Origin of the sequence: Paenisporosarcina sp. OV554 (assembly GCF_003058165.1) — a bacterium.
Taxonomy (GTDB): Bacteria; Bacillota; Bacilli; order Bacillales_A; family Planococcaceae; genus Paenisporosarcina.
Genome location: NZ_QBUC01000001.1, coordinates 288,358 through 470,059, shown reverse-complemented (window position 1 = coordinate 470,059; position 181,702 = coordinate 288,358). Strand labels below are relative to the sequence as shown.

The window sequence follows — 181,702 nt, the reverse complement described above, 5'->3', positions numbered from 1 at the left end:
CTTCACTACGTTCAATTTGAAATCAGTACTAAATTTAGTCATAAAAAATTGCACCTCCAATTGTTAGTTGTGTCTAACAATTGGGGTGCAGATCATTAGCGGTGCTTTTTGAAAGCAATGAAATAGCCCAGTTCAATCTTGTTTTGTTTGTGGTCTGCCTTCTAAGTGTAGTGTCGCCATCATCCCTAATATCCTAATATATGGAAACGATATGAGAGGTTTGAAAATGCAAATTTTAAAAATTTAGCGGAAGGACGTATATACAAGAGGAAGCAAAGTGAAACGCGACTGCCCCTCCCTTTTTAACAGAGCTAATTCCTTTATGTTTATATTAATTTCCTACTAAAGCATCCGTTAGTCGATTAAGACCTATTCCTACCTATTAGCAGATTTGGAGTGGCTTTGGAAAAAGGTGGATGACAAACACCCGATAAAACTAATCTAAATTTCATATTATGCGATATAAGGGGGTGAAACGTGATGAATAGTGGAATTTCACCACTTATTAGAACTTACCTAGCTAAACAAAACATGTTTAATGTCATTGAACTATTTAACCAGGGAGCAGAGAAAAAAGAAATAATCGAGTTGTTTGAAAAAAATTTACTTTATCAAAGCCCAAAATATCAAAATATGCTATTAAATCCAAGCATAAGAAAACAACTTCCCCAAGAACAGCTTAACGAGATAGTGGAAATATACAAAAAAGAACAACTATATCAAAATTCAATTAATCAACAAATCTACAACTTACTTCAATTGTTGGACCGAGATTTTAATATTGATTTAAATTTGGATTGTGGATGTGGTGACCCTACCTAAATTAGCACTAATAAATGTAGTATTACCAATTTTTTCAGAAAAGGAGTGTTTTATCCAATGGGTCATTCTTCACGTTGTACATCTTGTAAAAAGAAAAAGGATGATTGTAAGTGTTCACATAAATATCTAGAAAATCAGAGAGAAGAGACAACCTGTTTTATAGATTCCCACGATTTCAGATCGACTGTTACCCAGCCTTGTAATGGTTCTACCACAGTAGTTTTTGAAGATCTCACTAATAACCACAATATTACAAGGATTGAAGCATCCACTTTCACCACACCCCCTTGTACAGCCATCCTTATCATAGAAACAAGAGATGGGTGTCCACCAATCGAAAGAGTTCTTTCGACAGGGGAAAATCTTAGCATTGAGGTTGAAGATTTAAGACGTGTAAGCGTTCGTTGTGAGGGTAATCCGACAGGATTTTGTAATGTTACCGTAACAGGCTCTAAAACATTTTGTATTTGCTGTCCTAAAGATGCTGTTTTGCATAGTTGTTCATCTTGTAATCAGCGAAAAGAGACTTGCAATTGTAAAGAAGAACAGAAAATTGAGACAACATGTTTTATAGATTCCCATTCCCCTCTTACTTCATTTTATAATCTGCCATGTGGAACAAGCATAGTAGCTTTTGAAGATCTCACTAATAACCACAATAAGATGATGATTCAAGGTTTTAATAATGACTCGTCCCCTTGTACCACCATTCTTATTATAGAAACAAGAAATGGGTGTCCACCAATTGAAAGAATTCTCCCACTAGTTCCAAATCAATTTAACATTGAAGTAGAAGATGTTAAAAAGGTAAGCATACGTTGTCAGGGTAATTCTACCGGAACTTGTTCAGTTACTTTCAATATTCAAAAAACATTCTGTATCTGTTGTCCAAAAGACCCCGATTCGCATTATTGCTTCAATTGTTAGACAAAAATTTTTATCGCTTTTGTTAGTTCCTTTTTTGTGCCTCATGACAATTTCAGATTTTTATAGATTAGAAAAGGAGTGATCCATCCTATGGATAGTTCTTCACTTTGTTCAACCTGCAAACAGAGGAAGGAGGGTTGTAAGTGTTCACATGAATATAATCGAGAAAAACAAAAAATAGAGACTACATGTTTTGTGGAAACACATGATTTCAATTCGGGTATTAGTCAGCCGTGCAATGGATCCACCAAAGTAATTTTTGAAGATTTAACTAATAACCACAATAAAACAATGATACAAGCTTTAAGTATTGAAGCTCCTTGTATACCTATCCTTATCATCGAGACAAAAGATGGGCGTCCACCCATTGAAAGGACTCTAGAATTCTTACTTGGAATTAACATTGAGGTTGAAAATGTTAAACGAGTAAGCGTTCGATGTCAGGGTAATCCGACAGGAACTTGTTCCGTTATCTTCTTCATCCAAAAAACATTCTGTATCTGTTGTCCAATTGATTCCATTTCGCATCGTTGCTAATTTCACCAAAAAGCAGGGGCATCAGTTACAGAAGTATACTTTAAAAACAAATCTGGTTTTTACATCGTAGCTCATCAAAAATTCATCCACGGGGTCCTAGTAAGAGTGGGTATTATTTTCGGACTGAAGGATAGTGAAGTGGTCTATTTGTTATGACTTTTTTTATTGTTTAGCTTGCCCCGTTAGTAAGGAGGGGGGACTTTGTGAACAAACGAAAAAACGTGAGCCACTTTTGCTCATGTTCACTTCGTTTGTCCCTTTATCTTTGCGTATATCGTTGGCTTTGGTACACCTGTTACCTTTACAATGTCACTTACACTCATGCCGTTCGTACTCCGATTAGTCATGAGATCTATTGCCTGTTGTACTTTCTTATCCGGCTGACCTTTACGACCCATGTGCTTGCCTGCTGCTTTCGCTCTCTCACGACCTTCTGATGTACGTTCTACTATGATGTCACGTTCAAACTGAGCGAAGGATCCGAGTATGTTAAACAGTAACGTATTGATACTGCTTACGTCTTTCCCTGCATTGAATATAAGGTTATCACGTAAGAACTCCACGCTTACGCCCTTCTCGTTTAACTCCGTTACAATCTTATTGAGGTCGATAATACTTCGTGCTAACCGGTCTATCTTTGTTACTACTACCGTGTCACCTTCTCGAACATTGACGAGCATTGCTGCTAACTGTTTACGTGGTGCGGTCGTTGTGCCTGTTACCTTCTCAACAAATAACCGCTCACATCCTGCTTCTCTCAACGCAACTTCCTGCGCTTCTAACTCCTGGCCCAACGAAGATACACGACCATATCCTATTTTCATAACGTATTACCTCCGTCTATAAATTAGGTTAACTTCTATACTTTTAATTATAGACTAACTTATATACGAATATAACTACGAATAAGTGTTATTTTGGTGCTTCTTAAACGAGTGTCAATTGGTAGTATATAAGTTAACACTTTTAGACTTGAACCAAAAATAAATTTTATTGTTAATTTTTAACTATGTGTTTAAAAACCCATATATAATAAATTTAGTATTGAACTAAAACAAAAGCGAAAGTTGGAGGATTACAAAGGCGATGGAGAAGAGGATGCAGAAGATTTTCGCATTAAAACAGAAGCATGTTAGAGGGGCACTATTATTTATTTCCGAGAAATAACCACCATTAACTCACCCTGCTTTACGACCGTTTCCACAGCTAGTTTTTGTATATTTGGTGGTTTATCTCACTCTCAAATAGTTTGAAAGAAAAGAAGAAGGTTGGTATTGTTTTTACTGTATGCTTTTTTGTACAGATAACACTAGATTAGAACTGAAATGAGGATTATTTATGGAACATTTAAGCTTTTATAAAGGGAAGGTAATGCCGCTTTTCTTAGACTTAGCATTATATCAAGAATTGAAAATTAATACTGAGATTGAAGAAAAGATGGAAACAGAAGTTATATACAACCATGAGAACCCGGATCACACATATGTATTGGATCATACGCTATTTCTCGAAAGCGAGGATTTTCAGAGTCTAAAAGATATATTTTATTCGGAAGCTAATGAATTTCATTATTGTCCTTCCTGCAAAAAAACATTACCTATAATTTATAAAGGTCACACATTGGATGAAAAGTACAAACCTTCTATATTATCTTCAGATGTTAATATTTCCAATAAGGAAGAACACATGGCAACATGGTCTATTGCAAAACAAGCTTTAGCAGAGAGATTTCTTCATATAAGAAAGCAACTCTTCGGGGATTCCAATGTCCTATCAATACACTTAGAATGTACCGCGGCACAAAAACATCAGTTCCTTGTATATTTTAAATATACGGCTAATCATGGAATCATGAAAATAGGACAAACTCCTTCAAATATTGAGTTTGACAATACATTTAGTCGATATAAAAAGGTAATCAAAGATAAAGACATTAATTTTGAATTGAAGCGGGCAATTGGTTTAAAATCACATGGAGTAGGAGTAGGTTCGTATGTTTACTTAAGACGAATATTTGAAAAATTGATTTATAAGCAGTTTGAAGAGTATATGAAGTCTCACGCCCAATACAATAGAAAAGAATTCAACAATAAAAGGATGGAAGACAAAATCCCATTTTTGAAAGACTATTTGCCAACATCGTTAGTTGAAAATACTAATTTATATAAGGTCCTCAGTAAAGGAATACATGAACTATCTGAAAAAGACTGTTTAGAGTACTTTGGTCCAGTCTACGAATCAATCATTATTATTTTAGAAGAAAAATTAGAAATAGAAGAGAAGAATAATAGAAAAAATGCAATACTAAAAGCGGTAAATAAGGTACATTCAAATTTGAGCAAATAAATGAAAATAGTAGATATAAAAGAAAACTCATATAAATTGACGAACAGGAACTTCATTATAATGTTTGTAGAAGAGCTCTTTGCTACAAACTTTAAAGTTTCATGGTCTCATTAGTAGCATCGAACAATGACTTTGATTGTTAATTTATTTGTATGAATAATTGATGACTACTTCGATTACAACCCGCCTCCACAATAAAAAAGAAGCTAAAGTCAAAAATCGGCAATGGACTATAATGTGAAAAATTGTCACCTAGAACGGAAGTCCACCGTAATCTTGCTAGTTGCTTTTCTATAAAAAGAGACTGTCCTAAAAGACTACTTTGGGACCAGCCTCTTCCATTTCTCAATCTACTTACCTTCTCATGATAACGATAACTTTATTCAATCCCATAATCTCTTCGCAATATTTGCTTCAGAATCATGCCATTTAGCTTCTCTATTATAAGACTCAGCGATATCCTCGAGGATTGCCCCAACATAAGGATAGTCAAAGTACAATTGCTCAGCCCAAGTATGGTATTTTACTGCGAGCTCACGCTCCTGTTCTCCTCCTGCGATTCGCCACTGAGCATCACGAGAATTATGAACTTCTATTGAGAATCCTCTTGCAATTTCTGATGATGATATTTCCTCCATTGCTTCGCAGATCTGTTGACAGGGCCACATACCATTTTCACCAGTAGGTGCCTTAGCTAGTAGTTTCCCTAAGCACCGATCACCAATTTCTGCACGACCATATTCGTGACACAACCGCCGTACTTCTGAAAGCCACTCAGCAAGCGCAACTGTGTCAATTATCCCATTAATATCTGTACCGGGAATATTCGATATACGTTCTAACAGAAGACGGGCAGCTGATGAAACTGCCACACGTTGTTCATGATTCCCAACCTTCCACTCTAATGGATCTTTTCCTTCGTCACGTCGGTTGTATCCAAGTGTAACTGCTTGGACAAATAAAGATGGAGATTCTCCAATCTGAGCTTCAAGATTCGGGATTCCATGTTTGCTTTCGTTTAACGCTTCAATGAAAAGAAATTCAAGTTGGGCTAGCTCGTCTCTAGTGACTCCAGAGCGACTATTAAGCTCCTCTATTGCTTCTGAAATGTGGTACTTTTCAAGCTTGAAATAGCTTACTGGTTCGGCTTTAACAGTTGCCATGTCGTATAAAAGCCGCTTAAGACGGGACGTCTCGAGAGCCTTAAAATTCCTTTGGACGGCATAGAAAGCCGCGTGGGGTCTCAAAGCCTCCAAGAGACAGTCAACCAATTCGGTGAGCTCAGATGGAGTATAAGAACCCCAAGATGGCAATACCTTCTTCCAGTAAAATTTACGGATATTCTCGTTATATCCATCTAAAAGACGCCAAGTGGATTCCTTGAACGGCGCGCATAAAAATAAGCGCTTTTGCTCTTCGTCATTCAACTCATTGGCTGCAGCCTTCAACACCTCGGTACGTAAATTATCCTCTATTGCATAAAGAAAGCCTTGTAAGCACCACTCTGACTTGCTTTTGAGGTCTCCATCAATAGATAGACATTGACGGATAAAATCTATTCTCTGCTTAATTTCAGTAACACAAAATGTCACAAAGCGACCGATGACTCCCGGGGCACCACTTCTGGCCATCAATTCTTTTACTCCTTCGAAACCGCGCTCTCTCAATATTTCGAACATCGCTTCAAGACGTAAACTGTCGATTCTCTCCTCACGTTTTTGATAGTCGAAAGCCTCATCTTCAATCTCGTCAGACGATTCCTGAACCCATTGATCAACGAACAGCCACCCGTGACTGATGACTGGATTTTGAACCCTAAGGCTATCATAGGCAGCGCGAGCACGATCAGAGGTTGCTTCCTTGAGCTTCCGGTGACGACTTCGACGGGTAAAGGCAAACTGCCGGATGCGTTCGCGAAGCACTGCCTTTGAAGCCTCATCAGCATTATCAGACCATTCATCAATCAAATCCCAGACCTTGGTTTGACCTTCCTCAGGCATACCTTGTAAAGCTTCGACTAAATCTCCAAGCGTTTTTTCGTCGTGATTTGGCCAAGTGATGAGTAAATCTAAAACTCTTTTGTTGAATTCATAAAACTCCTTGTTCGTGACAACCTGTCCAAACCCTGATGCATCACTGCGCCAGTTGGGTCTGTAACTGTAGTGACCAATTCGGGAGCCGGGTTTAATTTGATCAATGGAGATCTCCCAGCTGATATCTGAAAAATGCTTAGTGAGCTTTTTCAATACCAAATATCTCTGTTCCATTGAGGCTGCCGTTTGTGGCATCCAAGACCTGAAGATAGCCTTAAGGCTAGCATCTGGTTTATTTCCCCAATTGTCGTCGATTTTCGGCAGAGAAAGTCGAGCCAGGATCAATGCTACACGCGGAAGATTTTGTGGTTTCCAGGCCAGACACTCCAGCCCCCAAAGAAGTCCAGTTCGTGATGGTGATACCCCAAACAAGCTATTATCAACTGGTTTGAGAAGACCTAAGACCACCGGAGCCTCGCTTCGCAGATCATCTTTTATAATCTTTAAAAATTCATTTGGAGCAGCTTCAGCGTATCTTGGAAGGTCACGGTCGTGAGAAAGCAATTTTTCTAGAGTCAACGGTGTTAAAAGCTTGCGAATTAGTACTGCGACTCGACTTTCAACGTCATCACCGAGGCGACTTTGAAACAGGTTATTTCCGTGGACCGATAAAATGACGAGTGTCTCGCAGATACCTGTGCGTAATGCATTAGAGTGATTGCGTGTCTTATCGTAAAGAGCTGCTGCCCATCTATCCTTTTCCGGCAGTTCAAGCGCCGGATCTGATTCTGAAAGAACGTATTCAGCTGCTGCGAAGAACTGTTCTAAGTCGTTTGATGTAACTAACCTCTCAATCGCGAAAAGCGCGTCTATTTTTGATACTACACCTCTAAAATGTCCAACAGACCATACTGGGCTGTCATCAAATCTTAGAAAACGTGCTACCTCGTCTTCGACTGCCTCATAATTACGATTTGCCACTTTAGAAATAATCTCGCGATCAGCTTCTGACTCGGATTGCCAAGCGCCAATTAGTGTTGTTGGTATTAGGGTTTTTGCTGTGTTATCATCTCCGGCCCATACCGGCTTCCTAATAGCAGCATTTTGAGAGAGACGACGACGAAGTATCGTCGGTGACTGTCCCGATTCCCTTGCAAGCCTATCTACGTCACCTTCTTCAATTCCCATGGAAATGAGTGCATTCTTAAAGGAGCCATAGCTTAGTTGATCTAGCTTGACATCGGTTTCCACATCAACCGCGTTACGGGGACGGAAAATGATGCAATGAAGTCGACGATGGGCATCTAAAAGTTCACGCTCGGTATCTTCGGAATGGACAATTGGAATAAAAGGTACTTGGGACGCAACAAGCGTCCGTAGTGTCTCAGGCGAGGTGAAAACTGCTGCCAGGTCTTTTAAATGACCAAATTCCTCCTCTTCGAACAAGCAAGACAGAAAGGCAAGAGCTTCGCCTCTTGAGTCTGCAGCGACGAAAAAAGGCCTGCTACTTGGCTCGTTAATCCAAGCTTTAAACGATTTCCTGCTCGCAGCAATTGAATCAACAAAAATAGCAGGCGTAAGAGGAGGTTCACTAGCATTTGCCCAGCGGCTCCATTCCATCTCAAGTGTCTCATAGCCACTTATGGGTAAGTTGAGCTGTTCTGCGAACCAAATTTGCGTTGGTATCGACTGCTCCAGCCACTGTTCGAGATCGTCTGCGTCAAAAACTCTAACTGCCTTCCAGTCTCTCGCCTCATTTTTTAGTGTCTCCCAAGTTTTTTTGCCTGTCCAATTGCGAGGTGTAACAAAAACAAAAGTACTGTTTGCCCTCACAGAAGGGTCAACAGTAGTCAAACGTGCATTATAATCCCCTTCAGCTTTACCGCTTACCCTTTGGTCAGTACCGAACTCCCAATAAGATTCACCCTCAGGGATCCAAGGCGTAGCGGCTCCAGCTCTTACGAATCCATCGGAGCCCTTCCGTTGCCCATTGTCATATCCTGGGAAGTCGACCTGACGGAGCTCGTTGCCGGTCGAGTGCACCAGCCTTCGGAGAAATACCGGAAGGAGGCTACGGGACTCAATCTGACTATTAGCCCATTCCTCTATCTGCCTTGCCTTAATGGTTAGGAAATTCGGAACGAAAGCTCGAACCGTAATTTCTTTGTTTCCGGTCAGCCCCACCCGCTGATTATAAACTGCCTGCATATCGAGCAACTGCTTTTTATCAGCTCCGAACGCTTTCTCTAATCTTGTCGCCATTTCAAGGGATAAAGAAGATTTTCCGTTAAGAAAGTTTGACAGGGCGGGTCTGCCAATACCAAGTCGCTCAGCCGCAGCTTTCACGGTCACATTTGAGGGAATAATATTCTGGCGAACATAGGTACCGGGATGAGTTTGTTTTTCAAATGATTTCATAATACCGCCTTCTTCCAATAAGTAGTGTAGTATTCATTACATCGAGTGTATTGTGTAACGCTACACATGTCAAATATTTCCCGAAAATATATTTAGATTCTTTAAACTTATTTGAAAATTTAATTAGACACTATTTGCAAGGTCTCCCGTTTTATCAAAGGAAATCAAAAACACCGTCCATTCATTCTGGACGGTGTTTTAATTATTTGTATAGGTCTGGAAATAGCAATTCGGTTGTAATACTTTTTTGCAGAGATTTACATAAGTTGTCATTCGTTTAGCTATATAAATGCTCTAGTACTTCTTTGTTCATTCCTTCGATGCGTCGCCGCCCTCTTCATCCATTGATTCATTGAATAGCCAATACAGTTCGTCGGTGATGGTTCTACCTTTAAGGAAGTACATGGGGTTCATGACGTACTGTATTTCCTTCTTCCCTTCCCCCATATAACGAGTGATCTTCGCTATGGCATCAAGCTCGATCATCTTCTTTAAAAAACGGTCGGGATTTGTCAGCCCTAACACAAAACCTATCTCCTTCTTAGTTAGTGCCTTCTCCCCTTTCTTTGTCGTTCTACCTATCACATTCGTAAGCGCTAACAGATGACGTGCAAGTATTGAAGCGTAACCTAACTCTATAGGCGTCATACCGTATGGGAAATCAATGTCCCAACTAATTATCATATTACCTTCTTGATAACGTTCGTCATCTTGAACGCGTCCTTTGCATTGGATATTGTGCTCATAAACGGTTTCCCCATCATTGTTGATGTAGGATACTACTTTGTACATAGTAATTCCCCCTATTTTTTGAGCTTTTTGCTCTTTTTCTTTTGGCTATAAATTTTAACCATTCTCGAAGTCACGGCTGCACGAATCTTTTTTAAACTCCTGATATAACATCGAGTGTTCAATCTGAGCAACGAATTTTAATGGTAGTTGTAAATCGGCCAATTCAGCTTGATCCATTGTCCCTATTGGTGCGAGAAACGGATTTTAAGGACAGTTTGTGTGCATTTTCTAAATACGCTTTACTTAAGAACGTATCTTGGCAAGGTTAATTACTCCATTTCTCCATGTCACCCATCTCCACACGGATCGTCCCACTATGCTCGTTTTGAATTTCAACTTTGTCTCTCCATAGTTTTGGTTGACGATTCTTAAGCCAAAATATTTGGGCAGTTACGTCAGGCGCTTGGGACTTCAACACCTTTTTCACCACAACCATTTCCCCGTCCTGGTTTTTCCCAAAGGTTACTTCTTCATATGGGTGTCCCATTGCCCGCTTTAATAATGAATTTTCTACTTGATCATCAATTACCTTCTTCCCCTTCTTTATGGCATCGGCAAAATCGGGAAAGCGGTTCTGCCATTCATACAATGTCGCATTGTTAATACCCATTTTCTGAGCAATTTCTTTGTTAATTAACCCTTCTCCAACAAACATCTTTACTTGTCCCAAACCTTCTTCAGTTAACCAATACGTATAGAGGGGTTTACGACCTATCTTCTTTTTTACTAGTTGGCTCGGGGTGTGCCATACATATTTATTTTTCTTAGACATATGCCTATCGCTCCTTCATAAACATAAATAGCGTCCGTAACTGTTGCACTTTATTTTAAGTATTTCAGAAAAAATGTAACGGCTGTATCATATGTGTCTCTAAGAGAAATCCAAAGAAGTTACATAATTACCGTTACATTCACAAAAACACATCTATAACACAATACTTCTTCTTAACACCACATTAATTTTATATAAATAGTATTTTTTTATATTTTATTGTAACAATGTAACCAAGCTCATTAAACCCTTGATACTATTCGGTTGGGGTCGTTACAAAAATGAATTATATTCTGTAATTCTCTGTAACTCTGTAATTCTTTAAATAAGTCAGTGTGGTTTAGATTCAAAAAGAGATACCCAATAAAGTGAGCGTTTCCGGATTCACTCCCACAGCCCGAATGGTATTACTGCGATGTCTTACGCTAGTCGTATCATTATCTTTCCCTTTCAATGTGAGCCCTTGCTTCTGCCACTCACGTCGAATTGTTATCATATCCGCACCAAGTCTTTCTTTCAAATAGTTCCTCATCAAATATAAGGTTCCATCTTTAATGAAAGCGTTCATATGTGAAGGCGTAGGCTTTTGTGGGTCATTATCCACCGTAATCAAGTGTGAACTCAATTCATCAAGTAAATTCCCAAGTATTTCATATGGTTTATTAGTGCCAGCGTTATTCAAACTGTCATCAGCAAAAAGCTCAATACAGAGTTTAGGATCAATACCAAACGCAAACCATTCGTTTAGTAATTCTGCTGCATGATGGATTATTGCATAATAGTTTGAGAGCCTACGTAATACATGGTTTTCTCCTGCAAGTTTGATGTAATTATCCCGTAAGTCCCTGTATTGCTTTTTATGCTTGTCCTTTTCTTCAGGTGAAAGATTGTTTAGCCTCCTAACAAACTCTTTACCAACAACGCCATAAGTCTTACCAAGATTATCATTGTGCAATCGTGTCAAAAAGTTGTTTTCAACACCAAGAAAAGGTTCATCTTCAATATGAACAATACGGCCTTCTACACCACCAGAATTTTTCATTACATAGCTGGAAAGTTTTGCTTCACCGCTTGTTAACATAATTTGTTGCCAAGTCCCTTCTAAACAAGATCCCTGAAGAGCACCCCTCGCTCTCCCACGACCCGATGCGAACGAATAAATGATATCTTCGTATATTCGGTAATCTCCTGACTTGGAATCGTCAACGATAAATGGGTATGAGTTAAGGAAGACTGATTTCCTTTCAAACGATATCGGTGTGGCGTTGAAGGTTTGCATGTAACCATGTAACGATGGGACCCCCCACACGCTTGAAGCCACCTTCAATGCAGTACTTTTGCCTTGAGATGTATTTCCGCTTAAATCGACAATGAAACTTGGTACGTCATAATCATGTAATAGCACACTAGCAAAAGAAGAGAGTGTCATAAACATGACCTTTGGAAAAGGTTTTATAACATCTAGGATGTTTTCCTTCCAATCTTGCAACGTCCCCTTCTCTTTAAAGGCTTGGTGGAGTTGCCTTTCTCCTGAACTTTGTGGGTTAATCGTAAAGTTTTGTTCCAACAATGGGTGAATTATTTCCCCTTTGATTAACCCGATACGACCCACACTTTTTCCAATCGGTACGGTGTTTATGGTTTGAAATTTCTCAAGAAACTCAATGATTTTCCTAGAATTATTTGATGTCACGGGAAATCCTATGTTTCGAAGATTGAGCATCTCCTTTGTTTCAGCCATTGACCTTGAAGATACAATTTCAACTCGTTCTTTTTGGTTATCATTCCATCGCAATTCATAACCTTCTTCGAAAGTTTCGATATCTACAAGTCGTTTTGTTAGGATAGGAACAGTACGACAGATTAGTTGTAACACTTCCAAGCCCTTTATTATCTTTGTTTGGTATAGATTTCCCCCATCAACTTTATAACCTAAGGGAATAAAAGTTTGTTTTCCGTTTACGATGAGCAATTGTTCACTTGAGTCCGAATAAGGAGTTTCACATAGGGATTTACGGATCGTTTCCATACGATAGTCATCTCTCGACCATTTTTCAACCCTATAAAGGCCAGAAGATTTAAAAAGGCGATCAATTTGTTCAATATTATTTCTTGTCCAATAAGCTAAATGACTACACAGTGCAAAATCCGCCTCCGAATGGCTAACGTAAATGCTCCAATCTCCATTCAACAATGCTTTAATTTTTTCTCCATTTTTTGAAGATAACATCCTTTGTATTACACTTTTATCGTCTAACTGGACCAATGGATGTTCGTTAGTCTCCATTAAAGCCAATTTCTTAGAAAGACGTGTAAAGTATTTATCAACTACAAGTTGTACACTTTCGCCTTCCGCAATAGGTTTATCAGTAATAACGTCTCCTGTAACTGTCATGAATCTTCCAGTATCGTATATTTCAATATTGGAATTAACAACTTTATTCATGTATTTTTCTTTGTCATGGTTAAATTTTACCCATACATGAATACCTGTTTTACTTGGCGATTGTTCAGCAAAGCTTATATTCGATAATTCTAATGCGTAGGGTGGTGGAGTTTTCATATTCACACTGTCTATGTCCATTACTGCATATGGATCATCTTTAGTAAGAACAAATCCAATTCCACCGTATTTGTGAGGGGCGTATTCGTAAGCAGCTTGAATATCAGCGAAAGACGCCCATGTATTTGGGTCTGTTGAACTTGCAAGTTTTCCATTTGTTTGACACGGAACCTTTTCCCAGACTTCATGGTTGTTTTGTTTACCTTTCCATAAAACCCATTGAGATGCTTTCTTCAATTCATTAGGGATAGAATCAAACTTTGGTTTCAAGATTTCTTTGAAATTTTTAATTACCATTTTCACCATTCTCCAATCATGTTTTTTCATAAATAAACAAATTGAATATTAAGATAATTAACTTCATTGAATTTCCATTTTCTTAATACCCATTCCAATAACATGAGGACTATCCTCATCAATTTGTAGTGATGTTTACTGACACATCATTTGATTATTGAATATTGCGACTTTTTTTGATATACTTTTATCAAGAATATTTTTCAATCTGCTGCTTTCCTTGCCCAACAAGGTTAGTGGCTTTTTTTCATGTTACCGTGTTTTTCATTCAAGCAATTAGTGACCATTCTTGTGACGTTTCATCGCATGTATATCTCCCCCAACTGCTCTGACTTCTTCCAGATACTTCTCCATAAAATTAGCAACTTCTTTACGCGGGAATAAAAATTTTCTACCTAATCGAATCTTTGGAAAATCATTACGCCACAAAATATATTCTCGAATCGAAACATTACTCATGTTCAAGTATTTGACAAGATCATTAAATGTCATGAACATACTTTCTTTTTCTACAGATTTCAAATAATCATCGACTTTTTCCTTGTAAATTTGTTCTAGTAAGTTTTCATCTAACTGCAAATTAATCATTTTATTCCTCCATTCATTTTAAGATATAAAATTACCACAATTTGAATTTAGCATAAACAAAAAAGATTAGCAACTGAAAGATATAGAAAACTAAAATATATCTTATTTTATGATTTTGTTATATAATAGGCTATAGATAATTATTCTAGGAGTTGAACGATATGAACACGAAGGAATTTGAAAATAATTTAGGAATTTACTTAAGGAAGCGTAGAAAAGAAATGGAATTAACACTGCAGGAAACTGCTGACAAGCTAGAAGTAACACAAGGGTATCTTTCTAATGTAGAGAATGGTAAACGAACTCCATCAATTAATTTTATTACTAAAATAGCTGATCTATATGCTGAACCATTTATAGAGTTAGTTAATCGTATTAGTAAGAAAACGCAACCCATGCTAAATGTAATCGAAACTAATGAAGCTTTAAAAAACCCTCTTATTTACCCCGGGTACTATGACATTATTAATATAAGAATCAAATCCATGAAAACTCGATTAGAAATAGAAAATGAGTCAGGTATCTCAGCAATTAAACAAAAAATGATTGAAAGGGATGGAACTAAAGATATTGAATTACTAAATAAATACGGACAAGTAATGGGTGTAAATGATTTGTACGGTTTTATCTCCGCTAAAACTAAAATTCCATACGTAAAATGGTGGGGCAAAGAAGGAATCATTGACATCAGTGAAGAAGAGTACGCCAGCCTGAATCACAAGAAGAGAATGATTTTAAATAAGTCATTACAAAAGCACGAAAATGATAATGTCTACTTGGACAAAATATTACAAAATACGAAATATCTGTATTTCAACGATATGCTATTGACTGATGCTCAACGGGGTAAAATAAGCCGTATATTGGAAACCCTTTTTGAAGACGATATGTGAGGTGTAGTTAATGGCATATTTTATTTGAAATAAAAATAACTGACCATATAGTTGATATCTTATTGATGTAAATGCAAGTAATTTGGATTTAAATTAATGAATAAGAAAGGAATTGACTATGCTATGGCTTCATACAGAAAAAGCGGGAATTTTTGGCAGTATAGAGTTAGGTACAAGGATCCCTATTCTGATATTTGGAAAGAGGTTTCTAAGAGCGGGTTTAAAACCAAGAAAGAAGCACAAATTGCTGCAAATAATATTGAACAAGGGCTGATGAATGGTAAGGAACAGGATGAAATAATTCTTTCCGATTACTTCCATGATTGGCTTGCAACATATGTGAAGGACAAGCTAAAACCTAATACTTTCAAGACCTATCGCACTGTAATTATTAATCACATAATACCTCACTTGGGGAATATGTACCTTAAAGATATTAAACCTATGATGTATCAAAAATTTATTGATGGTAAAGTTGAAGAAGGTTTATCAACAGAGACTGCTAGACGTATTCATAATGTTGCCTTTCAAGCTCTTAAGAGAGCCGTTATAAATGGTTATATCCTCAAAAACCCTTGTGAAAATGTGAGTATAAAAAAACGCGAAGTAAAAAAGCTAAAATTCATGGAACCACAACTCATTCCAGCAGTCCTTCAATTCCTATATAAACGCGGTCAGACTTATGGACTGTTTTTTAAAGTTTTGCTTGAAACTGGTATGCGTAAAGGTGAAGGAGCAGCATTGCAATGGACGGATATCGACTGGAAGAATGAAACCATTACTATTGATAACTCATTAAACTTCCAACCAGAAGAAGGAGAGGAAATTCTAGGGGATACAAAAAACTTCAATTCTTTACGGACCATTGATGTTCGATCATCATTGATGAAAGAACTAAAAGAACACATGAAATATCAAAATCAACGAAAGTTGTATTTGGGCGATGCTTATCAACATCAATTAAATCTTGTGCTATGTCGTGATGATGGCTCACCATTGCCTAAATCAACTCTTTACAATGCGTTCAAGGCAAGTTTAGAAAACATTAAACATGAATCATTACCGATTCACTCCACGAGACATACACACGCTGTAATGTTACTTGAAGCTGGGGCGGATATGAAGTATGTACAAGAACGGGTAGGACATGGTTCTATGCAAATTACAGCAGATATATATACCCATGTATCCAAACGGATTGCCTCAAGATCACTTGAAAAGTTCGATGAGTATATGAAACAAATCGAATAATATGTGGGAGAAATGTGGTATCATTCCACACTACCTACCACGAACAAATTTTTCCGAACAAAAAAAACGTCAGAGCCTTTCAGCCCCAACGCTTTCTTATTAATACATTTTCAAATATTGTTCGCGTTCCCATGGGTGTACAGATGTTCTGAACATATCCCATTCGATTTCTTTTGAATCCACGAAGTTTGCATAAATATGTTCACCAAGTGCTTCACGAATCGTTTTATTTTTTCCAAGTTCTTCTAATGCATCATATAACGAAGCTGGAAGATCTTCAACGCCATTTGCAAGACGCTCCTCTTTATTCATTACGTAAATGTTACGGTCAACAGCAGGTGGTGGCGTCATTTTGTTTTTGATACCATCAAGTCCAGCTTTCAAGATTACTGCCATCGCAAGATACGGGTTAGCTGCAGGGTCTACTGAACGGACTTCTACGCGTGTACTTACGCCACGTGAAGATGGGATACGAATAAGTGGGCTACGGTTTTGAGCAGACCAAGCAACGTAACAAGGCGCTTCATAACCAGGCACTAATCGTTTGTATGAATTAACAGTCGGGTTAGTAATCGCTGTAAATCCTTGTACATGTTTCAAAATACCAGCCATGAATTGATAAGCTGTTTCGCTTAATTTCAAATCACCTGACTCTTCAAAAAAGGCATTATCTTTTCCATTAAATAATGAAACGTTCATGTGCATACCTGAACCGTTTACACCAAATAATGGTTTAGGCATAAATGTAGCATGTAATCCGTGCTTACGTGCGATTGTTTTAACTACTAGTTTAAATGTTTGAATATTATCACAAGCAGTTACTGCATCTGCATATTTAAAGTCAATTTCGTGTTGTCCAGGTGCTACTTCATGGTGAGAAGCCTCGATTTCAAAGCCCATCTCTTCTAATTCTAGAACAATATCACGTCGGCAGTTTTCACCTAAGTCCATAGGTGCTAAATCGAAATATCCACCTGTATCATTTAATTCTAGTGTTGGTTCTCCACGTTCATCTAATTTAAATAAGAAAAATTCAGGTTCAGGTCCCAAGTTAAAGCTTGTAAAACCTAATTCTTCCATTTCTTTTAATACTCGTTTCAAGTTACTGCGTGGATCTCCAGCGAAAGGTGATCCATCTGCTTTATTCACATCACAAATCAAACGTGCTACTTTCCCTTTACCAGTAATCCATGGGAAAACTACCCACGTGTTTAAATCTGGAACTAAATACATGTCAGACTCTTCAATACGTACGAAACCTTCAATTGAAGATCCGTCAAACATCATTTTATTATCAAGAGCTTTGTCAAGCTGGCTTACAGGTATCTCAACATTTTTTATCGTTCCAAGAATATCGGAAAATTGTAAACGTATAAAATTAACTTCCTGCTCTTTTACAAACTTATGAATGTCGCTTTTTGTGTACTTGCTCACTTATTGTCACTCTCCTAAAAGTTTATTATATTCTAGCTCGCTTAGTGATAAAAACGAGATAAATCACCTTGTCTTAATGAAGCCTTTTGAAATCTACCTGCTTGTTGCATTTCAATTCGCAAAATACTTCGTAGTTCCGCATCCGTCATCTGTGCTTTAATTTCCGGAATGATAGGTTGGTTTTTCAATTCAAATAATTTTTTTATGCCCGCCATATTAATACCTTGTTCGAGAAAATCTTTTATCTCCAATAAAGTGTCGACATCAATTAATGAAAACATGCGTCGATTGCCATCTGTACGAGCGGGGTGAATTAAATCATGATCTTCATAATAGCGAATTTGTCTGGCAGTCAATTCCGTGAGCTGCATAACAATGCTAATTGGTAGTAATGGCATGGATCTTCTTAATTGTTGACTCACTTGACTCACCTACGCTTTCACAAGTGTTATCATACTATATGTTAACTTTCCTGTCAATACCATGTCATATAATCTAACATAGGAATTTTTTATTTATTATAATTTTACTGCGATTTTTTTCTTGTAGTTGTTGAACAGCAGAAAGAATCGCGAATTTAATATGTTCATAAGTTAATCCTCCTTGGATGAATGCAGTGTAAGGGGGGCGTATTGGACCATCAGCTGTTAATTCGATACTTGAACCTTGTACGAAAGTACCCGCAGCCATTATTACGTCATCCTCATAGCCAGGCATATAAGCAGGTTCTGGAGAAAAGTGAGCATTGATTGGTGAATTTGCTTGAATGGCCTGACAAAATTGAATCATTTGTTGGGCCGTTTTAAATGATACCGATTGTATTAAGTCTGTTCTTTTTTCAAGATAATGAGGCGAGGTGTCCATGCCAATTTTTTCAAGTAAAGCCGAAGTGAAAATAGCCCCTTTTACAGCTTGTGCTACCACATGAGGAGCCAAGAAAAATCCTTGATACATATCCGCTAATGTATTTAAAGAAGGACCAGCCTCTCCACCTATACCCGGAGAAGTCATTCGGTACGCACACATATCCACATATTTTTTTTGACCAGCAATATAACCACCAATTTTCGCTAGTCCCCCACCCGGATTCTTAATAAGTGATCCAGCCATCAAATCGACTCCTACATCAGTAGGTTCAAGCTTTTCAACAAACTCACCATAACAATTATCAACGAAAATAATTGCCTCTGGTTTAAGGGAACGAATTCTTTTTGTCATTTTTTCAATTTGTTCGATGGTGAATGAAGGTCGATTTGCGTATCCTTTTGAACGTTGAATCGCAATTACTTTTGTCTTATCTGAAATGGCTTGCTGAACATTTGTCCAATCAATACCTCCATCTTCTAGTAGATCTATATGTTGATAAGAAATGTTAAAGTCTTTCAGTGAGCCAGTATCTTGCTCGCCACCATCGACAATGGATTGCAATGTATCATATGGTTTACCAGTAATGTACAACAATTCGTCTCCAGGACGCAGTATCCCAAACAGACTAATGGTAATGGCATGTGTACCTGAAATAATTTGAGCCCTGACTAGCGCCGCCTCAGCTCCAAACACTTCTGAATAAACACGTTCTAAATTATCTCTTCCTTCATCGTCGTAACCATAGCCATTTGAAGGATGTAAATGAAAGTCACTAACTTGATGTTTTCTAAATGCAGTTATAACTTTTTCTTGATTCAAAAAAGCAATGTGATCCACTTCATTATGCTGTGCTGATATTTGTTGTTCGATTTGTTTAGCTTCTGATAATAAGTCTTGATTTAATACGGATTGGAATGTCACGATAATTTCCTCAATTCTAGGATTTTCACTCTTTTATTTTCACTCTTCATCTTATCAGTCCCACCCTTATCGTCAACTATTTATGAAGGCTAGGTAACAAAGCTATTGTAATTGTATGAAAATCTGCTACAATTTAATTCGTTCTATTGAATTTTGGAGGAATGTGAAGTGGCTTGGGATGTATTAAATATTATTGGAACAATTGCCTTTGCAGTTTCTGGTGCGATTGTTGCCATGGAAGAAGAATATGATTTATTTGGTGTTTATTTACTCGGAATTGTGACTGCATTCGGTGGAGGCGCGATTCGGAATTTATTAATAGGAGTACCGGTATCAGCATTGTGGGAACAAGATATGATGTTTCAAATTGCCCTGTTTGCTATTACTGCCGTTTTTTTATTTCCACAAAATTTATTGAAACATTGGAACCGTTGGGGAAATTTCTTCGATGCCATTGGTTTGTCAGCATTCGCCATACAAGGTGCATTGTTTGCTGTTCAGTTAGGGTTACCGATAAGTGCAACTATAGTAGCAGCGGTATTAACTGGTTCTGGTGGAGGCATCGTTCGAGATGTCCTTGCCAAACGAAAACCTCTTGTTCTTCGAAACGAAATATATGCAGTTTGGGCTGTAATTACGGGACTAGTAATCGGATTTGGAATAGCAGTAACCGACATTGCACTTTATGTTTTATTTGTCTCAACGACAACATTACGGGTTATTTCTTATCTATATAAATGGCGTTTACCCTTCCGTACTTTAAGACCATCAGAAAAAGCAGCTTAACTCGAAACCGAGAAAAGCTGCTTTTTTATTATCATTCTTTTTTATAATTCTACTTCGCCTTGCCATTCTAACATACCGCCAGACATGTTCGTTACGTCAAATCCTTGACTTTCAAGGTATTCACACGCTTTTCCACTTCGGCCACCTGAGCGACAAATGATTACATATTCTTCAGTCTTATCCAATTCTTGATGCTTGAACTCTACTAACCCTAATGGAAGATGCTGTGCTCCTGGAATTTTACCTGCAGCTACTTCATCTGCTTCACGAACATCAATCATATGAACTGTTTCACCAGCGTCTAGTTTAGCTTGTAATTCTTCAGGTTGAATTGTTTTCATATTTATACCCCCAATTAGTTGTGTTTTACACCCCTAATATTATACATCTTTTTGTCTAACAACGTTATTACACTTCTTCAGTTGTTAATGATACTGGTTTTGAAGGAACAAAGGTTGAGATCGCATGTTTATAAATTAGTTGTTGTTTACCGTCTGACTCTAACAACACTGTAAAGTTATCATAAGATTGAACATGTCCTTTTAACTGGAATCCATTTAATAAAAACACTGTAATGAATACTTTGTTTTTTCTTAATTGATTTAAAAAGACATCTTGAATGTTTATCGGCTTCATTTTCTATTTCCTCCTATATAAACGCAATTGTTTGTTTGTATAATTATTTAGGTACACTATTTACTATTCGCTTTTAATGAGCAGATTCCTGCAAATCCTGTTTAATTATTGGAAGTAATTCTGATATAGCAAGTTCTGGTTCAATCCATTTTACCGGCAATTTATTTCGGAAGTATGTAAGCTGACGCTTTGCATACCGTCGCGAATTTTGCTTAATTTGTTCAATCGCTTCCTGCAACGTGGATTGATTTTCAAAATAAGTGTAGATCTCTTTATATCCGATAGCTTGAACTGCTTGTACATCTTTAATTTCTCGCTCCCATAATTGCTTGGCTTCATTTACTAGTCCTTGTTCAATCATACGATTTACTCGTAAATTAATTCGTTCATATAATAGTTCTCTATCCAATTGCAACCCTAATATTACATGACGATACATAGCCTCATGACCTTGATTTTGTGTTTCAGCCGATTTTGTTGTATCAGAGTGTTCTGCGATTTCTAACGCACGTACTACTCGGCGGGTATTATTCGGATGTATTACAGCTGCACTTTGTGGATCGATTAGTTTGAGCTTTGCATGCATGGCTTCAGGGCCAAGTTGTTTTAGTTCGTCGTAATAGCCACTGCGTACCTTTTCATCAACTCGGTCCTCTGTAAATTGAAAGTCATATAAAACAGATTGAACATACAATCCAGTACCACCCACTAGAATAGGTAATTTCCCTCTTGATCGAATTTCAGCAATTTTCTCACGAACTAATTGCTGGTACTCTGCAACTGAAAACGACTCTGTAGGTTCTTTTATATCTAGTAAGTGATGAGGAATACCTTCCATTTCACCATGTGTAACTTTTGCTGTGCCGATATCAAGGCCTTTGTAAACTTGCATAGAATCACCATTAATAATTTCCCCATTTAACAATTTCGCTAGTTTAATCGAGAGCGCGGTTTTTCCAGAAGCAGTCGGTCCCACTATGGCAAGTACATCTAAATCCATCATTTTTTCTCCATCCATTTTGTTATTACCTCATAGGTTTCTTCTCTTCCAATTTCCATTAGCAATTCATGCCTTTTTCCTTCAGTTATTACTACAGTAATATCACTCAGTCCCGCTTTTTTATATTGTTCAGCAACTACCCAGAGTTGTTTTCCATTTTGACTTACGGGGTCCAGCGAACCTGATATCATGAGAATCGGAAGATCCTTTGGAATATGGGCGATTTCTTTTTTATTATGAACCATTTGTAATCCACTTAAAAGGTCCACGAAAAATTGATTGCTTGCGACAAACCCACATAAAGGATCATCGATATATTTTTGAACTTCTATAGGATCTGAACTTAGCCAATCAAAATCAGTTTTGGAACCTTTAAAAGCTGCATTATATTTACCAAATGTCAGTTTGTTTAATAATTGATTCTCAGTTTGTATTCCCTTGACTTGGCAGAATCCTTTTGCCATCCATTTTCCAAGTGACCCTTTCAAACCAATTGGTCCACCCGTACCTGATAGAATAATTTTGGAGATTGATTCTCCATACTTTTGAATATATCTTCTTCCAATAAATGACCCCATACTATGAGTAAATAGAATGGGACTATCGCTTGTGATATCCTTGCGAACGTCTTGCAAAACTTCTCGTACATCTTCTGTCACTCGTTCAAATCCATCTTTCTCACCAAAAAATCCAACTTGACTTTGCTTTTGACCCGAATGCCCATGTCCACGATGATCATGCCCTGACACGACATATCCTTGGTTGACCAAATGAGTCGCAAATTCTTCATATCGCCCAATGTGTTCAGCCATGCCGTGTAAAAAATGGATATGTCCTATAGGCGGCTTGTTTGGTTTATAAACAACTGTGTAGATTTCATACCCATCTGACATTTTGACATAATGTATACTTTTGGTCATTTGGCTTTCTCCTCTCGGAAGGCTATTGCTGCGTGCATTTGTTTATCTAAATCAAATCGATAGAAATCAACTTGATTTTCTGAATAGCCAAGTTGAGCTTTCATCATTTGACATACTTGCTCTTTATAAGCATGCACTTCATCTATATTGAAATATAAATTACCTGTTCGGCGAATAAAAAAATCGGCGGGTGTACAAGTCATTTCAAATTGGATGCCATAGGCAAGTTTAGCCGCTAATGGCAAAGGCAATCCATATGATTTATTTTGCAGCACACTTGCATAGGCAAATAAGTGATGTACATTCGTTCCATAAAACGATGCTAGTTGACGTGATTCATCGTATGACAATCCGTAACGTTGACCTTCTAAAGCTTTCATTTCCACAAAGGATTTAAACCCTTTTGAGCCGCCAACAGCCCCACCGGATAAGGGGAGATGTTTCGTAATAGAAGGCCCGTAAGATGATTTGGTATTTTTACATACTCGATTCACGACCATTTCAGCCATTTTGCGGTAACCTGTTAATTTGCCACCAGCAATTGTCAAGAGCCCACTCGCTGATTCCCAGATTTCATCTTTACGAGAAATCTCAGACGGGTCTTTTCCTTCTTCAAAGATTAGCGGCCTTACGCCAGCCCATGTCGACTCAACTTGAAGTGGTGATAATTGGATACTAGGAAACATAAAACTTATCGCTTCTAATAAGTAAGCTACATCTTCACTTGTAGCAATCGGATTTTTTGGATCTTCGCCATAAAAAGTGTCCGTCGTTCCAACATATGTCTTACCATTTCGTGGTATTGCAAATACCATTCGACCATCTGGAGTATCAAAATAGACAGCTTGTTTAAGTGGGAAAATAGTTTGATCAACAACCACATGGACTCCTTTTGTCATTCGAAGCTGTTTGCCATTTTCAATTGAATCTTTAATTCTAACATCGTCTACCCAGGGACCCGTCGCATTCACGATATTTTTTGCATGAATAGTCGCATGTTGTCCAGAGAGCTGATCCACTACTTTAGCTCCATTTATTTTACCTTGATTATAGACAAAGGATTCTGCCTTCACATAGTTTACGCAAATCGCATCTTTTTCAGCCGCTTTTTTTATGACTTCTATCGTTAAACGAGCATCGTCTGTACGGTATTCCACGTAGTAACCTGCACCACGAAGTCCTTCTGTTTTTAATAGTGGCTCTTTTCTTTTGGTTTCCTCAGTAGATAACATTTGACGGCGTTCGTCCCGTTTGACTCCTGCTAAAAAATCATACACACGAAGACCAACTGACGTTGAAATCGGTCCAAATGTGCCTCCTTTATGAAACGGTAATAGCATCCATTCCGGCTCTGTTACATGAACAGCATTTTCATAAACAATTTCACGTTCTTTTCCTACTTCAGCTACCATTTTCACTTCAAATTGTTTCAAATAGCGCAGTCCACCATGTACGAGCTTTGTTGAACGACTTGAAGTACCCGCTGCAAAGTCTTGCATTTCAACTAAAGCAACAGACAACCCACGTGTAACGGCATCAAGAGCAATACCCGCTCCAGTTATTCCACCACCAATGACAAGTAAGTCAAATTCGAAAGTATTCAGGGTCTGGATGTTAGTAGAGCGTCCAATTGCTGATAGCATCAAGTATCTCTCCTTTATTTAAACAGTCGTGTTGCTGCTACTGCTTTTTGCCAACCACTGTAGAGTTCTTTTATTTTCTCTTTATCCATTTTAGGTGAATAGGTTTTTTTACTGCTACGCATTTTTTTGATGTCTTCTAAATCAGACCAAAAACCTGTTGCAAGACCAGCTAAATAGGCCGCGCCAAGTGCCGTAGATTCGTTTAATTTAGCTAACTCAACTTCTAGTTCAAGTAAATTACTTTGGAATTGCATAAGAAACTCATTGTTCACCGCTCCACCATCAACACGAAGTATCTCAACTTTCATCTCTGCGTCTTGCTCCATCGTATCTAACACATCTTTTGTTTGATAAGCGAGAGATTCAAGTGTGGCTCGAATAAAATGTTCTTTTGAAGTTCCACGTGTTAATCCAAAAATAGCACCTCTGGCATCTGAATCCCAGTAAGGTGTTCCTAGACCAACAAAAGCAGGCACCACATATACGCCTTCTGTAGAATCAACTTTTTTGGCATATGACTCACTGTCCGAAGCGTTTTTCACCATTCGGAGTCCGTCTCTTAGCCATTGAATCGCCGAGCCGGCTACAAAAACACTACCTTCCAATGCATACGTCACTTTACCATCGATTCCCCATGCAATTGTTGTCAATAAACCATTAGCAGAGGTAACTGCTGTTTCTCCAGTATTCAATAACATAAAGCACCCAGTGCCGTAAGTATTTTTCGCGGTTCCCTTTTCGAAACAACACTGTCCAAACAACGCAGCTTGTTGATCGCCAGCTGCTCCTGCAATTGGAACTGCAGCACCATAGAAAACGGACGGATCTGTTTTTGTATACACCTCTGAAGATGATGAAACTTTGGGTAACATCGAAATAGGGATATTTAACTTCTCACAGATTTCGTCGTCCCACTTTAAGTCATGAATATTAAATAATAACGTCCGAGAGGCATTCGAATAATCGGTAATATGTTCTTTCTCTCCGGATAACTTCCATATTAACCATGAATCAATGGTGCCGAATAATAAATCTCCTTGTTGCGCTAATTCTTTAGCTCCTTCTACATGGTCTAATATCCATTTGACTTTCGTTCCTGAAAAATAAGGATCTAATCGCAATCCTGTTTTTTCTTGAAACCACTTTTCTAAATCCTCATTTTTCAATGCATCTACGATTTCCTGAGTTTGTCTTGACTGCCATACAATTGCATTGTAAATCGGACGTCCCGTTTTTTTGTTCCAAACTACCGTTGTCTCACGTTGATTCGTAATCCCAATCCCGTGAATATTAGTCGGTTGAATGCCACTTTCAGTTAAAACTGCAGCTATCACTGAAAGGACAGACCCCCAAATTTCATTTGCATTATGTTCTACCCAACCTGGTTTCGGAAAATATTGTTGAAATTCTTTTTGAGCTGTATGTACAAGTTCTCCTTCATTATTAAAAAGAATAGCTCTCGAACTCGTTGTTCCCTGATCAATTGCTAACATGTATTCTCCCATGCTCATTCCCCCAATTACGTTCATCAAAATAATAAAAGAACTATTTTGTGGTTATTTTCCTATCTAAATTCGACTATTGAAAACCAAAGTTTTGCAAGAAATTATTTCCTTTAATTATACTGTTTTTCCTAAATGAATGTATATGAAACACAATACTCACATGAATAGAATTAAATCTGGTACACGGTTGCACACTATACAACATATATTTTACTTATTGAGTTGCTTTCTGAATGGTTTACGCATATAGTTGTTCTAAGGAAACTTTTTTTCAAATAGGAAATAATTATTTTTATATAAAGATTATGTCGATTTGGCATCTTAAATACAGGAGGAAAATATCATGACAACAGCTATAACAGTTAGCGATTTATTTGTTTCGTATAACGGTACTGAAGCATTAAAAAATGTTAGTTTTACAGTTGAAGAAGGCAATTTGGTTGGAATTATTGGACCAAATGGTGCCGGTAAATCAACACTTTTAAAGGTTTTGTTAAATTTAATCAAAAAGGACACTGGGAAAGTTGAAATACTAGGCAGTTCAATAAAAGAAATGAAAACGAAAGTTGCCTATGTTCCTCAACGAAACAATATCGACTGGGATTTCCCAATCACGGTTATGGATACAGTCTTATTAGGGACTTATCCGAACTTAGGAGTCTTCAAACGTCCTAAAAAAGAACATAAGTTATTAGCTATGGAGTGTTTAGAAAAAGTTGGAATAGCCGAGCTTTCTAATCGTCAAATAGGAGAACTATCAGGTGGTCAACAGCAAAGAGTCTTCCTTGCTCGAGCATTGGCACAAAAACCTGAGATGTATTTTCTAGATGAGCCATTCGTTGGCGTTGATGTCACGAGTGAAGAGAAGATTATCTCGATTTTAAAAGAGCTCCGAGATAACGGAAAAACGGTCGTCGTTGTCCATCATGATTTAAGTAAAGCTAGTGATTACTTTAATGAATTGATTTTATTAAACAAAGAGTTAATCGGACATGGAGATGTTGAAGAAGTCTTTCAACCACAAGTCTTAAGTAGAGCTTATACAAATCAATTTCCTTCAATGGTTGGCGAAGAGGTGAAAGTATGATGAATTTTATTGAAGCGCTGATCCAATATGATTTTTTACAAAAAGCCTTATTGACTTCTATAATGGTTGGAATCATTTGTGGAGTCATCGGATGTTTTATTATTCTACGAGGAATGGCTTTGATGGGTGATGCAATTTCTCATGCCGTGCTCCCTGGAGTTGCCCTCTCTTATCTGCTTGGTATTAACTTCTTTATTGGAGCTGTGTTTACTGGATTAATAACGGCACTAGGTATTGGCTTCATCAGCCAAAATAGTCGGATTAAAAATGATGTCTCAATCGGTATCATGTTCACTGCTGCTTTTGCATCAGGGATCATTCTCATCACATTGATGAAAAGCAGCACGGATTTATACCATATTCTTTTTGGGAATGTGCTTGCCGTTCGCCCATCTGAGATGTGGTCGACTCTTTTCATTGGCATTTTCGTGCTTGTAAGTATTTTTGTTTTTTATAAGGAACTACTGGTTAGTTCGTTTGATCCAACGATGGCTGCTGCATATGGGTTACCTACAAAAGTCATTCATTACTTTTTAATGGCTCTTCTTACTTTAGTAACTGTGGCTTCATTACAAACAGTAGGCATTATTCTTGTAGTAGCTATGCTTATTACGCCCGCTTCGACCGCGTATTTATTAACGGATCGACTGTGGGTCATGATTTACCTTTCAGCAGGGATCGGTGTATTGTCATCCATACTCGGATTATATTTTAGTTACACTTACAACTTAGCTTCAGGTGCGACCATTGTACTTGCTGCCACTGCTTTATTTGTGCTTGCGTTTTTATTTTCACCGAAGCAAGGTTTAGTATGGCGCACAATTAAAAGTGCACGAAAAAGAGAAATGCATTCACAATCATAATTATGTATGGAGGATTAAGATGAAAACTATAAAATATTTTGCAAGCATCATGAGCATTATATTGCTCTTACTTATTTCAGCGTGTGGGAAAGAAGATGAAAATGCTTCCAAAAATCCAAATGATAAAATTCAAGTCATCGCTACCTATTCAATTATCTACGATATTGTGAAAAATGTGGGTGGAGATCGAGTAGAAATTCATACACTCGCTCCAGTTGGTTCAAATCCGCATGAGTATGACCCACTTCCAAAAGATGTTCAATTGACAACAGATGCGGATGCCGTATTCTATAATGGACTTAATTTAGAAGCTGGAAACTCGTGGTTCGAAAAACTATTGCTTACTGCCAACAAAGGCGAAAAAGATTCACCTGTATTTCAAATGAGTGAAGGTGTTCAACCGAAATATTTGACCACTATAGGGAAAGAATCTGAAGAAGATCCTCATGCCTGGTTAGATATTCGCAACGGAATTAAATATGCTGAAAATGCAAGAGATGGCTTGATTAAAGTTGACCCAGAACATGCTGATGTATATGAAAAGAACGCTAAAGAATACATTGAGAAACTTGAAACTCTTCATGAGGAATCAGTTTCGCGTTATAATGAGATTCCAAAAGAACAGCGTCTCTTAATTACTAGCGAAGGTGCCTTTAAATATTTCTCTGAAGCATATGATTTTGAAGCAGCTTATATTTGGGAAATCAACTCTGAAAATCAAGGCTCACCTGAACAAGTAAAATCAGTAGTTGATTTTATTAATACGAAAAAAGATCCTGTATTATTTGTTGAAACAAGTATAGACCCTCGAAGCATGGAAACCGTGTCTGCTGAAACAGGAGTTCCGATATTCGGCAAAGTATTCACTGACTCTATCGGTAAGCCAGGCGAAGATGGAGATACTTATATCAAAATGATGGAATGGAATATTGATACGATTTTTAAGGGCTTAACTGAAAAATAACTATTATGATTATCTGTTTTCTTTGTAAGATTACGATTTAGATTTCACATGTTATACTTGTAACTTGCTGGGGTGTTTAACAGTTAGCATATCTTCCGGTAAGTATTAAACAATTAACAAACGAATTGAGAAGGTGAACCTAATGATCGAAATCAAAACATCTACATTAAGTGACGGAGAGTTAAATCGCGGCGTATTTGCAAAAAGAGATATTAAAAAAGGTGAACTCATTCATGAAGCACCCGTTCTCCCCTATCCAAATGAACAACATGAACATGTTGAGAAGACGCTTTTAGCTGATTATGCTTTTGAGTATGGCATCAATCATACTGCATTGGTATTAGGATATGGAATGTTATTTAATCACTCATACCAACCAAATGCAATGTATGATATTAATTTTGACAATCATACTTTTGATTTCTTTGCATACAAAGATATTAAAGCTGGAGAAGAAGTGTTGATTAACTATAACGGTGAAGTTGAAAATGATGATCCATTGTGGTTTAATCAAGAAAACCCAACGAACGACTAGCATAAGCTAGTTCTTCGTTGGGCTTTTTTTTAATTAACTTCGGTATGCCTTTAATGTTGTTTTTAATGAAGCGTACGTCCCTATTGCGGCAGCACTATAAAAAAATCCCATAAAAATACCTGCTGATAAATTTTGAGGATGACTAATAAATATAGAAATAATCAACCCAATGGCAGTAGCACATGCTGGAATGTATTTTGAAGAAATAGGCAGAAACACTTTGAGGACGATTATCAATATCATGATGACAGGTATCGCCCACAGTGCATCCCAAATATTCGTATGTATAATTGGAAACTCGGTCATTTGATTGTCTCCTTTATGCGGAATTGCTTTTTATCTGTAGCTTCTCCAACTTTATCAACTTTAAACAATAGAGAAATAACATGGAAAAAAGTTTTAGCTTGTATCACTTTTTCGTTAAAAAAACACGCTTAGGAATATCCTAAGCGTGTTTTATTTCAATATATTCGATGGCTGATATTGTTCTGAGACGATTAATTCATCTTCCATTAGAACATATGGATGTGTTTCCATCAAAATCGTTTTGAGGTAGTCAGGCATTCTCTTTCCTTCATACGCACAAATTAATGGAAATGACTGCTGATTTACAGCTTCGTCTACAATTTTCTCGAAATCTTCTATGAGATGAAGCGGCTCTTCCATAGTTGCCCACTCCACATGTGCCCATGATCGGAAAGAGATTTTATTTTCCGAGTAGGGTTGTACCATCTTATTAAAGTAATCAGCGATTGCAGGTGGATGATAACTGCCACTTGAAAAATAGAAATCGAAGCTGTTTACAAAGTGAACGAACTTCATTTGATCCTCCGCTAAACGATTGCTTAGTTCTTTATAAATAATAGGGTAAACACGGTCATTTTCAATAAGAATAACGTAATCTCCCGCCGCAACTCCATCTATGATGTAACTCAAAACCTGTTTCATGTAATTTTCCATTTCATTAAACGAATACAACACATGAACTTTCTTTTGGGTTTCAAACAACTGATTCATTTTGCTTTTCATGTAATCATTCCTTCTCTTCTGTATTCTCTCAATTATACTAGAATTCTGTAAAACGAGAAATGGTTTTAGTTAGTATCCATTCTTTACCTATATATGTAAAAACGGAAATGGTTTCTCTATTTTGGGATAAAATTCAGAATTGAAAAGGCACTGCAAATTGCAGTGCCTTTTAGAGTTACTTTCACTAGATTATTTTAATGAAAGTGTATGGTAATCCTAAAAAATTTTACATAACTCGTTTAAACATCTTTTCAATTTCATACGTGGAAAAATGAACAATAACAGGTCTTCCATGTGGACAAGTAAATGGATGTTCGGCTTTTCTTAAATCAAATAAGAGCTTTATCATATCATCTTTTGTCAAATAGTGATTGGCCTTAATCGAACGTTTACAACTCATCATTATCGCTGCATCTTCCCGTAACTTTTTAACGTCAGCTTTTCGATTAGTCAGCACTTGTTCCACTAATTCTTTGACTATTTCTTCTTCAAAACCTTTAGGAAACCATACTGGATGATCCCGTACAATAAATGTTGTAGGTCCAAATTCTTCGAGTGAAACACCGACTTCTTCGAGTTGATTAGCATATTCTTTTAAGCGCAAAGCTTCATCTGCTGAATAATGCATCGACAAAGGAATAAGCAAAGACTGTCTCTCACCTGCATCAACATCCCCCACTTTGTCGCGGAAAAATTCATACTTAATTCGTTCTTGTGCAGCATGCTGATCAATTAAATAAAACCCATCTACACTTTGGCCAACGATATAAGTGCCATGAATTTGTCCCACGATATCAAGTTCAGGGAATGGTTCTTTTGAAGAAACGGCTTGCATGTTTTCGATTGGAGGAACAAATGATTCTTGATGATTTTCCACTGGTTCTTTTACCATTAATGTTTCTGGTGTTTTATTAAACGTATGCATCGGTTGATTTTCCGAATACTTTGGCTGAACAGGTTTAGACTTCCATAAATCCATTTGTTCACTTGATACAAGTGCTTTTTTAGGCTTTTCAGCAATTTCTGGTGCTCTCATTACGGAACGAATACTGTTGCGAATTGTGTCTTCGACTAATTGTTGCAACTCTTTTTCTTTGCTTAATCGTATATGTTGTTTAGATGGATGTACATTCACATCCGTCAAATAGGGATCACCTACGATATTCATGATGACGAGTGGGTACCGTTCAATAGGTAAAAACGTGTGATACGCATTGACGATTGATTGTTGAACACTATAATGTTTAACCCATCGCCCATTAACAAATAGCGTCAAATAATTTTTTGATGCACGTGTGATTTCTGGTAAGGATGCATAGCCATGTATGCGATAGTCAGATGATTCGCCTTCAAAAGGAATCATTTTCTTTGCAATTGCCATTCCATAGATTGCCGCTATTACTTGTTGTAAATCTCCTCGGCCATTTGTATGGAGGAGCACTTGTTCACCATGTCTTAATTTAAACGCAATAGATGGATAACAAAGTGCCAATCGATTAATTAAATCGATAATATGTCCTAGTTCCGTTTGAATGGTTTTCATATATTTCAATCGAGCTGGTGTATTGAAAAACAGTTGGGAAACTTTAATATCCGTTCCTTTTCGAAGTGCACCTGCTTGTTGTTTCTTTACATGGCTACCTTCAATCTCAATACTTGTCCCAGTAGTAGAACCATCAGAAGTCCATAATGCTACTTTAGCTACAGATGCAATACTGGCAAGTGCTTCTCCTCGGAAACCAAGTGTGCGTATACGGAAAAGATCATGTTCATTTGCTATTTTACTCGTCGCGTGTCTTGAAAAAGATAGAATCGCATCTTCTTCATCCATCCCACTCCCGTTGTCGGTTATTTGAATGGTTTGTAAACCCGCTTCTTCTAGATATATATCAATTGAAGTACTTCCGGCGTCAATCGCATTTTCTACAAGCTCTTTAACAACAGACGCAGGCCGTTCTACTACTTCTCCCGCAGCTATTTTGTTCGATAAGGGTTCGTCCATTAAGCGTATATATCCCATGGGATCTACTCCTTTCACAAAAACTTATTTGCCGATTTTTTGCTGCAGTTCATATAAAAATTGAAGTGCTTTCATCGGTGTTGTCCCTGATATATCTAAATCTCGAATCGATGATAATAAATCGTCCTGGATTGGTTCTTTTGCTATATTCTCAGGTTCTTTCTTAGATTCTTGGAAGAAAGTGAGTTGTTCATTAACTGTGGTCGAATTATCCTTGTTTTCATGTTCCTTAACTGACTCAAGCTCTTTCAAAATGTCACGAGCTCGCGCGAGGATCGTTTCAGGTAACTGTGCAAGTTCTGCAACATGTATTCCATAACTCTTATCTGCAGGTCCACTTTTCACTTTATGTAAAAAGACGACTTTCCCATTTTGTTCGACTGCGGCTACATGTACATTCCTCAATTTATCTAATTGCTGTTCTAATTGAGTCAATTCGTGATAATGCGTCGAGAACAAGGTATTAGCACGAATTTCAGTATGAATATACTCCATCATGGCTTGTGCAAGTGCCATTCCATCATACGTAGATGTGCCCCGACCAATTTCATCAAACAATAATAAACTTCTCTCTGTAGCATGAGTTATTGCATAAGTGGACTCAAGCATTTCAACCATAAAAGTACTTTGTCCTGCTGCAAGGTCATCTGCTGCACCTATGCGTGTGAAAATTTGATCCGTAATAGGTAACAGCGCTTCTTCTGCGGGTACATAGCAGCCCATTTGACCCATGATAACGGTAATGGCCACTTGTCGCATATACGTACTCTTACCAGACATATTTGGGCCTGTTATCAATAACATATTTTCTTTAGTAGTAAGGGCACAGTCATTGGGTACATAATGTTGTTTATTCATCATTTTTTCAACAACAGGATGACGGCCGTTAACAATATTTAATTCCAACCCTTCATGGAACGTTGGTTTGGTTAAACGATAATGGTCCGACACTTCAGCAAAACTAGAATACACATCAAGTTCACTTACTTTTGCGGCAAGCTGTTGAACTTGTGGGATATATTGTTTAACTTGTTCACGTATATCTACAAAAAGAGCATACTCTAGAGCCAAACTTTCTTCTTCTGCAGTTAAAATTAATGATTCTTTTTCTTTTAACTCATCTGTGATATAGCGTTCCGCATTGGCTAAGGTTTGCTTTCGTTCGTAGCGCGTCAGATCAGCTAAATGAATATTTGACTTGGTAATCTCGATAAAGTATCCGAAAATCCGATTATATCCGATTTTGAGTCCTTTAATCCCTGTTCGCTCTCTTTCTTTTAGTTCGAGCGCAGCAATCCAGTCTTTGCCGTTTTTCTTCGCATAACGAAGCTCATCCAATCGCTCATTGAAACCGTCGCGAATGATATCCCCTTCTTTAACAGAGAGGGGTGGATGGTCGGCAATCGCCTCTTTTAATAAAGATAAAAGTCCCACGCATTCGTCTAATTGCTGTGCTGCTTTAATTAATGCTGGTTTTGTACTTTCTTTCAATTGCTCTTTTATTAGTGGAATTTGAAGAAGTGATTGTCTCAATTGACTTAAATCCCTACCACTCGCAGTGCCAAAGGAGATGCGACCAATTAAACGTTCTAAGTCATACACTTCTTTCAAGCTTTTTCTTATATCAGCACGAACAAAATAAGCTTCGAGCATTTCGGTTACAATTTCAAGACGCTCTTCAATTTTCACACGATTTGCTAATGGTTGGTGTAGCCACTGTTTTAGCTTTCGTCCCCCCATCGATGTCATCGTTTCATCCAGTAACCAATATAATGATCCTTTTTGATCACCACCACGAAGTGACTGAACTAATTCCAAATTTCGTTTCGAATGAAAATCAATCGTTAACAGTTCTTCTCTTTCTTGGTATTGGAAAGTTTGTATGTGATCAAGTGAACGTTTTTGTGTACGATGCAAGTAATTCACTAATCGGTTACATGCTCCATGAACCTCTTGTGGAATTTGTTCAACAAACGATTCTTCCATAAGGGATTCAATCGCGGTCTCTTCAATAGATAATAAAATTGAATTTGCCTCAGCTAAATCCGATAATAGGACAAATAATTGTTCAGGAACAACGAGCTCTCTGATCGATAAAGTTTGTAATTCCTGAATCAGATTTTTTTCTGTTCCCGTTACAATTGCGCTGGCACCTTCGCCAGTCGATAAATCTAAAAAGGCATAGGCATATCGATTTTCATCAATTTCTTCGGCGGCAGCAATGAAATTGTTACTTTTTCCATCCATATTCTTACCTTCAATAATCGTACCCGGCGTGATTAAACGAACAACTTCCCGTCTTACTACACCTTTAGCTTGTTTCGGGTCTTCTGTTTGTTCACAAATTGCCACGCGATAGCCCTTTTGAATGAGAGTCTCTATGTAATTTTGTGCGGCATGGTGAGGCACTCCACACATGGGAATTTTTTCTTTACTTCCTCCATCACGGCTGGTTAACGTAATTTCAAGAATTTGAGATGCACGAATAGCATCTTCAAAAAACAGTTCATAGAAATCTCCTAGCCGGAAAAATAAGAAAGCATCTGTATACTCTGATTTTACTTGTAAGTATTGTTGAATCATAGGTGTATAGGTGGACATGTCAAAACCTCTTTCGATTACTAGCGATTCTTCCATTATAACAAAATAACAGAAAAAAAAAGCCGGATTTCCTATCCCGGCTTAAGAAGATGATGATGATGACGACGAACTAGATTCGTCAAGTGTTGATGTAGACGATGAACTTTCATTTTTATAAGACCATTCTTCTTCAACGTCTTGCGGTTGAATTTGAATAACTACTGTTGTTTCGCCTACGACTTCAGCATGTAATTCTCTTTCGACAGTTACTTTAAATAGTTCACCATCTGGGGTAATAATGGCTTCTGTACAATTTGGTTGTTGAATTACTCGAACATGTACGTCTTCAACACCATGGACGTCTTCATCACGGTAATGCAGTTTGATGCGTTCTTTGTAAGGGATTGTTTCAGAAAAAACAGCTGTTTTGGAATGTTCGTGATGGGCATACCAGACGTTAATATCATACTTCCCTGATACTTCAACAAATTTTCCGTGCTTTTTCGCTTGGTGACTGTGATTAATAACCCAACACCCTAATATGCTAGAAGGGTTATTTGGTGGACGTAATGTTTCACAAGCTTCTGCTCTCTTTTTACCTTTCGCCACGACTGCTTTCGTTACGATTTGACGGACATATTTCAAAGCCATCCTCCTTCGTTCGATTCTTTTTCATGATATGCAGGATGTGCCCATTAGGTGAACAGAAAAGTTTAAAGCTTTATTTTTGTTTAACATATACTTTTGAAGTCGACTCTTGCAATTAATGACCGTTAAGTACAGTGCCAAGACCTATCATTTGGAATCTGGCGCAAATGAGTATAGGAGTAAAATAAGGGCTACACGCTTCGTTTTGCGACTTTTCTTATGGTTAGCTAGGCATGTGACCCCTATGACGTTAAATTTACGTGTGAGGTACGTAAATCACTTTGTACACATACATGCTGCGTTACACTGACGAAGATAGATTCTCAGTCCTCTCCTTACGCTTTTCCTTCTGCACCATGAGCTATAGAGCTCCCTTGCAACCTGGACGATCAACGTGTTAATTACTATGGTACACAATCTAAACGGGAGTCACCGGGCTTAGACCCCCTCTCACTTTTCTGTGAATGATACTTTCGTGGCTTTCGTTAAAGAATGTAGGGTGAAAGGGAAGCGTTTCATCCTAATAAATTCCACTGACACATACAGGTTTCCAGGTCTCTCTGGACGCTTTCCCTGCTGCACCATGAACTATAGAACAAAACATTAGGTATAGATGTAGCATGGTGCTTTCCAAAGCTCCCTGGAAACCTGAGTAATAAAGGGATTTCAGGTCGCTTGGGACGCTTACCTGCTGTATTTTTTTTCTGAAGACATAATGAAGGTTTGAGTTGAGTAAACTTCCGTTCAGTGATGCGAAAGAATTTTCGGATTTTGTACAACCTGTAGTGCTCTTGCGTCAGCCTGGCGTGACACTTCGTCAACCTAGAGCTACACTTCGTCAACCTAGACAATGAAAAAACTGTTTCCTCGATTAAGAGGAAACAGTTTTCTTATGGTTTTATGAACAACTACCTGGCTTAGTGTTTTGTACTCTTGAGCCAGTTTCACCGCGCAGTACATCGCCTTCTGTTGATTCGATAATTTGGTTTGTTACGTTATTTGAAATTGTGTTTGCAACTAGTTGCAATAAGTCGTTAACATCACCTTGTGATTGTTTAAACTCTTGAACAATTGGAAGATCATCAATTTCTTCTTCAATTTTCTCGATTTTACCTTCGATTAACGATAATGCTTTTTCTTTACCGTATTGTTGGAAGTTAACCGCTTGTTTTTGAAGGCTCTTTAAACTCGCAATTTTTTCGCGAATTTTTTGGTTTTCATTAATTTGTGCTTCTGCACGTTTGAAGAAATCAACTTCTTCTGTTTGCGCAATCATTTCTGCGATTTCTTTTGCTTTTGTAATTATATCTTCTTTTGTGTATTTCGTTGTCATGAGACACCCACTTCTTGGCCAGAAACGACTTCAATTAATTCGCCTTCTAATGACCATGTTTTTGTATTTGTTATTTTTACTCGTGCAAGTTTGCCAATGATGTCATTACTACCGGCAAAGTTTACAAGCTTACTTGTTCTTGTGTAACCCGCTAGTACTTCTGGATTTCTTCTACTTTCACCTTCTACTAAAACTTCAACAATTTGCCCCTCATATGCACTCATGGCTTTTGCTGATAAGTCGTTAACAAGGCTATTCAAACGTTGTAACCGTTGTTTTTTCACTTCCATTGATACGTTGTCTTCCATTTTTGCGGCTGGCGTACCATCACGTGGTGAATAAATATACGTAAAAGCGTGTTCGAATCCCACTTCTTCATATAACGACATGGTTTCTTCAAACTGCTCGTCCGTTTCATTTGGGAACCCCACAATGATATCAGTCGTTAAGGACGCATCAGGTAAAGCGACTTTGATTTTACGAACTAACTCTAAATATTGTTCACGACTATATTTTCTAGCCATTAACTTTAACATACTTGATGACCCTGACTGAACAGGTAAATGAATATGTTCAACTAAATTACCACGTTTTGCAAGGACTTCGATTAAATAATCATCAAAATCGCGTGGATGGCTAGTCGTAAAACGAATACGAGGCAAATCAACTTGACGGAGATCATTCATTAAATCTCCAAGGCGGTAAGTGATATCATCAAAGTCTTTACCGTAGGCATTTACATTCTGTCCCAGCAATGTGACTTCTTTGTATCCTTGCGCCGCTAGCTGCCTAATTTCTTGAATGATATCTTCTGGTCGGCGACTGCGCTCTTTTCCACGTGTGTATGGAACAATACAGTACGTACAAAACTTATCGCAACCATACATAATATTGACCCAGGCTTTTATTGTACCACGACGAACTTTTGGTAAGCTTTCAATGACATCGCCTTCTTTTGACCACACTTCAATTACCATCTCTTTTGAAAGATATGCTTCATTTAAAATGTTTGGTAATCGGTGAATATTGTGCGTACCAAAAATCATATCGACTTGATTATAAGTTTTTAATATTTTATTGACAACAGATTCCTCTTGGGACATGCATCCACAAACACCAATTAGCACATCTGGATTATCACGTTTAATTTTTTTATAGTGTCCCAGTTCGCCAAACACTTTATTTTCAGCATTCTCTCGGATCGCACATGTGTTAAGCAATATGACATTAGCTTCTTGAACATTTTCTGTAGACGTGTACCCTAAATTCATGAATATGCCAGCCATAACTTCAGTATCATGCTCATTCATTTGACATCCGAATGTTCGAATGAAAAACTTACGACCGTTTCCCATACCTAAAAATTCAGCATTAATAGTAAAATCTTTATGATAAGCAATATCTTCTTTTCCACGTTTCTTTGCTTCTTTTAAAGAGGGTTGAACGTAAACAGATTGGAAATATTGGCTATAATCTTTTTCTGTTTTATTCTTTACTTCTTTTACTTGCGAGGTATGTATGCGTTGTTCTTCATTCATTAGAAAACCCCTTTCATCATGTTGACACATTAGACGAAAACTTCATTCTTCTATTATACTGACACCCTAGTCATTCATACAAGATACTCACTTCAATTGTCGATGTTTCGACAAAGAAACTGTGAATTTTCAAAGAAAAATCAATTGTGTTTGTATTCTCTTCTCCTAAAAGCAAACAAGAAAAAACCCAATCCTTTTGAGATTGGGTTTTTTAATTAAGTTCGTGTACGTTTTTCAACTAACAGTTTAATAGCTGTTCGGTCTTCACCAGAGATTACGATATCAGTAAATGCAGGTGAGCAAATTAAATCGGACCCACTCGGTGCGACAAAGCCACGTGCTATAGCTACTGCTTTTACAGCTTGATTCAGTGCTCCTGCTCCAACTGCTTGCATCTCTGCATACCCTTTTTCACGAATAACTGCCACTAATGCACCTGCCACTGAATTCGGATTTGATTTTGAAGATACTTTTAAAGTTTCCACTACGATTCCTCCTTGTCCTTGCTGACCGTTGGACAATTATTCTGTCCATAAATCACTATATGCAAGTTCAAAGAGGGTTAGAAGAAGTTATCCTTTGAATGGATAATCTTCATTAATATAAACACGTTCAAAAGAAATGGCTTTCCCTGTTTGGTTGTCTAGTTCCACAAAAAATCCGCTGAGTACAGATCGTCCTGTTTTTGGCACTTCAAAACGCACAGGCATGTTTGTTTTGAAACGATACAATACGTCTTCCTTCTTCATTCCGAGTACACCATCATAAGGTCCTGTCATACCTACGTCTGTAATGTACGCCGTACCGTTTGGAAAAATACGAGCATCTGCTGTTTGGACATGTGTATGAGTCCCTACTACAGCAGATACTTCTCCATCTAAATGCCAACCCATTGCAATTTTTTCACTCGTTGCTTCGGCATGGAAATCAACAAAGATCAGGGGAGATAGTTCCTTTGCTTCATTTACGAGTTCAGTTACTTTTTTAAATGGATCATCGTGAGGAGGTAAAAAAGTCCGACCATGTAAGTTAATGACTGATAGCGTATGACCATTCTTCGTCACGCTGGTCATTCCTTTACCAGGAGCGTCATCTGAAAAGTTTGCTGGTCGAATTAAATAATCGGTATCATCAATAAAATCAAAAATTTCTTTTTGATCCCATGTATGATTCCCCATCGTTACAACGTCAACGCCCATAAATAACAAGTCTTGAAATATCTTTTTTGTGATCCCACGTCCAGATGCTGCATTTTCACCATTTGCAATAACGACATCTGGTTGATATTTTCTTTTTAATCTTGGTAAATAGTCTTCTAGTGTATCGCGACCAATTGATCCTACAATATCTCCAATAAATAATACTTTCATTTTCATTCCTTCTTTCGTTTCCAATAAAAAAAGGCTTCAAAATGAAGCCCTTTTTTTTATTTATTTAGCGTATTCAACAGCACGTGTTTCACGAATCACCGTTACTTTAATATGTCCCGGATAATCCATTTCTTCTTCAATTCGTTTACGGATGTCACGCGCTAAACGATGTGCTGTAATATCATCGATTTGCTCTGGACGTACCATGATACGAATTTCACGACCTGCTTGAATGGCAAATGATTTTTCAACACCATCATAAGACTCTGAAATTTCTTCCAGTTTCTCTAGACGGCGAATGTAATTTTCTAAAGTTTCACTACGTGCCCCAGGGCGTGCTGCTGATAATGCATCTGCTGCAGCAACAAGAACAGCAATGACAGATGTTGCTTCTGTATCACCATGATGTGATGCAATACTGTTAATGACTACTGGATGTTCCTTGTATTTCGTTGCAAGTTCTACACCGATTTCAACGTGGCTACCTTCCACTTCGTGGTCGATGGCTTTCCCGATATCATGTAGTAATCCTGCACGACGAGCAAGTGTTACATCTTCACCAAGTTCAGCTGCCAATAAGCCAGCTAAAAATGCGACTTCTTTAGAGTGTTTCAGTACGTTTTGTCCATAACTTGTACGATATCGCATACGACCCATAATTTTTATTAAATCAGGATGTAAATTATGAACTCCCACATCGAATGTGGTTTGTTCACCAATTTCTCTAATTTGTTCATCGACTTCGCGTCTCGACTTTTCAACCATTTCTTCAATACGTGCAGGGTGAATACGGCCATCTTGGACTAATTTTTCAAGTGCCAAACGAGCTGTTTCACGACGGATTGGATCAAAGCCTGAAAGAATAACAGCTTCAGGAGTATCATCGATAATTAAATCAATTCCTGTCAATGTTTCGAGCGTACGGATGTTACGGCCTTCACGACCAATGATGCGACCTTTCATTTCATCATTTGGCAAATTGACGACCGAGACTGTTGTCTCAGCTACATGATCTGCAGCAAAACGTTGTATTGCTAATGAAAGGATTTCACGAGCCTTTTTATCAGACTCTTCTTTCGCACGCGTTTCAGATTCTTTCGTCATCACTGCGATGTCAGTTGCTAATTCATTCTCTACTTGGTGTAGAATAATGCCTCTTGCCTCTTCACGTGTTAATGCAGAAATGCGTTCAAGTTCTGTTTGTTGTTTAGCAACTAGTTCAGCCACTTTGCTTTCCATCTGCTCGATATGTTGTTGTCTCTCAGTTAGCGCGTCTTCTTTGCGCTCAAAACCCGCTTCTCTTTTGTTAAGAGCATCATCCTTACGATCAAGGTTTTCTTCTCTTTGTAAGTACCGATTTTCCTGTTTTTGCAGTTCAGCTCGGCGTTCACGGATGTCAGATTCTGCTTCAGATCTTAATTTGTGAGTTTCATCTTTTGCTTCTAGTAATGCTTCTTTTTTAAGAGCTTCCGCTTCGCGCTTCGCCTCATCTACGATGAGAACAGCTGACTGCTTCGCACCAGTCACTTTTGAATCGTTCACATTTTTAATAAAAAAGTAGCTAACAAAGGTACCGACGACAAGACCAAGCAAAGCGGAGATGATTATTTCAAGTAGCATTTGAACACCTCCTCTTGCTTATTTCATTTTCATTTTCATTTTCAGGTGGCTCATATATGGAAGGATCCAATATACTGCCAAATGGTTTTCATTTAAGAGATTATACAAGTTTAATTGTATAGATGTAAAAATACTCTGTCAAGGATACACAAGTGTTACTAAAGTAAAAATAGCCTGCCGAATTACGGCAGGCTATTACATGAAACTTATTTATCTAGTAATAACTCAAATTCTTCTTCCTCTTCTTCGTCATGAGCGGCAATCGTGTAGGCAGTTGCCATCATTCCGTAAGCAGCTCTAATCTTTTGAGCAATTTCATTACGCGTTGCATCGTTCTCTTTAAGGAATTGTTTTGCATTTTCACGCCCTTGACCAAGACGATCGTCATTATATGCATACCAAGAACCACTTTTATTAACGATATCCATTTCTACACCTAAATCGACGATTTCACCTTCTCGTGAAATTCCTGATCCATACATGATATCAACTTCTGCAGTACGGAAAGGTGGAGCTACTTTATTTTTAACGATTTTAATTTTTGTTTTATTCCCCATGAATTCATTTCCAGATTTAATCGTTTCTGCGCGACGAACTTCTAATCGAACTGAACTATAGAATTTCAACGCACGTCCACCAGGTGTCACTTCAGGGTTACCGAACATAACGCCTACTTTTTCACGAATTTGGTTAATGAAAATAGCAGTTGTCTTAGATTTACTAATTGCTCCTGATAATTTACGTAAAGCTTGAGACATTAGTCGAGCTTGAAGACCAATATGGGAATCTCCCATTTCTCCTTCAATTTCCGCTTTTGGCACAAGAGCTGCTACGGAGTCAATAACGATAATATCAACAGCACCACTTCGTACTAGTGCTTCTACGATTTCTAAAGCTTGTTCTCCTGTATCTGGTTGTGACAATAATAACTCATCAATATTAACACCTAAGTTTTGAGCGTAAACAGGATCTAGTGCATGCTCAACGTCAATAAATGCTGCCTGGCCACCTGCTGCTTGTGCTTCTGCAATCGCATGAAGAGAAACAGTAGTTTTACCAGAACTTTCTGGTCCATAAATTTCAATAATACGGCCTCGTGGATATCCACCTACACCAAGTGCTACATCAAGTGCAAGCGAGCCACTAGATGTCGTTAAGATTTCACGATCCGTTTTTTCGCCTAATTTCATAATTGAACCTTTACCAAATTGTTTTTCAATTTGTTTTAACGCCATGTCTAACGCTGCTTTACGATCGCTCAAGAATGGTTCCTCCTCTAATTTCAAACTCAAATTTAACTTCTGTCTCTACTATACTTGGTTTATGAGAAATACACAAGAAAAAAGCGAACGTTCATTCGCTTTATTTTTAGCCAAAATAAAAATTTGAACCTCGAAAACGGTCCAAATTTCAATTTTACGCTATTATTATCCTTCAAAATTAAATTTTGCTTATTAATTTAAAGCTAAAAGTAATTTTAAAAAAATCATTATTTCTTATTTTAAAGGCTCTTATTACGTGTTAACAGCTGTATTAAATAATGAAGCGTACGTTTTACAGCTCGTAACCGATTGGTATTCCGCATATCGCTTAAATGCAATTCATGAGTCACGACTTCATCGTTTGGAAGAATAATCGCAATCCATACTGTTCCCGCAGGCTTATTTTCAAGTTCGAGTGGTCCTGCAACACCTGTTAAGGCTACCCCAATATCCGATTTGAACATTGTTTTCACTTGTGTAGCCATTGCAGTTGCACATTCAGCACTTACAACTCCGTATTGTTCAATAATTTCTCTGGATACACCTAGTTGGTTCACTTTCGCATCAACTGCATAAGTAACCATGCCACCTAATAAGGTTGAGCCAACTCCTGGAATAGCAGCTAATTCTGATTGAAACAGTCCCGCTGTTAAACTTTCCGCTGCAGAAATAGTCAGTCCTTGTTCTATTAAAAGTTTCGTTGTACTTGAAGCTAGAGAATCATCATTGTAACCATATAAGTAATCACCTACACGTGATAATAACAGTTGTTGTGTTTCATGAATTAATCGCTGAGCTTCTTCTTCGGTTGTCGTTTTAGCTGTTATACGTAGAGTGACTTCACCATCAGAAGCAAGAGGAGCTATCGTCGGATTTGTTTGTGTTTCTAATAAATCCATGATTTTTGTTTCGAGTTCTGCTTCACCAATCCCATAAAACCGCAATACCTGAGAAACGATAATATCTCCATGATTTAATAAAGTAGCTAATAATGGTTTTGCTTCTAATTGAAACATCGGTTCCATTTCTTTCGGTGGACCAGGAAGAAGAATATAAGTATGGTTTCCATGTGAATACAACATACCTGGAGCCATACCGTTTTTATTCTCTAATACCTTACAGCCATCTAATACGAGTGCTTGTTTTTTATTATTTTCAGTCATCGGACGATTCACACGTTGAAAAAATGCTTCAATTGACAACATCGCAGTTTGGTCCATAACAAGCTCGGTCCCAAGATGTCTTGCAATCGTTTCTTTAGTCAAATCGTCTTTTGTTGGCCCAAGACCACCCGAGAAAATAATCAAGTCTGCTCGAGACTCAGCTAACTCGATGGCTTGCTTTAAGCGCTCAGCATTATCACCTACTACAGTGTGATAATACACATTGACACCAAGTTCAGCTAACTGACTCGAAATGTAACGAGCATTTGTATTTGTGATTTGACCTAATAATAGTTCGGATCCTACAGCAATAATTTCAGCATTCATGAATAATCACACCCCTATTTTGAATCAAGTAAAACACGTCGGTTCGCATAGAAATAATCCCAGCCAGACCAGACTGTAAAGAATAACGATACATACAACATAATGGTAGCGAAAGGAATAGAGAACATTTCGAAAACGATATTATGTAGTAGCAAAGCAGAAATCGCGATAATTTGCGTCCACATTTTAATTTTCCCAAGTTGCTTCGCTGCAACAACTTCTCCTTCGTCGGCTAAAATTAAACGAAGTCCTGTCACTGCGAATTCACGACTAATAATTAAAATTACAACCCATGTAGGAGCAAACCCTAGCTCAACTAAAATAATAAGAGCAGCAGAAACTAATAATTTATCAGCAAGTGGATCTAAAAATTTACCCATGTTGGTAACTAAATTATGTTTACGTGCATAATAACCATCGATAAAGTCAGTCACTGCTGCAAAAATAAAGATAATTGCTCCAATCACGTGTTCAACCGGTAAAGTAGCTCCTAAAAATGTAACCTCTTTCCAGTCAAAGTCAACAAGCATAAAAATGACAAATATTGGGATCATGATAATTCGTGAAACTGTAATTTGATTTGGTATATTCATTATTTTTCTCCTTTCGATTCAAAGAAAATAGCCATCTTGTTAGAGATGACTATTGCGGTTTAGTAAATTGAATCATCATATTTTGAGTAACTCTGTCAGTAGGTGGTGTTCCATACTCGACTTTTTCATCATTAATAAACACATCTATTTGAGGTGCTGCACCAACTCGAATACGAGCAGTTTGAGCATCACTTAAATCTAGTGTAACCGTTTCACCTTCTGCTAATTCACGACCGAGCAATTCTACTCCTGATTGATTCTGAACACCGACCCAAGCTCTACCACGAGCGACGATTTTCAATGACTTTGTATCCGATCCTGAAAGTGAATAATTCGTTGTTTCACCATCAATTGTTCCCATTTCAATCGTTTGCTTTGTTTCTTCTACAAGAATTTCTTCTTCTGCAGTTTCTTCTTTTTCAGAATCGTCTGGAGACGAAGTCTCACCTTTTGTTTCAGGCTCGTCAAGTGATACTGGTTGTTCAGTATCACTTGCAGCTGGATCTGGTTTATTCGCTATATTTTGATAGAAGACCCAAAAAATCACGATACCAATAATAATAAATAAAGCAACAACGATCATTGGGAAAATATCGCCTAATTGGTTCGAAGATTTAGATAAGGATCTACTTCTTGAAGGTGAAGATGTAATACTATGTCGTACTTCTTCTGTGGTAGAAGAGGGTACTTCTTGTTTATATGACTCTAGCAATTCATCTGAATCTAAACCAACTGCATCAGCGTATTGCTTAATAAATGCACGAACATAAAACGGACCAGGCATCATGCTGTAGTTGCCCTCTTCGATACCGGCCAGATAACGTTTTTGAATTTTCGTAATTTCTTGTAAGTCGTCTAAACTATATCCTTTTGCCGTTCTCGCCTCTTTCAGACGAGTTGCTAATTCAGTCAACTAAAACACCTGCCTGTTAAAAATTAAAACCACCGAAGCCATCAAAACTACCTCTTTCAGACATCATCTGGTTTTTTTCCATCATTTCATACGTAATTACTTCATCTGGTTCATGTCTCAGTTCAATAATATAGTCAAAGTCTTCAATTGTGTAATCCGACTGTTGAATAAACATGTCTGGATGTTCTACAACCTTAATTGAAGGAAGACGCATCATTTCACGTACTAATTGTAAATGACGTTCATCTGTTGATTGTTTTGTAACAATTCCATCTAAAATAAAAATATTGTTATCGCTAAATTCGTCTCCTGCTAACCGACTTCTTACAGTCTGTTTAATCATGGTCGAAGATAAAAACACCCATTTTTTATTCGCACTAACACTAGCTGCAACAACTGATTCTGTTTTCCCTACACGAGGCATCCCACGAATCCCGATTAATTTGTGTCCTTCTTGTTTAAACAATTCTGCCATGAAATCAACCAAAAGACCTAACTCATCCCGAACAAAACGGAATGTTTTGCGATCATCGACATCTCTCTGTATGTATCGTCCGTGTCTAATTGCTAAAATATCACGTAATTTAGGTTCTCGGAATTTAGTTACACGAATAGTATCCATCGTAGAAACAATTAATTCAAAACGTTCAATCTGCTCATCATCTTCTGCACGAAGTAACATCCCTCGTCTTCCCTGGTCCACACCGTTAATCGTAACGATATTCACACGAAGCATTCCTAGTAATGAGGCAATGTCTCCGAGTAATCCTGGTCGATTTTTTTGTATTTCGTATTCAAAATACCATTCGCGCATATTGTAACGACCTTTCTGTCTATCTTTTTAACAGAGCAAGTCTTTATTTTAAGACTTTCAAGTCGCCATTCTATAATATGACGTTTTAAAATGCTCTAGGTTCTATCATATCTGATTTGTGTACGTAAGAAAAGGAAAAAAGAAAAGAAGGAACAATGTCCTTCTTTTCTTTTACTGCACTTTTTTCTGCTGAACTAACTTTACAACCATGTTTGCAAGTGCATGTTGTTCATCTTCTGAAGCAACTGACCACAAATCAGACAGGACACGCTCTTGTTCATTCTTTGGATCCACATTTTTAGCCAAATAATCACCAATTTCATACGCTGTGGATTGGATGGCTTTTTTAGACATCCCAGTTGATTCGGCGTTCATTACATTTGCTCCTAAAAAGCTTGTCCATTTTTGCCAATTTTCAAGTAAGGCCATGTTTATTCCTCCTTTTCACATTCAGTATGTGCAAAAAAGAGAATTTATATGTACCATCCACCATTAACACGTAATACTTGACCTGTAATATAATCCCCATTTCCACTAGTTAAAAAAGACACAAGATTTGCCACGTCTTGCGGTTTTCCAATCTTATTAAGTGGAATATCCTGTTCAATGACCTGTCTTTCTTCATCATCTAGAGATCTATTCATTTTTGTGTCAATAAAGCCAGGAGCAATTGCATTAACACGAACTCCTGATGGACCCGATTCTTTTGCATATGCCTTTACAAATGCATGTTGCGCACCTTTAACTGCTGAATAGACCGTCTCACCAGCTGCACCTGTTTCACCCCAAATCGATCCAATAATGACAATGTAGGATGTAGTAAACCTTCTTAATTTAGGTGCTAGCTTACCTATTATTGACATGGGTGACTGGACGTGGGTTCTCCATACTAGTTCCATGTCTTGTGAGGAAGTATCTTCAAGCAATTGATAAAGTGCTTGCCCGGAAGCAAATACAATTGCTTGAACTTCAAAAAGCTGTGTGAAAATATTATTTACTGAATCTAAATCCCCAAGGTTTGCTTGAATAATATGGTGTTCTTGGCTCGGATAAAGATTTTGAAGATTTGTCTGTAAGTTTTCCATTGCTTGTTTATTTTCATTAAAATGCAAATATAAACTCCAGCCCTGTTTAGACATCTCAAGAGCTATGGCTTGCCCTATCTCACCTGATGCCCCAAAAATGCAGGCAAATTTCTTCATGATGTTTCTTGCTCTTTCTTAGGAAGAACTGAAAAGACTGTCTGCTGATTTTCTCCTTGAATCGAAGCAAAAGCATTTTGCAAATCTGCAACAGTTATTTGCTCTAATGCAGGCACTGCGTCGAATAAATCCATGTCATTAAAAGCATAGCGTGTAAATTGATTCGCAATATATTCAACCGAATTCAAGGCCCGGAGGAAATAACCAATTTTTTTCTTTCGAACACGATCTAAATCTGATTGTCCGAAAGGCCATTTTTCTTCTACTTTTTTCAATTCTTTTTTGATTGCTTCTACTAATTCTTTTGGTTTAGATGTATCTGAACCAATGATAGCAAATCCATACCCTTTTTCGAGTGTGAAATCAAAAGCATATGATTCATCTATCCAGCCCTTTTCATATGCTTGCACATAGAAATCTGAAGAACGTCCAAAAATCAATTCCAATGCGAGTTGTATTCCCATTTCATGCTTCATCATAGCATCGCCTTGTATTGAAGTTTCTTTCGCTTTTAACCCTACATATACTTTTGGCTTTTGAACGTCCATAAACAATTTATTTTCTTGTTTTGCTACTTCTAACGGTTCATTTGGGAATGAACGTTTAATTGGTTTGAATTCTGCAAATTCTTTTTTATTTTGGTGTTCTCGAATATATGTCATCATCTCTTCAGGATTTACGGCACCTACCACAAATAATAACATGTTTGATGGATGGTAAAATGTTTCGTAACATGTATACAAATGTTCTGCAGTAATGGCATCAATCGATTCGATAGTACCCGCAATATCAATCTTTACAGGATGATCTTTGTACATATTTTCAATTGTTCCAAAATATAAACGCCAATCCGGTTGATCATCATACATCGTGATTTCTTGACCAATAATCCCTTTTTCTTTTTCCACTGTAGCTTGAGTAAAGTACGGTTCTTGCACAAAATTTAATAATGTTTCTGTATTTTCATATAAATGGTCCGTTGCAGAAAATAAGTAAGCCGTTCGCGTAAACGAAGTGAATGCATTGGCGGAAGCACCATAGCCACTAAACTTTTGAAAAACGTCGCCATCTTCCTTTTCAAACATTTTATGCTCAAGAAAATGTGCAATTCCGTCGGGTACTGTTATTTCTTCAGATTCTCCGAGAGGAACAAATTTACTGTCTATAGAACCGTATTTTGTTGTAAAAGTAACAAATGTTTTAGAGAATCCTTTTTTCGGTAAAATGTAGACATCTAAGCCATTATCCATTTTTTCATGGAATAATTTTTCGTCTAATTGTTTAAAGTGAAGCTCCTTCATGTGACATTTCCTCCTTACCAGACAAGAAATAAACAAGTTGTTTATTGATTGACTTCGCCATTTCTTGAATATCATCTTTTGTAACGGTCGCCCATTTGGCTACCCAAGAATCTACTGTAAATTCTTCTCCTAAATCTTTATATTGATCGAAAATCTCGATTTGGCCTCTTGCAGAATCTAGCGCTTCTTTTAACTGATTTTTAAGCATTGCAACTGTTTGGTCAATTTCGTTTTGTGAAATTTCACCTTTTTTCATTGCTTCTAATTGCTCATCAATCAATCCAACCGCTTTTTCTTGTTTACTTGCATCAATTCCAGCCAATACAAATAGAAGTCCATAGGCTGAGGAGAATGAACTTGACACATAATAAGCCATGCTTTCTTTTTCACGAACATTTAAAAATAATTTCGCATGAGGATAACCACCAAAAATACCGTTTGTTATTTGCATTTTCGGGAAATCAGGATGAGTAAATGTTACATTTGTTTCATAACCAATGTGTAGTTTTCCTTGCTTCATTTCTTGATATTCATTCACCGCATTTTTCTCTACTTTAGGATGTTCTACATCTTTATGAAGATCTTTTTGATTTAATTGTCGGGCCTTAAATTCAAATGCTTGCTGTAGTTTAGATGTCATTTCTTCAACATTTACATCGCCAACAACATAAATATCTAACTCATCCTCTTCGAGCATTTTCTTATATGCATCAAATAATGACTCATTTGTGATAGCGGTGATGGCATCGATTGTCCCGTTTGCTCCAATAGAAGCTGGGTGATTGGGACGCATTAATTCCACTAAGCGTTGTTGCGCATATCTTGTCTTATCATCATATAGTGACTCAATACGTTGTATTACTGAATCTTTTTCCCGCTTAACTATTGAATCTTTAAATTTCCCTTGTTCAAGATTCGGGCGGAACAACACAGTTTGTAATAAATTCAGAACCTGGTCGAGTACGCCATCTGTAGATAAATATTGATCATTTACTGTCTCAGCGAGTAATGTAATATAATGATTACTACCTTTTTTACTTGAATCTAAATACAAGATAGTGCCATAAAGTTCATCTAAATAACTTCGGAATGCAGGATTAGACGGGAACTGCTCATTGCTGTGTACTAAAACATTTGCAAGTACCGATCGTTCAGAAGCAGATTGGTTTGTTAATTCATGTTTGAATTTGAATGAGAAGTTTACAGTTTTAAATTGATCTGTTGGTCGAATATGTAGATGGATACCTGGTTGTAATTCGATGGATTGAAACATTGAAATTCCTCCTATAGCTATAATATGCCATACCATTACATTCACTATACATGGTGCTGGTAAATGATTGCAAATTGCCTGCAAAAAAGGACTAAGCAAAATGCTTAGTCCTTTACTATTATTCTTATCGATTCCCTTTTATATATGGAGTTCCTAAAGCTTTTGGTGCATTTGCTTTTCCTATGAAACCAGCCAAAGCAAGAATCGTTAATACATAAGGTAAAATTAACAAGAAAACACTTGGAATTTCACTAATATACGGCAATGATCCACCGACAATACTTAATGCTTGTGCAAAACCAAAGAATACGGCTGCACCCATAGCACCAAGAGGATGCCATTTACCAAAAATCATTGCTGCTAAAGCCATGAATCCTTGCCCATTAATCGTTGAATGACCAAAGTCTAACGAAATTGACTGAGAATAAATCGCCCCACCAATTCCTGCTAAACCACCTGAAATCATTACGGCAATATAGCGCATACGTGTTACATTTATCCCCATCGTATCTGCAGCCATTGGATGTTCACCAACTGCACGTAAGCGAAGACCGAATGGAGTGTAATACAATACAACCCAAGCTAGAATAGCAATCCCAATTGCTAAAACAGAAGTCCAATAGACGTTCTGGAAAAACATCGGGCCTAAAATTGGAATATCTTTTAAGAACGGAATATCGTCACGCAAGAATCGCTCTTGAACAAAATCAGTTTGACCTTTATCGTAAATCATTTTAACTAAGAATAAACAAAGCGCTACTGCTAATAAGTTAATAGCAACACCAGATACAACTTGATCAGCACGAAACGACACGGATGCCACTGCATGTAGTAACGAGAATAGTGCTGCAACAACCATAGCTGCTAATAGAGCAATCCATTCTGTACTTTCTCCAAAAACATTAACAAATGTTAAATTGAATAAAATCCCGATGAAGGCTCCCATTACCATGAGTCCTTCTAAACCGATGTTTACTACTCCCGACCGCTCAGAAAACACACCACCAATGGCTGTTACTATAAGAGGTGCTGCATACGCAATTGCTGCTGGAATAAGGAAATATAGTATCTCTAAGAAACTCATGTTACTTCGCCTCCTTTTTCTTGCTGAAGCGCTCTAGCAATAAACGAATAACATAACCAGATGCTACAAAGAAAATAATAATTGCTATAATAATAGACACTATTTCCTCTGGAATACCTGCTTCGTTCGGCATATTTGTTGCTCCATATTTTAGTGAGCCAAATAAGGTTGCTCCAAATATTACTCCTAGTGGTGTATTTGCACCAAGAAGGGCTACAGCAATACCGTCGAATCCGATTCCTGTAAATCCACCTTTAACAGAAGCATATCCAAACGTACCAAGCGCTTCCATTGCGCCAGCTAGACCAGCAAATGCCCCAGATATAACCATCGCTAAAATAATATTTTTATTTACATTCATCCCCGCGTATTCTGAAGCATGTTGGTTTAACCCTACTGCTTTCAATTCAAATCCACGAGTTGTTTTTTCTAAAATCAACCACATTACTAGTACCATAGCAAGTGCAATTAAAATTCCATAGTGTAAACGAGAAAAATCTGTCATATTTTCTAAAAACTCAGAGCGAAGAGATGCGGTTGGATTAATTCCACCTGTATTGTCTCCACCATCAGAAACTGCTCTTATTAAAGCATTAGATGTGTGAAGCGCAATGTAGTTCATCATGATTGTTACAATTACTTCGTGTACTTTGAATTTGGCTTTTAATAGTCCAGGAATGAAGCCCCATAATGCACCTGCTAATGCAGCTGCAATTATTGCAAGTGGCAAGTGAATCATTTTTGGCAACTCATCAAATGTAATCCCAACGTATGCTGCCGCAAACCAACCTACGATTAATTGACCTTCTACACCGATATTAAAGAGCCCAGTGCGAAAAGCAAAAGCAACCGCTAGCCCAGCTAGTATGTAAGGTGTAATTTGACGAATTGTTTCACCAATAGTATAGGCATCACCAAAGATACCGTTCCACAATGCGATGTACCCTTCAACAGGATCATATCCACTGACCATCATAACAACTGCTCCAACCAGTAACCCTAAAATCACGGAGACACCTGGTACTAAAATGTTAACTAAACGATTAGACATGAGTACTGCCCTCCTCTTTCACTTGAGTCGACTGCGTGCCATTTTTTGTTTGGCCCGCCATTAACAAACCAAGTTCTTGTTCATTCGTCTGAAGAGGATCTAGCGTATCGACGATTTGACCGTCGTATATTACCGCAATGCGGTCAGATACGTTCATTACTTCGTCTAATTCAAAAGAAATTAATAGTACGGCTTTACCTTTATCACGTTGCTCAATCAGGCGTTGGTGAATAAATTCAATTGCTCCTACGTCTAATCCACGTGTTGGAAGAGCCGCAATTAATAAATCTGGATCTCTATCGATTTCACGCCCAATAATCGCTTTTTGCTGGTTACCACCTGATAGTGCTCTTGCAGGTTCATGATCTCCTTGTGTTCGAACATCATATTTCCGAATAATTTCATTGGCTTTTTTGGAAATCGCTGAATAGTCCATGAAGCCATTCTTCGAATTAGGACTAGAGTAATAGGTTTGCAAAGCAATATTGTGTCCTACTGGGAAATCAAGTACTAGTCCATGCTTATGACGATCTTGAGGTATATGACCAACGCCTGATTCAGTAACCTTACGTGGTCGTTGACCTGTAATCTCTTGACCATTCATGAAAACTTGTCCACTTTTCACTTTACGTAAACCAGTGATTGCTTCTATTAATTCTGATTGGCCATTGCCATCTATTCCAGCAATCCCTACGATTTCACCTTTGCGCACTTGTAAGTTAAGACTTTTTACTTTTTCAACGCCACGGTAATCACATACAACTAAATCTTTAATTTCTAATACATCAGTTGTTGGATTTGCGACACCTTTAACAGTTTTAAACTCCACTTGACGCCCTACCATGAGAGATGCAAGGTCATTCGGATTAGTCTCAGATGTAATAACAGTGCCAATCCCTTTACCTTTACGAATGACAGTTACTCGGTCAGAAACATCCATAATTTCTTTTAATTTATGAGTAATCAAAATGATGGATTTTCCTTCTTCAATTAAACGACGCATGATTTGAATTAATTCAGTAATTTCTTGAGGTGTTAAGGAAGCAGTAGGCTCATCAAATATTAAAATTTCAGCGCCTCGATATAATGTTTTCAATATTTCTACGCGTTGTTGCATACCAACGGAAATGTCTTCAATTTTTGCGTAAGGATCAACATTCAGATTATAAAGCTCTGAAAGCTCTTGAACTTTCTTAGCAGCTGCTTTAACTGAAATCATACCGCCTTTTGTTGGCTCACTACCTAAAATAATATTTTCCGTAACGGAAAAATCTTCAACTAACATAAAATGTTGGTGAACCATCCCTATGCCGAGATTATTCGCTACATTAGGATCTGTAATCTTTACTTCTTGTCCTCGAACACGGATTTCTCCGCCTTCTGGTTGGTAAAGTCCAAAGAGTACGTTCATTAATGTTGATTTTCCTGCACCATTCTCACCAAGAAGGGCATGAATTTCACCTTTTTTTAGTTGAAGGGTAATGTTGTCATTAGCTACAAAATTTCCGAACTCTTTTCGGATATTGAGCATTTCAATAACATGTTCCAATATATTTCACTCCCTTAGGTTTTTAAATGAAAAAAAATTAATACAGGAAAGGTTTCAATCATAAAACCTTTCATCTATTAATTTGAAAGGGCAAGAAAAACATCATAGAGACCAGGTATCCAGTCTCTATGATGACTTATTTAAGTTATTTACTCTACAGTTTCAGGAACAACAACATCGCCATCAGCGATTTTCTTAGCATATTCGTCAATTTGAGCTAAAACATCTTCAGGAATCGCTCCACGAGAATCCGCTAATGCAACGCCATCTTCAGCTAAACCGTAAACAGATGTTTCTCCACCTGGGAATTTGTCTTCCATAGCCAATTTAGTAAGGTCTTGTACAGCAATGTCAACACGTTTTAACATTGAAGTTAAAGTAACATTTGTATCACCAACTGCGCCTTCTTCATATTGGTCAGAGTCAACACCGATTACCCACACATAAGAATCCGGATTTTTAGTTTTTAATTCTTTTGCTTCTGCAAATACACCATTACCAGTACCACCAGCAGCATGGAAAATAATATCTACGCCAGAAGAATACATACGGTTTGCAGTTGTTTTACCAAGTTCTGCTTTGTCAAATGCTCCAGCATACTGAACATCAACTTTAATGCTAGGATCTACAGCTTTAACGCCTTCTAGGAAACCAGCTTCAAAACGTTCGATAACATCACTTTCCATGCCGCCAACGAAACCAATTTTTTTAGATTTTGTCATTAAAGCTGCGGCTACACCAGCAAGATAAGAGCCTTCTTGCTCTTTGAATAATACTGAGGCTACATTTGGTTGATCTACAACTGAATCAATAATCGCAAATTTATTATCTTGTTTTTGTTTAGAAATTTCTTCAACAGACTCTTGCATTTTGTACCCAACACCAAAAACTAAATCAAAATCTCGACGAACTAATTTGTTTAAGTTCGTGTTATAGTCAGCATCAGATTTTGATTGTAAGTAGTCAATTCCACCGTCGCCTTTTTCAAGACCGTTGTCAGCCCCAAATTCTTTAATACCTTCCCAAGCTGATTGGTTGAATGATTTGTCATCTACTCCACCAACATCAGTAACCATTGCTACAGAAAAATCATTTTTTTCTTCGCCACCATTACCTTTTTTAGTTTCTTCTTTGTCAGCACCACATGCACCTAGAATTGTGCTAGCAGCTAATACCATCGATAAAGCTAAACCAAATTTACGCTTTGTCAATTTGAGACCCCCCAAAAAATGTTTTTTCATATTAGCAGGAAGTTTGATGTTTTACACCCTTTTACGGACTACATGGAAACTGAATTTGTCAGCTCTAAAATAGTTTTTTGAATATAATACTACTTGATCTTTGTCATTATAATGTAATTGCTTCAGAACTAGTAACGCCGTTTCAGGTTCACACTCTAAAATCGGAGATGCCACTTCGTGGTAGCCTGTTGGGTCGATAAAAGTAACAGCATAAGTTACCCGGATTTCCCCGGATTCTTCAATTGCTGTGAAAATCGAACCTTCTTGCCTACTTAAAAAATCAGAAGGCAAATACTTTGCGGGAACTTTGTCCACACAATACACAACTGGTTCACCATTTGCTGTCCTTACACGTTCAATTGTAATGACTGATTCGTCTATTTCGCAATGAAAGCGTTTTATATCATCTTCAGACGAAAGCGCTTCCATAGAACTCAAATAAATAGTACCTGGTTCCATGCCCGCTTTCCGTATCATAGAGGAGATACTTGTTAAATGTTCGATACCAGAAGTGAAAACTGGTTTCGAATTAACAAATGTACCTACACCATGACGTCTTACGATAACATTTTCTTCTTCCAACAGTCTAAGTGCTTCACGAAGTGTTGCACGACTGATTCCAAGTGATTTGGCCAGTTCAAATTCTGAAGGCAATTTTTCCTTCTCTTTGAATACACCTTTTGCAATATCGTCTTTAAGACGATCGATCACTTGAAGATACAAATGACGATGATCTGTTTTTATTGTCATACTAAATCACCACCAACAGAAGAGATCAGACATCTGATGTAAAACTTTCCTACTAATCAGACATACTATACCACTTTTATTTGTTTAAATAAATAGATTTATGGGTAATTAGTCAAAGATTCGTAAAAATTTTAATTTTTTTCGCAATCTTTTTGTCATAATAATCCATATCAATTTCCATCATCTTGTTTTCCTTGAAGTACTTGTCTTGGTTTACTTCCTTCATAACCACCGACAACTCCACGCATTTCCATTTGGTCGATTATTCGTGCCGCTCGAGAGTATCCAATACGAAATCTTCTTTGCAAAAGTGAGACTGAAGCCGTTTGCATATCTGTGACAAGTTGTACAGCTTCATCATATAAATCATCTGTTTCCTCATCTCTAGATACTTCTTCAATTTCTGTTGGAATCATTTCTTCTTGGTACTGAGCTTTTTGTTGAGCAATTGCAAAATCAACTACTTTTTCGACTTCTTGGTCAGATAAGAATGCTCCTTGTACGCGAACTGGCTTCGAAGCCCCAGCTGCTAAAAACAGCATATCTCCTCGCCCTAACAATTTTTCCGCTCCTCCCATATCAAGTATAGTCCGGGAGTCAATTGAAGACGATACCGCAAATGCAATCCTCGAAGGAATATTGGCTTTGATTACTCCTGTAATGACATCAACACTTGGTCTTTGTGTAGCAATAATTAAATGAATACCTGCCGCACGAGCCATCTGAGCTAATCGAGTAATTGAATCTTCCACATCATTAGAAGCAACCATCATTAAATCTGCTAACTCATCCACGATAACAACGATATATGGAAGTTTTGGATGTTTCTCATCGTTCTCCTCATTCCATTTTCTAATGTGTTCATTGTAGCCTTCAATGTTTCGCATTCCAGTATGAGAAAACAAGTCATATCGACGTTCCATTTCTGATACTACTTTTTTGAGTGCTTGAGAAGCTTTTCTTGGATCTGTAACAACCGGCGCTAACAAATGTGGAATACCGTTGTATACATTTAATTCAACCATTTTCGGGTCAATCATCATCATTTTGACTTCGTGTGGTTTCGCTCGCATGATAATACTGACGATAATGCCATTAATACAAACACTTTTACCACTACCCGTTGAACCGGCAACAAGTAAATGTGGCATTTTATTTAACTCTGCTAGCACGGCTTGCCCCGTAATATCACGGCCCAGTCCGATCATTAATTTAGAATCAGGTTTATTGTTTTCTTTGGCATCTAAAACTTCACGTAAACTCACTATCGCAACCTCTTGATTTGGTACTTCAATTCCAATGGCAGATTTTCCTGGTATCGGTGCTTCAATGCGAATATCACGAGCTGCTAGCGCTAAAGCTAAGTCATCGCTCAGACTAACAATTTTGCTGACTTTCACTCCAGTGTCTGGCAAAACTTCGTACTTTGTTACGGCAGGACCTAAATGGACTTGTGTAACACGTGCTTTGACACCAAAGCTTTGGAATGTTTTTTCTAATTTTTTTGCATTTGCTTGAATTAATGAATATTCACCACTTTGATCACTATGTGGTGGTGCATTTAATATTGATGCAGATGGTAATTGATAATCTTTATTTTCTAAAACCGCTTCCGATACTGCATCAAACACTTTTTCACTTAATTCTTCAGTTTCTACTAGTTCGGGTTCTGGCTCAGGTTTAGTTTCCACTCTTTTTTCAACACGTTCTGTGAAAGCGGATATAATTGGTGAAACATGTTCAACTTCTGGTTCTTGCATAGTCGTTGCTACTTCCATATCCTGTGCATTCGAAGGGATACTTGCTGTTTTTTTACGCTTTTCACTTCTTGTCTGTACTTTTGGTTTTGCTGTCTCTTTATTCTTTTTCTTAAATGCTCTCTGGGCCATCCATTTATTCTTCCATTGTGGTATTTGACTAGCCAAGTATGGAACTAGTGCTTTACCCGAGAGTAAGATTAATCCAATCATTAATAATAACCAAGCCGCGATTGTTGCTCCTCCTGCATCAAATAAAACATGAAATGATGCGAATAAAAAGGCACCCATCATCCCGCCACCTAAGGAGCTATCTCGGTTTACAATGCCATTGCCATCAATAAGTATTCTCCAAGTTTCTCGAAGAACCGAATCGCTAACGAGTCCTCCACCTTGAAACAATTGCTCAAATAGAACTAAATGACTGAAAAGAGTCATACTGGCTAAAATACTTAAACATCCAGTAATAATTCGGTTATTGTAACTAGGTACTGCGCGTTTTATCATCATAATAAGTGCAATAACAATACATAATAAAGCAACTGCTAAATGCCAATTTCCGAAGAAAAATCGGGCGACAGACGACAAACCGAATCCAACTGAACCTAATTCAAAAAAAGTAATGATACCGAGACCAATTAATAAAAGGCCAGAAATTTCAAACATAAGTGTATGTGTTTTTTCGGGTGGTTTTTTTCTCGTATTAGTCACTTTTTTCTTTTTACTTGTCATACTTGTCACCTTCTTTCATTATCAAAGAAAAAGGATTTCCTGCCGGTACAAATGGCGTGGAAATCCTTCCGCTTTTATCACCTTAATATTCCATAATAATCGGGATGATCATTGGACGTCTTTTCGTTTTTTGGTATAAATACGAATTCAAAGTGTCGCGAATTTCTTGTTTAATATTTGTCCATTCAAATGTTTCTTTAGCTACATATTTTTCAACTATTTTCTTAGCGAGTTCAGTTGATTCTTCCATAAGTTGTTCCGACTCTCGAACATACACAAATCCGCGAGATAAGATTTCCGGGCCAGAAGCAATTTTCTTTTGTGCACGATTCAATGTGATCGTCACAATGAAAATGCCATCTTGTGAAAGCAGTTTACGATCGCGCAATACGATGTTCCCTACATCACCAACGCCAATGCCGTCTATTAAGACATTTCCAGCTTGTACGCGTCCACTCATGCGCATTTTTCCACCCTTATACTCAACGATGTCACCTTTATCGGCAATAAAGATTTGTGCTTTGGATAAACCAGTTGCTTGAGCAAGTTTCGAGTGAGCCATAAGCATGCGGAATTCCCCTTGAATTGGGATAAAGAATTTCGGTTTCATTAAGTTCAACATCATTTTCAAATCTTCTTGACTACCATGACCAGAAACATGCACCTTTTTACTAGCTGTTAATACTTTTGCTCCTACTTTTGCTAATTGATTCATCGTCTTGAACATCGCAACTTCCATACCTGGAGAAGGTGTGAATGTAAATAACACAGTATCTGTATCTTTAATCTTCACATCTTTATGGTGTTTTCTTACCATTTTTTCAAGAGCTTCTATAGGCTCCCCTTGAGTACCAGACACAATGATTACTACTTCATGGTCTTCATAGTTCCCAATATCTTTAATTGAAATTAACGTTTCTTCGTCAACTTGTAAATAATCTAATCGCTTACCTACTTCAAATACGGTTTCAAGCGTTTTACCAACAACAGCAACTTTACGTCGTGCTTCAATTGCAGTGTCAAATACTTGTTGGATACGAATGAAGTTTGAAGAATACAACGATACAAGAATACGACCTTTAGCTCCGTGGAAGGTTTCAGATAAATGTTCTTCAACGACAGATTCAGATGTAGTATAACCTGGACGTTCTGCTTCTGTTGAATCTGACATCAAGATAAATACGCCTTCTTCACCAAGACCAGCCATTTTAGCTATGTCTGGACGGTAGCTTCCTTTTGCTGCTTGATCGAATTTAAATTCACCCGTGTGCACAATTGCACCTTCCGAAGTATGGAATACAATTCCTAAAGAATCCGGAATACTATGCGTTGTGTGGAAGAATGTAACGTGTGTTGATTTGAAATTCATGCGGCTTTTATTTGTTACTTCAAAGAATTTCACAGGTTGTGCAGCTGGTAATTCTTTTAAATGCTCTTTAGCTAAGGCAATTGTTAAACGGGAGCCATATACTGGAGCTTGAATTTTGTTTAGCAAATACGAAATAGATCCAATTGCATCTTCGTGACCATGTGTTAAAAAGATTCCTTTTATTCGAGCTTTGTTTTCTTCTAAGTACGTCACATCTGGAATTACTATATCAATTCCAAGCATTTCATTTTCAGGGAACATAAGTCCGCTATCTACTATAAAAATTTCTTCATCAATTTCTACTACATACATTGCTTTTCCGATTTCCCCAACTCCACCGAGGGGGATGATTCGAATGGTTTCGTTTATTGTTTTTGTCACTTGCTTTCCTCCTAAAAATTAACCCGAACATTATCCACTTCAATACATTATATCGAACAGCTGACAACAGTACAATATTAAAAGTCGAAAGAGATACTTTAAATCAATCCCACAAACTGCGGAACAGTCTACATTAATTTGACTCTAGAATTTGCTGATAGACATAAAAAAAAGGCCAGTTATGAACTGGCCTTCAAAAATTTATTTGAAATATTTGCGTTTTTCCTCAAATTTCGCCCAAGCTTGGTCAAAATTTTGTTTCTCTTCAGTTGTCATATCAACTAGTGGCAATCTGACAGTTCCGACATCGAGCCCCAATTTATATAACGCGTATTTTACAGGTACAGGATTTGGTTTTTCAAAGAGTGCTCGAATGAGTGGTAACAATGCATGGTGTATTGTGGCAGCATCTGCATGTCTGCCTTCTTCAAATGCACGAATTAACTTTTGCATATCATTTCCTACAACATGTGAAGCGACTGATACAACTCCAGCTCCTCCAATTGAAAGTAGAGGTAAAGTTAAACCATCATCACCGCTATATACGGCGAAATCATCTTGACAACCCGCAATAATGTCTGACATTTGCTCTAAGTTGCCACCAGCCTCTTTAATGGCCTGTATGTTTGAAATCTTACTCAGTGCCAACACAGTTTCTGGCAACATATTAACAACAGAACGACCAGGTATATTATAGAGTAATACAGGTAAGTTCGTTGAAGCAGCAATCGTTTTAAAATGTTCATACATTCCACGTTGATCTGGTTTATTATAATACGGAGTAACAAGCATGATACCATTTACTCCTGCATCTTCAGCAACTTTAGTCAGTTCAACTGAAGATCTCGTGCTATTACTACCCGTTCCTGCAAAAACAGGAATACGATTATTTACCGATTCGACAGTAAAACGAATTAAGTCCGCTTTTTCTTGACTCGTTAATGTTGGTGATTCTCCAGTTGTTCCACATACGACAACTGAATCTGTACCTGTAGCAATTAAATGTTCAATTAGTTTTGCAACCATTTCAAAATGAATGGAGCCGTCTGGTAAAAATGGTGTGACCATTGCTGTAGATACACGACCGATATGCATTAGAATCTCCCCTTTTAAATGATACCTTCTTCTATCATTGCTTCTGCAATTTGTATTGAGTTTAGTGCTGCCCCTTTTAATAAATTATCTGACACAATCCACAAATGGAAACCTCTATCATTTGATAAATCTTTTCGTATACGCCCAACAAACACATCGTCTTCCCCTTCTGCAAACAAAGGCATAGGGTATTCTTGTTTCGCGGGATTATCCTGTACTTTTATTCCTTTAGCTGACTCTAATATAGCGCGGATATCTGAAACGCTGATACCATCTTTATCTATTTCAATAAATACTGATTCAGAATGACCTGATACAACAGGTAAACGAACGCATGTTGCCGCAACTGAAAGGTTTGGCATGTGTAGTATTTTCTTCGTTTCATTAATCATTTTCATTTCTTCTAACGTATAGCCATTGTCATCAAACGTATCGATTTGAGGAATAACATTAAACGCTATTGGATAATGACTTTCTGCACTTTTGACAGGTAATACTTGCGCATCGGCATTTTTCGTATCTCCGAATGTGCCACTTTGATTTTTCAACTCATTAATTGCATCCGCTCCAGCACCAGATACAGCTTGATACGTTGAAACAATGACTTTATTTAAGCCAAAAGCTTCTTTTATTGGTTGTAGTGCACACACCATTTGTATAGTAGAACAATTCGGATTCGCTATAATACCTGAGTGTAATTTAAGATCTTGTGGATTCACTTCTGGCACTACCAGTGGAATATCCACTACCATTCGAAAAGCACTCGTATTATCAATTACGACTGCTCCTCGCTTGGCAGCTTCCGGTGCAAGAATTTTTGAAACTGCACCACCTGCACTAAATAACGCAATATCAACTCCATCAAATTCTTCAGGTGTTGCTTCTTCAATCGTGTAGGACTGACCTTTAAATTCAATACTCTTTCCAGCTGAACGTTTAGATGCCAAAAACTTTATATGTTTTATAGGAAAATTTCGTTTCTGTAGTTGTTCCATCATTTTCTCGCCTACTGCACCGGTTGCACCAACTACAGCAACTGTGTAATTCTTCGACATGACACTCACTCCCTCTAGCCAACTAAATGGTCATAATGTCGGTATTGTATCATAAAATTGCGTGATTGTGCATGAAAATTAATCCGACTAGTTGTGTTGGATTAATACAGGTTGGAGTTGTTGATGCTCTAATGCTTTAACAATCGTTGGGACAATGAGATTAAAATCGGAGATTAGGGAGTTAGGTTTTTTAAACGGATCATCTTGACCAAAAGGAATGAAATAAATGTGTTTGGCATTTAACAATCTCATGACATTGACGCCATTTAAACCGAGTGCATCATTGGTCGAAATGCCAAGGACAACAGGTTTACCAGTACGCATCGTCGCTTTGGCAGCCATCAGTACAGGTGAATCTGTAGCAGCATTCGCGAAGCGGCTAATTGAATTACCTGTCATCGGTGCAATGACCATGCAATCGAGAGGTGTTTTAGGACCCAGTGGCTCTGCATCAGCAATTGTTGAAATGACTTTTGCTCCAGAGGCTTCTTCGATTTTTCTTACCCACTCGTCCCCAGTACCAAAGCGCGTAGCAGCTACCAAGACGGAATGTGACACTACAGGTACAACAATGGCTCCTTGTTCTCTTAATACAGTGATTTTAGGCACTACTTCTTCATACGTACAATGTGAGGCAGTGATGCCAAACCCAATTCGCTTACCTTGTAACACAACGTTCCTCCTATTAGATGTTTTTTACTGATTCGGTAACACAATTAAATAGCAGCTTTGCTGCATCTTCTTTTAAAAATTGCCCTGGTAGAGACGTATACAATCTATAGGTATGTGAAAAGTCTCCTTCTAGAGCTAAACATCCAGGTGAAGAAGCAACATCATAAAATCTTTGGCAAGTTGTTAATAAAGAGTGATAGTCTGCTGTTAGCCATTTAGCAGGTATTGTGTTAATAAATATCGACTGCTCACATGATATGCCATGTTCTAATTTTTTCACTTCATAGCCCATGGCTTGTGCTTCTGCTAATTGAACGGCTGATCTCACAACAATTTTCGGATAGGCATCCATCCGCTTAAGCTGTGATGCTAATAGTTTTGCTACGCGCCCGAACCCAGAGATCATGAAATGTTTGCCAGCAACCGTTTCGTGCTCTTCTAAATAATATGCCGCAATAAATCCTTCGGCAGTTAATTTTGCATTTAGCCAAATAAATTTTTCATTCTCGAGATATGGTTCAATGTCGATTTCACTTGCTTCAAAAAAGCGTGTCCATTCAGGAGATAATTTGCCAACAAAACATTTTTGGACGTTTTCGAAATAATCCAGTCCGATTGTATCTGTTACTACTTCTAGTGGTTGTATGGGTAGCACTAAGATATCTGGTTCGAATGCCATTAAGTCTCTTTCTACTTGGTAACTCCATGCTTTTGTTTGTAGATATAGCACTTGAACGTTTAAGTTTTTCAATAAAATTGAGAGTTTTTCCATCCGTGGATCTGTACCAATGACGCACCACTTTAGATTCGTCGTCATATGGTTTGGTCCGAATGTAAGTGTGATGTTTTTGTAAAGAGAATTCGATCTTCGCCGATGAGGATGATGTCTTCCCATGCGATATAGACGTTTTTTTGTGTTGATTTTGCTTTGAATGGTCGGTTTCCCTGTTCTTTTAATACAAGAAATCCAATGATTTTTCCACTGGTTGGTTCAAAAAGCAATTCGGTATCGGCAAGTAATCCAAAACGTTTGCCATCTTCAATTTGAATTAATTCCTTCACTGCCATTTCTGATAGCAACATATGACTCCTCCTCCATGTTCATCTCCTTAAATATATGCAAAGAAAGAATCACATGTTCACTGAAAAGCAACTTAACAGAGGTTGAGAAACATTCAAAATAAATAAGTGACTACAACTAAAACCGAAACCCTAATTGCATTTACTGAAGAAGTTAGGTTTCCAGGTCGCTCCGGACGCTTTACCTGCTGCACCATGAGCTATAGAAAAAAGGGATGGGCTTGTGACTTTGTCACTTCGCCCATCCCTTTTCTTAGATCATCCTGCGGCGGGTGCGCGTCCTTCGCTCCCTTTCAACCTGGACTCGCTCAGAAATGATGATTTGTTTTACGTGAGAATTGTTGTTTTCTTTATGTAGATATTCGGCCGAAGATGATATTTCGACCTCTTTTTGCTTATTTTATCTTCTGAATTACTTTTACTAAAAGTGATACACACACTTTACAGAATAATAAACGATGCAGATGTAACATAAATGTCCTTAAATTTGTGACTTTCCTCAACCCTCTCCTCTAAATGAAAAAACTATCCAAAATAAAGAAATGCGGTAGCAGCCGAAATGGCATCTTCGGTTGCTTGGTTCTTCAAAGAATAGTGTCGATTCATTTGTAAACCAAAATAAATAAACAATTTGCTCGAAGGTTGTAGGGGAGCGACGAAAGAAATTCGAGACGCAGGATTACCTGGAACATTATGAGGGGAATGTGACTGGGTCTAATCCACCTATTACCTCATTAGTTAATGGTGCAACATTGTGGAAGCTCCCCGGAAACCTGAGTGATAAAGTGAGTTACTAAAAAATCCACAGCTGTCAAAAAAAAAAGACAATCACAGTGGATTGTCTTTTTTTGGAGTAATGATTGAAATGGCAGGTTGATGTGCGAAAATATCAGTCACTAGTTTTTGTACTTTATGAATGTGTACTTCATCAATTGACTGCAATACTTCATCATATGTTTTGTGTTCTTTAAAAATAAGCTCGTTTTTACCATTACGATTCATTCGGGCATTGGTGCTTTCTAAACCGAGCATCAAATTGCCTTTTAATTGTTCTTTTGCATCATTCACTTCAGTTTCTGTAACCCCATCATCCACTACTTTTTGAATGGTTTCATGGATCGTTTCTTTGAGTTCTTGCAATTGGTTACTGGAAGTTCCTCCATAGATGGCCACTGATCCAGAATCTACGTAAGAGGAATGATAGGAATAAATTGAATAGGCTAATGCCTTTTCTTCACGAACTTCTTGGAATAGTCGAGATGACATATTGCCACCTAAGATGTTATTTAAGACCACTAAATCATAAATCTGCTTATCCTTAACGCTTAATCCTGGATAGCCTAGACAAATATGTCCTTGTTCCGTTTCGCGTGACTTATGAGATTCTCCTGAGTTAAATATTGGGAGACTTAAAGAATGACGATCAAGAAGAGTTGAACTTGATCCAAAATGACCAAATAACGAATCGATAAAGTCAATTAAACCATCCGGAATATTTCCAGCAACTGAAATGACAATATGTTCAGGTCGATAGTGATGGTCCATAAATTGATGGATGGAATCTTTATTAAATGTTTCAAGCGACGCTTTCGTCCCTAAAATTGAGGCACCTAATGGTTGATTTGGATACATGACATTCCATAATTGTTCGTGGACATCATCGTCAGGTGTATCTTCGACCATTAAGATTTCTTCTAGGACGACTTGACGTTCTTTATCTAATTCTTGTTCATCAAATTGTGAATGGAAAAACATATCGGCCAATACTGATATTGCATGCTTCGCATGATGATCTAATACTTTTGCGTAGTAGCATGTTTGCTCTTTTGACGTAAATGCATTGACATACCCGCCAATACGATCGAATTCTTCAGCAATTTGACGTGCAGTTCTAGTGGCTGTTCCTTTAAAAAGCATATGTTCGATGAAGTGAGTTAAACCATTCTCTTCGGGTGTTTCATGTCTCGACCCTACATCTACCCATACACCTACAGCGACAGACCGAACGTGTGGTATATGTTCATAGACTATTCTAACACCATTTTGACTTGTTCTTTTTTGTAACACAGTAAATTAAACCCCCATTATTTCGAAAAAAAAGATTGCCATCTAAGCAGTTGGCAACCTTTTTCATTGTTTATTATTCAGCTTGAGCTTTCTCAGCTGCTTCTTTTTCTTCTTTTACGACGATTTTTCGTGATAAGTTTACACGGCCTTGGTTATCGATTTCAATAACTTTAACTTTTAATTCGTCATCAAGTTTCAGTACATCTTCAACTGCTTTTGTGCGTTCTTCTTGAATTTCAGAAATATGCAGAAGTCCATCTTTGCCCGTAAAGATTTCTACGAAAGCACCGAATTTTTCTATACGTTTCACTTTACCCATGAAGTACTCACCAACAACAGCAACACGTACAATGTTTTCAATGATCTCTTTTGCACGAGCGATCATGTCTTCATCAATTGAAGAAATATAAATTGATCCGTCTTGCTCTGTATCAATTTTAACGCCTGTTTCATCAATGATTTTATTAATTTGTTTACCACCCGGTCCAATTACGTCACGAATCTTATCAGGATTAATTTTAACCATGACAATTTTCGGAGCGAATTTAGACAACTTCGTGCGTGGTTCAGAAATTGTAGCCATCATGCTTTCTAAAATATGCATACGACCAATTTTTGCTTGTGTCAATGCTTCTTCTAAAATGCTACGTGATAAGCCATCGATTTTAATATCCATTTGAAGTGCAGTAACACCTTTAGCTGTACCTGCAACTTTGAAGTCCATATCGCCTAGGTGATCTTCCATTCCTTGAATATCCGAAAGAACAGAATAGTTATCACCGCGTTTGATAAGACCCATAGCAATACCTGCAACTGGCGCTTTGATTGGAACACCTGCATCCATCATTGCAAGAGTTGAAGCACAAATACTTGCTTGAGACGTAGAACCGTTAGATTCAAGTACTTCAGATACTAAACGAATTGTATATGGGAATTCTTTTTCGTCTGGTAGTACTGCTTTTAATGCACGTTCACCTAATGCACCGTGACCGATTTCACGACGACCTGGACCACGAAGAGGACCCGTTTCCCCAACACTGAATTGTGGGAAATTATAATGATGCATGAAACGTTTAGATTCTTCAATTCCTAAACCATCAATTATTTGAACATCACCTAATGCACCTAAAGTAGCAATGCTAAGTGCTTGAGTTTGCCCACGAGTGAACAATCCAGAACCATGTGTTCTAGGTAAGACACCTGTCTCAGATGATAATGGACGGATTTCGTCTAATTTACGACCATCAGGACGGACTTTATCTTCAGTAATTAAACGGCGAACTTCTTCTTTCACCATTTTATCTAAAATTTGACGAACTTGTTTAAGTGTTGCATCATCTGCTTCACGTTCAACGAATGTTGCTATAACCTCATCTTTAACTTCATTTATCGCTACTTCTCGTGCGTGTTTTTCATACACTTGAATAGCACTATTTAATTTAGTTTCGCACATTTCATTAATCTCAGCAGAAAGTTCAGCATCTAGTTCATAAAGTTTGATATCTGTTTTTTGTTTGCCCATAACTGCGACAACTTCTTCTTGGAAAGCGATTAATTTTTTAATTTCATCATGACCGAACATGATTGCTTCTAACATTACTTCTTCAGTTACTTCAAGAGCCCCTGCTTCTACCATGTTAATTGCATCTTTTGTTCCAGCAACGATTAAATCAATCGTGCTTAATGCCAATTGAGCTTGTGTCGGGTTAATGATAAATTGACCATCAATTAATCCTACTTGTACGCCTGCAATTGGGCCATCGAAAGGAATATCAGAAACTGACAATGCTAATGATGAACCTAACATCGCTGCCATTTCTGTAGTGCAATCTTGGTCTACAGACATAACGATTGAAATAACTTGCACTTCATTACGGAAGCCATCTGGGAATAAAGGACGGATTGGACGGTCAATCAAACGACTAGTCAATACTGCATTTTCTGATGGACGTCCTTCACGTTTAATGAAACCACCTGGAATTTTCCCTGCTGCGTAAAGACGCTCTTCATAGTTACACGTAAGTGGGAAGAAATCTAATGGCTTCGGATGTTTTGAAGCAGTTGCTGTTGAAAGCACTGTAGAATCTCCATAACGGACCATTACTGCACCGTTTGCTTGTTTTGCATATTTGCCTACTTCTACTTGCAATGGACGACCTGCCCACTCGAAATTAAAAATTTGTTTTTCTGGCATTGAATGAACTCCTCTCGTTCTAAAAATCCTAGTAAATATAGTTGTATGTATCATTAGTAGTGTATCAAAAAAGCGTTTATCATGCGATAAATTATAAAAATGTCAATTGAGAGTGGATTCTATACAGAGAAATCTTTTTGAACATAAAGAAAAAGCGGGACGAATCCCGCTTTCACTAAAATGCATTTTATCGACGTAAACCAAGTTTAGCGATCAAGTCACGGTAACGTGATACTTCGTTTTCACGTAAGTATTTTAACAAGTTACGACGACGTCCTACCATTTTGAAAAGGCCACGACGTGAGTGATGATCTTTCTTGTGTGTACGTAAATGTTCGTTCAAGTTGTTAATATCTTCTGTTAACACAGCGATTTGAATGTCTGCAGAACCAGTGTCGCTTTCATGAGTACGATACTCAGCGATAAGTTCATTTTTACGTTCTTGTGTAATTGCCATCCGGTTCACCTCCAATACTCTCATAATATCCCCAATTACCGAGCAAGCGTTGGTGATTCGCACTGCCAAGCAACGGTTAGGCATATCTCTATGCACTTAAGAATAGTAGCACATTCACTACTTCTTTGCAACTCTTAAGTAGACAGTTGAAGAAATGATATAGCTGTTTGTTTATCTTTTTCAATTTGATGTTTTAACGAATCAATGCCATCAAATTTACGTTCATCTCTAATATGATGATACCAGTCAACGAAGACTTCTTCTCCATAAATGTTCTTATCAAAATTAAATAAATGAACTTCAATTGTTAAGTGTTTTTCTTCTGGGTTTTTAAACGTTGGTTTATACCCAACATTGCAAACACCATCTACCCATTCGTCTTGCACTAACATCCTGACTGCATAGACACCAGTTGCAGGAATATAAAATCCTTCTTTTGGCTGGATATTGGCCGTTGGGAAGCCGATTGTTCGACCTCGCTTGTCTCCATGAACAACTATTCCTGGAATTTGAAAAGGTCTACCGAGCAATTCAAGAACATTTTCCATGTTACCTAATGTTAATGCTTGTCGAATACGTGTAGAACTAATTTTTTCACTATCAGCTGATTTTTTTTCAACGACCGATACATGAAAATCGTTTTGGGCTAATTCTTTCATTATCTCCATATTGCCTTTTCCACAAGAACCAAAAGTGAAATCGTACCCTGCTGTTACATGCTTTACATTCAATTGACGAATAAATGTATCAACAAAATTTTCTGGAGTTAATTGGGCAAAATCAGATGTAAAGCGAACCACGAATGTTGTATCTACACCCATTGATTGAAGCAAATCTAATTTTTGTTCAAGTGGAGTAATATAAAATACTTTTTCATTTCGTTTTCCAAGGACAATCGAAGGGTGGGGATCAAATGTCATGACCGCTAATCTTAATCCTTGCTCTTCTGCCACTCTTTTTGCATGTCCAATAACTTCTCGATGGCCACGGTGTATGCCATCAAAAAATCCAATCGCTAAAGAAAACGGACCAGTAATTGATGAATCACTTATGTGGTGTGGATAGGATAAATGTACAGTGTTCATTCCGCATCTCCTTCTTTAGGTAATCGATTAAACATTTTTTCAGGTTTCATCTTACCTTCCTTGGAAGGATGGTTGACATAAACTGCAACTGCTCGTCCAAATCTAGTAAAAACTATTCGTTCTTGTGACTGAAGCGCGTTAATTGCATCTAATACTTGTCCATTTTGAATTGCTTTTTCTAAGTGATTGGGAACCTCAAACTTCGGCATATCTTCGAGAGCATAATCTAATTCATATAAATTATCATTTAATGAATTTTGATCTACTAAATCTTGGACTTGTTTTAAAGTAAAACAATTGGCCGCTTTAAATGTACCAGACGCTGTACGTACTAACTTCGACATATGTGCAGGATATCCAAGTTTCTCGCCTATTTGAACAGCAAGCGTCCGAATATAGGTTCCTTTGCTACACGACACACGAATGTTAAATGATACTCGTTCGCCAGAAAAACTGGTTTCTTCACTTAGTAGAGATAATTCGTAAATATTTACTTGTCTTGTCGGTCTATCTATTGAAATTCCAGCGCGTGCATATTCGTAGAGTTTTTTACCATTTACTTTTACCGCTGAATACATAGGTGGGGTTTGTTCGATAGTTCCAGTTAATTCAGTTAAAGCTGTAAGGATATCTTGGCGGGAAAATTGTTTGTATGAATCATTACTTTCCACAACCTCGCCGTCTGCGTCTTCTGTAGTAGTGGATATACCAATCGTCACTTCAGCCTCGTAAATTTTACCTGCGTTAGTGAGGTACTCTGCTACTTTTGTCGATTCCCCTAAACAAATCGGGAGGACTCCCTCAACACTTGGATCTAAAGTTCCTGTATGGCCGATGCGTTTCATTTTTAAAATTTTACGTAGTTTAAAGACGCAATCGTGGGACGTCATCCCTTTTTCTTTCCATAGCGGAAGAATGCCGTTTTGCATCCGGTCCCACTCCTTTATACGTATTATGTATTTTGTAAATAGGAAAGAAGCCTGCTAAAACTAAGTTTCGCAGACTTCTTTTGGTTATTCAACTTCTTCAGTTTTGATTTCTTTAATCTCAACTTCTTCAGTTTTGATTTCTTTAATCTCAACTTCTTCAGTATTGATTTCTTCAATCTCAACTTCTTCAGTTTTGATCTGTTTAAGTAAGTTATCGATTTTATTCCCGTAATCAAAAGACTTATCGAGTTCAAACATAAGTTCTGGTGTCTTACGTAATCGAATTCGTTGACCAATTTCAGTACGCATGAATCCTTTAGCTTGAGTTAAACCTTTTAACGTTTCGCGACGTTTCCTATCATCTCCGAGAACGGTAATAAAGACAGTTGCTTGTTGTAAATCACCTGTAACTTCAACATCCGTTACAGTGACAAACCCAATACGCGGGTCTTTTAGTTTACGAGCTATGATTTCGCCTAATTCTTTTTTCATTTGTTCTGCTACTCGATTTGAGCGATTCGCCATGGTGGCTTCACCTCTGTTCTATCTATAAGTGTTCACGGATAGTTTCCGTTCGTTCCCACTCTGGATTAGATTCCAAGTAATGTATGGCGTGGGTCAGTTCACGGTCGCTTGCGTCACTAGAAGAAGCGACACAAACAATCGCAATACGAGTCCTTTGCCATTTATCTTGATGATCTATCTCAGAAATCGATACGTTAAACTTTTGCTTCGTTCGAGTAAGCATGCGCTGCAGGACAGCGCGCTTCTCTTTTAACGAATGGGAAGTCGGAATGATGAATTCGCATTCCGCATATGAAATCATTTGCGTTTGATTTCTTCCATTACGAATGCTTCAATAATGTCGCCTTCTTTAACATCATGATAGTTTTTCACAGTTATCCCACATTCATACCCTTTTGCAACTTCTTTTGCATCATCTTTGAAGCGTTTAAGTGAATCTAACTCACCTTCAAATACAACAATGCTGTCACGAATAACACGGATGCCACTATCTCGGCTAATTTTACCTTCAGTTACATAACTTCCAGCAATTGTTCCAATTTTCGTAACCTTAAACGTTTCACGAACTTCAGCTTGACCAATGATTTTTTCTTGGAATTCAGGATCTAGTAATCCAGTCATTGCAGCTTCAATTTCTTCAATTACTTTATAGATAATGCGGTGTAGACGAATGTCCACTCCTTCAGCTTCTGCTGCACGTTTTGCATTAGTATCTGGTCGTACATTAAATCCAATAACGATTGCATTTGAAGCTGCAGCAAGTGAGATATCAGATTCTGTAATTGCACCAGCACCAGTGTGAATGATACGTACATTTACGCCTTCAACTTCAAGCTTCATAAGTGAAGCTGCCATAGCTTCAACAGCACCTTGAACGTCGGCTTTAACAATAATGTTTAACTCTTTCATTTCACCTTGTTTCATTTGGTCAAATAAGTTATCAAGAGTTACACGTGTTTTTTCTGAACGTTGTGCTTGTAGAGCTGTAGATGCACGAGACTCTCCAACTTGGCGAGCTGTTTTCTCATCTTCAAATACTACGAAACGATCTCCAGCTTGAGGCACTTCATTTAACCCAGTAATTTCAACAGGTGTACTTGGACCCGCTTCTTTAACTCGACGACCTAAATCGTTGACCATCGCACGAACACGACCATACGTGTGACCCACTACAATTGGATCTCCAATTTTTAGTGTTCCATCTTGTATTAGAAGTGTTGCGACAGAGCCACGACCTTTGTCAAGTTGAGCTTCGATTACTGTACCAATTGCACGACGTCTAGAGTCTGCTTTTAGCTCAGCAACTTCAGAAACTAAAAGAATCATTTCTAATAAGTTATCGATACCCTCACCTTTTAAAGCTGAGATAGGTGCAAAGATTGTTTCTCCGCCCCATTCTTCAGAAACTAATCCATGTTCAGTTAATTCTTGCATAACACGTTCAGGATTAGCAGATGGTTTATCCATTTTATTCACAGCAACGATAATTGGCACTTCTGCAGCTTTCGCATGGTTTATTGCTTCAATTGTTTGAGGCATTACACCATCATCAGCAGCTACAACCAAAATCGTAATATCAGTTACTTTTGCTCCACGAGCACGCATCGTTGTAAAGGCTGCGTGTCCAGGTGTATCTAAGAATGTAATTTTCTTGCCATTTTCAACAACTTGGTAAGCTCCAATATGTTGAGTAATTCCGCCAGCTTCACCAGCAGTTACTTTTGTTTTTCGAATTGAATCTAGAAGAGTTGTTTTACCATGGTCAACGTGCCCCATAATTGTTACAACTGGTGGACGTTCTAGTTGAACACCTTGTTCTTCTTGTTCGCCCTCGAAATATCCTTCTAAATCAGAAATATCTACACGAATCTCTTCTTCTACTTCGACACCGTAATCTGTACAAATTAATTCAATTGCATCTTTATCTAACTCTTGGTTAATTGTTGCCATTACACCAAGTAAGAATAATTTTTTGATGATTTCAGATGGCTCTCTACCTAATTTTTTCGCTAGTTCTGCAACTGTTAATGATTCATAGAATGTAATTTTTTCTGGTAATTCTTTTTCTTTTCTTGGTACTGGTGGTGCTACTGGTTGACGGTTTTGTTTGCCTTTATTTCTTCCTCCAGCGCGGTTACCAGTTCCAGGACGGTGATTTCCGCCGCCAGCACGAGGGTTAAAGCTTGAACCCGGTGCACGGTTTGGACCAAAATTCTTCGCTTTAGTCTGAGTACCTTGTTCTTGATTGCGACCATCACCTGAAGTTGCTGTTACAGGTTTTGTCTTATCGCGTGATGGAGTTGTAGCATTCGCTACGCCACGACTTTGCCCCACTGGTGCTTTTGGTCCAGTTGATTGAGTACCACTGCTTTGTTGTGGGCGGTTCCCTTGATAACCACTACCTTGTGGACGGTTTCCTTGAGTACCACTGCCTTGTGGGCGATTCCCTTGGTAACCAGAACCTTGTGGGCGATTCCCTTGAGAACTGCTACCTTGAGGACGGTTTCCTTGGTAACCAGAACCTTGTGGACGACTCCCTTGAGTACTAGAACCTTGCGGGCGAGTACCTTGTGAACCTGATCCTTGTGGACGATTGCCTTGATAACCCGAACCTTGTGGACGATCACCTTGCGGACGATTGGCATTTGTTGATGCAGGTTTTTGTGCAGGAGTAGACGTTTTTTTATAGACAGAGTCTAATTTAGAAACCGCATCTCCCTCTAAAGTCGACATATGATTCGTCACTTGTACATTTAATTTACCTAATTGATCGATAACTTCTTTACTTGTTTTATTAATTTGCTTTGCGTATTCATGAACCCGTAGTTTGGTCATTAGGTCACCCCCGATTAAATTCGTTGAGTAGTTCGGAAAGTTTTTTCGCAAAACCTTGGTCGGTTACTGCGAGTACCACACGGGCATCTTTTCCTGTAGCATGTCCGAGATCTGAACGATCACCGAATACATGTAACTCAACGTTGTAAGACTTACATTTATCTTGAATTTTTTTCAACGTATTAGCAGAAGCATCAGATGAGATAATAACAATCTTAGCCTGGCTATTACGAATAACTTTTACGACTAATTCTTCACCAGACGTTAACATTCTCGCACTGACAGCTAACCCGAGAAGTTGTAAAATTTGTTGCTTTTGTTTCATTTCAGTTGCTCTCTTTCAATCACAGTTAACAAATCATCAAAAATGCTCTCTGGTATTTTTGCTTCTAATTGGTTATCCAGGATTTTGCGTTTTTTCGCAATTTCAACTGCTTGTTTGGTTTTAGAAACATATGCTCCTCGACCTGACTTTTTACCCGTTAAGTCAACCGAAACTTCGCCTTCTTTTGATCGAACAATACGAATCATTTCTTTCTTAGGAAACATTTCGCCTGTCGCAACGCATTTTCGTAAAGGTATTTTCTTTTGACTAGACATCAAAATTCACCCTCTTCGCTTATTCTTCATCTTTGTAAAGATCGTAATTATCATCGCTATTATCTTCGAACTCTTCATCTATATCGCTAAAGCTTTCAGAAGCTTGAGCTGGATAAATACCAAGTTCGCGAGCATCAGTTTCACTCTTAATATCAATTTTCCATCCTGTTAACTTTGCTGCTAGACGCGCGTTTTGACCACGTTTACCAATAGCTAAAGACAATTGATAATCCGGAACTACTACCGTCGTCGATTTTTCGTCTTCATTGATTTGCACATCTAACACTTTAGAAGGGCTAAGAGCATTTGCAACAAAGATTACTGGATCTTCAGACCACTCGACGATATCAATTTTTTCACCATTTAATTCATTAACGATGGTTTGTACACGTGAACCTTTTGCACCAACGCAAGAACCAACTGGATCAACATCATCGTTATGTGCAACAACTGAAATTTTCGAACGATCTCCAGCTTCGCGTGCGATAGATTTAATTTCCACAATGCCATCATAGATTTCAGGTACTTCCATTTCAAACAAGCGACGAAGTAAGCCTGGATGTGTGCGAGACACAAATACTTGTGGTCCACGAGTTGTACGTTCTACTTTTGTAATATACACTTTTATACGTTCATGAGGACGGTATGTTTCCGTAAGAATTTGTTCATTCACAGGTAATACCGCTTCTACTTTTCCAAGCCCTACATAAATATTACGAGCATCTAAACGTTCCACAATTCCATTGACAATGTCTTCTTCACGGTCAACATATTCTTCATAAATCATGCCACGTTCTGCTTCACGAACACGTTGTGTAACAACTTGTTTAGCTGTTTGAGCAGCGATACGTCCAAAGTTTCTTGGCGTCACTTCTTGCTCCACTACATCTCCGAGTTCGTACGCTGGATTTACTTGTTTAGCGTCTTCCAATGAAATATGTAGACGGTCGTCTAATACTTCTTCCATTACATCTTTACGTGAAAATACTAACATCGTACCGTTATCTAGGTTTAAGTCAACACGGACGTTTTGTGCTTGATTAAAATTGCGTTTATACGCCGTAACAAGCGCAGCTTCGATTGCTTCAATTAAAACTTCACGTGAAATTCCTTTTTGCTTTTCAAGAGCCGTTAAAGCATCTAGCAACTCATTTGCATTTGCCTTTGACTTTGCCTTTGACTTTGCCATTTTTCTTCACTCCTACATTCACATTATGCAGAGAAATTGATTGCTAAACGTGCCAAAGCAATTTTCTCATGTGCAAGTTGAACTTTAATTTTTCTGGTTTTAACTCGATATTCAATTTCTAGACCTTGCTCACTATAAGCAGTTAATATTCCTTCGAACTCTTTCAAGCCATTCACTGGTTCATATGTTTTTACAAATACGAATTGACCAATTGCTCGAAGATAATCACTTTCTTTTTTCAATGGACGTTCAGCCCCAGGTGAAGAAACTTCTAAAAAGTAATTTTGTTCAATTGGATCATTAGCATCTAACACTTCACTTACGCGCTCACTTACTAGTGCACAATGTTCTATGTCAATACCACCTTGAGGAGTATCTACATAAATACGTAAGAACCAATTTCTACCTTCTCTAACGAACTCTAAATCAATGAGTTCCAATTTCAATTCTTGAACTATTGGCGTTACAAGCTTTTCTACTTCGATTAATATATTGCTCATACATGCCTCCCGAAGCGACTTATTTTCGACATAACAAACAGAAAAGAGCGGGAAATCCCACTCTTTTGCCGTAAATCTATCAACAACTTGTTATACAAATGATACCATACGATAGCGCTCAGTGCAAGTTACGCCTAGAACAGTGATAATTGATTGGCATCCGGCATTCCTTCTAAACAGCCAAGTTGATTCATGTACTCAAGTAAGGTTTTTGAAACCCGTCCACGTTGACCTAAATCCTCTTTAGATAAAAACTCACCATTTTTACGAGCTTCTACAATTGTTTTAGCAACGTTAGTTCCTAAACCTGGAATCGCATTGAATGGCGGGATCAATCCCATGCCATCAATAACAAATTCAGCTGCTTTTGATTCATATAGATCCACTTTTTTAAAGTGATAGCCACGTTCACACATTTCAAGTGCGATTTCAAGCACAGTTAGTAAGCTTTTTTCTTTAGGAGCAGCGTCAAGCCCTTTGGCATTAATCTCATCTATTTTTGCACGGATAGATGCTGGACCTTTTGTCATTGCATGTAGGTCAAAGTCTGCAGCTCGGACTGTAAAATACGCTGCATAATATAAAATCGGGAAATGCACTTTGAAATAGGCAATACGAACAGCCATTAAAACGTAAGCTGCTGCGTGGGCTTTCGGGAACATGTATTTAATCTTCTTACATGAATCGATATACCAGGCAGGTACTCCGTTTGTGCGCATGTCTGCTTCAAACTCTGGAGTTAATCCTTTACCTTTACGAACAGACTCCATAATTTTAAATGCCAGTGATGGTTCGAGTCCTTGGTAAATTAAATAAACCATAATATCATCACGACAACCAATAACATCAGACAATTGGCATGTACCGTTTTGAATAAGCTCTTGTGCATTTCCAAGCCATACGTCAGTTCCATGAGACAGACCAGAAATTTGAACAAGCTCTGAGAATGTTGTAGGTTTCGTTTCTTCTAACATTTGTCTTACGAAACGAGTACCAAACTCAGGAATTCCTAAAGTCCCAGTTTTACAACCTATTTGTTCTTGTGTCACTCCTAGGGATTCTGTTCCAGAATAAATCTTCATTACTTCAGGATCATCAGTTGGTACAGTTTTAGGGTCAATTCCTGATAAATCTTGCAACATCCGAATGACTGTTGGATCATCATGTCCCAGAATATCCAGTTTTAATAAGTTATCGTGAATAGAATGGAAATCAAAGTGAGTCGTCTTCCATTCAGAGTCTTGGGCGTCGGCTGGGAACTGTATAGGCGAAAAATCAAAAATATCCATATAGTCTGGTACAACGATAATACCACCTGGATGCTGCCCGGTTGAACGTTTAACTCCAGTACATCCTTGCACTAGTCGATCAATTTCTGCACCACGGATGGTTAGGTTATGATCATTGGCGTAGCCTCGAACATAGCCATAAGCTGTTTTATCCGCAACTGTACCGATTGTACCTGCTCGATATACATTGTCTTCACCAAATAAAACTTTTGTATAATTATGAGCTTTCGATTGATATTCACCACTGAAGTTCAGATCTATATCAGGAACTTTATCTCCTTTAAAACCTAGGAATGTTTCGAAAGGTATATCTTGTCCATCTTTTTTATAAGGTGTTTCACAGTGAACACAAACTTTGTTGGGTAAATCAAATCCTGAACTTACTGACCCATCATCGAAGAATTCAGCATGTTGACATAATGGACAAATGTAGTGTGGCGGTAAAGGGTTTACCTCTGTAATCTCCATTAATGTAGCGACAAGAGATGAACCTACTGAACCACGTGAACCTACTAAATATCCATCATCCAATGATTTTTTTACGAGCTTGTGAGAAATTAAATAAATAACAGCAAATCCATGACCGATAATGGATGTCAGTTCTTTTTCAATACGGGCTTCCACAATTTCCGGTAACGATTCCCCGTATATTTGTCTCGCCATCGCATAACTCATTTCACGAACTTCTTCATCGGATCCTTCGATCTTAGGTGTATATAAATCATCTTTTATCGGTTTTATTTCTTCGATTCTAGCAGATATTTTATGTGCATTCTCGACTACGATTTGTTTCGCTGTCTCTTCTCCTAAGAAGGAAAATGCATCTAACATTTCATTTGTTGTACGGAAATGAACTTTCGGTAATTTATGACGGTTTAAAGGATTAGCTCCACCTTGTCCGCCAATAAGAATTTGTCTGAAAATCGCATCATTTTCATTCACATAATGAACATTACCAGTTGCAACAACTGGAAGATCTACTTTTTTACCTAACTTTATCATCTTACGAATAATATCTTCGAGATTCCATTCATCTCTTACCAGTTCAAGCTCAATTAAATGTGCATAAACTTCTTTCGGATGAATTTCTAAGTAGTCATAGAACTTTGCAATGTCTTCAACTTCTTCTGGAGACTTTTGCATTAATCCTTCAAATACTTCACCTTTATCGCATCCTGATCCGATCAAAAGCCCTTTACGGTGCTTCACTAACACGGATTTTGGTATACGTGGTACACGGAAAAATGTATTCATGTGAGATGAAGAAACCAGCTTAAATAAGTTTTTCAAACCTATTTCATCAGTGGCAAGAAGCGTACAGTGGGAAGGTCGTGCCCTTTTGTATGACTCTCCGTTACCAGTTTGATGATTGAATTCATCGTGGTAGTGTATGCCTTTTTCTTCGGCTTCTTTTAACAAGTTTAAAAGTAATTCACCCGTCGCTTCAGCATCATATATTGCCCGGTGATGTTGTGTAAGGTCAATATTGAATTTTTTAGCCATCGTGTTTAAGCGATGGTTTTTCATTTCAGGATGCAAAAAACGAGATAACTCTAACGTATCGATAACGGGATGAATGGTTTTTTCAAGCCCACATTTTTTATAACCTACATACAAAAAGCCCATATCGAATGATGCATTGTGAGCCACTAAAATACTGTCACCAATCCAGTCATGAAAACGGTTAATAACATCTTCGATTTCTGGAGCATTATTGACCATATCATCCGTTATACCTGTTAAATTAATGGTTGTGGCAGATAACGCATGATGAGGATTTGAAAAGCTTTCAAATTTATCAATGACTTGCCCATTTTTTATTTTTACAGCTGCAAGTTCGATAATGCTGTTGTACACAGCAGACAGCCCAGTAGTTTCAACGTCAAAAACAACATATGTTGCATCAGCTAATGCACGATGTTCTTCTTCATACGCGATTGGTACCCCATCATTCACCATATATATTTCTAAGCCATAAATAATTTTAATGCCGTACTTTTTCCCAGCTGCATAAGCATCCGGAAACGACTGAACGACTGCATGGTCGGTAATCGCAACTGCAGGATGCCCCCATTTTGCTGCTTGTGCAACTAATGCATCAACCGACGAAACTGCATCCATTTGACTCATTGGTGTGTGTAAATGTAGTTCAATGCGTTTTTGATCTTCAGGTGCGGTATCCTTTCTGGCATCCACTTTGATTTCCATAATATCTTGTGCCATTACAATTAAGTCACGGACAAACGTATCATTTTGAACAGAACCTCGGACTTTTAACCAAGTGCCTTTTTTAAGTAAGCCCATGAGTTCAGCATCTTCTTTATCTCGAGAGAACATTTTCACGAGAATCGAGTCGGTATAGTCAGTGACTTTTACCGTTAATAAGGAACGACCACTACGCAATTCCTTTACTTCTACATCAAAGACAAAACCTTCAATCGTAATGCGACGTTCTTCATCTTGAATTTGTTTAATTTCGAGAATTGGTTCATCTGCTTTAATAGGAGTCCCTAGTTGGAAAGGACCATTCAAAGTCGCGCCTGGGTTCGCTTGGCGCTCCGTTTCACGTTTCTGCATATCCGCTAATGCTTTTTTGCCAAGTTCATCTTCTTCAAGCTTTCTTTGCTTCATGAAAGCTAGTTGAGCTTCTGCGAGTTCCTCTTTTTCCTCGATTAATTTAAAATCAATCGGCAATACAGGAAAACCGTACGAGGAATAAATATCAGATATTTTAGAGGCATATTTATTTTTGAAAGTACGGAACTCGATTTCTTGAGCACATGTAAATTGGACTGTTTGTCCATTAAATGTCGGAAGTTGTGTAAGTAATCGATCCCTAAGTGGTGGTGACATATCGTCAATTTCTTGTAATATAAAGGGCCAGTATGCAGCGATTGCTTGTTCTTCTACTTGAGGCTGAACACAGATAATTGATACTTTAATATCTGCAATGCCTGCGAACTTTTCACGCAAGCGCATATGAAATAACTGAAACATATTAAAAGGTAAGAGTTGCTCAACTTGAATGGTAAAGCGCCAAACACGTTCTTTTTTATGGACGGTCATTCGGCTTAAAGATGCAGATTCGAAATGAATCATATATTCATCAGCTGTCAGTTCTAACTGCTGCAATAATAGTTGTAAACGTCTTTTGGCATCCTGTTCGATTGTCATAACAATGCCTCCTTTCTTTCATAAGAAAAAGAAAGGAAGACCCGATTTCAAGGTCTTCCTTCTGATTAATCGTTTATTGACGAAAAGAAAGATTGAAGATGTTCAAGTACCTCTTCTTTTTTCCACTCAAATACTTCGCCAGTTTTACGTATTTTCACTTCGACTAAACCTTCTACTGCTTTTTTACCGACTGTTATCCGAATTGGTAATCCAATTAAATCAGAATCAGCAAATTTCACTCCAGCACGTTCTGGACGATCATCATATAAAACGTCAAAGCGATTTGATTTTAACATTTTATATAAATCATCCGCAAGTGTTACTTGTGCTTCATCTTTTGTGTTAATCGGCACTAAATGTACATCATATGGTGCAACGGCATGTGGCCAAATAAAACCTTTGTCGTCTTGGAATTGTTCTGCAACTGCAGCCATCACACGAGAAACACCTATACCATAACAACCCATTATGTACGGCTGTGAGCGTCCATTATCATCTAGGAAAGTTCCATTCATTGGTTCGGAGTAAGTTGTCCCAAGTTTAAAGACGTGTCCTACTTCAATTCCTTTAGCAAAGACGATTGTGCCTTTTCCGTCTGGAGATGGATCACCTTCCATAATAAAACGTAAATCTTCAAAATGATCAACAGTAAAGTCACGCTCAGCATTCACATTAACTAAATGGAATCCAGCTTCGTTCGCTCCACAAACCCCGTTACGAATTGCCGCAACAGCATGATCCGCAAGTACTTTAATACCATCTGGAATGTTAACAGGACCAAGGGAACCAGCTTCACAGTTTAACAATTGTTGAACTTCTTCTTCAGTTGCAAACTCCACTACTTTTGCTTGTAGTGCGTTTTTCACTTTAATGTCATTAATTTCATGATCTCCACGTGCCAAAACAATCACTAATTCTTCGTCAACATTAAACACTAACGTTTTGATAACTTGATGAGCGTCTTTGTTTAAGAAGCTTGAAACTTGTTCAATCGTTTTTTGGTCTGGTGTCGCTACTTTCTCGACATCCATGATTTCTTCTGTAGAAGAAGTATACGATACATTCACTTCGGCCATCTCAATATTAGCTGCGAAGTCTGATGCATCTGAATAAGCAATCGTGTCTTCTCCTATTTCAGAAAGCACCATAAATTCATGTGTATCTTTCCCTCCGATAGCACCAGAATCTGCAATAACTGCTCGGAAATTCAACCCTAATCTAGAGAAAATATTTGTATATGCTTGTACCATATCTTCATAAGTTTGATCTAAACTTTCACGTGTCGCATGGAAAGAATACGCATCCTTCATTAGGAATTCTCGTCCACGAAGTAAACCAAAGCGAGGGCGCTTTTCGTCACGGAACTTAGCTTGAATTTGATACAAAGTAAGTGGTAATTTTTTATATGACTTAATCTCATCACGTAACAATGAGGTAATGACTTCTTCATGGGTTGCGCCAAGTGCAAATTCACGATTATGGCGATCTTTTAGACGCATTAATTCAGGACCATATGAGTACCAACGTCCAGTTTCTTGCCATAATTCCGCTTGTTGCATAGCAGGCATTAATACTTCAACACCATTTATTGCATCCATTTCTTCACGAACAATACTTTCAACTTTTTGCAGAACGCGTTTACCTAGAGGTAAAAATGAATAGATACCACTTGTATTTTGACGAATAAATCCTGCGCGAAGGAGCAGCTGATGAGACTTAACGTCTGCATCAGCTGGGGTTTCACGAAGTGTAGGGATGAATGTTAGACTTTGTTTCATAATTTAAAAACTCCTCATAGCAATCGCATATTTAATAGTTAAAAGAAAAATCTTTGAATATCATTCCAAGTCACAACAACCATAAGTACCATCAGCAACATGATTCCAACAAAATGGACCATGCCCTCTTTTTGACGATCCACAGGTTTTCCGCGTACCGCTTCAATTAAGAAGAATAATAATCTCCCGCCATCAAGCGCTGGTAATGGAAGTAAATTCATAATACCTAAGTTAATGCTTAGAATAGCTGCCCAATTCATTAAATTAAACACTCCGTACTGAGCCACTTGTTCAGTTGCTTTGTATATCCCAACAGGTCCAGACAAAGCATCAATTGTAAATTGACCAGTAACCAACATACCAAGCAGTTCGAAAATCTTGGCAATCCATGTTACGGTTTGTTCCGCACCAAAGGCAACAGCTTTTAATGGGTTTTTTTCGACAGGACTTTCATATAAAACACCGATTTGACCAACAGTCTCACCATCTTGTTTGACGGATTTTGGTGTAATAGTTGATTTAATAACTTCTCCATCACGAACATATTCGAATGTTAAAGCTTCACCAGCACTTGCTTGTACTTTTGAAGCAAGTTCTTGCCATGAATCAATTGATTGTCCATCAATTTTCGTAACTAAGTCTCCCTCTTGCATACCGGAATCAAGGGCTGGACCAGCTTCTGATACGCCTGAAATGATTGGTTCATATGTTGGAACGCCTTGTAACAATCCAATCATTAAAAAAATGAAAAAAGCTAAAATAAAGTTAAACAATGGACCCGCAAAAATCGTGATAAACCGATTACCAATTGATTTCGAACCGAATTGGCGGTCATGAGGTGCAATCAACGTATCTTTTCCATTTTCAGTTATAACGGCTTTTCGTGACACATTGTATCGTACTAATCGTTCTTCTTCATCATAACCTTCAACCCAAAGACCTTTTTCTAAGTCTGCTCGTTCTGTTTCTAAAAACAACATATCTTGCTGTTGTTTATTTTGATTTAATACGATTTTCACAACTTCTTCTTTAGCATTTAAAACTAAACCTACTCTGAATCCAGGTTGTAATTCAACCGAATCCATATCTTCTCCAGCCATTCGAACGTATCCACCAAGTGGAAGTAAACGAAGTGTATAAAGAGTTTCACCTTTTGTGATTGCAACTATTTTAGGCCCAAAACCTATTGCAAATTCACGAACCATGATTCCCGCACGTTTTGCAAAAATAAAGTGACCTAGTTCATGAAAAAATACTAGTGAACCAAATATTAATATAAAAGCAATGGTTGTCTCCATAATGTCCCACCTTTTTTAAAGCGTTTTGCCGTCATCAATCTTTCAATCATTTTACCATGTTTTGAACTGTTTTTCTCGTAATAGCATCTACGTGTAAAATCGTTTCTAAATCAGGTGTACGTATCACATCATGTTTGTCCATCACACGCTCAATTAATTCTTCGATTTGTAAGAATCGAATGTCTCCATTTAAAAATAACGCAACGGCCGCTTCATTTGCAGCATTTAACACGGTTGTCATCGAACCACCTGCTCGTCCAGCGTCATAAGCAAGTTTTAAAGCACGAAAACGTTCCAAATTCATTTCCTCGAAATGCAGTTTGCCTATTTCAACAAGATTTAAACGCTTTGCTTGTTTTCTTGGCAAACGATTAGGATATGAAAGTGCATATTGAATAGGTACACGCATATCCGGAGTACCGAGTTGAGCCATTACACTTGTGTCATGAAACTCCACCATTGAGTGAATAATACTTTCTCTGTGTAATAAAACGTCGATATCATCGTAAGACATATCAAATAATACTTGTGCCTCTATCACTTCTAATCCTTTGTTCATCATCGTTGCCGAGTCAATTGTGATTTTAGCTCCCATTGACCAGTTAGGATGATTTAAAGCATCTTGAATCGTTACATTTTCTAATTCTTGTCTAGTACGATCGCGGAAGCTTCCTCCTGATGCAGTCAAAATTAAGCGACTGACTTGGCTACGCTTTTCACCATTCATCGACTGAAAAAGTGCTGAATGCTCACTATCAACCGGTAAAATCGGTGAGTTATATTTAGCCGCCGCTGCCATAACTAGATGTCCAGCTGTAACAAGTGTTTCTTTATTTGCGAGAGCAATTGTTTTTTGTTGTTTAATTGCCTCTAAAGTAGATTCAAGTCCGACACTACCTAATACTGCATTTACTAAAACGGAAGCGTCGGAATGTGTTGCTACTTCAATCAACCCTTTGCTACCATATGCAAGTTCAATACTCGGAAATTCCTTTTTTAGAAGAATCGCATCATTTTCGTTTTGGACTGATACCAGGGCAGGACTAAATTCACGAATAATTTCTCGCGTTTTATCTAAATTACGACCTGCCGAAAATGCTACTAATTTAAATTCTTGTGGATGCTCTCTAATGATGTCGATTGTTTGAATCCCAATCGAACCTGTTGCACCTAATAAAGTAATATGCTTTGTCATTAACTTTAAATCTCCTTAACCAACAAAATGCAAGAAATGTAAAAGCGGTAACACAAATAATAAGCTATCAAATCGATCTAAAACCCCACCATGTCCAGGTAATAAATTTCCTGAATCTTTTACTTTGTAATGTCGTTTAAGTGCGGACTCAACTAAATCTCCTACTTGACCAAAGATGGAAGCTAAAATCGTTACAATGACAAGTACAAAATACGATGAACTGATTGGTGATATCCATTGATAAACGACTGCAAAAATAATAGCTGTCGCAATTCCTCCAATAAAGCCTTCAATGGTTTTATTAGGAGAAATCTCAGGCCACAATTTCTTTTTCCCGAATTTTTTCCCAGTAAAATAGGCACCTGAATCAGTTGTCCAAATAATTAATAAAGCAAAAATCACGTATTGAAGGCCATTGTCAATTAATCGAGTCTCAATGAAATAGAAGAATCCTATCCCAACATATAATGCTCCCATTATCGAGAATGCAGCATCTTCAAAAGTATAACGATTTTTCACAACCACGGTGTACGTTAATAATAAAAGAACGGCAATAAGTGCAAAATCTATTTTGGTATATCCCGTAGTTTCCATAAATGAAATCGACCACTCGCTTGGCATTAAAAATGCAAACAAAGCGAATAATGTGATGAAACCATGGACCGAAAAAATCGAAAGACCTTTCATTCGAAGTATTTCATATAACCCCACCGCTGCCATAGCGTAAACTAGGATCGTAAATGGCAATCCTCCAAGCATGACAATTGGAATGAACAAGGCTGCGGCAATTACCGCTGTAATAATGCGTTGTTTCAATTTGTTTCTTCTCCCTTCAATCCCCCGTAGCGACGATTTCGCTTTTGATAACTTTCTACAGCATCAAGTAAACAATCTTCATCAAAATCCGGCCACAATGTGTCGGTAAACCAAAACTCGGTATATGCCAATTGCCATAACATAAAGTTACTGAGACGGACTTCTCCACTCGTTCGAATAAGCAGGTCAGGATCTGGCAAATCACAAGTCATTAAATGCTGTGATATTAAGTCCTCGTTGACTTCGGTATAATCAAGTGTCCCTAGCTGAATCTGTTGCGAAATCTTTTGCATCGCTTGTGCTATTTCTGCTCGACTTCCATAGTTCAACGCGAAATTTAATACTAAACCTGTATTCTCTTTTGTTTGTTCCATTGCTTTTCGCACAGCTTCTTGAGTATGTTTTGGTAAAGTTTCATTTTCCCCCATCATAACGACCTTCACATTTTGTTCAATGAGCTCAGGAAGATACTTACCTAAAAATTCTTCAGGCAAGCGCATGATGAAATCAACTTCAAGTTTTGGACGCTTCCAATTCTCGGTTGAAAATGCATAAACAGTCAAGGCGCGCACACCTAAGTCATTTGCTAGTCGTGTGATTTTCCGCACAGTTTTCATGCCTTCGTGATGACCAGCTACCCGTGGAAGTGCGCGTTTTTTTGCCCATCTCCCATTACCGTCCATGATAATAGCAATGTGAGATGGAATATGTTCATTTTTAGAATGCGATATTCGCTCCTCGAGCGTTTGTTTTTGTCGTTCGGGTTTTCTCCGAATGAGTTTATGTAACATGTTGAGTCCTCCACTTTACGCACTTATCGGAATGTTGTCTTTCCTATCATATCAAAAAACGTTGGAATTTTCTTCATTCCCACAAAAAAAGACGTCCTATTTGATAGGAACGTCTTAACAGCGAAAAAGTTCAAAAAATTAAACCTCTAAAATTTCTTTTTCTTTTTCTTTTGCTACTTGATCTACCTGAACGATATGATCATCTGTTAATTTTTGAACACTGTCAGAGAATCCACGTAAATCATCTTCAGTAATTTCACTTTTCTTCTCTAATTTTTTCAATTCATCATTCGCATCACGGCGAATATTACGAATACCAACTTTAGCTTCTTCTGCTTCTTTCTTAACCAGTTTCACCAAATCTTTACGGCGCTCTTCAGTTAAAGCAGGAATAGCAATACGAATAATTGTTCCATCATTCGTTGGGGAAATCCCAAGGTCTGATTTTTGAATTGCTTTTTCAATGTCACCTAGAGCTGTTTTATCATAAGGTTGAATCGTTATCAATCTAGCTTCAGGTGTAGCAATACCCGCGATTTGATTGATTGGCGTAGGTGAGCCATAATAATCAACTGAGATTTTATCTAATAAAGATGAACTTGCACGACCTGCACGAATCGTCGAAAGCTCACGACTTAAAGCTTGAATAGCCTTAACCATTCTTTCTTTTGTTTGATCAATCACTTGTTTTGACATTAAGAATTCCTCCTAACGATTGTTCCAATTTTTTCGCCTAATACGGCACGTTTAATATTTCCATTCTCCATAATTGAGAATACTATGAGTGGGATATCGTTGTCCATACATAAAGTCGATGCCGTTGAATCCATTACTTGTAAACCTTGTTGAATAACTTCTAAGAAAGTTAAATCCTCGTATTTGACCGCATCGTTATCTGTTTTTGGATCAGCTGAATAAACACCATCAACATTGTTTTTACCCATTAATATTACATCAGCTTCTATTTCTGCTGCACGTAGAGCTGCAGTAGTATCTGTTGAGAAGTAAGGATTTCCGGTTCCTGCTGCAAAAATAACAACGCGCTTCTTCTCTAAATGACGAATTGCTTTTCTGCGAATATATGGTTCAGCAACTTGTCGCATTTCAATAGATGATTGGACGCGTGTTTCAACTCCTGACTTTTCAAGGGAATCTTGTAGTGCTAAAGAGTTCATTACAGTAGCTAACATGCCCATATAGTCCGCAGTTGCGCGGTCCATACCCATTTCGCTACCTACTTTACCACGCCAGATATTTCCGCCGCCTACAACAACCGCAACTTCCACACCTAAATCAACTACTTCTTTCACTTGTTCCGCAACAGACATAATAATTTCTGGGGATAAACCAAAACCTTGTTCTCCTGCTAAAGCTTCTCCGCTTAATTTCAAAACAACTCTTTTATATTGTGGTGTGCTCATAAGTAGCCTCCATTACACTTTTTTCTCGAAAAATAGGGAACACAGAATCGTGCTCCCCAGAGTAAATCAAATATTTATAGTAGCTCATCTTCGAGCAAATGCGAATTTTACTTATTACCCTTTGTTAACTTGGCTCATTACTTCTTCAGCGAAGTTGTCTTGGCGTTTTTCGATTCCTTCACCAACACCATAACGTACGAATTCAGTAACAGTACCACCCGTTGTTTTCACGAAATCTTTAACTTTTTGATCTGAGTTTTTAACGAATGATTGTTCAAGTAAACATACATCTTCAAAATATTTACCAAGACGGCCTTCAACCATTTTAGCAACGATGTTTTCAGGTTTACCTTCATTTAATGCTTGCTCAGTTAATACTTTGCGCTCGCGGTCCACATCTTCTTCAGAAACTTCGTCGCGAGAAATAAATTGTGGGTTTAAAGCTGCAACATGCATAGCAACGTCTTTAGCTGCTTGTGCATCTGTTGAACCTTCAAGTGTTACTAGAACACCAATACGTCCACCCATGTGTAGGTAAGGACCAAAAGCATCATTGTCAGTTTTTGTACGAACTACAAAACGACGTAATGTGATTTTTTCACCAATTTTTGCAATAGCATTTGAAATGTGGTCTGCAACATTTAATCCGTTAGACATTGTAGAAGCTGTAGCTTCTTCCACTGTAGCAGGTTTTGTAGCTAATAAGTGCTCAGCTAATTCTCTTACTAAAGTTTGGAAACCTTCGTTTTTAGCAACGAAATCAGTTTCAGCATTTACTTCAACTAAAACAGCGTCATTACCTTGTTCTAAGATGTAAGTTGTACCTTCTGCTGCGATACGATCAGCTTTTTTAGCTGCGCTTGAAAGACCTTTTTCACGTAAAAAGTCTACTGCTGCATCGATATTACCGTCTGTTTCTACTAACGCTTTTTTACAGTCCATCATACCTGCGCCTGTTTTTGCGCGTAATTCTTTAACCATTTGTGCTGTAACTGCCATTGTTGTTTCCTCCTATTCAAGTATCAACTTAATTCTCAAAAAAAGGTGATAAGGGGTTTAAGCCGCTTATCACCTGGAAATACGTGGGATTACTCAGCAGCTTCAGCTGGAGATTCTTCACCTTGTTTTGACTCAAGTAACGCGTCAGCCATTTTACCAGTTAATAATTTAACGGCACGGATAGCATCGTCGTTTGCAGGAATAATGTAGTCGATTTCATCTGGATCACAGTTTGTATCAACAATTCCTACAAGAGGAATGTTCAATTTAATAGCTTCTGCAACAGCGATACGCTCTTTACGTGGGTCTACTACGAACATTACATCCGGTACACCTTTCATGTCGCGAATACCGCCTAAGAATTTAACAAGACGTTCGTGTTGTTTTTTAAGTTGAACTACTTCTTTTTTAGGAAGGACATCGAAAGTACCGTCTTCTTCCATTTTTTCGATTGCTTTTAAACGGTTAACACGTTTTTGAATCGTACCGAAGTTTGTTAATGTTCCACCCAACCAACGTTGGTTAACATAGTACATACCTGAACGTTCTGCTTCTTCTTTGATTGCTTCTTGGGCTTGTTTTTTCGTACCTACGAAAAGAACTTTACCACCGTCAGCACCAACTTGACGCATGAATTCGTATGCTTCTTCTAATTTCTTAACCGTTTTTTGAAGATCGATGATGTAGATACCATTACGTTCCACAAAAATAAATTTTTTCATTTTTGGGTTCCAACGGCGAGTTTGGTGACCGAAGTGTACACCTGCTTCAAGTAATTGTTTCATTGAGATTACTGACATTTTTTGTTTCCTCCTGATATGGTTTTTTTTCCCTCCGCATTCTTCAACTAGCGCTCAAGACCTTAATCTGATTAAGGACCACTTGTCACTATCCAAATGCGTGTGTGATAACACCATTTGATAATATACCATGTATAGACTATTCTCGCAAGTGTTTAGTTGAAAATTTTAATGCATTGTGTAATCTTGTAACTTTGTTTGGAGACACTATTTAATTACTTGAGGTGTTTATAAGGTTGTAAAACTGAATGAAGCAAAAAGGTTTTCAGTCCGCTTCGGACGTTTATTTTGCTGCACCTTGGTCTTGAGAATAAAGAGGATAGGCTTGTGACTACGTCACTCGCCATCCTCGCTTTTTCCAGATCATCTTGCGGCTGATTCGCGTCCTTCACTCCCTTGCAACCTAGATGCACACATTTAAGATCGTTTGGTTTACTAAAGAAGAGATACTCCCTTTCTGTAGATATTCGGCCGAAGATGCTATTTCAGCCTCTGTCTGCTTCTTTTATATCCAAGACTACATTTCTAGTTAGTAGTAATACGTTTTTAAAGGAAAAATAAACGTGGCAGATAATGTTTACTCTAAGGCAAAAAGGTTTCCAGTCCGCTTCAGACGCATTTGTTGCTGCACCTTGGTCTCTAGAATAAAGAGGACAGGCTTGTGACTTCGTCACTCGCCATCATCGCTTTTTTCAGATCACCTTGCGACTGATTCGCGTCCTCCGCTCCCTTTCAACCTAGTTGCACACAGCTAAAATCGTTTGGTTTACTTAGGAATCGACTCTCTCTTTGAGTAGATATTCGGCCGAAGATAATATTTCTGCCACATTCAGCTTTTTTATTTTTGCGCACTTCTCATCATCACTATCAGTCGCGCGGGGGCGATAATAAAAAACTCCCAAATAAAGAAATGCGGTAGCCGACGAAATTGTATCTTCGGCGGTCTGGTTAGCAAAAAAAAGTGACAATTATTTAGTAAACCAAAATCAAAAAACATTTTGCCCCAAGGTTGCAGGCAATCGCCGAAAGTATTCGAGTAGCAAGATTGTCTAGAAAAATCAGAGGGAGATAAAAGTGCTGCATGGTGCTTTCCAAAGTTCCCCGGAAACCTCAGTGTTAAAGTGATTTATGGTTTATGGATTAGTAAACTAGCCATTTTACATTTCTTCTTTCCAACAGTAGCGCAGCGAAAACAAAACCATTTAATATTTTTTTTTGGATACTGCTTTGGCCTTACCTGTTTCAATAAGTTGACCAGGGAATGAGACGTGTTTGAGACCATAACTAGAAAATCAGATATGTCTATATCACAAGTCTTTCTACTCCATATAAAAAACAACCACAAGGACTGAGCCCTGTGATTGTTAGCTTGTACTTATTTAAGTTTTAGTTGAGCTAATTCGTTTAAGAATTTGTCGTTTAATACTTTAATATACGTCCCTTTCATTCCTAAAGAACGTGATTCGATAACGCCAGCACTTTCTAATTTACGTAAAGCGTTAACGATTACTGAACGTGTAATTCCAACACGGTCAGCAATTTTAGAAGCTACAAGTAAGCCTTCGTTGCCATCAAGCTCTTCGAAGATATGTTCAATTGCTTCTAACTCACTGTATGATAATGAGTTAATTGCCATTTGAACAACAGCTTTCGTACGTGCTTCAACTTCGATTTGTTCTGATTTTTCACGAAGGATTTCCATCCCAACAACTGTAGCACCATATTCACCAAGAATTAAATCATCGTCATGGAATTCATTTTTTAAACGTCCAAGAATTAAAGTTCCTAAACGATCTCCGCCACCAATGATTGGAACAATCGTTGTCAAACCATCTTTAAACAATTCACGATTTTCTATAGGGAACACTGTGTGTTCGCTATATACATCTAAGTTAGAAGATGTTTCGTTTACGTTGAAAAGGTTTTTTGTATATGCTTCTGGGAATTGACGTTCTTCCATCATTTGAATCATACGTTCATTTTCGATTTGTTGATTAATCTCAAATCCTAATAATTTTCCTTTACGGCTAAGAATGAACACGTTACATTCGATAACACCGCTAAGTGTTGTTGCCATTTCTTTAAAGTTTACTTGTTTACCTGCTGAAGCTTGTAGCATTGAGTTGATCTTTCTTGTTTTTCCTAATAAATTCATGAATGTTTCCTCCTATAATGGTTGTAGCTATTTATTAAATATTCTAAAGGTTTTTAATTGTTTTGGATATAGATAAAATTCAAATCAAAGAATAAATTGTGACAAATCTTTGTTTTTTACGATGTTTCCGAGTTTTTGATCGACATATGCAGCTGTAATGTCAATATGTGCCGGTGAAATTTCAGAAGCTTCAAATGACAGTTCTTCTAGCAACTTCTCTAAAATCGTATGCAAACGTCGAGCCCCAATATTATCCGTCTCTTGATTTACTTCGGTTGCAATTTCAGCAATTCTTTCAATCGCACTATCTGTGAAGTCTAAAGTTACACCTTCAGTATCAAGTAACGCTTTATATTGACGAATCAACGAATGATCTGGCTCTTTCAAAATTCGGACAAAATCTTCTTTGGTCAATTTCTCAAGTTCAACACGAACTGGAAAGCGACCTTGTAATTCTGGAATTAAATCAGATGGTTTTGCTGTATGGAAAGCTCCAGCTGCAATGAACAACATAAAGTCTGTTTTCACAGCACCGTATTTGGTTTGTACTGTAGAACCTTCTACGATTGGCAAAATATCGCGTTGCACACCTTCTCGAGAAACATCTGCAGATGAACCATTGCCACCTTTACTTGCTATCTTATCAATTTCATCAATAAATATAATACCAGTTTGCTCTGCACGCTCAACTGACTTTTGAGCCATTTCTTCAGAATCAATTAGTTTACTTGCTTCTTCTATCGTCAACACTCGACGAGCATCTTTAACTTGTAAACGTCTCTTTTTCTTTTTCTTTGGCATTAAGTTAGATAAAGCATCTTGCATATTTTGGCCCATGTTTTCCATACCCGAACCTTGGAATGCATCAAACATAGAAGGCGCTTGTTCGGTAACTTCTACGTTTACCCATTCGTCTTCAAGCTTCCCGTCTCTCAAATCTTCTGCGATTTGTGAACGTTTTAAACGAATCTCTGCATCATCGGTTACAGCTTCTTCTGTTTCTGCTTTTTGTCCAAATATCATTTCAAATGGATTTTGAGCATTATGTTTCTTTTTCAAAGACGGCACAAGCAGACGAACAATTGCATCATTAGCTAAACGTTCGGCTTGATCTTTTACGTCTTCAGTCATTTCTTCTTTGACAATACGAACGGCCGCTTCTGTTAAATCACGAACCATTGATTCAACGTCACGTCCAACATACCCTACTTCTGTAAACTTGGTTGCCTCTACTTTGATAAATGGTGCGTTATTTAACTTAGCAATTCTTCTTGCAATTTCAGTTTTACCCACACCAGTAGGACCAATCATCAGAATATTTTTAGGGATCACTTCGTTTTTCATCTCTGCAGTCAATAAACTTCTACGGTAGCGATTACGTAGTGCAACTGCTACAGATTTTTTAGCTTCTTTTTGTCCTACAATAAAACGATCTAAGTGCTCAGTTATTTGCTTTGGTGTCAATTGTTGTTTAGTCATTCATTCAACGCCTCCACAATAATTTGATGATTCGTAAATACACAAATGTCTGCAGCAGTAGTCAACGCGGCTTTAGCAATTTCTTTTGCATTCATTGTTTCACCAGCATATTGTTTTAATGCGCGTCCAGCTGCTAAAGCAAAATTCCCACCAGACCCTATGGCTAAAATCCCATCATCCGGTTCGATCACTTCACCCGTACCAGAAACTAATAATAAAGTCTCTTCATTCATCACAAGCAACATCGCTTCAAGTCTGCGTAACATTTTATCGCCTCGCCATTGTTGCGCAAGTTCGACAGCGGCTCTTTGCAAGTTACCATCATACTCCATCAATTTCGCTTCAAACATTTCAAATAAAGTAAATGCGTCCGCTACTGAACCTGCAAAACCTGCAAGGACTTGACCATTGTAAAGACGTCTTACTTTTTTTGCAGTATGCTTCATAACGACTTGATTGCCTAATGTAACTTGACCATCTCCAGCCATCGCAGATTTCCCTTTATGCTGAATTGCAAATATCGTGGTTGCATGTATTTCTCCCAAGATGTTCACCTCTCGTTTAGCTCATCCCCTATATTATGCTCTAGGATGTGCATTCATATAAGTTTTTCGTAAATGTTCTTTCGTTACGTGTGTGTAAACTTGCGTTGAAGATAAATGACTATGTCCTAGCAATTCTTGCACTGATCGCAAGTCTGCACCGTTATTTAGCAAATGCGTTGCAAATGTATGTCTCAACATATGCGGATAAATTTTCGTATGCAATGATGCTTTCTTTACCAAGTCGCTCAGTATATATCTTACACCCCGCGGCGTCAATGGCATGCCACGCATATTTGTAAATATAAAGCTGTGGTTAGAGTGTTTCATTAAAATAGGACGTGACAATTCCATATAGTGTTCCAATGCATCTTGAGCAAATTGACCAAACGGAACATATCTCTCTTTACGACCCTTGCCCATTACACGCAAGATGCCTAGACGATTATCAATATCCCGTTCTTCTAATGACGTTAATTCACTTACACGAATTCCTGTAGCATACAACAGTTCAAGTATCGCACGGTTGCGAAGTGACATATGTTCATCGCCTTCCGTTGCCTGAAATATTTGTTGTAATTCTTCTTCATAAAAAAAATGAGGAAGTCGTTCCTCTTTTTTGGGATGATATAACGAGCGAAAGGCATCTTCTTTCAAACCGAATTCTCGGTTACCAAACTTAAAGAATGAGCGAATCGCCGAAATTTTTCTTGAAATCGAGGTACGTGAAAGTGATTCATCGTACAGTTTCGTGACATATAGCCTCGCGTGTATATATTCAACGTCATGTAGACTTTTTATTCCTTCGGATTGTAAAAATTCGAAAAAGTAGAGTAGATCAGATTCATATTCACGAACAGTGTGTTCTGAATAATTTTTTTCAAGTTGAATGTAGCTTTTAAATTGAGATAAAGCTTCTGACGGAGACATGTGTGTTCACCTCCAAATAGTAAAAGCGTGAAGAACTGTAAACATTTGAAGTAGCTAAAGCACCTATTTAGCGAAACACCTGTAACAATGCATCTTTTACGAATTTAATATGTCAAAGTAAAAAGCCTCTAGATTATAACAATAACTAGAGGCTTTCAGCAATTATATCGATTGTGAATTCATAAAATTTCGAATTGTGCCAAGTGCTCGTTCAGCTTGCTTTTCCCCACGTTTTTCTTTCAATTTGTAACGTCTTGGTAAATCAGGGAATAATCCGAAGTTAACGTTCATTGGTTGGAAATTCCTTGGATCCGCTTCAGTAATGTATCGTGCCATACTACCTAAAGCCGTTTCCTCTGGGAATATTAATAACTCTTCTCCGAGTGCTAACTTAGCAGCGTTAATGCCTGCTAATAAGCCACTCCCCGCTGATTCAACGTATCCCTCAACACCTGTCATTTGACCCGCAAAGAACAATTGATCATTTGTTTTCAGTTGGTATGTTGGTTTTAAAACACGTGGTGAATTGATAAAAGTGTTGCGATGCATCACTCCATAACGCACAATTTCAACATTTTCGAGTCCTGGAATTAATTTCAAAACTTCTTTTTGAGGTCCCCATTTTAAATGTGTCTGAAAACCAACAATGTTATATAAAGTGCCTGCTGCATCGTCTTGTCTTAACTGAACAACCGCATATGGGACTTTCCCGGTTTTAGGATCTTCAAGACCTACTGGCTTCATTGGGCCAAAAAGTAAGGTCTTCTTCCCTCGTTCAGCCATCACTTCAAATGGCATACAGCCTTCAAAATATATTTCTTTTTCAAATTCTTTTAATGGAACTACTTCAGCAGATATCAAAGCCTCATAAAAACGGTCAAATTGTTCTTCTGTCATCGGACAATTAATGTAAGCCGCTTCCCCTTTGTCATAGCGAGATTTCACATACACCTTATCCATATCGATACTGTCTTTTTCAACAATAGGTGCTGCAGCATCATAAAAGTACAAGTAATCTTGACCTGTAAGTTGTTGAATTTTCTCCGCTAAAGCCGGAGAAGTCAAAGGGCCTGTCGCGATAATCGTAATCCCTTCAGGTAGTTCAGTTACTTCTTCATTAATCACTTCCACAAGGGGATGGTTTTTCACATTCTCTGTTACATAACCTGCAAATTCATGACGGTCGACAGCTAACGCTCCCCCCGCTGGTACAGCACATTGATCTGCTGCTTTCATTATTACGGAATCCAACATTCTCATTTCTTCTTTAATAACGCCGACTGCATTAGTTAATGTGTTGGCACGTAAAGAATTTGAGCAAACAAGCTCAGCGAACTTATCCGTGTGGTGCGCAGGTGTTTGTTTGACTGGTCGCATTTCGAAAAGTCGAACACGAACACCTCTTTTTGCGATTTGCCACGCGGCTTCACTTCCAGCAAGGCCCGCTCCAATTACATTGACAATTGTCAATTTCTACACCAACTTTCTCTTTATTATCTAAGAAAGTGTAAACTTTTATAGATATTTTCTTTCAGGCGCAGCTATGTCTAGCTCTAGCGCCATTCAGCGGGCACCTTTATGGGGTCAGAAAGGCGAAAATGTTCGCCTTTCTACCTTCCAGCGACGGTGTCGAACTAGACGGCGCTTTACGCTTTTCTAATTACGCTTGTGTATCTTCTTTATAATCACAGGCTGTACATTGAATTTGAATGCCTTTTTTCAGCTTTTTCTCAACTAGTAATTCGCTACATTTTGGACATGGACGACTAAGTGGTTTGTCCCAGGATACGAATTCACAAGTTGGATATCGGTCGCAGCCATAAAAAATTCGTTTCGTTTTACTCTTACGTTCAACGACTTCCCCTTCTTTACAAGTTGGACACGTAACACCGATATTTTTCACAATTGCTTTTGTATTACGGCATTCTGGGAAGTTGCTACATGCCATGAATTTTCCATAACGACCTAATTTATAGACCATTGGAGAACCACATTTTTCACAATCTTCACCCGCAGGTTCGTCTTTAATAACGACTTTTTCCATTTCTTTGTCTGCATGTGTAACATGTTTTTCAAAGTCTAAGTAGAATTTATCGATAATATGAACCCATTTTTCTTGTCCTTCTTCAACACTGTCCAAGTCTTTTTCCATCTGAGCAGTGAACTCAATATCAATAATATCAGGGAAAAACTCCAAAACAAGTTGATGGACAATGCCGCCTAGTTCGGTAGGAATAAAACGTTTTGCATCTAGTGACACATAACCACGCTTTTGAATCGTATCAAGTGTTGGTGCATAAGTTGATGGTCGACCTATACCTAGCTCTTCTAAGGTCTTAACAAGACGCGCCTCCGAATAACGTGGAGGTGGTTGAGTGAAATGCTGTTTCGGTTCGATTTCAATTTTCTTGACGAAATCGCCTTTTTTCATTTCTGGCAATATGCGATCTTTTTCTTCTACTTGATCGTCGTTACCTTCTACATACAACTTCATGAAACCAGGGAATTTCACTTGTGAACCATTCGCTCGGAAAACGACATTCTCATTTGTTAAATCGATGGTAACGGTATCTAGTACAGCTGAAGACATTTGACTTGCCAAAAAGCGTTCCCAAATAAGCTTATATAAACGGAATAAATCTTTCGAAAGAATGGATTTAAGCTGGTCGGGTGAACGCAGTACACTTGTAGGACGAATCGCTTCATGTGCATCCTGTGATTTCTTTGATTGCTTCACTGGCGCGGTCGAAGTGGTTACATATTCTTTTCCATATTCTCCTTCTATATAGGAGTGCGCGTCTTTTTTAGCCGTATCGGAAATACGAGTAGAATCTGTACGCATATAGGTAATTAATCCAACGATGCCTTCTTTACCTATACTTAACCCTTCATACAGTTGCTGAGCAAGCATCATCGTTTTTCTTGCTCGGAAGTTTAACTTGCGGGCTGCTTCTTGTTGTAGAGAAGATGTTGTAAAAGATGGAGCTGGATTTCGTTTACGTTCTTTTTTAATAACACTTGTAACTTCAAACTTGTCGCCTTTTAATTGACTTAGTATTTCTTTTACTTGTGCTTCATTGGTCAGCTTTATTTTTTCGGCACCATTGCCAAAATAAAGAGCCTCAAAAGCTTTTTTGCCTTTTTCAAAGTTTCCTTCAATTGACCAGTATTCTTCTGGTTGGAAATTTTTGATTTCATTTTCACGGTCAATAACCAGTCGCAATGCTACCGATTGAACTCGTCCAGCAGAAAGACCTTTTTTGACTTTCTTCCATAGTATTGGACTGATGTTATAACCAACAAGTCTGTCTAAAATTCTTCGGGCTTGTTGTGCATCCACTAAGTCCATATCTATTGGGCGAGGGTTTTTAAAAGATTCTTTAATCGCTTCTTTAGTTATTTCATTAAAAACAACACGACAATCTGATTCGATATCAATATTCAATGAGTTCGCGAGATGCCAAGCAATTGCTTCACCTTCGCGATCCGGGTCAGCCGCGAGATAAATTTTCTTCGCTTTTTTGGCTGCTGTTTTTAGTTCCTGCATTATGGGACCTTTGCCACGAATCGTGATGTACTTTGGTGTATAATCATTTTCTACATCTACACCCATTTGACTACGTGGTAAATCACGAACATGACCAAGTGATGCTTTCACTTTATATTTTTTGCCAAGGTATCGTTCAATCGTTTTCGCTTTGGCTGGCGATTCCACAATCACTAAATAATCCGACATGTATGTGCCTCCTTATAGAGGTTCCTTATAAATCAATAAAAGAAATACCTGTTGCAAAATGTATAACAGTTTCTAGTATATTGCAACCATTTTTCATTTCTTAGTCATTTTCGAGATGCAATTCCTTGCAATTCTTCAATGATTTGATATCCATTCCATACAGGTTTTGCCCCTTCTAGGAGTGACTGATTAGGTCCAAGAGACAATAATGATGTTATGGGACCAGGCACACAAAAGACCTCTCTACCATTATCTAAAGCATGTTGAAGTGTATTAACTGTGCCACTCTTCTCTTTAGCTTCCGTTATCACCACTGCTTGAGAAAGGCCACTAATCAAGCGATTTCGCATTAGGAAATACCACTTCTCAGGTGTTACATATGGTGGATATTCAGACAATGTTAAATGGTGTTTTTCCATAATATCGTAAATAGCCGAATTCTCCTTTGGATAACGAATAAAGTGACCATGACCTAATACACCAATGGTTTTCCCTCCTAATTCATGAGTGAATTGATGTGCCATTGCATCTGCACCTTTGGCAAGTCCACTAACAATGACGACGTCATGCTTCACAAGGGGTGGAAGTATATAAGCCATAGCATCCTTAGAATAGTCCGATGCGTTTCTGGCACCAATCACAGCAACATGATAATCCATCAACAAGTAATCTAGTCGACCTTTTGCGTATAGAATAGTGGGTGGGTCATACAGCGTGCTTAACTGTTTAGGGTAATTGGGATGATTAAATGGGAGTGGTGTGATGTTATTCGTGATGTACGCTTGAATAAGGGGGGTTCCAAGCGCTTTTACATAAGCGTCTTTAAACTTTCTAGCCCGCTCATGAGTGAGGTTTAACAGACGGGATAGTTGGTGAATATGCATACGTTCACACTCTGCTAACTCCGGATCAACTTGAAGTAGGGGCTGCAAGCGATTTAACGGAATAGGCAAGACGTAATGAAGTGCCAGCAAGCGTTGCTGAAATGATTGATTGATCATAGCTTTCCTCCTTATTCGATACGTGTAAAATATTTAACTCTATTAAATTGCAATATTACTAAATATTAAGAATTCTTTTTTCTTTAAAAAGAAGCGACACACCGATCGATGTGCCGCTTTTTTATTGATTAATGTGTTTTACATTGATCGTATAAGCCTTTTTCTTTAATCACTTTGATTAAAGTTTCACCAATTACTGATGGCGTAGCTGCAACTTCCATGCCAGCTGCGTTCATCGCTTTGATTTTGTCAGCTGCTGTACCTTTACCACCAGAGATAATCGCACCAGCATGGCCCATGCGCTTGCCTTCTGGAGCAGTTTGTCCACCAATAAATCCTACTACCGGCTTCGTCATGTTAGCTTGAATCCACTCTGCTGCTTCTTCTTCTGCAGTTCCGCCGATTTCACCAATCATAACTACTGCATACGTGTCTGGATCTTCATTGAATGCCATTAAAGCGTCGATGAAGTCAGTTCCGTTTACTGGATCTCCACCAATACCTACAGCTGTACTTTGTCCAATACCTTCTTGAGAAAGTTGGTGTACTGCTTCATAAGTAAGTGTTCCAGAACGTGAAACTACGCCTACATGACCTTTTTTGTGAATGTATCCTGGCATAATACCAATTTTACATTCGTCAGGAGTGATAACACCCGGGCAGTTCGGTCCGACTAAACGTGTTTTTTTGCCTTCCATATAGCGTTTTACTTTTACCATATCAAGAACAGGAATATGTTCTGTAATACAGATCGCCATATCTAAATCAGCATCTACAGCTTCTAAAATAGCATCTGCAGCGAATGGTGCTGGAACATAAATAACAGACACGTTAGCGCCAGTTGCTTTCACAGCTTCTTCTACAGTATTAAAAACAGGTACGCCTTCAGCTTCAGTACCGCCTTTTCCTGGTGTAACACCAGCAACGATTTTCGTGCCATACTCAAGCATTTGTTTTGTATGGAAAAGAGCAGTTGAACCCGTAATACCTTGTACGAGTACTTTCGTATCTTTATTAATATATACGCTCATCTTTTGTCCCTGCCTTTCTTAGCCTACAAGTTCAACAATTTTTTGCGCGCCATCAGCCATAGAGCCAGCCGCAACAATGTTTAAGCCAGATTCATTCAATAATTTCTTACCAAGGTCCACGTTTGTTCCTTCTAGACGAACAACAAGTGGTACTTGTAATCCAACTTCTTTCGCAGCTGTGATTACGCCTTCAGCGATAACGTCACACTTCATAATTCCACCGAAAATGTTAACAAAGATACCTTTAACATTTTTGTCTGAAAGGATGATTTTGAATGCTTCCGTTACTTTCTCAGCTGTCGCGCCGCCCCCAACGTCAAGGAAGTTTGCGGGTGATCCGCCGTAATAGCTAATTGTGTCCATTGTAGCCATAGCTAGTCCAGCGCCGTTTACCATACATCCGATGTTGCCATCTAAAGAGATATAGCTAAGGTCATATTTAGATGCTTCAATTTCTTTTGCATCTTCTTCGTCGAAATCGCGTAATTCTAAGATATCTTTATGACGATATAATGCATTTGCATCGAAGTTAAACTTCGCGTCAAGTGCCATTACATCTCCGCCACCAGTTACTACAAGTGGGTTAATCTCTACGATTGCTGCATCTTTTTCGATAAATACTTGGTATAAACCAAGCATGAATTTCACAGCTTTGTTTACTAATTTAGCTGGAATGTTCATATTGAAAGCCATACGACGTGCTTGGAATCCTGTTAATCCAACAACTGGATCAATAACTTCTTTGAAGATTTTTTCAGGAGTTGCTTCCGCTACTTCTTCAATATCCATTCCGCCTTCTTCAGAACCCATAAGAGTTACACGAGCAGTTGCACGGTCAAGTACTAAACCTAAGTAGTATTCTTTTTTAATGTCGCATCCCTCTTCAACAAGAAGACGCTTAATTTCTTTACCTTCTGGACCTGTTTGATGAGTAACAAGCACTTTACCAAGAAGTTCTTTTGCGTATGCACGAACCTCATCTAAGTTCTTAGCGATTTTAACACCGCCGGCTTTACCACGACCACCTGCGTGGATTTGAGCTTTAACCACAACAACATCAGTGCCCAGTTCTTTGGCAGCCTTTACCGCTTCTTCTGGAGAAAAAGCAACTAAGCCTGTCGAAACTGCTACACCGTATTGTCTGAGGAGTTGTTTACCTTGATATTCATGGATATTCATATTACATCCTCCAATCAAACTTTAAACAAGTAATTTACTACCTTAACCATTGTATAAAACCTGTCAAACAATGTCCACATAAGTCTTTTATTTTGCGTTATAGGTCAAATATTCGGAATTCTTATCGAATCATAGATTTTATCGGCTCGAAGGATTTTCGGTGAATTTTTGTTACCCCAAACTGCTTTAATGCTGATAAATGATCGGATGTTCCATACCCGGCATTTTTTGAAAAGTGATATTCAGGATAGATTTTGTCGAATTCATTCATCAAATTATCTCGAGTTGTTTTGGCTAAAATCGATGCAGCTGCTATAGCTAAACTTTTCGCGTCCCCTTTAATAATCGAATGTTGTGCAATATCAGTTGGCAGTGTCATGGCATCGACTAATAATACCTGTGGTTGAATGGATAAATTGTCAACAGCTAACATCATGGAAGATTTAGTTGCTTGATAAATATTTAATGTATCAACTTGTTCAACAGATTGAATATGTACATAGTAGGCTAGAGCATATTTTTTGATGATTTCTGCGTAATTTTCTCTTTTAAATCGTGAGAGCAGTTTAGAGTCATTGATGCCAATTAATTCATGTGGGTGTTCATGAAAAATGACAGCCGCTGTGACGACTGGACCAGCAAGTGGTCCTCGCCCTGCTTCATCAATGCCAGCAACTAAGTCATTTTTATGTAGTTTAAAACTTTCGTCAAAACGGATTTTCTCTTCATGAATCATTTGTATCTGTTTTTCTTGCTCCAGTCTTTTTTGCCATGAAGTAATTAACTTTAATACTCCCGCTCGATGATCTTCAGTTAATTTATTAGTCCATTCATTTGGCTGAGACGTGTGTTTTAGTTTTTCAGCAATCGTTTTGATGGTTTCCATACTCTTCACCTCTAAATTATGTATCATGAAAAAACCTTTCTTACCCGAAGGCAAAAAAGGTTATTGTTCTGAAGTCGTAGACATCTCTTCTACAATATCAAACGTTAATTTCCCGAGATGTTGACCACGGATATCGCGTACGATGAGTTCTGCAACTTTTTCATAATCGATTTCCCCACCATTTCCGATAGCACGTCTAAGTTTTCCGATGTGATCAAAAGTTTTCACTAAATCTTCATCCACTTCAGTCAATTTATATCGTTCTTCCATGCGTTTTGGATAGTGATCAGCTAGAAAATGTAAGCCGTATACGGCCAAATCCTCCATATTAGTAATGGTGTCTTTGATGGCACCAGTTAAAGCTAATTTATAGCCAACTGATTGATCTTCAAATTTCGGCCATAATATACCTGGTGTATCTAATAACTCAAGTTCTTTGCCTACTTTAATCCATTGTTGAGCTTTAGTTATCCCAGGAGTATTTCCTGTTTTCGCGAGATTTTTCTTTGCTAAACGATTGATTAATGTAGATTTCCCTACGTTCGGAATACCAACAATCATTGCGCGAATCGCACGAGGTTTAATCCCGCGAGAGGCCATACGCTCCCATTTTTCAGCTAATAGTTCGGTGGCAGCATTAGTTACTTGTTGCAATCCTTTGCCTTCAAATGAGTTTATGGCAACTGCACGATGACCACGCTCTTCGAAATAGCGAATCCATGCCTTCGTTTTAAAATCATCCGCCATATCAGCTTTATTTAATATTAACAATCTTGTTTTTTGACCAATTACTTCGTCTATCATTGGATTTCTTGAAGATAACGGTAACCTAGCGTCAATTAATTCAAAAATAATATCAACTAATTTTAATTTTTCCGTTACTTCGCGGCGAGCTTTCGCCATATGACCCGGAAACCATTGTATGGTCATGTTTTAATCCCCTCCATTGTTACTCGACAAATCCCATTTCATTTGGTGGCCAGAAAATAACACTTGTGCTGCCTATTATTTCCTCCATCGAAACTAATCCAATCATTCGACTGTCTTTACTATATCTTCGATTATCACCCATCACAAACACATATCCTTCAGGGATTACTGACACGTCTGTGTAATCTTCAAGTGTGAAATCTTCCGTTAAAGGACCTTCAATAATTTCTTTTTTATAAGGTTCTAAATAAGGTTCTTCTTGAGGTTCACCATTAATAAATAACTGATCGTTTTTATAAGCAACATGATCTCCTGGCAAACCGATTACCCGTTTTATGTAATCTTTTTTTTCAGGTGCATGAAACACAACGATATCGTACCGTTCAGGTTCTCCTACTTCGTAGCCAATTTTGTTGACAATCATACGGTCTCCATCTTCAAGTGTTGGCATCATCGATTCTCCATCGACGACTATTGGTGTAAATAGAAAAAACCGAATCAGCCAGGCTAGTCCAAAAGCGATGAGCAATGCTTTTGACCATTCCCAAAACTCATTCTTTTCTTTTTTAGCTTGTTCCATGTTGTTGCCTCCTTGCTTCAATTAGTTTAATTGTACAAGTATTATTAATGACAAGCAAAAAGAAAGAGAGCTTGATTGCCAAGCTCTCTTTCTGATTTAGATTATTAGTAGCGCGCTTCTTTAATACGAGCTGCTTTACCACGTAGATCACGTAGGTAATACAATTTCGCACGACGTACTTTACCACGACGAAGAACTTCTAATTGCGCAATTTTTGGTGTGTGTACTGGGAATGTACGCTCTACACCTACTCCGTAAGAAATCTTACGAACTGTGAATGTTGAACTTACTCCGCCACCACGACGTTTAATAACAACACCTTCATACATTTGGATACGTTCGCGAGTTCCCTCTACAACCTTAACGTGTACACGAACTGTGTCACCAGGACGGAATTCAGGAAGATCCGTACGAAGTTGGTCTTTAGTGATTTCTGTAATAATGTTTTGCATAGTTTTCTCTCCTTAGACAGATGCTCATGCCAACGACTATGGCTGCAGCGGAACACCGTAATTCGGCACTTCACAAAAGAAGTACAGATTAAATGATACCACAACTCATTGAAGCAAGCAAGACCATTTAGTTGTTTTTCTCTTTCACCCACTGAGCAATTTTCTTTTGTTCACTCGCGGTTAATTCAGTATTCTGTAGCAAGTCGGGACGTCTACTCCAGGTCCTATATAAAGATTGTTCGCGACGCCATTGATCAATAAGTGCATGATTACCAGATAGCAACACCTCAGGCACCTTAAATCCTCTGAATTCTGAAGGTCTTGTGTAGTGTGGATGCTCGAGTAAACCAGTTGAAAATGAATCTTGAACAGGAGACTCCCCGTTACCAAGTACTCCAGGTAGTAATCGAACGACACTATCGATTACCGTCATTGCTCCAAGTTCGCCACCCGTTAACACAAAATCTCCGATTGAAATTTCATCTGTTACCAAATGTTCGCGAACCCGTTCATCGTATCCCTCGTAATGGCCACACAAAAAAATCAATTCTTCTTCTTGCGCTAGCTCTTCTGCTTTTGCTTGCGTAAAGCGCTCACCTTGTGGACACATTAAAATAATCCTTGGTTTTGCCGAGTTTGTAGATATTGCCTCTACAGCTTGGAATAAGGGCTCTGGCTTTAATACCATACCTGCACCCCCGCCATAAGGATAATCGTCTACCTGACTATGTTTATTGCCCGAATACGTACGAAAATCGGTTACCTCTAACGTAACAGCCTGCTTTTCCTGTGCTTTTTTTAAAATCGATGATCCAAAGACGCCTTCGAACATAGCTGGAAACAACGACAACACATGAATATGCATCATGACAATAAGCCATCCAATGCGTCAATAATGATTTTCTTTTCATCCACATCAATTTCTTTCACTACATCTTCGATATAAGGAATGTAATGGGGTTTTCCTTTTGCAGGCGTCACAGTCCAAACATCATTTGCTCCTGTTTGTAAAATATCCGTCACTACACCAATTTCTTGTCCTTCAAGGTCATAAACAGTACATCCCATAATTTCATGGAAATAGTATTCATTACCCTCTAAATCAGTTAATTGGTTTTCAGAAATTTTTAAGATGCCTCCACGGAAACCTTCCACCATTTCAATTGTCAAAAACCCTTCAAATGTCAAAAGGTCAAAGTTTTTGTGTTGACGATGAGTAGCCACAGTTAACACTAAAGGCGTTTTCGTTCCTTCTCTAAATAATGAAAGCTTGTTACCAATTGCATATCGCTCTTCAGGGAAGTCCGTACTTGAAATCACACGAACCTCTCCACGAATCCCGTGCGTGTTGACAATTTTACCTACGTTATACCATTCCATTGAAATCACTCCTTATTAAAAGGCTCTGTTAAACTATACTGATGTTTATCGTACGTTTGAGCTAGCCGTACGTTCCGCATGAGCCAACAAGTATGGAAACCACAGACTTGTGGGTCTCATTCTTTGGCCCACAGGAAGTGGGTCATGAAGGTGTTGCCACAGGACGTGGCGTTTTTAACCTTCCTTCCTTAGCATGCTAGGCGCAAATGTACTCTTTCTTCTATTTTTAATTATCCACAATTAAAGCAATTAAGGATTCAGTCTTTAGTTTTAGTGATACTTAATTAAATCAAATTTCACTCAACTTCTGTCAATTTTAGCTTGAAAATAAAAGAAGCAGGAAGAGGCCGAAATAGCATCTTTGGCTGAACATCTACTTAAAGAAACCTTCTATTCTTTAGTTAAACAAACCAAAATCATTGTGTGCTTTCAGGTTGCACATCCGCCGCAGGATGATCTACGAAAAGAGAGTTGGGCGAAGTGACACAATCACAAGCCCAACCTCTTTTATCTCTAGAACAACGTGCAGTTGGTAAAGCTTCCGAAGCGAACTGGAAACCTGTCATCATCGTAAGAAAACCACATACTAGTGGGTCTCATTCTTCACGCTCTTGCGGCATGCTAGGCGCGAATGTACTCTTTTGTTTGTTCTTCAATATCAACCTACATTCTTTACCAAGCTTATTAGAAAAGCGTCGAAGGCTAAGATCGCGACGCCTTCATGACCCACGTCCTGTGGGTCCAAACGCAATTTCACCTCGGCTCAGATGCTTGAAATTAGATGAAAAATCTAAGTTAGTAAAAATTAATATTAAAACATTTCACCTTTTATCGGTACAAAAAAGGAAGGAACTGTGAGCTCCTTCCTCTTTTATCAATCTAAAATATCGACATACGTTTTCTTGTTATGGTGGCTGCTTGCCGCTGAATAAACAATGGTACGAATCGCTTTCGCCACACGTCCTTGCTTACCAATCACTTTCCCCATATCTTCAGCATGGACAGAAAGTTTGTAGACAATACGGTTTGTATTTTCGTCAAGTTCAACTCGAACATCATCCGGATAATCGACTAATGGTTTAACAATTGTTTCAATCAGCTGCTTCATTATGCTGCCCCCGATTACTTAGCGTTTTTTGCGATATGGTGTTTCTCCATGATACCTTGATCAGAGAACAAGTTACGAACTGTATCAGATGGTTTAGCACCATTTGATAACCATTTTAAAGCTAGTTCTTCATTGATCTTAACTTCAGCTGGTTTTGTTAATGGGTTGTAAGTACCAACTGTTTCGATTTGACGGCCGTCACGTGGAGCACGAGCGTCAGCAACAACAATACGATAGAAAGGAGACTTTTTAGCTCCCATACGTTTTAAGCGAATTTTAACTGCCATGTTTAATAGCACCTCCGAATAGTTTCACACAAGATAGTATATTATCAAGGTTTTATTTGTTTGTAAAGTGTTTTTTCTTAACACCTATAAATTTCACTAGAAAATCATTTGAAAAGAGAGTTAAGACCAGGCATTTTCATCTTCTTTTTGCCTTTTTGTTGCATGCCCGACATTTGCTTCATCATTTTCTTCATGTCTTCAAATTGTTTAAGTAATCGGTTCACATCTTGAATCGTGGTTCCCGATCCTTTGGCAATTCGTTTCTTACGACTTGAGTTAATGATATCGGGTGTCGTTTTCTCTTGAGGAGTCATGGCATAAATAATAGCCTCTACTCGACTCATCTGTTTTTCATCAACTTTAGCATTCTCTAAACCTTTGATTTTACCTGCACCAGGCAGCATTTTAATGATGTCCTCAAGAGGCCCCATTTTTTTCACTTGGTTCAATTGTTCAATAAAATCATCAAATGTAAAGCTTTGCGTTCTAAACTTCTCTTCAAGCTCTTTTGCCTTTTCTTCGTCGACATTCTCTTGAGCTTTTTCAATCAGCGACAACATGTCACCCATCCCAAGGATTCGAGAAGCCATACGTTCTGGGTGGAAAGCTTCAAGTGCGTCCATTTTTTCACCCATCCCGACAAATTTTATCGGTTTTTGAGCTACTGAGCGGATAGATAAAGCTGCTCCACCACGTGTATCACCATCAAGTTTTGTTAATACAACTCCTGTAATGCCAATTGTTTCATTGAAGCTTTGTGCGACATTAACAGCATCTTGACCGGTCATTGAATCCACGACTAAGAATATCTCATCTGGTTCTTTTAATGCACGGATGTCTTTTAATTCTTGCATTAACACTTCATCGATATGCAAACGTCCTGCCGTATCAATGATGATTACGTCATTGTGGTCTTCTTTTGATTTCTCAATTGCTTGGCGTACAATTTCCACAGGTGATACATCTGTTCCCATTGAAAAAACAGGTAAGGATAATTGCTTTCCAATCGTTTGCAATTGCTGAATAGCAGCGGGACGATAAATATCTGCTGCAACTAATAATGGATTTCGATTGTGCTTTTTACGCAAAAGGTTCGCTAGTTTACCAGTTGTCGTTGTTTTACCGGCACCTTGTAAACCAACCATCATAATAACGGTAGGTGGTTTTTTAGCAAATTGAATCGGGCTTTGTTCGCCACCCATTAATTCAGTTAACTCATCTTTTACGATTTTGATTACTTGTTGACCCGGTGTCAAACTCTTCATGACATCCACGCCAACTGCACGTTCACTTACTTTTTTAACGAATTCTTTGACAACTTTTAAGTTAACGTCTGCTTCGATTAAAGCAAAGCGAACTTCTCTCATCATTTCTTTTACGTCTGCTTCGGAAACTTTACCTTTACCTTTAATACGTTGGATAGTTCCTTGCAGCCGCTCGGCTAATCCTTCAAATGCCATGCATGCCGCCTCCTAATCCGATTCTTTTAGCATCACAATCAAATCAAATGCTAGCTCTTTATTGACAGTTTCCGCCTGTATTACTTGTTGTAATTGATCCATTACAACTTGGCGCTGCTGAAATTTTTCAAATAAGCGTAGTTTATCTTCATACTCTTCTAACATGGCTTCTGTGCGACGAATATTATCATAGACAGCTTGTCTAGAAATTTCATATTCGTGCGCTATTTCTCCAAGTGAGTGATCATCTAGATAGTAGAGATGCATATAACTTCTTTGTTTTTCTGTCAGTAATGACTGATAGAAATCATAAAGAAAGTTCATACGTGTTGTTTTTTCAAGTAGCATCATGATCTCTCCCACCTACAGTGTTCTACTTGTATCATATCTAGCAACTCATGATGCGTCAAGTATTTTTACTTGTCTAGTTCATTTCATTAGATTCTTCTTGTTCTAAACCTTCAGCAAATAATCCGTATACATACTTTTCAGTATCAAATGGTTGTAAATCATCCATTTTCTCACCTAAACCCACAAATTTAACTGGAATATGCAGCTTGTTGCGAATTGCCAACACAATTCCACCCTTTGCAGTACCGTCTAACTTCGTTAAGACAATGCCGGTTACGTTGGTAGCTTCTTTAAAAGCTTGTGCTTGTATCAACGCATTTTGTCCTGTAGTAGCGTCTAATGCAAGTAATACCTCATGCGGAGCCCCTGGGACTTCACGCTCAATAACACGGTGAACTTTTTGTAATTCATTCATCAGATTCACCTTATTTTGCAAACGCCCAGCAGTATCACAAATCAATACATCTACACCTCGGCTTTTTGCAGCTCGCACAGCATCGTACATAACTGCTGCAGGATCCGAGCCTTCCGATTGCTTGATAACATCAACACCTACTCGGTCTCCCCAAACTTGCAATTGCTCAATCGCGCCCGCTCTAAATGTATCACCAGCTGCTAACATCACCGTTTTCCCTTGTTGTTTTAAGCGATGTGCTAATTTACCAATGGTTGTTGTTTTTCCAACGCCATTAACACCTACGAATAAAATAACCGTTAAACCCGATTCTTGAATAGCAAGTCCGTTGAACTCAGCTTCGCCTGATTCATAAATCTCCACTAACTTCTCAGAAATCACCGATTGAATACCAGCAGTATCTTTAATATTCTTACGTTTCACTTCAAAACGCAATGCATCCATTAGTTCCATTACTGTATCTACACCAACATCGGCTTGAAGCAATAAATCTTCCAACTCTTCAAAGAAATCTTCATCTACTTTTCGGTATTTAGCAACCAAATCATTTACTTTCGAAGTAAATTGATTACGAGTCTTTGATAATCCATCCTTAAACTTTTCGGAAACAGAAACCGATTCACTCGTTCCTGATATTTTTTCTTTTATCTTTTTAAAGAAACTCAAGCTCTTTCGCTCCCTTGTGCGACAAGTGTCGGTTTATCTTCTTGCATTTTTACGGATACTAATTTGGAAATTCCCGATTCTTGCATGGTAATACCATACAACACATCGGCACCTTCCATCGTTCCTTTACGATGAGTAATGACGATAAACTGTGTATCGTGACTAAACTTTTTCAAATACTGACTATAACGAACGACATTCGATTCATCAAGCGCCGCTTCGACTTCGTCTAAAATACAAAACGGTACAGGACGTATGTTTAAAATGGCAAACAACAAGGCAATAGCAGTCAATGCTCGCTCTCCACCCGAAAGTAAACTTAAGTTTTGACGTTTCTTTCCAGGAGGTTGTGCGATGATTTCGATACCAGTTTCAAGCATATTCGTTGGATCCGTTAGCACTAAATCAGCTTGACCACCACCGAATAACTCTCGGAATACCCGTCCAAATTGCGCACGAATCGCATGGAAAGTATCACTGAAGCGTAAAGTCATTTCCTCGTCCATTTCTTTAATTGCTTCATGTAACGTTTCTTTTGCATCCATTAAATCTTGACGCTGTTCAGTTAAAAACGAATGACGTTCAGAAACACGTTCAAACTCTTCTATTGAAGCTATATTTACAGGTCCTAATTCTTCAATAGACTGTTTAAGTAATTTGACTTTTTTACGTGATCCTTGTTCTTCAAATGTTTCCATATTCGGAAGGTCTATTTCATCGATTGTAACATGATAGTTTTCTTCTAATTGCATATGAAGCGTAGATTGCTCTACATCAAAACGATTCATCTTCACTTCTGCAGCTCGAAGTAAATCTAATTGTTGTTTGTGTAAATGTTGGTTTTTCTTCAATTGAAGCTCCACTTGTTGGAGTTGGTTGTGAGTTTGCATACGTTGCTCTTTACTTTTCGCAATTAGTCCCACAAGAGATTTTTTCTTTTTTGTCCAATCATTCAAGTTCTGGTCAATTTCAATAGGTGTTGGACCCATTTGACTATCACCAGTTATATACCACTGCATTTCTTTGGTGGCATGATCAAGCTTGTTCGTCACTTTTTGAATGTTCTCCTGGATTTCCGCTACAGTTTGCTCAGCAGCTTTCAATTGTTCAGCTAACACTGCCTGTCTGGAACGAAGCTCAGCCATTTGTTCAGTTAATTGGTCTCGGTCACTTAAGTTTTTGGACTTAAGATTCGTTAAACGATTAATTGTTTCGTTGATTTTACCCAATTCTTCTTTTAATTCAAAAAGGCGTTTGTGTGCGAGTTCTTTTTTCTCAACAGCTTGTTCATGACGACTTGTCACGTCTTTTGCTTCTGAGTTCGAGACAAAAGCACGTTCCTTAAGACGTTTTAATGTGGCTTCGAGTTCGCGTGAGTTTGAACTTAGTTCTAATTCTTGCGCTCTACTTTCTTCACCTTCAGTACGCATACTTTCAAGTAATAAAGCTTGTTTATCAATTGCCATTTTTAAAGTAGACACTTGATTCTCAGCTGTCTGAATAGAATCGTCCATTCCAGCTAATTTCAATGATAGTTCATCCAATTCAGCTTTTCTAGAAAATACAGAAGATTGCTGTTTTGTAAATCCACCAGTTAATGAACCGCCTGCATTAATAATATCGCCATCCAAGGTCACTACTCGGTATCGATATTGAATTGACTTCGCAATCTGAGATGCACCTTCTAAATCTTTTACTACAATTACATTTCCAAGTAAATTTTCCACAATGGATTTCGATGATGGTTCAAACGAAACGAGTTCATCAGCCGTTTGAATGAATGATGGATGGCTCTTAATACTATGCAATCCATCAGAATGAATTTTTCTCGACTTCATCACTGTTTTAGGTAAGAAGGTTGCACGTCCAGTGCGTTTCGTCTTTAAGAAGGCAATCGCTTTTCGGGCATCTTGATCAGTATCAGTGACAATATGTTGCATTGCACCACCAAGTGCTGTTTCAAGTGCTTTAGCGTAAGCTGCCTTCACTTGAATGAGTTCCGCTACTGCTCCAGTTATCCCAGTAAGCTGACCCTTTTCACGCGCAACTAATACTTCTTTTACACCTTGGAAGAAACCAGAGAAATCTGCTTCAAGTGCTTCCAATGACTCTTTTCTTGCCTTTAATTGTTGTTGATGCTGATAAGCTTGGTACAACATTGACTGTTTAGATTCTAGTTTATCTTTTTCTTTTGAAAACGTTTGTTGTAGATCTTTGTAATAGGTCAATTTTTCATTTAAAGAACTACGAATTTGTGAAAGCTGTTGATCGACTTGATTCTTTTGTTCTTTAACTTTCGCTAAATCAGAAGTAATTTGTTTATATTCGCTCGTTTTCTTACCTTTAAATTCATCTTGTTGAAGTAGTTGTTGATCTAGATGTTTCAATTCATTTTTAACAGTCGCTTCTTCATTTAACAATTCAATATACGTCGATTTATGATCTTCTATTTCCACTTCAATTTCAGCACTTGTTTGTTTTAATAAATGATCTAATTGTTTTACTTCATTTTGAACAGTTCGCAATTCAGCTTTACTTTTTGTCGCAATCATTTGTTTTAGTTCCAACTGGGTCGTTAACTGGACTTTGTCTTCTTCGAGATCAACAATTGTCAATTTCAATTTTTCAATTTGTTGATCCTTATTATGACGTTTTTCAGCCATTAATAGCTTACGACCATCCCATCGTTCAAGTTCTGAACTTGCCTCGACCAAGGATTCTTGGGACTCATCAATTAAACTGTCTTGCTTTGCCAATTGACCTCGTACCGACTGCAACTCAACTTCCATATCCACAATGACGCTCTCAAGTTCTTTTTCTTGTTGCTTGAAAATGTCGACTTCTTGCATTACTTCAGTTAAGCGTTTGTTTACGTTAGTTAAATCAAACGCTATTAATTTGAGATCCACATCTTTTAGTTCTTCAGACATACGTAAATAATCGGTGGCTGCTGACGATTGCATTTGAAGCGGTTCCATTCGATCATCTAACTCATGTAGTATATCCAATACTCGGTGAAGATTGTCATCTGTTTCAAAAAGCTTGTTCTCTGCTTTCTTTTTGCGCAATTTGTATTTCAGAACGCCAGCAGCCTCTTCAAAAATAGAACGGCGGTCTTCAGGACGACTATTTAATATCTCGTCGACTCGGCCTTGTGAAATAATTGAAAAAGCTTCTTTGCCCAATCCTGAATCCATAAACAAATCGGTAATATCTTTCAATCTACAAGATTGTTTATTTAATAAATAATCGCTATCTCCAGAACGGAACACGCGTCTTGTGACACTTATTTCATTGTAATCTAAAGGCAAGCGCTGATCTGAGTTGTCGAGTATGAGTGTGACTTCTGCAAAATTGAGTGGTTTTCTAGAATCACTTCCCGCAAAAATTACATCTTCCATTTTCGCTCCACGAAGAGATTTCGCTGATTGCTCACCGAGAACCCAACGAATAGCATCCGTCACATTACTTTTCCCACTACCATTAGGGCCAACAACCGCGGTTACTCCAGGCACAAAATCGATACCAACTCGATCCGCAAACGATTTAAATCCAATGACTTCAAGTCGTTTAAGGAACAAAATTAGCCCTCCTGTCTACTTGTAGCTTGTTCTTGTAAGTGAACGATCGCTACTTGTGCGGCTTTTTGTTCAGCTTCTTTTTTAGACTTCCCGTTTCCAATACCTAGTTCGCTGTTTCCTAATCGAACACTTGAAACAAACGTACGGTTATGGGCTGGTCCTTTTTCTTCTATGATTTCATAGCTTAAGGAACCATTATTCGTTTGTTGAACCATCTCTTGCAACTGACTCTTATAATCCATCACATGCGAAAAAGCACCGGTTTCGACTTTTGGAAAGACTACTTTCTCTAAAAACGTTACAACAGGTTGTAAGCCTTGATCTAAATAAAGGGCACCAACATAAGACTCAAAGACATCTGCAAGAAGTGCAGGGCGTCCTCGTCCTCCTGTAACTTCTTCTCCCTTACCTAAAAGCACATATTTCCCAAAGTTCAATTCATTCGCAAATAATACGAGTGACGGTTCACATACAATCGCTGCACGTAATTTCGTCAACTCGCCTTCACTCATGGCAGTAAACTTTTGAAATAAATATTGAGAGACAGACAGCTCTAGAACTGCGTCACCTAAAAATTCAAGTCGCTCATTGTCCGTGTAAAATTTCCGTCGATGCTCATTCACATAAGATGAATGTGTAAAAGATTGATACAGAAGTTCTGGATTTAAAAATTGAACTCCTAATTCTTGCTGTAATATTGCAAATGATTGCTTAACTGTTTCTGAAAATGTACCGTTTTTTTGAGGCGTCCCTCTTCGTTTACCCGTCATCATGTAATCTGCCTTCCTTTAATAACTACGGTCTATTTTACTCGTTTGTCGTCTTTTGTGCAAAAAGAAATAGAGACGCAGAAGACCATTCATTATGAATGTCTTCCACGTCTCGCAATGGAATAATTGCTTATCCTTGTTTGCTTTCAATAAAAGTTACTGCACTTCCTACTGTACTGATTTGCTCAGCATCTTCATCAGAAATCTCCATATCGAACTCATCTTCTAATTCCATAACAAGTTCAACTACATCTAAAGAATCAGCACCTAAATCATCACGGAAAGAAGCTTCCAATTTCACTTCGCTCTCGTCAACACCTAAACGATCTACGATTACTTTTGTTACTCGCTCTATTACAGTTGCCACTAAAGTCACCTCCCCTCAATGATTATACAAAAAAACAAGCCTACTTGATAGGGGCAATTACATGACCATTCCACCATTTACATGAAGTGTTTGGCCCGTAATATAGTTTGAATCTTCAGAAGCTAAAAACACAACAGCTTTCGCAACGTCTTCAGGGCTGCCAAGTTTTGCTAAAGGAATTTGTGTAAGCATTTGATTTTTCACTTCTTCTGATAGTTCATCTGTCATTTCAGTCGTAATAAATCCTGGGGCAATTGCATTGACATTAATGTTGCGACTAGCTAATTCTTTAGCTGTTGTCTTCGTTAAGCCAATGACTCCAGCTTTTGCTGCAACATAGTTTGCCTGACCCGCATTGCCAGATACGCCCACGACAGAAGAAATATTAATGATTCGTCCAGAACGTTGTTTCATCATTTGGCGTGTAACCGCTTTGGTACATAAGAACACACCTTTTAAATTCGTGTTAATAACATCGTCCCATTCGTTTTCTTTCATACGCATTAATAGATTATCACGTGTGATACCTGCGTTATTAACTAGGATATCAATACTTCCAAAACGATTCATCGTTTCAGAAATCATAGCGGATACACTTTCAACATCACTGACACTTGCTTGAATGGCAAATGCTTCGCCACCATTTGCCGTAATTTCATTAACAACTTCTTCTGCTTTTGATTGACTACCGCTATAGTTCACGGCAATACGCGCGCCTTCTTTTGCCAAGTATTTAGCAATTTCGGCTCCTATTCCTCGAGAAGCCCCTGTGACGATTGCTGTTTTACCTTCCAATTTCCCCATTACGCCCACTCCTTCGATGCTTCAATCACTTTTTCGATTGACTCTAAATCATAAGCTGCATAAATAACTGCAGATCGGTCTATTTTCTTTACTAAACCACTCAATACTTTGCCAGGTCCACATTCAATAAATGTGTTGACACCTAAGTCCATCAATGCGCGAATCGATTCTTCAAAACGCACAGGCGAATATAATTGTTGAACGAGCAATTCTTTCATTTCTTCAGCTGTTGTAACTGGACTTGCGGTGACGTTCGAAATAACAGGCACATCTGTATTATGCATTTCCAGTTGGTTTAAAGCTTGTTGCAACTTCGAAGCTGCTGGACGCATTAATTCCGAATGGAAAGGACCACTTACAACTAGAGGTATCGCACGCTTAGCACCCGCTTCTTTAGCTTGTAAAGAAGCTTTTTCTACACCTTGTTTAGTTCCAGAAATAACAATTTGACCAGGACAATTTAAGTTAGCTAATTGAACTACATCGCCTTGTGAGGTTACTTGATCCGTTACTACTTTCAAAGCATCTGACTGCATGCCTAATATTGCTGCCATCGCACCTTCTCCGGCCGGTACTGCTTCGTTCATGAACAATCCTCTATCGTGGACGATCTTTACACCATCTTCAAATGACATCACACCTGAAGCAACAAGCGCAGAGTACTCTCCTAAACTATGTCCAATTGTATAGTCAGGTTTTAACCCAGCTGCTTGTAGAAGTTCAGAAACCATCGTACTTGTTGTCAATAAAGCCGGCTGGGCATTGTATGTATAAGTCAATTCTTCTGCCGGTCCTTCTAGCATGAGTTTAGATAACGCAAAACCTAACTGTTCATCTGCTTTATCATAAAATTCTTTATTTCCATTGTTCGAATGGACTAATTCGCTACCCATCCCTACAGCTTGAGAGCCTTGTCCAGGAAAAATAAATGCAATTTTGGTCATTGTGTTTTGCCTCCTGCTATTGTTGAATAAATGGTTCCGCATACGTCAAATTCAACCATTGTTCGTGCTTGGCGAATTGCGTTCATCACTGCAGTTGCATTTGAAGAACCATGTGCTTTTATGACGGGTGCTTTTAATCCAAACAAAGCAGCACCACCATATTCGGTATAATCCATTTTATTTTTCAAGCCTCTCAAATCATCTTTTACGAGATATGCTGAAATTTTCGACTTCGTTGAAGATGAATACACTTCTTTTAACATGCTAAAGAAACTAGCTGCGGTTCCTTCAATTGTTTTTAATACCATGTTGCCTGTAAAGCCGTCAGTAACCACTACATCAGCTACGTTTAACAGTAAATCACGAGATTCTACGTTTCCTACAAAGTTAATTGGAGCTTGTTTTAACTGAGTAAATGCTAATTTGGTCAACTCATTGCCTTTGGTTTCTTCCGTTCCAATGTTGAGTAAACCAACGCGTGGAGAGTCGATTCCACGTACTTTCGCAGCGTAAATACTTCCCATAATTCCGAACTGCACCAGATGTTCTGGCTTAGCATCTGAATTTGCACCTAAATCCAACATCACAAAACCTTGTCCATCTACAGTAGGTAATGTAGGTGCAAGTGCAGGTCGATCAATACCTTCAATTCGTCCTACGATGAAAAGGCCTGCAGCCATGAGAGCACCTGTATTACCTGCAGATACACACGCATCTGCTTCGCCATTTTTCACAGCTTCGGCCATGCGTACCATTGAGGCATCTTTTTTACGACGAATCGCTCTAACTGGTTCATCGTCCGATTCAATTTTTTCTTCTGTATGAATCATTGTTAATCGAGCATGTGGTTTAACAAAAGGTTTTACTTTTTCCTCATGTCCAAATAATAGAATATGAATATCTTCAAATTTCTCAAGTGCCAAATAGACACCCTCCACAATTTCTTTCGGTGCGTGATCTCCACCCATTGCATCTACTGCTATTTTCATTTCAATTCACCTTTACTTGCTTCATTCGCTCGAAACATTTCAAACTGTCCTTCAAAAACAATTTCGTTTTCTACAGTTGAAGTGACTTCTACAAATGTGCGATTTTTTTCTTGATCTTTACGTGTCACAAATGCTTTTGCAATGACCCGATCTCCCAATTTCACAGGCTTTACAAATGATAAAGTAGATTTAACTGTTAACGCTAATTCATCATTGATGACTGCTACTGCCAAGGAGTTAGCTTGAGCGAATAAATGATGCCCTCGCGCAATTTGGTTTCTCTGAAATATATGTTCTGATTTTACGTCAAATATAGAAATTGCTCGTTCGTCCAGTTCAATGTCAACCATTTCCCCAATAACATCACTTAAAGGTAAAGAACGAACCTCATCCTCAAATGATTTCGAGGCTACGTGTTTAATACGTTCACGTAACTCAGGTATCGACAACTCTAAACGGTCCAATCGAACAGTTTGAACGCTGACTGTAAAAAGATTAGCTAAGGCGTCGTCCGTGATGAACGGATTGTTTTTAATGGTATGTATTAATTGTTGTTGGCGTTCTTTTTTTGAACGTTTCATATCTTCACCATCCGATATTAGCACTTGGTACTATTATCAGTATATAAATACAAGAAAAAGAATGCAAGGATTGTCTGAAAGTCCGTGTTTAAAAAGGAGCATGAGCCAATGAAAAAGGAAGACAGCCGTTGCCAATTGGGCAACGGCTGTCTCCCCGCTTAGTGCGGTCTTCACTTAATTTGGTGGACTTTTTGAACAACCTTTAACAGTCTTACATTCTTTTTAATCAATTCTATCGCCATCTAGAGCACCCGAGTTTTGTAAGTAAGTCCGTAAACACTTCGTCTCCTCACTTGTCCAAAACTCATTTGAAGAAAGATATTTCTCAGCATCTTGTCTTGCAGTTTCCAATGCTCGATAATCATGAACCAAATCAGCCATTTTAAATTCAGGCAAGCCACTTTGTTTGCGTCCAAAAAAGTCACCTGGTCCTCGAAGCTCTAAATCTTTTTGAGCCAATTTAAAGCCATCATTCGTTTCAGTCATCGACGTCATGCGTTCTTTACCTTCTTCTGATTTTGGATCTGCAAGTAATATACAATACGACTGCGCTGAGCCACGACCTACACGACCACGGAGTTGATGTAGTTGAGCTAGTCCAAAACGTTCGGCATCGTAAATAACCATAAACGTTGCATTCGGTACATTAACACCAACCTCTACAACTGTAGTAGAGACAAGCACTTGTATTTGACCTTCACTAAACGCTCGCATCACTTCATCTTTTTCACTCGAATGCAAACGACCATGCATAAGACCTACTTTAAATTTATTATGAAAAATGGACGATAATTGCTCATACACATCTACAGTATTTTGGACATCAAGCTTATCAGACTCTTCAATAAGCGGACAAATAACATATGCTTGTTTACCCTCTTGCAGTTCTTTAGCCATTCGTTTAATGGTTTCATCGAAGAGTTCCTTTTTGACCCAATGCGTTTCAATCTCTTTTCGTCCAGCAGGCATTTCATCGATGGTTGAAACATCCATTTCCCCAAATGCAGTAATGGCTAGTGTACGAGGAATCGGTGTAGCAGTCATAAATAACACGTCCGGACTCATGCCTTTATCTCTTAAGACACGACGTTGGTCTACACCAAATCGATGTTGCTCATCTGTAATCACGAGACCAAGTTGCCGAAATTCTACATCTGGTTGAATTAAAGCATGTGTACCTATAAGTAAATCAATTTCACCGTTTTGAAGTTGCTCATGAAGAGTTCTACGGGCTTTGGTTTTAGTAGAACCTGTTAATAATGCGATGCGAATACCCATTGGAGATAACCACTCATGCAAGGAATCGGCATGTTGCTCTGCTAAAATTTCGGTCGGAGCCATTAATGCCCCTTGAAAACCAGCAGTAATAACAGCATACAATGCGATTGCTGCAACTACCGTTTTCCCCGAACCCACATCTCCTTGAAGCAATCGATTCATGCGATGAGGTTCTTTTAAATCTTTACATATTTCATTAACTACACGTTTCTGAGCTGCTGTTAACTCATAAGGTAAAGTCGCTATCAAATCTTTTACTTTTTGGATATCGTAAGCAATTGCGATGCCTTGATTTTGTTCTTTGCGCACTTTTTTAATCGCTTGCATTTTCAATTGAAACATTAGTAACTCTTCATACACAAATCTTCTTCTAGCCTGTTTGACATGTTCAGCATCCTTTGGAAAATGAACACCTTCAAGCGCCTCGAACACAGGTAAAAGTTTATATGATTCTCTAATTTCATGTGGTAAACAATCTTCTAATTCTGTACCCATTTGTTGCAAAGCTTGATGCATAAATTTCCTGAACGTTTTTTGATGAAGAGAACCTTTTAAACTATACATAGGTTCAAAATCAATTTGATCTGTTTTGGGACCTGAGGAAAAATGAGTGGCACTGATTGCTTGGCGACCACGATCCCACTTTCCGGTGACTGTTACGATTTGCCCGCTTGTAATCTTATTTTTCAAGTACGCTTGATTAAAAAACACCACTTTTATTAAATGAGGACCAACAAGCAATCGAATTTGTAAACGCGATTTGTTTCTTCCTAAAAATAGAATGGAAGGTTCGCTTTCGACCCTTCCCTCTACTGTCACTCGTTCGTTATGTGGCGTTTCTGCAATGTTTTTTAAACGGAAATCTTCATGACGATATGGAAATGTCATGACTAAATCTTGCAACGTAAGAATTCCCATATCAGCTAAAGTTTTTTCTGTTTCGCCACCTACGCCCTTTATGCTATTTACAGACTGAAGCTGTTTACTAGACACCTTTTACAAAGTCAGCACCAAATATTCTTTCAGCTAGTGCTCTCCCGGTTGGTGTTGCAGCTAAACCACCTTGTGCTGTTTCTTTTAATGCACTCGGCATTGTTTGTCCAATCTTGAACATGGCATCGATAACTTCATCACATGGAATACGACTTGTAACACCTGCTAGTGCCATATCAGCAGAGACTAATGCATTCGCAGCACCCATAGCATTACGTTTCACACATGGCACCTCAACTAAACCTGCAACTGGATCACATACAAGTCCAAGCATATTTTTCATTGAAATAGCAAAAGCCTCTGAACATTGCTGTGGAGAACCTCCTGACATTTCGACAATGGCGGCAGCAGCCATTGCGGCAGCTGAACCAACTTCTGCTTGACATCCACCGGCAGCACCTGAAATTGATGCATTGTTCGCAACAACGAATCCAAATGCACCAGAAGTAAATAAATAACGAATCATTTGTTCACGTGTTGGATTCAATTGATTTTGAACAGCAAATAAAGTACCTGGCACCACTCCTGCAGAACCTGCAGTTGGTGTTGCACAAATAGTTCCCATTGCAGCGTTCACTTCATTCGTCGCTACAGCTTTACTCACTGCGTCGATTAATAATGCCCCTGAAAGCGTATTGCCTTTCTTCATATAATTGTGAAGTAGCACGGCATCTCCACCAGTTAAACCAGATGTAGAATGAACACCTTTCAACCCTTTTTCCACTGCTTGTTCCATAACAGTAAGGTTCGTATCCATTTGCTTCATAATATCTTCACGACTTCTTCTCGTAACTAGCATTTCTTGTTCTATCATTAATTCAGAGATTAATTTATTTTCAGTTGTCGCTAATTCTACTAATTCTTTTACATTACGGAATAAGAATTTCATATACAAACCCTCCTCAATCTGAGATTTTTGTTACTTGAATAATATGTGGTAATAGTGCGATTTGTTGAAGTACATGTTCTTCAATATGTTCATCAACTTCAATAACCATCAAAGCCATTTGCCCTTGTTCCTTACGAGAAACTTCCATATGGCCAATGTTAATATTTTGTTCTGCTAAACAACTTGCTACTTTCGCAATACTACCAGGTTTATCGTCATGTACGACTAAAATAGCGGAATGATTTCCTGACAATCGAAGAGGGAATCCATTTAATTCACTAATTTCGATTTTTCCTCCACCTATTGAAACCCCGATCAACTCCATTTCACTTGAATCATCACCAATTACAAGACGCGCAGTATTTGGATGCTCAGTGTGACCACTTTCTGGTATAAATTCAAACGTCAAGCTCGCTTCTTTCGCAAGATCAAACGATGTTTTAATGCGTTCATCAAATGTATCAAAACCTAGTAATCCACCAATTATTGCGATGTCCGTTCCGTGACCTTTGTAAGTCTCAGCAAAAGAACCATATAAATATATTTTCGCCCATGTTGGTTGTCGACCGAATAGTTCACGCGTCACCAGACCAATTCTTGCAGCACCAGCAGTGTGTGAAGATGACGGTCCAATCATTACTGGACCAATAATATCAAAAACTGATTTAAACTTCATTTTAAGACTCCTTTGTTTCGAATTTCTCACTACATTTTATATCACATCAACTTATTAAACAAAAGTATCCGCTTACAAATTTGAAATAAAAAGCAGTGAACCAATTCGATTCACTGCTTTTATTGTTTATTCGACTGAGATGATATATGGATACAGCGGTTGTTTTCCACTGTATACTTCAACATCCGCATGAGAGTAGTTTTCTTCAACGAATGCAGCCAATTCATTGGCATCCGCTTCTGTGACATCTTCTCCGTAAATAATCGTAATAATCTCGGCATCTTCATCGACTAAGTCATGGATTAGCGTTTTTGACACTTCTTCAATTGAAGCTGATGCCAAAATAATCTTCCCTTCAGAAATCGCCATGAAATCATCTTTTTGAATTTCGACACCATCAATAGAAGTATCACGGACAGCAAAGGTTACTTGTCCAGTTTTAACATGAGCGTAAGCTTCTGTCATTTTTGTTTTATTGTCTTCTACTGAAGCTTCAGGATTGAATGCTAATATCGCAGCCATTCCTTGAGGTACAGATTTTGTCGGTACAACCGCAGCCTCAATACCGATTACTTCAGCAGCTTGTTCAGCAGCCATTATTATATTTTTATTGTTTGGTAAAATGAGTACTTTTTCAGCGCCAACAGATTCAATCGCTTTGACGATATCTTCTGTAGATGGGTTCATTGTTTGGCCACCTTCAATTACTGCACTTGCCCCTACACTTTTAAGAAGCTCTGAAATTCCTTCGCCCATTGCTACTGTTACAACAGCATATGGGTGTTTTTTCACTGGTGCAATAGTAGGAACCGATTTTTTATAATCGTCTCCTACAATTTCGGAGTGTTGTTGACGCATATTTTCAATTTTGATTTTGATAAGGTCACCAAATTTTTGTCCATAATCCAAACAATTACCAGGCTGTTCAGAGTGAATATGTACCTTCGCAATTTCGTTATCAGAAATAACAAGCAGCGAATCACCAAACTGACTTAATCCTTCGCGGAAAGCATGTTCATTGAACGGATTTTGCGCTACTTTTTCAGGCATGAATTTCACCATGAACTCTGTGCAATAACCGAATTCAATGTCTGAAGTATCCATGAAGCCTTGTACCTTTTTATGATGTTCTGCACTCACTAAATCATCCATGGAATGTGCAGACGTTTTTTCAGGTAATTTCTCGCCCTTCATCGAAGCGATAAATCCTTCATAGACGTATACAAGACCTTGTCCACCAGAATCGACAACTCCCACTTCTTTTAAGACAGGAAGTAAATCTGGTGTTCTCTCTAGGGATGCTTGTGCTTCTTTTAATAATTCTTCCATAACTACAATTATATTATCTTCATGTTCGGCAACTTCTACTGCTTTCTTCGCTGAATCTTTTGCTACTGTTAAAATGGTACCTTCAACTGGTTTCATAACCGCTTTATAAGCCATATCCACACCGTGTTGGAAAGCATGAGCAAAGTCTTTTGCAGTTAACGTTGATTTTGTTTCCACATCTTTTCCAAATCCACGGAAAAGCTGAGACAAAATAACGCCCGAGTTCCCACGAGCTCCCATTAATAATCCTTTTGAAAGTGCTTGCGCTGTTTTTCCAATATGAGCGACTGCATGTGCTTCTGTTTCTTTTGATCCAGAAGACATCGACAAGTTCATGTTCGTTCCCGTATCACCATCGGGAACAGGAAAGACATTTAGCGCATCCACATAATCTGCATTTTGGAATAAGTGATGGGCACCCATTTTCACCATTTCTGCAAATTGAATTCCGTCTAAAGACTTCATATCCTACTTCCTCCTCTTATGGGTTCGTAACACGAACTCCTTGAACATAAATATTTACTGATTTTACTGCAAGTCCTAATGTTTTATTTAGTGTGTATTTAACTTTTGATTGAACTTGATAAGCTACTTCTGAAACTTTTGTGCCGTAGCTGATTACGATGTACATATCAATATGAAGATCTTCGCCATGTTGTCGTACAAGTACACCTTTTGCGAAATTTTCTTTTCGTAAAATATCCGTTAAACCATCTCGGATTTGATGTTTTGACGCCATTCCAACAATCCCATAACATTCAATCGCTGCTCCGCCTGCAATTTGCGCCACGACATCATTTGAAATATCAATCTGTCCGAATTCATTTTTCAATTCAATTGACATATAGAATGCCTCCTCATAAGTCCTTTTTGACTACCCTTAATTGTACTACAAAATGTCACGCAATAAAAGAAAACGTTAACGATCTCCTGTATTCGTCTGTAAAGGCTTTTTTCTTGAAAGGCACATCAAAAGTGGTTGCAAAGAAAAAGACTATGTGGTAAATTATTAAAGTATGTGAAATAACGAACTGAAAAAAATCTTTCAGCTTCTTTTTTGAGGAGGAAATATAATGCCAAAGGTATGTGTAATCACAGGGCGTAAGTCTCGTGCTGGTAATGCGCGTTCTCACGCTATGAATAAAACAAAACGCACTTGGGGAGCTAACCTACAAAAAGTTCGTATTCTTGTAGATGGTAAGCCAAAACGTGTTTGGGTTTCTGCGCGAGCAATGAAATCTGGAAAAGTTGAGCGCGTTTAATATTCGCTCAAAAAAAAAAATGCTTGACTGACAATTGTCAGTCGGGCATTTTTTCATTTTTCCTCTTCGGTTTATCTTCACTATTCATCCAACCTAAACACATTCTTGCAAAGCCACTCACAAATTTCGGTAATCTAAACGTATAAACACGCATGATTTCACTCCTTCTTATCAATCTGAGCTACGTATTAATAAACATATGCCAGATGTGAAGGAGATAGACCCTTGTTCGTCCAATACTTCATTACTTGTAAAGCGTGAACTACCTATGTTTATTGTTTCAGTGTCCACATTATATTTCATACCAGTAAGTGTAATATGCTCTACGGTTCCATGAAAAGCAAAGAAAGATACGAATGGTAATTGAGGATTGAACGCTATTTTTGTAGTTCCTGGAGTCAACAAGCGCATTTCATTCCATTTGTTGCGAATGATAAACTGAATTCCGGGATTGTCCATCTGAAATCGATAAACGCTGTTGAGTACAGAAATAAAATGATCCAAACGCCCTCCTGTTACACCCATTATCACGATTTTTTGTGGATCAAAATCGAGTGAGTGCGTAAGCGCTAAATCTGTATCTGTTTCATCCTTATCCACAGATGCTATTTTTACTGAAGCTACTCGCTCTTCAATACTTGTAAATTCTTTAGTGGATAATGAATCAAAATCCCCGACAGCTACATTTGGAATGATGCCTTCGTTAAGTAAATACACTGACCCCTTATCCGCTCCAATAAAAACAACATCCTTAGATGATTTGAACGGCTTTAGGTCGGCCAATTCTTCAATTGGCCCCCCAGCGCATATCACAACCGTTGTCATGCACGTATCGCTCGTTCGCCTGCTTGTTGAATGTCTTGCAGAGCTTGTTTCCGGTCTTGTTGATTATAGATAGCTGAACCGGCAACAAAAATCGTGGCACCCGCTTCCGCACAGGGAACAATCGTTTCGGCATTAATGCCACCATCAATTTCAATTTCAATCGCTAAATCTTTTTCTTTAATAAGATCAGCTAATTGTTTTATTTTTGGAATGACGGAGTAAATAAATTTTTGACCGCCGAAACCAGGATTTACTGTCATAAACAGGACCATGTCAATGTCTTCTAAAACATGCTGAATTGATTCAATAGGCGTATGTGGATTTAAAACAACTCCGGGTTTTACTCCAAATGAACGAATCAATTGAATTGTTCTGTGCAAGTGTGGACACGCTTCTACATGAACTGTTATATAATCAGCACCAGCTTTTGCAAATGATTCAATATAGTTATCGGGGTTCTCAATCATTAAATGAACATCTAAAGGTAGTTTTGTCACAGGTCTTAAAGCTTCCACCACAATAGGTCCCATTGTAATATTTGGAACAAAATGTCCATCCATTACATCAATGTGTATGAGGTGTGCGCCAGCTTGTTCGACTTCTATTACTTCTTCAGCCAATTTCGAAAAGTTGGCAGCTAGAATTGATGGGGCTATTTTAATCATTTTAATACCTCGGCTTTCGCTCGTTTATTTCGTCTAAAAACTTAACATAGTGCTTATATCTATAATCTTTAATCTCTCCAGATTGTACTCCAGCAAGGACTGCACATTTCGGTTCACTTAAGTGTAAACACTCTCTAAATTTACAACTATCAGATACTGCTCGGAATTCCGGGAAACAATAAGATAATTGTTCTTTATCAATTTCATCAAAATCAAAAGAACTGAACCCGGGAGTATCAGCTAACAATCCGTCACAAACTTGAACAAGTTCAACATGACGAGTTGTATGTTTTCCTCGACCAAGGGCTTGTGAAATGATACCAGTTTTTATATTTAAGGAAGGCAACACTGTATTTAGTAATGTTGACTTACCTACACCCGACTGACCAGCTAAAACGCTGATTTTACCTTGTAAGATAGGAGCGATGTTGGCAACCAAATTTTCGTCGTCTTTAAATGTTTCTATTATTTGATATCCAATCGCTCGGTAATCATCTATAAAAGGGCGAATTTTCGCCATTTCTGATTCAGATATCAAATCCGTTTTGGTTAAACAAATAATTGGCTTTACATTAAATGATTCTAATACAACAAGAAAACGATCTAATAATAACGGATTGAAATCTGGTTCAGTTAAAGAAAATACCAATAAAGCTTGATCAACATTAGCGATAGGCGGACGAATTAGCGCATTTTTTCGTTCATGTACGACAGTGATTGTTCCATCAGAACCGTCTTCCACTTCATAATCGACAAAGTCACCTACCAGTGGGCTTACCCCCCGGTTTCTAAAAACACCGCGTGCTCTACATTGAATAAATTGTTGCCCGTCCTGAACATAATAAAACCCGCTAAGTGCCTTACGAATTTGTCCTTTCGGCATCGAATTCCTCCCTAATCGAAACTGTCATACTCAATAATTTCGTCTTCTATGACTTTTGAGTCGACCATGATTCGATATGCTCCTTTTTGACCTTCTTCTATTTCTAATTGAATTTTTTGTTGTTTTGATTCAGTCAAGACAAACTCCTCTACTGGCTCTGCAAGTGAATGCGTTTGATCCTGCAAATAAATACGAACAATTTGCTCAGCACCTTCTGTTTCTGGTTCATATGGAATTTCAACCGATTTAATAAAGGTTTTAACTTTTTTGGCAACTGGACCTTTTGAAAGAACAATATCTATTGAACTCCCCGGTTCTAACTGAGTTCCAGCAACGGGCTTTTGCGAAATCACGAATCCTTCAGGAACATCTGCAGAGAACTCTTCATTTACTATTCGAATATTAAATCCAGATGATTTAGCATAATCATTTAATGTTTTTTCATTGTATTGTTTGGTTAAATCAATGACACTATATAATTCTTGTCCTTTACTAACAACAAACACAAGTTCTGTCTCATCTGGTATCAGTTCAGAATCTCCAGATGGTTCTTGTGAAATGATAGTGCCAACAGGTTCTTGTGAAAATTCTTCAACTGTCTCGATAGATTTAAAATTTTGTTCAGCTAATAATTCTCTTACTTCGTTAATGTCACGGCCTTCATAATCAGGTAAGGAGACTAACTCTTTCCCACTCGAAATAATGAAATCAATTTCAGTTCCTTCTTCTCTTATTTTACCGTTTTCTGGAATTGTGCGAATAACTTTACCTTCTTCAATTTCCTCAGAAGACTCTTCCGTTTCATTTCCCGCAATAAATCCAACTTCTTCTACCTTATCAATCGCTTCGTTTAAGGACTTATTTGCAACGTCTGGTACTTCAATTTTTTCAGGTCCAAACATTCCTGGAAAAGCAATAATGACGATTACACTTGTCAACAGCAACAATGAAATAATACCCAAAACCCATGGCCATTTTTTCTTTTTCTTTTTCTCTTCCACCACGGGTTTAGAAAATACTTGCTCTTTCGTGTGTTGCTTTGTTTCAGTTATTTTATCGTAACTTGTACCTTCTTTTATAACAGGCATTGCTTTAGTTGCATCGTCATCGTAAGGAATTGCGAAGGCTGCTTCGTTTGCACGTTCTGCAGATAATACATTATTTAAGTCATGTTCCATTTCCTCAACTGTTTGATAACGATTTCTTGGATCTTTTGAAGTTGCTTTCATCACTACATTTTCTAAACTTTGTGGAATAGTAGGCACGACAGCACGCACTGAAGGTGTTTCCGTTTGTAAGTGTTTTAATGCAATTGATACTGCAGATTCTCCCGAAAAAGGCAATTTACCTGTTAGTAGCTCGTATAATACGATACCAAGCGCATAAATGTCTGATTGCTTCGTTGCAGTACCACCACGTGCTTGTTCAGGAGATAAATAATGGACAGTTCCCAGCACTGAATTGGTTTGTGTAAAGGATGTTGCACTCAAAGCCATTGCAATCCCAAAATCTGTGATTTTGACGTGGTATACGCCATCCATCAAAATATTTTGCGGTTTTATATCACGGTGAATAATTTGATTTTGATGTGCGTGTGCGATTGCAGATGTCAATTGTTTCATGATTCTCACTGTCTCATCTGGTGATAAAGGAGCATTATCTACAATATAGTGTTTTAATGTTTTGCCTTCAACAAACTCCATCACCAAATATTGCAAGTCACGATCTTCACCTACATCAAAAATATTAACAATGTTTGGATGGGTTAAACTCGTAGCTGAAAGTGCTTCGCGTTGAAATCTCCGATGCAAATCATCTTCATTTGAGAAATCGTAACGTAACACTTTTATGGCTACGTCTCTATCTAATATCATGTCGTGAGCGAGGTAAACATTGGACATGCCCCCGCCGCCAATCATTTCGATCACTTTATAACGTCCACTGATTCTTTTGCCTAAGAGCATGCCTACACCTCCTCTTTTGTATTGTTAATCAGAACAAGAGAGATGTTGTCTTCTCCACCTTTTTCATTTGCAAGGTCTACTAAGTATTTTCCTTTTTCATGAATGGAGACATTGGTTGAAAGAATATTGGTCATGTCATCAATTGATAATTTATTACTTAATCCATCAGAACATAAGAGTAAATATGAATATGTAGGTGACATTAAAGAGAAAAAGTCAGGTTCAATCGTTTTTTCAGTTCCTAATGATTTCGTAATTAAATTTTTCTTTGGATGACTTTGTGCTTCTTCTTCACTAATTTCACCATTTTCAACTAACACATTTACATATGAATGATCCTTCGTCAATTGCATCATTGTTCCCGAATGTACTCCATATGCACGACTATCCCCTATATGACAAAGAATTTTTTGATTATCAGTAATAACTACTGCTAAAAAAGTGGTCCCCATCCCTTGGCAATCTTCATGTGTTAATGAATAATCAAAAATTAATCGATTAATTTTTCCAACAGCGTGCAAAAACCATAGTTTAATCGAGTCCTCAGAATAAAAATGTTGTGGAGTAGCGCTTAAAAAAAATTTACCGATTTTAGTAATGGCCATGTCACTTGCGATATCTCCTGCATTGTGTCCGCCCATACCATCAGCAATAACACCTAATCGGACAAAATCAGATCGTATGAACATTGCCGCACAATCCTCATTCACCGATCGTTTTTGACCAATATCACTTAATACAGTGTACTTCATCAATAGTCACTCCGTTTCTTGTTGACGCATCATAACAATGAAATTTTCTGCATGAAGCGCCAATATCAGAACCGTGTTCACGACGGTTTTTTGCTAAAATCCCATACTTGCTTGTTCATTCCTATACGCAGTTCTGTGGTAATAGTTATTCTTTAATTTGCATTGTTAGAAACGGAGTCTTTTTTACGGAATGCTGCAACAAAGAAACCATCGCTGTTAAAATCTTGTGGAAAAATGTGAATCAACCCATCTTTTGTCAAGTGATGAAAAGCCTCAGGAAGTATATCTAGTTTGTCTAACATCATATCAGAATGGCTAGCAAGAAAAGCTTGTACAGTGCCGTTATTTTCAACTTCATCTATCGTACATGTACTATATACAATCAGTCCACTTGGCTTTATTAACTTATAAGCTTCGTCGAGAAGTTTAATTTGAACTTTATGCAAAGAAGCAAAGTCCTCTTCTTTTTTTGTATATTTGATATCAGGTTTTCGACGAATGACACCTAACCCGCTACAAGGTGCATCTACAAGAATACGGTCAAACGATTGCTCGTCATACTCATTCGTTAATTCTCGGCTGTCCCATGTGCGTGTTTCAATATTTTCAAAACCTAATCGACTTGCTTGATCAGCAATAAGTTTCACTTTATGTGGATGCAAATCAACTGAAACAAGGAATCCTTCTCCGTTTAGTTTCTCCGCGATATGCATCGATTTCCCACCCGGTGCGGCACACATATCCAATACTCTATGACCCGGTTCGACTCGTAGTGCGTATGTTGGAATCATCGAACTCTCGTCTTGTATTGAAACAGCTCCGTATTGATAAGCCTGTGTTTTAGCAACTTGCCCCTTTTCAATGTGGAGGCACTCAGGGATTACTTCGCTTTGATTAGCTACAATTCCTTCATCTAGTAACATGTCGATTGCTTCTTGCACTGAAGTTCGGGTGGTATTAACGCGAACAGTATGTGCTGGTGGAATATTATTTTCAAAAGCCATCGTTTCCGTTTTTTCAAAACCAAATTGTTTTACCCAGCGTTGAATTAACCATAATGGATGACTTGATGCGATAGATAAGCGTTCGATTGGGTCTAGTATATCGTCAATTGAACGAACTCCTTGACGCAAAATACCTCTTAAAATACCGTTTACTAATCCAGCTGTTCCTTTATGGCTTCGCTTCTTAGCAATTTCAACTGCTTCATTTACAGCGGCGTGATTTGGAATACGATCTAAATAATGAATTTGGTAAAGTGATAAACGTAATAATTGACGAACCCAATCATCCAGTTTTCCTTTAATGAATGGTTGTAAATAATAATCGAGAGTCATCTTGTGTTGAAGAGTCCCATAAGTGATTTCCGTTAAAAGTGCACGATCTTTGATATCAATATCATATTTTTCAATTGTTTGGTGTAGTAATAAATTGCTATATGCTTGACTCTTTTCTATCGCCATTAAAATTGATAATGCGGCATCACGGACATTGCCGTTCCACATTCGATATGATTTATTATTCATTGAAACTGATCCCCTATCTGTAATTTAGAACCAGTGCCTCGTAAAAACTCTTCGGCAGACATTTTTTTCTTCCCAGCTGGCTGCAATTCTGTAATTTCAAAGGCTTGCTCAAAACCTGTTTGCACAACAAGTCGATCTCCCATTAACTCAACCACTGTCCCTACGGGTTGAGTATAGCTTTGTTGACTCGGTTGCCCCCACCATACTTTGACGGCTTCTTCTCTTAAAGTCGTATACGCTACAGGCCATGGATTAAGTCCACGTACTTGGTTGTATATATCTTTTGCTGACTGATTCCAATCAATTCTTTCTTGCTCTCTTGAAATGTTGCGAGCGAAAGTTACCTTATTTTCATCTTGCACCACTCTTGCATTGCTACGGCTAAGAATAGTTGGCAATGTCTCTTTAAGTAAGTCACTGCCAACAATACTAAGTTTTTCAAACAAAATTCCTGTTGTATCGGCAACTTCAATCGGTATTGATTTTTGTGAAATGATATCACCTGCATCTAATTTTTGAGCCATATACATAATGGTGACACCCGTTTCGTGTTGACCATCGATAATAGCTTGGTGAATAGGTGCACCTCCACGATATGCAGGTAGCAGGGAAGCATGGACATTTAAACAGCCAAATTCAGGTGCATCCAGTATCTCTTTAGGAAGAATCTGGCCAAAGGCAGCCGTCACAATAATGTCTGGTTGCATTGCTAAGATTTCATCCATTTGTTGTGAACCTTTCAGCTTCTCAGGTTGCAACACAGGTAAACCTAGTCTCAATGCTTCTTTTTTAACGGGTGTTGGCGTTAACACTTTTTTGCGTCCTACAGGTCGATCTGGTTGTGTAACAACAGCTAGGATAGAATATCCTTCTTCTTGTAACATGGACAGAATCGGTACTGAAAACTCTGGGGTCCCCATAAAAACTAAAGAGGTCAAAGTATTTCCTCCTCTTCATTTTCTAGTTCAGAAGGATCAACGACACGCAGAATTTTCGAATCAAATAATATGCCATCTAAATGGTCTATTTCATGCAAAATCGCTCTTGCTTCATAATCCTCAGCCTCTAATTCGTACCATCTACCGTCTCTTTCCTGAGCTTTAATTCGCACATAAAAAGGACGCTCCACCTCACCATACAATTCCGGGAAACTTAAGCAACCTTCTATATCAATTACAGATCCTTCTGTTTCGAGGACTTCCGGGTTGATCATTTCGATGATGTCTTCACCTTCACCTAAATCAACAATGGCTACTCGGATGGATTCACCTACTTGAGGGGCTGCGATGCCAATGCCATCAGAATCAAGCATGGTATCGTGCATATCTTTCAATAACGTCGCGAGCTTCCGATCAAATTTAAGTACTTTCTTTGTCGGTGTTGTTAATATTTCACATGGGTGTTTTACGATTTTTCGTATCGTCAAATGTTATTCCTCATTTCGTGTCTGCTCACATAATGGATGAAGGATTTAAGTCAATTGACATTAAAATTCCTTTTTTCAGCCAATCTGTCCGGTAAATACGGATTAATTGCTGAAGTACATCTGGGAGCATCGGTTCTTTTTTGTATTTTATCAAACATTGATAGCGATATCTATTTTGTACACGACTAATGGATGAAGCTGTTGGTCCAATAATTTCTGCCGTGTTGGATAAATTTTCGCGGAGCCAATTTGCCGCTTTGTGAGCGTATTCCGCTGTCATCAACACATCTTCATGCGTAATCTGAATGAGCACAACAAAAGTAAAAGGTGGGTAGGCAAATTGTTTTCGATTCATCATTTCTTGATGATAAAAAGAAATAAAATCATGATTTTGCGCATATTGAATGGCGTAGTGTTCTGGTGTGTAGGTTTGAACAACCACTTCACCCTTTTTATCATGTCTTCCTGCTCTTCCACTTACTTGAGTCAACAATTGGAATGTTTTTTCGGCTGCTCGGAAATCTGCCAAATGGAGAGTGGTATCGGCTGAAAGCACTCCAACTAAAGTGATATTAGGAAAATCGAGCCCTTTAGCAATCATTTGAGTACCCAGCAATATGTCTGCCTTACCGTCGCCAAACATTTTCAATATATGTTCATGCGAACCTTTTTTCCGAGTGGTATCAACATCCATACGTAGTACTCGAGCTGTTGGGAAAAAACGAGCAATCTCTTCTTCAACTTTTTGTGTACCAGTTCCAAAAAATCGAATATGTTCACTTTCGCATTGTGGACACGAGTTTGGAACATGAGACTCTTCTCCACAATAATGACATTTAATCCGTTCTTGAGATCGATGATAAGTCATTGAAATATCACAATTTGGACATTCGACCACGGTACCACAATCACGACACATGACAAATGAAGAATGACCCCGTCGGTTTAGAAACAGCACCATTTGCTCTCCTTTTTCAAGGCGTAGACGAATAGCATCCGCTAATTCCAATGAAAACATTGACCTGTTGCCATTTTTTAGTTGCTCTCTCATGTCGATGATAGATACTTCTGGTAATGCTTGTTCACGAGGTCTCTTTGCTAAAGTTAACAAAGAATAGTTCCCTTTTTTTGCTCGAGCATAAGATTCAAGCGAAGGGGTTGCACTTCCTAAAATGACTGGGCAATGGTGATATTCACTTCTCCAAATCGCTACATCTCTTGCATGATAACGAGGGGAATCATCTTGTTTATAAGTACCTTCATGTTCTTCATCTAAAATAATTAAGCCAATATTTTGAAAAGGAGCAAAGATAGCAGAACGAGCACCCACCACCACTTTGACTTCACCACGACTAATTTTTCGCCATTCATCATATTTTTCTCCAGTCGATAAACCGCTATGCAAGACAGCAACTAAAGAGCCAAAACGTTCTTTAAAGCGATTCGTCATTTGAGGGGTAAGTGAGATTTCCGGAACAAGAACGATAGCTTCTTTTTGATCCATTAACGATCGTTCAATCGCTTGTAAGTACACTTCGGTCTTACCGCTTCCAGTAATGCCATGAAGAAGAAAAGTTGTAGCTTCGCTATGATCATATGAATGAATAATTTCACTCAATGCGAGGTGTTGTTCATTAGTTAATGAGTGTTTTTTAGAGACATCAATCGTTCTATCAGCGTAAGGATCTCGGTAAACTTCTTCAAATTCTAATTTCGCCGCACCTTTTTCTACTACTCCTTGTAACACAGCATTTGATGTATTAAGGTTTTTTAATACATCCGACAAAATGATGCGCTCCCCCACGTGATCTAACATCCAATTAATTACGTCCTTTTGTTTCTTCGCTTGGTTAGAGACATTTTCACAAATCTCTTTTAAGCGATTTACATCGGATTCAATTTGGACCATTCTCACTTTTTTTACAGCCGTCTTTTGTTTGACAGCGGTTTCGAGAACTAGAATTTGTTCTTTAATTAATTTTTTTATTGTAGAAAGCAATTCTTTCGATTCATCTGCTTTCAGCTCAATACTATCTTTTCCTTGAAATAAGGCTTGTACACTTTGTGGAAGCACCGCACTGGAATCTATAATTCGAAGTGTTTTTTCATATTTCGCTCGTAAAGCAGACGGTAGCATGACTTGAAGAGCATCAATTTCATAACATAAAGTTTGACGCTTTAACCACTTGGTCATAGCCAGCATTTCTTGTGTTAAAACAGGTTCGATATCTAATAATTCACCAATTGGCTTTTGTTTATTTAAAGGAACATCTGTGTCACTTTTTAATGCGATAACAAATCCAAGAACTTGGCGATTACCAAATGGGACTTTCACACGACTTCCACTTTCAATGATGGATTGGTATTTTTCTGGGACCTCGTAATCAAACGGTCGATCAATCGGATAAGCTGCCACGTCTACAATGACCTCAGCGAACATGTTTGACATCCTCTTCATGGTCCAATATCGTTTCAAACAGCTTTGTAGCTACCTCTTTTTTCGTCATATTGTCAAAATGGTTTATATAATTTTCTTTACCAATGACTACGACTGTATTTGTATCAGTACCAAAACCACTATCTATTCGCGTGACATCATTGGCTACAATATAATCAGCATTTTTCTTAATTAGTTTTGCTTTCGCATATGCTTCTACATTATTTGTTTCTGCTGCGAATCCAATTAATAGTTGATGTGATTTTCTTTGGCCAAGTGTCATTAATATGTCAACGGTCCGCTCAAGTTCGAGAGTAGAGTCACCCACTTGTTTTTTCATTTTCTGTGCATAAATTGTTTTCGGACGATAGTCTGCTACTGCAGCCGTCTTAATGACAATATCGGCATTATCATAATGTCGTAATACAGCTTGCAACATTTCTTCCGCACTTTCCACATTTTCAATTTTCACATCAAGTGGAATCGGTAAAGAAACCGGACCTGATACAAGAATAGTCTCTGCGCCAAGTTTTACTGCTGCTTCTGCAAGGGCATAGCCCATTTTCCCAGATGAAAAGTTAGTTAGAAATCTCACAGGATCGATTCGTTCACGCGTTGGTCCAGCAGTGATTACTACTTTCTTACCTTTTAACGGTAAATCTTTTGGTAAAAAGAAAGCTTCAACTAATTCAACAATTTTTTCTGGTTCTTCTAATCTTCCTTTGCCTACATATCCGCAGGCTAAAAAACCTTCTGAAGGTTCAATAAATTCATACCCATCTTGTGCAAGTGTCGCGATGTTGCGTTTCACTGCTGGGTTGTCGTACATATGTACATTCATAGCTGGTGCAATCCATACCTTGGCTGTAGTAGCTAAAAGGGTAGTTGTCACCATATCGTCGCCAAATCCATTTGCAAGTTTTCCAATAACATTCGCAGTTGCAGGAGCAACGATTACTAAATTTGCCCAGTCTGCTAAATCAATATGAGCAATGACTTGTGAATTTTTTTCATCAAATGTATCGGTATAAACATCATTTCTAGACATGACTTGAAAGCTCAGAGGCTGCACAAACTTTGTAGCAGATTCCGTCATGATTACTTTGACATTTGCTCCCGCTTGAGACAATTTACTTACCAGTGCTACCGCTTTATATACCGCAATTCCACCAGTTACGCATAATAAGATATTTTTGTTTGCTAGCATGAACATTCTTCCTCTCTCAAACAACAAACTCCCAAAGCATTTTACGTCTTAGGGAGTTTTCATTGGGTAATAATAGGATTTATATTTCGTCTTCGTAAATTGTTTTTTCATCTTGCACTTCTTTAGTTAATGCCCCACAAGCTACTTCTTCTAATGCTCGTCCTACATATTTTAAAGAAACATAAGAAGTTAATCGCTCTCCGCCTTCTTCTTGTAATTGGCGTGCGCGTTTTGAAGCTAAGCTTACTAGTGAGTATTTTGAATCGATTTTACTTTTTAATGAATCAACTGATGGATATAACATTAATTAATATTCCCCTTCCAACATAGACAGATATCTTTTTTCAACACGTACTCTTCGACAATGCTCAGCAGTGACAATCGCATTTACGCGATCACATGCTAATTGTACTTCATCATTTTCAACAACAAAGTCATACAAGTTCATCATTTCAAGTTCTTGTCTTGCAGCCAAAATACGAGACGCAATTACGTCATCTGTTTCCGTGCCTCGTCCTACTAAACGTTGTTCTAATTCTGAAAGACTTGGTGGTGCTAAGAAAATGAATAAGCCATCAGGGGCTTTAGCACGCACTTGAGATGCACCTTGCACTTCAATTTCTAAAAACACATCACGCCCTGCGTCTAGCGTAGCATTTACGTAGTCTAATGGGGTTCCATAATAGTTCCCAACATAAGATGCGTATTCTAATAAACGCCCTTCTACGATTAATTGTTCAAATTCCTCATGAGATTTGAAAAAATAATCGACACCATCGACTTCGCCTTCACGCGGCTTTCTAGTCGTCATTGAAATTGAATATTCATAATTCGTGTCAGGTTGTGAGAATAATTCTTTTCGCACTGTACCTTTCCCAACACCAGATGGCCCTGAAAGGACGATTAATAATCCACGTTCTTTTCGCATTAAATCCCTCTTTTTATCTATTCGGTTTGTTCTAACATACGTGTTACCATAGTTTCTGCACTAACGGCAGATAATACAACATGCTCACTATTCATAACAAATATTGCGCGCGTTTTTTTCCCATACGTTGCATCAATTAAAAATCCTTTGTCTCTTGCATCTTGAACGAGACGCTTAATCGGCGCCGACTCAGGTTGCAAGATGGAGATAATTCGATCAACTGCTACCACACTACCGTTTCCGATATTGATAAACTTTAGACTCGGCACAGTCGTCCCTCCTAATAAAGCTAAACTTTCTTTGCTACATACTTAGCCAATTATATCACATTACCCTTAGAAAATGATAAGATAGAGCAAAACGTTTTGAAAGAGGAATTCTTATGGCATTTGATGGCTTATTTACAAAAGCAATGACGCACGAGCTCCAACAATTAGTATCAGGACGAATTTCAAAAATACGACAACCGAACTCACAAGAAATTGTTTTTCAAATTCGCTCTGGCGGTAAGAATAGTCGTTTACTTATTTCGATTCATCCTTCGTACTCGAGAATTCACGTAACGAATGAGGCAATCGATAATCCTTCTGAACCACCGATGTTTTGCATGTTACTTCGCAAACATTTAGAAGGTGGATTTATTTCCTCAATAACACAACTCGATATGGACCGCGTTATCATTCTTAGAGTAGAAAGTAAAAATGAAATCGGTGACGATATGGTGCGAGAATTACATATTGAGATTATGGGACGACATAGTAATGTTATTTTAGTGGACCCAGTTCGAAATCTTATCCTGGATAGTTTAAAACACTTGTCTCCTTCAGTTAATAGTTACAGAACGATATTACCAGGTCAACCGCATATTGCACCTCCAACTCAAAATAAAAAAAATCCTTATGATGTGGATGAACCTTTTTTCCACTCATTATTAGAATCGGAAGATGTATCACGTGAATTCATGACACACCTTGCCGGATTTTCACCTTTACATGCAAAAGAACTTGCTTACCTTGTAGCACACAGCGAACAACCAAGTTATGAAGTATTTAAAAAGTTCATAGATGAATTTGATCAAACAAATCCTTCAGGTACATATATAGAAAGTGGAAATAAAGCTATTTTTTCAAGTGTTGATTTACAGCATGTCGAAGGAAATAAAACACCCTATAATTCTTTAGGAGAATTACTCGACAAAGTCTATTTTGCACGAGCTGAACGTGACCGAGTAAAACAACAAGCTGGCGACTTAGAACGCTGGTTACAAAATGAACTTGATAAATTGAAATTAAAAATGAAAAAACTAGCTAAAGAAAAAGCGAACGCTGAAAAACTGGAAACCTTCCAACTTCATGGCGAACTGTTGATGGCAAACTTGTATAACCTTGAAAAGGGAATGACAGAGGCCGAAATCGTCAATTACTATGATGAAAATAATGAAGTCATCAAAATACAATTAAGCCCAAGAAAAACACCAGTAGAAAACGCACAAAGTTTTTACACGAAATACAACAAAGCCAAAACAGCCCTTTTGAAAACTCAACAACAACTCGATAAAGCACAAGACGATATCAACTATTTAGAAATGTTACAGCAACAAGTAATGCAAGCATCTCCACAAGACATCGAAGAAATTCGTGAGGAACTGGCTGAACAAGGCTGGATGAAAGCACGAATTTCGAAGAAGAAGAAAAAAGTAGTTAAGCCGACACCTGAAGCTTTCGTCTCTACTACAGGATTGCCAATTTCTGTCGGAAAAAACAACAAACAAAATGATTATTTAACATTTAAAATCGCGAGTAAATCTCAGTCTTGGTTCCATACAAAAGATATTCCAGGATCTCATGTCGTTATTCATGACAATGACCCAGATGAAGCGACCATTTTAGAAGCTGCAATGCTTGCAGCATACTTCAGCAAAGCTCGGGATTCATCGTCTGTTCCTGTCGACTATACCGAAGTACGTCATGTAAAAAAACCAAATGGTTCAAAACCCGGATTTGTTATTTATTTTGAACAAAAGACAGTATTTGTAACCCCTAGTGAAGATATCGTAAGAAAACTTCGTAAATAAAATACTTAAAAGCCATCCAATTTAATATGGATGGCTTTTGTTAATGGCTTGGATGTTCTATGAGCGGATATTTGTCAACTACGCGCGGTTATCGGATGTCTATGATCGATTTATTGTCGGCTATGCACGGATTCGTGTCGACTATCAGCGTTTCTCACAGAAAGCACTTAACCATCCATCAATAAAAGCCATCCAACTAGTTGGATGGCACATAAAGGTCTATAGTTGTCCGTGTTTTAGTTTTTCATGCCACTCGATTAGTTGAGGTCTTTCTTCATCACTAATTTGTTTCGCTTGTGATGCGACTTCCACTAATGCATCAAAGTTCGTTAAGCTAATGTATTTAATGCCAGCTTCTTCAAACAATTCATCTGCTCGCTTTAAGCCATATGTAAAGATGCTAACTACACCAAGTACGATACATCCTTGTTCTTGTAACGCTCGAACGGCATCAATGCTGCTGCCACCAGTTGAAATCAAATCTTCCACAACAATGACTTTTTGTCCTGCTTCAATTTTGCCTTCAATTTGATTGCCACGACCATGTTCTTTTGCTTTTGAACGAACATAGACCATTGGCAAGTTGAGTACATCACTGACCCAAGCAGCGTGCGGGATACCTGCAGTTGCTGTCCCTGCAACGACATTCGTTTGTGGGGAGAACTCTTGAATATTAGATGCCAAAGCTTGTGCAATTTGTTTGCGCACAATCGGACTAGACATTGTTAAACGATTGTCGCAATAGATAGGTGATTTAATTCCAGACGTCCATGTAAATGGGTCTTGAGGACGTAATTCCACCGCTCCAATGGATAATAACGCAGTTGCAATTTCATGTTGCTGACTTTTCATTAATAACCCTCCCATTGTTGTTTTACCATGTGATAAGCTTCTACAGCATTCGTTGATTGCGTAATAGCTCTTCCAACGACAATCAAAGAAGATCCCTCTAATCTCGCAACTTCGGGGGTTGCGATTCGAATTTGATCATGACCTTGTCCTTCGTTCAATCGAATCCCTGGTGTTACACGAAGGAAATCCTGCCCACATTCATTTTTAATTGTAGCAGCTTCTAAAACAGAACAAACTACTCCATCTAAGCCAGCTTGCTTTGAAAGTGCTGCATAATGAAGAACGGAATCATGTAAAGACGAGTGTATATTTTGCTCTTCTTGCATTTGTTGTTCACTTGTAGACGTTAGTTGTGTCACGCCAATGATTAAAGGACGTGTCTTACCTGCTGGTGTCCCAGCCTCTAAACCCTCTATAGCACTTTCCATCATTCTAAGGCCACCTGCGGCATGGACATTAACTAAATCTGCTCCAAGATTGGCAAGCCCTTTCATAGCGGACTTTACGGTATTTGGAATATCGTGTAGTTTCAAATCTAGAAACACATCATGTCCTCGTTCTTTTAACTCGTTGACAATAGTAGGTCCTTCTTGAAAATATAGTTCCATCCCCACTTTGACAAATAACTTCTCGTTAAACGGTTTTAAAAAATGAAATACTTCTTCTTTCGTTGCAAAATCAAGGGCGATTATCGGATTGTGCTTGTTCATCGGTGGCTCCTTCCTATCAACTCAGAGACATGATTTAAACCTAACCAATCTAACTTCTCAGGTAATTGTTCGATGATGTTTGGACATACAAAAGGATCTACGAAATTCGCTGTACCAACTGCTACAGCACTTGCTCCTGCAGACATAAAGTCAATAACGTCATCAACCGTAGTTATTCCACCCATTCCAATTATGGGAATGGACACTTGTTTTGCCACTTCATATACCATTCGAAGAGCTACAGGCTTAACAGCAGGTCCAGATAAACCTCCTGTACCGTTCGCAATAACAGGTTTACCAGTTCGTGTATCTAAGCGCATACCGATAAGCGTGTTAATCATGGTAATACCGTCTGCTCCGGCCGCTTCGACTGCTCGGGCAATTTCACCAATATCAGTTACATTCGGAGACAATTTCACATAGACTGGCACCTCAGAAACTGCTTTTACAGCAGCTGTAAGTTCAGCTGCTACTGCAGCATCCGTTCCAAATGTTATGCCTCCACATTTCACATTCGGACACGAGATATTTAATTCTAGAGCTTTAACATTTTTCGATTTAGAAATGTGTTTGGCTACTTCCACATAATCTTCCGTTAATGTACCTGCGACATTTGCAATAATCGGTACTTCGTATTGTTCGAGCCACTTAAGTTCTTCAGCTATTACTTTTTCCAACCCTGGATTTTGAAGTCCGATTGCATTTAACATCCCAGATGCTGTTTCAGCAACTCGAGGAGTTGGATTTCCTAAGCGAGTTTCAAGTGTTGTTGCTTTAATCATGATGGCACCGAGTTTTGAAAGGTCATATAGCTTGGCATATTCTTTTCCAAAACCAAAGCAACCGGAAGCAGGCATAATTGGATTTTTTAAGGATAAACCTGGTATTTCTATCGCTAATCGATTCATATGTGCACCACCCCAGCAGCAAATACAGGTCCATCACTGCAAACTTTTACGTAATCGACTGCTGTTTGTTCCGTTGTTTTACATACACAAGCGAAACATGCACCTAGTCCACAGCCCATCCGTTCTTCAAACGATAAAAATCCTTTTTTGTCAGGATACATGTTCTCCATTGCAACAAGCATTGCTGTGGGGCCGCATGTAAAATACGTTGAGAAATCGGTCTTTAAACCGGCCAACACAGTGGTTACAAACCCTTGATGTCCATGTGTTCCATCGACTGTTACAACATGAGTTTCGCCTAATTCACCAAACAACTCTTCATAAAAAACAACTTCTTTTGTTTGGAATCCTAGAATATGGATTGGCTTTACACCTTTTTCTACCAACCTTTTAGACAGTTCATATAAAGGAGGTACGCCAATCCCCCCCCCTACTAAGACAACAGTTTCACCAGGTGCAGCTTCATCAATAGGGAAACCGTTTCCGAGTGGACCAAGAACATCCACTTCATCGCCTATATTTTTTGTTGCGAGCATGGATGTACCTCGTCCTTCAGCACGATAAATGATGGTGAATTCCAACGTTTCACGATCGATAGAAGCAATGCTTATAGGTCTACGAAGCAATGGCTCATAACTATCTGAAACGCGAATGTGGACAAATTGACCAGGACTTTTCATCTCGTGAACCAGCTGTCCGATTAGCGTCATTTCATAAATGTTGTGAGCAATTTCTCTATGTTTTACGACACGCATGCGTTCTTGTCGAATCATTCAAAAACCCCCTGCTTTGGCATTTCTTCTGCTTGGAATGTCATGGATTCAATAACGCTTAACATGGCTTTTGCCGTATCTAGAGAAGTTAAGCAAGGGATACCATTTTCTACAGATTCTCTTCTAATACGGAATCCGTCACTTTCAGGTTGCTTGCCTTTTGTCAAAGTGTTGATGACAAATTGTGCTTCACCTTTTTGAATATAATCAAGAAGTGTTGGTCCTTCACTTCCTATTTTATTAACCATAGTTACTGGAATTCCCGCTTCTTTAATTGATTCAGCCGTACCCTCAGTTGCTAAAATCCTGTACCCTATTGAAGTGAAGCGTCGTGCAATCGACACTGCTTCTTCTTTATCTTTATTTGCTATCGTCATAAGTACTGATCCGTGATCTTTAATTTCCATTCCTGCAGCGACTAATCCTTTGTAAAGCGCTTTTTCTAATGTAATGTCTTTACCCATTACTTCCCCTGTCGACTTCATCTCAGGTCCTAATGTAATATCTACTCTACGAAGTTTTGCAAAACTAAATACTGGAACTTTCACAAACACTCCACGTGGAGCAGGAGCAAGGCCGTTGGTAATTCCTTGTGATGGTAAAGATTGACCTAGAATGGCTTTCGTTGCAATTTTCGCCATTGGGATATTCGTTATTTTACTTAAGAAAGGTACTGTTCGGCTTGAACGAGGGTTTACCTCAATCACATAAACCTCACCTTTAGAGATGACATATTGAATATTCAACAAGCCAATAATGTTTAACCCTTTCGCTAATCGTGTTGTGTAATCAATGAGTGTATTTAAATGTTCATCAGACAAGTTTTGAGGTGGATAGACAGCGATAGAATCTCCTGAGTGAACACCTGCTCGTTCTATATGTTCCATGATTCCTGGTATACATACATTTTCTCCATCTGAAATGGCATCTACTTCAATTTCTATACCAGTTAAGTAGCGATCCACTAACACAGGGTGTTCTGGACTTGCCTCAACAGCAGTTTCCATATAATGAGCCAACTCTTCTTGGTTGTAGACAATTTGCATTGCTCGACCTCCTAATACATATGAAGGACGAACAAGTACTGGATAACCGATTTCATTTCCAATGATTACTGCTTGTTGAGCTGAAACAGCAGTTTTACCCATTGGTTGCGGGATATCGATTTCATGAAGAGCTCGTTCAAATTTATCGCGATTTTCTGCACGATCTAAATCTTCTAACGATGTACCAAGGATTTGAACCCCACGTTCTTGTAGTTTATCCGCTAAGTTAATCGCAGTTTGTCCACCGAACTGAACGACTACGCCTTTCGGTTGCTCTAAGTCTACAATGTGCATAACATCTTCTATCGTTAACGGTTCAAAGTAAAGCTTGTCCGAAATTGAAAAGTCTGTTGATACTGTTTCTGGATTACTATTGATAATAATCGCTTCATATCCCGCTTCTTTGATTGCCCAGACGGAATGAACCGTCGCATAATCAAACTCTACACCTTGACCAATTCGGATTGGACCTGAACCTAGTACAATGACACTTTCTTTTTCTGTTTTAACCGACTCGTTTTCATCTTCATAAGTGCCATAAAAATAAGGTGTTTCTGATTCAAACTCTGCTGCGCATGTATCCACCATTTTATATACAGGGATTAATTGTTGTTCTTTGCGCCAGTTGTAGACAGATAATTCATCAGACTTCCATAGTTTCGCTAAAGTATGATCTGCAAAGCCCATACGTTTTGCTTTTCTAGCTACGTCAAAATCAAAAGGATTTGCTGCGACTATCTCTTCGTACTTCACAATGTTTTGTAGTTTATTTAAGAAGAATAAGTCAATTTGACTCCAGTCGTGAATCGACTCGATTGTTACTCCTCTTCTAAGAGCTTCACCAATAAAGAACAAACGCTCGTCTCCTGCGCGACGGATACGTTTTTCAATCCACTCGTCTGTCATGTCTTCTGCATTTTTTAGATTTAAGTGAAATTGTCCTGTTTCAAGTGAACGTACTGCTTTTAATATAGACTCTTCAAATGTACGACCGATCGCCATAACTTCACCAGTTGCTTTCATTTGAGTTCCTAAATTACGTTTCGCCGACTCGAATTTATCAAAAGGCCAGCGTGGAATTTTGGTTACTACATAGTCAAGTGCTGGTTCAAAGCAAGCGTAAGTTTTGCCCGTCACTGGGTTCATCATTTCATCTAGTGTTAAGCCGATAGCAATTTTAGCAGCTAGCTTCGCAATTGGATAACCTGTCGCTTTTGATGCTAATGCAGATGAGCGACTAACACGAGGATTCACTTCAATGATGTAGTAGTTAAAACTATGTGGATCAAGTGCTAACTGAACATTACAACCACCTTCAATTTTCAAAGCGCGAATAATTTTCAATGAAACATTTCTAAGCATTTGATATTCTCGGTCTGACAAGGTCTGACTTGGCGCTGTAACAATTGAATCACCTGTATGAATACCCACAGGGTCGAAGTTTTCCATGTTACACACGACAATCGCATTATCATTTGAATCTCTCATAACTTCATATTCAATTTCTTTATATCCTGCAATCGATTTTTCAAGTAAACATTGTGTAACTGGACTATATTTCAGTCCACTCGTCACTGTTTCCAAGAGATCTTCATCATTGTGACAAATCCCTCCGCCAGTTCCACCAAGTGTAAATGCGGGACGAACAATTACCGGATAACCAATACGTTTGATAAACGCATGAGCCTCTTCCATATTGTGGATAATGTCGCTATCTGGTACTGGTTCATTTAATTCATTCATTAATGTTCGGAATAAATCTCGATCTTCAGCTTTGTGAATGGCTTCTAATTTTGTACCTAGAATTTCAATCTTTAATTCCTCTAGAATGCCTGATTCGTCTAGTTCAATGGCCATATTTAATCCTGTTTGCCCACCGAGCGTTGGGAGAAGCGCATCAGGACGTTCTTTACGTAAGATTCGACTAACGAATTCCAATGTAATTGGTTCAATATATACTTTGTCTGCGATTTCAGTATCCGTCATGATTGTTGCTGGATTTGAATTGATTAATATAACTCGATAGCCTTCCTCTTTCAAAGCAAGACAAGCTTGTGTACCTGCATAATCAAATTCTGCTGCTTGTCCAATAACAATCGGACCTGAACCAATAACGAGAATGGTTTTAATATCTTGGCGTTTAGGCATTTTGTTTTTCTCCCTTCACATTAGCGTTCATTAACTCAATAAAGCGATCGAATAAGTGATTGGAATCTTCTGGTCCTGGTGATGCTTCTGGATGATATTGGACTGTAAAAGCAGGTACATCCAAATGTGCTAACCCTTCAACAGTGCCATCGTTTAATGCGATATGTGTTACTTTCAAACGTGTTCCTGTTAACGAATTTTCATCAACTGCGTAGCCGTGATTTTGTGAAGTAATTTCCGTTCGGCCTGATTCTAAATCTTTTACCGGGTGATTCGCACCTCGATGGCCAAATTTCAACTTAAAGGTATCTCCGCCACTTGCCAGTGCAAATAGTTGATGTCCTAGACATATTCCAAAAATCGGTATTTTCCCGATTACTTTTTGCAACATTTCAATCGCTTCTGGCACATCTTTCGGGTCTCCAGGGCCATTTGATAACATGATTCCATCTGGATAAATCGCCATAATTTGTTCTGCCGTCGTATTATAAGGAACCACCATAACATCACAGTCCCGTTTATTTAGTTCTCTTAAGATCCCGTGTTTCATGCCAAAATCGACAAGTACAACCCGTTTTCCTCGCCCTGGACTTGGATATGGACGTTTTGTTGATACTTGGTTAACTTGATCTGTAGGAAACGTTATATTTTTCAACTTTGCCACTACTTCATCAACGTTTACTTCTTCACCCGCAGCACTTAACATTCCTTTTACCGAACCAAGTTCTCGAATGATTCGAGTGAGTTTGCGCGTATCAATTCCTTCAATACCCGGGATATTTTTCAAGACAAACATTTCATTTAAGGTAGCATCACTTCTAAAGTTTGAAGGCGCATCGGCCAGTTCACGCACAACCAGCCCTTTTATGGCCGGTTCGATTGATTCAAAATCATCACGGTTGATTCCGTAGTTCCCGATAAGCGGGTACGTCATTGTGACAATCTGACCGCAGTAAGATGGATCAGATAAAGTTTCTTGGTACCCCGTCATTCCTGTTGTAAATACGACTTCACCTGCACTCGCTTCTACACTTCCAAAAGCAGTTCCAACGAACACATCTCCAGTTTCTAAAATGAGGCTTCTTTTCATCATCATTTCTCCTCCTGCCAAATTACATTTCCTTCAAACATCGTCATGACCGGCCATCCTGTACAAGTCCAATCTTGGAATGGTGTGTTTTTACCATTTGACACGAATGTAGCAGTGTCTATATTTTGTTCTTTTGTTAAGTCAATAAATACTAAGTCAGCTGACTCTCCCATAAGCAGTCTACCGTATGGCAAACCAAACACATCTGCTGGCCTGTTTGTCAGCCAATCAACTAGCTGTGTTAACGTCCATTTTCCTGTTTTCACAAAGTGTGTATATAAAAGCGGGAATGCTGTTTCCAACCCAACTATGCCAAATGGTGCTTGTTCCATGCTATCGCCTTTTTCTTGAGCCGTATGTGGTGCATGATCCGTTGCGATGAAATCAAGAGTCCCATCTTCTAATCCTTCTATTAATGCTTTTAAATCTTCACGTGCTCGAAGTGGAGGATTCATTTTCCAGTTTGGATCGTTCGCTGGAATGTCATCTTCACAAAGAAGTAAATGATGAGGACTTACTTCAGCTGTTACTTTGACTCCCGCTTTTTTAGCATCTCGAATGACTCTTACGGATTCTTTGGTACTAACGTGACATACATGATAGTGAGCACCTGCAGCTTCAGCTAGTAAGATGTCCCGAGCAATATGAACGGACTCTGCAATTGAAGGAATACCTTTTAAGCCTAGCTCTTTATTTTTCTTACCTTCGTGCATTACTCCAGCGTATATCAGTGTGTTGTCTTCACAATGCGCTACAATCGGCATGTTTATTTTTGCAGCATCTTTCATTGCTTCAAACATCATGCCTGCTTGCTGCACGCCAACACCATCGTCAGTGAAAGCAAATGCTCCATGTTCTTTTAAAGCTGCAAGATCTGTTCGTTCTTTTCCAGCTTCACGAATCGTAATCGAAGCATATGGGAGCACTCGAATCATAGCTTTTTCTTTAATGAGCTGATTCACATGACTTAAATTTTCTACTGTATCTGGTACTGGGCGGGTATTTGGCATTGCACAAATGGTTGTATATCCACCCTTTGCTGCAGCGTGAGTACCTGTTTCAATCGTTTCTTTATGTTCACCACCTGGCTCTCTTAAATGAACATGTACATCAATAAATCCTGCTGATACAAAATGGCCCTTTCCATCGATAATTTCATCAACCTCAGGCTCAACCTTAGGATTCACTTCGATTATGCGTCCTTTATCGATTAAAATAGAACCTTCTATTAAATCGTTGTTATCGTTAAGTAATTGAATGTTACGAATGAATTTTTTCATCAAAATCTCTCCTTTAATACAGATTCTAGTATTGCCATACGCACGAAGACTCCGTTATGCATTTGTTTGAAAATCCGCGATTTCTCACTTTCAACTAATTCACTTGCGATTTCAACATCCCGATTTACAGGTGCTGGGTGCAAGATGATTGCTGTAGGTTTTAACTTTTCATAGCGTGCTTTCGTTAATCCGAATTTTTCGTGATAGAGTTGATTTGAAAACTCATTTTCTTTTGCATGCCGCTCGTGTTGTACTCGTAATAACATCACTACATCCGCAGAAGGCAACGCATCTTCCCAAGATGAAGTGGATTCAAATTCTCCTTGCCATTCTTCTGGACATAAGAATGTAACGTGAGCCCCTAAATTGCTTAGAGCTTGAGCATTGGATTTTGCGACTCGGCTATGAGCTATGTCTCCAACAATCGTTACTTGAAGACCTTCGAACTTTCCAAACTCTTGTTTGATTGTATAAAGATCTAGCAAGCTTTGCGATGGGTGCTGACCCGAGCCATCCCCGCCATTAATAATCGCAATATTTAATCCAGACATTAATTCTTCGTAAAAACCATTTTCTTCATGCCTTATGACTACAGCATCCACGCCGATAGATTCCAATGTTTTGACTGTATCATATAAGGTTTCCCCTTTTGTCGTACTAGAGGTACCTGCTTCAAAAGGTAAAACATGCAGGCCTAATTTTCGTTCGGCCATTTCAAAACTCATTTTGGTTCTTGTACTTGGTTCAAAAAACAAATTAGCCACTGTCATTTGCTTTATCAATTGGTGCGGTGAATTTTGTTGGAATTCTAATGCTCGCGTTAGCATTGATTCAATTTCATTAATTTCTAAGTTTTTCATACTTAATAGGTTCTTCACTTTGTAGCCTCCCGATTTCTTTATTAAAAGAAAAGCCCCTCAACAAAATTGTTGAGAGGCTTGGGTAACCTAAGTAAAGATCCATTGTCAAATGGAGCTTTATCAGTCGGTTTCCCTTTGCCTGCCTCTCTGGACTAGGTTTTAAAAGGTTTTATTTTTTCACTTCATCTTCTAATGAATCTTTTGCTTCTTGCGGTTTTCCTGGTAAAAGCAAATTTAATAATACTCCTACAATAGCTGCTAATGCCATGCCTTGGATTTCAAATGTATCCGTAAAGTGAAGTTTTGCTCCACCAATACCAATGACTAAGATGATCGACGAAATCACTAAGTTTCGTTTATTTCCAAAATCAATATTGCTATCAACTAACATGCGCAGCCCTGAAGACGCAATAATCCCAAACAACAAGATCGAAATCCCGCCAAGAACAGCGGTTGGAATGGTTGCGATTAGTGCCATGACTTTGCCAAAGAATGAAAATAAAATGGCCAAAATTGCTGCACCAGCAATTACGTAAACACTATATACTCTCGTAATTGCAAGAACTCCAATATTTTCTCCGTACGTTGTTTTAGGAGGTCCACCTAATAGTCCACTGATTAACGTTCCTAAACCATCACCAAGTAATGAGCGATGCAAGCCTGGTTCTTTTATGTAATTTCGATTAACAATTTTCCCTAGTACAAGTTGATGTCCGATATGTTCTGATATCGTCACAACTGCTATTGGTACCATTAATACTAATAATGTAGGCGTGATGGTGAAATCGTAGTCGACTCCCGGAATCAAGAACTCGGGTGAAGCAATCCATTTAGCTTTTAAAACCGATGAAAAATCAACAATGCCAATGACTAATGAATATAGGTAACCTACAATGATTCCGATTAAAACTGGCATTAAACTAATAATTCCTTTAAAGAATAAAGTAGCGACAACTGCTGCTGCCAATGTAACAAGAGCTGCTGAGAAATGCAACATGCTATAGTCTGTCGTCCCAGGAATGTTCATAGCCATGTTTATCGCAACAGGTGATAATGCTAAGCCGATGACTATAATGACTGGAGCCACAACAATCGGTGGCAATAACTTCATGATCCATTTATAGCCTGTTTTCCATATAATCAGTGACACAATGAAATAGACAAGTGCCACAAACAAACTACCAATCATTGCACTACCTATGCCGCCTTCTTTAGTTGCCATTTGAATAGGTAGTATGAAAGCGAAAGACGAACCCAAGTATGCCGGAACTTGGAATTTCGTTACGAACATAAAGATTAGGGTTGCAATACCACTTGTTAACAATGCGATTGCTGGACTCAACCCAACTAATTGGGGCACCAAAATTGTGGCACCGAACATGGCGAACATATGTTGCAAGCTTAGAGTAGTTAATTTTCCTGCTGACGGTCTATCGTGTATGTCTAAAACTGTTTGGGAATTATTCATCTTGTCCACCCCATTCTTCTATTCGTGAATCGTAACACTGTCTTCTTGATCGGTTTCATGTAATCTCACGACAATTCTTTCTATACTTGACGTAGGGATATTCTTCCCTACGTAGTCTGCACGGACCGGTAATTCTCGATGACCTCTGTCTATTAGAACAGCTAATTGAATTTGTGCTGGTCTTCCTAGATCCATTACCGCATCCATTGCAGCTCTTACAGTACGTCCGGTATACAGAACATCGTCTATTAAAATCACTTTTTGACCTGTGACGATGTGTTGAATATCTACTTGCTGAACAAGTGGTTCTTTATTTGCTGTCTTCATAGACAAATCGTCTCTGTAAAGTGTGATATCTAGTTCACCTGCTTTGATAGCCTTGCCTTCAATTTTTTCGATTTTCTCGGCTAAACGTTTAGCTAAGTAGGCACCTCTAGTTTTAATTCCAACTAAAATACAAGTTTCAATCCCTTTATTACGTTCAATGATTTCATGCGCGATTCTAGTCAGCGCTCGGTTTATGGCTTGTTCGTCAAGTATATTTGCTTTTTCAACCATAATGGATTCTCCTTTTTCTTCAAAATAAAAACCCTCTCGTCCGCAGTGGATGAGAGGGTGTGAATGCAGAAAATCAGTCGTATCAAAACACACAGCATGTGCTTTTTACGTTTCACTGGTACCTTCTCAGCCTCTCTGGACTGTTATTAAAGGAGTTCTATTTAATTTTTTTCGGGAAATGGTATGAGCTTTGACTTTCGCTCTACACTTTTTACTAGTATAGAGTTACTTTTCTTTGTTGTCAACGTTCTCTTTCATTTCTTCTAGCAACTCGCTAAATACTTGCGGTAGTGGAGTTTCAAATTCCAAGTACTCTTCTGTACGAGGATGAATAAAACCGATTACAGCAGCATGAAGCGCTTGTCCGTCAAAATCAATTGTTTTTTTCGGTCCATACTTCGGATCACCCGCTAAAGGATAACCGATGTATTTCATATGAACACGAATTTGATGTGTACGACCCGTTTCTAAACGACATTCAACTAATGTAAAGTTGCCAAATCGTTCTAAAACACGAAAATGTGTAATCGCATGTTTTCCGCTATCGACTACTGTCATACTCTGACGATCGCGAGGATCACGACCAATTGGAGCATCAACTGTCCCTTTATCGTGCGGTATGTGACCATGTACTAATGCAATATATTTTCGAGTAACCGTCTTTTTCACAAGTTGGTCCACTAAAGACACATGAGCCTTATCGTTCTTCGCGACCATTAATAAGCCAGAAGTATCTTTATCTATACGATGGACAATCCCAGGACGCATAATGCCGTTAATACCAGATAAATCTTTTACTTGATACATTAATCCATTTACAAGTGTACCTGAAGTATGACCAGGTGCAGGATGAACGACCATACCACGAGGTTTATTCACCACAAGGACATCCTCATCTTCATAAACGATTTCAAGATTTAAATTTTCTGCTTCGATATCTAATGGTTCCGCTTCCGGTACAGAAACAGTAACAACATCATCAGGTTTAACTTTATAATTTGTTTTTACAGTTTCACCATTAACTAAAACAGCTCCATCTTTTAACCAAATTTGAATTTGACTACGAGACCAATCTGCTTCAAGACTAGCAAGCGCTTTATCAATACGCTCCCCTTTTTGTGCTTCTAAAATCTTATACGTATAATCTTCCATCTATTCACCTTTTCTCTTTGCAGCTTTTTCTGCTTTTTCTTCTAAAATTAATACAATGATGAGCATGACTACACCTATCGATAATGCTGCATCTGCAACATTAAAAATGGGGAAATCATAGTTTATTACCGGGATGAGTACATCTACAAAATCCACCACTTCACCACGGACTAAGCGATCAATAAAATTCCCAATAGCACCACCAAGTAGAACCATTAAACTAAGTTGAAATAATGGCTTTCCTTTTGCTTCTTTATGAAAGTAGTACAAAATACCAATGATTACGATTACAGTGACAATTGTAAATAACCACATTTGTCCTTCTAGCATTCCCCAAGCTGCTCCACGATTACGATGGGAAAGTAAGCCAAATGTTGGATCAATTAATACAATTTGTTCACCTAGTTCCATATTTTTCACAACTAACCATTTTGTCCACTGATCAATTGCCACAATGGCAATTGCAACTAAATAAAAAATGTACACGTATGTTCCTCCGTTACGCAAGTATCTTAGTTAGTTTACCACATAACACAATCATACAGAAAGAGCTGCCCAAAAAAGGACAGCTCCGGTTAACTAAAATTTTATACGTAATATTTTTCAACGACTTCAGCACAACGAGGACATAGTGTCGGATGCTTGTCATTTTCGCCAACTTTAGACGAGATTGTCCAGCAGCGTTCACATTTCTCACCTTGTGCTTTTACTACAACAACTGAAGCAACATCAAGAGTTAAAGCCTCTGAAGGTGCCTCTTCTTTTAAACCAGCTAACGTAAAGTCAGAAACGATGAAGAACTGTGCAAAATCAATTTTCGTCGTATCAAAAGCCTCTAGTAATTCTTTGTTTACGTAAACAGTTACTTTTGCCTCTAATGATTTACCGATTGTTTTTGCATTTCGTGCTTCTTCTAACGCTTTTAACACATCATCACGTACTAACATCAACTGCTGATATTTCGTGCGCAAAGCTTCAAATGATTCATGAGTTGTAGCTTCTGGGAAGTCAGTCAATTGAACGCTTTCCTCAGTTTCTTGTGTTAAGAAGACCCAAAGCTCATCTGTTGTATGCGGCAGAATTGGAGTAGTTAATTTTAATAACGAAACTAATGTGTCATACATCACGGTTTGCATTGCGCGACGATGTAATTGATTATGACCTTCGATATAAACAACATCTTTCGCGATATCTAGGTAGAAAGAACTTAAATCCGAAGATACAAAATTGTTCACTGCATGATAAACACTTGCAAAGTCAAATTTGTCATAAGATTTACGGACTGTATCAATCAATTCTTGAAGTTTCATGAACATATATTGATCCACTTCACGTAAGTCTTCAAATGCTACGCGATCTGTTTGTGGGTCGAAGTCCGTAACATTGCCGTGTAAGAAACGGAATGTGTTACGAATTTTACGATACACTTCAGCAACTTGTTTGAAATTCGAATCTGATACTCGAACGTCTGCTGTGTAATCGACAGATGCAACCCATAAACGTAAGATATCTGCACCTAATTGATTCATTACTTTTGCAGGATCAATTACGTTACCAATTGATTTACTCATCTTGCGTCCTTCACCATCAAGTGTAAAGCCATGGCTTAATACCCCTTTGTAAGGAGCATGACCATTAATTGCAACACTAGTAGTTAAAGATGAGTTAAACCAACCACGATACTGGTCAGAACCTTCTAAATAAAGATCTGCTGGGTATTCCAAGTCATCTCGCTCATCTAACACTGCTTGATGAGAAGACCCAGAATCAAACCATACATCCATGATATCCGTTTCTTTTGAGAAACGACCATTTGGACTATCTTCATGTGTAAAGCCTTCTGGTAATAAATCTTTTGCCTCACGTTCAAACCAAATGGTAGAGCCGTGTTCCCGGAACAATTTAGAGACATGAGCAATTGTTTCTTCTGTTAAAATCGGTTCATTATTTTCAGCATAGAAAACTGGAATTGGTACACCCCATACACGTTGTCGAGAAATACACCAATCTCCACGGTCACGAACCATATTGAAGAGACGTGTCTCACCCCAAGCCGGTGTGAATGTTGTATCTTTAATTGCTTGTAATAACTCGTCGCGGAATGCATCGATTGATGCGAACCATTGAGCGGTTGCACGGAAAATAACCGGCTTTTTCGTCCGCCAATCATGTGGTGCAGAGTGCGTGAAGAACGTTAATTTTTCTAAAGCACCAGCAGCATCTAATGCCTCTGTAATGACTTTATTGGCTTTATCATAAAATAACCCTTCAAATCCTGGTGCTTCTGCTGTCAAAACGCCTCGGTCATCGATAGGTGATAGTACTTCAAGCCCATATGCTTTACCTACTTGGAAATCTTCTTCCCCGTGCCCTGGAGCAGTATGAACACATCCAGTACCACCTTCGTCCGTTACATGCTCGCCGAGCATTACAAGCGAATCACGATCGTATAATGGGTGTTTCGCTACCATGCGATCCATTTGTTCACCTTTTAACGTCTGAACAATTTCATAAGACTCCCATTCAAGAGTAGTTGCTACATTCTCAAGTAATGCTTTAGCTACAAGGTAGCGAGTTGATGCAACTTCCACAATTACATAGTCGAATTCAGGATTTACTGAAATTCCAAGGTTTGCTGGAATCGTCCAAGGTGTTGTCGTCCAAATGATAATTTTCGTACCTTCTGCGACTACGCCTTTGCCCTCAGTCACTTCAAAACTCACATAAATTGAAGGAGACTTTTTATCTTGATATTCGATTTCTGCTTCAGCTAAAGCTGATTCACTTGATGGAGACCAATATACTGGTTTTAAACCTTTATAAATGTAACCTTTACGAGCCATCTCACCGAACACTTCGATTTGACGAGATTCGTATGCAGGTTTTAACGTAATGTAAGGATTTTCCCAATCCCCACGAACTCCAAGGCGTTTAAATTGACTACGCTGGCGGTCAATTTGCTCATACGCATACGACTCACATAAGTTACGGAATTCAGCAACCGTCATTTCTTTACGATTAACACCTTTGTTAGCTAAAGCTTGCTCGATTGGCAAACCGTGCGTATCCCAACCCGGAACGTAAGGTGCGTAATAGCCAGTCATTGATTTGTGTCGGACAATCATATCTTTTAACACTTTGTTTAATGCGTGACCCATGTGCAAATCTCCATTTGCATATGGAGGCCCATCGTGAAGATTAAAGCTAGGACGACCTTTTGTACGCTCTAATACTTTTTCATATAACTTCATTTCATTCCATTTCTCTTGCATTGCAGGTTCACGGGTAGGCAAACCTCCACGCATTGGGAATTCTGTTTTAGGCATTAATAATGTATCTTTGTATTCCATCTAAATAACCTCCTTAAAATTAAAAAACCCCTCATCCCAATGAAGGGACGAGAAGTTTTGACTCGCGGTACCACCCTAATTGCAACATCTAAATGTTGCCAGCTTAGATCACAATAACGGTGTGAAACCGAAATCACTTACAAAGTCCAGTTCAGTGATTTAACTCAAGAGTGATTTTCATTTGATTGCCACTTGTTCGAGCTCTCACCATCCTCGAATCGCTATTCTGTGCATTCAAAATACTGTCTCTATCAGCGCTTTATTAATTATTTTTCCAGTATATGTAGATATTATAGGGAATGATTACGTAATGGTCAAGCTACGTTTAGTCCTCTTTTTTATCTAAACGTTGCAACTGGCTTGTATCAACTTCATATTGCATTAAATGATCCCAATCATCGGTGTTGATTAAATCAAGTTGTGCTTCCACTAACATTTTAAAACGATTGCGAAAGACTTTTGATTGTTTTTTCAAATCTTCAATTTCTAATGCAATGCGACGAGCTTTAGTTAATGATTCATTAACAATTCGATCTGCATTTTTCTCTGCTTCTTTAACTATTAATTTTGCTTCCTTTTGAGAATTTCTACGTAATTCTTCAGCAGCTTCCTGAGCTACAACAATAGACTTTTGTAAAGTCATTTCAATCGTTGTAAAATGGCCCACTCGCTCACTTGAGGATTTCAATTTCTCTTCCAGATCTTTTTTATCTTTAATTAGAAGTTCGAAATCTTTAATCACTTGTTCCAAGAATTCGTTAACTTCGTCTTCGTTGTATCCTCGGAATCCACGACCAAACTCTTTGTTATGAATATCTAGTGGTGATAGCGGCATTTCAAAATCTCCCCTTTGCAAACTTACATCGTTTCCAACTATTATACCTTTCCTTGTCAGCCTTGAAAGCAATAATACGAATTTAATTGAATATTTTTCACGATTTGGGCTCGATTCGTCCAATTTGAAGTCGGATTTTGTCTTTTTTAGTCCGCCCTTCAATTAATCCGATTCGGATTCTTCCATATCCTCTAATTGATAGTAAGTCCGATTCATGGAGTTCGAACGAAGGTTGTTCACGAACTGTCCAATTCACTTTAACTTTCCCACTATGAATAAGCATGGAAGCTTTTTGCCTTGAAATATTAAATAAAGACGCAATAATGGTATCAATTCTCATCGAACTCACCGTATGTGATTCTTCTAGCCAGGTATCCGTGTTGTCCAAATAAGGGTGCTCATGAGGCAATTCGTCCACTTTAATTTTTGATTTTCCTATCGCAGTAAGATGCGACCTAACATAATCGGACATTTCTGATACTACAGCAAATTCAATTCGATTATCGTCTACTCGAATATCACCAAATTTTGATCGATCAAGACCAAGGGACATAAGAGAACCTAATATGTCTGGATGTTCTAGTTTAATAAATTTCGAAGGGTACTTAATGGAAAACGCTGTAATCCCGTAGTCTTCTTCCTTTGCAACAAAGTAAGAAGGTGAAATCAACATGCGCTTTCGTTCGGCTTCCGGAAGTTCTCCGAATTCACTCACAATAATGTCGTCATTTTGCCCAATCATAGACTGTACAATAAATTGTTGTCGAGGGTCTAAAAAGTCAGTCAGTTTTGGCGCATAACGATCCTGTGTTTCTCGAAGCCATCCGCTAACTTGTTCAATAAAAGGTTGTTCGTCTTTTCGAAAATGCTGTAGTACTTGTTCCATTTCTTTCCTTCCTTTCAGTGGTCAAAAAAAGCCCCACGAAAGTGAGGCAAGATTTTAAAAATAGTTTGCTAAAGACGAAAGTCCTTGTCCTGCAAGTTTTAATACTAAAATAGCAACAATTGGCGACACATCAATCATGCCAAATGGAGGGATAAACTTTCTAAACGGTTCTAAATAGGGTTCACAAATCTTTTCTAAAAAGCGACCGATTGTTGTTTCTCTTGTACTAGGTACCCATGACATAAAAATATAGACAATGAGTAAAATTGAATAAAACCCTAATACTTGTTGTAGAATATTAATTACTGATTCCATAAGAACTAATTACACCTCAATTATTGTATGTCGTCATAAAAGTAGTCTGAAATTGCTCCATCTACTTCAACCGTATCAGGTGCACATAAGAAAATATCGGTGCCAATACGCTGAATATCTCCGCCTAAAGCATACACGGTTCCGCTTAAAAAATCTACAATGCGGATTCCTTGATCTTTATCAATCCTTTGCAAGTTTACAACGACCGCACGCTTGTTTTTTAAATGCTCAGAAATATCTTGTGCTTCTGCATATACACGTGGTTCTACTAATATTACTTTTGAAGACTTTTGCAAGTTTTGGAGACTGACGATATTTGAAGAAGGAGTGGCTTCGATATGCACATTTCTCCTTTCTTTCGCTGTCTTCCTAACTGTCGGTTGAGGTATTGGTTGAGATTCGTTTCTACGGTTATTGTTGGTTCTTGGTGTTTCATCTGCTTCTTCTTCTTCTTCTTCTTCTTCTAAGTAAAAAAAGTTTTTGAATTTATTCTTCATACTCATGTAAGATCCTCACTTTCGTTTCCGACTAGTGCTGTACCAATTCGCACATATGTTGCGCCTTCTTCTATTGCGATTTCAAAATCGTTTGACATTCCCATTGATAATTCTGTACAAGGTGCATGTGGATAATGATTACTGGAAATTTTTATTTGCATATCTTTTAATCCTTTGAAAACAGAACGTATCACTTCGTCATTTGATGTGTTGGGTGCCATCGTCATTAAGCCAATAACTCGAATTCTATTATGCTCATGTAAGGATTCAATAAACGTTTGGACATTTTTTAATTCAATACCATGTTTCGCATCTTCTTCAGAGACATTCACTTGCACAAAACAATCAATTGTATGTTCAGCTCTTTTTTGAATCTCATCAGCCAAACTTAATCGATCAAGTGAATGCAAAACTTGTATCTTGTTAATGACTTGTTTCACTTTTCTAGTTTGCAATGACCCAATATAATGCCAGACTGCAGGTTTGTTAATTGCCTCTTGTTTATTTAATAACCCTTCAGGTCTATTTTCACCAAGATGATTCAGACCCGATTGTAAAGCTTCCACCGTACGTTCAATTGAAACTGCTTTAGTAACTGCCACAATATGAACATCCGAAGTAGAACGATTGGCACGTGTACATGCTTGATTAATTTGTTGTTGTATTTGTAGAAGATTACGTTCAATTTGCATTTTAAGAGTTCCTACCTTTTTAGGTATCGATGTTATCTCTATATTGTACCAATCCAAGCTCGAATATTCAATGTTTATCCATGTTCTACGCCCTTCGACTGAACGATGACAACGTCTTTCCCAATAACTTTAATATCGGATAATCGAATCATAACTGTTGGGCGATTGCCTGAAAACAATTCCAACATCTTTTTTGGTTCTGCCAAGAAAAAAGATTCTATCATTCCTGTCTCTTTAGATATTTGCGCATCATTAACAAAACCGAGCATTTTCCCATCACTTGCTTCAATAAATTCTTTTTGTTGGATGTCAGTAAATTTCAACGGTCATACCCCCTTTATTTAGTTTATGTTATATACACGAAAAAAAAGCTCTTATTCCAGAAAAGGAATAAAAGCTTTTTATCTCATTGTGAATCAAAATTGTATTCCTCTTTGATGATACGAATTGCATGCTTTTCAAGTCTAGATATTTGAGCTTGTGATATTCCTAATTCTTTAGCGATTTCAGTTTGAGTCTGACCATAGTAATATCGCTTAGCTAAGATTCGTTGTTCTCGAATATCTAATTTACTGATGCTTTCTTTCATGAAAATATAAGTCGACCACGATTCTTCAGAAACTTGTTCATCTCGTAATTGATCGAGCATAAATACAGGATCGCCACCGTCATGATAGATTGGTTCTTGTAAGGAAATTGGATCTTGAATGGCATCTAAAGCAAATAATATATCCTCATGAGGTATTTCAATTATTTCTGCCAATTGCTGAATAGTTGGTTCATGCAAATGTTCAGTAATATATTGCTCTTTTGCTTTCATCGACTTATAGGCAATATCACGGAGCGATCTTGATACGCGCACCGGATGATGATCACGCAAATGTCTTCTAATTTCTCCAATTATCATAGGCACTGCATACGTAGAAAATCTAACATTGTGCTTTAAATCAAAGTTCTCAATTGATTTTATTAAACCAATACAACCTACTTGAAATAAGTCATCAGCTTGTTCTCCGCGATAGGCGAAGCGCTGAACTAAACTTAGAACTAGTCGTAAGTTTCCCATCACTAGCTCATCTTTTGCAAATTCGTCACCACTTTGTAAACGTATAAACGTCTTTGTCATCACTTCGTTTGATAAAACAGGCAGCTTCGACGTATCTACACCGCATAATTCGACTTTTGTACGTACCATCGCTTTTTTCCTCCGAACTGTTCTACACTGTGATATCTTTCAGTGTGTCCGCCTCGGAGAAAACTATTCGTATTGTCACTACTCCAAATTCATCCATTAAGCTGTCGGTTGATTTAATTCCTCTCGCAAATCATGTATGATTTTCTTTTCTAAACGGGAAATATAAGATTGAGAAATACCTAACATATCAGCTACTTCTTTCTGAGTCATTTCTTCTTGACCATTTAATCCAAATCGACATTCCATAATGTATTTCTCTCGCTTATCCAATAAATCGATAGCTGAAAACATAAATTGACGTTCAATTTTTTTCTCTACATCTTCTGCTATAATATCGTCATCCGTTCCTAAGATATCGGAAAGTAATAGCTCATTGCCATCTGCGTCTGAATTCAATGGTTCATCAAAAGAGACTTCAGATTTTAAACGACTAGTTTTTCGAAGATGCATCAAAATTTCATTTTCAATACACCGTGAAGCATAAGTAGCTAGTTTAATTTTTTTCTCCGTGTTAAAAGTTTCTATTGCTTTAATTAATCCAATCGAGCCGATACTGATTAAATCTTCAATATGGGATCCAGTATTTTCAAAGCGTCTTGCTATATATACGACTAACCTTAAATTCCGTTCAATTAACGTATCCCGTGCCGTTAAATTTCCATTCATAAAAGCTTCGATCGTTTTGGCTTCTTCTTCACGATTCATAGGATGCGGTAATGATTCACTACCACCAATATAATATGTTCCTTTGCTTCGCCATCTACTCCAAAGTCCAATTAGTCTGTACCAAATTCTGATTAACATAGCATTCGCCCTCCTATAATTAGCTAAATAGTGTTGAAGCATGCAAAATTACATCTGATTGACGTGGGAAATGTTTACTATTTTTTGTTAAAACCACATAACATGGTGCTAATACTTTCTCTTTCGTTGTTTTTAATTGAATATGGTCTACTTTAATCCCAATGGCCCATGTAGATTGATCTTGGACAGTTTGAAGACGTATTAAACGCAATTGAGACCGAAATAACAAAGGGATTTCTTGAAATGGTTCGGTGGAATCTCCCTCAAATGCATGTAAATATTGCCACAAATCTAAAGGAATGAATGATTTCATTTTTTCTGCTGAAATAAAATGAACGGGATTACCTGACAGTGGTTCAATGCAAAGGTTTCCTGTATCTGAATAAGAGGTGAGTTGAAATTCTTGGTTAAATAAACGAATTGTCACTTGACCCATGTATGAATCTTTAATTGCTGTCAAATTAATTCGGAACCAATTTTTTCTTATACCAAATAAACTAAAAATTAATGCACTTCCCGCAACGACAATAATCACATACCAACTAGCATTGGCTAACATGGGTTGAATAAAAGTTAATAGGCCACCAGCAAACAAAGCAGCAATTAAAGTGTTTCCTGCAGCTAAGAGCCAATTTGAACGATTTAATCCAAATGCAATTGTCATCATGAACACAAAAGTAGCTACTATAGACAAAAACCCCCCACCAAATAACACGATACAAAATCCACCTAGAAAAGCACTTAGCCATAAACGCCAAGACTTTTGGTGAAATGAACCCATTTTGTTTGAAAAAGAAAGCAATGAAAAGTTGATGAGGGTATTAATCGAAATCAAAACTTCAGCATACATTTTCTCACCTCCTACAAATACGGTATCACTTGTCCACCGCAAAACATGTCATTTCTTGTTTATTTCACAAAAAAATCTACGACAAAAAAAGCCCATCTCAAGTAGCAATTACGCTACAAGAAATGGGCTAGTTTGATACTTTAGTTACGTTTTTGACGATTGCGTAAGAACGTAGGAATGTCTAATGTATCTTCATGTTGTGAAGTTTGTTGTTCTCTTCTTGGTGCTTCTTGTTGATAAGAAGGAACTTCTTCACGTCTTGATTCTCTTGTTTCACGAAGTGGTTGTTGTTGCTGTTGTTGATGCGGAGCTGCTTGCTGAGAACGACCAGCACCAAATCCACCACTTCTAGTAACACGATGTGTATTTTGATCTTCACTGAAACCAGTAGCAATTACAGTTACGATAATTTCATCTTTCAAATTATCATTAATAACTGAACCAAAAATCATGTTATTATCTTCATCAGATGCAGATGCAACAATGTCTGCCGCTTCTTGAACTTCAAATAAACTCAAGTTCGATCCACCCGTGATATTCATTAAGATCCCTTTTGCACCGTCAATTGACGTTTCAAGAAGTGGGCTTGAGATTGCTTTCTTCGCAGCTTCTGCAGCACGGTTCTCTCCTGAAGAAATACCGATACCCATTAGGGCTGAACCTTTGTTAGACATAATTGTTTTCACGTCAGCAAAGTCTAAGTTAATAAGTCCAGGTACAGCAATCAAATCTGAAATACCTTGAACACCTTGACGAAGTACATTATCCGCTTCGCGGAATGCTTCTAACATCGGTGTGTTTTTATCCACGATCTCAAGCAAGCGATCATTTGGAATGACAATAAGTGTGTCAACCGCTTCTTTCATCGAACCGATACCGCCAATCGCTGAAGTTGAACGCTTACGGCCTTCAAACGTGAATGGACGAGTAACAACACCTACCGTTAACGCGCCAATTTCTTTAGCGATTTGAGCGATTACAGGTGCAGCACCTGTTCCAGTTCCTCCACCCATACCTGCAGTGACGAATACCATATCAGCTCCACGTAAAGCTTCTTCAATTTGTTCTTTACTTTCTTCAGCTGCTTTTTTACCTACTTCAGGGTTTGCTCCAGCTCCAAGTCCCCGAGTTAATTTAGCACCTATTTGTAATTTCACTTCTGATTTCGATAAATTTAATGCTTGTGCATCAGTATTTACTGCAATAAATTCTACACCTCTAACTCCGTGTTCAATCATACGGTTTACAGCGTTATTTCCGCCACCACCGACACCAATTACTTTTATAACAGCAAGTTGGTCTAAGCTCGTATCAAACTCTAACATCGCATTTCCTCCTTAAATCACAAATTGTCTATTTCTTGTATTATTCGAAAAATTTATCGAGGAATTTACGTGCTTTCCCCATAACGCTTTCTTTGTCTTCTTCGTTTACATTATTCGAGTGTTTTTGTTTTTTTGGTACTGGTGAGCTATGCTCGGGTTTCTTGGATTGACCTAGTGCACTACTTCCACCAAGGCGGTTATAGAATTGATCTTCCATATGAGCGTAACGTATTAGGCCAACTGCTGTCGCGTAACTGGCCTCACGGACTCCAATATACTCAGGTGTATAAAGTCGGACACGCGTTTGCAAAATATGACGAGCTAATTGTGTAAGCCCTTCTAATTTTGCTACCCCTCCTGAAATAACTACTCCACCCGGTAAATCTTGAAGACCCATACGATAAAATTCTTCTAAGACTAATTCAAATAACTCTTCTAAACGGACACCAATAATTTCAGATATGTATCTCTGACTATATTGTTCTTTTATATCTGCACCAATTTCTGGCACTTCAAACAATTCATCATCAGATGCGTCATCATAAAAAGCATGTCCATATTGATGTTTAATTTTTTCCGCTTGTTCAGTTGGTGTTTTTAAGATTATAGACAAATCTTTAGTCAAGTGGTCTCCACCTACTGGCAGAACGGATGTATGTGTTAAATGTCCTTCTTGGAAAATAGCAATCGTAGTAGAACCACCACCAATATCAATGAATGCGGTACCATGATTTTTTTCGTCTTCCGATAATGCAAAATATCCTGATGCAAGTGGTTGTAAATAAATTTCGCGAATTTGAAGACCTGCACGTTCTACACAACGTAATACATTATGTAAAATCGTTTTAGAGGTCGTCAACATCGTGCCATCCATTTCCAAACGAATACCAATCATACCTCTTGGATCTTTAATTTCATCTAAATGATCCACGATAAATTGTTTTGGCACTAAATTTACTAATTCTCGTTCCGGTGGAATAGACATAACTTGTGCTGATTCTATTACACGGTCTAAATCATCATCTGTAATTTCGCGATTTTCACTATTTACTGCCACTACGCCTTTTACATGGTGCAACATTGCTTGGTTAGCAGGTATACCTAGTACGACTTCATTAATAGACATTCCGATCATTCGTTCTGCTTGTTCAATTGCTTTTTTTATAGATTGCACGGTCGCATCAATATCAACAATTGCGCCTTTTCGTATTCCATTCGACTTAACATTGCCTACACCAATGACATTTAAACTACCATTTGTCATTTCTCCGATAAGTACCTTAATCGATGATGAACCAATATCAAGAGAAACATATAATTCTGTCTGATTCAATCCGTGGCACCTCCTTCAACAACTCTTTACTGTCCATTCTATTGCATTCTATCAAGCTTGTCTAAGTAAAACGTTAAAAGTTGTCAATTTTCCTTCTATTAGACTGTTTTTTAGTCAATAGTCCCTTTTCTGTCAGTCCATTTGGTTAATATGATTCTTCTAATCATTGCGATGTTTTGGAAAAGACGAACACCAAAAGCAAAAATCGCAGCCAAATACAAGTCAACTCCCAAGTGAACTCCTAGAAAAGCTAGTCCAGCAGCTAAGGCAATATTAAAAAAGAACCCAGATACAAACACTTTATCATCATAAATTTGTTGTAATTGTGCTCGAATTCCTCCAAATAATGTATCAAGTGCTGCCAGTACTGCTATAGATAAATAGTTTTCATACACTGAAGGGATTTGAATATCTGTTAATAAACCCAAAGATATTCCTAAGATTAATCCGAGTAATGGCAACCACATAAGTTAATCTCCTTTAGATGCATTTTTCAAATAAGTATTTTTAATATTTTGGTCGAAAGCTGGAACCCTAATTAGATCTTTGGGTTCTTCTATTGTTAAGGTTAAATTATCAATAAAAAAATCATCAGCTATCATCGAAGATTTTAAATGATTGTAAAGTATTTCTGCATCCTCAAACGTCTCTGTCCCAATCTGAATCAGAAATGGTGGTGTACGTACGATTAAACTATTAACTGTCGTTTTTCCATTAATATCCCGAATCGGAGAAGAATGAATGATTCGTTTGCCATCAATTGATACATCATGTCCATTAAAACGATTGATTTCATTTAATAATTGAACCAGCAAATCAGGTGAAATACTCGTTACTTCTTGACCAAGAGCCTGTCCTTCTAAAGAAGGCTCAATGGTAAGTTCTAATCCTGGTCCTGTCACTTCCGTTAATCCAGCGTTTGTTCGTAACATATCTAGCGTTTCATTTAATGCTTGAGCAGGACTTTCGGATTGCAAATTTTCATATTTTGTAATTGTTTGATTGACGTCTCGAATTTTTGAAAGTAGCTCGGAGTGCAGTTCTTTCTCAACAGTTAGTTCTTGTCTAATTTCCCACATATCTCGAGTATCTCGTGATTCTGGTTTTTGCACAGTGTTGTATTGCACTGCAATCATAAAGCCGACAATCAACAAAATTATTGTGAAGCGGACATAGACACCTTGTTTCATTGCACCGCTCCTTCCCCTCGAATAACAAATTTATTTCATTTCATTCTCTAAAATGGCGTTTTCAGCTTTCTTGTGTCTAGTTTCAAACGCCAGCCCGCGGGCCATTTACAGGGTCAGAATGAAGAAATATTCGTCTTTCATCCTTCCAGCGCCGGCGTCGGGCTAAAATGGCGTTTTCAGCTTTTCTTGTTGTCTAGCTGCGCAGGCCAGTCCGCACCTCCGCTTTTCGGGTTACAATGCTGGCATTTCGATTTTTGATTTCTCTTCAATTGTTACCACAATATTATCGTTCACTAGTTGATCTAGTACTCCACCTGCAAGTTGAAGTGATGGCACTAAGACTGATGGATCGCCAATTGCTTCGATAATAAAAGGTGCAGGAAATTGCTCTCCATCAATTGTAATGACGGGACCATTACATTTTATATAGGAATTGGCATGTAGTCGTTGGCCATTTATGGTAATGGCTTCAGAACCAGATATTTTCAATTCATTCAGCACTTGGAACACATGACTTTCATGAACTATGTAATCATTTGGATTAACTGAAGATGGGTTATACTCTGCATCTTCGAGTTGTATCTTCACACCTTTACCAGTTGCAGGAAGGAGCCCTAGTAGAAGTCTCAAATCTTCAGCTTCCTGAATTAAATTCTCATACTGTTCTTCACTACCTGAGAGGGACTTTTCAATTTCCCTTACTTGCTGTTGTCTTGCTTCTAACTCAGTGGTCAATTCTTTATTGCGTTCTTTTTGGTGGATGAGGTCTTCACGATATTGTTCCTCTTGCTCAAAATATTTACTACTGGAAGCTTGTCCACTTAGCTTTTTACTGCTCGATAAACTATATGAATAGGCTAAGATAAATCCCAACACCAAACATACCAGAGAAAAAATGATGCGTTTATTCACAGACGAACGAGTTGGTCTATTCTGGAATTTCTTCATCTTCCCCCTCCTTTGGTTGCGGGTTATACATATCTAGATACGTTTGAAAAAACGAACCCACTTCTATATCAATTACACCTTTGTCGGTATCACCAATTTGAGCAATAATTGACGGATAATAATTCATTTTTTCAGCAAACGACTGGATTACTGCTCTTACTTCATATCCATCATTCATAAAAAGTCTGATTCGATACGGATCTGCTTTTGAAGGTACAGATTCAATTTGCGAAATCATGGATAGTACTTGTCCATTTAATTTAGAAAGTTCATTTACCATACGACCTCTGATTTTTGGGTTATCAAAACCGCTAAGTAACGGGGCATCTACGGGAGCTAATACCTTATCAGATTGAAATACTTTCCCATTCTCAAGGACGATGGCATACCCTGTTTCGGATTGGAGATACGCTGCTTTTTTCCATTCTGTAACTTCAATTCCCACAGAAGTTAAGCCATTTCGTTTAACTGTAACATCTTGAATCAAATCGTTTTTCAGCAATAGTTCTTCGGCATTGCTTGTCCTAATTTCCCACATTGATTGTCCTTTTTGTAAACCACTTTGTTCAATATACTGGTCACTATTCGTTAAGTTAGCCCCTTTAACGACTATTTTTTTCACCTGACTATACGGAGATTGAAAGTAGAGGAGACCAAATAAAGTGACAAGGAAAATAACGAGCAATAACGTGAACTTGCGATTTGTTCTCTTTTTCCGTCGCTCTCTCAGCGTTGGAATTCTGTCTTCAATGTCGATAATTTTATCCACGTTATTCACTCCTTTCCTACTCTATTAATCTTTTGAAAAACGAAGAATCAGACCCACGATAAGCCAAGTTGATAACAGCGATGAACCACCGTAACTTATAAATGGCAAAGTTACACCAGTTACCGGAAATAACCCGATGACTACACCGATATTTAAAAAAATTTGGAATCCAATCATGGACTGGAGTCCTGCTATTGCATAAAAACCCACTTTTGTTGAAGAGGAAATAGCTAAACGGTATCCTGTAAATAAGAAAATAAGGAATAAGCTAATCAGAATTACCGCTCCAAAGAAACCCATTTCTTCAACAATTATCGAGAAGATAAAATCATTTTGAGGTTCAGGAAGATACAAAAACTTTTGTCTACTTTGACCAAACCCATGTCCAAACAACCCTGACGGTCCAATGGCTAGCAGAGATTGAATGCCTTGGAAGCCACTATTTAAAGCATCTTCCCATGGATCAAGGAATGCGGAAATCCGTTTTAAGCGATAAGGAGCAGATACGATTAAGCCAACGAGTGCTAAAACTCCTAAAGTACCTAAGCCCATAAAAAAACGAATTGGGAAACCGGCAATAAATAATAGTGAAAATGCTCCTACAATTAATAAAAAAGCAGAACCAAAGTCAGGTTGCACTAGAATGATTCCAGCTGGTACTAAGCAAATTAATAATGGGGCAAAATACTTCCTTTTTTTATCATTCATTGTTTTAGCTAAAATACATGCTAAAAATCCCATGACTGATATTTTCACAAATTCTGCAGGTTGTAAACTAAACCCAGCAATTTGAATCCAACTTTGTGAGCCATTTCTCACAATCCCAAGTCCAGGGATGTAAACTGCAAATAGTAAAAATATTGATGATATATAAGCGCCAAGCCAAAACTTCTGTTGATGAATAAAAGGAAGTCTATAAATCACCCAAGCACATAACATCCCTAAAGTGCCGTACATAATTTGTTTCCAAAAGAATGGAAGACTATCTTCATAGTGTACTTTTCCCCAGTAAGAACCGGCAGAGTAAACAAAACAATATCCAATCACGGTTATTAGTAAACTTGTAAATAGAAAAATATGTGTCGGTTTTTTATGCAGTGTTGGCATCCCTTCATCTGGTAATGATATTACTTAATTTCAAATACAGCTTTGATAAAATCTTCGCCACGCAACTCAAAGTTTGGGTATTGATCCCAACTCGCACAAGCAGGCGAAAGTAAAATAATATCTTCTGGCTCGGACAGATCTGTTGCCACTTTAACAGCTTGTTGAATGTTTTCTACTTTTTTTATGATTTCCACTCCACATGAAGCTGCAAAGTCAATAAGACGATCACTAGTCTGACCAAATGCAACCACTGCTTTTACGTGATTCATATCTTTCCGTAACTCTTCAAATGAATGTCCACGCTCTAAACCACCTGCAAGTAAAATTACTGGCTGGTCGAATGCAGCAAGAGCACTTCTTGTAGCTAATGTGTTTGTTGCTTTAGAGTCATTGTAGAACTTTCGTTTCTTCCATTCGCGCAAGAATTGTGTTCTATGTTTAACTCCTGTAAAGGACGTCAAAACATGTTGTATTGTTTCCTTAGGGCAATCCATTAAGATAGCCGTGGCAACAGCAGATAATATATTTTCTAGATTATGCTCACCTGGCAACGCAATTAATTTTCTTTCCAGATAAGGTTCACCTTTCCAATAGATATATTCTGCATCTCCACTTATACCATCTTCTTTACGACCTTTTGTAGAGAATGGGATTAGTTTTGCATGGGACAAACTAGCGTATTTTACAACTTCAGGTTGATCTGCGTTGTAAATAAAAACATCGTCATTTGTTTGGTTCTTGGTTACCCCATATTTGGCATCCCCATATTTTTCAAAAGAACCATGGTAGTCTAAATGTGCTTCATATAAATTTGTGAGGATAGCAATTCTCGGTTGAAAAGTATCAACACCCATTAATTGGAAAGAAGAAAGTTCTGTAACAATCACTTGGTCCGCTTGTGCTTCTTCGGCAACTTTACATGCAACTGTTCCAATATTCCCAGCAATTAAAGGGTTTTGACCACCTTGATTTAACATGTGGAATAGCAAGGTCGTTGTAGTAGTTTTACCATTTGAGCCTGTGATTCCAATAAAAGGAGCTTCGCTAATTAAATAGGCTATTTCTATTTCAGTCCAAACGGGAATCCCTCTATTTATCGCATCACTAACAATCGGATTACTATAAGGAATACCTGGATTTTTAATCACATATTCAAAACCTTCGTCCAGTAAATCTTCTGGGTGTCGACCACAAATAACGGTAATACCCTTACTTAATAAATTTTGTGCATCTGGGCTTTCTTCAAAGGGCTTTGAATCATTTACAGTAACGAATGCGCCCAATTTATGAAGAATTTCTGCTGCAGCTACCCCACTCTTTGCGAGGCCTAATACGAGAACTTTTTTTGCTTTGAACTCAGTGGTTTTTTTCATTACAATACCTCCAGCATTACGACAATAAAGGCTGCAAGGAAAGCTGTTGACCAGAAGACCACAACCACTTTCCATTCAGACCAACCAGACAATTCAAAATGATGATGAAGAGGACTCATTTTGAAAATCCGTTTTCCTGTTGTTTTAAAACTAATTACTTGAAGAATTACGGATAACGTCTCTGCTACAAAAATCACACCTACGATAACGAGCAATAGCTCCTGTTTGACTAATATAGACACCATTGCCAGTGCTCCGCCAAGTGCCAAGGAACCAGTGTCACCCATAAATAATTTTGCTGGGTTTGCATTGAATATTAAGAATCCAAGAAGAGCTCCTGTAACAGCAAAGGCGAAAATCGCGATGTCTAGCTGGTGATAAACTAATGCTAGAACCCCGAAGGTTGTAAAAGCAATTGATGCTGTACCTGAGACAAGTCCGTCTAAGCCATCTGTTAAATTCACAGCATTTGAAAAGCCTACGAGCCAAAAAATCAAGAACGCTACATATGCAATCCCAAGATCAACTGACCAATCAGTAAATGGGACACTTACAGTTGTTTCGAAAGGCCCTTGATTAAGAAGTAAAAAGGAAGCAACTGCAATAATGATTTGACCAATTATTTTTTGTAATGATGTCAAGCCTAAATTTCTTTTAAGAACAACTTTTATAAAGTCGTCTAAAAACCCGATTAATCCAAAACCAACAAACACTAAAACCAACACAATCGTTTGTGTAGTCAGCATTTCTAAATAGAAAGCCACGCCTAATGTTGTGATAACTATCGAGACAATAAACACAAGGCCACCCATTGTAGGGGTTCCTGCCTTTTTCATGTGTGATTGCGGACCTTCTTCACGAATACTTTGACCAAATTTCATCCTTTTCAATATCGGAATGAAAATAGGTGTTAAAAGAACTGTAAGTAGAAATCCGATTCCTACGATCATTAATGTTGTTGCGAGTGTCATATGTATTCTCCTTCGGATAAACGATGGTTGTCGTTATTAATATTATTCACCTAAGTACAAATGAATCGTACCATCAACAGACAGTAAACTTTCTGCTTGTGGAAGCTGGGATATAATTTTCGTTCCGGTCCCGTGCCATTCAATTTTAAATGGTTCATCTACCATCATAATCTTATTTTTTTCTTGCCCTACTAAATCTGGAACTTCCCGCTCTATACTATCACCCCATCTATACTCTTTAGACAGTTGATCTTTGCTGTAATTGAATCCAATAAAAGGCGCGCTATCTTCAATAATTTCCCCTACAATTGGTGCAGCAATTACCCCACCAAACTGTAAAACATGTTTCGGATTGTCTATCGCTACGTAAACGACGATTTCAGGGTCGTTAGCAGGTGCAAAACCAATAAACGATACAATGTACTGTCCTTCAACGTAACGGCCATTTACAGCCTTCTGTGCAGTCCCTGTTTTACCGCCAATTCTCATTGTATCACGAAAAGCATTACGTCCTGAACCCTTAGCCACAACAGATTCTAATGCTTCCCTAACTTTTTTGGAAGTATCTTCGGATACAACTTGTCGGACTTTAGTTGGTTCATTTTCTTTAATGACCTCGTTCGTTTGTTCGTTATAAATCCGTTTCACGACATAAGGTTGAAACAAAGTTCCGCCATTAACTGCTGCTGCGACTGCTTGAACTTGTTGAATGGGTGTTGTGGAAATTCCTTGGCCGAACGATGTAGTCGCATGCTCGACTGGTCCATAACTTTCTTTAGAAAACAATATTCCTGAGGACTCTCCCGCAATGGATGATCCTGTTTTTTGCCCAAAACCGAAATCACGTATGTATTGCGACAGTTTTTCACGTCCAACACGTTGACCTAGTTCAATAAAACCTGGATTACATGAGTTCTCAACCACTTCTAAAAATGATTGGTGTTTATGTCCTGTTCTTTTCCAACATCGTAATCTTGTATCTTCCACTATTGCATAACCAGGATCATAAAATGAATCATTTTTCAAATCCACTTTACCTTCTTCTAGAGCAGCGGCAAGTGTAATAATTTTAAACGTAGAACCCGGCTCAAATGTCATTGACACAGGCAAGTTCTGATTATAAACGCTAGGACTCACTTTGTCATATTCCAATGGATGGAAAGTGGGAAATGATGCTAGAGATAAAATCTCGCCAGTTTTAGGATTCATAGCAATTCCCATAGCTTGATCAGCATCATATTTTTTCATAGCCTGGGAAAGTGCCCGTTCCATAATCTCATGAACGTCTAAATCAATGGTTAATTCAACAGTCGCTCCATCTTTTCCTTTGCCCCAACCATCATTCACATGAGGAAGTGAGCTTCCTTTCGCATCTGTAAATAAGCGTAAAGTAGATTGAGTTGACGTTAAATATTCATTATATTGGAATTCAATTCCAGCTAGCCCTTGATGGTCATATCCTGTAAATCCTAGAAGACGCGATAACAACTCGTCATGTGGGTAATCTCGAACATAATCAACACCTGTATACAATCCTGGGATTTGTAAAGATTGGATATCAAGAGCTGTACCAAGCTCGATGTTTTTGCCTTCAGGTGCCAATTTAATCAAAAATGTTTTTTGACTCATTTGATCTAGAAGTTTTTTTTCATCCGTATTTAGAGCAACGCTAAGTTTGGCAGCTGCACTTTCAACATCTTTGCTTTGAGCAGGCATAAAATAAAGGGTGGGAGCTAGTTTGCTTCCTACAATTAATTCTCCGTCTCGATCTCGGATATTACCCCTCGTTTGAGAAAAAGGTATTTCGCGATCCCAATTCTCTTCTGCTTTCTGCGTAAGCCATTCATATTGAAAAAACTGCATCACGACTAGTTTCCCTACAGACGCAACACTTAAACAAAAAAAGATAAGAAGCATTGTTCGAACTCTGATTCTCAATTGATGAGGCACTCCTGCCTTCATAAAACCACACCCTGTTTTTTAACAAGATATGACTGGAATGGAGTACCTATTCAACATTTAATCTTGAGGGAGCTTTTCTTCTCCCTCTTTTTCTATTTCTTTTTCAGCTTTTTTATTAGTAACTTCAGGAGTTTCTAATTTAATTACGATTGGTGCTTGTTCGTTCGTTACAGTTCCTTTGGAGACACTTTGACTAACCACATATCCGTTGCCAACGACTTCAATATTTAGTCCTGATAACATTTGGTAGACCAAGACATGTCGTTTTGACCAATTTGTAAAGTCAGGAATGGTTATTGGTCCATCCGTTTTCAACATTACTAAACTACCTGGTAGAATTTCAGTACCTGCTGAAGGAAATTGTTCAGTAATCTTTCCTTTTTCAGTATTACCGATAACAACTGGTTTCATCTTTTGTTCAATCATTTGACTTTCAGCCACCGCAACATCTTTCTCTTTAACATTTGGAAGAGTCACAGCTGGTGTAGATTTCACTTCTTCAGGTTTGATGTTCAAGTATTTCAAGCTATTTTCTGTAACGGATTTGAATATTTCAGATACTGGCATGGACCCAACTTCTGTCGCTTCTAATTTTGGTTTTGTTACCGCCACATAAACAACTAGTTGAGGATCTTCAGCTGGAGCCATTCCAAGGAATGAGTACAAGTAATTTTCATAACCTGCTAGATATTTACCTACCTCGTTCGGAATCTGAGCTGTTCCCGTTTTTCCCGCCACGGTATAATCAGTTAGCTCGAATCGTGCTGCAGTTCCGTGTTCAGAAGTCACTGTAGAAGCTAACAATTCTCTCATTTTCTTTGCAGTGTCCGCAGAAATTGGTTTTCCTGCTACTTCAGGTTTAGAATCGTGCATAACTTCTTTAGTTAATGGGTTTACAATTTTTTCAATTACATACGGCTTCATCATCATACCGTCATTTGCAATGGCGGTTTCAGCTTGAATGAGCTGCATAGGAGTTACCGTAGAACCTTGACCAAAGGTGGAAACAAGACGGTCAAGTGGATATTTACTTATGATTTTCCCACTTGCTTCATTCGGAAGGTCAATCCCTGTTTTCTTGCCAAATCCGAATTTGTCTAGGTACTCAAGAAATGCAGTATCTCCTAATCTTTCAAGTAAATAAGCCATTGCCACGTTAGAAGATCTCTGGAAACCTTCTAAAAACGTAATATTCCCCCACCCTTTTAAGTTATGATCTCGGATAGTAGTGTCGAGTAAGGTATATTTACCTGATTGGTACCAATCGTTCGGGTTCCATTTTTTTTCTTCCATTGCGGCTGCCACTGTAAATGTTTTCATAGTGGAACCTGGCTCTATCGTATTTTCAATCGTTTCATTCAACCAATTTGACGTAAGTCCTTCTCGCGTCTCTGGATCGAATGATGGACGTTGGCTCATAGCTAAAATTTCCCCTGTTTTCGGATCGGCTACCATTGCCACCATACTTGTGGGTGAGTATTCTTTCTCTACTCTAGTCATGGCATCCTCAAGAAAGTTTTGAACCGTTTTATCGAGTGTCAAGTGAATTTGATATCCATCTTGAGCAGGTGTCACCATTTCTTTAGAATTTGGTAACAAGTAACCCCACAAATCACCATCGTATTGAACTTTCCCGTTTTTCCCTGTTAATTGTTTATTATAAATCGATTCAAGGCCCATTTTGCCTATAGTTTGAAACGTTCCATCTGGTTGTTCTTCTTTTACAGCAAATCCAATTAGGTGCGAAGAAAACGTTCCATTTGGATAAAAACGTTTCCAATCTCGTACAAAAACAAGACCCGGTAATTTTTGTTTTTTTATTTTCGTCATAACTTCATGACTAATGTCGCGACCTGCTGATCCAAACTCTACTTGATAAACGCCTTCTTTTGACAAGCGTTCCACTAACTTCTCTTTAGATAATGGGATATATTGTGCAAGAACAGTCGCAGTTTTTTCTACATCATTTACATGTTTCGGGTTTTTTGCATTGTCTGTGGCTTCGGGACTTAGCACCGCAACTAAACGATAACTTAATGTATCTTCTGCGATGACTTCCCCATTTTTGTCTAAAATTTTTCCACGACTAGCATTTATAATTTGTTCTCTTTCGTACTTAGCAGCAGCTTTTGCAGCAAGTGCCTGCCCATCTGCTTCTCCCGTGACTTGGATAAAAATCATCCGTGACAACAATAGAAAAAAGAGCCCTCCGTATAACAAAAACATCAGAAAGGCTCCCCATTGAAATCGAAATTTCTTTTTCATTGTCCCTGTACAACCTTCACATTTTGCTCGTTCAGCTTCAAGCCTAATGCTTTTGCTTTTTCCCAAACACGTTCATACTTTGAGAGTTCGCTTACTTGAATGGACAAATCCGTATTTTGTTTTTTGGTTTCATCAATTTGTTGTTCAATTGATCGAATGTCTTGGTTTGCAGCATAAATACTAGCTTGTGTTTGTAGAATCATCACGCTAAACAATGCTACGACAGATACGAAGAGAGCAATTAATACCTTTTCACCTTTTGTAATAATTTTACGATTTGGTTTAATAGTTGGGTTGACTGCAGGCTGTGGATTAACGACAGGCTGCTTAATGTAATTTGTTTGTGTTCTAGCGTGCATAGCCATTTAAACACTTCCCTCATCTTTTATTTTTTCGGCAATTCTAAGTTTGGCTGATCTGGAGCGATTATTATGCAGTAATTCTTCTTCACTTGGTAAAATTGGCTTGCGTGTAACTAATTTGAAATGTGGCTCCATGCCCTCTGGGATAACAGGTAAATTTGGTGGTAATTCTGGATATGATGCTGCTTCTTTAAAGATTGTTTTGGTTATTCGGTCTTCTAAAGAATGGAATGTAATAACACTAATACGCCCATTAACAGCAAGTAGCTCTAAAGCATCTTGTAGTGATTCTTCGGCAGCTCCCAGTTCATCATTTACAGCAATTCGTATTGCTTGGAATACTCGTTTTGCAGGATGACCACCTTTTCTTCTAGCAGGTGCTGGAATTCCCTCTTTAATCAGTTCAACCAGTTGCCCTGTAGTTTCTATGGGCGCAATTTTTCGAGCTTCTTCAATTTTGCGTGCGATTTGTTTAGAAAACTTTTCTTCGCCATAACGATAGAAAATTCGAACTAAATCATTAAATTCCCAGTCGTTTACAACATCGTAAGCTGATAAGGAGGCTGTCATATCCATTCTCATATCTAATGGTGCATCGTGATTGTAACTAAAACCTCGTTCAGGTGTATCTAGTTGTGGGGAAGATACTCCTAAATCGTAAAGAATGCCATCAACTCTATCTATTCCTAATTCTTGTAAATTCGCTTTTATGTCACGGAAATTTGCATGTACAAACGTCACTTTATGAAGATGGTCTGCTAACCTTATTTTCGCATTTTCAATAGCAGTAGTATCTTGGTCAAAACATATTAACTTACCCTGATCATTTAATTGTTGAACTAAATACTCACTGTGTCCTGCGCCACCTAAGGTACAGTCTACATATATACCATCTGGACGAATGTTCAATCCGTCAACTGTTTCGTGAAGTAATACTGTTGTATGGTTGAACACTGAATCGTCCTCCTTTTTAAATTCAATAATGTTTTTCTATTCCAGCACCTGCGTCGAGCTATAGTGGCGCTTTTGCGCTCAGCCCAACAAGATGTGGGTCATGAAGGCGTCGCGATAAAATTTCTTCGTACTGCATTTTGCGACGAGTAAACGCAGGAGTAGGACGTCGCGATGTTAGCCTTCGAACGTTTATATATCAAAGCCGATCATATTTTCTGCCAAGTCGTTAAATGAGTCCTCTGATTCTTCAAAATAAGATGTCCAAGAATCTTTTGCCCAAATTTCAATACGGTTTGATACGCCAAGAACAATACATTCCTTTTCAACTTTTGCATGGGACAATAATGTACTAGGAATGTTTATACGGCCTTGTTTGTCAATTTCAACTTCAGTCGCACCAGAAAAGAAGAATCGTGTGAAAGCACGAGCATCTTTTTTTGTCACAGGTAGAGCTTTTAATTTTTCTTCGAGTTTTCGCCATTCATTCATAGGATAGCCGAATAAGCAGTTATCAAGACCTCGTGTTATCACAAATGTCTCATCCAGGTGCTCGCGAAATTTTGCCGGTATAATAAGACGGCCTTTCGCATCAACGCTATGTTGATATTCTCCCATGAACATGCTAGTCACCCCACTTATTCTCATAAATGTACCACATCCCCCCACTTTCCTCCACCAGTTTATAAAAAAAAATTACGAAATACCAAAAAATGTGATAATAGTACTTGTTGAAACAGATTGAAACCCTTTTCCTCCATAGAAAAAAGCCGTCTCAAAAAATGAGAAGGCTTTGATCATTAAAAAGTAAGGATTATATGTTTGCCATTAAATTCGAATGGTTGTGATAATAGATCGTCAATTAATGCTGGACCTACTTCATTTAAAAATAATAACGGACTGAACCATCTTTCTTGTAAAGTGTACTCAGGAAATAGAGTGCCTTCGATATGATTATACTTTCGAATCGTCACATCATGGCGTAATAAATTGGTATCTTCTATTTTCCGACTTAAGTACATGAACTGTTTGTTATGGTGTTCTAAATTTTTCTTCGTGACAAGGTTCAATGTCGGTCCAGCATTAGATAAGTGATTTTCTAATTTTTGATATTGTTCGATTAACGTTTGTTGAATTTCAAGTATCATTTCTTCAGCATCATCATCTTTAATATCGTTAATGAAATCTTGTTTACGTGACTGTAGCTCTCCATTGAAAACACTCTCGACTTGTAAATCTAATTCATTTAAATATTGATCAGACTTTTTGTCCACCATCGTTATGGACAATCTTGGCACCATGACTGGTAGTTCCATGTCAAAATGTTCGAACATTGTTTTAAATGCAGCCCAATATGCTAATTCCCCAGGACCTCCAATAAACGCCAAGACTGGGAATACCATTTCTTGCATAAGAGGACGAGTAACCACATTATTACTTAACCGTTCGGGTTGCTTAATCGCAATATCAAGCAATTGTCGCTTAGAGAATCGAAGACCTGCAGCTTCATTAAAAAATTCTCCGTTGTTGTACCTCAGTAAAAAGCGTTCTCCATTTTCAACAACAAACAAATTCGCACTATCTTCTGAGGCTTGTATTGGTTGACCGTAGCCCGCTAGTTGAAAATCTCTTTCTTGTTCAACCACGAGTGTTGCAATCTCTTTGGAATGTTCAATCATCTTCACAAAATAAGCTGATTCATATTCTCTAAGTGGTTTATAGGCGGCATCTATTAATAACAATCCTTCATTCGAGAAAAAGTCATGCATCATCACTGCAAAGAAATGACTGTATGAAGAAACATGAAGTGTCATGTTCAGGCATTTTTGAAGCAATTCTTTTGTATAAATTGTTTCAGTAAACTGCTTAAAAACATCCCGAATGAAAGATTGTAATTTTTCAGCTTCTACTGATGTTTCAGAGGCCATTTGTTTACGATTTGGACGATCATTGTACGTATGTTTTTGTAATCTCCCCAAATTCGGCGTAAATGTTGAATTGATTTCATCTAAGTCGTGGTCTTCTCCAGCAATCCAAAATACTGGAACGACCGGAATTCCTAATGCTTGTCGTTGTTGTTTAGCTAATAAAATAATTGATAGTGCTTTATGTACGGAATAAAGTGGTCCTGTCAGTAAGCCAGCTTGCTGACCACCAATAACTACTAGAGCGTCTTTTTCCAACTCAGCTAAGTGTAAATCTACTGCATCATTTTTCGGGAATTTTGTCATGTATTCGCGAACGACAGCTGTTAGTTGCTCTCTGTTTACTTGATGCGACTTCAATGATAAAGCTCGATTTTCATATGAAGTTTTATTCGGTAAATAATGAAAATACGTTAATAGTTCTTTTTTTTGAGCATGAAAATCCACTAGGAAAGGACTACTATTTGGTTGTTCAATTTGGTCAAATTTCATCATGGTAAACCCCTTTTGCGTGTAAATACAAATCGAGTATATCATTTGGTGGCACGACAGGAAAAACAAACGACTTATCGGACTTTAATTTACAAATTCTATTACTTTAAAGACGAAACCTATACACCACACAATAAAGAATGTTGCGCTTAAAACTATAAACAAAAATCTCCATATTTTTCTAATAAGTGGAATTAACTCAATTTCATTTTGAGACTTCCACTCTTGAAATGTCAGTATGACGCTTAAGAATAACGCCATACCTACCAAGAATCCAACAGTCTCGATTTTAAATAAGGATTGAACCGCAATCGGAACTGCAAAAAATAGTACCAATGTCGTTACATCTGCTGCATGACCAAAGGCTTTTGTCGTTTTTCTATTTAGTTTTTGAGAAACAATAAATACCACGATAAATATGGCAATAGGAAAAACTAAAAGAAAACTAATAATTAGTTGAAAAAAGTTACTCATGTTGCTCACCTTTTTCATCAATAGCTAACACTAATTGATAAAGCGTTCGTAAAAGGGGCAACTGTTTTTCTCTCCCTGCTGCCAAATTTAACAATTCTCCTACTATTGGTTCGATTTCACTTTGACGATGATTTAATCGATCTTGAAGCATGGAAGATTTGTTTGAAGATGTTTTTTCGCAAAGTGCCTTTACATCTTCGAAGGTTAACATAGATGAGATTTCTGGAAAGGCCGTTTGCATTTCCAGAAATAATGAGTGCATTAATTGAAAGGCTTGTTTATTTGAAATCAGTTTCCCATTCTCTATAAGTAGAATCGTCGTTATCGGATTTATACAAGCGTTTAATACTGCTTTTCTCAATGTGATAGCATAAGCGTCTTCTACCATTTCTATTTGAAATTTAGGTGTTTGAAAAATCGACATATCCATATATGTGTTAGGCGTTTTTTTGTATGGAGCAATTTTCGTTAATCCAATCCCTTTATGAATAACGGTGGTCGCATTATCTTTAATTGCACCGTGCTCAATTGTGGCAATATATATCTGTTCATGTTGCAACTGATTAATCCACTGTAAATGTGCAATTCCATTTTGAATAAATAACATCGGCGTAGTCAGTGGTAGTGACATTAAATTTTCTTTTATGTCATGTAAATGATGATACTTTACAGCTATTATCCACAATGCATCTGTTGGGGCTTGCCTATATTCTGCAAAAGCGGAGACATGCGAACGAACTTTTTCTCCATTGGTATGGACGAGTGTAACTCCGTGATTCCTTAAGTTTTCCGCTTGTTCAGTCGTCCGTGTTATGTATGTAATTTCATGTTTTTCCTCACTTAATAATGAGCCAATCAGCAATCCAATCGCACCCGCACCGACAATGACCACGTTCAATTCATAATCAACTCCCTTAAATCTTAAATAAGTTCAAAAAGGAGCACAAAAAGAGCCTTTTTTGGAACTCAGGTTAAGAGCGCCACTTCCTGCGGCAACACCTGAGTGACCAACTTCCTGTTGGCCTTAGGCGGCTTAGTCTTCGAGCACCGGAGCGTATGCTTTTAATACGTGAGGAGCGGAGAAGCAAGCCAACGAAGAGATGCGAAGCTATTTTTAGCGGACTTTTTGAACATCCTATAAATGAAAAGGTCTACCAACGTACGGCAGACCTTCCTCTTGCTATTGATTATACTGGATAAACTGGATGTTTACGAGGTGGTTGTGAAATATGTTTCGTACTATAAGCACGATAGCGCATTGCTAATACATCACGTAAATTACTTGGTGCAACAATTTCATCAATGATCAATTCAGATGCTAATTTATAGATATCAATTTCTTCTTTGTATTCTTGATGTTTTTGTTGAACAAATTGCAAACGTTCTTTCGGATCTTCGATTGCTTCTATTTTGTTCGAGAACACAGCATTTACTGCTGCTTCTGGACCCATTACTGCAATTTGAGCAGTTGGTAATGCGATACAAATGTCTGGCTCAAACGCTGGACCTGCCATAGCGTATAAACCGGCACCATAAGCTTTTCTTACGATGACTGAAATCTTCGGTACAGTTGCAGAACTCATCGCCATGATTAACTTTGCACCATGTCGAATGATTCCTGCTCGCTCGACCTTTGTTCCAATCATAAATCCAGGAACATCAGCTAAGAATAGTAACGGAATACCAAAAGCATCACATAAATTAATGAATTTGGTAGCTTTGTCAGCAGAATCTATAAATAATACTCCGCCTTTAACTTTCGGTTGGTTCGCAATAATTCCGACAGCTTGTCCTTCAATTCGTGCAAGACAAGTAATGATTTCCGGAGCAAACAATTTCTTCACATCAAAGAGTGAACCTTCATCAATTAACTGATCGATTGCTTCATACATATCAAATGGCGCATTTTGATTTTCTGGAATAATCGCTTCAAGAGTACGACCTTCTTTAATAGCTTTCGGTTCTACCACTTTCGGCATCTCAGTGAAATTCGCTGGGAAGTATGCTAAGTAACGGCGAGCTTCAGAAATTGCTTCTTGTTCAGTAGTTACTAATACATCACCACACCCACTAATCGAACAGTGCATGCGAGCTCCACCCATTTCTTCAAGTGTTACTTTTTCA

At 38.1% G+C, this 181,702-nt stretch carries 166 protein-coding genes and 1 other annotated feature (1 of these 167 cut by a window edge); of the genes, 12 read left to right on the top strand and 154 right to left on the bottom strand.

Annotated elements, in window-relative coordinates:
* Nucleotides 1–480: 480 nt before the first annotated feature.
* Nucleotides 481–822: a hypothetical protein gene (locus tag C8K15_RS02190; protein ID WP_108584754.1), complete on the top strand. Its 342-nt coding sequence runs from the start codon at nucleotides 481–483 to the stop codon at nucleotides 820–822.
* A gap of 1,706 nt (nucleotides 823–2,528) precedes the next feature.
* Here the strand turns inward: C8K15_RS02190 and C8K15_RS02175 are convergent.
* A complete protein-coding gene (locus C8K15_RS02175) occupies nucleotides 2,529–3,110 on the bottom strand; it encodes a recombinase family protein (RefSeq protein WP_108584749.1) in 582 nt (193 codons plus the stop codon).
* A gap of 514 nt (nucleotides 3,111–3,624) precedes the next feature.
* Here C8K15_RS02175 and C8K15_RS02170 point away from each other — a divergent pair.
* Nucleotides 3,625–4,632, top strand: coding sequence for a hypothetical protein (locus tag C8K15_RS02170; protein ID WP_108584747.1), 1,008 nt, complete (start codon nucleotides 3,625–3,627; stop codon nucleotides 4,630–4,632).
* A 383-nt stretch (nucleotides 4,633–5,015) separates the two neighbouring features.
* Here C8K15_RS02170 and C8K15_RS02165 read toward each other — a convergent pair whose 3' ends face one another.
* From C8K15_RS02165 to C8K15_RS02145, 5 genes are all read right to left on the bottom strand, one after another.
* Nucleotides 5,016–9,083, bottom strand: coding sequence for a HigA family addiction module antitoxin (locus tag C8K15_RS02165; protein WP_108584745.1), 4,068 nt, complete (start codon nucleotides 9,081–9,083; stop codon nucleotides 5,016–5,018).
* 309 nt (nucleotides 9,084–9,392) lie between these two features.
* On the bottom strand, nucleotides 9,393–9,875 hold the full coding sequence (locus C8K15_RS02160; RefSeq protein WP_108584743.1) for a hypothetical protein: 483 nt from the start codon (nucleotides 9,873–9,875) through the stop codon (nucleotides 9,393–9,395).
* Nucleotides 9,876–10,140: 265 nt separating this feature from the next.
* Entirely contained in the window at nucleotides 10,141–10,647 is a 507-nt protein-coding gene (locus C8K15_RS02155) for a helix-turn-helix domain-containing protein (RefSeq protein ID WP_199224041.1), read from the bottom strand.
* Between the two features lie 346 nt (nucleotides 10,648–10,993).
* The gene (locus C8K15_RS02150; RefSeq protein ID WP_108584742.1) at nucleotides 10,994–13,537 is read right to left on the bottom strand and encodes a phage NrS-1 polymerase family protein; all 2,544 of its coding nucleotides are present in this window, start codon (nucleotides 13,535–13,537) and stop codon (nucleotides 10,994–10,996) included.
* Nucleotides 13,538–13,783: 246 nt separating this feature from the next.
* Nucleotides 13,784–14,095, bottom strand: coding sequence for a helix-turn-helix domain-containing protein (locus C8K15_RS02145; RefSeq protein ID WP_108584740.1), 312 nt, complete (start codon nucleotides 14,093–14,095; stop codon nucleotides 13,784–13,786).
* 161 nt (nucleotides 14,096–14,256) lie between these two features.
* Here C8K15_RS02145 and C8K15_RS02140 point away from each other — a divergent pair, with 161 nt between their 5' ends.
* Nucleotides 14,257–14,988, top strand: coding sequence for a helix-turn-helix domain-containing protein (locus tag C8K15_RS02140; RefSeq protein WP_108584739.1), 732 nt, complete (start codon nucleotides 14,257–14,259; stop codon nucleotides 14,986–14,988).
* 96 nt (nucleotides 14,989–15,084) lie between these two features.
* A complete protein-coding gene (locus tag C8K15_RS02135) occupies nucleotides 15,085–16,239 on the top strand; it encodes a tyrosine-type recombinase/integrase (RefSeq protein WP_233260349.1) in 1,155 nt (384 codons plus the stop codon).
* Between the two features lie 99 nt (nucleotides 16,240–16,338).
* Here C8K15_RS02135 and glnA read toward each other — a convergent pair whose 3' ends face one another.
* The 3 genes from glnA to C8K15_RS02120 all read right to left on the bottom strand — a co-directional run bounded on the left by glnA (nucleotide 16,339) and on the right by C8K15_RS02120 (nucleotide 19,461).
* The gene (gene glnA / locus C8K15_RS02130) at nucleotides 16,339–17,673 is read right to left on the bottom strand and encodes a type I glutamate--ammonia ligase (protein ID WP_108584737.1); all 1,335 of its coding nucleotides are present in this window, start codon (nucleotides 17,671–17,673) and stop codon (nucleotides 16,339–16,341) included.
* 41 nt (nucleotides 17,674–17,714) lie between these two features.
* A complete protein-coding gene (locus C8K15_RS02125) occupies nucleotides 17,715–18,095 on the bottom strand; it encodes a MerR family transcriptional regulator (RefSeq protein ID WP_024534936.1) in 381 nt (126 codons plus the stop codon).
* Between the two features lie 73 nt (nucleotides 18,096–18,168).
* On the bottom strand, nucleotides 18,169–19,461 hold the full coding sequence (locus tag C8K15_RS02120; RefSeq protein ID WP_108584736.1) for a methionine gamma-lyase family protein: 1,293 nt from the start codon (nucleotides 19,459–19,461) through the stop codon (nucleotides 18,169–18,171).
* Nucleotides 19,462–19,629: 168 nt separating this feature from the next.
* On the opposite strand from C8K15_RS02120, the gene C8K15_RS02115 reads away from it, so the two are divergent.
* Nucleotides 19,630–20,247, top strand: a complete 618-nt coding sequence (locus tag C8K15_RS02115) for a trimeric intracellular cation channel family protein (protein ID WP_108584734.1) — start codon at nucleotides 19,630–19,632, stop codon at nucleotides 20,245–20,247.
* A gap of 41 nt (nucleotides 20,248–20,288) precedes the next feature.
* Here the strand turns inward: C8K15_RS02115 and C8K15_RS02110 are convergent, their stop codons facing one another.
* The 6 genes from C8K15_RS02110 to glpK all read right to left on the bottom strand — a co-directional run bounded on the left by C8K15_RS02110 (nucleotide 20,289) and on the right by glpK (nucleotide 25,951).
* On the bottom strand, nucleotides 20,289–20,588 hold the full coding sequence (locus C8K15_RS02110; protein ID WP_108584732.1) for a rhodanese-like domain-containing protein: 300 nt from the start codon (nucleotides 20,586–20,588) through the stop codon (nucleotides 20,289–20,291).
* A 67-nt stretch (nucleotides 20,589–20,655) separates the two neighbouring features.
* Entirely contained in the window at nucleotides 20,656–20,883 is a 228-nt protein-coding gene (gene hfq / locus C8K15_RS02105) for an RNA chaperone Hfq (RefSeq protein WP_108584731.1), read from the bottom strand.
* A 73-nt stretch (nucleotides 20,884–20,956) separates the two neighbouring features.
* Nucleotides 20,957–21,901, bottom strand: a complete 945-nt coding sequence (gene miaA / locus C8K15_RS02100) for a tRNA (adenosine(37)-N6)-dimethylallyltransferase MiaA (RefSeq protein ID WP_304590779.1) — start codon at nucleotides 21,899–21,901, stop codon at nucleotides 20,957–20,959.
* Nucleotides 21,883–22,803 (bottom strand): alpha/beta fold hydrolase, encoded by a 921-nt coding sequence (locus C8K15_RS02095; RefSeq protein WP_108584729.1) that lies wholly within the window; start codon nucleotides 22,801–22,803, stop codon nucleotides 21,883–21,885. The genes miaA and C8K15_RS02095 overlap by 19 nt, the downstream gene beginning before the upstream one ends.
* A complete protein-coding gene (locus C8K15_RS02090) occupies nucleotides 22,800–24,446 on the bottom strand; it encodes a glycerol-3-phosphate dehydrogenase/oxidase (RefSeq protein WP_108584728.1) in 1,647 nt (548 codons plus the stop codon). The genes C8K15_RS02095 and C8K15_RS02090 overlap by 4 nt, the downstream gene beginning before the upstream one ends.
* A gap of 14 nt (nucleotides 24,447–24,460) precedes the next feature.
* The gene (gene glpK / locus C8K15_RS02085) at nucleotides 24,461–25,951 is read right to left on the bottom strand and encodes a glycerol kinase GlpK (RefSeq protein ID WP_108584726.1); all 1,491 of its coding nucleotides are present in this window, start codon (nucleotides 25,949–25,951) and stop codon (nucleotides 24,461–24,463) included.
* 343 nt (nucleotides 25,952–26,294) lie between these two features.
* Between glpK and C8K15_RS02080 the strand changes: the two genes are divergently transcribed.
* The 4 genes from C8K15_RS02080 (at nucleotide 26,295) to C8K15_RS02065 (ending at nucleotide 29,400) form a co-directional block, all read left to right on the top strand.
* Entirely contained in the window at nucleotides 26,295–27,038 is a 744-nt protein-coding gene (locus tag C8K15_RS02080; RefSeq protein WP_108584724.1) for a metal ABC transporter ATP-binding protein, read from the top strand.
* Entirely contained in the window at nucleotides 27,038–27,901 is an 864-nt protein-coding gene (locus C8K15_RS02075; protein ID WP_108584777.1) for a metal ABC transporter permease, read from the top strand. The genes C8K15_RS02080 and C8K15_RS02075 overlap by 1 nt, the downstream gene beginning before the upstream one ends.
* Nucleotides 27,902–27,950: 49 nt before the next feature.
* Entirely contained in the window at nucleotides 27,951–28,865 is a 915-nt protein-coding gene (locus C8K15_RS02070; RefSeq protein WP_369973698.1) for a metal ABC transporter solute-binding protein, Zn/Mn family, read from the top strand.
* 142 nt (nucleotides 28,866–29,007) lie between these two features.
* Nucleotides 29,008–29,400 carry an SET domain-containing protein gene (locus tag C8K15_RS02065; protein ID WP_108584721.1) on the top strand — a complete coding sequence of 131 codons (393 nt, stop codon included), beginning with the start codon at nucleotides 29,008–29,010 and terminating at the stop codon, nucleotides 29,398–29,400.
* Between the two features lie 33 nt (nucleotides 29,401–29,433).
* On the opposite strand, the gene C8K15_RS02060 is transcribed toward C8K15_RS02065, so the two are convergent.
* The 5 genes from C8K15_RS02060 to cotE all read right to left on the bottom strand — a co-directional run bounded on the left by C8K15_RS02060 (nucleotide 29,434) and on the right by cotE (nucleotide 35,674).
* The gene (locus C8K15_RS02060) at nucleotides 29,434–29,706 is read right to left on the bottom strand and encodes a hypothetical protein (protein ID WP_108584719.1); all 273 of its coding nucleotides are present in this window, start codon (nucleotides 29,704–29,706) and stop codon (nucleotides 29,434–29,436) included.
* A 150-nt stretch (nucleotides 29,707–29,856) separates the two neighbouring features.
* Nucleotides 29,857–30,429 (bottom strand): MEDS domain-containing protein, encoded by a 573-nt coding sequence (locus C8K15_RS02055; protein ID WP_108584718.1) that lies wholly within the window; start codon nucleotides 30,427–30,429, stop codon nucleotides 29,857–29,859.
* Between the two features lie 226 nt (nucleotides 30,430–30,655).
* On the bottom strand, nucleotides 30,656–32,449 hold the full coding sequence (gene mutL / locus C8K15_RS02050; protein WP_108584716.1) for a DNA mismatch repair endonuclease MutL: 1,794 nt from the start codon (nucleotides 32,447–32,449) through the stop codon (nucleotides 30,656–30,658).
* Between the two features lie 24 nt (nucleotides 32,450–32,473).
* On the bottom strand, nucleotides 32,474–35,050 hold the full coding sequence (mutS, locus tag C8K15_RS02045; protein ID WP_108584714.1) for a DNA mismatch repair protein MutS: 2,577 nt from the start codon (nucleotides 35,048–35,050) through the stop codon (nucleotides 32,474–32,476).
* 81 nt (nucleotides 35,051–35,131) lie between these two features.
* Nucleotides 35,132–35,674, bottom strand: a complete 543-nt coding sequence (gene cotE / locus C8K15_RS02040) for an outer spore coat protein CotE (RefSeq protein ID WP_108584712.1) — start codon at nucleotides 35,672–35,674, stop codon at nucleotides 35,132–35,134.
* A gap of 731 nt (nucleotides 35,675–36,405) precedes the next feature.
* On the opposite strand from cotE, the gene C8K15_RS21110 reads away from it, so the two are divergent.
* Nucleotides 36,406–36,531, top strand: a complete 126-nt coding sequence (locus C8K15_RS21110; protein WP_255421018.1) for a hypothetical protein — start codon at nucleotides 36,406–36,408, stop codon at nucleotides 36,529–36,531.
* Between the two features lie 44 nt (nucleotides 36,532–36,575).
* Here C8K15_RS21110 and C8K15_RS02035 read toward each other — a convergent pair whose 3' ends face one another.
* The 80 genes from C8K15_RS02035 to C8K15_RS01635 all read right to left on the bottom strand — a co-directional run bounded on the left by C8K15_RS02035 (nucleotide 36,576) and on the right by C8K15_RS01635 (nucleotide 124,757).
* Nucleotides 36,576–37,010 carry a YlbF/YmcA family competence regulator gene (locus C8K15_RS02035; RefSeq protein ID WP_108584711.1) on the bottom strand — a complete coding sequence of 145 codons (435 nt, stop codon included), beginning with the start codon at nucleotides 37,008–37,010 and terminating at the stop codon, nucleotides 36,576–36,578.
* Nucleotides 37,007–38,548 carry a tRNA (N6-isopentenyl adenosine(37)-C2)-methylthiotransferase MiaB gene (gene miaB, locus C8K15_RS02030; protein WP_108584709.1) on the bottom strand — a complete coding sequence of 514 codons (1,542 nt, stop codon included), beginning with the start codon at nucleotides 38,546–38,548 and terminating at the stop codon, nucleotides 37,007–37,009. The genes C8K15_RS02035 and miaB overlap by 4 nt, the downstream gene beginning before the upstream one ends.
* A 215-nt stretch (nucleotides 38,549–38,763) precedes the next feature.
* A complete protein-coding gene (locus C8K15_RS02025; protein ID WP_024534957.1) occupies nucleotides 38,764–39,033 on the bottom strand; it encodes a stage V sporulation protein S in 270 nt (89 codons plus the stop codon).
* Nucleotides 39,034–39,120: 87 nt separating this feature from the next.
* Nucleotides 39,121–39,918 (bottom strand): TIGR00282 family metallophosphoesterase, encoded by a 798-nt coding sequence (locus C8K15_RS02020; RefSeq protein WP_108584708.1) that lies wholly within the window; start codon nucleotides 39,916–39,918, stop codon nucleotides 39,121–39,123.
* A 60-nt stretch (nucleotides 39,919–39,978) separates the two neighbouring features.
* Nucleotides 39,979–41,538, bottom strand: a complete 1,560-nt coding sequence (rny, locus tag C8K15_RS02015; protein WP_108584706.1) for a ribonuclease Y — start codon at nucleotides 41,536–41,538, stop codon at nucleotides 39,979–39,981.
* Nucleotides 41,539–41,744: 206 nt separating this feature from the next.
* Entirely contained in the window at nucleotides 41,745–42,800 is a 1,056-nt protein-coding gene (gene recA / locus C8K15_RS02010) for a recombinase RecA (protein WP_108584704.1), read from the bottom strand.
* A gap of 239 nt (nucleotides 42,801–43,039) precedes the next feature.
* A complete protein-coding gene (locus tag C8K15_RS02005) occupies nucleotides 43,040–44,290 on the bottom strand; it encodes a competence/damage-inducible protein A (protein ID WP_108584703.1) in 1,251 nt (416 codons plus the stop codon).
* 14 nt (nucleotides 44,291–44,304) lie between these two features.
* Entirely contained in the window at nucleotides 44,305–44,883 is a 579-nt protein-coding gene (gene pgsA, locus C8K15_RS02000) for a CDP-diacylglycerol--glycerol-3-phosphate 3-phosphatidyltransferase (RefSeq protein WP_108584701.1), read from the bottom strand.
* Nucleotides 44,884–44,932: 49 nt separating this feature from the next.
* Complete coding sequence (locus C8K15_RS01995; protein WP_108584699.1) at nucleotides 44,933–45,796, bottom strand: helix-turn-helix domain-containing protein; 864 nt, start codon at nucleotides 45,794–45,796, stop codon at nucleotides 44,933–44,935.
* A 16-nt stretch (nucleotides 45,797–45,812) separates the two neighbouring features.
* Nucleotides 45,813–46,610, bottom strand: coding sequence for a DUF3388 domain-containing protein (locus tag C8K15_RS01990; protein WP_108584697.1), 798 nt, complete (start codon nucleotides 46,608–46,610; stop codon nucleotides 45,813–45,815).
* A gap of 171 nt (nucleotides 46,611–46,781) precedes the next feature.
* The gene (locus C8K15_RS01985) at nucleotides 46,782–47,039 is read right to left on the bottom strand and encodes a DUF3243 domain-containing protein (protein WP_108584695.1); all 258 of its coding nucleotides are present in this window, start codon (nucleotides 47,037–47,039) and stop codon (nucleotides 46,782–46,784) included.
* A gap of 44 nt (nucleotides 47,040–47,083) precedes the next feature.
* Nucleotides 47,084–47,812, bottom strand: a complete 729-nt coding sequence (gene ymfI, locus C8K15_RS01980; protein WP_108584694.1) for an elongation factor P 5-aminopentanone reductase — start codon at nucleotides 47,810–47,812, stop codon at nucleotides 47,084–47,086.
* Complete coding sequence (yfmH, locus tag C8K15_RS01975; RefSeq protein WP_108584692.1) at nucleotides 47,809–49,113, bottom strand: EF-P 5-aminopentanol modification-associated protein YfmH; 1,305 nt, start codon at nucleotides 49,111–49,113, stop codon at nucleotides 47,809–47,811. Before yfmH ends, ymfI begins: the two co-directional genes overlap by 4 nt.
* Nucleotides 49,094–50,386: an EF-P 5-aminopentanol modification-associated protein YfmF gene (yfmF, locus tag C8K15_RS01970; protein ID WP_108584691.1), complete on the bottom strand. Its 1,293-nt coding sequence runs from the start codon at nucleotides 50,384–50,386 to the stop codon at nucleotides 49,094–49,096. Before yfmF ends, yfmH begins: the two co-directional genes overlap by 20 nt.
* Nucleotides 50,387–50,510: 124 nt before the next feature.
* Nucleotides 50,511–51,470 (bottom strand): ABC transporter permease, encoded by a 960-nt coding sequence (locus C8K15_RS01965; RefSeq protein ID WP_108584689.1) that lies wholly within the window; start codon nucleotides 51,468–51,470, stop codon nucleotides 50,511–50,513.
* A 1-nt stretch (nucleotide 51,471) separates the two neighbouring features.
* A complete protein-coding gene (locus tag C8K15_RS01960) occupies nucleotides 51,472–52,521 on the bottom strand; it encodes an ABC transporter permease (RefSeq protein ID WP_108584687.1) in 1,050 nt (349 codons plus the stop codon).
* Nucleotides 52,514–54,070, bottom strand: a complete 1,557-nt coding sequence (locus tag C8K15_RS01955; RefSeq protein ID WP_108584686.1) for an ABC transporter ATP-binding protein — start codon at nucleotides 54,068–54,070, stop codon at nucleotides 52,514–52,516. The genes C8K15_RS01960 and C8K15_RS01955 overlap by 8 nt, the downstream gene beginning before the upstream one ends.
* Nucleotides 54,071–54,219: 149 nt before the next feature.
* Nucleotides 54,220–55,281 (bottom strand): BMP family lipoprotein, encoded by a 1,062-nt coding sequence (locus C8K15_RS01950; RefSeq protein ID WP_108584684.1) that lies wholly within the window; start codon nucleotides 55,279–55,281, stop codon nucleotides 54,220–54,222.
* 51 nt (nucleotides 55,282–55,332) lie between these two features.
* Nucleotides 55,333–56,061 carry a GntR family transcriptional regulator gene (locus tag C8K15_RS01945; protein ID WP_108584683.1) on the bottom strand — a complete coding sequence of 243 codons (729 nt, stop codon included), beginning with the start codon at nucleotides 56,059–56,061 and terminating at the stop codon, nucleotides 55,333–55,335.
* Nucleotides 56,062–56,231: 170 nt separating this feature from the next.
* Entirely contained in the window at nucleotides 56,232–58,550 is a 2,319-nt protein-coding gene (locus C8K15_RS01940; RefSeq protein ID WP_108584681.1) for a DNA translocase FtsK, read from the bottom strand.
* An 82-nt stretch (nucleotides 58,551–58,632) separates the two neighbouring features.
* The gene (locus C8K15_RS01935) at nucleotides 58,633–60,300 is read right to left on the bottom strand and encodes a ribonuclease J (protein WP_108584680.1); all 1,668 of its coding nucleotides are present in this window, start codon (nucleotides 60,298–60,300) and stop codon (nucleotides 58,633–58,635) included.
* Between the two features lie 201 nt (nucleotides 60,301–60,501).
* Nucleotides 60,502–61,395: a 4-hydroxy-tetrahydrodipicolinate synthase gene (gene dapA, locus C8K15_RS01930; protein ID WP_108584678.1), complete on the bottom strand. Its 894-nt coding sequence runs from the start codon at nucleotides 61,393–61,395 to the stop codon at nucleotides 60,502–60,504.
* 14 nt (nucleotides 61,396–61,409) lie between these two features.
* On the bottom strand, nucleotides 61,410–62,450 hold the full coding sequence (locus C8K15_RS01925; RefSeq protein ID WP_108584677.1) for an aspartate-semialdehyde dehydrogenase: 1,041 nt from the start codon (nucleotides 62,448–62,450) through the stop codon (nucleotides 61,410–61,412).
* Nucleotides 62,451–62,537: 87 nt separating this feature from the next.
* Nucleotides 62,538–63,122, bottom strand: coding sequence for a dipicolinate synthase subunit B (locus C8K15_RS01920; protein ID WP_108584675.1), 585 nt, complete (start codon nucleotides 63,120–63,122; stop codon nucleotides 62,538–62,540).
* A gap of 13 nt (nucleotides 63,123–63,135) precedes the next feature.
* Nucleotides 63,136–63,939 carry a hypothetical protein gene (locus C8K15_RS01915; protein WP_108584673.1) on the bottom strand — a complete coding sequence of 268 codons (804 nt, stop codon included), beginning with the start codon at nucleotides 63,937–63,939 and terminating at the stop codon, nucleotides 63,136–63,138.
* Nucleotides 63,936–64,205: a YlmC/YmxH family sporulation protein gene (locus C8K15_RS01910; RefSeq protein ID WP_108584672.1), complete on the bottom strand. Its 270-nt coding sequence runs from the start codon at nucleotides 64,203–64,205 to the stop codon at nucleotides 63,936–63,938. The genes C8K15_RS01915 and C8K15_RS01910 overlap by 4 nt, the downstream gene beginning before the upstream one ends.
* An 825-nt stretch (nucleotides 64,206–65,030) precedes the next feature.
* On the bottom strand, nucleotides 65,031–66,269 hold the full coding sequence (locus C8K15_RS01905) for a M16 family metallopeptidase (protein WP_108584671.1): 1,239 nt from the start codon (nucleotides 66,267–66,269) through the stop codon (nucleotides 65,031–65,033).
* Between the two features lie 73 nt (nucleotides 66,270–66,342).
* Nucleotides 66,343–68,463, bottom strand: coding sequence for a polyribonucleotide nucleotidyltransferase (pnp, locus tag C8K15_RS01900; RefSeq protein ID WP_108584669.1), 2,121 nt, complete (start codon nucleotides 68,461–68,463; stop codon nucleotides 66,343–66,345).
* Nucleotides 68,464–68,650: 187 nt separating this feature from the next.
* On the bottom strand, nucleotides 68,651–68,920 hold the full coding sequence (rpsO, locus tag C8K15_RS01895; RefSeq protein WP_024534986.1) for a 30S ribosomal protein S15: 270 nt from the start codon (nucleotides 68,918–68,920) through the stop codon (nucleotides 68,651–68,653).
* A 134-nt stretch (nucleotides 68,921–69,054) separates the two neighbouring features.
* Complete coding sequence (gene ribF, locus C8K15_RS01890) at nucleotides 69,055–70,005, bottom strand: riboflavin biosynthesis protein RibF (RefSeq protein WP_108584668.1); 951 nt, start codon at nucleotides 70,003–70,005, stop codon at nucleotides 69,055–69,057.
* On the bottom strand, nucleotides 70,002–70,934 hold the full coding sequence (truB, locus tag C8K15_RS01885) for a tRNA pseudouridine(55) synthase TruB (protein ID WP_108584666.1): 933 nt from the start codon (nucleotides 70,932–70,934) through the stop codon (nucleotides 70,002–70,004). Before truB ends, ribF begins: the two co-directional genes overlap by 4 nt.
* An 84-nt stretch (nucleotides 70,935–71,018) precedes the next feature.
* Nucleotides 71,019–71,459, bottom strand: a complete 441-nt coding sequence (rbfA, locus tag C8K15_RS01880; protein WP_108584665.1) for a 30S ribosome-binding factor RbfA — start codon at nucleotides 71,457–71,459, stop codon at nucleotides 71,019–71,021.
* Between the two features lie 22 nt (nucleotides 71,460–71,481).
* Entirely contained in the window at nucleotides 71,482–71,760 is a 279-nt protein-coding gene (locus C8K15_RS01875) for a DUF503 domain-containing protein (protein ID WP_108584663.1), read from the bottom strand.
* Nucleotides 71,757–74,294 carry a translation initiation factor IF-2 gene (gene infB / locus C8K15_RS01870; RefSeq protein WP_108584662.1) on the bottom strand — a complete coding sequence of 846 codons (2,538 nt, stop codon included), beginning with the start codon at nucleotides 74,292–74,294 and terminating at the stop codon, nucleotides 71,757–71,759. The genes C8K15_RS01875 and infB overlap by 4 nt, the downstream gene beginning before the upstream one ends.
* A gap of 4 nt (nucleotides 74,295–74,298) precedes the next feature.
* On the bottom strand, nucleotides 74,299–74,619 hold the full coding sequence (locus tag C8K15_RS01865; protein WP_108584660.1) for a YlxQ family RNA-binding protein: 321 nt from the start codon (nucleotides 74,617–74,619) through the stop codon (nucleotides 74,299–74,301).
* Nucleotides 74,616–74,894, bottom strand: coding sequence for an RNase P modulator RnpM (gene rnpM, locus C8K15_RS01860; RefSeq protein ID WP_108584658.1), 279 nt, complete (start codon nucleotides 74,892–74,894; stop codon nucleotides 74,616–74,618). Before rnpM ends, C8K15_RS01865 begins: the two co-directional genes overlap by 4 nt.
* A 19-nt stretch (nucleotides 74,895–74,913) precedes the next feature.
* Nucleotides 74,914–76,083, bottom strand: coding sequence for a transcription termination factor NusA (gene nusA / locus C8K15_RS01855; RefSeq protein ID WP_108584656.1), 1,170 nt, complete (start codon nucleotides 76,081–76,083; stop codon nucleotides 74,914–74,916).
* 23 nt (nucleotides 76,084–76,106) lie between these two features.
* Nucleotides 76,107–76,583, bottom strand: coding sequence for a ribosome maturation factor RimP (rimP, locus tag C8K15_RS01850; RefSeq protein WP_108584655.1), 477 nt, complete (start codon nucleotides 76,581–76,583; stop codon nucleotides 76,107–76,109).
* 134 nt (nucleotides 76,584–76,717) lie between these two features.
* Nucleotides 76,718–81,046 carry a PolC-type DNA polymerase III gene (locus C8K15_RS01845; protein WP_108584653.1) on the bottom strand — a complete coding sequence of 1,443 codons (4,329 nt, stop codon included), beginning with the start codon at nucleotides 81,044–81,046 and terminating at the stop codon, nucleotides 76,718–76,720.
* Nucleotides 81,047–81,111: 65 nt separating this feature from the next.
* Nucleotides 81,112–82,824: a proline--tRNA ligase gene (locus C8K15_RS01840; RefSeq protein ID WP_108584652.1), complete on the bottom strand. Its 1,713-nt coding sequence runs from the start codon at nucleotides 82,822–82,824 to the stop codon at nucleotides 81,112–81,114.
* Nucleotides 82,825–82,862: 38 nt separating this feature from the next.
* Nucleotides 82,863–84,122, bottom strand: a complete 1,260-nt coding sequence (gene rseP / locus C8K15_RS01835; protein ID WP_108584651.1) for an RIP metalloprotease RseP — start codon at nucleotides 84,120–84,122, stop codon at nucleotides 82,863–82,865.
* A 46-nt stretch (nucleotides 84,123–84,168) separates the two neighbouring features.
* Complete coding sequence (gene dxr / locus C8K15_RS01830) at nucleotides 84,169–85,317, bottom strand: 1-deoxy-D-xylulose-5-phosphate reductoisomerase (RefSeq protein WP_108584649.1); 1,149 nt, start codon at nucleotides 85,315–85,317, stop codon at nucleotides 84,169–84,171.
* Between the two features lie 15 nt (nucleotides 85,318–85,332).
* Nucleotides 85,333–86,133 carry a phosphatidate cytidylyltransferase gene (locus C8K15_RS01825; RefSeq protein WP_108584648.1) on the bottom strand — a complete coding sequence of 267 codons (801 nt, stop codon included), beginning with the start codon at nucleotides 86,131–86,133 and terminating at the stop codon, nucleotides 85,333–85,335.
* Nucleotides 86,130–86,924, bottom strand: coding sequence for an undecaprenyl pyrophosphate synthase (locus C8K15_RS01820; protein ID WP_108584646.1), 795 nt, complete (start codon nucleotides 86,922–86,924; stop codon nucleotides 86,130–86,132). Before C8K15_RS01820 ends, C8K15_RS01825 begins: the two co-directional genes overlap by 4 nt.
* 138 nt (nucleotides 86,925–87,062) lie before the next feature.
* Nucleotides 87,063–87,620 (bottom strand): ribosome recycling factor, encoded by a 558-nt coding sequence (gene frr / locus C8K15_RS01815; protein WP_108584645.1) that lies wholly within the window; start codon nucleotides 87,618–87,620, stop codon nucleotides 87,063–87,065.
* A complete protein-coding gene (gene pyrH, locus C8K15_RS01810) occupies nucleotides 87,620–88,345 on the bottom strand; it encodes a UMP kinase (protein WP_108584643.1) in 726 nt (241 codons plus the stop codon). Before pyrH ends, frr begins: the two co-directional genes overlap by 1 nt.
* Nucleotides 88,346–88,459: 114 nt before the next feature.
* Nucleotides 88,460–89,344, bottom strand: a complete 885-nt coding sequence (tsf, locus tag C8K15_RS01805; RefSeq protein ID WP_108584642.1) for a translation elongation factor Ts — start codon at nucleotides 89,342–89,344, stop codon at nucleotides 88,460–88,462.
* Between the two features lie 89 nt (nucleotides 89,345–89,433).
* Nucleotides 89,434–90,144: a 30S ribosomal protein S2 gene (gene rpsB / locus C8K15_RS01800; RefSeq protein WP_108584640.1), complete on the bottom strand. Its 711-nt coding sequence runs from the start codon at nucleotides 90,142–90,144 to the stop codon at nucleotides 89,434–89,436.
* 1,375 nt (nucleotides 90,145–91,519) lie between these two features.
* Nucleotides 91,520–92,299 carry a GTP-sensing pleiotropic transcriptional regulator CodY gene (codY, locus tag C8K15_RS01795; RefSeq protein ID WP_108584639.1) on the bottom strand — a complete coding sequence of 260 codons (780 nt, stop codon included), beginning with the start codon at nucleotides 92,297–92,299 and terminating at the stop codon, nucleotides 91,520–91,522.
* 84 nt (nucleotides 92,300–92,383) lie between these two features.
* Nucleotides 92,384–93,778: an ATP-dependent protease ATPase subunit HslU gene (gene hslU / locus C8K15_RS01790; protein ID WP_108584637.1), complete on the bottom strand. Its 1,395-nt coding sequence runs from the start codon at nucleotides 93,776–93,778 to the stop codon at nucleotides 92,384–92,386.
* On the bottom strand, nucleotides 93,775–94,323 hold the full coding sequence (gene hslV / locus C8K15_RS01785) for an ATP-dependent protease subunit HslV (RefSeq protein ID WP_024535009.1): 549 nt from the start codon (nucleotides 94,321–94,323) through the stop codon (nucleotides 93,775–93,777). The genes hslU and hslV overlap by 4 nt, the downstream gene beginning before the upstream one ends.
* 33 nt (nucleotides 94,324–94,356) lie before the next feature.
* Complete coding sequence (gene xerC, locus C8K15_RS01780; RefSeq protein ID WP_108584635.1) at nucleotides 94,357–95,250, bottom strand: tyrosine recombinase XerC; 894 nt, start codon at nucleotides 95,248–95,250, stop codon at nucleotides 94,357–94,359.
* Nucleotides 95,251–95,412: 162 nt separating this feature from the next.
* Complete coding sequence (trmFO, locus tag C8K15_RS01775) at nucleotides 95,413–96,720, bottom strand: FADH(2)-oxidizing methylenetetrahydrofolate--tRNA-(uracil(54)-C(5))-methyltransferase TrmFO (protein ID WP_108584633.1); 1,308 nt, start codon at nucleotides 96,718–96,720, stop codon at nucleotides 95,413–95,415.
* Nucleotides 96,721–96,910: 190 nt separating this feature from the next.
* Nucleotides 96,911–98,986, bottom strand: a complete 2,076-nt coding sequence (gene topA / locus C8K15_RS01770; protein ID WP_108584632.1) for a type I DNA topoisomerase — start codon at nucleotides 98,984–98,986, stop codon at nucleotides 96,911–96,913.
* Between the two features lie 104 nt (nucleotides 98,987–99,090).
* On the bottom strand, nucleotides 99,091–99,987 hold the full coding sequence (dprA, locus tag C8K15_RS01765) for a DNA-processing protein DprA (protein WP_108584630.1): 897 nt from the start codon (nucleotides 99,985–99,987) through the stop codon (nucleotides 99,091–99,093).
* A gap of 128 nt (nucleotides 99,988–100,115) precedes the next feature.
* Nucleotides 100,116–101,018, bottom strand: coding sequence for a succinate--CoA ligase subunit alpha (gene sucD / locus C8K15_RS01760; RefSeq protein WP_108584628.1), 903 nt, complete (start codon nucleotides 101,016–101,018; stop codon nucleotides 100,116–100,118).
* Nucleotides 101,019–101,036: 18 nt separating this feature from the next.
* Nucleotides 101,037–102,197, bottom strand: coding sequence for an ADP-forming succinate--CoA ligase subunit beta (gene sucC / locus C8K15_RS01755; RefSeq protein ID WP_108584626.1), 1,161 nt, complete (start codon nucleotides 102,195–102,197; stop codon nucleotides 101,037–101,039).
* A gap of 121 nt (nucleotides 102,198–102,318) precedes the next feature.
* Nucleotides 102,319–103,083, bottom strand: coding sequence for a ribonuclease HII (locus C8K15_RS01750; RefSeq protein ID WP_108584624.1), 765 nt, complete (start codon nucleotides 103,081–103,083; stop codon nucleotides 102,319–102,321).
* Between the two features lie 60 nt (nucleotides 103,084–103,143).
* A complete protein-coding gene (gene ylqF / locus C8K15_RS01745) occupies nucleotides 103,144–104,013 on the bottom strand; it encodes a ribosome biogenesis GTPase YlqF (RefSeq protein ID WP_108584623.1) in 870 nt (289 codons plus the stop codon).
* Nucleotides 104,014–104,032: 19 nt separating this feature from the next.
* Entirely contained in the window at nucleotides 104,033–104,593 is a 561-nt protein-coding gene (gene lepB / locus C8K15_RS01740; RefSeq protein WP_108584621.1) for a signal peptidase I, read from the bottom strand.
* A gap of 104 nt (nucleotides 104,594–104,697) precedes the next feature.
* Nucleotides 104,698–105,045, bottom strand: coding sequence for a 50S ribosomal protein L19 (gene rplS / locus C8K15_RS01735; protein WP_108584619.1), 348 nt, complete (start codon nucleotides 105,043–105,045; stop codon nucleotides 104,698–104,700).
* Between the two features lie 127 nt (nucleotides 105,046–105,172).
* Nucleotides 105,173–105,910 (bottom strand): tRNA (guanosine(37)-N1)-methyltransferase TrmD, encoded by a 738-nt coding sequence (gene trmD, locus C8K15_RS01730; protein ID WP_108584775.1) that lies wholly within the window; start codon nucleotides 105,908–105,910, stop codon nucleotides 105,173–105,175.
* Nucleotides 105,910–106,425, bottom strand: a complete 516-nt coding sequence (gene rimM, locus C8K15_RS01725) for a ribosome maturation factor RimM (RefSeq protein WP_108584618.1) — start codon at nucleotides 106,423–106,425, stop codon at nucleotides 105,910–105,912. Before rimM ends, trmD begins: the two co-directional genes overlap by 1 nt.
* Before the next feature lie 874 nt (nucleotides 106,426–107,299).
* Entirely contained in the window at nucleotides 107,300–107,533 is a 234-nt protein-coding gene (locus tag C8K15_RS01715) for a KH domain-containing protein (RefSeq protein WP_024535022.1), read from the bottom strand.
* 14 nt (nucleotides 107,534–107,547) lie between these two features.
* Entirely contained in the window at nucleotides 107,548–107,820 is a 273-nt protein-coding gene (gene rpsP / locus C8K15_RS01710) for a 30S ribosomal protein S16 (protein ID WP_024535023.1), read from the bottom strand.
* A 104-nt stretch (nucleotides 107,821–107,924) separates the two neighbouring features.
* Nucleotides 107,925–109,280 (bottom strand): signal recognition particle protein, encoded by a 1,356-nt coding sequence (gene ffh, locus C8K15_RS01705; RefSeq protein WP_108584614.1) that lies wholly within the window; start codon nucleotides 109,278–109,280, stop codon nucleotides 107,925–107,927.
* Between the two features lie 12 nt (nucleotides 109,281–109,292).
* Nucleotides 109,293–109,628: a putative DNA-binding protein gene (locus C8K15_RS01700; protein ID WP_108584773.1), complete on the bottom strand. Its 336-nt coding sequence runs from the start codon at nucleotides 109,626–109,628 to the stop codon at nucleotides 109,293–109,295.
* Nucleotides 109,629–109,704: 76 nt separating this feature from the next.
* Nucleotides 109,705–110,712 carry a signal recognition particle-docking protein FtsY gene (gene ftsY / locus C8K15_RS01695; protein ID WP_108584612.1) on the bottom strand — a complete coding sequence of 336 codons (1,008 nt, stop codon included), beginning with the start codon at nucleotides 110,710–110,712 and terminating at the stop codon, nucleotides 109,705–109,707.
* On the bottom strand, nucleotides 110,709–114,293 hold the full coding sequence (smc, locus tag C8K15_RS01690; protein WP_108584611.1) for a chromosome segregation protein SMC: 3,585 nt from the start codon (nucleotides 114,291–114,293) through the stop codon (nucleotides 110,709–110,711). The genes ftsY and smc overlap by 4 nt, the downstream gene beginning before the upstream one ends.
* A 2-nt stretch (nucleotides 114,294–114,295) precedes the next feature.
* Nucleotides 114,296–115,063 carry a ribonuclease III gene (gene rnc, locus C8K15_RS01685; protein ID WP_108584772.1) on the bottom strand — a complete coding sequence of 256 codons (768 nt, stop codon included), beginning with the start codon at nucleotides 115,061–115,063 and terminating at the stop codon, nucleotides 114,296–114,298.
* 130 nt (nucleotides 115,064–115,193) lie between these two features.
* Nucleotides 115,194–115,430: an acyl carrier protein gene (gene acpP, locus C8K15_RS01680; RefSeq protein ID WP_024535029.1), complete on the bottom strand. Its 237-nt coding sequence runs from the start codon at nucleotides 115,428–115,430 to the stop codon at nucleotides 115,194–115,196.
* A 57-nt stretch (nucleotides 115,431–115,487) separates the two neighbouring features.
* Nucleotides 115,488–116,234, bottom strand: a complete 747-nt coding sequence (fabG, locus tag C8K15_RS01675; protein ID WP_108584609.1) for a 3-oxoacyl-[acyl-carrier-protein] reductase — start codon at nucleotides 116,232–116,234, stop codon at nucleotides 115,488–115,490.
* Nucleotides 116,234–117,178 (bottom strand): ACP S-malonyltransferase, encoded by a 945-nt coding sequence (fabD, locus tag C8K15_RS01670; protein WP_108584608.1) that lies wholly within the window; start codon nucleotides 117,176–117,178, stop codon nucleotides 116,234–116,236. Before fabD ends, fabG begins: the two co-directional genes overlap by 1 nt.
* Entirely contained in the window at nucleotides 117,175–118,167 is a 993-nt protein-coding gene (gene plsX / locus C8K15_RS01665) for a phosphate acyltransferase PlsX (RefSeq protein ID WP_108584606.1), read from the bottom strand. Before plsX ends, fabD begins: the two co-directional genes overlap by 4 nt.
* Nucleotides 118,164–118,748, bottom strand: a complete 585-nt coding sequence (gene fapR / locus C8K15_RS01660; RefSeq protein WP_108584605.1) for a transcription factor FapR — start codon at nucleotides 118,746–118,748, stop codon at nucleotides 118,164–118,166. Before fapR ends, plsX begins: the two co-directional genes overlap by 4 nt.
* 222 nt (nucleotides 118,749–118,970) lie before the next feature.
* Nucleotides 118,971–121,019 (bottom strand): ATP-dependent DNA helicase RecG, encoded by a 2,049-nt coding sequence (recG, locus tag C8K15_RS01655; protein WP_108584603.1) that lies wholly within the window; start codon nucleotides 121,017–121,019, stop codon nucleotides 118,971–118,973.
* Nucleotides 121,012–121,908, bottom strand: a complete 897-nt coding sequence (sdaAA, locus tag C8K15_RS01650) for an L-serine ammonia-lyase, iron-sulfur-dependent, subunit alpha (protein ID WP_108584602.1) — start codon at nucleotides 121,906–121,908, stop codon at nucleotides 121,012–121,014. Before sdaAA ends, recG begins: the two co-directional genes overlap by 8 nt.
* A 13-nt stretch (nucleotides 121,909–121,921) precedes the next feature.
* Nucleotides 121,922–122,584 carry an L-serine ammonia-lyase, iron-sulfur-dependent subunit beta gene (sdaAB, locus tag C8K15_RS01645; protein ID WP_108584600.1) on the bottom strand — a complete coding sequence of 221 codons (663 nt, stop codon included), beginning with the start codon at nucleotides 122,582–122,584 and terminating at the stop codon, nucleotides 121,922–121,924.
* 126 nt (nucleotides 122,585–122,710) lie between these two features.
* Entirely contained in the window at nucleotides 122,711–124,378 is a 1,668-nt protein-coding gene (locus tag C8K15_RS01640) for a DAK2 domain-containing protein (RefSeq protein WP_108584598.1), read from the bottom strand.
* A gap of 16 nt (nucleotides 124,379–124,394) precedes the next feature.
* Nucleotides 124,395–124,757 (bottom strand): Asp23/Gls24 family envelope stress response protein, encoded by a 363-nt coding sequence (locus C8K15_RS01635; protein ID WP_108584597.1) that lies wholly within the window; start codon nucleotides 124,755–124,757, stop codon nucleotides 124,395–124,397.
* Nucleotides 124,758–124,986: 229 nt separating this feature from the next.
* On the opposite strand from C8K15_RS01635, the gene rpmB reads away from it, so the two are divergent.
* A complete protein-coding gene (gene rpmB / locus C8K15_RS01630; protein ID WP_024535039.1) occupies nucleotides 124,987–125,175 on the top strand; it encodes a 50S ribosomal protein L28 in 189 nt (62 codons plus the stop codon).
* 37 nt (nucleotides 125,176–125,212) lie between these two features.
* Here the strand turns inward: rpmB and spoVM are convergent, their stop codons facing one another.
* From spoVM to C8K15_RS01560, 14 genes are all read right to left on the bottom strand, one after another.
* Complete coding sequence (gene spoVM, locus C8K15_RS01625; RefSeq protein WP_108584595.1) at nucleotides 125,213–125,329, bottom strand: stage V sporulation protein SpoVM; 117 nt, start codon at nucleotides 125,327–125,329, stop codon at nucleotides 125,213–125,215.
* A 17-nt stretch (nucleotides 125,330–125,346) separates the two neighbouring features.
* A complete protein-coding gene (locus tag C8K15_RS01620; protein ID WP_108584594.1) occupies nucleotides 125,347–126,000 on the bottom strand; it encodes a thiamine diphosphokinase in 654 nt (217 codons plus the stop codon).
* Nucleotides 125,997–126,665 carry a ribulose-phosphate 3-epimerase gene (gene rpe, locus C8K15_RS01615; protein WP_108584592.1) on the bottom strand — a complete coding sequence of 223 codons (669 nt, stop codon included), beginning with the start codon at nucleotides 126,663–126,665 and terminating at the stop codon, nucleotides 125,997–125,999. Before rpe ends, C8K15_RS01620 begins: the two co-directional genes overlap by 4 nt.
* Before the next feature lies 1 nt (nucleotide 126,666).
* Nucleotides 126,667–127,548 carry a ribosome small subunit-dependent GTPase A gene (gene rsgA, locus C8K15_RS01610; protein ID WP_108584591.1) on the bottom strand — a complete coding sequence of 294 codons (882 nt, stop codon included), beginning with the start codon at nucleotides 127,546–127,548 and terminating at the stop codon, nucleotides 126,667–126,669.
* A gap of 11 nt (nucleotides 127,549–127,559) precedes the next feature.
* On the bottom strand, nucleotides 127,560–129,512 hold the full coding sequence (gene pknB / locus C8K15_RS01605) for a Stk1 family PASTA domain-containing Ser/Thr kinase (protein ID WP_108584589.1): 1,953 nt from the start codon (nucleotides 129,510–129,512) through the stop codon (nucleotides 127,560–127,562).
* A gap of 2 nt (nucleotides 129,513–129,514) precedes the next feature.
* The gene (locus tag C8K15_RS01600) at nucleotides 129,515–130,264 is read right to left on the bottom strand and encodes a Stp1/IreP family PP2C-type Ser/Thr phosphatase (RefSeq protein ID WP_108584587.1); all 750 of its coding nucleotides are present in this window, start codon (nucleotides 130,262–130,264) and stop codon (nucleotides 129,515–129,517) included.
* Nucleotides 130,265–130,416: 152 nt separating this feature from the next.
* Nucleotides 130,417–131,790, bottom strand: a complete 1,374-nt coding sequence (gene rsmB / locus C8K15_RS01595; RefSeq protein ID WP_108584586.1) for a 16S rRNA (cytosine(967)-C(5))-methyltransferase RsmB — start codon at nucleotides 131,788–131,790, stop codon at nucleotides 130,417–130,419.
* Nucleotides 131,787–132,728, bottom strand: a complete 942-nt coding sequence (fmt, locus tag C8K15_RS01590) for a methionyl-tRNA formyltransferase (protein ID WP_108584584.1) — start codon at nucleotides 132,726–132,728, stop codon at nucleotides 131,787–131,789. The genes rsmB and fmt overlap by 4 nt, the downstream gene beginning before the upstream one ends.
* Nucleotides 132,725–133,216, bottom strand: a complete 492-nt coding sequence (def, locus tag C8K15_RS01585; RefSeq protein ID WP_108584583.1) for a peptide deformylase — start codon at nucleotides 133,214–133,216, stop codon at nucleotides 132,725–132,727. Before def ends, fmt begins: the two co-directional genes overlap by 4 nt.
* Nucleotides 133,217–133,241: 25 nt before the next feature.
* The gene (gene priA, locus C8K15_RS01580) at nucleotides 133,242–135,656 is read right to left on the bottom strand and encodes a primosomal protein N' (protein ID WP_108584582.1); all 2,415 of its coding nucleotides are present in this window, start codon (nucleotides 135,654–135,656) and stop codon (nucleotides 133,242–133,244) included.
* The gene (gene coaBC / locus C8K15_RS01575) at nucleotides 135,646–136,860 is read right to left on the bottom strand and encodes a bifunctional phosphopantothenoylcysteine decarboxylase/phosphopantothenate--cysteine ligase CoaBC (protein WP_108584580.1); all 1,215 of its coding nucleotides are present in this window, start codon (nucleotides 136,858–136,860) and stop codon (nucleotides 135,646–135,648) included. Before coaBC ends, priA begins: the two co-directional genes overlap by 11 nt.
* 79 nt (nucleotides 136,861–136,939) lie before the next feature.
* The gene (gene rpoZ / locus C8K15_RS01570; RefSeq protein WP_108584578.1) at nucleotides 136,940–137,164 is read right to left on the bottom strand and encodes a DNA-directed RNA polymerase subunit omega; all 225 of its coding nucleotides are present in this window, start codon (nucleotides 137,162–137,164) and stop codon (nucleotides 136,940–136,942) included.
* Nucleotides 137,165–137,167: 3 nt separating this feature from the next.
* Nucleotides 137,168–137,788: a guanylate kinase gene (gene gmk / locus C8K15_RS01565; RefSeq protein WP_108584577.1), complete on the bottom strand. Its 621-nt coding sequence runs from the start codon at nucleotides 137,786–137,788 to the stop codon at nucleotides 137,168–137,170.
* Between the two features lie 17 nt (nucleotides 137,789–137,805).
* Nucleotides 137,806–138,057: a DUF370 domain-containing protein gene (locus C8K15_RS01560; protein WP_108584575.1), complete on the bottom strand. Its 252-nt coding sequence runs from the start codon at nucleotides 138,055–138,057 to the stop codon at nucleotides 137,806–137,808.
* 113 nt (nucleotides 138,058–138,170) lie between these two features.
* Here C8K15_RS01560 and C8K15_RS01555 point away from each other — a divergent pair, with 113 nt between their 5' ends.
* On the top strand, nucleotides 138,171–139,862 hold the full coding sequence (locus tag C8K15_RS01555) for an Rqc2 family fibronectin-binding protein (protein ID WP_108584574.1): 1,692 nt from the start codon (nucleotides 138,171–138,173) through the stop codon (nucleotides 139,860–139,862).
* Between the two features lie 219 nt (nucleotides 139,863–140,081).
* On the opposite strand, the gene pyrE is transcribed toward C8K15_RS01555, so the two are convergent.
* The 40 genes from pyrE to C8K15_RS01355 all read right to left on the bottom strand — a co-directional run.
* Nucleotides 140,082–140,714 (bottom strand): orotate phosphoribosyltransferase, encoded by a 633-nt coding sequence (gene pyrE, locus C8K15_RS01550; RefSeq protein WP_108584573.1) that lies wholly within the window; start codon nucleotides 140,712–140,714, stop codon nucleotides 140,082–140,084.
* Entirely contained in the window at nucleotides 140,714–141,424 is a 711-nt protein-coding gene (pyrF, locus tag C8K15_RS01545) for an orotidine-5'-phosphate decarboxylase (protein ID WP_108584572.1), read from the bottom strand. Before pyrF ends, pyrE begins: the two co-directional genes overlap by 1 nt.
* Nucleotides 141,421–142,332: a dihydroorotate dehydrogenase gene (locus C8K15_RS01540; RefSeq protein WP_108584571.1), complete on the bottom strand. Its 912-nt coding sequence runs from the start codon at nucleotides 142,330–142,332 to the stop codon at nucleotides 141,421–141,423. Before C8K15_RS01540 ends, pyrF begins: the two co-directional genes overlap by 4 nt.
* Nucleotides 142,329–143,105, bottom strand: a complete 777-nt coding sequence (locus tag C8K15_RS01535) for a dihydroorotate dehydrogenase electron transfer subunit (RefSeq protein ID WP_108584569.1) — start codon at nucleotides 143,103–143,105, stop codon at nucleotides 142,329–142,331. Before C8K15_RS01535 ends, C8K15_RS01540 begins: the two co-directional genes overlap by 4 nt.
* The gene (gene carB / locus C8K15_RS01530) at nucleotides 143,102–146,299 is read right to left on the bottom strand and encodes a carbamoyl-phosphate synthase large subunit (RefSeq protein WP_108584567.1); all 3,198 of its coding nucleotides are present in this window, start codon (nucleotides 146,297–146,299) and stop codon (nucleotides 143,102–143,104) included. Before carB ends, C8K15_RS01535 begins: the two co-directional genes overlap by 4 nt.
* Complete coding sequence (locus C8K15_RS01525) at nucleotides 146,292–147,392, bottom strand: carbamoyl phosphate synthase small subunit (protein WP_108584566.1); 1,101 nt, start codon at nucleotides 147,390–147,392, stop codon at nucleotides 146,292–146,294. Before C8K15_RS01525 ends, carB begins: the two co-directional genes overlap by 8 nt.
* Entirely contained in the window at nucleotides 147,392–148,669 is a 1,278-nt protein-coding gene (locus C8K15_RS01520; protein ID WP_108584564.1) for a dihydroorotase, read from the bottom strand. The genes C8K15_RS01525 and C8K15_RS01520 overlap by 1 nt, the downstream gene beginning before the upstream one ends.
* Nucleotides 148,669–149,547, bottom strand: a complete 879-nt coding sequence (locus C8K15_RS01515) for an aspartate carbamoyltransferase catalytic subunit (protein ID WP_108584563.1) — start codon at nucleotides 149,545–149,547, stop codon at nucleotides 148,669–148,671. The genes C8K15_RS01520 and C8K15_RS01515 overlap by 1 nt, the downstream gene beginning before the upstream one ends.
* A 151-nt stretch (nucleotides 149,548–149,698) precedes the next feature.
* A complete protein-coding gene (locus C8K15_RS01510; protein WP_108584555.1) occupies nucleotides 149,699–150,997 on the bottom strand; it encodes a uracil-xanthine permease family protein in 1,299 nt (432 codons plus the stop codon).
* An 18-nt stretch (nucleotides 150,998–151,015) separates the two neighbouring features.
* Nucleotides 151,016–151,555: a bifunctional pyr operon transcriptional regulator/uracil phosphoribosyltransferase PyrR gene (pyrR, locus tag C8K15_RS01505; RefSeq protein ID WP_108584553.1), complete on the bottom strand. Its 540-nt coding sequence runs from the start codon at nucleotides 151,553–151,555 to the stop codon at nucleotides 151,016–151,018.
* 225 nt (nucleotides 151,556–151,780) lie between these two features.
* Entirely contained in the window at nucleotides 151,781–152,707 is a 927-nt protein-coding gene (locus C8K15_RS01500; protein ID WP_108584552.1) for an RluA family pseudouridine synthase, read from the bottom strand.
* Entirely contained in the window at nucleotides 152,708–153,193 is a 486-nt protein-coding gene (gene lspA, locus C8K15_RS01495) for a signal peptidase II (RefSeq protein WP_108584550.1), read from the bottom strand.
* A 101-nt stretch (nucleotides 153,194–153,294) separates the two neighbouring features.
* Entirely contained in the window at nucleotides 153,295–156,057 is a 2,763-nt protein-coding gene (gene ileS / locus C8K15_RS01490) for an isoleucine--tRNA ligase (protein ID WP_108584549.1), read from the bottom strand.
* 40 nt (nucleotides 156,058–156,097) lie between these two features.
* Nucleotides 156,098–156,321: a binding site (T-box leader), on the bottom strand.
* A 61-nt stretch (nucleotides 156,322–156,382) separates the two neighbouring features.
* Nucleotides 156,383–156,892, bottom strand: a complete 510-nt coding sequence (locus C8K15_RS01485) for a DivIVA domain-containing protein (RefSeq protein ID WP_108584547.1) — start codon at nucleotides 156,890–156,892, stop codon at nucleotides 156,383–156,385.
* Nucleotides 156,893–156,989: 97 nt separating this feature from the next.
* Nucleotides 156,990–157,778: a YlmH family RNA-binding protein gene (locus C8K15_RS01480; protein ID WP_108584545.1), complete on the bottom strand. Its 789-nt coding sequence runs from the start codon at nucleotides 157,776–157,778 to the stop codon at nucleotides 156,990–156,992.
* Nucleotides 157,779–157,832: 54 nt separating this feature from the next.
* Nucleotides 157,833–158,093 (bottom strand): YggT family protein, encoded by a 261-nt coding sequence (locus C8K15_RS01475; protein WP_108584543.1) that lies wholly within the window; start codon nucleotides 158,091–158,093, stop codon nucleotides 157,833–157,835.
* Between the two features lie 20 nt (nucleotides 158,094–158,113).
* Nucleotides 158,114–158,596: a cell division protein SepF gene (locus C8K15_RS01470; RefSeq protein ID WP_108584541.1), complete on the bottom strand. Its 483-nt coding sequence runs from the start codon at nucleotides 158,594–158,596 to the stop codon at nucleotides 158,114–158,116.
* Nucleotides 158,593–159,282 carry a YggS family pyridoxal phosphate-dependent enzyme gene (locus C8K15_RS01465; protein WP_108584540.1) on the bottom strand — a complete coding sequence of 230 codons (690 nt, stop codon included), beginning with the start codon at nucleotides 159,280–159,282 and terminating at the stop codon, nucleotides 158,593–158,595. Before C8K15_RS01465 ends, C8K15_RS01470 begins: the two co-directional genes overlap by 4 nt.
* A 74-nt stretch (nucleotides 159,283–159,356) precedes the next feature.
* On the bottom strand, nucleotides 159,357–159,605 hold the full coding sequence (locus C8K15_RS01460) for a YlmC/YmxH family sporulation protein (RefSeq protein WP_108584538.1): 249 nt from the start codon (nucleotides 159,603–159,605) through the stop codon (nucleotides 159,357–159,359).
* Nucleotides 159,606–159,688: 83 nt separating this feature from the next.
* Nucleotides 159,689–160,477 (bottom strand): RNA polymerase sporulation sigma factor SigG, encoded by a 789-nt coding sequence (gene sigG / locus C8K15_RS01455; RefSeq protein ID WP_108584537.1) that lies wholly within the window; start codon nucleotides 160,475–160,477, stop codon nucleotides 159,689–159,691.
* A gap of 96 nt (nucleotides 160,478–160,573) precedes the next feature.
* The gene (sigE, locus tag C8K15_RS01450) at nucleotides 160,574–161,281 is read right to left on the bottom strand and encodes an RNA polymerase sporulation sigma factor SigE (RefSeq protein WP_108584535.1); all 708 of its coding nucleotides are present in this window, start codon (nucleotides 161,279–161,281) and stop codon (nucleotides 160,574–160,576) included.
* 19 nt (nucleotides 161,282–161,300) lie between these two features.
* Nucleotides 161,301–162,131 (bottom strand): sigma-E processing peptidase SpoIIGA, encoded by an 831-nt coding sequence (locus tag C8K15_RS01445; RefSeq protein ID WP_108584534.1) that lies wholly within the window; start codon nucleotides 162,129–162,131, stop codon nucleotides 161,301–161,303.
* A 140-nt stretch (nucleotides 162,132–162,271) separates the two neighbouring features.
* Complete coding sequence (ftsZ, locus tag C8K15_RS01440; RefSeq protein WP_108584532.1) at nucleotides 162,272–163,456, bottom strand: cell division protein FtsZ; 1,185 nt, start codon at nucleotides 163,454–163,456, stop codon at nucleotides 162,272–162,274.
* Nucleotides 163,457–163,496: 40 nt separating this feature from the next.
* Complete coding sequence (gene ftsA / locus C8K15_RS01435) at nucleotides 163,497–164,789, bottom strand: cell division protein FtsA (RefSeq protein ID WP_108584531.1); 1,293 nt, start codon at nucleotides 164,787–164,789, stop codon at nucleotides 163,497–163,499.
* 110 nt (nucleotides 164,790–164,899) lie between these two features.
* On the bottom strand, nucleotides 164,900–165,256 hold the full coding sequence (locus C8K15_RS01430; RefSeq protein WP_108584530.1) for a small basic family protein: 357 nt from the start codon (nucleotides 165,254–165,256) through the stop codon (nucleotides 164,900–164,902).
* Nucleotides 165,257–165,259: 3 nt separating this feature from the next.
* Nucleotides 165,260–165,979 carry a DUF881 domain-containing protein gene (locus C8K15_RS01425; protein WP_108584529.1) on the bottom strand — a complete coding sequence of 240 codons (720 nt, stop codon included), beginning with the start codon at nucleotides 165,977–165,979 and terminating at the stop codon, nucleotides 165,260–165,262.
* A 231-nt stretch (nucleotides 165,980–166,210) separates the two neighbouring features.
* The gene (locus C8K15_RS01420) at nucleotides 166,211–166,927 is read right to left on the bottom strand and encodes a DUF881 domain-containing protein (protein WP_108584527.1); all 717 of its coding nucleotides are present in this window, start codon (nucleotides 166,925–166,927) and stop codon (nucleotides 166,211–166,213) included.
* Complete coding sequence (locus tag C8K15_RS01415; protein ID WP_108584525.1) at nucleotides 166,908–167,696, bottom strand: cell division protein FtsQ/DivIB; 789 nt, start codon at nucleotides 167,694–167,696, stop codon at nucleotides 166,908–166,910. The genes C8K15_RS01420 and C8K15_RS01415 overlap by 20 nt, the downstream gene beginning before the upstream one ends.
* Before the next feature lie 24 nt (nucleotides 167,697–167,720).
* Nucleotides 167,721–168,803 carry a putative lipid II flippase FtsW gene (ftsW, locus tag C8K15_RS01410; RefSeq protein WP_108584524.1) on the bottom strand — a complete coding sequence of 361 codons (1,083 nt, stop codon included), beginning with the start codon at nucleotides 168,801–168,803 and terminating at the stop codon, nucleotides 167,721–167,723.
* Nucleotides 168,804–168,823: 20 nt separating this feature from the next.
* Nucleotides 168,824–170,176: a UDP-N-acetylmuramoyl-L-alanine--D-glutamate ligase gene (gene murD / locus C8K15_RS01405; protein ID WP_108584522.1), complete on the bottom strand. Its 1,353-nt coding sequence runs from the start codon at nucleotides 170,174–170,176 to the stop codon at nucleotides 168,824–168,826.
* A complete protein-coding gene (mraY, locus tag C8K15_RS01400) occupies nucleotides 170,176–171,147 on the bottom strand; it encodes a phospho-N-acetylmuramoyl-pentapeptide-transferase (protein WP_108584521.1) in 972 nt (323 codons plus the stop codon). The genes murD and mraY overlap by 1 nt, the downstream gene beginning before the upstream one ends.
* A gap of 42 nt (nucleotides 171,148–171,189) precedes the next feature.
* Nucleotides 171,190–173,109, bottom strand: coding sequence for a penicillin-binding transpeptidase domain-containing protein (locus C8K15_RS01395; protein ID WP_108584520.1), 1,920 nt, complete (start codon nucleotides 173,107–173,109; stop codon nucleotides 171,190–171,192).
* A 57-nt stretch (nucleotides 173,110–173,166) separates the two neighbouring features.
* Nucleotides 173,167–175,290, bottom strand: a complete 2,124-nt coding sequence (locus C8K15_RS01390; RefSeq protein WP_483310825.1) for a penicillin-binding protein — start codon at nucleotides 175,288–175,290, stop codon at nucleotides 173,167–173,169.
* 80 nt (nucleotides 175,291–175,370) lie between these two features.
* Nucleotides 175,371–175,739, bottom strand: a complete 369-nt coding sequence (ftsL, locus tag C8K15_RS01385) for a cell division protein FtsL (RefSeq protein WP_108584518.1) — start codon at nucleotides 175,737–175,739, stop codon at nucleotides 175,371–175,373.
* On the bottom strand, nucleotides 175,740–176,690 hold the full coding sequence (gene rsmH, locus C8K15_RS01380; RefSeq protein WP_108584517.1) for a 16S rRNA (cytosine(1402)-N(4))-methyltransferase RsmH: 951 nt from the start codon (nucleotides 176,688–176,690) through the stop codon (nucleotides 175,740–175,742).
* Nucleotides 176,691–176,879: 189 nt separating this feature from the next.
* Complete coding sequence (gene mraZ, locus C8K15_RS01375) at nucleotides 176,880–177,311, bottom strand: division/cell wall cluster transcriptional repressor MraZ (RefSeq protein ID WP_108584515.1); 432 nt, start codon at nucleotides 177,309–177,311, stop codon at nucleotides 176,880–176,882.
* 176 nt (nucleotides 177,312–177,487) lie between these two features.
* Nucleotides 177,488–179,104, bottom strand: coding sequence for a bacillithiol biosynthesis cysteine-adding enzyme BshC (gene bshC, locus C8K15_RS01370; protein ID WP_108584514.1), 1,617 nt, complete (start codon nucleotides 179,102–179,104; stop codon nucleotides 177,488–177,490).
* 84 nt (nucleotides 179,105–179,188) lie between these two features.
* Nucleotides 179,189–179,578 carry a DUF3397 family protein gene (locus C8K15_RS01365; RefSeq protein WP_108584512.1) on the bottom strand — a complete coding sequence of 130 codons (390 nt, stop codon included), beginning with the start codon at nucleotides 179,576–179,578 and terminating at the stop codon, nucleotides 179,189–179,191.
* Nucleotides 179,571–180,470 (bottom strand): ketopantoate reductase family protein, encoded by a 900-nt coding sequence (locus tag C8K15_RS01360; RefSeq protein ID WP_233260354.1) that lies wholly within the window; start codon nucleotides 180,468–180,470, stop codon nucleotides 179,571–179,573. Before C8K15_RS01360 ends, C8K15_RS01365 begins: the two co-directional genes overlap by 8 nt.
* A 295-nt stretch (nucleotides 180,471–180,765) precedes the next feature.
* Nucleotides 180,766–181,702: the 3' portion of an acyl-CoA carboxylase subunit beta gene (locus tag C8K15_RS01355; protein ID WP_108584509.1), read on the bottom strand. 605 nt of this gene lie beyond the right edge of the window; the window shows 937 of its 1,542 coding nt (coding positions 606–1,542); the start codon falls outside the window, past its right edge; the stop codon is at nucleotides 180,766–180,768.

What these genes read in the sequence shown, in the direction of transcription:
- C8K15_RS02190 (WP_108584754.1), top strand. Translation starts at nt 481, where the DNA reads ATGAATAGTGGAATTTCACCACTTATTAGAACTTACCTAGCTAAACAA.
- C8K15_RS02175 (WP_108584749.1), bottom strand. Translation starts at nt 3,110, where the DNA reads ATGAAAATAGGATATGGTCGTGTATCTTCGTTGGGCCAGGAGTTAGAA.
- C8K15_RS02170 (WP_108584747.1), top strand. Translation starts at nt 3,625, where the DNA reads ATGGAACATTTAAGCTTTTATAAAGGGAAGGTAATGCCGCTTTTCTTA.
- C8K15_RS02165 (WP_108584745.1), bottom strand. Translation starts at nt 9,083, where the DNA reads ATGAAATCATTTGAAAAACAAACTCATCCCGGTACCTATGTTCGCCAG.
- C8K15_RS02160 (WP_108584743.1), bottom strand. Translation starts at nt 9,875, where the DNA reads ATGTACAAAGTAGTATCCTACATCAACAATGATGGGGAAACCGTTTAT.
- C8K15_RS02155 (WP_199224041.1), bottom strand. Translation starts at nt 10,647, where the DNA reads ATGTCTAAGAAAAATAAATATGTATGGCACACCCCGAGCCAACTAGTA.
- C8K15_RS02150 (WP_108584742.1), bottom strand. Translation starts at nt 13,537, where the DNA reads ATGAAAAAACATGATTGGAGAATGGTGAAAATGGTAATTAAAAATTTC.
- C8K15_RS02145 (WP_108584740.1), bottom strand. Translation starts at nt 14,095, where the DNA reads ATGATTAATTTGCAGTTAGATGAAAACTTACTAGAACAAATTTACAAG.
- C8K15_RS02140 (WP_108584739.1), top strand. Translation starts at nt 14,257, where the DNA reads ATGAACACGAAGGAATTTGAAAATAATTTAGGAATTTACTTAAGGAAG.
- C8K15_RS02135 (WP_233260349.1), top strand. Translation starts at nt 15,085, where the DNA reads ATGAATAAGAAAGGAATTGACTATGCTATGGCTTCATACAGAAAAAGC.
- C8K15_RS02110 (WP_108584732.1), bottom strand. Translation starts at nt 20,588, where the DNA reads ATGAAAACAATTCAACCTGAAGAATTACAAGCTAAACTAGACGCTGGT.
- hfq (WP_108584731.1), bottom strand. Translation starts at nt 20,883, where the DNA reads ATGAAGCCGATAAACATTCAAGATGTCTTTTTAAATCAATTAAGAAAA.
- miaA (WP_304590779.1), bottom strand. Translation starts at nt 21,901, where the DNA reads ATGGATGGAGAAAAAATGATGGATTTAGATGTACTTGCCATAGTGGGA.
- C8K15_RS02095 (WP_108584729.1), bottom strand. Translation starts at nt 22,803, where the DNA reads ATGACCAAAAGTATACATTATGTCAAAATGTCAGATGGGTATGAAATC.
- C8K15_RS02090 (WP_108584728.1), bottom strand. Translation starts at nt 24,446, where the DNA reads ATGCTATCAGCAATTGGACGCTCTACTAACATCCAGACCCTGAATACT.
- glpK (WP_108584726.1), bottom strand. Translation starts at nt 25,951, where the DNA reads ATGGGAGAATACATGTTAGCAATTGATCAGGGAACAACGAGTTCGAGA.
- C8K15_RS02080 (WP_108584724.1), top strand. Translation starts at nt 26,295, where the DNA reads ATGACAACAGCTATAACAGTTAGCGATTTATTTGTTTCGTATAACGGT.
- C8K15_RS02075 (WP_108584777.1), top strand. Translation starts at nt 27,038, where the DNA reads ATGAATTTTATTGAAGCGCTGATCCAATATGATTTTTTACAAAAAGCC.
- C8K15_RS02070 (WP_369973698.1), top strand. Translation starts at nt 27,951, where the DNA reads ATGAGCATTATATTGCTCTTACTTATTTCAGCGTGTGGGAAAGAAGAT.
- C8K15_RS02065 (WP_108584721.1), top strand. Translation starts at nt 29,008, where the DNA reads ATGATCGAAATCAAAACATCTACATTAAGTGACGGAGAGTTAAATCGC.
- C8K15_RS02060 (WP_108584719.1), bottom strand. Translation starts at nt 29,706, where the DNA reads ATGACCGAGTTTCCAATTATACATACGAATATTTGGGATGCACTGTGG.
- C8K15_RS02055 (WP_108584718.1), bottom strand. Translation starts at nt 30,429, where the DNA reads ATGAAAAGCAAAATGAATCAGTTGTTTGAAACCCAAAAGAAAGTTCAT.
- mutL (WP_108584716.1), bottom strand. Translation starts at nt 32,449, where the DNA reads ATGGGATATATACGCTTAATGGACGAACCCTTATCGAACAAAATAGCT.
- mutS (WP_108584714.1), bottom strand. Translation starts at nt 35,050, where the DNA reads ATGTCCACCTATACACCTATGATTCAACAATACTTACAAGTAAAATCA.
- C8K15_RS02035 (WP_108584711.1), bottom strand. Translation starts at nt 37,010, where the DNA reads ATGACAACGAAATACACAAAAGAAGATATAATTACAAAAGCAAAAGAA.
- miaB (WP_108584709.1), bottom strand. Translation starts at nt 38,548, where the DNA reads ATGAATGAAGAACAACGCATACATACCTCGCAAGTAAAAGAAGTAAAG.
- C8K15_RS02020 (WP_108584708.1), bottom strand. Translation starts at nt 39,918, where the DNA reads ATGAAAGTATTATTTATTGGAGATATTGTAGGATCAATTGGTCGCGAT.
- rny (WP_108584706.1), bottom strand. Translation starts at nt 41,538, where the DNA reads ATGCTACTTGAAATAATCATCTCCGCTTTGCTTGGTCTTGTCGTCGGT.
- C8K15_RS02005 (WP_108584703.1), bottom strand. Translation starts at nt 44,290, where the DNA reads ATGAATGCTGAAATTATTGCTGTAGGATCCGAACTATTATTAGGTCAA.
- pgsA (WP_108584701.1), bottom strand. Translation starts at nt 44,883, where the DNA reads ATGAATATACCAAATCAAATTACAGTTTCACGAATTATCATGATCCCA.
- C8K15_RS01990 (WP_108584697.1), bottom strand. Translation starts at nt 46,610, where the DNA reads ATGCGCGAATGGTATTTTGAATACGAAATACAAAAAAATCGACCAGGA.
- C8K15_RS01985 (WP_108584695.1), bottom strand. Translation starts at nt 47,039, where the DNA reads ATGGCCTTACTTGAAAATTGGCAAAAATGGACAAGCTTTTTAGGAGCA.
- ymfI (WP_108584694.1), bottom strand. Translation starts at nt 47,812, where the DNA reads ATGAAGAAATTTGCCTGCATTTTTGGGGCATCAGGTGAGATAGGGCAA.
- yfmH (WP_108584692.1), bottom strand. Translation starts at nt 49,113, where the DNA reads ATGAAGGAGCTTCACTTTAAACAATTAGACGAAAAATTATTCCATGAA.
- yfmF (WP_108584691.1), bottom strand. Translation starts at nt 50,386, where the DNA reads ATGTTTCAATCCATCGAATTACAACCAGGTATCCATCTACATATTCGA.
- C8K15_RS01965 (WP_108584689.1), bottom strand. Translation starts at nt 51,470, where the DNA reads ATGAGTTTCTTAGAGATACTATATTTCCTTATTCCAGCAGCAATTGCG.
- C8K15_RS01960 (WP_108584687.1), bottom strand. Translation starts at nt 52,521, where the DNA reads ATGTCTAATCGTTTAGTTAACATTTTAGTACCAGGTGTCTCCGTGATT.
- C8K15_RS01945 (WP_108584683.1), bottom strand. Translation starts at nt 56,061, where the DNA reads ATGACAATAAAAACAGATCATCGTCATTTGTATCTTCAAGTGATCGAT.
- C8K15_RS01940 (WP_108584681.1), bottom strand. Translation starts at nt 58,550, where the DNA reads ATGACAAGTAAAAAGAAAAAAGTGACTAATACGAGAAAAAAACCACCC.
- dapA (WP_108584678.1), bottom strand. Translation starts at nt 61,395, where the DNA reads ATGCATATCGGTCGTGTATCTACAGCAATGGTCACACCATTTTTACCA.
- C8K15_RS01925 (WP_108584677.1), bottom strand. Translation starts at nt 62,450, where the DNA reads ATGTCGAAGAATTACACAGTTGCTGTAGTTGGTGCAACCGGTGCAGTA.
- C8K15_RS01915 (WP_108584673.1), bottom strand. Translation starts at nt 63,939, where the DNA reads ATGACGACGAATCTAAAGTGGTGCGTCATTGGTACAGATCCACGGATG.
- C8K15_RS01910 (WP_108584672.1), bottom strand. Translation starts at nt 64,205, where the DNA reads ATGTTGCTATCAGAAATGGCAGTGAAGGAATTAATTCAAATTGAAGAT.
- pnp (WP_108584669.1), bottom strand. Translation starts at nt 68,463, where the DNA reads ATGCCAGAAAAACAAATTTTTAATTTCGAGTGGGCAGGTCGTCCATTG.
- rpsO (WP_024534986.1), bottom strand. Translation starts at nt 68,920, where the DNA reads ATGGCAATTACACAAGAACGTAAAAATGAACTTATCGCTGAGTATCGT.
- ribF (WP_108584668.1), bottom strand. Translation starts at nt 70,005, where the DNA reads ATGAACACTGTACATTTATCCTATCCACACCACATAAGTGATTCATCA.
- truB (WP_108584666.1), bottom strand. Translation starts at nt 70,934, where the DNA reads ATGCAAAACGGCATTCTTCCGCTATGGAAAGAAAAAGGGATGACGTCC.
- rbfA (WP_108584665.1), bottom strand. Translation starts at nt 71,459, where the DNA reads ATGGCGAATCGCTCAAATCGAGTAGCAGAACAAATGAAAAAAGAATTA.
- C8K15_RS01875 (WP_108584663.1), bottom strand. Translation starts at nt 71,760, where the DNA reads ATGATTTCATATGCGGAATGCGAATTCATCATTCCGACTTCCCATTCG.
- infB (WP_108584662.1), bottom strand. Translation starts at nt 74,294, where the DNA reads ATGACCAAACTACGGGTTCATGAATACGCAAAGCAAATTAATAAAACA.
- C8K15_RS01865 (WP_108584660.1), bottom strand. Translation starts at nt 74,619, where the DNA reads ATGAAACAAAAGCAACAAATTTTACAACTTCTCGGGTTAGCTGTCAGT.
- rnpM (WP_108584658.1), bottom strand. Translation starts at nt 74,894, where the DNA reads ATGTCTAGTCAAAAGAAAATACCTTTACGAAAATGCGTTGCGACAGGC.
- nusA (WP_108584656.1), bottom strand. Translation starts at nt 76,083, where the DNA reads ATGGCAAAGTCAAAGGCAAAGTCAAAGGCAAATGCAAATGAGTTGCTA.
- rimP (WP_108584655.1), bottom strand. Translation starts at nt 76,583, where the DNA reads ATGAGCAATATATTAATCGAAGTAGAAAAGCTTGTAACGCCAATAGTT.
- C8K15_RS01845 (WP_108584653.1), bottom strand. Translation starts at nt 81,046, where the DNA reads ATGACAATCGAACAGGATGCCAAAAGACGTTTACAACTATTATTGCAG.
- C8K15_RS01840 (WP_108584652.1), bottom strand. Translation starts at nt 82,824, where the DNA reads ATGAAACAAAGTCTAACATTCATCCCTACACTTCGTGAAACCCCAGCT.
- rseP (WP_108584651.1), bottom strand. Translation starts at nt 84,122, where the DNA reads ATGGAGACAACCATTGCTTTTATATTAATATTTGGTTCACTAGTATTT.
- dxr (WP_108584649.1), bottom strand. Translation starts at nt 85,317, where the DNA reads ATGACAAAGCATATTACTTTATTAGGTGCAACAGGTTCGATTGGGATT.
- C8K15_RS01820 (WP_108584646.1), bottom strand. Translation starts at nt 86,924, where the DNA reads ATGTTACATAAACTCATTCGGAGAAAACCCGAACGACAAAAACAAACG.
- frr (WP_108584645.1), bottom strand. Translation starts at nt 87,620, where the DNA reads ATGTCAAAACAAGTGATTGATCAAACAAAAGAAAGAATGGTTAAGGCT.
- pyrH (WP_108584643.1), bottom strand. Translation starts at nt 88,345, where the DNA reads ATGAGCACACCACAATATAAAAGAGTTGTTTTGAAATTAAGCGGAGAA.
- tsf (WP_108584642.1), bottom strand. Translation starts at nt 89,344, where the DNA reads ATGGCAGTTACAGCACAAATGGTTAAAGAATTACGCGCAAAAACAGGC.
- rpsB (WP_108584640.1), bottom strand. Translation starts at nt 90,144, where the DNA reads ATGTCAGTAATCTCAATGAAACAATTACTTGAAGCAGGTGTACACTTC.
- codY (WP_108584639.1), bottom strand. Translation starts at nt 92,299, where the DNA reads ATGAATTTATTAGGAAAAACAAGAAAGATCAACTCAATGCTACAAGCT.
- hslU (WP_108584637.1), bottom strand. Translation starts at nt 93,778, where the DNA reads ATGACTAAACAACAATTGACACCAAAGCAAATAACTGAGCACTTAGAT.
- xerC (WP_108584635.1), bottom strand. Translation starts at nt 95,250, where the DNA reads ATGTCTCCGTCAGAAGCTTTATCTCAATTTAAAAGCTACATTCAACTT.
- topA (WP_108584632.1), bottom strand. Translation starts at nt 98,986, where the DNA reads ATGTCGGATTATTTAGTGATTGTGGAATCGCCAGCCAAAGCGAAAACG.
- dprA (WP_108584630.1), bottom strand. Translation starts at nt 99,987, where the DNA reads ATGATCAATCAATCATTTCAGCAACGCTTGCTGGCACTTCATTACGTC.
- sucD (WP_108584628.1), bottom strand. Translation starts at nt 101,018, where the DNA reads ATGAGCGTATATATTAATAAAGATACGAAAGTACTCGTACAAGGTATT.
- sucC (WP_108584626.1), bottom strand. Translation starts at nt 102,197, where the DNA reads ATGAATATCCATGAATATCAAGGTAAACAACTCCTCAGACAATACGGT.
- C8K15_RS01750 (WP_108584624.1), bottom strand. Translation starts at nt 103,083, where the DNA reads ATGGAAACCATCAAAACGATTGCTGAAAAACTAAAACACACGTCTCAG.
- ylqF (WP_108584623.1), bottom strand. Translation starts at nt 104,013, where the DNA reads ATGACCATACAATGGTTTCCGGGTCATATGGCGAAAGCTCGCCGCGAA.
- lepB (WP_108584621.1), bottom strand. Translation starts at nt 104,593, where the DNA reads ATGGAACAAGCTAAAAAAGAAAAGAATGAGTTTTGGGAATGGTCAAAA.
- rplS (WP_108584619.1), bottom strand. Translation starts at nt 105,045, where the DNA reads ATGCAAAACATTATTACAGAAATCACTAAAGACCAACTTCGTACGGAT.
- trmD (WP_108584775.1), bottom strand. Translation starts at nt 105,910, where the DNA reads ATGCATATTCATGTGTTGTCGTTGTTTCCAGCTATGTTCGAAGGCGTC.
- rimM (WP_108584618.1), bottom strand. Translation starts at nt 106,425, where the DNA reads ATGGAATGGTATAACGTAGGTAAAATTGTCAACACGCACGGGATTCGT.
- C8K15_RS01715 (WP_024535022.1), bottom strand. Translation starts at nt 107,533, where the DNA reads ATGAAGCAGCTGATTGAAACAATTGTTAAACCATTAGTCGATTATCCG.
- rpsP (WP_024535023.1), bottom strand. Translation starts at nt 107,820, where the DNA reads ATGGCAGTTAAAATTCGCTTAAAACGTATGGGAGCTAAAAAGTCTCCT.
- ffh (WP_108584614.1), bottom strand. Translation starts at nt 109,280, where the DNA reads ATGGCATTTGAAGGATTAGCCGAGCGGCTGCAAGGAACTATCCAACGT.
- C8K15_RS01700 (WP_108584773.1), bottom strand. Translation starts at nt 109,628, where the DNA reads ATGCTACTTGAAAAAACAACACGTATGAACTTTCTTTATGATTTCTAT.
- rnc (WP_108584772.1), bottom strand. Translation starts at nt 115,063, where the DNA reads ATGACGGGTAAACGAAGAGGGACGCCTCAAAAAAACGGTACATTTTCA.
- fabG (WP_108584609.1), bottom strand. Translation starts at nt 116,234, where the DNA reads ATGGGGAAATTGGAAGGTAAAACAGCAATCGTCACAGGGGCTTCTCGA.
- fabD (WP_108584608.1), bottom strand. Translation starts at nt 117,178, where the DNA reads ATGACCAAAATTGCATTTATTTTTCCTGGACAAGGCTCTCAAGCTGTA.
- plsX (WP_108584606.1), bottom strand. Translation starts at nt 118,167, where the DNA reads ATGAAAATAGCAGTAGATGCAATGGGTGGAGATCACGCACCGAAAGAA.
- fapR (WP_108584605.1), bottom strand. Translation starts at nt 118,748, where the DNA reads ATGAAACGTTCAAAAAAAGAACGCCAACAACAATTAATACATACCATT.
- sdaAA (WP_108584602.1), bottom strand. Translation starts at nt 121,908, where the DNA reads ATGAAATTCTTATTCCGTAATGTAAAAGAATTAGTAGAATTAGCGACA.
- sdaAB (WP_108584600.1), bottom strand. Translation starts at nt 122,584, where the DNA reads ATGAAGTTTAAATCAGTTTTTGATATTATTGGTCCAGTAATGATTGGA.
- C8K15_RS01640 (WP_108584598.1), bottom strand. Translation starts at nt 124,378, where the DNA reads ATGAAGTCTTTAGACGGAATTCAATTTGCAGAAATGGTGAAAATGGGT.
- C8K15_RS01635 (WP_108584597.1), bottom strand. Translation starts at nt 124,757, where the DNA reads ATGTCAATTGAATTGAAAAATGAATTCGGACAGATTGATATTTCAAAT.
- rpmB (WP_024535039.1), top strand. Translation starts at nt 124,987, where the DNA reads ATGCCAAAGGTATGTGTAATCACAGGGCGTAAGTCTCGTGCTGGTAAT.
- spoVM (WP_108584595.1), bottom strand. Translation starts at nt 125,329, where the DNA reads ATGCGTGTTTATACGTTTAGATTACCGAAATTTGTGAGTGGCTTTGCA.
- C8K15_RS01620 (WP_108584594.1), bottom strand. Translation starts at nt 126,000, where the DNA reads ATGACAACGGTTGTGATATGCGCTGGGGGGCCAATTGAAGAATTGGCC.
- rpe (WP_108584592.1), bottom strand. Translation starts at nt 126,665, where the DNA reads ATGATTAAAATAGCCCCATCAATTCTAGCTGCCAACTTTTCGAAATTG.
- rsgA (WP_108584591.1), bottom strand. Translation starts at nt 127,548, where the DNA reads ATGCCGAAAGGACAAATTCGTAAGGCACTTAGCGGGTTTTATTATGTT.
- pknB (WP_108584589.1), bottom strand. Translation starts at nt 129,512, where the DNA reads ATGCTCTTAGGCAAAAGAATCAGTGGACGTTATAAAGTGATCGAAATG.
- C8K15_RS01600 (WP_108584587.1), bottom strand. Translation starts at nt 130,264, where the DNA reads ATGAAGTACACTGTATTAAGTGATATTGGTCAAAAACGATCGGTGAAT.
- rsmB (WP_108584586.1), bottom strand. Translation starts at nt 131,790, where the DNA reads ATGAATAATAAATCATATCGAATGTGGAACGGCAATGTCCGTGATGCC.
- priA (WP_108584582.1), bottom strand. Translation starts at nt 135,656, where the DNA reads ATGTTCGCTGAGGTCATTGTAGACGTGGCAGCTTATCCGATTGATCGA.
- coaBC (WP_108584580.1), bottom strand. Translation starts at nt 136,860, where the DNA reads ATGCTAGCAAACAAAAATATCTTATTATGCGTAACTGGTGGAATTGCG.
- rpoZ (WP_108584578.1), bottom strand. Translation starts at nt 137,164, where the DNA reads ATGTTATATCCATCAGTTGATTCATTAAAAAGTAAAATCGATTCAAAA.
- gmk (WP_108584577.1), bottom strand. Translation starts at nt 137,788, where the DNA reads ATGCGAAAAGAACGTGGATTATTAATCGTCCTTTCAGGGCCATCTGGT.
- C8K15_RS01555 (WP_108584574.1), top strand. Translation starts at nt 138,171, where the DNA reads ATGGCATTTGATGGCTTATTTACAAAAGCAATGACGCACGAGCTCCAA.
- pyrE (WP_108584573.1), bottom strand. Translation starts at nt 140,714, where the DNA reads ATGAAAAGTCAGCAACATGAAATTGCAACTGCGTTATTATCCATTGGA.
- pyrF (WP_108584572.1), bottom strand. Translation starts at nt 141,424, where the DNA reads ATGAACAAGCACAATCCGATAATCGCCCTTGATTTTGCAACGAAAGAA.
- C8K15_RS01540 (WP_108584571.1), bottom strand. Translation starts at nt 142,332, where the DNA reads ATGAATCGATTAGCGATAGAAATACCAGGTTTATCCTTAAAAAATCCA.
- C8K15_RS01535 (WP_108584569.1), bottom strand. Translation starts at nt 143,105, where the DNA reads ATGATTCGACAAGAACGCATGCGTGTCGTAAAACATAGAGAAATTGCT.
- carB (WP_108584567.1), bottom strand. Translation starts at nt 146,299, where the DNA reads ATGCCTAAACGCCAAGATATTAAAACCATTCTCGTTATTGGTTCAGGT.
- C8K15_RS01525 (WP_108584566.1), bottom strand. Translation starts at nt 147,392, where the DNA reads ATGATGAAAAGAAGCCTCATTTTAGAAACTGGAGATGTGTTCGTTGGA.
- C8K15_RS01520 (WP_108584564.1), bottom strand. Translation starts at nt 148,669, where the DNA reads ATGAAAAAATTCATTCGTAACATTCAATTACTTAACGATAACAACGAT.
- C8K15_RS01510 (WP_108584555.1), bottom strand. Translation starts at nt 150,997, where the DNA reads ATGAATAATTCCCAAACAGTTTTAGACATACACGATAGACCGTCAGCA.
- pyrR (WP_108584553.1), bottom strand. Translation starts at nt 151,555, where the DNA reads ATGGTTGAAAAAGCAAATATACTTGACGAACAAGCCATAAACCGAGCG.
- C8K15_RS01500 (WP_108584552.1), bottom strand. Translation starts at nt 152,707, where the DNA reads ATGGAAGATTATACGTATAAGATTTTAGAAGCACAAAAAGGGGAGCGT.
- ileS (WP_108584549.1), bottom strand. Translation starts at nt 156,057, where the DNA reads ATGGAATACAAAGATACATTATTAATGCCTAAAACAGAATTCCCAATG.
- C8K15_RS01485 (WP_108584547.1), bottom strand. Translation starts at nt 156,892, where the DNA reads ATGCCGCTATCACCACTAGATATTCATAACAAAGAGTTTGGTCGTGGA.
- C8K15_RS01480 (WP_108584545.1), bottom strand. Translation starts at nt 157,778, where the DNA reads ATGGAACAAGTACTACAGCATTTTCGAAAAGACGAACAACCTTTTATT.
- C8K15_RS01475 (WP_108584543.1), bottom strand. Translation starts at nt 158,093, where the DNA reads ATGGAATCAGTAATTAATATTCTACAACAAGTATTAGGGTTTTATTCA.
- C8K15_RS01470 (WP_108584541.1), bottom strand. Translation starts at nt 158,596, where the DNA reads ATGAGTATGAAGAATAAATTCAAAAACTTTTTTTACTTAGAAGAAGAA.
- C8K15_RS01465 (WP_108584540.1), bottom strand. Translation starts at nt 159,282, where the DNA reads ATGCAAATTGAACGTAATCTTCTACAAATACAACAACAAATTAATCAA.
- sigG (WP_108584537.1), bottom strand. Translation starts at nt 160,477, where the DNA reads ATGGTACGTACAAAAGTCGAATTATGCGGTGTAGATACGTCGAAGCTG.
- sigE (WP_108584535.1), bottom strand. Translation starts at nt 161,281, where the DNA reads ATGTTAATCAGAATTTGGTACAGACTAATTGGACTTTGGAGTAGATGG.
- C8K15_RS01445 (WP_108584534.1), bottom strand. Translation starts at nt 162,131, where the DNA reads ATGTATGCTGAAGTTTTGATTTCGATTAATACCCTCATCAACTTTTCA.
- ftsZ (WP_108584532.1), bottom strand. Translation starts at nt 163,456, where the DNA reads ATGTTAGAGTTTGATACGAGCTTAGACCAACTTGCTGTTATAAAAGTA.
- C8K15_RS01430 (WP_108584530.1), bottom strand. Translation starts at nt 165,256, where the DNA reads ATGTGGTTGCCATTACTCGGATTAATCTTAGGAATATCTTTGGGTTTA.
- C8K15_RS01425 (WP_108584529.1), bottom strand. Translation starts at nt 165,979, where the DNA reads ATGAAACAAGGTGTCTATGTCCGCTTCACAATAATTTTGTTGATTGTC.
- C8K15_RS01420 (WP_108584527.1), bottom strand. Translation starts at nt 166,927, where the DNA reads ATGAAGAAATTCCAGAATAGACCAACTCGTTCGTCTGTGAATAAACGC.
- ftsW (WP_108584524.1), bottom strand. Translation starts at nt 168,803, where the DNA reads ATGCCAACACTGCATAAAAAACCGACACATATTTTTCTATTTACAAGT.
- murD (WP_108584522.1), bottom strand. Translation starts at nt 170,176, where the DNA reads ATGAAAAAAACCACTGAGTTCAAAGCAAAAAAAGTTCTCGTATTAGGC.
- mraY (WP_108584521.1), bottom strand. Translation starts at nt 171,147, where the DNA reads ATGACACTCGCAACAACATTAATGATCGTAGGAATCGGATTTCTACTT.
- C8K15_RS01395 (WP_108584520.1), bottom strand. Translation starts at nt 173,109, where the DNA reads ATGAAGGCAGGAGTGCCTCATCAATTGAGAATCAGAGTTCGAACAATG.
- C8K15_RS01390 (WP_483310825.1), bottom strand. Translation starts at nt 175,290, where the DNA reads ATGATTTTTATCCAAGTCACGGGAGAAGCAGATGGGCAGGCACTTGCT.
- ftsL (WP_108584518.1), bottom strand. Translation starts at nt 175,739, where the DNA reads ATGGCTATGCACGCTAGAACACAAACAAATTACATTAAGCAGCCTGTC.
- mraZ (WP_108584515.1), bottom strand. Translation starts at nt 177,311, where the DNA reads ATGTTCATGGGAGAATATCAACATAGCGTTGATGCGAAAGGCCGTCTT.
- bshC (WP_108584514.1), bottom strand. Translation starts at nt 179,104, where the DNA reads ATGAAATTTGACCAAATTGAACAACCAAATAGTAGTCCTTTCCTAGTG.
- C8K15_RS01365 (WP_108584512.1), bottom strand. Translation starts at nt 179,578, where the DNA reads ATGAGTAACTTTTTTCAACTAATTATTAGTTTTCTTTTAGTTTTTCCT.